We start from the raw sequence: 186,328 nt of genomic DNA, 5'->3' as shown, positions 1-186,328 counted from the left end.
CGAGCTTTTTCTTCTGGTGCGTTATCGATCTGGTCGAATGCACGAGCAGAACCACCGTAGGTTTTTGCCAGAACGGTAGTGATTGCAGCGGTCAGAGTAGTTTTACCGTGGTCAACGTGGCCGATAGTACCAACGTTGACGTGCGGTTTTGTACGTTCAAATTTTTCTTTAGACACGGCTATATTCCTTACTATAGTGCTCTCCCCTTTGGAGAGAGCACGGGACTTAGGTTTTAATCCTGTGGATTATTTACCACGGGCTTCAATTACGGCCTGAGCAACGTTGTTCGGCGCATCATCATACTTCAGGAATTCCATGGTGTATGATGCACGACCTTTGGTCAGAGAACGCAGCTGAGTTGCATATCCGAACATTTCAGACAGCGGAACTTCAGCGTGGATCTTAACGCCAGTTACTTCAGATTCCTGACCACGCAGCATACCGCGACGACGGCTCAAGTCACCGATAACGTCACCGGTGTTCTCTTCAGGAGTTTCTACTTCAACCTTCATGATCGGCTCAAGCAGAACTGGTTTCGCTTTCTTAAAGCCTTCTTTAAAGGCGATAGAAGCAGCCAGTTTAAACGCCAGTTCAGAGGAGTCAACGTCATGGTAAGAACCGAAGTGCAGACGAACACCCATGTCTACTACCGGGTAACCAGCCAGTGGACCAGACTTCAGCTGCTCCTGGATGCCTTTATCAACGGCAGGGATGTATTCACCAGGAATCACACCACCTTTAATGTCGTTGATGAACTCGTAACCTTTCGGGTTAGAGCCTGGCTCCAGTGGGTACATGTCGATCACAACGTGACCATACTGACCACGACCACCGGACTGCTTAGCGTGTTTACCTTCAACATCGGAAACTTTCTGACGAATCGCTTCACGGTAAGCAACCTGAGGTTTACCTACGTTAGCTTCAACGTTGAATTCACGACGCATACGGTCAACGATGATGTCCAGGTGCAGTTCACCCATACCAGCGATGATGGTCTGGTTAGATTCTTCATCAGTCCATACGCGGAATGATGGGTCTTCTTTAGCCAGACGGCCCAGAGCCAGACCCATTTTTTCCTGGTCAGCTTTGGTTTTCGGCTCAACGGCGATAGAGATTACCGGCTCTGGGAACTCCATACGCTCCAGAATGATTGGGTGATCTGGGTTACACAGGGTGTCACCAGTAGTCACGTCTTTCAGACCGATAGCAGCAGCGATGTCGCCCGCACGAACTTCTTTGATCTCTTCACGTTTGTTCGCGTGCATCTGTACGATACGACCGAAACGCTCACGTGCAGCTTTCACGGAGTTCAGGATGGTGTCACCGGAGTTAACCACACCAGAGTACACACGGAAGAACGTCAGGTTACCTACGAACGGGTCGGTAGCGATTTTGAACGCCAGAGCAGCAAACGGCTCTTCATCACTTGCGTGACGCTCAGCCGGCGTGTCTTTACCGTCGTCCAGGATACCGTTGATCGCAGGAACGTCTACCGGGGATGGCAGGTAGTCAACTACTGCATCCAGCATCGCCTGAACACCTTTGTTCTTGAACGCAGAACCACAGGTTACCAGGATGATTTCGTTGTTCAGAACACGCTGACGCAGAGCTTTTTTGATCTCTTCTTCAGTCAGTTCTTCACCACCCAGGTATTTTTCCATCAGCTCTTCAGAAGCTTCCGCTGCGGACTCGATCAGGTTCTGGTGCCATTCGTCAGCCAGGTCCTGCATGTCTGCTGGGATATCTTCGTAGGTGAAGGTTACGCCTGCGTCTTCTTCGTTCCAGTTGATGGCTTTCATTTTCACCAGGTCGATTACGCCGGTGAAACCTTCTTCAGCACCAATTGCCAGCTGCAGCGGAACAGGGTTCGCGCCCAGACGGGATTTGATCTGACCAACAACTTTCAGGAAGTTAGCACCCATACGGTCCATTTTGTTAACGAACGCGATGCGCGGAACTTTGTATTTGTTTGCCTGACGCCATACGGTTTCAGACTGTGGCTGAACACCACCAACTGCGCAGTAAACCATTACCGCACCATCCAGAACACGCATGGAACGTTCTACTTCGATGGTGAAGTCAACGTGCCCCGGGGTGTCGATGATGTTTACGCGATGCGGTTCATACTGCTTAGCCATACCAGACCAGAATGCAGTAGTCGCTGCGGAGGTAATGGTAATACCACGCTCCTGCTCCTGCTCCATCCAGTCCATGGTAGCGGCGCCGTCGTGAACTTCACCGATTTTATGGTTTACACCGGTGTAGAACAGAATACGTTCGGTAGTAGTGGTTTTACCGGCGTCGATGTGCGCACTGATACCAATGTTACGGTAGCGTGCGATGGGTGTTGTACGAGCCATTTGATTCCTCGTTTATCTTTTTAGGCGTTCAGTTAAGTAACCCAAAGCGGGCTGCTTCGCTGAAGCGCCCGCCTGGTGACTAATACTCCGAAGGGATTACCAACGGTAGTGTGCGAACGCCTTGTTGGCTTCTGCCATACGGTGAACGTCTTCACGTTTCTTAACTGCAGTACCTTTGTTGTCTGCAGCATCAGAAAGTTCGTTCGCCAGACGCAGAGCCATGGATTTATCACCGCGTTTACGAGCAGCTTCAACGATCCAACGCATTGCCAGAGCATTACGACGAACCGGACGAACTTCAACTGGAACCTGATAAGTAGAACCACCAACGCGGCGGGACTTAACTTCTACAGTCGGGCGAACGTTGTCGAGAGCGACTTCGAAAGCTTCCAGTTCATTTTTACCAGAACGCTGAGCCAGGGTCTCAAGCGCGCTGTATACGATTGCTTCTGCAGTAGATTTTTTACCATCTACCATCAGGATATTTACAAATTTTGCCAGCAGTTCTGATCCGAATTTCGGATCTGGAAGAATTTTACGCTGACCAATGACGCGACGACGTGGCATGGGAATACTCCGTTGTTAATTCAGGATTGTCCAAAACTCTAAGAGTTTAGTGTGACATTAAGATAAATCAGTTTGGCCTTACTTAACGGAGAACCATTAAGCCTTAGGACGTTTCACGCCGTACTTAGAGCGAGATTGCTTACGGTCTTTAACGCCGGAGCAGTCAAGCGCACCACGAACGGTGTGGTAACGAACACCCGGAAGGTCTTTTACACGACCGCCACGGATCAGGATCACGGAGTGTTCCTGCAGGTTGTGACCTTCACCACCGATGTAGGAAGTCACTTCAAAACCGTTAGTCAAACGCACACGGCAGACTTTACGCAGTGCGGAGTTTGGTTTTTTAGGAGTGGTGGTATACACACGAGTACATACACCACGTTTCTGCGGGCAGGCTTCCAGCGCAGGCACGTTGCTTTTTGCAACTTTGCGAGCGCGTGGTTTGCGTACCAGCTGGTTAACTGTTGCCATTAAATAGCTCCTGGTTTTAGCTTTTGCTTCGTAAACACGTAATAAAACGACCTCATACAATATGAGGACGCGAAATTTTAGGGCTACGTCGAAAAGGTGTCAAGAAATATACAGCGATCTCACATCACCAGTTCATTTGGCCAGCGTGCTGGACAACCAGATTAACGAAATCAGTATAGCTAACCACGTCAATACTGGCTGAAATTTGACCAGCCAGGCCGCGAGCCTCGATGTCATCTTTAAGCGCAGAGACAGAGATGGGGGCATTATTGAGAAGATCAACAAAGCGACTGCCCTCTACCGCCGCCAGAACGCCATCCTGGATAAGCAGCAGGGCGTCGCCTTCACGCACCATTCTTAACAGACTTTCGATGTCGCAGTGCCAGGGAGAGTGGCTCAGAGTATGGAGCATGACGGCCTCAGAATGTCAGGATAGTGTCGAACCGGGAGAGATGTTCACGCAGTACCTCTGGCTCCACCACCGTGGCGTCGAGAACAAAGGGCGTGTTTTCATTCAGACCGCGCGCCTGCAGGGAGGCGGCACAAACGTAAAACGTCTCTATGTCATACAGCGGCAGAACTTTAAAGGTCGCGATGTAGTCACGCGCCAGCACGACTTGCGGCTGCTGGCCGGTAAGCAGCTGGAACACGCCGTCGCCGATAAAAAATACGCCGATCTCTTCCGTCAGTGCTGAAGTCGCCAGTAACGCATCCAGCCCTTCCCTTCCGGCGGCACTGCCATGCGGAGCAGAGGAAAAAACAAAAGCCACGCGGTTCATCAGAATTGCACCATTCGGTCGCAGGTTAATGCGGCTTGGGCCAGCGCCCCGAGGCCACTCAGTGAAAAGCCGTCATTAAGGTTGGCAGTTGGCAGGCCCAGGCGCTGTGCTTCGTTCGCATCGCTTACGCCACGACGGAGCGCCGCCGCCACACAGATGTGCAGAGCAACCCCGTGCTGCTGGTTTAGCGATTGCCATGCACGCACCAGATCAAACTCATCAGAGGCAGGAGACGTCAGTTGGTTGGCGTTATAGACACCTTCCCGATAAAAAAAGACGCTGACCAGCTCGTGTCCGGCGGCAAGCAGCGCGCGCGCAAATTGCAACGCACTGCTGGCCTGCTGCGTACCGTAAGCCGGGCCTGTCACCATTAACGCGAAACGCATTACTTCTCGTGCCCCAGGAAATCGCCGCTTTTAAACTGACGGATATAGAGATACACCGTGTGTTTAGAGATATTGAGACGATCCGCTACCTGGTTAATCGCATCTTTGATATCAAAAATGCCTTTCTCGTAGAGGTTAAGCACGATCTGGCGATTCTTGGCATTGTTGGACACATTGCGATCGGCATTGACTTCTTCGATGGTGAATTCCAGCGTCTGGGTGACGAGGTCTTCAACCGAGGAGGCAAAGTTAACAGAAGATCCAACATCCGGTGTTTCTGGCGGAATAAAGGTGTTCATGATCTGGGAGAACGGCACATCGAGATTCATATTGATGCACAGCAAGCCAATCACCCGATGATCGCGGTTGCGGATGGCAATCGTCACGGACTTCATCAGGACACCGCTCTTCGCGCGGGTGAAATAACATTTTGAGACGCTGCTGTCCGCACCGGTCATGTCGTGCAGCATACGCAGTGCAAGGTCGGTGATTGGCGAGCCAATTTTACGGCCAGTATGCTCACCATTGGCAATGCGGATGGCAGAACATTTCAGATCTTGCAGGGAGTGCAATACGATTTCGCAGTGGGACCCAATGAGCATCGCTAACCCGTCCACTACCGCTTCGTAGGATTTCAGAATATCGAAATCGGTCTGATCGAAAGGACGCTGATCCAGCAAATCAAGTTCGCTGGTTTCGTTGGTTAAAAGCGACCTGGTCATGAAAAAAACACTCCTTTTCAGGAGCCTGTCGGTAAGTTTTCAGGGCAGGCTCATTATTTACACGGGCAACTAAATTAATACAGCGTAGTTAGCGCTTCCAGTGTTAATTATATCTGCACCATAATAAAAAACCGCCGCTTCAGGGGCGGCGGTTGTTACCGATTTACTTCTTGGTGGCTTCTGCTGACGCTTCTGGCTTCGCGTCCGGCTTAGCATCCGCTTTCGGCGCTGGCTTAATGTCCAGCAGCTCTACATCGAATACCAGCGTGGAGTTAGCCGGGATACCCGGGACGCCAGTTTTGCCGTAGGCCAGATCCGGTGGGATGACCAGCTTGATTTTACCGCCTTTCTTGATGTTCTTCAGGCCTTCAGTCCAGCCCGGGATAACACCATCCAGACGGAAGGAGAGCGGCTCACCACGGGTGTAAGAGTTATCGAACTCTTTACCGTCAGTCAGGGTACCTTTGTAGTTCACAACTACGGTATCGCTGTCTTTCGGCGCGTCGCCGGTACCTTCTTTCTCTACTTTGTAGACCAGGCCAGTAGCAGAGGTTTTCGCGCCTTTCTCTTTAGCGAAAGCGTCACGGTAAGCTTTACCCTTCGTTTCGTTCTCGGTCGCGTCTTTCTCCATCTTCTCCTGCGCTGCGCCTTTCACGCGCGCTTCGAAAGCCTGCAGAGTTTGCTCGATTTCCTGGTCTGACAGTTTGCTCTTATCAGCAAAGGCATCCTGAACACCGGCGATCAGTTGCGCCTGATCCAGTTTGATGCCCAGTTTTTCTTGCTCTTTCAGAGAGTTTTCCATGTAACGGCCCAGAGATGCGCCCAGTGCGTAGGCTGATTTCTGGTCGTCATTTTTGAACGCCGCATTGCTGTTAGCAGTCGCAGCAGGCTTTGCTGCAGTATCGGCAGCGAAAGTCAGCGGCGCATGCAGAGCGACGGCCATCGTGGTCGCCAGCAGCGTTACTTTAAACAGTGATTTCATCCATTTCTCCAGGGCCGGGGACTCTCACCCCGTATTAAGCGTAAATGAGAAGCGTACTATAAAACGTTGAGGAACAAATCTACAGGTAGACGCCTCTGATTAGCACCACATTTCAGACTATTTTTGTTTAAATTAGTTTCTTAGCGCAGGGATGTTTACTGCGCGTGAGGATAATCTCGGGTAAAATCCGCCGCCGCAAGCCCCGGACGGGCTAAACAAGACCAACGAGGTGAATCATGCAGGATAACGATATGGAAGCACGACTGGCTGAACTTGAAAGCCGACTGGCTTTTCAGGAGATCACCATCGATGAGCTAAATCAGACCGTAACGGCCCACGAGCTGGAAATGGCCAAACTGCGGGATCTGCTGCGTCTGTTAACCGAAAAAGTGAAAGCGTCGCAGTCATCGCACATTGCGTCACAGTCAGAAGAGACGCCGCCGCCTCACTATTGAGACGTAAAAAAAGCGGGATTAATCCCGCTTTTTTGTGCCTGAAGCCGTGAAGCTTAGTGGCAACCGCAACCGCCATTACCGCAACCACCTTTACCGTGGTCGTGACCATGGTCGTGATCGTGGCCGTGACCGCCGCAGCAACCATCGTGACCGTGATCGTGGTCATGGCCGTGCGCACCGTGAACGTGGCCGTGAGCCAGCTCTTCTTCGGTGGCTTCGCGGATTGCAACCACTTCAACGTTGAACTTGAGGTTCTGGCCAGCCAGCATGTGGTTGCCATCAACCACAACGTGGTCATCTTCAACTTCAGTGATTTCTACTGGAACCGGACCCTGGTCAGTTTCAGCCAGGAAACGCATGCCAACCTGCAGTTCGTCAACGCCCATGAACACGTCTTTAGGAACGCGCTGCACCAGGTTGTCATCGTACTGACCGTAAGCGTCGTTTGCGCCTACAGCAACGTCAAATTTGTCGCCAACTTCGTGACCGTCCAGCGCGTTTTCCAGACCGGAAATCAGGGAACCGTGACCGTGCAGGTAGTCCAGCGGCGCACTCACCGGAGACTCATCAACCAACACACCGTCTTCTGTACGTACCTGATAGGCCAGGCTGACCACCAGGTCTTTTGCTACTTTCATGATATCTCCTGAGCGTGGGAAAATTGCTGGCGCAGATTGTAACGGAAATCTGCACCCGTGTACCCTTTAGCTTAAAAAAACTCAGGGCATATCGCTAGTCGGGATGAAAAATCCCTATCACTTGCTCTTCTTTGCGAACATGCTCGCGAACCTCTTTATCCGCTTCACGCATCTGGTGTCCGCACTTAACACACTCAACAATATCGATATTATTCTCTCGCCACATGGCCAGAGTATCCTGAGCCTGACAGGCCGGGCATTTCGCACCGGCGATAAAGCGTTTACGTACCGCCATTCTCTACCTCGTTATTCAAATTCATCCCAGCCGTCCAGCTGCCGACGCTCCTGCTGCATCTCACGCTGGAAGATCTCTTCCAGCTCGCGGCGCGCTTCCCGCACCCGGGAAATTTGCACCGTGTCGGTATGCACCGGCATCAACTCGCGCAGCATCATCATATCCAGACGGCGAAAATGTAACTGCGCGCGCTGGGCCTGATGCGGATGCATACCCAGCGTCACTAACGTTTTGCGCCCCAGCTCCAGCGCACTAGAGAAGGTCTCACGGGTAAATTGCGTTACCCCGGCCTGGAGCAGCTCATGTGCCTCTACACGCCCGCGCGCTCGCGCCAGGATATGCAGATGCGGAAAATGCTGCTGGCAGATCTGCACCAGCTTCATGGTGTCTTCCGGCTCATTACAGGTGATAACAATCGACTCCGCTGCTTCTGCCCCGGCCGACCGCAGGAGTTCCACCTGAGTGGCATCACCGTAATAGACCTTGTAACCGTACTTGCGCATCAGGTTAACCGCGCTGATATCACGCTCCAGCACCGTCACGCGCATTTTATTCGCCATCAGCAGGCGGCCAATCACCTGCCCAAAGCGCCCGAAGCCCACCACAATGACCTGCGGTTTATCATCATCCACCCAGGGCGCTTCATGTTCATCTTCCGGTGCATTCAGGCGTCGGGAAAGCCGCTTATCGATCAGCTTCATTAACAACGGTGTGGTCATCATTGACAGCGTGACGGTCACCAGCAGCAGCGCCATCTGGTCATGCTGGAACAATCTCTGGGACGATGCTGTGGAGAAGAGCACAAAAGCGAACTCTCCCCCCTGGCTCAGCACCCCGGCAAGCTGCGCACGCTCCGGGTAACGCAGACCGTATACCCGCGCCAGCACGTACAGCACCAGCATTTTGACGGCGATCAGCACCGCAACGCCCAGCAATACGGCCAGGATATGGGTGTAAAGCACGCCAAGATTCAAGGCCATGCCAACCGAGATGAAGAACAGCCCTAACAGCAACCCCTTAAACGGGTCGATGGCAATTTCCAGCTCGTGCCGGTACTCACTTTCCGCCAGCAGTACGCCGGCAATAAAGGTTCCCAGCGCCATCGATAGCCCCAGCGCATCCATAAACAGCGCCGAACCCAGCACCAGCAGCAGCGTGGCGGCGGTAAACACTTCCCTCACCCCGGACGCCGCAATAAAGCGGAACACCGGACGCAGCAGATAACGTCCGCCCACCAGCATGCCGCCAAAGGCCAGCACCTTCATGCCGATTTTCATCCAGTCGAAATGCTCGTCGCCTGATCCCGCCAACAGCGGAACCAGGGCCAGCGCCGGGATCACCGCCAGATCCTGAAACAGCAGCACGGAGAAACCCAGCTGCCCCGTTTCGTTGCGGTTCATGCCTTTGTCGCGCATCAGCTGTAACGCCATGGCGGTTGAGGACATCGCCAGCCCAATCCCGCCAACCACCGCCGCCTGCCAGGAGAACTGAGCCAGCATCAGCAGGCCGCCGAGGATCACCGAACTACCGATAACCTGGGCAGCACCCACGCCGAAGATGGAACGCCGTAGCTGCCAGAGCTTTGCCGGGTTCAGCTCCAGGCCGATAATAAACATCAGAAAGACGACACCCAGCTCCGAGAAGTGCAGGATTTCGTCCACATCACTGATAAACCCCAGCCCCCAGGGGCCAATGGCGATACCCGCCAGCAGATAGCCGAGCACCGCGCCAATACCCAGTCGCGAAGCCAGCGGCACCGCCACCACGGCGGCGAGCAGAAACAGCACGCCCGCCAGCAACAGATCGGAACCCTCCATCAGTGGCCTCCCGTCAGATTGGGTGCAGCCAGCCAGTCACCGTAGGCTTTGGCATGGCTGGCCAGCTCATCCTGATGCTGCCGACGCGCCCAGTAGATAATGATCGGACTTAGCCAGTGCATGTGGCACATGGCCGCCGTCAGCTCGAACGGGCGCAGGATATCGTTCATCGAATAGCGGTTAAGCCCATCGTGACGATACGCACTCTCCGGCTCGCCGGTAGTAATAACGTTCCGCCAGTACTTTCCCGCCAGCTGGTTTCCTCCCACCCCACTGGCAAAGCCCCGGCTCAGCACGCGGTCCAGCCACTCTTTCAGCAGCGCCGGGCAGCTGTAGGTATAAAGCGGATGCTGGAACACAATGACGTCGTGCTCGCGCAGCAGCGCCTGCTCATAAGGGATGTCGATAAAAAAATCGGGGTAGTGCGCGTAGAGATCGTGCACCGTTACATTACTGAGCCGTAATGCCGGCTGGAGCAAAACCCGGTTAGCGACCGAGTCCTGAGACTCTGGATGGGCATACAGCAGCAGCACTTTTGCTGTCTGGGACATCATTCCTCTCCCGGGTCGTCATCACTGTTATTTTGGGCTACCATGGCACACCCACGCGGCGCGTGGCGGCACATTTAACCTGATTATAATGACAACTTAACATAGTCGGAACATACGGCGCTCTATGATTGTTTTCTCCTCATTACAAATTCGTCGCGGCGTACGCGTCCTGCTGGACAACGCTACAGCCACCATTAACCCGGGCCAGAAAGTAGGCCTGGTGGGCAAAAACGGCTGCGGTAAATCCACGTTACTGTCATTGCTGAAAAACGAGATCAGTGCCGACGGCGGTAACTTTACCTACCCTGGCAACTGGCAGTTGGCTTGGGTGAACCAGGAGACGCCCGCGCTGAGCGTACCGGCAATGGACTATGTTATTGACGGCGACCGGGAGTACCGCAAACTGGAAGCTGAACTTAATGCCGCCAACGAACGCAACGATGGCCACGCGATTGCCACCGTCCACGGCAAACTCGACGCCATCGACGCCTGGACTATCCGCTCCCGCGCCTCCACGCTTCTGCACGGTCTGGGTTTCAGCAATGAACAGCTGGAACGTCCGGTTAGCGACTTCTCCGGTGGCTGGCGCATGCGTCTTAACCTGGCCCAGGCGCTGATCTGCCGCTCCGATCTGCTGCTGCTCGATGAACCGACTAACCACCTCGATCTGGATGCCGTCATCTGGCTGGAGAAGTGGCTGAAGAGCTATCAGGGCACGCTGATCCTGATCTCTCACGACCGTGACTTCCTCGACCCGGTGGTAGACAAAATTATTCATATCGAACAGGAGTCGATGTTCGAATACACCGGCAACTACAGCTCGTTTGAGCGCCAGCGCGCGGTGCGACTCTCCCAGCAGCAGGCGATGTACGAAAGCCAGCAGCAGCGGGTGGCGCATCTGCAAAGCTTTGTCGATCGCTTCAAGGCCAAAGCCTCCAAAGCCAAACAGGCCCAGAGCCGTATCAAGATGCTGGAACGTATGGAGATGATTGCCCCGGCACACGTCGACAACCCGTTCCACTTTAGCTTCCGGGCGCCGGAAAGCCTGCCTAACCCTCTGCTGAAGATGGAAAAGGTCAGCGCTGGTTATGGTGACCGCATCATTCTTGATTCCATTAAGCTCAACCTGGTTCCGGGTTCCCGTATCGGTCTGCTCGGGCGCAACGGTGCCGGTAAATCCACCCTCATTAAGCTACTGGCGGGTGAACTGGCCCCGGTCCGCGGCGATATTGGTCTGGCGAAGGGCATTAAGCTGGGCTACTTCGCCCAGCATCAGCTGGAATATTTACGCGCGGATGAATCGCCGCTGCAGCACCTGGCGCGTCTGGCACCACAGGAGATGGAGCAGAAGCTGCGCGACTACCTGGGTGGCTTCGGCTTCCAGGGCGATAAAGTGACCGAGAATACCGGGCGCTTCTCCGGCGGCGAAAAAGCGCGTCTGGTGCTGGCCCTCATCGTCTGGCAGCGTCCGAACCTGCTGCTGCTCGATGAACCAACTAACCACCTGGATCTGGACATGCGCCAGGCCCTGACCGAAGCCTTAATCGAATTCGAAGGCGCGCTGGTGGTGGTCTCGCACGACCGGCACCTGCTGCGTTCCACCACTGACGATCTTTATCTGGTGCACGACAGCAAAGTGGAGCCTTTCGACGGCGATCTGGAAGATTACCAGCAGTGGCTGAGCGACGTGCAGAAGCAGGAAAGCCAGCCTGCGGAAGGGGCCAAAGATAACGCCAACAGCGCCCAGGCGCGTAAAGACCAGAAGCGACGCGACGCGGAGCTGCGCACGCAAACCCAGCCGCTGCGTAAAGAGATCACCCGTCTGGAAAAAGAGATGGAGAAGCTCAACGCCACGCTTGAGGCCGTAGAAGAGAAGCTGGGCGACAGCGGTCTGTATGACCAGTCGCGCAAAGCCGAGCTAACCGAGTGCCTGCAAATACAGGCCAAAACCAAATCCAGCCTTGAAGAGTGTGAAATGGCCTGGCTGGACGCGCAGGAACAGCTCGAAGGGATGCTCCAGAGCGACTGACCCGGTGGAGGGGCGATGATACCTGACCTGACCAGCGAAATTACATTTCGCAAACTTAGCATCTTCATGACATTTATGGAGACGGGCAATATTGCCCGTGCTGCTGAGGTGCTGAACCTCAGTGGGGTCAGCGTCCATCGCGCCTTGCATACCCTGGAAGAGAACGTTCGCTGTCCGCTGTTCACGCACAAAGGCCGTAATCTGATTGCCCTGCCCGCTGCCTGGACGCTGCTTGAGTACTGCCAGGAGGTGATGCAGGTCATGGAGCGCGGGCTGGAAGAGGCGCGCAAAACGGCCGGCGTTGGTCAGGGCCGTCTGCGGGTTGGGACGCTCTACTCCCTGACGCTCGAGACGGTTCCGCAGTTAATTATGGGCATGAAGCTGCGCCGCCCGGATCTGGAGATGGATCTCACCATGGGATCCAACGAGACTCTGTTACACATGCTGGATGAAGGCTCGCTGGATGCCATTCTCATCTCCCTCTCTGAAAGCGAAATTGACCGCAATCACCTCGAAGTGCTGCCCTTGTTCCACGACGATATCTTTCTTGCCGCTCCCGCCTCGGCGCAGCTGAATACCGAAGCGCTGGCGGATTTACGCGACTATAAAAATCAGAAATTCGTGGCTCTCGCCGAGGGCTTTGCCACCTACGCCGGGTTTCAGGAGGCGTTTCATATCGCCGGATTCGAGCCGGAGATCGTCACCCGGGTGAATGATATTTTCTCGATGCTGAGCCTGGTGCAGGCGGGTGTCGGCTTTACGCTGATGCCGGGCAGGATGAAGAAAGTGTATGAAAACTCGGTGCAGCTGTTGAAGCTGGCGCAGCCGTATCAGATGCAACAGCTGATCGCCATCGTCTTTGCCCGCAACCGCGAGCAGGATCCAGGCCTGCGGGCGCTGGCGGCGGAAGGCCGCATGTACGCCCGCCGCCTTGAGCAGAACGCTAATCCTTAAGACGCCGCGCCAAATGCACCGCGACATCAATCCCGCTTCGTTCCAGAGAGACTGACTCCCCTTCCCAGGCCGCCTGACGCGTTAAGCAGGTCAATATGCCGCCGGGCGGCATCTCAATAGCCAGCCGCGCTTCACGCTCGTTAGCAGCAATCACCGCCTCCTGCCAGCGTACGGTGCGGGCCATATTCATCGCCAGATCGTCGGCGATCTTCTCCGGCTGCCACAGCACGCGGCCGGTGCTGCCGCTCAGGTATGCGCAGCGGGGACGAGAGAGCGTGACCCGGCTGAACGCCTCGACAAGTTTTTGCGCCGGTTCCGCCAGCAGCGCGCAGTGCGACGGCACGCTGACCGTCAGTCGTTTGGCTTTGTTCGCCCCTTTCGCCAGCGCACGCTCGGCGACCTGCGCCATGCCGTCATCGGCACCGGCGATCACAATCTGCGTTTCGGCGTTCAGGTTGGCGATATAGGTGCCGGTACCTTCGATAAGCTGTTCCACTTGCGGCAGGGTCAAGCCCATAATCGCCGTCAGGCCATAGCCGTGCGGATAGGCCTGCTCCATCAGGTCGCCACGCAGCGCGACCAGCCTAAGCGCGTCGGTGAAGTCCAGCGCGCCCGCAATAACCGCCGCCGGGTATGCGCCAATGGACAGCCCGCTGACGATATCCGGCGTCACGCCGCGTCGCTCAAGCTCGCGCGCCCAGGCGACACCGGCTATCAGTAGCGAAAGCTGCACCGCGCGGGTATGGGATAACGAAGCTGCGCTATCCAGCGTATCAACCTCCGCTCCCAACACCTCGCGCGCCTGCGCCAGTTCAGTGCCCGGCAGGTTTTGCAGCATGCCTTCATGCTGTGTGCCCTGCCCCGGAAAAGTAAACAGTATTTTCATCACGCCTCCCTGTGCCACGGGTCCGTCACCAGACGTGGCCCGCGGCGGGTTTTCAGCAGCGTTTTGCCGTCGCGCAGCCATTCCGCCAGCGCAAAGCCGCCCTCGGGCGTATCCACCTGCGTGTCTGCCCGGCACAGCGCGCGGCTAAGCTGGGCTTGCCAGGCGGCAAACGCGTCGGGGGAGACTGGGTGCGGAGCGCGGATCAGCAGGTCGAGATCGCTGTCGGCATGGATAACCGGAATGCCGGTCGCCAGCGCGTAGCCTGTGCTGCCGGTAATGCCCCACGCCCACGGCCACGGCTGCTGAGAAAGTTGCAGCGCCACCTGAACGGGTGGCTGCGTCACAAAGGGTGAGCGTAGCAGCTCGGCCGTTACGCTCAGCGATTCGGGCGAAACCACGCGCGTTACGCGTTCTGGCTTCACCCATCCGGCCGCCCGCTGGTCGCGGCGCAATCCGCGCACGCCAACGGGGATACGGCCTTCGCTATCAACATCACGCCGCACCACCACCGGCAATCCGGTGTGCCAGACCGCATCCACCCAGGATTCGGTGATGCCTTCCAGCGCGTCACGCGCGGTGAGCCAGATTAAGTCGTGCGGGCGTAATGTTGTGGTCATGATTACATTCCTGAAGTCAGCGAGATAAACAGCGGCAGCGACAGGATACACAGGACGGAGCTTAACAGCAGCACGGCTTCTGCATCCGGGGACTGTACGCCAAAGCGGTTACCAAACACGACGCCAAAGAAACCGGCAGACAGGGCAATCATCAGGATCGCGGTGATCGCTACCGAACCGTGCAGACCGAAGATTAAAACGATACCCCAGGCAATCGCAGGCTGGATCAGCAGCTTGGCAATGGTAGAGGTGATCACCATGGTGTTGATCTGCAGCTTACGTGCCGACAGAATCACCCCGGTCAGGAACAGCGCCGCCGCAGTGGCGGACAGCCCCAGCGGTTTAATCGCCGCGAGAACCAGATCCGGCATTTTGATGCCAATCGCTGACAAAATCACACCCAGCAGCGGGCCCATCACGATAGGTTTTTTAATCGAGCGCCACATCAGTACCGGCAGCATAGAGAGCGTTGAGCCGGAGTTATTCCCTTCGGCGCGCGCTTTTTCACGCTCCAGAATCAGCAGACAGAACGGCGTCATCAGTACGGAACCACAGGCAATGGAGACCGCCACCGAGAGCGAGGTCGCCGGGCTTTCGCCCAACACGCTGCCCAGAATCGGCAGGCCCAGCGCGGCATAGTTTGGCAGCGCCACGGTCAGGGTCAGCACGGCGGCGTCCTGTGGGGATTTTTTAAAGACTTTGGTGGCGAGGAAGTAGATTGCCGCGTAGGTGATCCACATCGCCAGGGTCAGGACCAGAATCAGCGGCGACTGGGCAATGATACCTGTCCAGGGCGTTTGCACCGTGGCGCTGAAGAGCGCGGCGGGCAGCGCAAAATCCATCACAAAGATATTAAGCAGAGACACATTTTTGTTATCCACCATTTTCGCTTTACCGGCCCAGAAGCCGAGCAGCATGATGACAAAAATGGGGGCAAGGGCATGAACAATCACATAAGTCATAAATCACCTGTAAAAAAGAAGTTTAAGCACTGACGCGATGGTTATTATTTTCAGGATGCAGGTTCCCGCGTGGGCGCAACGGGTGCGCCCACGGGCATGCATCTGGCAGGTCTTTTATTTTTTCGGTATTACCAGCTGGCGCGCATACGTTCGCGTACCAGAGCAGAGCTATGACGGTTGTCGGCACCCAGACGGCTTTTCAGCGTCGGATCGCGGCGAGCGTCATCAATGGCCTGTTGCAGGGTGGTTTTCACCAGCGCCAGATCGAGGGATGAAGGGGCGTCCGGGTTGCTGATATCCAGCAGGTTTTCCAGCAGTCCCAGTGTCGCGTAGTTACTGATGTCATACGCCATGGGCGGGATCGTTGCCGCCAGCTTTTCCAGCGCATCGACAGTACGAAGCGTGATGCGCGCGGCAGACTCTTTGCCCATCGCGTGGATTAACACGCCCTGGTCGTTAAAGGCGATCAGCCGGTTGGCCTGATAGCCGTGGGCCAGAAACGCCCCGGACATCGCTTTACCGACGATAAGGCCAATCACCGGATGGCCCGCCAGCCGCGCGTTAGCATAGGCTGCAGCGGCACCGGCCAGCGCCTGGTGAATACCAAACCCCTCTTCACGACGGCCATAAGCCTGACTCGGCACGTCGATCACCGCCACAATCGGGCGTTTAACCGGTTTGTCAGCATCGGCCGCGACGGTTTCACTCACCACTTTGGCCAGCGTCCAGCCTTCCAGCAGACCGACTTCACCTCGCGCCGCACGCGGATAGTGGTTGTTCGCATCAGGTACTACGGCGACAAAGCGCACCGCTTCGCCATTCAGCTCGCCGTCCGCCGCCTGAACCGACGGGCAAAGCCCTTCCAGACGGCTGGCATTTGGAGCAAGGGTTTCCAGCCACAGCGCACCACGGCTAATTGAAGTACTCATCATTTCACCTCCCGGGCAAAGAGCGCGTGAATCTGTTCGGTATCCGCCTGTTTGCGGGTGTCGAAGTGGGTCAGGCGTTCGAGATACCAGTCGTAATTATCGGTGCGGTGTTTTGCCGGCACGCCTTTCGCAATCGCGTCGTTCATCGCCGCTTTTACCGCGTTCACACCGTCGCCCACCAGCGCATCGACCAGTCCGCTTTCATAGCGGATTTCGCCCCCGGTCATGCTCCAGATAAACGGACGGTCGCGGGAGTCGTACTCTTCAATACCCGCCTCCTGCTCGATAACCTGCGGGCCGTTCAGCCCCAGACGCGCTTCACGGGTGACGATAAGATAGCTGCACAGCGCTGCCGCAATGGACATCCCGCCGAAGCAGCCGACGGTACCGGCCACAATGCCGATGACCGGGGTATAACGGCGCAGGTCGACAATCGCGGCGTGAATATCGGCAATCGCCGCCAGACCGAGGTTCGCCTCCTGCAAACGAACGCCGCCGGTTTCCAGGCTCAATACCGCCTGGGTTGGAATGCCGTTGCGGTTATCTTCCGCCGCCAGCTCCAGCGCCGCCGCCATTTTGGCACCTGAAACTTCGCCCATGCTGCCGCCCTGGAACGCACCTTCGATGGCGACCACGACCGCGGGTTTACCGTTGATGGTGCCTTTTGCCACCACCATGCCGTCATCGGCCTGCGGCACAATTCCCTGTGGCCCCAGCCACGGAGACATAATCCCTTCAAAGGGATCCAGCAGTTCGCGATAGCTGCCCTCGTCGAGCAGGGCCTGCGCACGCTGGCGAGCTTTTAATTCGATAAAGCTGCTGTCATCACGCATGGCTCACCCCCTCAAAGACTTGTTCGATACGAATGCGTGCCACGCCCGGCGTGGCGCCGAAGTCGTGGATGGTCAGTTTGCCCGCCGGCAGGCTGCTGACGGTCTGCAATCTGTTGAACAGCGCATCCCAACGGCTACGGCTGTTATCGACGGAGGTGGTGATGTCAATCGCCAGCGTCTGGCCCTGGTCGGCGGTGAATAACACCTCCATATCCCCGGAGCCAACAACGCCTGCCAGCGCTTTGCCGCTAAGGGTACGGCTGGCAGGCAGAGTTAATGTAATTTTTTCCATAACATCCTCTTAATTCGCTAAATAAGGCGTCTCAATGCGGTCAAGGAACAGCGTGGCGGCCAGCAGGTCGGCCGCGCCGCCCGGTGAGGCATTGAGCAAGAGCATTTGTTTGTCTAATACGGCTAAGATGCGTTGCCCTTCAGGGTGAGCGGTGCCGCCAGCGGCTAACACCGCGCGGGCGCCGCTCTGCATGGCGTCCAGCCCCGCCATACCGGCGCGGGAGAGCACGCAGGTATCGGTGAGAGAGGCCATGATCGCCATCAATGCATCGAGCCGGGCATGGGCTTCTGTACCGCCATTGAGTCGGCTCAGGCGAAGCTGTGGCAGTGCCCGCTGCATAATGTGCGGAAACGCCTGCTGCGCCTCTTCGCGCGCGCCTGGCACCCGATAACGGTGCGTGGCGCGCAGCCCTTTGCTGAACACTTTCGGGGCGGCATCATCCGGCAGTTTCGCCAGCTGCGCGGCGGTATCGGCTACCGCCCGGGCTTTCCCATTGCCGCCGAGCATCGCCACGGCGCTGACTAATAATCCCAGCGCCCAGATAGCGCCACGGTGGGTATTCACCCCGCCGGTAGCGGCCATCATCTGCTGCTCACCTTCGCGCCCCAGCCGACCCACGGTCTGCCGTAGCGCGATATCGGCCGGACGCTGCCAGCTTTGCAGCGCCAGCGCCTGAAACGTGGGGGTCAGGCTGTGCGCCGAACGCTCCATCAGAGCGAGGGATAAATCGTGATGCGCGCCGTTCCCCCGGCTGTCCACCAGACCGGGTTTCGGGCTTAGTCGCGCTTCGTCAATCAGACACTGCGTGGCGGTTCGCGCCAGCCATTCGGCACCGCCTTCAACCTGGATCCGGGGGAGAAGTTTCATTACCAGCTCCTGAATTTCGCAGGTGGGTTGTACAGACCGCCCGACCATTCCACCAGGTCGGACACGCTGCCCGCCGCCAGCAGAGAGCGAGTGGCGTCAGTGCGGCGGATCCCCATATCTTCCGGGTAAACCACTTTGCCGCTCTGGCGCAGCTCCGCGACACGTTTGGCGTCCACACCCAGACCGATATCGGTAATACCCGCGACGGCCGCGACCATGGCACGACGCTCCTCAAGATCTTTTGCGCGGTAGAGGTAAGCAATCCCCTCCTCTGTCAGCACGTGGGTAACGTCATCGCCATAGATCATCACGGGTGCCAGCGGCATACCGGAGGCTTTCGCCACGTCAACGGCGTCGAGTTTTTCCACAAAGGTCGGTTTCACACCTGCCTGGAAGGTTTCGACCATCTGCACCACCAGCTTTTTACCGCGCTGCATAGGATCGGGTTCAGTGATCATGTTCAGCCAGGCCGGGGTGGCATGGCGACGACCGTGCGGGTCATGCCCCATGTTTGGCGCGCCGCCGAAGCCGGAAAGACGACCGCGGGTGACGGTTGAGGAGTTGGCATAGCCATCAACCTGGAGCGTTGAACCAATGAACATATCCACCGCGTACTGGCCTGCCAGCTGGCAGAAGGCGCGGTTAGAGCGCATGGAGCCGTCGGCACCGGTAAAGAAGATGTCAGGGCGGGCTCGAATGTACTCTTCCATACCCAGCTCACCGCCGAAGCAGTGCACGCTCTCCACCCAACCGCTTTCGATAGCCGGGATCAGCGTTGGATGCGGGTTCAGGGTCCAGTGTTTACAGATTTTGCCTTTCAGGCCGAGCTGTTCACCGTAGGTAGGCAGCAGGAGTTCAATGGCGGCGGTGTTGAAGCCGATACCGTGGTTCAGCGACTGGACCTGGTGTTCTGCATAGATGCCTTTGATGGCCATCATCGCCATCAGGATATGTTCCTGCTTAATCAGACGCGGGTCACGGGTGAACAGCGGTTCGATAAAGAACGGCTTGTCAGCCACTACCACGAAATCAATCCAGGAGCCGGGAATATCCACGCGCGGCAGATCGCACTCGTCGTCCACCAGCTCGTTCACCTGCGCGATGACGATGCCGTCGTGGAAGGCGGCGGCTTCGACCAGCGCCGGGGTGTCCTCGGTACTGGCACCGGTATAGAGGTTCCCTTTACGGTCCGCTTTAAAACCGGCAATCAGCGCCACGTTTGGCGACAGATCAACATACAGGCGGGAGTAAAGCTCGATGTAGGTGTGGATGGCACCAATCTCCAGCTGCCCGTCTTCCAGCAGCTGCGAAATACGCAGGCTTTGCGTACCGGAGAAAGAGAAGTCGAGTTTGCGGGCGATGCCCTTCTCAAAAATATCCAGATGCTCGCTACGACCGACGCTCGGCATAATCATATGCAGGTCGTGAACGATTTGCGGGTTCACTTCGGCGAGCATTCGTGAAAGAAAATCTGCCTGCTTTTGGTTATTCCCTTCCAGTACTACTTTGTCGCCTGGGGCGATCAGTTTTTCCAGCATGGCGACAAGGTCGCCTGTTGGCAGTACCTTGCCCTGCACCGGGACGGAAGCCAGGCGGCGCGCTTTTTCAGTGCGACGCGTATTCCAGCTCCGGGCTGGCGTTTGCCCTGATAACATTGTTAACCTCCTGATTCAGCACATCTTTAGATTTGCTTAACGCTGAGTTAAGTGTGCTCTCTGGTGATAAAGCCATCAATTAAGCCTGGAACAGAATCGTTAGCCTGAGAGTAATAATGAAGGTGACGAAACGTGATCAGGATCATTACCTGCAGTTAAACAACAGACTATGGGCAGGAAAAAGGGGTGTCGCGAGGGGGAGGAATCTCAGGCCCGCGTCTGTTTTTATAAACAGGAGCCGATTCGGAAGGTATAGTGAACGATTGAGAAGAATTAACATCACATCGTTATGACGCAGACAATTCCATCCGAATTTAACTTTACGCCCGACGAGAGCGCGACTTTTGTCCCCATGCGGGGCGTGTCGAATCGACACCTGCAGACCATGCTGCCGCGCCTCATCCGCCGTAAAGTGCTTTTTACCCCCGTCTGGCAGCGCCTTGACCTGCCGGATGATGATTTTGTTGATTTAGCCTGGAGTGAAGATCCGCTGCAGGCACAGCACAAACCCCGGCTGGTGGTCTTTCATGGTCTGGAGGGCAGTCTGCACAGCCCCTACGCTCACGGCCTGATTCAGGCGGCGAAAGCGCGTGGCTGGCTGGGCGTAGTGATGCACTTCAGAGGATGCAGCGGTGAACCCAATCGCCAGAAACGCATCTACCACTCCGGCGAAACGGAAGATGGCACCTGGTTCCTGCGCTGGCTGGCAGAGACCCACGGCCCGGCCCCGACGGCGGCAGTGGGCTATTCGCTGGGAGGAAACATGCTCGCCTGCCTGCTGGCAAAAGAGGGTGACACGGTTCCACTGGATGCCGCCGCCATTGTCTCCGCCCCCTTTATGCTGGAGCACTGCAGCTATCATATGGATAAGGGCTTCTCGCGCGTTTATCAGCGCTATCTGCTGAACTTGCTCAAAGCCAATGCCGCACGCAAACTAAAAGCTTACCCGGATACGCTGCCGGTCAGTCTGCGACAGCTGAAGAAAGTGCGTCGCCTGCGCGAGTTTGACGATCTGATCACCGCCAAAATTCACGGTTTTGCCGATGCTATTGACTACTATCGCCAGTGCAGCGCCATGCCGTTGCTGAGTAAGATCACCAAACCGGTGCTGATTATTCATGCTAAAGACGATCCTTTTATGGATCATCATTCGATACCCGCGCAGGAATTTTTGCCCGCGAACGTGCAGTATCAGCTGACCGAACATGGCGGGCACGTGGGCTTTGTCGGCGGCACGCTACGTCGTCCGAAGATGTGGCTGGAAACGCGTATCCCGGACTGGCTGACCACATACCTGGAACCGATAAGATGATTATTCCCTGGCAAGATCTGGCTCCCGAAACGCTGGATAATCTGATTGAAAGCTTTGTGTTACGCGAAGGCACCGATTATGGTGAACAGGAACGCTCGCTTGAGCAGAAGGTGGCCGATATCAGGCGCCAGCTGCAAAGCGGTGAGGTGCTGGTGGTATGGTCAGAGCTGCACGAAACCGTCAACATCATGCCTCGCAATCAATTTCGCGGTTAACCGCGACATCTTTCCATTCAGGGAGTTGCTATGTCTGCCAGACATCCGGTTATTGCCGTTACAGGGTCGAGTGGTGCGGGTACTACCACCACCAGCCTCGCCTTTCGTAAGATCTTCTCCCAGCTGCATCTGCGTGCCGCAGAAGTGGAAGGCGACAGCTTTCACCGCTTCACCCGTCCTGAGATGGACATGGCCATCCGCAAGGCGCGCGATCTCGGCAAACACATCAGCTATTTTGGCCCTGAAGCGAACGACTTTGGCCTGCTGGAACAAACCTTCGCCGAATACGGGCGAAGCGGCACCGGCCAGTCGCGCAAATACCTGCATACCTATGACGAAGCGGTGCCCTGGAACCAGGTGCCAGGCACCTTTACCCCCTGGCAGCCGCTGCCGGAACCGACCGACGTCCTCTTTTACGAAGGCCTGCATGGCGGGGTAGTCACGCCGGATCACGACGTGGCGCGCCATGTTGATCTGCTGGTGGGGGTCGTGCCTATTGTCAACCTGGAGTGGATCCAGAAGCTGACGCGGGATACCAGCGAACGCGGTCATTCCCGCGAGGCGGTGATGGACTCCGTGGTGCGCTCTATGGAGGATTACATTAACTTCCTGACGCCACAGTTTTCCCGCACCCATATTAACTTCCAGCGCGTCCCGACCGTGGACACCTCGAACCCCTTTGCCGCTAAAGGCATCCCTTCGCTGGACGAGAGCTTCGTGGTGATCCATTTCCGCAATCTGGACAATATCGATTACCCCTGGCTACTGGCGATGCTACAGGGCTCGTTTATCTCACACATCAATACGCTGGTGGTCCCGGGCGGGAAGATGGGGCTGGCGATGGAGTTAATCATGATGCCGCTGGTGCAGCGGTTGATGGAAGGGAAGAAGATCGACTGAGGCTTTGTCGCCCGGTGGCGCTACGCTAACGGGCCTACAGAAACCTACTGGCCGGGCAAACGACGTGCCGCCCGGCGTTTTATCCGGGGCTTACGCCTCGATCACTTCATACGAGTGGGTAATATTGACCGCTTTCTCCAGCATCAGCGCTACGGAGCAGTACTTCTCCGCAGAGAGATCCACCGCGCGGGATACCGCAGCGTCTTTCAGTTGTTTGCCGGTAACCACGAAATGAAGATTGATATGGGTGAACAGGCGCGGCGCCTCTTCACGACGCTCTGAGGTCAGCTTAACTTCACAGTCGGTCACCTCGTGACGTCCTTTTTGCAGGATCGACACCACGTCGATCGCGCTGCATCCGCCTGCCGCCATCAGGACAACTTCCATCGGGCTTGGCGCTTTGTCGCCGGAGTTGCCATCCATTAAAATCTGGTGCCCGGAAGCCGACTCACCAAGGAACGTTAACCCTTCGACCCATTTCACACGTGCTTGCATTTTAATTAACTCCAGGATTGCATTTTTCCTGACAGATTACGCGTCAGTAACAATTCTGACAACGGAAGTCGACCTGCATCAAGCTGAAGCGAGACACCAGGAGACAGGCGGCGAAAGCTATGCTAAAACAGTCGAGATGCTACAGTAATACATTGACGTTGCACATGTATGCAGAGGACATCACACATTACAGGCTGCTAATTATTGTGCAGGCCAGACCCCAGGCAAGGGGAAGAATTCGATTGCAACCCCAGAGTACAGGTACATAGCCAGACTCTGGAGCCAGCTTATAACAGAGGATAACAGCGCATGGTGCTTGGCAAACCGCAAACAGACCCGACTCTCGAATGGTTCTTGTCTCATTGCCATATTCATAAGTACCCATCGAAGAGCACGCTGATTCACCAGGGTGAAAAAGCGGAAACGTTGTATTACATCGTCAAAGGCTCGGTGGCAGTGCTGATCAAAGATGAAGAAGGCAAAGAGATGATCCTCTCTTACCTGAATCAGGGAGATTTCATCGGCGAACTGGGCCTGTTTGAAGAAGGACAGGAGCGTAGCGCCTGGGTCCGTGCAAAAACCGCGTGTGAAGTGGCTGAGATCTCCTATAAAAAGTTCCGCCAGCTCATTCAGGTTAACCCGGATATCCTGATGCGCCTCTCTTCGCAGATGGCTCGCCGTCTGCAGGTCACGTCCGAGAAAGTGGGTAACCTCGCCTTCCTCGACGTAACAGGCCGCATTGCTCAGACCCTGCTGAACCTGGCGAAACAGCCAGACGCCATGACCCACCCGGACGGTATGCAAATTAAAATTACCCGTCAGGAAATTGGTCAGATCGTCGGATGTTCTCGTGAGACAGTGGGCCGTATTCTGAAAATGCTGGAAGATCAAAACCTGATTTCTGCCCACGGTAAAACCATCGTGGTTTACGGAACACGTTAATTCCGCTAAAACGGCGTGGCATCGCATGATGACACGCCGTTTTTGTCTCTATCACCCATGTGGCGCAGGCTCATTTATCACCCGGAAGTTAACTACGCACTGCGGCAAACGCTGGTGTTGTGTCTTCCTGTGGCTGTGGGTTTGATCCTCGGCGATCTGCAACACGGCCTGCTCTTCTCCCTCGTTCCTGCCTGCTGCAACATTGCTGGCCTGGACACACCGCATAAACGCTTTTTTAAACGCCTGACTATTGGTGGCTGCCTGTTTGCCGGCTGTAGCCTGGCTGTACAGCTGTTGCTGGCGCGCGATATTCCGCTGCCCCTCATTCTGACCGTGCTGGCGATGACGTTAGGGGTCACGGCAGAGATCAGTGCCCTGCATGCCCGACTGCTGCCCGCCTCGCTGATTGCGGCCATCTTTACCCTGAGCCTGGCGGGGAACATGCCGGTCTGGGAGCCGCTACTGCTCTATACGCTGGGCACCCTCTGGTACGGGCTGTTTAACTGGTTCTGGTTCTGGATGTGGCGCGAACAACCGCTGCGTGAATCCTTGAGCGTGCTCTATCAGCAGCTGGCCGATTATTGCGAAGCAAAATACACCCTGCTGACGCAGCATACCGACCCTGAAAAATCGTTGCCGCCGCTGCTGGCCCGCCAGCAGAAGGTGGTCGATCTGATCAGCCTCTGTTACCAGCAGCTGCATATGCTGGCGGCCAACAGAAATCACGAATACAAACGCCTGCTGCGCACCTTCCAGGTGGGGCTGGATCTGCAGGAGCATATCTCGGTCAGCCTGCATCACCCGAAGGAGGTGCAGAAGCTGGTGGAGCGCAGCCACGCCGAAGCGGTGATCCGCTGGAACGCGCAGACCGTTGCGGCACGCCTGCGGGTGCTGGCTGACGATATTCTTTATCATCGTTATCCCACCCGGTTCACCATGGACAAGCAGCTTGGCGCGCTGGAGAAAATTGCCCGTCAGCACCCGGATAACCCGGTGGGCCAGTTCTGCGCCTGGCACTTCAGCCGTATTGCCCGCGTGCTGCGCACGCAACGCCCGCTCTATCCGCGCGATCTGATGGCCGACAAGCAGAAACGCCTGCCGTTGTTCCCGGCCCTCAAAAGCTATCTGTCGCTGAAGTCTGCCGCCCTGCGTAATGCGGCGCGCATCAGCGTGATGCTGAGTATCGCCAGCCTGATGGGCATGGCGCTGCACCTGCCGAAACCTTACTGGATCCTAATGACCGTGCTGCTGGTGACGCAAAACGGCTACAGCGCGACGCGGGTACGTATTCTTCACCGGGCGGCCGGCACCATGGTGGGGCTGATCATCGCGGGCGTGACCCTGCACTTACACGTCCCGGAAGGTTATACCCTTGCCGGAATGCTGATAGTGACTCTGGTGAGCTACCTGATCATTCGCAAGAGCTACGGCTGGGCGACGGTGGGCTTTACGGTCACAGCGGTATATACCCTGCAACTGCTGACTCTGAACGGCGAGCAATTTATTATCGCCCGGCTGGCCGATACCCTGATTGGCTGCCTGATTGCTTTCGGTGGAATGGTCTGGCTGTGGCCACAGTGGCAGAGCGGGCTGCTGCGCCAGAATGCCCACGATGCACTGGAGGCCGATCAGGAAGCCATCCGCCTGATCCTCAGCGACGATCCGCAGCCGACGCCGCTGGCCTGGCAGCGCATGAAGGTCAACCAGGCGCACAACGCGCTGTTCAACTCCCTCAACCAGGCGATGCAGGAGCCGGGCTTCAACTCGGCATATCTGGCGGATATGAAGCTGTGGGTGACCCACAGTCAGTTCATCGTCGAGCATATCAACGCGATGACGACCCTGGCACGGGAGCATACGATGCTGACGCCGGACCTGGCGCAGCGTTATCTGCAATCGTGTGAAATTGCCCTTCAACGCTGCCAGCAGCGTCTGGAGTATGATTCACCGGGCGAAAGCGGCGATGAGAATATCCTGGAAGCCCCCGAAACCATGACCTACGGTCCTATGAGCACGCTGGAACAACATCTGCAGCGCACCCTCGGGCATCTGAACACCATGCACACCATTTCGTCGGTGGCATGGCGTCAGCGCCCGCATCATGGGATTTGGTTGATCCGGCGGTTGAAACGAACACCGCATTAAACGCAAAACGGTAACCCCCAGGTTACCGTTTTTTATATATGCGCCCTCTCCGTGCGGGAGAGGATAAGGATAAACGCAGCGCCCTTACGGCTGCACCACGCGCTTCACCGCCTGTGCAAAGCGGGTCATCCCTTCATCGATATCCTGACTTTCCACCAGCAGCGACGGCGCAAAGCGCATTACGTCCGGCCCGGCGTTGAGCACCATCGCCCCTTCACTGGCGGCGGCGTAGAGGAAATCGCGCGCCCGGCCTTTGTATTGCGGCTTCAGCTCGGCGCCAATCAACAGCCCCATGCCGCGAATATCGCTGAACACATCGTACCGGGCATCGATCTGCTGGAGGTGTTTCACAAACTGCTCGCGCTTCGTCATCACACCGCTCAACACTTCCGGCGTATTAATGATATCGAACGCCGCCCCTGCCACCGCGCACGCCAGCGGGTTGCCGCCGTAGGTGGAGCCGTGAGAGCCGACGTGGAACGCCGAGGCAATATCCTGGGTGGTGAGCACCGCGCTGACCGGGAAACCACCGCCGAGCGCTTTGGCGCTGGTCAGGATGTCTGGCGTCACGCCGTAGTGCATGTAGGCAAACAGATCCCCGGTACGCCCCATGCCGCTCTGCACCTCATCAAACACCAGAAGCGCCTGGTGCTGGTCGCACAACTCGCGCAGCCCCTGCAGGAACGCCGGTGTCGCCGCCATCACGCCGCCTTCACCCTGAATCGGCTCGACCACCACGGCACAGGTGTGATCGTCCATCACCGCTTTCACCGCATGCAGATCGTTAAACGGCACGTGAATGATGTCGGCTGGTTTCGGGCCAAAGCCGTCGGAATATTTAGGCTGGCCGCCCACGGTCACCGTAAAGAGCGACCGGCCATGGAAAGCGTTATGAAAGGCGATGATTTTGGTTTTAAACGGGCTATGGCGGGTGGAGGCGTAGTAGCGCGCCAGCTTAAAGGCCGTTTCGTTGGCTTCGGTGCCGGAGTTCATAAACAGCACGCGCTCGGCAAAGGTGGCGTCGATAATTTTACGCCCCAGACGCAGCGCCGGTTCGTTGGTAAAGACGTTGCTGGTGTGCCACAGGGTTTCACCCTGAGTTTTGAGCGCCTCGACCAGCGCCGGGTGACAGTGGCCTAACGCCGTCACCGCAATTCCGCCCGCAAAATCAATGTACTCTTTACCCTGCTGATCCCAGACGCGGCTGCCATTCCCCTTCACCGGGATAAACTCAGCCGGTGCATAAATTGGCAGGATAACTTCATCGAATGTTGCGCGCGTAATTGCAGATTGTTCAGTTGCCATGTAACCCCACCCTTTTTTAAGCAAGAAGCAGAAGTGAAAATATAATCACGAAATATGCTTAAAAAATCACTTTATGGCAACTAAAAATCAACGATGGAGGAAATTAGCCAGCAGTTGATGGCCCTGTTCGCTCAGAATGCTTTCCGGGTGGAACTGCACCCCTTCCAGATCCCATTCGCGATGGCGGATACCCATGATCTCCCGGGTCTCGCTCCAGGCGGTGACCTCAAAGCAGTCGGGCAAGGTTGGCGGGTCGATAACCAGAGAGTGATAGCGGGTCACGGTCAGAGGATTATTCAGGCCAGAAAACACCCCCGTGCCGTTGTGGGTCACCGGGGCGGTTTTGCCGTGCATCACTTTCGCGGCACGGACAATGGTTGCGCCCATGACCTGGGCAATGGCCTGATGCCCGAGGCAGACGCCGAGGATCGGTACTTTCCCGGCATAGTGCTTAATCACCGCCAGCGAGATCCCGGACTCATCCGGCGTGCAGGGCCCCGGAGAGATAACGATCTTTTGTGGGTTCAGCGCCGCGACATCTTCCAGAGAAAGTACGTCGTTGCGCCGGACCACCACCTCTGCCCCCAGCTCGCAAAAATACTGGTACAGGTTCCAGGTGAAAGAATCGTAGTTATCAATCAGCAGAATCATGGCGGCTCCCGAAAAAATGGCCGCCCTATTCTACTCAGTTTCCCGGGCTTCGCTTACCACTTTGCTGAAGATTGTGTTCAGCGCGCTCAAATCCCCCATCGCACCGCTCTGGTTGGCCTGCGCCCACGCTTCCGGGTCGATGCCGCGCCAGTCGAGCTGATAGCCCGCGTGGATCGCCAGCTGCTCAAAGAAGATGCGCTGAACAATACCATTGCCGATGCGGAACGGGTGCAGGACGTTGATTTCACAGTAGTAGTGGCTGAGGCGGTTAATAAAATCTGCTTTCTCCAGCCCGACGAGATACCCCTCCTCCTCCAGATCCTGCATCAGGGCATTGCCCTCTTTTTCGATATAGGCGAAGTGGCAGAATCGGGTATCCCCCTGATAAATATCCATTTCGCGGATATCGCCCGCCCAGTCAAAAATATCCTGGTAGAGATGCTGGTGAATGGCGCACAGGTGCGGCAGCCCACGTAACAGCGGCCCCAGGCTCAGGGTCGCGGCGCGCAGTGCGGTAAATTCATATGCCGCCAGGGCGAGCCGCTCGGCCTGACGAATGCCCAGCCGGTTACGCATCACATTCAGTTCAGGGTAGAGATAAGGATCGCGATCGTTACCGTATTTATCGCTCATGCTGCCCCCTTAACTCCTCAAGACGGCGTTGCGCCTCATCTGCGCTGAGGGTGACCAACGGACTATCGACCCCTTCAAGGCGGCGACTGGCCTGGAAATTGATATTTCGCTGTTGTTCCCAGAGACGGGATTTTTGTTTGTCAGTGAGCTTTTTCACCTGTTACCTCCCTGATTGCGCTCGTGTGCCACAAGTATAAGCAGCAAACTACGGTTTCGCAGGAAGGTAAAGGCAACGCGGGCATTGCTTGCCCGCGTCATCAGGGATTACGGCAGGACTTTCGCAGAGAGGATAACTACCGGTTTTGTCGGCACATTCTGGTAAGGTCCCACATCGTGAGTCTGTACCTGAGAAATTTTATCGGCCACATCCATGCCTTTCACAACTTTACCAAATACCGCATAGCCAAAATCACGCTGGCCGTGGTCGAGGAAGGCGTTATCGGCCACGTTGAGGAAGAACTGGCTGGTCGCGCTGTCTTTATCGGCGGTACGCGCCATTGAGATGGTACCGCGGCTGTTGCGCAGGCCGTTATCCGCTTCGTTCTTGATAGGCGGGTTCGGCTGTTTCTGCTGCATCTGCTCATTGAAGCCACCGCCCTGCAGCATAAAGCCCGGGATCACACGGTGGAAAGTGGTGCCGTTATAAAAACCGCTGTTCACATAATCGAGGAAGTTTTTCACAGAAACAGGGGCTTTCTGACTGTTCAGTTCCAGCTCAATGTTACCGGCAGAGGTGGTCAACAGAACGTGCGGGTCTCCTTTGGCTGCCAGCGCAGCAGGAGAGAGGGCTGAAAGGGCGAGTACAGCCGCGACAGCCGCCAGGGTTGATTTGAGCATGAGAATTCCTTAACAAAGCGCAGTAAAGAAAGCGAATGGCTTGATTCTAAAGAGCAGTATGAATACAGGCCAGCCTTTTACCTAATTTTACGAATTTGAAACAGATGTAACCGATAAGAAACCACTGACGCAGGCATTAAAGTGATACAAATCACACTAAAAACTGCAATTTTTCATTAATTACTCATAAAAGATTTAATTAGATCACATTCACGCTTAAAATCTGGCCGCTCGCAGCGCCTTCCGGGCGCTTTACATTTCTATTCACAGGCCAGTCATGACTAACAGCAATCGTATCAAGCTCACATGGATCAGCTTCTTCTCCTACGCCCTTACCGGTGCGTTGGTTATCGTCACCGGGATGGTGATGGGAAATATCGCAGAGTATTTCAACCTGCCCGTTTCCAGCATGAGTAACACCTTCACCTTTCTTAACGCCGGGATCCTCATCTCCATCTTCCTGAACGCCTGGCTGATGGAAATCGTCCCCCTGAAAACGCAGCTGCGTTTCGGCTTTGTACTGATGTTGGGTGCCGTTGCAGGTCTGATGCTCAGCCACAGCATCGCCCTGTTCTCTGCCGCCATGTTTGTGCTTGGGCTGGTCAGCGGGATCACTATGTCCATCGGGACGTTTCTCATTACCCACATGTATGAAGGCCGCCAGCGCGGCGCGCGTCTGCTGTTTACCGACTCCTTCTTCAGCATGGCAGGGATGATCTTCCCGATGGTGGCCGCCGTTCTGCTGGCGCGCAGCATTGAGTGGTACTGGGTTTACGCCTGCATCGGCCTGGTCTACGTGGCGATTTTTGTCCTGACCTTCGGCTGCGATTTCCCGGTTCTCGGCAAGAAAGCGCAAACCACCAGCGAGCCGGTGGTAAAAGAGAAGTGGGGTATCGGCGTACTGTTCCTTTCCATTGCCGCTCTGTGCTACATCCTCGGCCAGCTGGGCTTTATCTCCTGGGTGCCAGAGTATGCCAAAGGCCTGGGAATGAGCCTGAACGATGCCGGTCAGCTGGTGAGTGACTTCTGGATGTCCTACATGTTCGGTATGTGGGCCTTCAGCTTTATTCTGCGCTTCTTCGACCTGCAGCGGATTCTCACCGTGCTGGCCGGTGCCGCCACCGTGCTGATGTACCTGTTCATCAACGGTTCGCCGGAACAGATGCCGTGGTTTATCCTGACGCTCGGCTTCTTCTCCAGCGCCATCTACACCTCGATCATTACTCTGGGTTCACTGCAAACCAAAGTCGCCTCGCCGAAACTGGTTAACTTCGTGCTTACCTGCGGCACCATCGGGACCATGCTGACCTTCGTCGTCACCGGCCCGATTGTGGCACACAGCGGCCCACTGGCGGCGTTACACACCGCTAACGGCCTCTACGCTGTGGTGTTCGTGATGTGTCTGGTGCTGGGTTTCGTGACCCGCCACCGCCAGCACAATACTGCGGCAGCGTCTCACTGATGCCTCATGCCCCTCTGCTGCCTGCAGAGGGGCTGTTTTGGGTAAAGCACACCTCTTCTCCCCCGCGATCTGTCTGTATCCACGTCTGTGCCAGCTGCGTGGTGGCAATCACCCTTCCCTGACGAATCGACCAGCGTACCGGCACCTGACACCGCACCGCATCAAAACCCGTCTCCGCAGGCAGGATCACCAGGTTAGCCGGGTTGCCCGGTTCAATGCCGTAATCGGCCAGACCAAAAGTACGCGCGCTGTTATGGGTGATCAGGTTAAGTCCGCTGTCGATTTGCGGATAACCCATCATCTGACAGATATGCAGCCCCATATGCAGAACCTGCAACATATTGCCGGTGCCCAGCGGATACCAGGGATCAAACACATCGTCATGACCGAAGCAGACGTTAATCCCCGCCTCCAGCAACTCCTTCACCCGCGTAATGCCGCGCCGCTTCGGATAGTCGTCAAAACGGCCCTGCAAATGAATATTCACCAGCGGATTGGCGACAAAGTTAATCCCGGAAAGCTTCAACAGACGAAACAGCCGTGACGTGTAAGCCCCGTTATAAGAGTGCATCGCGGTGGTGTGGCTGGCGGTGACACGCGGGCCGATCCCGGCTTCATACGCCAGCGTCGCCACCGTTTCGACAAACCGTGACTGCTCGTCGTCAATCTCGTCGCAGTGAATATCCAGCGGCCGGTCGTACTTCTTCGCCAGTTCAAACGCAATATGCAGCGACTGCACGCCATACTCGCGGGTGAACTCAAAGTGCGGGATGGCCCCCACCACGTCGGCCCCCAACTGCAATGCCTCTTCCAGCAGGGCGGCACCGTTGGGGTAAGAGAGGATCCCCTCCTGCGGGAAGGCGACGATTTGCAGCTCAACCCAGGGGGCTACCTCCTGCTTCACCTCCAGCATCGCCTTCAGGGCGGTAAGGGTCGGGTCAGAGACATCCACATGCGTACGAACAAACTGGATACCGTTGGCGATCTGCCACTTGAGGGTCTTCCACGCCCGGGCTTTGACATCTTCATGGCTGAGCAGCGCCTTGCGCTCCGCCCAGCGTTCGATGCCCTCAAACAGCGTGCCGGACTGGTTCCAGTTCGGTTCACCCGCAGTCTGGGTGGTATCAAGATGAATATGCGGCTCGATAAAAGGCGGTAGGGCCAGGCCACCCCGCGCGTTTAACACTTCATAGCTCTCGCTTTGCCCCTCGCCCGTTGGGGTGATTTCGCCAAAACGACCGTTCTCAATAGCCAGTTGCCATAATCCGTCCCGACCCGGTAACCGGACGTTCTGGATCAGCCAAAGCGGTGCTGTAGACATCGTATTCTCCCGAAAAAGGGGGCTGAAATTTAGGAGTAGCGGATCGATAAGATTAGCCCCCTAATTTGTACACAAAATCGGCTAAGACGAAAAGCCTGCGATTTCCGTTACTTAGAAAAATCCTGACAAATCAGTCATCTACCCACTAAGGAGTAGTTTAAGGCGTATTTGATTTGCATCAATAAGTGGCTTTGCTGAATCGTTAAGGTAGGCAGTAATAGAAAAGAAATCGAGGCAAAAATGAGCAAAGTCAGACTCGCGATTATCGGTAACGGCATGGTCGGTCACCGCTTTATTGAGGATCTTCTTGATAAAGCCGATGCTGACCGGTTCGATATTACCGTGTTCTGTGAAGAACCCCGTAAGGCGTACGACCGCGTGCACCTCTCCTCCTATTTCTCTCACCACACCGCTGAAGAGCTTTCTCTGGTGCGTGAAGGTTTTTACGAGAAACATGGCGTGAAGGTGCTGGTGGGCGAACGCGCTATTACCATCAACCGTCAGGAAAAAGTGATTCATTCCAGTGCGGGACGCACGGTTTTTTACGACAAACTGATCATGGCGACAGGCTCTTACCCGTGGATCCCACCGATCAAAGGGTCAGAAACTCAGGATTGCTTCGTCTATCGTACCATTGAAGATCTCAACGCCATTGAATCCTGCGCCCGTCGCAGCAAACGCGGCGCGGTGGTCGGCGGCGGTCTGCTCGGCCTCGAGGCCGCGGGCGCGCTTAAAAACTTAGGCGTTGAAACCCACGTCATCGAATTTGCCCCGATGCTGATGGCTGAGCAGCTTGACCACATGGGTGGCGAGCAGCTCAAACGCAAAATTGAGAGCATGGGTGTGAAAGTTCACACCAGCAAAAATACCAAAGAGATCGTCCAGGAAGGCACCGAAGCGCGTAAAACCATGCGCTTTGCCGACGGCAGCGACCTGGAAGTCGACTTCATCGTCTTCTCTACCGGTATCCGCCCGCGCGACAAACTGGCTACCCAGTGTGGCCTGGCCGTTGCCCAGCGCGGCGGCATCATGATCAACTCCACCTGCCAGACCTCCGATCCCGATATCTATGCCATCGGGGAGTGCGCCAGCTGGGAAAATCACGTTTACGGTCTGGTTGCCCCTGGCTACAAAATGGCGCAGGTCACTGCCGACCATATCCTCGGTAATGAAAACGCCTTCACCGGCGCAGACATGAGCGCCAAGCTGAAACTGCTGGGCGTTGACGTGGGCGGCATTGGTGATGCACACGGTCGCACGCCAAACTCCCGCAGCTACGTTTACCTCGACGAAAGCAAAGAAGTTTATAAGCGTCTTATCGTAAGCCCGGACAACAAGACCCTGCTCGGTGCGGTGCTGGTGGGTGATACCAGCGACTTCGGTAACCTGCTCCAGCTGGTACTGAACGCCATCGAACTGCCGGAAAACCCGGACGCCCTGATCCTGCCAGCCCACGCGGCCAGCGGTAAACCTTCGATTGGTGTCGATAAACTGCCAGACAGCGCGCAGATTTGCTCCTGCTTCGATGTCACCAAAGGCATGCTGATTTCTGCCATCAATAAGGGTTGCCACACCGTGGCGGCGCTGAAGGCCGAAACCAAAGCCGGTACCGGCTGCGGCGGTTGTATCCCACTGGTCACCCAGGTGCTCAACGCCGAGCTGGCGAAACAGGGCATTGAAGTGAACAATAACCTGTGCGAGCACTTCGCTTACTCTCGCCAGGAGCTGTATCACCTGATCCGCGTGGAAGGCATCAAATCCTTCGACGAGCTGCTGCAGAAACATGGCCAGGGTTACGGCTGTGAAGTGTGTAAACCAACCGTCGGTTCTCTGCTGGCCTCCTGCTGGAATGAGTACGTGCTCAAGCCGCAGCACACCCCGCTGCAGGACACCAACGACAACTTCCTGGCCAACATCCAGAAAGACGGTACTTACTCGGTGATCCCACGTTCTGCCGGCGGGGAAATCACCCCGGAAGGCCTGGTGGCAGTGGGCCGTATCGCCCGCGAATTTAACCTGTACACCAAAATCACCGGTTCCCAGCGTATCGGTCTGTTCGGTGCGCAGAAAGACGACCTGCCGGAAATCTGGCGTCAGCTGATTGAAGCAGGCTTCGAAACCGGTCATGCCTATGCCAAAGCGCTGCGTATGGCGAAAACCTGCGTCGGCAGCACCTGGTGCCGCTACGGCGTGGGCGACAGCGTCGGCTTCGGCGTTGAGCTGGAAAACCGCTACAAAGGCATCCGCACCCCGCACAAAATGAAGTTCGGCGTCTCTGGCTGTACCCGTGAATGTGCCGAAGCGCAGGGTAAAGATGTGGGTATCATCGCCACTGAGAAAGGCTGGAACCTGTACGTCTGCGGTAACGGCGGGATGAAACCACGTCATGCAGATCTGCTGGCGGCGGATATCGACCGTGAAACGCTGATCAAGTACCTCGATCGCTTCATGATGTTCTACATCCGTACCGCAGACAAACTGACCCGTACCGCACCGTGGCTGGATAACCTGGAAGGCGGCATCGACTACCTGAAGTCAGTGATCATCGACGACAAACTCGGCCTGAACGCGACGCTGGAAGAAGAGATGGCACGCCTGCGTGACGCCGTGATTTGCGAATGGACTGAAACCGTCAACACCCCGGCGGCGCAGGTTCGCTTCAAACACTTTATCAACAGCACCCAGCGCGACCCAGGCGTGCAGGTGGTGCCAGAGCGCGAGCAGCATCGCCCGGCAACACCTTATGAACGCATTCCGGTCATGCTGGTGGAGGAAAACGTATGAGCCAGTGGGTAAACATCTGCAAAATCGACGACATCCTGCCTGCCACCGGCGTGTGCGCGCTGTTAGGTCATGAGCAGGTTGCTATTTTCCGTCCGCGCCACGACGAACAGGTCTTTGCCATCAGCAATATCGACCCGTTCTTTGAGGCCAGCGTGCTGTCCCGTGGGATTATCGCTGAGCATCAGGGCGAGCTATGGGTTGCCAGCCCGCTGAAAAAGCAGCGTTTCCGTCTGAGCGACGGACGCTGCATGGAAGATGAAAGCCACTCCGTGAAGCACTATGACGTTCGTGTCAAAGACGGCAAAGTGCAGCTTCGAGGCTGATTAACACGGGGGCGCAATGCCCCCGCTTTTGTAATGTTCTCCCGTTCGGGATTTTTTCAACTTTTTACACGAAATCATGTGCGCTGCATCGCGGCGGCAACTGAACGAATCCCCAGGCGCATAGTTCACTGTGTGACTGGGGTGAGTGAAGGCAGCCAACAACGAGGCAGCGTAGAGGATGAAGTGTACAGGATAATCAAATGTTTACAGACACTATCAATAAGTGTGCGGCTAATGCTGCGCGTATTGCCCGCCTCAGTAAAAACAGTCCCCTCGGATTTTGGATCAGCTCCGCCATGGCGGGGGCCTATGTCGGGTTGGGGATCATTTTAATTTTCACCCTCGGCAATCTGCTCGATCCCTCTGTTCGTCCGCTGGTGATGGGCGCCACCTTTGGTATCGCCCTGACCCTGGTCATCATCGCTGGCTCTGAACTGTTCACCGGCCACACCATGTTCCTGACGCTGGGCGTGAAAGCGGGCACCATCACTCAGGGCCAGATGTGGGCGATCCTGCCACAAACCTGGCTCGGCAACCTGGTCGGCTCCGTGTTTGTCGCCCTGCTCTACAGCTGGGGCGGTGGTAGCCTGCTGCCGGTTGATACCAGTCTCGTTCACACCGTCGCGCTGGCAAAAACCTCCGCACCGGCGATGGTGCTGTTCTTCAAGGGCGCGCTCTGTAACTGGCTGGTGTGTCTTGCTATCTGGATGGCAATCCGCACTGAAGGCGCCGCGAAATTTATCGCTATCTGGTGGTGTCTGCTGGCCTTTATCGCTTCCGGCTACGAGCACTCCGTAGCCAACATGACGCTGTTTGCCCTCTCCTGGTTCGGTCACCACAGCGAAGCGTATACGCTGTCAGGTATCGGCCATAACCTGTTGTGGGTAACCCTTGGCAATACTCTTTCTGGGGTTGTATTTATGGGTTGGGGTTACTGGTATGCTACCCCTAAAGCGGAGCGTCCGACTCCGGCTACCATCGCAACCGTTCAGGCGAAAGCCAACCCGTAAGAAGAGGTAATGTCGTGGATCACCTGCCAATATTCTGTCAATTACGCCATCGCGACTGCCTGCTTGTAGGTGGTGGCGATGTGGCTGAACGTAAAGCCCGCCTGCTGTTAGAGGCCGGTGCCCGACTCACCGTCAATGCCCTCGCCTTCGCCCCGCAATTCACCGTGTGGGCGCAGGAAGGGATGCTCACCCTCGTCGAAGGGGAATTTCGGGAATCGCTGCTCGATACCTGCTGGCTGACCATTGCCGCCACTGACGACGATGCGGTTAACCAGCGCGTCAGTGACGCCTGTGAAGCGCGGCGGATCTTCTGCAACGTGGTGGATGCGCCGAAAGAGGCGAGCTTTATCATGCCGTCGATTATTGATCGCTCGCCGCTGATGGTCGCCGTCTCCTCCGGTGGGACTTCACCAGTGCTGGCGCGCCTGCTGCGCGAAAAGCTGGAAGCGATCCTGCCGCAGCATCTGGGTCAGGTGGCTCATTACGCAGGGAAACTGCGCGCCCGGGTGAAAAAGCAGTTCGCCACCGTCGGCGAGCGCCGCCGCTTCTGGGAGAAATTCTTTGTGAACGATCGCCTGGCGCAGTCGCTGGCGAATCAGGATCAGAAAGCCGTGGATGAGACGACCGAGCAGCTTATCAATGCGCCGCTCGATCACCGCGGCGAAGTGGTGCTGGTGGGGGCGGGTCCAGGCGATGCGGGCCTGTTGACCCTGAAAGGGCTGCAGCAGATCCAGCAGGCGGATATCGTGGTCTATGACCGCCTGGTCTCCGACGACATCATGAACCTGGTGCGCCGGGATGCGGATCGGGTGTTTGTTGGCAAACGTGCCGGGTATCACTGCGTACCGCAGGAAGACATTAACCAGATCCTGCTGCGTGAAGCGCAAAAGGGTAAACGCGTGGTGCGCCTGAAAGGCGGCGATCCGTTTATCTTCGGGCGCGGCGGCGAGGAACTGGAAACCCTGTGCGAGGCAGGCATTCCGTTCTCGGTGGTGCCGGGCATTACCGCTGCCTCTGGCTGTTCTGCCTATTCAGGTATCCCGCTGACCCACCGTGACTACGCCCAGAGCGTGCGCCTGGTCACCGGCCATCTGAAAACCGGCAGCGAACTGGACTGGTATAACCTGGCGGCAGAGAAACAGACTCTGGTGTTCTATATGGGGCTGAACCAGGCGGCGACCATTCAGGCTAAGCTGCTCGAACACGGCATGGAGGCGACAATGCCGGTTGCGCTGGTGGAAAACGGCACGTCGATCAAACAGCGTGTGGTGAGTGGCGTGTTAACCGAGCTGGGCGAGCTGGCGCAGCAGGTTGAAAGCCCGGCGCTGATCGTGGTGGGCCGCGTGGTGGCGCTGCGTGACAAGCTCAACTGGTTCTCAAATCATTAAGTCAGACTGAACATAATCTCCGCAAAATGAGTAGTCCTGTTATGGACTACTCCTCTCTTACTGCTGTCGATAACATGCTCTCCGAGAAAGCCTATTTCTCTCTATTCCCTCATGTTATTGACAAGGAAGCGTTATGTTCAAACTGGCAAAGATTGCCCTGGTTGCAGGCATCTTAACTACCCTGACGGCGTGCACTGGCCACGTGCAAAACACCAAAAATAACTGCAGCTACGACTACTTGCTGCACCCGGCGATCTCTATCTCCAAGATCATCGGCGGCTGCGGCCCGGCAGCAAATCAGTAAGCTTTTTTCAGGCATAAAAAAACCGGGAATATCCCGGTTTTTTTATTGGTAGAGCAGTGCGGCCTGATGCCTTCGTCCTGCTCCTCTCTTAAGAGAGCGTACAAAGCCTGGAAACGGTAACAGGGTTACCGTTTTGCTTTTACTTATGGCTTCGCCACAAACCCAATCGCTTCATACACCGCTTTCAGCGTTTCGGAGGCGCGCGCGCTGGCTTTCTCGGCTCCTTCTTTCATCACTTTCTGCAGGAAGGCTTCGTCATTGCGGAACTGGTGATAACGCGCCTGCAGCTCGGTCAACATGCCGGAGACCGCGTCCGCCACTTCGCCTTTCAGATGGCCGTACATTTTGCCTTCGAAGTGCTGCTCCAGCTCGGGAATGCTCTGGCCAGTGACGGCAGAGAGGATATCCAGCAGGTTAGAGACGCCCGCTTTATTCTGCACGTCGTAACGCACCACAGGTGGCTCGTCAGAGTCGGTAACCGCACGCTTAAGCTTCTTCACCACCGCTTTCGGATCTTCCAGCAGGCCGATCACGTTGTTGCGGTTATCATCCGACTTGGACATCTTTTTGGTCGGCTCCAGCAGGGACATCACGCGGGCACCGGATTTCGGAATGAACGGCTCTGGCACCTTGAAGATATCGCCGTAAATCGCGTTGAAGCGCTGGGCCACGTCGCGGCTCAGTTCCAGATGCTGCTTCTGGTCTTCACCCACCGGAACCTGGTTGGTCTGATACAGCAGAATGTCAGCCGCCATCAGGACCGGATAGTCAAACAGACCGGCGTTGATGTTTTCAGCGTAACGGGAAGACTTATCCTTGAACTGGGTCATACGGCTCAGTTCGCCGAAATAGGTATAGCAGTTCAGCGCCCAGCCCAGCTGCGCGTGTTCCGGGACGTGAGACTGAACGAAGATGGTGCTTTTCTCAGGATCGATACCGCAGGCCAGATACAGCGCAAGGGTGTCGAGCGTCGCTTTACGCAACTGCTGCGGATCCTGGCGCACGGTAATGGCGTGCTGGTCAACGATGCAGTAGATACAGTGATAGTCATCCTGCATGTTCACCCACTGACGCAGCGCACCCATATAGTTGCCAATGGTCAGTTCACCTGAGGGCTGTGCGCCACTAAATACGATGGGCTTAGTCATTTTTCAATTCCTGATTTTCACTGTGCGAAAGCCCGAGAACGGGCAGTAAATCTTTGAAGTGGTCGAAGACGAAATCCGGCTCACTCAGCGTAATGGATTCACCGTAGTTGTAGCCATAGGTCAGGCCCACGGACGGGCAACCTGCAGCCCTGGCCGCCAGAATATCATTGCGCGAATCCCCTACAAAGAGCAGCGCATCCGGCGTTAAGGATAATTTTCCTGCCACCAGCAACAGCGGCTCGGGATGCGGCTTTTTATTCTGCACGTCATCGCCACCGACAACCACCGAGAAGTAGTCGGCGATACCCAGCGCTTCCAGCAAAGGCGCGACAAAGGCCGTCGGTTTGTTGGTGACCAGCGCCAGCGGCATACCTTCAGCATGCAGCGCGCTCAGGGTGCCCGCCACATCCGGGAACAGGAAGCTGCCCTCTTCTACCGTCTCTTCATAAAAACGGTTGAACAGCTTACGCAGGAGGCGAATTTGCTCTTCCTGCGGGATATCCGCGTGATCGACGCCAGGTTTGCCCTGCGCCGCACGCTGAATGGCACGCTCCTGACGCGCCCAGGTCAGCGCGCGCTCCATCAGCACGTCTGCCCCGTTACCAATCCACGTTATCACGCGGTCTTCACCCGCCATCGGCAGTTCCAGCGCATACAGCGCCTGGTCAACCGCCGCGGTTAAGCCCGGCGCGCTGTCCACCAGCGTGCCGTCGAGGTCAAATGCAACGCCCCGAATTGCCTGCAACTTATTCATGACTTACCTTCGCCAGTTCACTGCGCATTTCATCGATGACTTTCTTGTAGTCCGGCTGGTCGAAAATCGCCGAGCCGGCCACGAACATATCTGCGCCCGCCGCGGCGATGTCGCCGATATTGCTTACCTTCACGCCGCCATCCACTTCAAGACGGATATCAAAGCCTGATTCGTCGATGCGGCGACGCACTTCACGCAGCTTATCCAGGGTTTGTGGAATGAAGGATTGACCACCAAAGCCCGGGTTGACGGACATCAGCAGGATCACGTCCAGCTTATCCATCACGTAATCAAGGTAGCTCAGCGGCGTGGCTGGGTTAAACACCAGGCCCGCCTTACAGCCGTGCTCTTTAATCAGCTGCAGGGTGCGGTCAACGTGTTCAGAGGCTTCAGGGTGGAAAGTGATGATGCTGGCACCCGCGGCGGCAAAATCCGGCACGATGCGGTCGACCGGCTTCACCATCAGATGCACGTCAATGGGGGCGGTCACGCCGTAGTTGCGCAGTGCCTTCAGTACCATCGGGCCGATGGTCAGGTTAGGCACGTAGTGGTTATCCATAACGTCGAAATGAACGACATCCGCACCGGCAGCCAGGGCTTTCGCGGTATCTTCGCCCAGCCGGGCAAAATCAGCCGAAAGAATTGAGGGTGCAATCAAATACTGTTTCATCCGCATCTCCTTGAACTTTGTTTAACGGCGGGCGAAACGGCTCAGGGTAGATAGAGAGCCAGCAGTTCGTCCACCTTTTTACGTGTACCGCCGTTGCTGCTGATGCTGCGCCGGACTTTGACCTGAAAATGCTCTGCGGTTTTGTACCATTCGCGCGTATCAGGCGTGTCGTGATTCGAAATTAACACCGGAATTCTTTTGCTGACCAGCTTTTCCGCCATTTCTGCCAGACGCGCCTGCTCGGCAGGGCTGAAGCTGTTGGTGTGATAAGCGGTAAAGTTCGCGGTGGCAGACAGCGGGGCGTACGGGGGATCACAGTAAACCACCGAGTTAACGTCAGCACGGTCCATACACTCTTCATAGGAGAGGCAATGGAACTCCGCATTCTGCGCTTTTTCAGCAAAGTGATACAACTCGGCCTCAGGAAAATAAGGGCGCTTGTAGCGACCAAAAGGCACGTTGAATTGACCACGCAGATTATACCGGCACAGGCCGTTGTAGCCATGGCGGTTGAGGTAGAGGAACAGCACTGCACGACGGAACTTATCCTGGCACTGATTAAATTCAGTGCGAAACAGATAGTAAACGTCCGGGTTGTTGTTCTCTGGGGTAAACAGCTTACGCGCCTCAGCAACGTACTCGTCGGTACGCAGCTTTACGATGTTATAGAGGTCGATAAGATCGCTGTTGATATCCGCAAGGATATAACGGGAGTAGTCGGTATTGAGGAATACCGAGCCAGCGCCCACAAAGGGTTCGACAAGACACTCACCCGCAGGCAGGCGTTGTTTAATATCATCGAGCAGGGGGTATTTCCCCCCTGCCCATTTCAGAAAAGCGCGATTTTTTTTCATGCTGACTAACTGATTACACCTTCTCCGGCTGTGGAGAAAGCTCCGACAGCATCCTGCGCTTCACAGATTACTTCAAATCGGACTGAACCTGACGGATCGGCTTCGCCCATGGGTTTTTCGCCTGAACATCGGCTGGCAGTGTGGCAACCGCGCGTTTTGCTTCATCTTTCGAAGCATACACACCGCTCACCAGCACATACCACGGCTGACCGTTACGGGTAGTCTCATAGACGACAAAGTTTTTCAGGTTCGACTTTTTCGCCCAGCTGTTCAGGTTGTCATAGTTGGAAGAACTGCTCAACTGCAGCGTGTAATTGCTGGAGGAGGCAGACTTCAGTGAACTCACATTTCCTGACGTTTTACCGGTGCTGGCCGTGGCCGCAGGGGCTGCTGCCGCTGGCGTCGAGGCTGTCGCCGTCGGCGCTGGCGTTGCGGTCGCCTTCGGTGCCGCCGCTGTCGCAGCAGGCGCTTTCGCCGGTGCGCTGGTCGTGGTTTCGTTACGCTTAGGCTGAGTGGTCGCTTTCGGCTCTTCCGCTTTCGCCACTGGCTGCGGCTTCACGTCACGCTTCGGCTCAATCACCGTTTGTTTACGTTCCTGATGCTGAGCAGGCTTCGTCTGACGTGGCGCAGATTCTGTCGACGCCGTCTGATGTTGCCCGGTCGCACCGCGGATTGGCGCCACGGTCGCAGGCTCGGTCGGCAGCGTGGAGTTGACCACCACATTGTTAACCTGCTGCTGGTTCTGCGGCTGCGTCAGCGCATTGTTCAGATCGCCCTGCACTTCAACACGCTGCTGGCCTTCCGGGGTTGCCGGTGCCTGACCCTGGGTTGGTGTGGACGCTACTGGTGGCAGAGAGATATCCTGCTGGGTGTTCCCGGCAGTCTGCTCAGCGGAAGTGGTACCCGGCGCAGGCTGGGTGCCATTGGCCTGATCGGCAGCATTGCCGGACAGATCAACACTCTTCTCAGTAGAGGCGCTCTGATCCGCTGGATTGCTTGACGGGGCTTTAAGTGCCGAGCCGACGCCGATAATCAGCAGCAGCAGGACCAGCACACCCAGCCCCATCATAATGTACTGGCGGGAAGCGGGCTTCGCCGGAGCAGCTTTGCGCTTACGCGGACGGCGCTCAACGGGCGCTTCGTCCACTGAATCATCATCAGACTCATAATCTTCTTCACGCTCGTCGCGGGCAGCACGGCCACGCGAAGGACGAGGATCATCGTTGTCGAGATCGACCTCATCAAAGTTGATTTGCGGCTCGTTATCACGTTCTGAAGATTGGCGAGTACGACCAGTACGACGATCGCTGGGATCGGGTTTCAGCTCGTCTTCTGGTTTGAATTCATCCATTTAACACCCCACTAAAAGGCTTATGCCTACGACTTTGCACATCACCTGAAGCAAAATGGCTACGTTTTACCGCAGCCGGACCTTTCTAATAGTTACGCCTGCTGACAATCAGCAATAGCGCCAAGAACCACATCGTGCGGCACACCGCCACGCACTTCACTCTTACCTATCGCAAGCGGGAGCACCAGACGCATCTCGCCTGCTAATACTTTTTTATCGCGCATCATATGCGGCAGGTAGGCCTGCGCCGACATTTCACGCGGCCCGGTCACCGGTAACCCGGCACGCTCCAGCAGCGTGATAATGCGTTGTGTATCGGCCTTGCTGAACTGACCCAGACGCTCCGAGGTGCGAGCGGCCATCACCATCCCCGCCGCAACGGCCTCGCCATGCAGCCAGTTACCGTAGCCCATTTCGGCTTCGATAGCATGACCGTAGGTGTGCCCCAGATTCAGTAAAGCACGTAAGCCTGTTTCGCGCTCGTCTGCAGCCACGACTTCTGCTTTCAGCTCACAGCAGCGGCGAATACAGTACGCCATCGCCTGACCATCCAGACGCAGTAAGGCATCCATGTTCTCTTCCAGCCAGCTAAAGAACGCACCGTCCAGAATAATGCCGTACTTGATCACTTCCGCCAGGCCCGACGCCAGTTCACGCTGAGGCAAGGTTTGCAGACAGTCGAGATCCACCACCACCGAAGCGGGCTGGTAGAACGCGCCAATCATGTTTTTGCCAAGCGGATGGTTAACGGCCGTTTTGCCGCCAACAGAAGAGTCGACCTGCGACAACAGCGTGGTAGGAATTTGAATAAAACGGACGCCGCGCTGATAGCTTGCCGCAGCAAATCCCGTAAGATCGCCCACAACACCGCCGCCTAACGCCAGCAGTGTAGTATCGCGACCATGCGGTTTTTGCAGTAATGCGGTAAAGACGGTATCCAGTACCGTCAGGCTTTTATACTGCTCGCCATCAGGCAGAATCACACTGTCGACCTTCACGCCAGCCTGTTCAAGGCGCTGACGTACGTTGTCGAGATAAAGCGGAGCCAGCGTCTCATTGGTGACCAGCATTGCCTGATCACCCGCTTTCAGTGGTAAGAAGGAAGCTGGGTCGTTAAACAAACCAGCCGCGATAGTGATAGGGTAACTCCGTTCACCGAGAGTGACTGTAATCCTCTCCATAACGCGACATCCACCTTAAATGCTTTTACCCGCAGGCGAGTGTATATAAAGCCAGAATCAGTTGCTTTCCAGCATATGAATAATCTGGTTTGCGACCACTTTAGCGCTCTGGTCGTCGGTGCGAATGGTGACGTCAGCAATCTCTTCGTACAGCGGATTGCGTTCACCAGCCAGGGCTTCCAGAACTTCGCGTGGAGGCGTCTCAACCTGCAGCAACGGGCGTTTTTTATCACGCTGCGTACGCGCCAGTTGTTTTTCGATGGTCGTTTCAAGATAGACCACGACACCGCGGGCGGAGAGACGGTTGCGAGTTTCGCGAGATTTTACAGAGCCGCCGCCAGTAGCCAGCACAATGCCCTGTTTTTCCGTAAGTTCATTAATGACTTTTTCTTCACGGTCACGGAAACCCTCTTCGCCTTCTACATCGAAGACCCAGCCCACATCAGCTCCGGTTCGTTTCTCAATCTCTTGATCAGAATCGTAAAATTCCATATTGAGTTGTTGAGCTAACTGGCGCCCAATAGTGCTTTTGCCGGCACCCATAGGCCCAACCAGAAAGATATTGCGTTTCTCTGCCATTTTTTCGGTACTACTAAGACTATTCGTTAATGGTAAACCCGCTTCACCGGTATCTGGCGTAGCAGGACATGAACTGAAACCTCATATGCGATAGAGCGAGAGTCAGACTAAAAATTATCTCAATACTCCTGCTTGTTTGGCAACAGATTAAATCACCCTGCCGCCGCTTAAGTTATTAAGGAGTGAGATTGTGTATGCTGATTCTCAAATCGGTACTCCTTGTATGCTAATTCATGCCCCACGTCAAACATCTGCAACAAACTGAATGCAAAATCACGCGGGGCATCCCGGGACATTATGGCACTGCAACCAGACGAGGCGTGATAAAAACCACTAACTCCCGGCGTTCGTTGTCTTTTCCCTGATGACTGAATAGCTGCCCCAGGAAAGGAATACGGCTCAAGCCTGGCACAGATTCGCTGCCGGTTTTATGCCTCTGAGAAAAAATCCCGCCCAAAGCCAGTGTTTCACCACTATTGACCTCGACCTGGGTTTCAATCTCCTGCTTATCTATCGCCAGCGTTTCGCCATCGGCCTGCTGCAAAACCTGGCCCGGGGTGTTTTCACTGATGCGCAGCTTCAGGCGAACCCGTCCGTTGGCCAACACCACTGGCGTCACCTCCATGCCCAGCACCGCCTCTTTAAACTCAACCGATGTTGCGCCGCTCTCGCCACTGGAGACCTGATAGGGGATTTCGCTGCCCTGCTTAATGCTGGCGGGCTGCATGTGTGATGCCAGCAGGCGCGGGCTGGCGATAATATCGACCTGCTGTTTTTGCTCCAGCGCAGAGAGTTCGAGATCCAGCAGTTGGCCATTGATCCGCCCGATAATAAACCCCACCTGGGTGGTGGCGCTGTTGACGGCCAGATCGCTGCTGAGCATCGTCAGCTGTCCTGGCTTACCAGGCTGCGCCCCCTGGGACAGATTCCACTTCACTCCCAGCTCGCGCAGGCTTTTTTCACTCATGCTGACGATATGCGCGGCCAGCTCCACCTGCGCCACGGGGAGATCTATCTGCGCAACCCAGTGCTGTAGCGCCTCCAGCGCGGCCCGGTTATCGCGCACCAGCAGGCGGTTGGTGCGTTTGTCTACCGCCAGGCTGCCTTTCGGGCTAAGGAGTTTTTCGGCAGCCTGCTGGATATCTCCCGCATCGGCGTAAGAGAGAGGCAGACTGCGCGACTCCAGCGGCGCACTGAGCTGTTGTTTTGTTCGCTCGGCCTCCTTTTTGGCCTGCTGTTTCTGCTGCCAGTCGACGGTGTGGATATAAAAAATGCCCGCCTGCTGGCGCATTACCAGCCCGGCACTGGTGACCACCGTCTGGATCGCCTGCAGCCAGGGAACCTCCTGCAGGCGCAGTGAGACCTTCCCGCTGACGTCCGGGGAGATAATCATGTTGCGGTTCTCCTGCTCCGCCAGCGCCTGCAAAAGCTGGGCAACCGGTACCTCATCCACCACCAGGCTCACCGGTGCTGGCTTCGCGGCCAGCGCCTGGCTGACCATCAGCAGTAATCCCACGATCCCTGTTTTCATCCTGTTTCGTTCCTTGTCGTTGCCATCGCCACTGCGGCAGTTCACATGCCCCGGGCATATCGATGACCAGTTCCTTTTCATTCAATGCCGCCACCCGACTGCCCTGCGCCAGCGTGTCGCCGCGACGAAGGCGCAGCCACCGCGACGTTTCATCCCGGACGATCGCCACTGGCACCGCGCCAAGCACCACCCCGACATAGCGCCACTGCTGCAGCGTTGCATCCGGGCAGCGTGATTCCGGGGGCTGAAAGGGATCGCGCAGGCCGAGCAGGAGCGGCAGTAATAACAGCACGCCACACTTAACCCGCATCCTGGTGCTCCAGCTGCATGACGACCTGTAACTTGTTGTGCTCAGGCTGAATGCTAAAACGCGCTACCGCAACGTCGCGCCGGGCAAGAGTGGCAAACAGCGAGGGGATCTGCGCCCACGTCGCTTCAATCACCAGTTCACCTCCTGTACCCACGGGCTGCCAGCGAACCATCCGCAGCTCATCGGTATCAAACGCCAGCGGCGAAAACGGCTGTGCCGCCACGGGAGCGTGTGTGTCGTCAGGGGGTGAGAGCTTGCGCACAGCGACCCACAACCGGGCATGAGCCTCTGCGTGCCGCACCTGCCCGGCCTGCTGCGTTGCTCTCTGCCGATCCTGCATTCGTCCCTGCAAACCGGTCACGCAGATCAGCAGCAACGCTGAGCTGACTCCCCAGCACAGGCAGCGCCCGCGCGGTGTCATGGCATACCAGCTGTCAGGATGGATCCGCATCAGCACTCTCCTTACGGTTCAGCGTCCAGCTGAACAGCCAGCGGCCCTGGGCATCCTGACGCATCTCCCCTGGTGCACCGGGGGTAAACCCGGGCATCTGGCGTAGCGCCGGATCCAGCGCCGCCAGGGCAGGCAGCGTGGCGGCGTAGCCGGTCAGGGAGAGGGTCGACTGCTGAAAGCGCAGCTGCGCCAGCCATGCCTGCTCTGGCAGAAGGTGGGATAAGGCGATCAATGCCGGTTGCCAGGCTTCCGTCCTGGCTTTGTCGCGCATCCACTGCTGCTGTTGCTGGTGTTTGGCCTGTAACGCCGTCCACTGCTTTTGCCGCTGCTCCAGTCCCTGACGCAGTGCCACATCGCTGGCGTGCCGCAGCGCGCTGGCACGTGTCACAAGCGCATCGCTGACCCGGCTGGTGGCGCAGAGCATTAGCGCCACCAGCAGCGAGCCGGTAAACATCCCTCCCCAGAAGCGCAGACAGCGACGCTGTTGCCGCTGGCGCCACGGCAGAAGATTGGCCGTCCTCATCATGCGTGCTCTCCAGTCGCCAGCGCCAGCGCGACGCTGAAATCGGCCCCATGTTCAGGCAGTGGCGGCTGGCGTCGGGATAACACGCACCAGGGGTCAAAATTGCCTGCCCCACAGCAGGCGATCTCGTCCACCCCGAGTGCCAGCAGGGCGGCGAGCCTTTCGACGTCCGGGGCCTCCGCCAGCCCGCGCCTGCCCCACTGGTGGCGCATTGCCCATAGCCACTGGTCCCGATCGCGCCAGGCGACGCACTGGGCCGGGGCTTGCACAAAGGGCAGCAGGTGCGCCAGCGCGCCCGCATCGGGCGTGATGGTGGCCAGCCGCAAACGCAGTTCCCGGGCCAGCTCTAGCAGCGTCGCCACCTCCTTATTCTGTGCCGCCGTGACGTGATAAGCGTTACTGAAGGTATCTTCCGCATAGTCAAAACGCAGGGTATCGGGGGCCATCTCCAGTTCACGGCTCATCGCCGCGGCGATCCAGGCGGTCTGTTCGCTGTCGCGCAGGGTCATGGAAGGGCGTGGAAGCGTGCGCTGTAAGGTGCGGGCGGCCGGGAAGGCGAGAAAAATTTGATGTTGATGAGGCAGCAACTGGCGCCACTCGCGCAGTGCCGCAGCCAGCTGTTCAGGCTGAAGAATTTGCCCGTCGCGGATAATGCCTGCCGCCAGAGGGAGCTGCCACCAGCGGCGCAACCCCCACCCTGACTTTTCGCGTACCAGCGCGACCGCCAGAACCTTATCCTGTTGAATATGAACGCCTGTATGCCATGTTTTAAATGCCATGTTTCACGATCTCCTTATCGTTCCGGGGGATAACGGCTATATCAATGCTACAGGCTTGCCTTTATACTACCGCGCGATTGTTTAGAAACTGCCCAGTTCAAACTAAATGGGAAATCTCCAGTGAAGTTCGTAAAGTATTTATTGATCCTTGCAGTCTGTTGCATTCTGCTTGGAGCAGGCTCGATTTTTGGTTTGTACAAATATATTGAGCCGCAACTGCCTGATGTCGCTACGCTTCGTGATGTCCGGCTCCAGATCCCAATGCAGGTCTACAGCACGGATGGCGAACTTATCGCCCAGTACGGTGAGAAGCGCCGTATCCCGCTGACCCTGAATCAGATCCCCCCCGTCATGGTGAAAGCCTTTATTGCCACCGAGGACAGCCGCTTTTATGAGCACCATGGTGTCGATCCGGTGGGGATTTTCCGTGCCGCAAGCGTGGCGTTGTTCTCCGGCCATGCCTCTCAGGGTGCGAGTACTATCACCCAGCAGCTGGCACGTAACTTCTTCCTTAGCCCTGAAAAAACGCTGATACGTAAGGTCAAGGAAGTGTTCCTGGCGATCCGTATTGAGCAGATGCTGAATAAAGATGAGATCCTTGAGCTTTATCTCAACAAGATCTATCTCGGCTACCGTGCCTATGGCGTGGGCGCGGCGGCGCAGGTCTATTTTGGCAAATCCATTGAGCAATTAACCCTGAGTGAAATGGCAACCATCGCCGGTTTGCCGAAGGCGCCTTCAACCTTCAACCCGCTCTACTCACTCAATCGCGCTACCGCCCGCCGCAACGTGGTGTTATCGCGCATGCTGAGCGAAGGCTATATCAGCCAGACCCAGTACGATCAGGCGCGCAACGAGGTGATTGACGCCAACTACCATGCGCCGGAAATTGCTTTCTCCGCGCCTTATCTCAGCGAAATGGTGCGCCAGGAGATGGTCTCCCGCTACGGCGAGCAGGCTTATGAAGATGGCTACCGCGTCTACACCACCATCAGCCGCAACGTCCAGCAGGGCGCGCAGCAGGCGGTGCGTAATAACGTGATTGATTACGACATGCGCCACGGCTACCGCGGCCCGTCAAACGTGCTGTGGAAAGTGGGCGAGTCTGCCTGGGACAGCAAGAAAATCACCGATACCCTGAAACCGCTGCCGGGCTATGGGCCATTTGTCGCGGCAGTAGTGACCCAGGCCACTCCGCAGGAAGCCACCGCGATGCTCGCTGACGGCACCTCCGTATCGCTGCGCATGGACGGCGTTCGCTGGGCACGTCCGTATCGGTCAGATACGCAGCAGGGTTCGACCCCGCGTAAAGTGACCGATGCAGTACAGGTGGGTCAGCAGATTTGGGTCCGTAAGGTTAACGACGCCTGGTGGCTGGGGCAGATCCCGGACGTTAACTCTGCGCTGGTCTCCATCGATCCACATAACGGCGCGGTGCTGGCGCTGGTTGGCGGCTTCGATTTCAACCAGAGCAAATTTAACCGTGCCACCATGGCGCTGCGCCAGGTCGGGTCCAATATCAAGCCGTTCCTCTACACCGCGGCAATGGACAAAGGTTTGACCCTCGCCAGCATCCTTAATGACGTGCCGATCTCCCGCTGGGATGCCGGTGCAGGTTCTGACTGGCGACCTAAGAACTCACCGGCAGAATACGCCGGGCCGATTCGTCTGCGTCAGGGGCTGGGTCAGTCGAAGAACGTGGTGATGGTTCGCGCCATGCGCGCCATGGGCGTCGATTATGCGGCAGAGTATCTGCAACGCTTCGGCTTCCCGGCACAGAATATCGTGCATACCGAGTCGCTGGCGCTGGGTTCTGCCTCCTTTACCCCGATGCAGGTGGCGCGCGGTTATGCGGTGATGGCGAACGGTGGTTTCCTGGTCGATCCGTTCTTCATCAGCAAAATCGAGAACGATCAGGGCGGTGTGCTGTTCGAAGCAAAACCGAAAATCGCCTGCGCAGAGTGTGATATTCCGGTGATTTATGGCGATACGCCAAAATCAGATGCCCTGAACAATCAGGACATGGAAGATGTCGCCATTTCTCAGGCGCAGCAAAATGCGGTGGTACCAAAGCCACAGCTCGAGCAGGCTAACCAGGCGCTGGTTGCGCAGACCGGTGCTCAGGAGTATGCCCCGCATGTGATTAACACGCCGCTGGCCTTCCTGATCAAAAGCGCGTTGAACAGCAACATCTTTGGTGAGCCGGGCTGGCAGGGGACGGGCTGGCGTGCCGGTCGCGATCTGCAGCGCAAGGATATCGGCGGTAAGACCGGGACGACCAACAGCTCGAAAGATGCGTGGTTCTCGGGGTATGGCCCGGGTGCGGTGACCTCGGTGTGGATCGGCTTTGACGATCACCGCCGTGATTTAGGCCGTACTACGGCGTCCGGGGCGATCAAAGATCAGATTTCCGGTTACGAAGGTGGGGCCAAAAGCGCTCAGCCGGCCTGGGATGCCTTTATGAAGATGCTGCTGGACGGCGTACCGGAGCAGCCATTAACCCCACCGCCAGGCATAGTGACGGTCAATATCGATCGCAGCAGCGGTCAGTTGGCGAATGGCGGTAACAGTCGGGAGGAGTACTTCATCGAAGGCACGCAGCCAACGCATCAGGTGGTGCATGAGGTGGGTACAACGTTGATTGATAACGGCGAGACACACGAGCTGTTCTAACTGTCTGCCCCCTTTCCCGCCGGGAGAGGGGGATCCTTCTGCTACAACCTGCCCTGCCCTTTCAGCCATTCCCGCACCAGGAACAGCGCGCTCACGTTCCGGGCTTCGTTGAAATCTGGCTCTTCCAGCAGATCCATCAGATGCGCCAGCGGCCAGCGCACCTGCGGCAGCGGCTCGGGTTCATCCCCTTCCAGCCATTCAGGATAGAGATCTTCCGCCAGCACGATATTCATTTTGCTGGAAAAATAGGAGGGAGCCATGCTGAGCTTCTTCAGGAAGGTTAACTCCTTCGCACCAAACCCAACCTCTTCTTTCAGCTCACGGTTCGCGGCCTCATAGACCGATTCACCCGGATCAATCAGCCCTTTGGAGAAGCCAAGCTCGTAAGACTCGGTCCCCACCGCGTATTCGCGGATCAGGATCAGATGGTCATCAACAATGGGCACAATCATGACGGCTTCGCGCGTGGAGGGACGCATACGCTCGTAGACACGGCGCACGCCGTTACTGAACTCCAGGTCCACACTTTCAACATTAAACAGACGCGATTTGGCGACGGTTTCAACATTCAGGATGGTGGGCTTTTGTAAGGGTTTGCTCATTTTGACGGGTCTTTGCTGAGTGAACTGGCGTCATTGTGCGATACGCCGCACGGTTTGGGCAATGTCAATCGCGCTTTATTTACATTTATGTAACCTGTGCAGATTCATTCCTCATTTCGCTTAAAAAGTCAAGAGGTTGAAATTATTCCAGGAATTTGCTGATATCCCGTCAGGTTTAGCTTTGCTATCATCAGCGATCACTGGGATGCGCTTCAATTTGCTCAAGTTCAACGCCTTACATGCCGATAGCCAATCACAGACACGCATTCACTGTTAAAAAGGTGCTACAGACTACACCTGTAAGTAAAAGTAAGATGGGGAAAGCATGAGCACCATTTTGATTGTCATCGCTGCTATGCTGGCCTGCGCATTCATTGCAGGGTGGTTGTACAGACGTCGGGCGCAGCGTCGATATCGCCTGCCTTATCACAATGCCTTTGCCGGGGCGAATACCCGCAAGCTCACCGCTGAAGAACGCAGCGCGATTGAGCAATATCTTGAGTCGTTTAACCGCATCCAGCAGACGCCGGCAACAGGCGCCAGCGCCGCACCCGTGTCGTTAAGCCTCAATGCCCAGAGCAGCACCGTGCTCTGCGTAACGCGCTCCATTACCCGCTACGGTATCACCACTGACGATCCCAATAAATGGCGTTACTACCTCGACTCGGTTGAGGTGCATCTGCCACCTTTCTGGGAACAGTACATCAACGATGAAAACAGCGTTGAGCTGATCCACACCGATTCAATCCCGCTGGTAATCGTCCTGAATGGCCACTCCATTGCGGAGTATGTTCAGGAAGCGCCCCACTTTGCGCTGGAACACGTCAGTTCAACCCAGGCTTCGATTCGTGGCGAAGAGACAGAGCAGATTGAGCTACTGAATATTCGTCAGGAGACGCACGAAGAGTACGCCCTGAGCCGCCCGGACGGCATTCGCGAAGCGCTGCTGATTGTTGCCGCTTTCCTGCTCTTTTTCTTCTGCCTGGTCAGCCCGGATGTTTTTGCTCCCTGGCTTGCTGGCGGTGGTGTGCTGCTGCTGGCGGCGGGACTCTGGGGATTATTCGCCCCGCCTGCCAAAAATTCGCTGCGTGAGATCCACTGTCTGCGCGGCACGCCAAAACGCTGGGGACTGTTTGGCGAAAACGATCAGGATCACGTTAACAATATCTCGCTTGGCATCATCGACCTGATCTATCCGCGTCACTGGCAGCCCTGGCTGGCGCAGGATTTAGGGCAAAAAACCGATATTGATATCTACCTGGACAGGCACGTTGTGCGCCAGGGACGCTATTTATCTCTGCATGACGAGGTTAAAAACTTCCCGCTGCAGCACTGGCTGCGCAGCACGGTGATTGCCGCTGGTGCCGGGATCATACTGGCGATGCTGGTTCTCCTCGTCCCGCTGGATATGCCGATCAAATTTACCCTGTCGTGGATTAAGGGCGCCCAGACCATTGAGGCCACCAGCGTCGAGCAACTCGAAAACGCGGGCGTGCGCATTGGCGATACGCTGCGTCTGAAGGGCACCGGGATGTGTAATATCCATGCCCCTGGCACCTGGAACGCCCGGCAAAGCTCTCCTTTTACGCCCTTTGATTGCTCGCAGGTGATCTGGAATGACGCCGCGCCCCTGCCGCTGCCGGAATCCGACATCGTTAACAAAGCCACGGCCCTGACCCAGGCGCTGTCGAACCAACTGCATCCCAAACCGGAAAATAACTCACGAGTCAGCCCGGCATTAAGCTCCGCCATTCAGAAATCGGGCATGATCCTGCTGGATGACTTTGGCGATATCGTGCTGAAAACCCAGGACCTCTGTGCCGAACAGGATGAGTGCATCAGGCTGAAAAATGCACTGGTTAACCTCGGTAACAGCAAAGACTGGGAGTCCCTGGTCAAACGTGCCGATGGCGGTCGTCTTGATGGCGTTAACGTGCTGTTACGTCCGGTCAGCGCGGAGTCGCTGGAAAATCTGGTCGCCACCTCCACTGCCCCCTTCGTCACCCGTGAAACCTCACGTGCCGCCCAGGCGCTTAATAGCCCGGCTCCCGGTGGTTTTGTGATCGTCAGCGACGAAGGCAGCGAGCTGGTCGATCAGCCTTATCCGTCCGTGGCGCTCTATGACTACCCGGCCCAGGAGCAGTGGGACGAGTTTCAGCGCCTGGCGCAGATGCTGATGCGCACGCCGTTCAGTGCCGAAGGGATTGTGACGGGCCTCTTCACCGATGCCAATGGCACCCGTCATGTCGAGCTGCATAGCATGCCTGACAGCGCCGGGTTATGGCGCTACATCGCCACCTCACTGCTGATGCTGACGCTGGTGGTGTGCATGCTCTGGAACGCCTTTATGGCGCTGCGTCGCTACCAGCGCTCGCGTACGCGTCTGGCCGATATTCAGCAATACTACGATAATTGCCTCAACCCAAAGCTTATCCCCACGCCTGAGAGCCTGATCGGATAACGCTCCCGCGCGACAGGATATGCTACCCTGTCGCGCACGTTTCTTCTGGCTGGAGTTTTCCCCCATGCATTTTGATATCGACTGGCAGGAGGTCGATACCGTCCTGCTGGATATGGACGGTACGCTGCTCGATCTCGCGTTTGATAATCACTTCTGGCAAAAACTGGTGCCGGAGACCTACGGCGAGCAGCAGGGGATCTCCCCGGCAGAAGCACAGGAATTCATACGCCAGCAATATACCGCCGTACAACATACGCTAAACTGGTACTGCCTGGACTACTGGAGCGAACGCCTCGGTCTGGACATTTGCGCGATGACTACCGCTCAGGGTCCGCACGCCGTATTACGTGAAGATACCGTTCCCTTTCTCGATGCCCTGAAAGCGAGCGGCAAACGGCGCATACTGCTGACCAACGCGCATCCACATAATCTGGCGGTGAAGCTGGAACATACCGGACTGGCCTCACACCTTGATTTATTACTTTCCACCCACACATTTGGTTATCCGAAAGAGGATCAGCGATTGTGGCAGGCGGTGGCAGAAGAGACCGGCCTGCAGCCAGAAAGAACGGTGTTCATTGATGACAGCGAACCGATTCTGGATGCGGCGGCAACCTTTGGCATTCGTTATTGCCTTGGCGTAACGAATCCTGATTCTGGCCTGGCTGAAAAGAGCTATCTGCGGCATCCGGGGCTGAACGACTATCGCCGGATGATCCCCTCACTCACCGTGAAGGAGAAGCCATGAAAGAAAAACCCTCTGAAGGGGTAAGACTGGACAAATGGCTGTGGGCTGCCCGCTTTTACAAAACGCGCGCCCTCGCCCGGGAAATGATTGAAGGCGGCAAAGTGCATTACAACGGGCAGCGCAGCAAACCGAGCAAGCTCGTGGAGCTGAACGCCACCCTGACCCTGCGTCAGGGCAACGACGAACGAACGGTGATTGTGAAAAACATCACCGAACAGCGTCGCCCGGCAACGGAAGCCAGCACCCTGTATGAAGAGACGGCCGAAAGCGTTGAAAAACGCGAGAAAATGGCGCAGGCGCGCAAGCTGAATGCCCTGACCATGCCGCACCCCGACAGGCGACCGGACAAGAAAGAACGTCGCGATCTGATTAAATTTAAAAATGGCGAGAATGAGTGATTCTTGCTGAACGAGAGATGACTATGGCCCAACACGACCAATTACACCGCTATCTGTTTGAACAATTTGCCGTTCGCGGCGAGCTGGTGACGGTATCCGAAACCTGGAAACAGATCCTGGAAAACCATAACTACCCGCAACCGGTGAAAGCCGTGCTGGGCGAGCTGCTGGTTGCCACCAGCCTGCTGACCGCCACCCTGAAATTTGCCGGTGACATCACCGTGCAACTCCAGGGCGATGGCCCGATGAGCCTGGCAGTGATCAACGGCAACAACCAGCAGCAGATGCGCGGCGTGGCGCGCGTACAGGGCGAGATCCCGGAAGACGCAGATCTGAAAACGCTGGTCGGCAACGGCTACCTGGTGATCACCATCTCTCCTGAAGAGGGTGAACGCTATCAGGGCGTGGTCGGTCTGGAAGGCGACACCCTGGCGGCCTGCCTGGAAGATTACTTCATGCGTTCTGAACAGCTGCCGACACGTCTGTTTATCCGCACCGGCGAAGTCGACGGCCAGCCGGCCGCAGGCGGCATGCTGCTGCAGGTGCTGCCAGCCCAGAATGCGCAGAGCGACGATTTCGACCATCTGGCGACGCTGACCGAAACCATCAAAGCTGAAGAGCTGTTCACCCTGCCGGCGAACGAAGTGCTGTGGCGTCTGTACCACGAAGAAGAGGTCACGCTGTACGATCCGCAGGACGTAGAGTTCAAATGCACCTGTTCCCGTGAACGCTGCGCGGGTGCGCTGAAAACCCTGCCGGATGAAGAGATCGATAGCATCCTGGCGGAAGATGGCGAAATCGACATGCACTGCGACTACTGCGGTTCGCATTACGTCTTTAACGCGATGGATATTGCCGAGATCCGTAACAACGCCTCCCCGGCCGATCCTCAGCTGCACTAAGTCTCCCCTGAACTGCCCTCTTCCGAGGGCAGTTGTTTTTCCCCTTCGCCCGGCTACCCTTTCTTTTTGTTCACTATTCTTTCCGCCCCGGCTGAATCGTTATCAGTAATGTAAGGCTTACGTAATTTTCTTTCATGTATGCGCTTACACTCACATTATCGTAGTTAAATTTACCGCCAATTAACCTTTTCAGAACATTTTCGCCAACCAAAAAGTGATTCCTGCCATAATCTGCTCCGCGAAGTGACAGGAGTCACAGCGTTTTCCGTCATAAAGGGTTTTTGTCCAGATACGCAAATCTATGAGCCCGGTCGCGGTTAACATTCGAGGAAAAACCCTACAATTTCGAGCAGTATATATTGGCTAAGGAGCAGTGATATGCGTGTTAATGGTTTAACCCCGCAGGATCTCAAGGCTTATGGTATCAACGACGCTCACGATATCGTCTACAACCCCGATTACGATACGCTGTATCAGGAAGAGCTGAACCCAGCGCTGGAAGGATACGAACGCGGTATATTGACGACCACCGGTGCTATCGCTGTCGATACCGGTATCTTTACCGGCCGCTCGCCGAAAGATAAGTACATTGTCCGTGACGACACCACCCGCGACACCCTGTGGTGGTCCGATAATGGCAAAGGGAAGAACGACAACAAAGCGATCTCCCCGGAAACCTGGCAGCAGCTGAAAACCCTCGTCACCCAACAACTTTCCGGCAAGCGTCTGTTCATTATTGATGCTTACTGCGGCGCTAACGCTGATACCCGTCTTTCCGTCCGCTTTATCACCGAAGTCGCCTGGCAGGCGCATTTCGTGAAGAACATGTTCATTCGCCCCACCGAGGAAGAGCTGCAAAGCTTCAAACCTGACTTTGTGGTGATGAACGGTGCGAAGTGCACTAACCCGAACTGGAAAGCCCAGGGGCTGAACTCGGAAAACTTTGTCGCCTTTAACCTGACGGAACGTATCCAGCTGATCGGCGGCACATGGTACGGCGGCGAAATGAAGAAAGGGATGTTCTCGGTAATGAACTACCTGCTGCCGTTACAGGGCATTGCGTCGATGCACTGCTCGGCGAACGTCGGCGAGAAAGGTGACGTGGCAGTGTTCTTCGGCCTGTCCGGCACCGGTAAAACCACCCTCTCCACCGACCCGAAACGCCGCCTGATTGGCGACGACGAGCATGGCTGGGATGATGACGGCGTGTTCAACTTCGAAGGCGGCTGTTACGCCAAGACCATTCGTCTGTCGCCAGAAGCGGAGCCAGATATCTATCAGGCTATTCGCCGCGATGCGCTGCTGGAGAACGTCACGGTACGTGCCGACGGTACGGTCGATTTTGACGATGCGTCAAAAACCGAGAATACCCGCGTCAGCTATCCGATCTACCACATCGACAACATCGTTAAGCCGGTGTCGAAAGCAGGCCACGCAACCAAGGTGATCTTCCTCACCGCCGATGCGTTTGGCGTGCTGCCGCCGGTTTCACGCCTGACCGCCAGCCAGACCCAGTATCACTTCCTCTCCGGTTTTACCGCCAAGCTGGCCGGGACCGAGCGCGGTGTGACTGAGCCAACACCAACCTTCTCCGCCTGCTTCGGCGCAGCTTTCCTGTCGCTGCACCCGACGCAGTACGCCGAAGTGCTGGTGAAACGCATGCAGGCCGCGGGTGCCCAGGCGTATCTGGTGAACACCGGCTGGAACGGCACCGGCAAACGTATCTCAATCAAAGATACCCGCGCCATTATCGACGCCATTCTTAACGGTTCGCTGGATGATGCGGAAACCTTTACCCTGCCGATGTTCGATCTGGCGATCCCGACCGAACTGCCGGGCGTGGACAGCCATATCCTCGATCCGCGCAACACCTACGCCTCCCCGGAGCAGTGGCAGGAAAAAGCCTCTCAGCTCGCGAAGCTGTTCGTGGAAAACTTTGAGAAGTACACCGATACGCCAGCAGGTGCGGCACTGGTAAGTGCAGGGCCAAGATAAACGCAAAACGGCAACCGAGGTTGCCGTTTTTCATGTTTGCGCCCACTGGGTGAGGATCGGGGTGAGGCCATCAGGCCGCACCCCGTATTTTTAACTCTCTTTCACCTGTCCACGCGAAAACGGAACCGGCAGCCATGCGCGAATACTTAACCCGCCTCGCTCGCTGGTACCAATCTCCAGCAGACCGTTATGGTTATCCACAATACGCTGAACAATCGCCAGGCCTAACCCGGTGCCGCTGGTGCTGCGCGCGCTGTCGCCACGGACAAACGGCTGGAAGAGATGTTTGCGCTGCTCCGGTTTAATGCCGGGGCCATCGTCTTCCACCTGGAACCAGGCGCGGCTCAACTCAGAGCCGCTGCTGACCTTGATCCAGCCATTGCCGTAGCGGGCGGCGTTAACCACCATATTCGCCACTGCACGCTTGATGGAAAGAGGATGCATGCGCACGGTGATATCACCCGGCTGCAGGTCGGTTTCGATCTCACGCTCGTAACCGCTCTCTGCCGCCACCACTTCGCCCAGTACAGCGTTAAGATCCGCGACCTCCATCGGCATCTCCTGCCCGGTGCGCAGGTAGTCGATGAACTGCTCGATAATGGCGTTGCACTCTTCGATGTCCTTGTTGATGGACTCCGCCAGATAGCCGTCTTCTTCGCCCATCATCTCGGTCGCCAGGCGAATACGCGTCAGCGGAGTACGCAGGTCATGGCTGACCCCGGCCATCAGCAGGGTACGGTCATCCGCCAGCTGCTTAACGCCTGCCGCCATATGGTTGAAGGCGCGTGTTACCGAGCGCACTTCCGACGCACCGTATTCGCGCAGCGGAGGCGGGATAATGCCTTTACCGACCTGGAGCGCCGCATGCTCCAGGTCGACCAGCGGTCGGTTCTGGATACGGATAAACAGCCAGGCGCCGCCTATCGCCAGCAGCATAATCGCCAGGGTGTAACGGAACAGCGGCGAGAAGTCGCCCTGATGAATTTCGGTCAGCGGTACACGCACCCAGATGTTGGGTGAGAGCCAGGTTTTCAGCCAGACAACCGGCGAGCTTTTGTTGACCTCAACGCGCACTTCCGTCGGGCCGCCCAGCTGCTGCGCCATCTGCTGGCTAAGGAATTCGTAATGCTGTGCCCAGCGCAGGCCTGCGTCTTCCGCCGCTTCGTTGGAATAGAGCGATATCCCCAGCTCACGGTAGATTTCACGGCGAAACGCCGGTGGCACCACCAGCTGCGTGCCATCTTCCAGCTGCAGTTTATCGGTCATCAGCATACGTACTTCGTAGGCCAGGACCTTATTAAACTGCTGCAGGCTCGGCAGGATCGCAAAGTTCAGCACAACCAGGTAGGTCGTCACCAGGCTGACAAACAGCAGGGTGACGATCAGTAACAGGGTGCGGGCAAACGAGCTACGCGGCGAGAAACGCATTCGCCTCATGCTTTAGAGCCGTCCGGGACAAACACGTAGCCCAGACCCCAGACGGTCTGGATATAGCGCGGATGCGCCGGATCCTCTTCCACCATGCGACGCAGGCGGGAGATCTGTACGTCGATGGAACGCTCCATCGCGGAATATTCGCGGCCACGCGCCAGGTTCATCAGCTTATCGCGTGAGAGCGGCTCACGCGGGTGGCTGACTAAGGCTTTCAGCACCGCGAACTCACCGCTGGTCAGCGGCATCGGCTCATCTTCACGGAACATCTCGCGGGTGCCGAGGTTCAGCTTAAACTTACCAAAGGCGATCACCGCCTCTTCCTGGGACGGCGCGCCTGGCAGTTCATTCGCCTGGCGACGCAGTACGGCGCGGATACGCGCCAGCAGCTCACGCGGGTTAAACGGCTTTGGAATGTAGTCGTCGGCACCAATTTCCAGGCCGACGATACGGTCAACCTCTTCCCCTTTCGCCGTTACCATAATGATCGGCATAGGGTTGCTTTGGCTACGCAGACGGCGGCAGATGGAGAGCCCATCTTCGCCCGGCAGCATCAGATCCAGCACCATCAGGTGGAAGGATTCACGGGTTAACAGGCGATCCATCTGTTCGGCGTTGGCAACGCTACGAACCTGGAAGCCCTGCTCGGTCAGATAACGCTCAAGCAGCGCACGCAGGCGCATGTCGTCATCCACCACCAGAATCTTATAATTCTCTTGCATCGTCAGTACTCCCAAAGGTTCGGATAATCTTGAACAGCGTATTCTAAAAAAGTGCGCGTCCACGACCAGCTAATTCTGGTATAAATTCTAGTCGAAATTGTTACAAAGCATATTTTACAGCAGCTTATCTGCACAATCCGTCACAGAACGCATTATTAATCTTGTCTGATAAGCTAAGTGATACGTAATGTGCGCAAGGTATGCAACCTAAGTCGTAAGGCCAGAGTATGAAAACGCCCCTGATCACCCGCGAAGGGTACGAAAATCTGAAGAAAGAGATGGACACGCTGTGGCGGGAAGAGCGCCCGGAGGTGACGAAAAAAGTGACCTGGGCTGCGAGCCTGGGTGACCGTAGTGAAAACGCCGACTACCAGTACAACAAAAAACGGCTACGCGAAATCGACCGCCGGGTGCGGTATCTGACCAAATGCCTTGAGAACCTGAAAATCGTCGATTACTCCCCGCAGCAGGAGGGCAAAGTCTTCTTCGGCGCGTGGGTGGAGATCGAAAACGACGATGGCGATCTCAAACGCTTTCGTATCGTCGGCTACGATGAAATTTTTGGTCGTAAGGATTACATCTCCATCGACTCGCCAATGGCGCGGGCGCTGCTGAAAAAAGAGGTCGGCGATCTGGCCATCGTGCACACCCCAGCCGGGGAAGCGACCTGGTATGTGAATGCCATCGACTATGTGAAATAACCCGCAAGAACAATCCGAGAGCCTGGCGCGGCGGCTGGCATTTTGCCGCCTCAATCCGTATAACTATCCCCTGATTTTTCGACCCACAAGATGAAATAGCCATGATGAAAGATTCGCTCTGCCGCATTATTGCGGGTGAACTTCAGGCAAGGGCTGAACAGGTAGAAGCTGCCGTTCGCCTGCTTGATGAAGGGAACACCGTGCCGTTTATCGCACGTTATCGTAAGGAAGTGACTGGCGGTCTGGATGATACGCAGCTGCGTAACCTGGAAACCCGCCTTGGCTATCTGCGTGAACTGGAAGACAGGCGTCAGGCGATCCTGAAATCCATCAGTGAACAGGGGAAGCTGACCGACGATCTGGCAAAAGCCATCAACGGCACCCTGAATAAAACCGAGCTCGAAGACCTCTACCTGCCGTACAAACAAAAACGCCGCACCCGCGGACAGATCGCCATTGAAGCTGGCCTGGCGCCGCTGGCGGATCTGCTGTGGACGACGCCGTCCCACGACCCGGAAACCGAAGCCGCGAAATTTATCGATGCCGATAAAGGCGTGGCCGACACGAAAGCCGCCCTCGATGGCGCACGCTACATTCTGATGGAGCGCTTTGCCGAAGACGCCGCGCTGCTGGCAAAAGTCCGTGATTATCTGTGGAAGAACGCCCATATCGTCTCCACTGTGGTGGCGGGTAAAGAGGAAGAAGGGGCGAAATTCCGCGATTACTTCGATCATCATGAGCCGATCTCAACCACCCCCTCTCACCGCGCTCTGGCAATGTTCCGTGGCCGCAATGAAGGCGTGTTGCAGCTCTCCCTGAATGCCGACCCGCAGTTCGACGAGCCGCCGAAAGAGAGCCACGGTGAGCAGATCATTATCGATCATCTCGGCCTGCGCCTGAACAATGCCCCGGCAGACAGCTGGCGCAAAGGGGTCGTGAGCTGGACGTGGCGTATTAAGGTGCTGATGCATCTTGAAACCGAACTGATGGGCACCGTGCGCGAGCGCGCCGAAGATGAAGCGATCAACGTCTTTGCCCGTAACCTGCACGATCTGCTGATGGCCGCTCCGGCGGGCCTGCGCGCCACAATGGGTCTCGATCCGGGCCTGCGTACCGGCGTGAAAGTGGCCGTGGTGGATGGCACCGGCAAGCTGGTTGCGACCGACACCATTTATCCGCATACCGGTCAGGCGGCAAAAGCCGCGGTGGCGGTGGCGGCACTGTGCGAGAAGCACAACGTCGAGCTGGTGGCGATCGGCAACGGCACCGCTTCACGTGAAACCGAGCGTTTCTTCCTCGACCTGCAAAAGCAGTTCCCGAAAGTGACGGCGCAAAAAGTGATTGTCAGCGAAGCGGGCGCGTCGGTGTACTCGGCGTCCGAGCTGGCCGCGCAGGAGTTCCCGGATCTGGACGTTTCCCTGCGCGGGGCGGTCTCTATCGCCCGCCGTCTGCAGGATCCGCTGGCCGAGCTGGTGAAGATCGATCCGAAATCCATTGGCGTGGGCCAGTATCAGCATGACGTCAGCCAGACACAGCTGGCGCGCAAGCTGGATGCGGTGGTGGAAGACTGCGTAAACGCCGTCGGCGTTGACCTGAACACCGCTTCCGTCGCCCTGCTGACTCGCGTGGCGGGCTTAACCCGAATGATGGCGCAGAATATCGTCGCCTGGCGCGATGAAAACGGCCAGTTCCAGAATCGCCAGCAGCTGCTGAAGGTGAGCCGTCTCGGGCCGAAAGCGTTCGAACAGTGCGCAGGCTTCCTGCGTATCAACCACGGCGACAACCCGCTGGATGCCTCTACCGTTCACCCGGAGGCTTATCCAGTTGTCGAGCGTATTCTGGCTGCGACCCAGCAGGCATTGAAGACGCTGATGGGCAACAGCAGCGAACTGCGTAACCTGAAAGCGGTTGATTTCACCGACGAACAGTTTGGTGTGCCCACGGTAACCGACATCATCAAAGAGCTGGAGAAACCAGGCCGCGACCCGCGTCCAGAGTTTAAAACCGCGACCTTTGCCGATGGCGTTGAAACCATGAACGACCTGTTGCCGGGCATGGTACTGGAAGGCGCAGTCACCAACGTCACTAACTTTGGTGCCTTTGTCGATATCGGCGTGCATCAGGATGGTCTGGTCCATATCTCCTCCCTGGCCGACAAGTTCGTGGAAGACCCACATACCGTGGTGAAAGCCGGTGATATCGTGAAGGTGAAAGTGCTGGAAGTGGATCTGCAGCGCAAGCGTATCGCCCTGACCATGCGTCTGGACGAGCAGCCTGGCGAGACCAACGCCCGTCGCGGCGGCGGTAACAGCGATGCGCGTCAGCAGCAGCGCCCCGCTGCAAAACCACGCGGGCGTGAAGCACAGCCATCCGGTAACAGCGCGATGATGGATGCGCTGGCGGCAGCGATGGGTAAAAAACGCTAAATACCCTTTCCCTCACCCTGACCCTCTCCTTTTGAAAGAGGGCTGGGGTGAGGGGAAATTCCTCTCGATCGTTAATAACTACTATTAGCAGCAAATATAAAACCATTCATCATCAGTTTATTAACAAATACCCGTTTCACTTCCCCCCTAAATATTGAGCAAGGTCAATCAGCCCGCAAATTAATAGCCCTGGCTACATTCCGTCACATATTTCATATTGAAGACAGAAACCATTCTCATTACCATTGTGCCTGTTGATTATTTAACCGTTCGTTAAGCAGGCACTATGCAATTCACTCCAGCCAGCGCGTGGAAAATTACCGGCTTCACCCGCGAAATAAGCCCGGCCTATCGGCAAAAACTGCTCTCTTTAGGAATGCTCCCCGGCTCCTCTTTCCAGGTGGTGCGCGTTGCGCCTCTGGGTGATCCGGTGCATATCGAAACCCGACGTGTGAATCTGGTTCTGCGTAAGAAAGATCTCGCCTTAATAGAAATAGAAGCCCTGTCTCAATAACACGCCAGCTCCCGCAGCGAGTCGAATAGAATGAAAAAATTAACCATTGGCTTAATTGGTAATCCGAATTCCGGCAAGACCACGTTATTTAATCAGCTTACCGGCGCGCGTCAGCGAGTGGGTAACTGGGCGGGTGTCACGGTCGAACGTAAAGAAGGCCAGTTTGCGACAACTGATAATCAGGTCACCCTCGTCGATCTGCCCGGCACCTACTCATTAACCACCATTTCCTCTCAGACTTCGCTGGATGAGCAGATCGCCTGCCACTACATTCTGAGCGGCGATGCCGACCTGCTGATCAACGTAGTGGATGCCTCCAACCTTGAGCGAAACCTCTATCTGACGTTACAGCTGCTGGAGCTGGGTATCCCCTGCGTGGTGGCGCTGAACATGCTCGATATTGCGGAAAAGCAACAGATCCGTATCGACATTGATGCCCTCTCCGCCCGCCTGGGCTGCCCGGTGGTGCCGCTCGTCTCCACCCGCGCGCGCGGCATTGATGCTCTCAAGCTGGCGATTGACCGCCACAGCCGCAATACCGACGTGGAGCTGGTGCACTACGCCCAGCCGCTGTTACGAGAAGCCGGGATCCTTGCTCAGGAGATGGCGCACAGCATGCCGTTCAAACAGCGTCACTGGCTCGGCCTGCAGATGCTGGAAGGCGATATCTACAGCCGCGCCTATGCCGGTGATGCCGCGCAATATCTGGATGCCTCCCTTGCGCGGTTGAACGAGGAACTGGACGACCCGGCCCTGCACATTGCCGATGCCCGCTATCAGAGCATCGCCGCCATTTGCGACGTAGCCAGCAACGCCCTCACCGCCGAGCCAAGCCGCTTTACCCGGGCGATGGACTCCGTGATCCTCAACCGTTTTCTCGGCCTGCCGGTGTTCCTGCTGGTGATGTATGTGATGTTCCTGCTCGCCATCAACATCGGCGGCGCACTGCAGCCGCTGTTTGATGTCGGATCCGTGGCAATCTTTATTCACGGCATTCAGTGGCTAGGCTACACCCTGCACTTGCCGGATTGGTTGACCATTTTCCTGGCCCAGGGGCTGGGCGGCGGGATCAACACCGTGCTGCCGCTGGTGCCACAAATCGGCATGATGTATCTGTTCCTCTCGTTCCTTGAGGACTCCGGCTACATGGCCCGCGCGGCCTTCGTCATGGATCGTCTGATGCAGGCCCTCGGTCTGCCAGGTAAATCGTTCGTGCCACTGATTGTCGGCTTCGGCTGCAACGTGCCGTCAGTCATGGGTGCCCGCACCCTGGATGCGCCACGCGAACGTCTGATGACCATCATGATGGCGCCGTTTATGTCCTGCGGCGCCCGGCTGGCGATCTTCGCAGTGTTTGCCGCGGCCTTCTTCGGCCAGGAGGGGGCGCTGGCGGTCTTCTCGCTGTATGTGCTGGGCATCGTGATGGCGATCCTCACCGGCCTGATGCTCAAACACACCATCATGCGCGGTGAAGCCACGCCGTTCGTCATGGAGCTGCCGGTCTACCACGTTCCACACCTGAAGAGCCTGCTGATCCAGACCTGGCAGCGGCTTAAAGGCTTTGTCCTGCGGGCAGGTAAAGTGATTGTGGTGGTCAGTATCTTCCTCAGCGCGCTGAACAGCTTTACGCTCAGCGGCCAGGCGGCGGATAACATTAATGACTCAGCGCTGGCCTCCGTCAGCCGGGTGATCACGCCCCTGTTCAAGCCGATTGGCGTCCATGAAGACAACTGGCAGGCCACCGTCGGGCTGTTTACCGGCGCGATGGCGAAGGAGGTCGTGGTCGGCACGCTGAACACCCTCTACACCGCAGAAAATATTCAGGAAGAGGAATTTAACCCGGCAGATTTCCATCTCGGGGACGAACTGTTCAGCGCAGTGGATGACACCTGGCAGAGCCTGAAAGACACCTTCAGCCTGAGCGTCCTGGCGAACCCGATTGAAGCCAGCAAAGGCGACGGGGAGATGGGGACCGGTGCTATGGGCGTGATGAGCGAGAAGTTTGGCAGCGCCTCGGCGGCCTACAGCTACCTGATCTTCGTCCTGCTCTACATTCCGTGCATCTCGGTGATGGGGGCCATTGCCCGCGAGTCGAGCCGCGGCTGGATGGGCTTCTCGGTTCTGTGGGGGCTGAATATCGCTTACTCGCTGGCAACGGTGTACTACCAGACGGTCAATTTTAGCCAGCATCCCCACTACAGCCTGATCTGTATCCTGGCGGTAGTGCTGTTTAACGTGGTGGTGATGGGCCTGTTGCGCCGGGCGCGCAGCCGCGTGGACGTCAACCTGCTGGCGAAAGGCAGAACCGCAGCGGCCTGCTGCGACAGCCCGGCCCGCGACTGTCATTAGGAGGCGGCATGGCATCGTTAATTGAGGTACGTGATTTACTGGCGTTGCAGGGAAGAATGGACGCTACCCAGCTTAGCCAAATCCTGCGCACGCCGCAGGCAATGATCGAGGCCATGCTTGAACGTCTGGAAGCGATGGGGAAAGCGAAGCGTATCCAGGAGGATGCCGACGGCTGCTTATCCGGCAGCTGTAAAAGCTGCCCCGAAGGAAAAGCTTGCCTCAGGGAGTGGTGGGCGCTGCGTTAATCGTCAGTAAAGCCGGGCAAATCTGCCCGGCTTTATCTCATTATTTGAAGACTTCTGCAGTCGCGCGGATATCTTTCTGATCTTTGTTGGCGCTGGTGACGACATAATACTTACCGCCCATCTCATCTGCTTTCTTGGAAAGCTCTTTTCTCGCATCCATCGGCGCGGTGGTATCAGAGGTAGAGATATCGCCAACTTTCGTCAAATTCATCTCTTTCACTTTATCTTTCTGGATTTCTTCTGCCGCCATCACGCCAAAAGAGAGTGATCCAATAACCAGAGAAGCAACAATACCTGTAACAAGTTTCATAGTCATGACTCCCAAAGAGGATTGTAGTTTTGATTATCGAAGGCGGGATAACCGCAACGATAAATTAAGTATTGTTGCGGTATGTCACTTTTTCCAGCGGGAATAAAAATAATCAGACTAAACGCTGACTTAAGGTCGTTAACGCCGCGCAAAACTCATTAGGGTGAGAGATAAAGGGCGCATGGGCTGCTTTGGCGACGATCAAGGCTTCGCTCTGCGGCCATTGCTCATCCAGCAACGGCACGATCTTGCGCGGTACCAGCCCGTCGAGATAACCATAAATACGCAGATGCGGCAGCGTCAGGGACGCCAGCGGCTCCCGCAGATCGGCCGTTTTGAGGATCTCCAGCCCACCATTCAGCACCTCAACCTCCGGCATCGGTAATGACAGCACCGTGGTCTTCAGCGTCCGGGCGTCCTGGCGTGCGGTTTCCGTTCCCATGGTCTGCAGGGCGAGGAAACGCTCCACCGTGCGCTGGAAATCGTTGCTTAACTGCTGCTGGAAACCGGCCAGCACCTCGGATTTGATCCCCGGCCACTCCGCCTGGGCGCTGAAACAGGGTGAGGACGCAACGGTGACCAGCGCCTGCACGCGCTCAGGGTGCGTCAGGGCGATCTGGCTTGCCACCAGCCCGCCCAGGCTCCAGCCCAGCCAGATCGCCTTATCCGGTGCCTGAGCCAGCACCTGCTCCGCCATATCGGCCAGCGGCATCGCGCCAAAATCACGGCTGCGGCCAAAGCCCGGCAGATCCACCAGGTGCAGCGTAAATTGCGAGGCCAGTTCCTCGCTGATGCAACGCCATACTTCCGCGTTCAGCCCCCATCCGTGCAGCAGCACAAGATGGCAATTTCCTGTCCCAACGGTCTGCCACCAAAGGTTATTCATCGATTACTGTTCTCTTTTTTCACAAGGAGGTTATCTATGCTAACAGTGCCCGGCTTGTGCTGGCTATGCCGGATGCCGCTTGCGCTCAGCCACTGGGGGATCTGTTCCGTATGCGAAAAGGGGATTGCGCGGCGTGCAGTGGGTTGCCCACAGTGTGGCTTACCGGCCATCCACCCTCGCCTGCCCTGCGGGCGCTGCCTGCGTAAACCACCGCCCTGGCAGGCGCTGGTGGCGGTGTGCGGCTATACGCCGCCCGTGAGTCAGCTGGTACATCAATTCAAGTTTTCGGGTCGCAGCCAGCTGGCAAAACCGCTGGCGAGGCTACTACTGCTGGCGCTGCTGCATGCCCGGCGCAGCCGTGGGTTACCGGCCGTGGATATGCTGGTCTGTGTGCCGCTGTGGTCCCGGCGGCAATGGCGGCGCGGGTTTAACCAGAGCGATTTGCTCTGTCGTCCCCTGGCCCACTGGCTAAACTGCCGCTATGCGCCCGAGGCCCTTCGCCGGATCCGCGCCACCCCGGCGCAGCATCAGCTCAGCGCCAGAATGCGTAAACGTAACCTGGACCACGCTTTTGCGCTTGAATTACCGGTCACAGGACGCCATATCGCTGTGGTGGATGATGTCGTGACAACAGGCGCTACCGTCGCAGAACTCTCCCGCCTGCTTTTGCGAAGCGGCGCGGCGTCGGTTCAGGTATGGTGTCTGTGTCGAACCTTGTAGCGCCCTCAGGTTGGGCGTATTATAACCAGGTATTTTAGTCAACTATTAGGCCAATGCTATGATCCGTATTTCCGATGCTGCACAAGCGCACTTTGCCAAACTGCTGGCAAATCAGGAAGAAGGGACCCAGATCCGTGTATTCGTGATCAACCCGGGCACCCCGAATGCAGAATGCGGCGTCTCTTATTGCCCACCGGATGCTGTGGAAGCAACTGACACCGCCCTGAAATTTGAGCAACTCACCGCCTATGTCGATGAGCTGAGCGCCCCGTATCTGGAAGATGCGGAAATTGATTTTGTTACCGACCAACTGGGTTCACAGTTAACCCTGAAAGCGCCAAACGCCAAAATGCGCAAAGTCACCGACGATGCCCCGCTGATGGAGCGCGTTGAGTACCTGCTGCAGTCCCAGATCAACCCGCAGCTGGCGGGCCACGGTGGTCGCGTCTCCCTGATGGAGATCACCGAAGACGGTCTGGCTATTCTGCAGTTCGGCGGCGGCTGTAACGGCTGTTCCATGGTAGACGTTACCCTGAAAGAAGGGATCGAGAAGCAGCTGCTGAACGAGTTCCCGGAGCTGAAAGGCGTACGCGATCTCACCGAACACCAGCGCGGCGAACACTCCTACTACTGATTGCCCGTCTGTTTGCCCGGTGGCGCTACGCTTACCGGGCCTCTCCCCCGCTTTCCCCTCTCATAACATGACCTGCGTCTCATAATTCACATTTTGACCGCTGGGGTGATTCTCAACCCGCACATGTTACCCGTATCATTCCCGTGGGCACTTAAGCACCTTTACGTCGACCGACTACGCTTAATGATTTAGAAGGCGGCCTGTCTTAGTGCCATCAGTACGCTGTTCCCAGTTGGGGCAACATGAATATGTCGTTGAAACAATGACGTTACCCATAACAATTTTAAAGGCCAGAAAATCATGCCATTAGTCATCGTCGCTATCGGTGTCGTTCTGTTACTCCTCCTGATGATCCGTTTCAAAATGAACGGTTTTATCGCCCTTGTGCTGGTGGCCCTTGCCGTCGGCCTGATGCAAGGTATGCCGCTGGTAAAAGTAATCAGCTCCATTAAAGCGGGTGTGGGCGGTACGCTCGGTAGCCTCGCGCTGATCATGGGCTTCGGGGCCATGCTGGGCAAAATGCTGGCCGACTGCGGTGGCGCACAGCGCATCGCAACCACGCTGATTGCCAAATTTGGTAAGCAGCACATCCAGTGGGCGGTCGTTTTAACCGGCTTTACCGTAGGTTTTGCGCTGTTCTACGAAGTGGGCTTTGTGCTGATGCTGCCGCTGGTCTTCACCATCGCTGCCTCTGCCAGCATCCCGCTGCTGTATGTGGGCGTGCCAATGGCCGCTGCGCTGTCCGTGACGCACGGCTTCCTGCCGCCGCACCCTGGCCCGACCGCTATCGCCACCATCTTCCATGCTGATATGGGTAAAACCCTGCTGTTTGGTACTATTCTGGCGATCCCAACCGTTATTCTGGCCGGTCCGGTCTTTGCACGTTGCCTGAAAGGTATCGACAAGCCAATCCCGGAAGGTCTGTACAGCGCAAAAACCTTCACCGAAGCAGAAATGCCAAGCTTTGCCGTCAGCGTCTGGACCTCTCTGGTGCCGGTGGTGCTGATGGCCCTGCGTGCCGTCTGTGAAATGGTTCTGCCGAAAGGCCATCCGGTGCTCGGCGTGGCTGAGTTCCTCGGCGATCCGGTCATGGCGACCCTGATTGCGGTTCTGATTGCGCTGTTCACCTTCGGTCTGAACCGTGGCCGTTCCATGGATCAGATTAACGATACCCTGACCTCCTCGATCAAAATCATTGCCATGATGCTGCTGATCATCGGTGGTGGCGGTGCGTTCAAACAGGTTCTGGTTGATAGCGGCGTGGACAAGTACATCGCCTCCATGATGCATGACACCAACATCTCCCCAATCCTGATGGCGTGGTCTATCGCGGCGGTGCTGCGTATCGCCCTGGGTTCCGCAACCGTTGCGGCTATCACCGCAGGCGGCATCGTTGCTCCACTGATTGCCACCACAGGCGTCAGCCCTGAGCTGATGGTTATTGCAGTGGGTTCCGGTAGCGTGATCTTCTCTCACGTAAACGACCCAGGCTTCTGGCTGTTCAAAGAGTACTTCAACCTGACCATCGGTGAGACCATCAAATCCTGGTCGATGCTGGAAACCATCATCTCCGTCTGCGGGCTGATTGGGTGTCTGCTGTTGGGTATGGTTGTTTGATATAGCAATTACCGGGTGGCAGCTACGCTTACCCGGCAATAAAAAACCCGCCATCCGGCGGGTTTTTTTATTACTTCCTGGCAGCCGCTTTTCGCCGCTTATCCAGGTCTTTAATCAGCTTATTCACCCCGTCATCGGCAAACATCGCCTCCAGGGACGTAGACAGCTTGCGACGCCAGTTTTTGTACTGATAGCTGGTGCCAGGGATGTTAACCGGCTCCGGCATATCCAGCCAGTCTTCCGGCTGCAACCCCAACAGCGCGCTGTTGCTGTCGGCAATGTAACGCTGCAGACCGCGGTTCAGCGTTGGGGTCATCGACATCAACGACGCCTTGTGCCCGGTGCGTTTCGGCAGGCAACCGTGCTCGTGCAACGCATCCAGCAGCCCCTGCTTCGACAGCTCACGATCCTGATACAGCCCGCGCAGCATTACCTCGTCAGGGTATAGCCCCAGCGTCTTACCAAGGGTAAGGTCCCCGCTGTCCCACCAGCCACGAAGCGTAGGAAGGTCATGCGTCGTCGCGACTGCCATTGATTGTTCTGGATACGCCTCCGGCGCGCGGAAGTTCTTCTCAAGGTCGTTTTCAAAATAGAGCACTTTGTAGGAGTAAACGCCGCTGTCACGCAGCTTGCTGACGATTTCAACCGGAACGGTGCCGAGATCTTCCCCGATCACCATGCAGTTATGACGCTTACTTTCCAGCGCAAGGATGGAGAGTAAATCGTCTACCGGATAATGGACGTAGGCCCCGTGGTCGGCGGTCTCACCGTAGGGGATCCACCACAGGCGCAGGACCGACATCACGTGGTCGATACGCAGCGCGCCGCAGTTCTGCATGTTGGCGCGCAGCAGCTCGATAAATGGCTCATAGGCGCGGGCAGCGATCACGTGCGGGTCCATCGGCGGCAGACCCCAGTTCTGACCCAGCGGGCCAAGAATATCCGGTGGCGCGCCGACAGAGGCTTTCAGGCAGTAAAGCTCGCGATCGCACCAGGTTTCCGCCCCGCCCTCGGCGACACCCACCGCCAGGTCACGGTACAGGCCAATCGGCATGTCGTAGCCCTGACTCTCCTGCCAGCAGGCGGCAAACTGACTGTAGGCCAGCCACTGCAGCCAGAGGTAGAAGTCGACCTCGTCGGTGTGCTCTTCGCAAAACGCTTTTACCGCCGGGGAATCAACGGATTGGTACTGCTCGGGCCATACCGGCCAGCCCCAGCGCATTTCGTCCTCTTTCACCTGATATGCGTGCAGCGCATCAAAGGCCGCCTGCCAGTAAAGGCTCTCCCCTTCCCGGGCAACAAACTCCCGGAAGGCCGCCATCTGTTCGTCGTCACGCTTTGCAAAGTCTTTCCACGCCATGCGCAGCGCAGCCATTTTCAGCGCGGTGACGGAAGCATAATCGACCCACTCGGCATCCCGGGCGCGTTGCAGCGTCTGCCGGGTAGTGTCCATCTTCCACCAGGCTTGCGCCTCGGCGCTGTTACGGAAATCCTCAACGGCGTTTACGTCGATATAAATCACGTTCAGCCAGCGACGGGATGACGGGCTGTACGGGCTGGCGCTCTCCGGGTTCGCCGGATAGAGGGCATGGATCGGGTTGAGGCCGATAAAGGCCCCGCCGCGCTTGCCGACGTCGGTGAGCATCTTCTTCAGATCGCCAAAGTCGCCAATGCCCCAGTTCGCCTCAGAGCGCAGCGTATAGAGCTGCACGCAGGCACCCCACAGTTTCTTGCCCTCTTTCAGCGCCTGCGGCTCGTAGCAGCGTTTTGGCGCCACAATCACCCGGCAGTGCCAGCGGTGATCGTCCTGTGTCAGCGTCAGGGTGTGATAACCCTCCGGCAGTTTTGCCGGCAGGTTGAGATTTTTGCCGCCCGTCGCGTGGCCTTTATGCTGATGCCCCTCTTCGGTCGTCAGCAGCCAGCTAAAGTCGCCGCTGCCTTCAATCATCAGCGGCATCTTTTTGCCCGCGGTATAGACCATCACGTTCGGGACGGCGGTAACCGCCGCTTTCGCGACGGGGTTGGCTTTATGCATAGCATCCAGCAAACGCCTCTTGGTCTCAGCACCAATAGACTGCGGTTTACCATGAGCATTGATATAGCTGGGGCTGATCCCCGCCGCCAGGGCGGCATTATCGAGACGTTTACTTTCCATCGCGCTTCCTTAGCGTTTTGCCTGCCAGATACGGGCCTGGTAGTCGCGGATTGAACGGTCAGAGCTGAACATGCCGCAGCGCGCGGTGTTCAGAATGCACGCCCGGGTCCAGGCTTCCTGATCGCGATACAGCACATCGACCTGTTTCTGCGCTTCGACGTAGCCCGCAAAGTCGGCCATCAGCAGGTACGGATCGCCGCCCTGTTTGCCGATGCTGTGCAGCATCTGGTCGAACGCGTGCTTGTCCCCGTCGCTGTATTTGCCGCTCTCCAGCTCCTTCAGCACCGCATCCAGCAGCTTGTCTTTTTTACGCCATTTCACCGGGTCGTAACCTTTGGCTTTGATGGCTTTAACTTCTTCCACAGTATGGCCGAAGATAAAGATGTTCTCGTCGCCCACCTGCTCGGCAATCTCTACGTTGGCACCGTCCAGCGTCCCGACGGTCAGTGCACCGTTCAGGGCCAGCTTCATGTTGCCGGTACCGGATGCCTCTTTGCCCGCGGTAGAAATCTGCTCGGAAACATCCGCCGCCGGGATCATCAGCTCCGCCGCAGAGACGCAGTAATCCGGCAGGAAGACCACTTTCAGCTTGTCGCCCACTTTCGGATCGTTATTCACCGCGTCGGCCACTTTATTGATAGCGAAGATAATGTTTTTTGCCAGGTAATAACCCGGTGCAGCTTTGGCACCGAACAGGAACACGCGCGGCACACGGTCGGCCTGCGGGTTCTCGCGGATCTCTTTGTACAGCGCCAGAATATGCAGCAGGTTCAGGTGCTGACGTTTGTACTCGTGCAGGCGTTTAATCTGGATATCAAAAATCGCGTTCGGGTTGATCTCAATCCCGGTACGGGTTTTAACGAAGGCCGCCAGGCGCACTTTATTGTCCTGCTTGATGGTGCGGTACGTCTCGCGGAAGGCCGCATCGTCAGCCTGTTTTTCCAGGTTGATTAGCTGGTCGAGGTCGTTCGCCCACTCTTTATCCAGCGTCTTATCCAGCAGTTCAGCAAGCTGAGGGTTGCACTGTTTGATCCAGCGACGCGGCGTAATGCCGTTGGTGACGTTGTGGAACTTGTTCGGCCACAGCTGGTGATATTCCGGGAACAGATCTTTCACGACCAGGTCGGAGTGCAGCGCGGCCACGCCGTTCACCGCAAAACCGCTGACCACGCACAGGTTAGCCATGCGAACCTGCTTGTCGAACACCACAGCCAGTTTCGCCCACACCGCTTTATCGCCCGGCCAGGTTTTATCCACCAGCTTTTTGAAGCGGTTGTTGATCTCGTTGATCAGCTGCATATGGCGCGGCAGCAGGGTTTTAATCAGCTTCTCATCCCAGCACTCCAGCGCCTCTGGCATCAGGGTGTGGTTAGTGTAAGCGAAGGTCTTGCTGGTGATGGCCCAGGCGTCGTCCCAGCTCAGCTGATGCTCGTCGATCAGCACGCGCAGCAGTTCAGGGATGGCGATGGTCGGGTGGGTGTCATTCAGCTGGATCACTTCATAATCTGGCAGCTCCGCCAGCTTGCGGCCCGCCAGATGGTGGCGACGTAAAATGTCGGCCACGGAACAGGCGCACTGGAAATACTGCTGCATCAGGCGCAGCTTTTTGCCCGCCAGATGGTTGTCGTTCGGGTAAAGCACTTTGGTCAGCTTGTCGGCGTCGATGCCCTGCTGCTCAGCGCGCAGGAAATCGCCGTCGTTGAATTTGGTCAGGTTAAACGGGTGAGCGTGCGTCGCCTGCCACAGGCGCAGCGGCTGCGCGACGCCGTTACGGTAGCCCAGCACCGGCAGATCCCAGGCCTGGCCGGTAATGGTAAAGCCCGGCTCCCACTGGCCCGCTTTCGTTACTTTACCGCCAATGCCAACCTGCACGTCCAGCGCTTCGTTGTGGCGGAACCACGGGTAGCTGCCCCGATGCCAGTCGTCCGGGGCTTCCATCTGCTGGCCGCCTGCGAAGGACTGGCGGAACAGGCCGTACTGATAGTTCAGGCCATAGCCAGTGGCCGACTGCCCCACCGTCGCCATTGAGTCAAGGAAACAGGCCGCCAGACGACCCAGACCGCCGTTGCCCAACGCCGGATCGATCTCCTCTTCCAGCAGGTCGGTCAGGTTGATGTTGTGCGTGTTCAGCACATCGCTGACCTCCTGATACCAGCCGAGGTTCAGCAGGTTGTTGCCGGTCAGACGGCCAATCAGGAACTCCATGGAGATATAGTTAACGTGGCGCTGGCCTGCCACGGGTTTTACCGCGGGTTGGGCACTCAGCAGCTCTGCGAGCGCTCCACTGACGGCCTGCCACCACTGGCGGGAGGTCATGTCTTCGGCGGCGTGTAAACCAAAACGCTGCCACTGACGCGTCAGGGCAGCCTGGAATTGAGCTTTGTTGAAAGTCGGCTGTGACATAGAGAATCTGCATCCTGTAGAGAGAAAATAAGGCGTTGGTGCTAGTGTGCCTGGCTCCTTACACCACTTCCTCCTCCTGCCGGGGATTAGACAGGGAGGAGTAGCAGGGATGAGCGGGAAAGTGTGATCGCCGCCACTTTATGCCGCGGGAGTGAGGGTATTAAGGGTGAGCTTTTCGGTGAGGGAGTCAAAAAAATGAAATGCGGTTTCGCCTGAAATATAGGCACCGGGCAATAATTACTTACCTGAAGTAATAACGTTCAGAATTTACTGCACGCCAGCGCGTTATTTTACGCAAGTTACTCTTTCGGGACTTTATTAACTTTTCATGCCATTTACGATTCTATATTCCTTTTTATGCTTAACCTTCTGAAACACGCCACCCCAGTATCCATGCGCTTTTGAGGCCATCGGAAAAGTTCCTTCCTCCCTGCATATATTTTTGTGACACAGTGCAAATTAAGGGACACAAAACCCGGACATAACTTGCAATAAAAAGGTTTCTGACCGAACTTATAAGGATTAATTACGAAGCGCAAAAAAAATAAAAATCTCGATTTCCACACAGTGAAGTGAAACCTATGTTGATTCCGTCCAAATTAAGTCGCCCGGTTCGTCTTGACCATACTGTGGTCCGCGAACGCTTGCTGGCGAAACTTTCCGGCGCGAACAATTTTCGACTGGCGCTGGTAACGAGTCCTGCAGGCTACGGCAAAACCACGCTCATTTCGCAATGGGCTTCCGGCAAGACCGATCTCGGCTGGTACTCCCTCGATGAGGGCGACAACCAGCAGGAGCGTTTTGCCAGTTATTTGATCGCCGCTATTCAGCAGGCGACCAACGGCCACTGTGTCACCAGCGAAGTGATGGTGCAAAAGCGCCAGTACGCCAGCCTCTCTTCCCTTTTTTCGCAACTGTTTATCGAGCTGGCCGAATGGCATCGTCCGCTCTACCTGGTCATTGATGACTACCATCTGATCACCAATCCGGTTATCCATGAGTCGATGCGCTTTTTCCTGCGCCACCAGCCGGAAAACCTGACCCTGGTGATCCTGTCGCGCAACCTGCCGCAGCTGGGCATAGCCAACCTGCGCGTGCGCGATCAGCTGCTGGAAGTGGGCAGCCAACAACTCTCCTTTACTCATCAGGAAGCGAAGCAGTTCTTTGACTGCCGCCTGAAATCCCCTATCGAGGTGGCTGAAAGCAGCCGCCTGTGCGACGACGTGGCAGGCTGGGCGACCGCCCTGCAACTGATTGCCCTGTCGGCGCGGCATAACAACAGCTCGACGCAGCAATCCGCCCGTCGTCTGTCGGGGATTAATGCCAGCCATCTTTCCGATTATCTGGTGGATGAGGTACTCGACAGCGTAGACCAGTCCACCCGTCAGTTCCTGCTGAAAAGCTCCCTGCTGCGCTCGATGAACGATGCGCTGATCGTGCGCGTCACTGGCGAAGACAACGGCCAGATGCGCCTGGAGGAGATCGAACGCCAGGGGTTGTTCCTGCAACGCATGGACGACTCCGGGGAGTGGTTCAGCTACCACCCGCTGTTTGGCAGTTTCCTGCGCCAGCGCTGTCAGTGGGAGCTGGCAACCGAATTACCGGAAATCCACCGCGCCGCCGCCGAGAGCTGGATGGCGCAGGGCTTCCCGAGCGAGGCCATTCACCACGCGCTGGCGGCGGGCGATGCCCATATGCTGCGCGATATTCTGCTCAATCACGCCTGGAGCCTGTTTAACCACAGTGAGCTGGCCCTGCTGGAGGAGTCGCTGCGCGCCCTGCCGTGGGATAGCCTGCTGGAAAACCCGCGTCTGGTGCTGCTGCAGGCCTGGCTGATGCAGAGCCAGCATCGCTACAGCGAAGTGAACACCCTGCTGGCCCGCGCCGAGCAAGAGATGAAAGGCGAGATGGACGCCGCCCTGCACGGCGAATTCAACGCCCTGCGCGCGCAGGTGGCCATTAACGACGGCAACCCGGAAGAGGCCCAGCGCCTGGCCCTTGGCGCGCTGGAAGAGCTGCCGCTGGCGAACTTCTACAGCCGTATCGTCGCCACGTCGGTGCATGGTGAAGTCCTGCACTGTAAGGGCGACCTGACCCGCTCGCTGTCGCTGATGCAGCAGACCGAGCAGATGGCGCGCCGCCATGACGTCTGGCACTACGCCCTGTGGAGCCTGATCCAGCAGAGCGAAATTTTGTTTGCCCAGGGCTTCCTGCAGGCCGCCTGGGAGACCCAGGAGAAAGCCTTCACCCTGATCCGCGATCAGCACCTGGAACAGCTGCCGATGCACGAGTTCCTGCTGCGCATTCGCGCCCAGCTGCTGTGGGCGTGGGCACGTCTGGACGAAGCCGAAACCACCGCCCGCCATGGTGTCGATGTGCTCTCTGCCTATCAGCCGCAGCAGCAGTTGCAATGTCTGGGCTTGCTGGTGCAGTGCTCGCTGGCCCGCGGCGATCTGGATAACGCCCGTAACCACCTCAACCGTCTGGAGAACCTGCTCGGCAACGGCCAGTATCACAGCGACTGGGTATCCAACGCCGATAAAGTGCGGGTGATTTACTGGCAGATGACGGGCGACAAGAAATCGGCAGCCAACTGGCTGCGCCAGACGCCGAAGCCAGAGTTTGCTAATAACCACTTCCTGCAGAGCCAGTGGCGCAACATTGCCCGCGCGCAGATCCTGTTGGGCGAGTTCGAACCGGCCGAGATGGTGCTGGAAGAGTTGAATGAAAATGCCCGCAGCCTGCGTCTGATGAGCGATCTGAACCGCAACCTGCTGCTGCAAAACCAGCTTTACTGGCAGTCTGGCCGCAAAAATGACGCCCAACGCGTGCTGCTGGAAGCGCTGCAACTGGCGAACCGCACCGGGTTTATCAGCCACTTTGTGATTGAAGGCGAGACCATGGCGCAGCAGTTGCGTCAGTTGATTCAGCTCAATACCCTGCCGGAGCTGGACCAGCATCGCGCCCAGCGCATCCTGCGTGAGATTAACCAGCATCATCGCCACAAGTTTGCCCATTTCGATGAGACCTTTGTGGAGCGTCTGCTGACCCACCCGGAAGTGCCGGAACTGATCCGTACCAGCCCGCTCACCCAGCGTGAGTGGCAGGTGCTGGGGCTGATCTACTCAGGCTACAGCAACGAGCAGATTGCCGGTGAGCTGGCCGTGGCAGCCACCACCATCAAAACGCATATCCGAAATCTGTATCAGAAGCTGGGCGTCGCCCACCGCCAGGATGCGGTGCTTCATGCGCAGCAGCTGTTGAAGATGATGGGGTATGGGGTTTAAGGCTTTGTGCGGGTGATGCCCTCGCCCTGTCTTACAGAGCACGCGCAAACACAAAAAACGGCAACCCGGGTTGTAATGTCAGTCAGTTAAGCAACTCAGTACTTCTGAATGACTTAAGTGGAAGGGTTCCGTTCACTACAGCACCTCTGCTTTATGCCCCCTCCGCTGCGGTGAACGTGCCAGGGGGGCTCGCCGCCTCCCCCCTGGCTACCCCGGCTCCCGGCAAAGAAAATCGCCGCTTCGCGGTGCACTCAGCTTATTCCTTCAGGCTTTCGGGTCGGGCACCAGCCTGCATCCATGCAGGCTATGCCCTCTCGGCGCGTCCCTGCGCCTCGCCCCGGCCTTCCGGAAACGCTTCGTCGATTTTCAGCCGGATTCACGCTCCCTCACGCTTCTTAGTCGCCTGAAAGGGGCACCGGTGTTGAGTCCCCGCTGAAACCGGCGAACCGGAGACCGGATGACAAGGGCTGGACGCCAGGGATGGCGGCCAGAGGCGAATCGAGACAGGATGTCGAGTTGAGCCGACCGCAGGCAGCCGGTCGGGAGGTGAGCGCAGTGCGAAGCACCGGTTTCATTGCGGGGCCGCGGGGATTGACAAGGGGGGCCCGGCGGCCCCCCTTGTCACGTTCACGGGTTGTGTAATGCCATGTTCTGCTGAACATGAGGTGAACGGAACAATCCACCAGGCTTAACTCACTAGCATTACAACCCTGATTGCCGCTCTGCTTTTACCGCGCTATAAGGCAATGCCATCAGCACAGCTCTAACTGCAACTTATGATCACGAATCACCTTTAACACCCCTTCAGGCGGCATTACGTCGGTATAGATGGCATTCACCATGCTGATGCTGCCCATATTCACCATCGCATTACGCCCAAACTTGGAGTGATCCACCACCAGCATGACGTGGCGCGAGTTCTCGATAATCGCCCGCTTGGTGCGGACTTCGTGATAATCAAACTCCAGCAGTGAGCCGTCGGTATCAATGCCGCTGATGCCGAGGATGCCGAAGTCGAGGCGGAACTGGGAGATAAAGTCGAGCGTCGCTTCGCCAATAATGCCGCCGTCGCGGCTGCGCAGCTCGCCGCCTGCCAGGATAATGCGGAAATCCTCTTTCTGCATCAGGGTAGTGGCAACGTTCAGGTTGTTGGTGACAACGCGCAGGTTCTCATGGTTCAGCAGGGCATGGGCCACCGCTTCCGGCGTGGTGCCAATGTCGATAAACAGCGTCGCGCCGTTAGGGATCTGGCTCGCCACCTTGCGGGCGATACGCTCTTTTTCAGAGGTCTGCGTCGCCTTACGGTCATGCCAGGGCGTATTCACCGAGCTGGACGGCAGCGCCGCGCCGCCGTGGTGGCGCAGAATGCGGTTCTGATCGGCCAGATCGTTGAGGTCACGACGGATGGTCTGTGGGCTGACGGCAAACTGCTCCACCAGCTCTTCGGTACTGACGTATCCCTGCTTTTTCACCAGATCAATAATGGCGTCATGGCGTTGTGTTTGTTTCATCAGTGTTCCCTGCCAGAATTATGTTCGTTTTCGCGCATTTAGCGTATCGGCAAACGCCATCGCCAGCCCGACCGCCAGCCCGGCCACGTGTGCGCCGTTGGCAATCGCCATGCCAAACAGATCAAACCATCCGGCGATAATCCAGATTAATGCAAAGGTCATTAAACCGCGTTGCAGGTAGATGCCGCTCTGCGGATCGCGCTCGCCGCGCAGCCAGACATAGCCCATCAGCGCGTAGACCACGCCGGAGAGGCCGCCAAACCACGGGCCGCCAAACTTATGCTGGATAAAGCCGCTGAGCAGCGCGCTGATCAGGGTGAGCACGATGAGCTTGCCGCTGCCGAGCCGCTTCTCCACCGCCCCGCCGAGATACCACCACCACAGCAGGTTAAAGAGGATATGCAGGAACGAGAAGTGCATCAGCGCATGGGTGAAGTAGCGCCAGAACTCGAACTCAACGGAGGCGTCATACGGCCAGGCCAGCAGCAGCATGATCTGCTGATCGCCCACCACACTCATCAGAATGAAGACCAGAATGCAGGCCGCCATGAGTCCCAGGGTAAACGGCCCGGCGCGTTCGCGCACGGTCGCCAGAAAAGGAAAGCGCTGGTAGCGCAGCCCGCTGCCGGTATGGCCCGCCTGCCAGCTCGCCGCCAGATAGCGCGCATCACCGGGGTTTTCCAGAAAACGCGCCAGCTCGGCGTTGACCCGGGAAGCCTGGCTCTCATCGGCCAGCCAGACGTCGGTCTGGGTATGTTGTTGAATGGTGAGGATAACACCCTGCGTCGCCATGTAGTCGACGAACGCCTGGGCGACGCGCGGGTTGGTAAAAGAGGTAATCATCAGCATCGGCGGCAGTCGCTTATTCCACACAAAAGGGGACAGTATATACCCTAAATGCCCGCGTGCTCGACTTCTGCCGGGAAATGGCGATGCCAGGCATCGAATCCACCGTCCACGCTGTAGACCGCTTCAAAGCCCTGCTGCAGCAGGTATTGCGCTGCGCCTTTGCTGCTATTGCCGTGATAGCACATCACCATCACCGGGGTCTCGAAATCGTTATCACGCATAAACTCACTCAGGGAAGCGTTGGTCAGGTGAAACGCGCCCGGCGTATGGCCCATAGCGAAGCTTTGCGGATCGCGAATATCCACCAGCACCGCCAGCCCCTGGTGCATCTTCTGGTGGGCTTCTTCTACGTTAATGCATTCAAATTGTTCCATGGTGATCTCTGTTGTTTGTTCAGGTGCAGTACAGCCTGTGCCCCTCGCCCCGTGGGCGAGGATTGGTAAGGCATCAGACCACACTATTTTACTGGGTAGTGTACGTCCTGGCGGCGGGTAAACGCCATTATGTTAGCTGTATCACTCAAAATTGTTTTTTTGATGTTACTAAAATCCATTTCCTTTGCTAATATGAGCGATATCGAACATTTTTGAGCTTTAACGAAAGTGCGTGAGGATACAATGGAAACCAAAGATCTGATTGTCATCGGTGGCGGAATCAACGGGGCGGGCATTGCGGCGGACGCTGCCGGCCGCGGATTATCTGTCCTGATGCTGGAAGCGCAGGATCTCGCCTGTGCCACCTCCTCCGCCAGCTCTAAGCTGATCCACGGTGGCCTGCGTTATCTGGAACACTACGAGTTCCGCCTGGTCAGTGAGGCGCTGGCCGAGCGTGAAGTGCTGCTGAAAATGGCCCCCCATATCGCTACGCCAATGCGTTTTCGTCTGCCACACCGCCCGCATCTGCGTCCGGCGTGGATGATCCGCATTGGTCTGTTTATGTACGATCACCTGGGTAAACGTACCAGTCTGCCCGCCTCTGCGGGTGTGCGTTTTGGCGCAGACTCGGTGCTTAAGCCTGAAATCGTGCGCGGATTCGAATATTCCGACTGCTGGGTGGACGATGCCCGCCTGGTGCTCGCTAACGCGCAAATGGTTGAACGCAAAGGCGGCGAGGTGAAAACCCGTACCCGCGCGATCTCCGCCCGTCGGAAAAACGGACTGTGGGTCGTCGAGGCAGAAGATATCGATACCGGCGAACGTTTCAGCTGGCAGGCGCGCGGTCTGGTGAACGCTACCGGCCCATGGGTGAAGCAGTTCTTCGACCAGGGCATGCAATTGCCATCGCCTTATGGCATTCGCCTGATTAAAGGCAGCCATATCGTGGTGCCGCGAGTACATACCCAGAAGCAGGCTTATATCCTGCAAAACGAAGACAAGCGCATCGTGTTTGTGATCCCGTGGATGGATGAGTTCTCCATCATTGGCACCACGGACGTGGAGTACAAAGGCGATCCGAAAAACGTCGAGATCGACGAGAGCGAAATCAGCTATCTGCTGAATGTGTATAACGCGCACTTCAAAAAGTCGCTGGTGCGTGACGATGTGGTCTGGAGCTACTCCGGGGTGCGTCCACTGTGTGATGACGAGTCTGATTCACCGCAGGCCATTACCCGTGATTACACCCTCGATATTCACGATGACCATGGCAAAGCGCCGCTGCTGTCGGTGTTTGGCGGCAAGCTCACCACCTATCGCAAGCTGGCGGAGCATGCGATGGAAAAACTGGCGCCGTACTATAAAGGTATTGGCCCGGCGTGGACCAAAGGCGCGGTGCTGCCTGGCGGTGATATCGACGGTAACCGCGATGACTACGCGGCCAAACTGCGCCGTCGCTATCCGTTTATCAGCGAATCCATGGCCCGTCATTTTGCCCGTACCTACGGCAGCAACAGTGAGGTGATCCTGCGTGACGCGAAAGATCTTACCGATCTGGGCGAGCATTTTGGCCACGAGTTTTACGAGGCGGAGTTACGTTATTTAGCCGACCACGAATGGGTTCGCCGCGCCGACGATGCGCTGTGGCGTCGCACCAAAGAGGGGATGTGGCTGAATGCGGAGCAAGTGTCCCGCGTGGCGCAGTGGCTGGCCCAGCATACGGGAAAGCGGGAGCTGTCGCTGGCGTCGTGAATCATGCTAACGAGCAGGCGTAATGCCCTCCCCGTGTGAGAGAGGGCAAATACAAAAACGGCGACCCTGAGGTCGCCGTTTTGCTTTTACAGTTTCACCGGATCGATATGCCAGATGGTATCGGCATACTCTTTGATGGTGCGATCGGATGAGAAATAGCCCATGTTGGCGATGTTATGCATCGCTTTGGTGGTCCACTCTTCCGGCTTGCGGTACAGCTCATCGACCCTATCCTGACAATCCACATAGCTGCGGTAGTCTGCCAGCACCTGGTAGTGATCACCGAAGTTAATCAGCGAATCCACCAGGTCGCGGTAGCGGCCAGGCTCGTCCGGGTTGAAGACCCCGGTGGCGATCTGCGTCAGCACCTGGCGCAGCTCTTCATCCTGCTCGTAATAGTCACGCGGCGAGTAGCCTTTGGCGCGCAGCGCCTCGACCTCTTCCGTGGTGTTACCAAAGATGAAGATATTCTCTTCGCCCACGTGCTCCAGCATCTCGACATTTGCGCCATCTAGCGTGCCGATGGTCAGCGCGCCGTTCAGGGCAAACTTCATATTACTGGTGCCGGACGCTTCGGTGCCCGCGGTGGAGATCTGCTCGGAGAGATCGGCCGCCGGAATGATCAGCTGGGCCAGACTCACGCTGTAGTTCGGGATAAAGACGACCTTCAGCTTGTCACCGATCTGCGGATCGTTGTTGATCACCTTTGCCACGTCGTTGATCAGGTGAATGATGTGCTTCGCCATGTAGTAGGCCGAGGCGGCCTTACCGGCAAAGATGTTCACACGCGGTACCCAGTCGGCATCAGGTTCGGCCTTAATGCGGTTGTAGCGGGTGATCACGTGCAGCACGTTCATCAGCTGACGCTTGTACTCATGGATACGTTTGATCTGCACATCGAACAGCGCTTTCGGGTTGGCGACCACGTTGAGGTGCAGCGCCATCCACACTGCCAGCCGCTTTTTGTTCAGCAGCTTGGCATCACGCACCGCTTTGTTCACCGTCGGGAAATCGGCGTGCTGTTCAAGCTCGCTCAACTGGCTTAAGTCGGTACGCCAGTTGCGGCCAATGTTCTCGTCGAGCACGTCGGAGAGCGGCTGGTTCGCCAGCGCCAGCCAGCGGCGCGGCGTGACCCCGTTGGTCACGTTGCAGAAACGCATCGGGAAGATCTTCGCAAAGTCGGCGAACAGCGACTGCACCATCAGGTTGGAGTGCAGCTCTGACACGCCATTGACCTTGTGGCTGATCACGACCGCCAGCCACGCCATGCGCACCCGGCGGCCATTGGATTCATCAATGATCGAGGTACGGCTCAGCAGGCCGGTGTCGTGCGGGTACTGCTCCTGCACGGTTTTCAGGAAGTAGTCGTTGATCTCAAAAATGATCTGCAGGTGGCGCGGCAGGATTTTGCCGAGCATGTCCACCGGCCAGGTTTCCAGCGCTTCGCTCATCAACGTGTGGTTGGTGTAAGAGAAGACCTGGCAGGTCACCTCAAACGCCTCGTCCCAGCTGAACTTATGTTCGTCGATCAGCAGGCGCATCAGCTCCGGGATCGACAGCACCGGATGGGTGTCGTTGAGGTGGATGGCGGTTTTTGCCGCCAGGTTAGCGTAGGTTTTATGCAGCTGGTAATGGCGGTTCAGGATATCCTGGATAGTCGCGGAGACCAGGAAGTACTCCTGACGCAGACGCAGCTCGCGCCCGGAATAGGTAGAGTCATCCGGGTACAGCACACGGGAGACGTTCTCGGAGTGGTTTTTGTCTTCCACCGCCGCGAAGTAGTCGCCCTGATTGAATTTACCGAGGTTAATCTCGCTACTGGCCTGGGCATTCCACAGGCGCAGCGTGTTGGTCGCGTCAGTGTCGTAGCCGGGGATGATCTGGTCGTAAGCGACGGCCAGGATCTCTTCGGTTTCGACCCAGCGGCTCTTTTTGCCTTCCTGCTGAATACGGCCGCCAAAGCGGACTTTATAGCGGGTGTTGTGGCGCTTGAACTCCCACGGGTTGCCGTACTCCAGCCAGTAGTCCGGGGACTCTTTCTGCCGTCCATCGACGATGTTCTGTTTAAACATGCCGTAATCGTAGCGAATACCGTAGCCACGTCCCGGCAGGGCGAGCGTTGCCAGCGAATCGAGGAAGCAGGCCGCCAGGCGGCCAAGACCGCCGTTACCTAAGCCGGGGTCGTTCTCTTCGTCAATCAGCTCTTCTAAATCCAGCCCCATCTCTTCCAGTGCGGTTTTTACGTCGTCATAGATACCCAGCGACAACAGCGCATTGGAGAGGGTGCGGCCAATCAAAAACTCCATCGACAGATAGTAAACCTGACGGGTCTCCTGTGAGAGCTGGGCGCGGTTAGAGCGCAGCCAGCGTTCCACCAGCCGATCGCGCACGGCAAACAGCGTGGCGTTGAGCCACTCATGTTTGTTGGCAATCACCGGATCTTTGCCGATGGTGAACATCAGCTTGTAAGCGATGGAGTGCTTTAACGCCTCAATGCTTACCGTGGGAGACGCATAGGAAAAAGGTGCATTCATATCTCTGATTCCAGGATTGTTACATCAAGCGTTGATAAAGATCGCGGTAGGACTGCGCCGCAACTTGCCAGCTAAAATCCATGGCCATTGCCTGGCGCTGAACAAAACGCCACAACGATGGACGAGACCACAACACGAAGGCACGACGAATCGCACGCAATAACGACCAGGCATTACTGTCTTCAAAGACAAAACCGCTGGCGATGCCGTCTGCCAGATTCTCCAGCGAGGTGTCAGATACCGTATCCGCCAGCCCACCGGTACGACGCACCAGAGGCAGCGTGCCGTACTTCAGGCCATACAGTTGGGTTAAACCGCATGGCTCAAAACGGCTTGGCACCAGGATAACGTCGGCACCCGCCATGATGCGGTGCGAAAACGCTTCGTGATAGCCAATCTGTACCCCAACCTGACCCGGATGTTCGGCGGCGGCGGCGAGGAAGCCCTCCTGCAATACCGGATCGCCTGCCCCCAGCAGCGCCAGCTGTCCACCCTGCTCCAGCAGGCCCGGCAGCGCTTCAAGCACCAAATCCAGCCCTTTCTGGCTGGTCAACCGGCTCACCACGGCGAACAGCGGCACCTTTTCGTTAACCTTCAGCCCCATGGCGATTTGCAGCTGACGTTTGTTCTCAGCCTTATCTTCCACGGAATCACGGTTGTAGCGCGCGGTCAGCAGCAGATCCGACTCCGGGCTCCAGATTTTTTCATCCACGCCGTTGAGAATGCCCGACAGTCGCCCTTCGCGCTGGCGTTGTGCGAGCAGCCCTTCCATGCCGTAGCCAAACTGCGGCTCGGTGATCTCCCGCGCGTAGGTCGGGCTGACGGCGGTGATGTGATCGGCGTAGTACAGCCCGGCCTTCAGGAACGAAATCTGCCCGTTAAACTCCAGCCCATGGATATTAAAGAACGACCATGGCAGTTCGATTTCATCCATGTGTTTGGCTAAATACAGCCCCTGATACGCCAGGTTGTGTACGGTAAAGACCGACTTCGCCGGATGGCCACGCGCCGCCAGATACGCCGGTGCCAGCCCGGCGTGCCAGTCGTGGGCATGCACCACGTCCGGGCGCCAGAACGGATCCAGGCCGGAGGCCATCTCCGCCCCGACCCAGCCGAGCAGCGCGAAACGCAGCACGTTATCGGTATAGGCAAACAGGTTAGTGTCGTGGTAAGGACTCCCTGGGCGGTCATACAGATGTGGGGCATCGATGAGATAGATGCCCACGCCGTTGTAATGACCAAAGAGTAATGTGATGCGCCCGGCAAAGGTTTCGCGGCGGCTGACGATCTGGGCGTCAGGGATGCCGCGACGAATATCGGGAAAAGCGGGTAACAGCACGCGAGTATCAACGCCACCGGCAATTTGCGCCGCCGGTAGCGCCCCAATCACATCCGCCAACCCGCCGGTTTTCAGCAGCGGGAACATCTCAGAACAAACGTGTAAAACCTGCATCATCGCTCCTGTTTGATCTGCAGTTTACGCAGCATTTCACGCGTAACCAGCACGATGCCTTCTTCTGAGCGGTAGAAACGGCGCGCGTCCTCTTCCGCGTTTTCTCCAATTACCATGCCTTCCGGGATGACGCAGGCACGGTCGATAACGCAACGACGCAGGCGGCACGAGCGGCCAACCCAGACGTCGGGTAACAATACTGACGAATCAATGTTGCAGAAGGAGTTCACCCGCACGCGCGGGAACAGCACCGACTGCACCACCACCGAGCCAGAGATGATGCACCCGCCAGAAACCAGCGAGTTCAGCGTCATGCCGTGGCTGCCGGAGCGGTCCTGGACAAATTTCGCTGGCGGCAGCGATTCCATATGGGTACGGATCGGCCAGTTGTGGTCGTACATGTCCAGTTCGGGCGTCACTGATGCCAGATCGAGGTTCGCCTTCCAGTATGCCTCCAGGGTGCCGACATCGCGCCAGTAGGGTTCTGAATTAGGATCGGACTGCACGCAGGACAGTGGGAATGGATGTGCATAGGCCATGCCAGATTTGGTGATTTTCGGGATGATATCTTTGCCGAAGTCGTGGCTGGATTGCTCATCCTTGTCGTCTTCTTCCAGCAGCTGGTAAAGGTAATCTGCATCAAAGACATAGATCCCCATACTGGCCAGCGCTTTGGTGTCATCCCCCGGCATGGATGGCGGGTTCGCCGGTTTTTCAACGAAATCGATCACTTTGTCGTTTTCATCTACCGCCATCACGCCAAAGGCCGTCGCCTCAGCAACGGGCACAGGCATACAGGCCACGGTGCAGCGCGCCCCTTTTTCGACGTGGTCGATGAGCATGCGCGAGTAGTCCTGCTTGTAGATGTGGTCCCCGGCGAGGATCACCACGTACTCGGCGTCGTAACGACGAATAATATCCAGGTTTTGTGTTACCGCATCGGCAGTCCCGCGATACCAGTTTTCGCCGTGTACGCGCTGCTGTGCAGGCAACAGGTCGACGAATTCGTTCATTTCCTCACTGAAGAACGACCAGCCGCGCTGGATATGCTGCACCAGCGTGTGGGACTGGTACTGAGTGATCACGCCAATACGGCGAATGCCTGAATTCAGGCAGTTTGACAGGGCAAAATCGATAATACGGAATTTCCCACCGAAGTGGACGGCGGGCTTGGCGCGCTTAATCGTTAAATCTTTTAATCGGGTACCGCGGCCACCAGCAAGAATCAGGGCAACAGACTTCAATGGCAGCTGACGCGCCAACATTAGAGGGTCGTTCTTATCTAACCTAACCATGATCAACTCCTTTTATTATCATCTCTGGAATACACATACACCGTGCGCAGGCCCATGCCAGGCAGTCATAACGACCGGATTATCCTCTCCGGCAAATGGGGGGATAGCCCGCCACTCCCCTTGGGGTAACGTAATTTCAACAACCTCATCTGTGGCGTTAAGCGTGATAAGCCAGCGATCCGATAGCAGGATTTGCAGGCACGGCACGCCGCTTTGCCACTCACGCGCTTCCAACGGTTGCGCCCTTTTATTCAGCCAGCAAACATTGCCGTCGCCCTCTTCCCACCATTCATTGAGGGTGAGGGCCGGGATCTGCTGACGCAGATGGATTAGCGCAGCGGTAAAGTCCACTAATCCACTGTTTGCCTGTTGCCAGTCCAGCCAGGTTAACGGGTTGTCCTGGCAATAGGCATTGTTGTTGCCGTGCTGGCTGTGGCCATGTTCATCGCCTGCCAGCAACATCGGCGTTCCTTGCGACAAAAGCAGCGTGGTGAGCAGTGCGTGCACGCTGGCGCGGCGCCGCTCAATCACATCCAGATTGCCACTTAATCCTTCTACACCATGGTTAAAGCTATGGTTATTGAAGGTACCGTCACGATTTTCTTCGCCATTGGCTTCATTGTGTTTCTGATTGAAACAAACGCAGTCACGCAGGGTAAAACCGTCGTGCGCCGTGACCAGGTTAATCGACGCAGAGGGCAGACGCCCGTTGCGCTTGAACAGATCGCTGGAAGCGGCAAAGCGCCCGGCAAACTGGCCGAGTGACATATCGCGGGCCAGCCAGAAGCGACGCGCGGTATCACGATAGTGGTCGTTCCACTCGGCAAACGGCGGCGGGAAATTTCCCACCTGATAGCCGCCAGGGCCGATGTCCCATGGCTCCGCGATCAGCTTCACCCCTGAGAGCAGCGGGCAGTTTTTAATGGCCTCAAACAGCGGTGCCTGCTGGCTGTATTCCGGCGTGCGTCCAATCACTGACGCCAGGTCAAAACGAAAGCCGTCTATGTGGAACGTTTCCACCCAGTATTTCAGGCATTCATACGCGTACTGCACCACCGCCGGATGGCTGAGATTGAGGGTGTTACCACAGCCGGTCCAGTTGTGGTAATCGCCATCTTCCCTTAACCAATAATAGCTAGGGTTATCAATTCCGCGCAGGGAGAACGTTGGGCCTTCCAGATCCAGTTCAGCGCTGTGGTTAAGCACGATATCCAGAATGACCTCAATGCCCGCTTCGTGCAGCGCCTTCACCGCATCACGAAACTCATCCCGCGCCCGCTCAGGATCCGAGGCATAGCGCGGATCGAGGGCAAACATCGCCATCGGGTTGTAGCCCCAGTAGTTGCTGAGACCGAGGCGCTGCAGACGTGGCTCGGAGGCAAAATGCGCCACCGGTAATAACTCCAGCGCGGTGATACCGAGGTGCTTAAAGTAAGCAATCATCACCGGGTGTCCGAGCGCCCTGTAGGTGCCGCGGATCGCCTCGGGTATGCCAGGGTGCAGCCAGGTCAGCCCTTTAACGTGGGCTTCATAGATAACGGTTTTGCCCCAGGGGGTGGCAGGGGCCGCGTCCTCTTCCCAGTCGTAACGATCGTCGCTGACCACCACGCTTCTGGGTGCCACGGCCGCACTGTCGCGGTGATCGGGCGTGGCTTTGCCGGCATGCAGCAGCACATCATCGTTCAGCGTGCCCTCAACCTGATGCGCGCAGGGGTCGAGCAGCAGCTTAGCCGGATTAAAGAACAGCCCTTTTGCCGGATCCCACGCACCATGCACCCGAAAGCCATAGTGTGTGCCGGGCCGGGCATGCTCGAGGTAGCCATGCCAGATATCGCCAGTACGGGCCACCAGATCGTAGCGGTGTTCAATGCCTTTACCGTCAAACACGCAGAGTTCAACCCGATCCGCATTCGCCGAAAAGAGGGTGAAGTTCACCCCTTTGCCGTCGTAGCTTGCGCCGAACGGTGCCGGGTTACCTGCAGCGAGTTGCGTCATTCCCCCTCCCGAACCAGCCAGATCGTAGAGAGCGGCGGCAGAGTGAGGCTCAGGGAGTTAGGTCGGCCATGGCTTTCGTGTTCATCGCTCTGTACCAGCCCGCCATTGCCCGCATTGCTGCCGTGGTAATGCATGGAGTCGGTATTGAGCACCTCGCGCCATTTGCCCGGCTGATTGATGCCGAAACGGTAGTGATGGCGCGTCACCGGGGTGAAGTTGCTGGCGACAATGATTTCATTGCCCACCTTGTCACGACGGACAAAGATCAGCACCGAGCGTTCGTGGTCATCCACCACCAGCCACTCAAAGCCGTAATCATCAAAGTCCAGCTCGTGCAGGGCCTTGTGGTGACGATAGGTATGGTTAAGGTCGCGTACGAGACGCTGAACGCCGTGGTGCCAGTTGTCGCCCCCTTCCAGCAGGTTCCAGTCGAGGCTCGAATCGTGGTTCCACTCGCGGCCCTGGGCGAACTCGTTGCCCATGAACAGCAGTTTTTTGCCCGGGAAGGCGAACATCCAGCCGTAGTAGGCGCGCAGGTTGGCAAACTTCTGCCATGCGTCGCCCGGCATGCGGTCGAGAATCGATTTTTTGCCGTGAACCACTTCGTCATGGGAGAGCGGCAGGACAAAGTTTTCGGTGCCGTTGTAGAGCATACCGAAAGTCAGTTTGTTGTGGTGATACTGGCGATGCACCGGATCCAGCTTCATGTAATCCAGGGTGTCGTGCATCCAGCCGAGGTTCCACTTGTACCAGAAGCCGAGGCCGCCCATCGACGGTGGGCGAGAGACGCCCGGGAAGTCCGTGGACTCTTCCGCCATTGTCACCGCGCCCGGAGTCTGTTCCCCGAGAATGCGGTTGGTGTTGCGCAGGAACTCGATCGCTTCCAGGTTTTCCCGGCCACCGAATTCGTTAGGGATCCACTCCCCCTCTTTGCGGCTGTAGTCGCGGTAGATCATCGAGGCGACGGCATCCACACGCAGGGCATCAATGCCGAAACGCTCGATCCAGTAGAGCGCGTTGCCCACCAGATAGTTGGTCACTTCCCGGCGGCCATAGTTGTAGATCAGGGTATTCCAGTCCTGATGGTAGCCTTCGCGCGGATCGCTGTGCTCATACAGGTTGGTGCCGTCAAATTCGGCGAGGCTAAAATCATCGGACGGGAAGTGGCCTGGCACCCAGTCGAGGATCACGTTCAGCCCGGCGGCGTGTGCAGCATTGATAAAGTAGCGGAAGTCATCGCGGGTGCCGAAGCGGCGGGTCGGGGCATACATGCCGGTCGGCTGATAGCCCCAGCTGCCGTCAAACGGGTGTTCGTTAATGGGCAGCAGCTCCAGATGGGTAAAGCCCATCCATTTCACATACGGGATTAGCTGGTCGGCCAGCTCCCGGTAGCTGAGCCAGAAGTTGTTCTCGGTATGACGACGCCAGGAGCCAAGATGGACTTCATAAATGGAGATCGGCATATCGAACTCGTTGGCCCGGATACGCTCTTCGCTCTGGGCGACTTTCTCCGGCAGACCGCAAATCAGTGACGCGGTTTCCGGGCGCATTTGCGCTTCGAAAGCATACGGGTCGGCTTTGATACGCAGCTTGCCATGGGCATCAATCAGCTCGTATTTGTAGAGCTGGCCGTTGTGCGCGCCGGGGATAAACAGCTCCCAGATGCCGGTCTCACGACGCAGGCGCATCGGGTGGCGTCGGCCATCCCAGTAGTTGAACTGCCCCACCACTGACACACGACGGGCATTCGGCGCCCAGACGGTAAAGCGGGTGCCGGTAACGCCATCCATGGTGTCGGCATGGGCGCCGAGCGTTTCATAAGGGCGCAGGTGCGTACCTTCGGACAGCAGCCAGGCATCCATCTCCTGCAGCAGCGGACCAAAGCGATAGGGATCGTCGATCAGGTTCTGCTGACCATGCCAGATAACGGCGAGCTGATAACGGAAGACATTTTTGCGGCGGGCCATCACGCCAGCGAAGAAGCCGCGTGAATCAATACATTCGAGTTTACCGACCTTGCGCCCGGTTTTGGGTTCGATTACCCACACTTCAGTCGCGTCAGGTAGCAATGCACGGACTTCCAGTCCGGCTTCAGTGCGGTGCATGCCAAGTACAGAAAATGGATCCGCAAAGTGACCCGCAATAAGCGCATTAATCACGTCTCTATCAATACGAACGGACATGGTATTCATCCTGTTTTTCTAGTTGCCGCCCCTGTCGCGCAGCGGGTACGACCTTAATGTGACCTGAACGGAACAGCACCTTGTGCATCCTCTCTGTTCCATCCAACCTCCAGGCGGAATATGTGACATCCCGCATAAAGCATAGCCAACGCTTTATATGACTCCCGAAAAATAATGAATCATTTGCGTTTTCGTCCTTTAGTACGCAAAAAAAGGGGTGATAAATCACCCCTTAGTCTTAAGTATTTATTACGCCAGTTGACGTAGCATTCTGCGCAGCGGCTCAGCGGCGCCCCACAGAAGCTGGTCCCCGACGGTAAAGGCGGAAAGGTATTCCGGCCCCATATTTAGTTTACGCAGGCGTCCAACAGGGGTAGATAATGTGCCGGTGACCGCAGCTGGGGTCAGCTCGCGCATGGTGATGTCGCGATCGTTTGGCACCACTTTCGCCCACGGGTTGTGAGACGCGAGCAGTTCTTCCACTGTCGGAATAGACACATCTTTTTTCAGTTTAATGGTGAATGCCTGACTGTGGCAGCGCAGTGCGCCGATGCGCACGCACAGGCCGTCAACCGGGATCACGGAAGAGGTACGCAGGATTTTGTTGGTCTCTGCCTGGCCTTTCCACTCTTCGCGGGTCTGGCCGTTATCCAACTGTTTGTCGATCCACGGGATCAGGCCACCGGCCAGCGGTACGCCGAAGTTGTCCACTGGCAGCTCGCCGCTGCGGGTCAGCTGAGTGACTTTACGCTCGATATCGAGAATCGCGGATGCCGGGTTCGCCAGCTCATCGGCAACGCTGTGATGCAACTGGCCCATCTGGGTCAGCAGCTCGCGCATATGGCGCGCGCCGCCACCGGATGCCGCCTGATAGGTCGCAACAGATACCCACTCCACCAGATCCTGGGCAAACAGGCCGCCCAGCGACATCAGCATCAGGCTGACTGTACAGTTACCGCCAACGAAGGTTTTTACGCCGTTGTTCAGGCCGTCGGTGATGACGTCCTGGTTAACCGGGTCAAGAATAATGATCGCGTCGTCTTTCATGCGCAGCGAAGAGGCCGCGTCAATCCAGTAGCCCTGCCAGCCGCTTTCACGAAGCTTTGGATAAATTTCGTTGGTATAATCGCCGCCCTGGCAGGTGACAATAATGTCCAGTGCCTTCAACGCTTCCAGATCAAACGCATCCTGCAACGTGCCTGTGGTACCCCCAAAGGACGGTGCAGCCTGGCCGAGCTGGGAAGTGGAGAAGAAGACCGGGCGGATAGCGTCGAAATCGCGCTCTTCAACCATGCGTTGCATGAGTACAGAGCCGACCATACCGCGCCAACCGATAAAACCAACGTTTTTCATAGCTTTTTTTTCCTGCAGAGGGTGTGTGCTGTTTATGCAAGCCAGTATTGAACTGGGATATGCTTCACATTACAAAATGCAGCCAAAGTCGCAAGCGAAATTAATCGATGATTGCCCGGCTATCAGAAAAAGCGCTAATCATCGAAGCAACCACACAAGTATCAGGGATAATTTACAATGAGTGAAATCATTTCCGCAGCGGTTTTATTGATCCTAATTATGGATCCACTCGGAAACCTGCCTATTTTTATGTCGGTGCTGAAGCACACCGAGCCGAAGCGCCGTCGGGCAATCATGATCCGCGAGCTGCTTATCGCCCTGCTGGTGATGTTTATCTTCCTGTTTGCCGGCGAGAAAATCCTCGCCTTCCTGAACTTGCGTGCTGAAACGGTCTCTATTTCCGGCGGGATTATTTTGTTCCTGATTGCCATCAAAATGATTTTCCCGAGCAGCGAAGGTAGCAGCAGCGGCCTGCCTGCGGGTGAAGAACCTTTTATTGTGCCGCTGGCTATTCCTCTGGTCGCCGGGCCGACGATCCTGGCGACGCTGATGTTGCTGTCGCATCAGTACCCGAATCAGATGAGCCATCTGGTGATCGCGCTGCTGATTGCCTGGGGCGGGACTTTTATTATCCTGCTGCAGTCGTCGCTGTTTTTACGCCTGCTGGGCGAGAAAGGGGTTAATGCCCTGGAGCGGCTGATGGGATTGATTCTGGTGATGATGGCGACCCAGATGTTCCTGGATGGGATTAGGGCGTGGATGAAGGGCTAGGTAAAAGCAAAAAAGCAACGTAAGTTGCCTTTTTAAGTTTTGTCGGTCAGGTAAGGCGAAGCCACCGCACGACAAACATACACACTCTGCGGCCTGATACCCTCTCCCACCGGGAGAGGGAGAAAAGAGCATCAGCTCAGCAACGTAAACGCAATCATCCCGACAATCGCGCCCGTCGTGCCGAGGATGGTTTCCATCATCGTCCAGGTCTTCAGGGTTTGCGCTTCCGTCGCCCCGGTAAATTTACCGAACAGCCAGAAGCCCGCATCGTTAACGTGTGACACTACAATCGAACCACCCGCGATACAGATAGACAATGCAGCCATCTGCGCACCGGAGTAATTCAGCTGTTCAATCACCGGCATCACCAGCCCCACGGCGGTTAAACAGGCCACGGTCGCAGAACCTTGAATGATACGCACCGCTGCCGCCAGCACAAAACAGGTGACGGCAATTGGCAAGCCCATCCCGGTCAGGGCACTGCCCAGCGCCGGGCCGACGCCGGAATCCACCAGTACCTGCTTGAACACCCCGCCTGCACCGATCACCAGCAGAATAATGCCTGCCGGTTGCAGCGCGTGACCGCAGATCTCCATCACCCGGTCTTTCGCCATGCCCTGGCGCATCGCCAGGCCGTAAATGGCCACCAGGCACGCCACCAGGATCGCCGTGAACGGGTGGCCGATAAATTCAAACCATTCGTAGGCCGTGGAGCCTTCAGGCACAAAGCGCGCGGCAATGGTTTTCAACCCCACCAGCACCAGCGGCAGCAGGATCAGCGCGAGGCTGAAGCCGAACGACGGCATTTTGCTCTCGCCCAGATGCGGCTCGGTGATGTCGTCAGGAATATGAAGCTCAACGTAACGGCTGATGAAATTGCCCCATAGCGGACCGGCAATCAGCATTCCCGGTATCGCGGCGCACAGACCGATCAGGATCATCCAGCCGAAGTCAGCGTGCATCTGCGAGGCCAGCAGCATTGGCGCAGGCCCCGGCAGCAGGAACGCGGCAGCGGCTGCTACACCCGCAAAGAGCGGAATAACCAGCTTCACGAGATTGGTGCCGGTATGGCGGGCCATGGAGAAGGCCACGCTAATCAGCAAGACGACCGCCACCTCAAAGAACAGCGGCAACGCACAGATCAGACCGGCCAGACCAATCGCATAGTGCGCCCGGCTGTGGCCGAAGGATTTCAGCATTTTGACGGCGATCTGATCGACCGCGCCAGTTTCATGCAGGATCTTGCCAAACATCGCGCCCAGTGCGACGACAATCGCCAGGAAGCCCAGCGTGCCTCCCATCCCCTTTTCCATGGTCGCGGCGATTTTGTCGAGCGGCATTCCAGAAAAGAGACCTGCACCAATAGAAACCACCATCAAGGCAACGAAGGCGTGCATGCGGGCCTTCATTACCAAAAACAGCAGCAACAGCACGGAGCCGACTGCTGTTAAAACAAGCGTTAACGTACTCAAAACTTACTGCCTTTTGTTAATGACCTCAATGGTGCTTGCAACAACACCGTCCAGTGGCTGATCGATATCGACCACCAGCACATCACTTTCATCCGCACCCGGTTCCTGCAAAGTTTCGAACTGCGTAACCAGCATCTGGGTTTTGAAGAAATGCCCTTTACGCGCTTTCAGACGGGTTTCGATCACGTCGAAATCGCCCTTCAGGTAGATGAAGGAGAGATTAGCGTTACCTTCACGCAGCTGGTCGCGGTAGGTCTTTTTCAACGCGGAGCAGACGATCAGGGATACTTTGTTGGTGCGCTGCATGGCAAACGCGGCATCATTCAGCGCCTGTAACCACGGCTTACGATCGTCGTCGTTCAGCGGCTCACCAGAAGCCATCTTATTGATATTGCTGCGCGGATGGAGAAAGTCGCCATCAAGAAACGCGGCATGGATTTGATGCGCCACTTCGCTGGCAACGGCAGATTTACCGCTACCGGAAACGCCCATCAGGACATAAACGTGGTGATCTGGATTAGTGGTGCTCAAGGTATGTCCCTCAGTGAATTGTTACGGGTAACAGTTATCGGTAACATTGTCCTGCCGGGGCTGACGAGAAGCAACATCCAAACGTGTGAGAAATGAATAAGTGTGAGCTAGTTCAAACTTGTCAGGTTAAATCGATCCACCCGGTGACAATGTGAAACCTAAATCTAACATCTTAGGGGTCACCGTCTCACCACGAATGCGCGCCAGCAGGCGTTCTGCACCGATACGGCCCATGCGCTCACGCGGGGTGAGAACGCTCGCCAGGCGCGGTTCCATGACCTGACCAATGTCGTGTCCGTGGAAACCGGCAATCGCCATATCGCCCGGGATAGCAAGCCCCAGACGCTGGCATTCAAAGGCGGCGCCGACCGCGAGGTCATCGTTGGTACAGAAAATGCCATCAAGCTGCGGGTACTCGCGACGGGCCTGACGCATCAGCTCAATACCGGAGGTGTAGGAAGAGGACTGCTCGACCATCACACTGTAGGGCGTTAAGTTGGCGTCGAGCATCGCCTGCTCGTATCCCTTCTGTTTGATGATAGTACGTTCATCCAGACGTGCGCCAAGATAGGCAATATGACGATGACCGCGGGCGATGATGGCCGCCGTCATCTGCCGTGCAGCTTCAAAGTTATCGAACCCGACGGCGATATCGAGACAGGGAGACTGGCTGTCCATCAGCTCCACCACCGGAATACCCGCTACCTCGATCATCTTCAGCGTGCGCGCGGTATGGGTGCGTTCGGTCAGGATCAGGCCGTCAATGTTCCAGGAAAGCATGGACTCCAGACGTTCTTCTTCCAGTTCCGGTTTGTACCCGTAGTGCGCAAGCATGGTCTGATAGCCGAAGGCGTCGGTGACGCTTTCGATGCCGCGGAGCACTTCCGCGAAGACCTGGTTGGTTAAGGAGGGAAGCAGGACACCTACCGCACGGCTGGTCGCATTGGAGAGAATATCGGGTGCGCGGTTAGGGATATAACCCAGTTCATCGAGAGCAGCGGCAATCTTGCCACGTAACGCCACGGAAACCTGTTCCGGGTTACGTAAAAAACGGCTGACCGTCATTTTAGTCACACCGACGCGATCGGCTACATCCTGAAGTACGGGTCTTTTCTTTTTCATCGTCCTGAGAGAAACCGGTAGTGATAGATTCCCTCAGTTTATCACGGACAAAGACCAACCTTCCCCTGTCATGAGGGAAGGCTGGACATTAATTTAAGATTTAGACCGGCGGCAGGTCGAACAGCAGAATTTCAGCGGCGCTGTCGGCATGCACAGAGATAGCCTGCTCATCCCAGATTGCCAGACCATCGCTGGTGGTCGCTTTGGTGCCGTTAATGGTCACGTCGCCTTTTACCACCTGGATCCACACTTTGCGGTTAGCGGCGATCTGATGCACAGACTGCTCGTCTTTCGCCAGCGCCCAGCGGTACAGCTCCATGTCCTGATGCACTTTCAGCGAGCCGTCACGGGCATCCGGTGACAGTACCAGCTGTTTACCCTGCTCGGCGTCAAAACGACGTTGCTCGTAGCGCGGGGTGATGCCTTTTTCTTCTGGAATGATCCAGATCTGGTACAGACGCAGACGGTCGTTTTTGCTTGGATTGTATTCGGAGTGACGCACCCCGGTACCCGCCGTCATAATCTGGAACTCACCCGCCGGAACCTGCTCTTTGTTACCCATGCTGTCCTGGTGCTCAACGGCGCCTTCCAGCACATAGGTCAGGATTTCCATGTCTTTATGCGGGTGGGTACCAAAACCCTGGCCTGCATCAATCACGTCATCGTTAATCACGCGCAGTGCCGAGAAACCCATAAAGTTCGGGTCATAATAATCGGCAAACGAGAAGCTATGCCATGAGTCCAGCCAACCATGATTTGCGTGACCGCGGTCGTTTGCTTTGCGTAAGAAGATCATTGTTTTTACCCTCAGTTCGTTTCGATGGAGTAAGTGTGGACGCAATCGACCTGGGATCATAGAGGGTGAAAATTGACTCCTCTGTTCAAAATATCTGAACAAGCACAGAGGAGTCGTTCAGGCTTATCTGGCAAGGGTTACTGTGGCAGGTGAGGCCTGTTCAAAGCCCCGTTCAAGGATTTCCAGGTTGGTCATCACTTCAATTTCCTTGACGTAATTAGGGGTACCTTTTGTCAGGGTCTCAAACAGCGCATCGTAGACGCGGCCGTAGTCGCCGACCTCCGGTTTGATCTCCTCTTTTACCGTTACGCCCGCGTCGTTAACGTACTCCAGCACGCCCACGGAATCATCCGCCGCAAACCCTGGCTCACCCGGCATGATGTTGGCCTTCAGGCTGGTCTCCTGCTGATCGATGCCGTACTTGATGAACGAGCCTTTGGTGCCATGAACAATGAATTTTGGGTAGTCGGTTTTCACCAGATGGCTGGTTTTGACGATGGCTTTCAGGTCACCGTAGAACAGCTGAGCTTCGAAGGTATCGTCCGGGTTGGCTTTATTGCGCAGGCTGCGGATGTCGTAGGCCACGTGATCCGGGCGGCCAAACAGGGAGATGATCTGATCCATGGTGTGGACACCCAGGCCATAGAACGAGCCATCCTGCGGCAGGCCGGGTTTGGTCTCCGCCACCGGGCGGTAGTAATCGAAGTGGCTTTCGATCTCGACGATCTCGCCCAGCTTGCCGCTCTCAATGGCCTGTTTCGCGGTCAGGAAGCAGGTATCAAAGCGACGGTTCTGATACGGACTGACGGTCAGCCCTTTACTGCGTGCCAGTTCGAACAGCGTTTTCGCTTCGGCCATCGTCGGGGTGAAGGGTTTTTCCACCAGCACGTTTTTCCCGGCTTCCAGGGCGCGTTTCGCGTACTCAAAATGGCTGTCGGCGTGGGTGCAGACGATCACCAGCTTGACCTCGGGGTCGTTCAACACCTCGTCGAGATCGCTGGTGAAATGGATGTGGGAGTACTGCGGGGCCTGCTCTTCCGGTTTCGGGTGGCGACGGAAGATGTGCGCGACATGCCAGCTGGCTTTACGGGTGAGAACGTACGGAAGGTGATAGCGGGTCGTGCTCTTGCCAAATCCAATAAATGCGCAGTGTAGTGTCATGGCTCAGTCCTTTTGGAAGGTAATTGCGTCTTACCATAGCGCAATACCTCTGCCCGCGCATCGGCCGTCGGCGTCGCAGACAGTGTGCTCACGGCAGCACGCAGCAACCGGAGCGTACGTAGAGGACGTGGGGATGGCGAGTACATCCGTGAGGCAAAAGGGTAAGTAAGCCAGGCTGAAACAGCACTCAAAAAAAAAGCCAGCAATCGCTGGCTAAAATAATACTGGAAGCAATGTGAGCAATGTCGTGCTTTCAGGTCCCCGTGTCGGTTCTCCCGAAGGCAGAGCAATAATAATCATTCTCATTCGCACTTGTCCACTGATTTTTTGCAAAAAATGCTGGTTGACTCACATTTCAAACTGACGGATGTTGGAAAGGAACCTAACTAACTGAGGATAAAGGAATGAGTGAGATAGTGATACGCCATATCGAAGCCAGCGATGCAGAAGCGTTACGTGACATCATGTCGCATCCTGGGGTTTATCACGACACGCTACAAATTCCTCATCCCTCTATGGCCATGTGGCATGAACGCGTCGCGGTAAAACCGGGAAGACGGCATCTGGTGGCGTGCCTGGACGGGCGCGTCGTTGGACATATGGCGCTGGACATCATGGAAAACCCGCGCCGGAGCCACGTGGCCACCTTTGGCATCGGCGTGGCGGCAGATATGCAGGGGCGCGGCGTCGGAAGCAGGCTGATGGCCGAGATGATCAACCTGTGCGACAACTGGCTGCGCGTTGAACGCATCGAGCTCACGGTTTTTGCGGATAACGCAGCCGCCGTCGGGATGTATCAGCGTTTCGGGTTTGAAATCGAAGGAACCGGCAGGAAGTTTGCCCTGCGCAACGGCGAGTATGTCGATGCGTATTATATGGCGCGGATGAAGTAGTTAACCTTCCCCTCACCCTAACCCTCTCCCCATAGGGGAGAGGGGACTGTAAGGTGCGGTCTTTTGCCCCTCGCCCTATGGGGAGAGCGGATTGCACGGTGCGGTCTTTTCCCCCTCGCCATATGGGGAGAGCGGATTGCACGGTGCGGTCTTTTCCCCCTCGCCATATGGGGAGAGCGGATTGCACGGTGCGGTCTTTTCCCCTCGCCCTATGGGGAGAGCGGATTGCACGGCGCGGTCTTTCCCCTCGCCACTAAGGAGAGAAGGCATTGCACGGTGCGGTCTTTTCTCCCTCTCCACTATGGGGAGAAGGCATTGCACGGTGCAGTCTTTTCTCCCTCTCCCCTATTGAGAGAAGGCATTGCACGGTGCAATCTTTTCTCCCTCTCCCCTGTGGAGAGAGGGAATTGCACGGTGCAGTCTTTTCTCCCTCTCCCCTATGGGGAGAGGGCCGGGGTGAGGGGAAACCGTCAGTACCCCGCCGTTAAATCATCCACCGAACGCGGATCCGATGCACCATACAGCGTGCCATCCGGCCCCACCATAATGCTCTGGGTGCTGCCCATCGCCTCTTTCACCACCACTTTTTGCCCGCGCTGTTCCAGCAGCTTCAGCGTGTCCGGGCTAAAGCCCTTCTCCACGCGCAGCTCATCCGGCAGCCACTGGTGATGGAAGCGCGGCGCATTGGTCGCTTCTGCCACGTTCATCCCGTAATCGATGCTGTTGACGACCATCTGCAACACGGTGGTGATAATGCGGCTGCCGCCAGGGCTGCCAGTCACCAGCCAGGTTTTGCCGTCTTTCACCACAATCGTCGGTGACATCGACGACAGCGGGCGCTTCTTGGGCCCGACGGCGTTGGCATCCCCGCCCACCAGCCCGTAGACGTTCGGCACGCCCGGCTTGGCAGAGAAGTCATCCATTTCGTTATTGAGCAGAATGCCGCTGTTACCCGCCACAATCCCGGTGCCAAACGTGGTGTTGAGCGTGTAGGTCACCGCCACCGCGTTACCGTCTTTATCCACCACCGAGAAGTGGGTGGTCTGGTTGCTTTCATAGGGTGCCAGTTTGCCCGGGCGGATCTCGCTCGAAGGTTTGGCTTTGTTGATATCAATCTGATCGGCCAGGGTTTTGGCATAGGCTTTATTGGTCAGCGCCTGCCACGGCACCTTCACGAAATCCGGGTCGCCCAGATACTCTGAACGGTCGGCGTAGGCATATTTTTCCGCCTCGGCCATAACCTGCATCGTATCGGCACTGCCGAAACCAAATTTATGCATATCGAAGTTTTCGAGGATGTTGAGGATCTGCACGATGTGGATCCCCCCGGAAGAAGGTGGCGGCATGGAGAAGACCTGATATCCGCGGTAGTCCCCGCTAATAGGGGTGCGCTCCACGGCTTTGTATTCAGCGAGATCGGCTTTGGTAATTAACCCGCCGTTCTTACTCATCTCTTCCACAATCTGGTCGGCAATCACCCCTTTATAGAAGGCATCCGGGCCATTTTCGGCAATCATCTCCAGGCTTTTGGCGAGGTTCGCCTGCACCAGCTTGTCGCCCTTCTTCAGCGGCTCGCCCTCCTTCCAGAAAATGGCTTTGCTGTTCTCATGGTTGGGGAGCACTTCGCTGCCGTAGGTTTTCAGATCGTCGGCCAGCGCGTCGTTGACCTCAAAACCGTCGCGCGCCAGCTTGATGGCGGGCTGCACCACTTTGTTCAGCGGCAGGGTGCCGTACTTATCCAGCGCCAGCGAGAAGCCCGCGACGGTACCGGGTGTGCCGGTCGCCAGATGGGAGGTGAGGGATTTTTTACTGTCAGCGTTGCCCTGATCGTCGAGGAACATGTCGCGCGTGGCCTGGGATGGTGCCATTTCGCGGAAATCGATCGCGGTCGTCACGCCATCTTTGGTGCGCAGCATCATAAAACCGCCGCCGCCGAGGTTGCCCGCCTGCGGGTGCGTCACCGCCAGCGCATAGCCGACGGCCACCGCCGCATCCACCGCGTTACCGCCCTGCTTGAGGATATCCACCCCGACCTGCGTGGCGAGGGCATCCACCGAAGAGACCATCCCGTTCTGCGCCCGCACGGGATGGAACACATCCTCTTCCACGCCGTAAGAGACCGGAGGGGCAGCAGGCGGATTCGCTGCCACGCAAAACGTACCGCCTGCCGTCAGGGCAGCAATCGCTACCCAGCGTAAAAACGTTGGTTTCATCATTGTTTTTCTCCAGGTACAGGGACTCATGCTCCCGCTTAAGCCTGGTTCATAACTCTTAAAAAATCATCGTAATGCGGGAGGCGAGGTAAACTTAAAGGAGGCCTCAGAAGGAGGGAGTATCAATGAAACGACTCATTCTTGTTGCAGCGTTACTGCCGTTTGCCGTGCTTGCGCAGCCCATCAACACCCTGAACAACCCTAACCAGCCGGGGTATCAAAACCCCAGCCAGCAGCGGATGCAAAATCAGATGATGATCCAGCAGCAGCAACAGACAGGGATGCTTAACCAGCAGCTGCAGACCCAGACACGCGTTCAGCAGCAGCATCTGCAAACGCAGATGAATAACGATACCCTGCGGGTTCAGCAGAGCCAGCCGGGAGGGCAGGTCCTGCCTAACACTAATGGCGGTATGTTGAGCGGCGTTGAGTCGTCGGGCGGCGTGCAGCAGCAACATATGCTGCCGCAGCGACAGAACGGCGATTTGCTTAATAACCCTTAAGGCTGAAAATCCGGGCCTATCAGGGCAATTGCATCGGTGCAGATGCAATCCACGCCCCAGCGCAGCAGCTCTGCTGCCCGCTGGGGCTGGTTAACGGTATAGACCAGGATATGCAGACCGGCGGCCTTAATCAGGTTTACCCGCGCCTCATCCAGCAGGCGATGATTGAGGTGAATCGACACGCAGCCCAGCCGGGTGGTCAGCTCACGCCAGTCTTCACGCCACTCGTCCAGCAGTAAACCGCGCGGCAGCTCGGGGGCCGCAGCCTGCGCCGCCTCCAGCGCGTCGATCTCAAACGACGACAGCAGCGGTGCCGTCATCCCTTCCCATAATTCACGTGCGGCCAGCGCAATCACCTTGCCGGTCAGCGGCCCCGTACCGGTGGTCGGCTTGATCTCAATATTGGCCATCATCCCGTGCTGACGGCAGCGGTCTGCCACCTCGGCCAGCAGCGGCAGCGGCTCGCCTTTAAAGTCTTTGCCGAACCAGCTTCCGGCGTCCACCTTCAGCAGATCGCGCCACGGCAACGCCCCCGCCACGCCCCAGCCGTTGCTGGTGCGCTCGAGGTTGTCATCGTGTAGCAGGAAGATCTCTCCGTCCTGCGACAATTTGGCGTCAAACTCGATCATCGTGTGACCGTAGCGCGCACCAACGTCTATCGCCGCCAGGGTGTTTTCCGGTGCCAGCTTCCCGCCGCCACGGTGGGCGACGATGTGGGGATAAGGCCAGTTACTCATACACGTTGTCCTGTTTCACCATCGAATAGATGCAGATGATTTTCCGGCAGATGCAGCCACAACGTGCTGCCCGCTTGCGGGCGCTCCTGATGCGACATACGCACCACCAGCTTCTGCTCGCCCCAGCGTCCGTGCGCCAGATTGTCGGCACCCAGCATCTCGAGGGTGTCCATCACCAGCGGCACCCCGCCTTCCGACTGCGAGCTTAACGCAATATGTTCCGGGCGGATACCCAGCGTCATTTTGCGTCCGGCGTAACCGCGATAGAACCAGTTGATGGGCAGCGCCATACCGCTCTCCAGTTCAAAATGGGTGCCCGCCGTGCTGATGCGCCCTTCCAGCAGATTCATGGCCGGGCTGCCGATAAAGCTCGCCACAAAGCGGCTGGCAGGCTTTTCGTACACTTCCACCGGGGTGCCAATCTGCTCGGCGACGCCTTTGTTCATCACCATCACCCGCTGGGCGAGGGTCATGGCTTCCACCTGATCGTGGGTGACGTACAGCGACGTGGTTTTCAGGCGACGGTGGAGGTGCTGCAACTCAAGACGCATCTGCACACGCAGTTTTGCATCGAGGTTAGAGAGCGGCTCATCGAACAGGAACACCGCCGGGTCACGCACGATGGCACGGCCCATCGCCACACGCTGACGCTGGCCGCCTGAGAGTTCGCGCGGACGGCGTTTCAGCAGGCCGTCCAGCTCCAGAATTCGGGCCGCCTCTTTCACCCGCTCGTCGATGTGGCCTTTGCCCATGCCGCGGATTTTCAGCCCCCAGGCCATGTTCTCTTCCACGCTCATGTGCGGATAAAGCGCGTAGTTCTGGAACACCATCGCGATGCCGCGATCTTTCGGCTCCATCTCAGTGACGCGCTGGCGGTCGATCCAGATATCCCCGGACGTCACACGCTCCAGCCCGGCGACCATCCGCAGCAGGGTCGATTTGCCGCAGCCCGACGGGCCGACCATCACGATAAACTCGCCGTCCGCCACGTCGAGCGTCAGCGGCTGAATCACCTGGGTTTTGCCGTCCCAGCTTTTGGTTACTGCCTGAAGTTTTAAACCTGCCATCTTATTTCTCGCTATCGACCAGGCCGCGGACAAACGCGCGCTGCATGGCTAAAACAATGACTACGGGTGGGATAAGGGTGAGCAGCATCGCCGCCATCACCTGGTTCCAGAGGGTGGTGCCTTCGCCAGTGGCGATCATGCCTTTGATGCCCGCCACGGCGGTGCCGAGGTTGACGTCCTGGATAATCAGCAGCGGCCACAGGTACTGGTTCCAGCCGTAGATAAAGGTGATGACAAACAGCGCCGCCAGGTTGGTTTTCGACAGCGGCAGCACGATGTCACGGAAGAAGCGCATCGGCGAGGCACCGTCGATACGTGCTGCCTCAATCAGCTCGTCCGGCAGGGTCATAAAGAACTGACGGAACAGGAAGGTGGCGGTAGCCGAGGCCATCAGCGGCAGGGTGAGACCTGCATAGCTGTCGAGCATGCCGAGGTTGGCGATCACCTCCACCGTCGGGAAGATACGCACCTCCACCGGCAGCATCAGGGTGATAAAGATCATCCAGAAAAACAGGTTACGCAGCGGAAAGCGGAACCAGACGATGGCGAAGGCTGAAAGCATCGACACCGTGATTTTGCCCACCGTAATGCCGAACGCCATGATGAAGCTGTTGAGCATCATCAGCCAGAACGGGGCGCTGTTCGCCCCCACGCCCTGGGTCCAGATGGTCGCCATGTTCTCGAACAGATGGCCGCCCGGGATCAGCGTCATCGGGGTTTCAAATATGGCGTTGCGATCCAGCGTGGCGGCGACAAAGGCCACATACAGCGGGAACAGGATGACGACGATCCCCAGGATCAGCATGGTGTGGCTGAAAATCGTCAGCCCGCGACGGTTCTCAATCATTGGTAGCGCACCTTACTTTCGACATAGCGGAACTGCACCACCGTGAGGATGATGACGAGGAACATCAGCACCACCGACTGGGCGGCAGAGGCCGAGAGATCCAGACCGGCGAAACCTTCGCGGTAGATCTTATAGATAAGCGTTGTGGTGGCCTGCACCGGGCCGCCTGCGGTGGCCGCATCGATCACCGGGAAGGTGTCGAAGAAGGCGTACACCAGGTTGACCACTAACAGGAAGAAACTCACCGGCGCGATCAGCGGCAGCGCCAGCTTAAAGAAGCGGCGAACCGGGCCCGCGCCGTCAATCGCCGCGGCTTCCACCAGCGAGCGCGGGATGGATTGCAGGGCGGCGAAGAAGAACAAGAAGTTGTAGCTGATCTGCTTCCATACCGACGCGAACACCACCAGGAACATCGCCTGGCCGCTGTGCTGGGCGTGGTTCCAGTCATAGCCGAACTCGCCAAGGAAATGGGTGATCAACCCGCGGCCAGGGTTAAAGAGGAAGATCCACAGTACGGCAGCCACCGCGGGGGCCACGGCGTAGGGCAGTAACATCAGGGTCTGGTACAGACGGCTGCCGCGCACCACGTAATCCACCAGCGCGGCGAAGAACAGCGAAGCGAGAAGGCCGCTGACGGTGACCAGGGTGCTGAATTTGATCGTCGTCCAGAAGGCGTCGATGTAATAGCTGTCGTGCCACAGGGCAGCGAAGTTATCCAGGCCGACAAACTGGCTGGATAGCCCGAACGGATCAACGCTTTGTACCGAATACCACAGCGCTTCGCCCGCAGGCCAGATAAAGAAGATTACGGTGATCACCAGTTGCGGCGCGACCAGCAAATAGGGCAGCCAGCGGGAGCGGAACACCGGACGGGATGAGGACATTGATATTCGATTCCTGAACAATGCCGGGTGGCGGCTACGCCTTACCCGGCCTACAAAACATACCCCTCACCCCGGCCCTCTCCCCAAAGGGGCGAGGGAGAAAAGACGGCTCCGTGCAGTCTTCTCTCTCCGAAGCGGCAAGGGAGAAAAGACGGCTCCGTGCAGTCCTCTCTCTCCGAAGCGGCGAGGGAGAAAAGACGGCTCCGTGCAGTCACCTCTCTCCGAAGCGGCGAGGGAGAAAAGACGGCTCCGTGCAGTCCCCTCTCTCCGAAGCGGCAAGGGAGAAAGACAGCTTCGTGCAGTCCTCTCTCTTCAAAGCGGCGAGGGAGAAAAGACGGCTCCGTGCAGTCTTCTCTCTCCAAAGCAGCAAGGGAGAAAGACGGCTCCGTGCAGTCCCCTCTCTCCAAAGCGGCCAGGGAGAAAAGACGGCTCCGTGCAGTCCTCTCTCTCCAAAAGGGCAAGGGAGAAAAAGATGCCTCCGCACCGTCCCCTTCCCCCAAAAGGGTGAGGGAGAAAAAGACGGCTCCGTACCGTCCCCTCTCCCCTATGGGGAGAGGGTTAGGGTGAGGGGTAAGATTTTAATTAAGACTTCGTAGACTGCTCAAAGCGGCGTAGCAGTTGGTTACCACGCTCTACTGCGGCATCCAGCGCCTGTTGTGGCGATTTTTTACCGGTCCACACGCTCTCCAGCTCTTCGTCCACAATGGTACGGATCTGCGGCATGTTGCCCAGGCGCAGGCCTTTGGTGTACGGCAATGGTGGCTTGTTCAGCATCTGACGCGTGGCGATATCCGCACCCGGGTTCTTGTCATAGAAGCCCTGCTCGCGGGTCAGGTCATACGCGGCTTTGGTGATCGGCAGGTAGCCGGTCTTCTGGTGCCATTCGGCTGCGTTTTCTGGCTTCGCCAGGAAGTCGAGGAACTCTGCCACGCCTTTATAGGTCGTGTTGTCTTTGCCCTGCATTACCCACAGGCTGGCCCCACCGATGATGGCGTTCTGCGGCGCGCCTTTCGAGTCGGCGTCGTACGGCATCATGCCCACGCCGTAGTTAAATTTGGCGTAGTGACGGATGTCCGCCAGCGAGCCGGAAGAGGCAGTAGTAATCGCGCAATCGCCGTTGTAGAACTTCTCGGTAGATTCGTCTTTACGCCCGAAGTAGCTGAAATCGCCCTTCTTGTTCAACTCTTGCAGCAGAGCAATATGCTTCACCTGCTCAGGCTTGTTGAACTCCAGTACCGCGTTGGTGCCGTTGAAACCGTTATTTTCGGTGGCTACCGGCTGGCCATGCCATGCGCTGAAGTTCTCGATCTGGATCCAGCCCTGCCAGCCGCTGGCGTAGCCACACTTCATGCCTGCGGCTTTCAGTTTGGCCGTGTACGCCGCCAGATCCTGCCAGGTTTTCGGTGGCTGCTCCGGGTCTAAACCGGCTTTCTTGAAGGCGTCTTTGTTGTAGTACAGCACCGGGGTGGAGCTGTTAAACGGCTGAGAAAGCAGATGACCGGATTTGGAGTCGGTGTAGTAGCCGGAGACCGTTGGCACGAACTGGGATTCATCGAAGTTAATGCCCGCGTCTTTAAACACTTCGTACACCGGCTTAATGGCTTTGGAGGCCATCATGGTGGCGGTGCCCACTTCGTAAACCTGTAACAGCGCCGGGGCGTTGCCGGTACGGAACGCGGCGATACCGGCGCTCAGGCTCTGCTCGTAGTTGCCTTTGTACACCGGCACAATTTTGTAATCCGGGTGGGTGTCGTTGAAACGCTGCGCCAGGGAGTCAACTTCTTTACCCAACTCCCCTTCCATGGAATGCCAGAACGGAATAGTGGTGACGGCCATTGCGTTAGTCGCAAAAGCCAGACCCATTGCCAGACCCAAAGCTGTGTGTCGTAACGATGTCATTGTCATCTCTCTTATTGTGCCGGATGCGCGATATCACGCGTTTTGTGCTCGCGAGGTAACATGACATGCTCGAATTACAGAAAAATAACCGTTTGTTTACAGTGATATGACAACAAGGCGTCAGGGGGATGATGGTTGTGTGAAGGGGTTGGGTGCGGCCCGTTGCCCTCACCCCGGCCCTCTCCCACAGGGAGAGGGAGAAAACACTAAAAAGGCAACGTGCGTTGCCTTTTGCTTCTACCTTGTGCGGCCTGTTGCCCTCACCCCGACCCTCTCCCACAGGGAGAGGGAGAAAACACTAAAAAGGCAATGCACGTTGCCTTTTGCTTGTACCTTGTGCGGCCCGTTGCCCTCACCCCGGCCTTCTCCCACAGAGAGAGGGAGCAAACATTAAAAAAGGCAACTTACGTTGCCTTTTTGCTTTTACTATCCGCCGAGGTAAGCGCTTCTGACGGCTTCGTTCGCCAGCAGCGCGTCGCCGGTATCTTCCAGCACCACCCGGCCGTTCTCCAGCACGTAGCCGCGATCCGCAAGCTTCAGCGCCTGGTTGGCGTTCTGCTCCACGAGGAAGATGGTCATCCCTTCGCTACGCAACTGCTCGATGGTGTCGAAGATCTGCTGAATGATGATGGGTGCCAGCCCGAGCGAAGGTTCGTCGAGCAGCAGCAGACGCGGCTGGCTCATCAGCGCGCGGCCGATCGCCAGCATCTGCTGTTCCCCGCCGGACATGGTGCCCGCCCGCTGAATACGACGCTCAAACAGGCGTGGGAACAGGTCATACACCCGTTTAATACGGGTCTGGAACTGTTCGCGCTCGGCAAAGAAACCGCCCATCGCCAGGTTCTCTTCCACCGTCATACGTGAAAAGACGCGACGCCCTTCCGGGACAATCGCCACGGCTTCACGCATGATTTTGGCGGTCTGCCAGTCGGTAATGTCTTTACCATCAAAGACGATACGCCCGCTGGTGGCGCGCGGGTCGCCACACAGGGTGCCCAGCAGCGTGGTTTTGCCCGCGCCGTTGGCACCAATCAGGGTCACAATCTCTCCCTGGTTGATGTGCAGGCTGACGTCGTGCAGGGCCTGGATCTTGCCGTAGTGGGCATTAACCTTGTCAAAAGATAACATCACTTTATCCATCTTATGCCTCACCCAGGTATGCGCGGATCACGTCCGGGTTGTTGCGAATCTCTTCCGGCGTACCGTTCGCCAGCGGCGTGCCCTGGTTCACCACGTAAATGCGGTCCGAAATGCCCATCACCAGCTTCATATCATGCTCAATCAGCAGGATAGTGGTGTCGTGATGGTTACGCAGCTCGACAATCAGCTCGTCCAGCTCTTTGGTCTCTTTCGGGTTGAGGCCCGCCGCCGGTTCGTCGAGCATCAGGATCTGCGGCTGCGTCACCATGCAGCGGATAATCTCCAGACGACGCTGGTCGCCGTAGGCCAGATTGCTGGCCTGACGGTTAGCGTGTTGCAGCAGGCCGATGCGGTCGAGCCAGGTGGCGGCGCGATCCAGCGCTTCATCCTGCGCCCGGCGGAAGGCCGGGGTTTTCAGCAGGCCGGAAAACAGCCCTGTCTTGAGCTGCTGATGCTGTGCCACCAGCAGGTTCTCAATTACCGTCATCTCACGGAACAGACGCACGTGCTGGAAGGTACGCACCACGCCCATGCGGGCAATCTGCTGGCCCGGCAGCCCTTCCAGATGTTTGTCACCCAGCATAATGGTGCCGCCCGTCGGCTTATAGAAGCCGGTCAGGCAGTTGAACACCGTGGTTTTACCCGCGCCGTTCGGGCCAATCAGGGAAACGATCTCTTTTTGATGCAGATCCAGCGACACGTTGTTGACCGCCAGCAGGCCGCCAAAACGCATCATCAGGCCGTTAACGGATAATAATGGCTGACTCATGCCTGCTCTCCTTTCGCTTGCCCGTTTTTCAGTTTCAGCTGTGGACGGGTCATCGGCAGCAAGCCCTGCGGACGCCAGATCATCATCAGTACCATCAAACCACCCAGCATCAGCATGCTGTACTCGTTAAAGTCACGCATCAGCTCGCGGGAGACCACCAGCAGGATAGCCGCGAGGATCACCGCGAACTGCGACCCCATCCCACCCAGCACCACAATCGCCAGCACGAAAGCGGATTCGGCGAAGGTGAAGGATTCCGGGCTGACGAAGCCCTGACGCGCGGCGAACAGCGTGCCAGCGAAACCGGCAAACGCGGCGCTGATGGTAAAGGCGGTCAGCTTGATGCGGGTCGGGTTCAGACCCAGGGAACGACAGGCGATCTCATCTTCACGCAGCGCTTCCCACGCACGGCCCAGCGGCATACGCAGCAGACGGTTAATCACGAACAGGGTGATGACCACCAGCAGCAGCGCCACCAGGTAGAGCCAAATCACGCGGTCGGACGGGTCGTACTTAATGCCAAAGAAGTTGCTGAAGGTATCCCAGCCGCCTTCACGTGCAGAACGGCTGAACTCCAGGCCGAAGAAGGTCGGTTTCGGGATCTGGCTGATACCGTTCGGGCCACCGGTCACTTCGGTATTGTTAAGCAGCAGGATACGGACGATTTCGCCGAAGCCTAAGGTCACAATCGCCAGATAGTCGCCACGCAGGCGCAGCACCGGGAAGCCGAGCAGGAAGCCCGCTGCGGCAGAGACCAGCCCCGCCAGCGGCAGACAGGTCCAGAAGCCGAGACCGTAATAGTGGTTCAGCAGGGCAAAGGTGTAAGCGCCAATGGCATAGAAACCGCCATAGCCCAGCACCAACAGTCCAGACAGACCCACCACCACGTTCAGACCAAGACCGAGGATCACGTAAATCATGGTCAGGGTGGCGATATCCACCGTGCCGCGTGACACCATGAATGGCCATGCTACAGCAGCCACCAGCAGCGCCACGAGGAACAGCTTCTGTTTAACGGTGGAACCGTCAATCGCAGGCAATACAAACTTCGGCCCGGAGACGCTTTTCAGTGTCTTCTGGAAAACCGGACGCAGCACCTGGAAGAAAAAGACCACTGCAGTGCCCACAAAGACCCACTGCCAGCGGATATCCGCCGCGGAATCCACGACCAGCTTAGTGCCGCTCAGCTCCAGCTGAACGCCCATGAAGACGCTCGCCAGCACGAAGAACATCGCTGCCGAGAGCAGCGCCATTGCAAAATGCATCGGTTTCATACTTTCTCTACCTCCGGACGACCCAGAATACCGGTAGGCATGACCAGCAGGACCAGAATCAGCAGGGCGAAGGAGACCACATCTTTATATTCGGTACTCAGGTAGGCAGAGGAGAGCGCTTCGGCCACGCCCAGGATCAGGCCGCCGATCATTGCACCCGGAATACTGCCGATACCGCCCAGAACGGCTGCGGTAAAGGCTTTCATCCCGGCCATAAAGCCGATGTACGGGTTAATTACGCCGTAGAACTGACCGAGCAATACCCCCGCTACCGCCGCCATCGCCGCCCCAATCACGAAGGTCAGAGCGATCACGCGGTCGGTATTAATGCCAAGCAGGCTCGCCATTTTCAGGTCTTCCGCGCAGGCGCGGCAGGCGCGGCCCATACGGGAATAACGGATGAAAAGGGTCAGCGCCAGCATGGCGACAAAGGTGACAATCCAGATCACCAGCTGCATGGTGGTAATCGACGCCGAGAAGTTCTCGCTCGCGCCAACAATCCACTGGCCGTTGAACAGGCTTGGCAGCGCCACGTCGCGCGACCCTTCGGTCAGGCTGACGTAGTTTTGCAGGAAAATGGACATACCGATTGCGGAGATCAGCGCGATCAGGCGCTTGGAGCTACGCACCGGGCGATAGGCCACCCGTTCGATACTCCAGCCATAGGCGCTGGCAATGATAATCGCCCCGACAAACCCGGCGGCCACCAGCAGCCAGCTGCTGTCGATCCCCATCATCATCAGCGCGGCGATAATCATAAAGGAGACATAACTGCCGATCATGTACACCTCGCCATGGGCGAAGTTGATCATGCCGATAATGCCATACACCATCGTGTAGCCGATGGCGATCAGTGCGTAGGTGCTTCCCAGCGTGACGCCGTTAAACATCTGCTGCAAAAAATAGAGAAACTGCTCGGACATAAGATAACCTTTCTAGTCCCGCCCGGTCATGCCGGGCGGTGGGATAATGATTATTTGGCGACCGAGGATGAACCGTCGGCGTGCCACTTAAAGACACCAAACTCAAATCCCTTCAGATCGCCTTTCTCGTCCCAGTTCAGCGGCCCAATCACGGTGCTTGCCCCGTGTGCTTTTAAATCTTTAATCAGATCCTGCGGTGCTTTGCTGCCGGTACGATCCATGGCAGTCGCCAGAGACTGTACGGCGGCATAGGTGATCCAGACGTACGGACCACTCGCGTCTTTCTTCTGCGCTTTCAGGGCGTCGACGATAGCAGCGTTAGCCGGATCCTGGTCATAGCGTTTTGGCATCGTCACCAGCATGCCCTCACCCGCGTCGCCGGCAATGTTCGACAGCGACGCGTTACCTACCCCTTCCGGCCCCATAAACTGGGTTTTCAGACCGACAGCGCGTGCCTGACGCAGCATCTGGCCCATTTCCGGGTAGTAGCCACCGTAGTAAACGAAGTCGATGTTCTCTTTTTGCAGACGCGCCAGCAGCGCCGAGAAATCTTTCTCGCCCGCAGTGATGCCGTCAAAGAAGACCACGTTCGCGCCGCCTTTTTTCAGGCCATCCTGCACCGAACGGGCCAGCCCTTCGCCGTACTGCTGCTTATCGTGAATGATGGCGATACGCTGCGGCTTGACGCTGTCGATGATGTACTTCGCCGCCGTCGGTCCCTGAGAGGAGTCCAGACCGGCGGTACGCATGATGTACTGATAGCCGCGCTGGGTCAGCTCAGGGTTAGTGGCGCCTGGCGTAATCATCAGGATGCCTTCGTCTTCATAGATATCGGACGCAGGCTGTGTGGAGGAGGAGCAGAGATGGCCAATCACATACTGAATACCATCGTTAACAATTTTGTTGGCGACGGCGACGGCTTGTTTCGGGTCGCAGGCATCGTCATATTCTACGCCGACCAGTTTGTCGCCTTTAATACCGCCTTTGGCGTTGATGTCTTTAATGGCCTGGCGCGCGCCGTTGAACTCCATATCGCCCCACTGGGCAACAGGGCCGGACAGCGCACCAACAATGGCAACTTTAATATCGTCCGCCGCAGCGGTATGTGAGATCGCCAGTGCAACCATCCCCGCGACTAATGTTTTCGCGTTCATTCTCATCCAGGAATCCCCATTCGTGACGTGATGTATATATTTTGTTTTATTATGGTTAAAAAGCATTCTGTACTTTTATTAAACAACGCAACTTTTGCTATTGCCTTTAATGGTTTAGCGCAGTTTTTTACTAAAAACCAGACTAAAATCTCTATATTTCAGGCGATTAAGCAAAGATAATATTCTGAAAATAGTCAGAGATAAACAAATAAAAGCGCGAGTTGCAGCATAAAATAACGGTACAAAGCGCCGAATAAAACGCTACCTTTTAGGTTAAAATTCTGGTTATTTTTCGATCCCTGCGTTTTAAGACTACGCAACGTAACGCTAAAAAAGTAATCAGCTAGAGAATGGGTTTAAAAAGTGGAAGCGTCTGACAGAATAAATTGAGTACACTGCCCGCACTCTTTTTGATTTGGACAAGCGGCTAATGAAACTGACCATCCACCGTCTGGAGAACTTTAGCGACCAGGATCACATCGACCTCAACAAGATCTGGCCGGAATATTCCCCCTCCTCACTTACCGTTGATGAAACACACCGTATTTATGCTGCGCGTTTTAATGAGCGGCTATTAGGCGCGGTGCGGGTGACGCTGAGCGGTACGCAAGGCGCGCTGGACTCCCTGCGCGTGCGTGAAGTCACCCGCCGTCGCGGCGTGGGGCAGTATTTGATTGAAGAAGTGATACGCGATAACCCGAGCGTAACCTCGTGGTGGATGGCGGATGTCGGCGTGGAAGACCGGGGCGTGATGGCGGCCTTTATGCAGGCGCTGGGGTTTACGGCGCAGGAAAATGGCTGGGTAAAACAGTAATGCGCTAGCCCCCTGAGTTTACGCTACTCATAGCGTGAAGTATGATGCAGGAGTCTCTACAGGATCATGATGATCAGGAATTCAGCATATGGAAATGTATATAGCACTGGCGGCCATTGCCGCCATTCTCATCTGGGCGGTAATCACCTACAACCGCTTTATCTCCCTGCGTCGCTTTAAAGACGAAGCCTGGAGCGGCATTGCCGTTCAGCTCAAGCGCCGTCACGATCTGGCGCCCAACCTGTTAAGCCTGGCGAAACGCTACGCCCTGCACGAAAAATCGTTGCTGGAAGAGATAGCACGTCAGCGTAGCGATCTGACGGGCAATCCCCGTGAGATCGCCGATCGCGAGCGGCACTACGCTGGTATGCTGGGGCGGTTCTTCGCCGTGGCGGAAGCCTGGCCGGAACTGAAAGCCAGCGAAAATTTTATCGCCTTACAACAATCCGTTAGCGAAATAGAAGAGTCGCTCCAGCTGGCCCGCCGCTATTTCAACGGCACGGTGCGTGATTTTAATATCCTGGTGGAATCCTTTCCCAGCCTGCTACTGGCCCGTCTGTTTAATTTCAAAGCGCAAGAGTTCTTCGAACTTGATAATCCGGCAGAAGCCAAAGCGCCACAGATGGAGTGATATTATGTCCGTTCTGCCAGGGTGGAAGGTGCTGATTTCTGGATTGCTGCTGTTTTTTATTGCCGCTCTTGCACCTGATGGGATCGTCAGCGCCTCTCCTGCCGTCCCTCACAACCAGTCCCGTTTAGCGCCAGCTTATGAACATATTCTCTCTTTCCACGCCCGGGCGCGTTTTAACGCGGACGGCAGCATGGAGGTGCAGGAAAATATTGAGGTGCTGGCTCAGGGAAATGAGATCCGTCGCGGGATATTCCGCACGCTGCCGCTTTCCTGGAACCGACAGGACGGCAAAATTTTTCGCGTTGACTACAGGGTTAAATCGGTTTTACGCGATGGTATCAATGAACCCTACAGCATCGATGATGCAGAAAAATCAGTAACCATCCGTATTGGCAGCGGCGAACGGCTCCTGAAACCGGGTATCTATAACTATGAGATCCGCTATCAGGTCAGCAACCATTTCAGCCGCTTCCCGGAATGGGATGAACTGTACTGGAACGTGACGGGCAATGACTGGGCCTGGCCTGTTGACAAGGCCAGCTTTCACCTGGAGTTGCCGGACGGCAGTCATCTGAACGGGGACGGCAGGGACGCCAGGCTACGCTCCATTGACGTCTATACGGGTGTGGCAGGGGCAAAAGAACAGCACGCAGAGATACTGGCTAATGGCGATGTGCAGACCACACGTCCTCTCAGCCGTGGAGAGGGGCTGACCGTCGTCTATACGTGGCCCCGCGATATTCTGGCCAGCGCCCCTAAACCAGAAGCCTCCTTGCCACTGGTACATCTATTATTACCCACGCAGCAAACCAGCCTAATCTGGCTCCCGTTGCTGCTGATCGGTTATTACCTGTTGTGGTGGCGTAAGAACGTGACCGCCGCAGGGCTGACAATGCCACCGGTCGTGCCGCTCTATTCGCTGCCTGCTACCCTGTCGCCGGGCTATCTGCGCTTTATTACCCGGCGTCAATATGATGATGTCGCATTCAGCAGCGATATTCTTCAACTGGTAGCCAGACGGGGCGCAACCCTCACCAGCAGTCAGAACAAACCCGCCGACCCGTGGCATGCAGATAACGGGGCTGAGCAGTGGTTATCCCGATCGTTTGTTGAAGGAAACCCCCGGCTGGATGCCAACGATAAACAGCTACTGAGCATACTGTTTAGCGGTAAACGCAAGACTATTAATCTCAGCCAGGCCCATCAAAAGCTAATGCAAAACGCACTTAAGGAGTTAGAAAAACGGTGTGAGGCGCAGCGACCAGCACTATTTCGAAAATGGTGTAAACCCCTGTGTCATTGCATCGCTATCGCGATGCTGGTGCCGGTGGTATGTGGCGTCTGGTTTGATCCCGAAATAGCGCTGTACACCATTCCATCTCTGTTATTTTTGGCTGTGGGCCTTTCGCTGCTGACGTTTTTGCTGAAATGTTTGCTTAACCCGCTGAAGACCGGCCGCGACTGGTGGCCTAATACAGTGATTTTTGCTCTCTTAGGCTGTCCCGCCAACCTTATAGGAAGTTGGCTTTTTCTGTTCGGTGTCGAACCGGCCATCCGCCATCCTGCCGGCTACTCCGGCGCATTACTGACCGCGATCGTGCTCTGTCTATTCGTTGGCTGGAAAACACCCCGTTATACCCAACGCGGGCTAACGGATTTAGCTGTCGCCAAAGGGCTAAAACGCTATCTGAAAACAGCTGAAAAGCACCGCTTCGAGGTGCTTTATCCCCCTGAGCAGATGATCTCCCATTATGAAAATCTGCTGCCTGCTGCCCTGGCGCTCGACGTAGGTAAAACCTGGGCTAACACCTTTTCCACGTATCTGAGCAAGACCGGGGCCGCGTCAGAGGCCTTTTCCAGCGTCAGTTGGGGGAGCATTCATCATTTCAGCAAGGCATGTTATTCCAGCTCGGCAAATCCTCCCGTTCGCATCTCATTATCCGGTTCTAGCGGTTCTGGCTCTTCTGGTGGAGGATCGTCCGGTGGCGGTTCCGGAGGAGGCGGCGGCGGCGGATGGTAAAACGAAAATGCCCGGCGGTTCGCCGGGCATAATGCGTTATTTAGCGTCGGTCGCCGTGCCGTTAGCATGCCAGTCGAATACGCCGAACTCGAAGCCTTTCAGGTCACCCTTCTCATCCCATGACAGCGGCCCCATCACGGTCTCGACAGAGTTCGCTTTCAGCCAGGTGGCGATTTCAGCCGGTTCAGCTGACTGATTCAGGCCTGCTTGCAGGGTTTGCAGCGCGGCGTAGGTGGTCCACACGAATGCGCCGCTTGGATCTTGTTTCTTGGCTTTGATCGCATCCACGATCGGTTTGTTCGCAGGAACCTGATCGTAGTTCTTCGGTTTGGTCACCAGCAGGCCTTCCGCTGATTCACCGGCAATGTTAGACAGTGACACGTTCGCCACTCCTTCTGGCCCCATGAACTGAGTTTTCAGACCGGCTGCACGCGCCTGACGCAGGAGCTGACCCATCTCCGGGTGGTAGCCGCCGTAGTAGACGAAATCGATATTCTCTTTCTTCAGACGTGCCACCATGGTAGAGAAATCTTTCTCACCGGCGGTGATACCGTCGAAGAACACCACGTTAGCATTGGATTTTTTCAGGTTGTCCTGCACAGAACGCGCCAGACCTTCGCCGTACTGCTGCTTGTCATGAACAATGGCAATACGCTTTGGCTTCACTTTATCAACGATATATTTCGCTGCCGTTGGTCCCTGGTCAGAGTCCAGGCCAGTGGTACGCAACACCATTTTATAACCACGGGCGGTCAGTTCCGGCGCGGTGGCAGCAGGGGTGATCATCAGAATACCTTCGTCTTCGTAGATGTCAGACGCAGGCTGTGTGGAAGAGGAGCACAGGTGGCCGATAACGTATTTGATGCCGTCATTCACGACTTTGTTCGCTACCGCAACCGCTTGTTTCGGGTCGCAGGCATCATCATATTTTACGATTTGCAGCTTTTCGCCTTTGATGCCGCCTTTGGCATTAATATCGGCAACAGCTTGTTCTGCGCCAGTAAACTCCTGGTCGCCGTATTGCGCTACCGGACCGGACATTGCGCCAACCACGGCCACTTTGATGTCAGCCTGAGCCATGGTGCTGAACGCCAACGCGATACATCCTGCCAGTAAGGCTTTGCCCTTCATATTCATCCTGAGAATCCCCATTGTGATGGTTATTGTGTTTGTTGTGATGTTGTTTTATGGCGCTTTATTTCGATTATGCGTCTGCCGTGCGCGCCTTTTCAGCATACTCTGCTAAAACATACCCCATTTTTATCTATTTGGAATAGCTATTTTGAAATGTATATAAGGTATAGGAGGCTTTAACGAGTCAGCGCACAACACAATGGTAAGGGTTTGCCAGGAGGAGGGAATTCGCCATAAAGGGCGCTAAAAAAACAAAACCCCCGGATTCTCATCCAGGGGTTATCGGGTCACTTCGCGAGAATTACGCTTCGATAGCGGCGCGAAGTTTTTTCATGGCGTTTTTCTCAAGCTGACGCACACGTTCAGCGGAGACGCCGTAGCGGTCGGCCAGCTCCTGCAGGGTGGACTTGTTGTCTTCGTCCAGCCAGCGGGCACGGATAATATCCTGGCTACGCTCGTCAAGGCCTTCCATCGCGTAAGTCAGCTTGTTCGCAGCCTGCTCTTCCCAGTTATCGTCTTCAATGCCATCGGCAAAGTTGGACGACTTATCCTGGAGATACAGGACCGGAGCCATCGGCTGGCTGTCTGACGCATCGTCGTCAGAGGACATATCAAAAGTCATGTCCTGCGCGGCCATTCGGGATTCCATCTCGCGCACGTCTTTGCTGGAAACACCCAGTTCGCGGGCAACCATTTCCACTTCGTCCTGGTTAAACCAGCCCAGACGCTGCTTGGTTTTACGCAGGTTAAAGAACAGTTTGCGCTGTGCTTTAGTGGTTGCGACCTTCACGATACGCCAGTTACGCAGCACATATTCGTGGATTTCCGCTTTGATCCAGTGCACGGCGAAGGAGACCAGACGCACACCCACTTCCGGGTTGAAGCGACGCACCGCCTTCATCAGGCCGATGTTGCCTTCCTGAATCAGGTCAGCCTGCGGCAGGCCGTAGCCCGCATAGTTTCGAGCAACGTGAACAACAAAGCGCAGGTGAGACAGGATCAGCGTCTTAGCTGCTTCCAGATCGCCCTGGTAATGCAGCTTCTCAGCAAGCTCCTTTTCTTCCTCAGCCGTCAACATCGGCCAGGTGTTAGCGGCCCGGATGTAAGATTCCAGGTTACCAACAGGGGCTAAAGCTAAAGTTTGCATTTCTTTGGTCATTCATTCCTCTCAATCGATTCTTTCTGGCGGCGGTTTGTCCCCATCAGGCAACGAACATGCCAGAATTAATGAGCAACGAGAATATCATTCACTCTTTTATCAGACAGTGATTTTATCCACAAGTTCCGAGTGAAACTGTGAATAAATTACGCACAAAATGTGACACGGGGATGATTATGCGGGGTAAGAGACAACAGGGGACTCTTTCCCTGCATAGCGATTCTCAATGCAGGGAAAGATTATACCAGAGATTTTTTAGTCAGGGGTAAAGTGACGTAAATGTTGCACGGTTGCTAACCATGCTGCGATCCAGCCAATCATGGAGCATACCAGCAGCAATAACAGGCACTCATCAAAGGCTAACCCGCTGATATTAAACTTAGTTCCAAAAACCTGCGCCACATCGGTGACCGCTGCGGAAAGGCGCATCACCAAAATTTCTGACAATATCAGTGAAAGAAATGCGCCGGAAAAACCGAGCAGTGCGCCGCCATAAAGGAACGGACGCAGGATAAAACCGTCGGTTGCGCCGATCAGCTTCTGCACGTTAATGGTGTCGCGACGGGCAAAGATGCTCAACCGCACGCTGTTGCCGATAACGAGGAACACCGCCGCGACCATCAGCACGCCGATCATCGCCGCCACACGCCCGACCAGGCCGGTAAGCGCCGTCAGACGGGCAAACCAGCTATCGTCCATGCGCACCTCATCGATCCCGTTGATGCGGGAGACGCGATCGCGCAGGGTGTTCAGCGATTCGGTGCCCTGGAAATCCAGTTTCGGGATCACCACCGCCACCGCAGGCAGGGGGTTCTCCTCCAGCATATCCAGCGCGCCGCCAAACCCGGACCAGTTACGGAATTCGCCTAACGCCTCATCCCGCGACAGGTAATTGACCTTCTCAACGCCCTGCTCGGCCTGTAGCTGCCCCACCACCTGCGCCGCCGCGTTATCGTCGAGCGCTTTGTCGAGATAGACGGTGATCTGCGGGGATGGGTAGTACTGGGACGCCGCCTGGTTAACGTTCTTGTAGACCATGTAGCAGACGCTGGGCAGAGTCAGGGAGATGGCAATCACCATCACCGTCAGGAAAGTGGCAAGCGGTTTGCTTTTCAGATCCTGCAGCGCACCCTGGAAGGCGTACCGCACCTGCTCGTTAAACACATTGGTTTTGCGCGAGTTGGGTTTTGGCGCGGATTTGCTGCGCTTCGGCGCATTGCGGTTGCCGTCACCCGGGCCGCCCGCCGATTTACGAAAACGGTCGAGCTTGCTGCCAAACTGCCGCATCTGGTTTATTGCATCACGCTTATTCACCGAAGCCTCCGTGCAAATGACCGTCGCTCAACGTCAGCATGCGGTACGAACGACGGGAGATAAGCCCCATGTCGTGCGTCGCCATCAGTACCGTCACCCCAACGCGGTTAAACTCCTCAAACAGACGCAGGATCCCTTCGGAAAGGGCGTCGTCCAGGTTACCGGTAGGTTCATCCGCCAGCAGCACCGCTGGCTTGTTCACCACCGCGCGGGCAATGCCTACGCGCTGCTGTTCACCGCCGGAGAGCTGGATAGGAAAGTTCTTCGCTTTGTCCAGCAGCCCGACCTTATCCAGCGCCGCCGACACGCGACGGCGAATATCATCCCCGCTGGCGCCCGCAATAATCAGCGGGATTGCCACGTTGTCGAATACCGTGCGGTCCATCAGCAGATGGTGATCCTGGAAAATCATGCCGATCTGCCGACGCAGAAACGGCACTTCGCGGTTTTTCAGACGGCTGATGTCGTGGCCGCTAAACCAGATTTTCCCGGCGCTGGGCCGTTCGATCCCACAGATAAGCTTGAGCAGGGTACTTTTCCCCGCGCCGGAGTGGCCGGTCAGGAATGCCATCTCGCCCGGCTGCAGATGGAAGTTAATCCCCTGCAGCGCTTGTCTCCCACCGAGATAGGCCTTGCTGACGTGTTCAAAGCGAATCATTGTTAATCCTCTCGGGCAAAAAGTGCCTCAATAAAGTCGCCCGATTTAAACGGACGTAAATCTTCGATACGTTCGCCAACACCGATGTAACGAATAGGGATCCCGAACTGATCCGCCACCGAGAAGATTACCCCGCCTTTCGCGGTGCCATCCAGCTTGGTCAGCGTAATGCCGGTCAGCCCTACCGCTTCATGGAACAGCTTCGCCTGACTGATGGCGTTCTGCCCGGTGCTGGCATCAATAGTCAGCATAATTTCATGTGGTGCATCTTCGTCCAGCTTTTTCATCACCCGGACGATCTTCTTCAGCTCTTCCATCAGGTGCGATTTATTCTGCAAACGCCCTGCGGTATCAGCAATCAGCACATCAACGTTACGCGCTTTGGCCGCCTGAATGGCGTCAAAGATCACAGAGGCAGAATCGGCCCCGGTATGCTGGGCAATCACCGGAATATTGTTCCGCTGGCCCCACACCTGCAACTGCTCTACGGCGGCGGCACGGAAAGTATCGCCCGCAGCCAGCATCACCGATTTGCCCTGCTGTTCAAACTGACGCGCCAGCTTACCGATGGTGGTGGTTTTACCCACGCCGTTAACGCCAACCATCAGAATAACAAATGGCATTTTGCCTTCAATATTAAGTGGTTCGTCAACTTTTGCGAGAATTTCACCCATCTCTTCTTTCAGCAAACCATACAGCGCCTCGGCGTCGCGCAGCTGTTTACGGCTGGCGCTTTCCGTCAGGCTGGTGATGATTTTGCGGGTGGTTTCCACGCCAACGTCGGCAATCAGCAGCTGTTCTTCCAGCTCTTCAAAGAGATCATCGTCGATTTTCTTGCCGCGGAACAGACTGATAAATCCTGAACCGAGGTTCTCTTTGGTTTTGATCAGGCTGCGTTTCAGGCGCGCGAAGAAACCTTCTTTGGTTGGTTTTTCCTGCTCCTGGACAATCTCTTCGACCGGTTCGTCCTCTTCGGCTACCGGGACGACGACGACCGCCTCTTCTGCCGCCGCGGCCGCCAGCGCCTGAGCTTCAAGCTCTTCATCGCTGATGGGTTCTTCAACCTCGGTCTCTGGCAGGTACTCTTCCGGGATCGCTTCCTCAATCTCGTTGAGGATCTCTTCCGGCAGCGGTAACTCTTCGTGCTCAACCGCCTGCGGTGGTTCCACCTCGGCGACCGGCTCAACACTCTCTTCCACTACCGCGGCGACCGGTTCTGGCTCTGGCTCTACGGCTACAGGTTCTGGCTCTACGACCACAGGCTCCGGCTCTACGGCCGCAGGCTCCACGGCCACAGGCTCCGGCTCCACCGGCTGCGGTTTTTCGCTCTCCTGGACCTGCTCAGTAACCTCAACCACCTCTTCAGCGAAGGCGTCAGTCTCTTCTTTGCTGTGGGCAGGCGTTTCTGCTTCTACGTCAGCGACGGTCTCAACAGGGGTTTCTGGCTGCGGCTGTTCAACAACCGCGGGCTGCTGTTCGGCGATCTGTTGTTCTTCGTTTTGCTGCTCAGTTTCCTGCTCTTTTTGACCAAAGCCCAGCCAGGAAAAGAAGCCACGTTTTTTCTCTTTTGCCATCTGCGACTACACCCCTCGCGGTTAATTACTGGCGCTATATACATGGAAGCTAAAAAAATGATGAAATAGTTTATCACTTAACTTAACGCACATCACCGCCTGCAAACGCAGGCCGTTGGTGTACCCGAGCAAAGATATGAAGAAACCCAACCGTGCCGCAGCGGGCCAGATACGCATTATTGGCGGCCAGTGGCGAGGCCGTAAACTGCCGGTACCGGATAGCCCCGGCCTGCGCCCCACCACCGACCGCGTTCGCGAAACGCTGTTTAACTGGCTGGCACCTTCAATGGTAGATGCCCGTTGCCTGGACTGCTTCGCCGGAAGCGGCGCGCTTGGGCTTGAAGCCCTGTCGCGCTACGCCGCCAGCGCCACGCTGCTGGAGATGGATCGCAGCGTTTCCCAACAGCTTCAGCAAAACCTGGCCTCGCTGAAAGCGACAAATGCCAAAGTGGTCAATACTAATGCCCTCGCCTTCCTTGCGCAGGCAGGCACGCCGCACGATGTGGTGTTTGTCGATCCGCCGTTCCGTAAAGGGCTGCTTGAAGAGACGCTGACGCTGCTGGAAAACAACGGCTGGCTGGCAGAAGATGCGCTAATCTACGTCGAGAGTGAGGTAGAGAACGGTTTACCGCCGGTGCCCGCCCACTGGGATCTGCACCGGGAAAAAGTGGCCGGACAGGTCGCCTATCGTCTTTATCACCGTCAATCACAAGGAGAGACTGATGCCGGTACTGATTAATCTGGGCCGTTTGCTGATGATCGGGGTCTGGGCATTTTTGCTGCTCAACCTCGTTCACCCCTTCCCGCGGCCGATGAATATCTTCGTCAACGTGGCGCTGATTTTTACCTCGTTTATGCATGCCCTGCAGATGGTAATGCTGAAAAACGGTATGCCAAAAGACGGCCCGAAGATGACCGGCTGGCAGCAGCTGCGGGTGTTCATTTTTGGCGTGTTTGAGCTGCTGGTGTGGATGAATAAGTTTAAGGCGCAGGCGAAGAAATAAGCCCTCACCCTAACCCTCTCCCATAGGGAGAGGGAACCGATCGAGCCTCCTCTCCAGGAGAAAATCACGGCGCGATCTTAAATCCCTCAAACTGCGATCCCTTGTAGCTCAACGTTCCTTTATCCCCCACCGTTAGCTGATGGTACTGCTTCTCGTCGAGGCGAAAAGTCATCTCCAGACCGCCGCTTTCCGGCTTAAAGCTCGCTTCATAGCGCATGGCGGTGCCCGCAGGCGTCACCTGCTGCTGTCGTGAACGACGATCGTTGAGCACTTTTTCCCGTTTATTGCTCACCACCACGCGCTTTTGCAGCAGCGGAGCGGCGTCGTTATCCGCCTTTTCACGGCGCTGTTGCACAAAGCGGAACGAGGCGGCAATCACGATGATTGCCAGCACGATAATAAAAAAAAGCGGCATCTTGCTCATTGAACCATCCTATAAGACCAGGCTGAAATCAGAATAGCGTGCCGCGCTGTGCATTGCTATTGGCCCGTCTGCACCACTACACTGAAGTGAAACTGTTTATTCAACAATAACAGATACAGGGACTTAATATGCTTTGGTCATTTATCGCTGTCTGTTTCTCCGCATGGCTGTATGTCGATGCGTCCTACCGTGGTCCAGCCTGGCAGCGCTGGGTGTTTAAACCCGTCACCTTGTTACTGCTCCTGCTGCTGGCCTGGCAGGCGCCAATGTTTAATGCTATCAGCTACCTGGTGCTCGCCGGGCTTTGCGCGTCACTGGCCGGTGATGCCCTGACCCTGCTGCCGCGTCAGCGTTTGCTGTATGCCGTAGGGGCATTTTTCTTATCGCACCTGCTCTATACCATCTACTTCGCCAGCCAGATGACGCTTTCGTTCTTCTGGCCGCTGCCACTGGCGCTGCTGGTGATTGGTGCGCTGTTGATTGCGGTGATCTGGTCGCGTCTGGAGGAGCTGCGCTGGGCGGTGTGTACCTTTATCGCCATGACGCTGGTGATGGTCTGGCTGGCGGGCGAACTGTGGTTCTTCCGTCCGACGGCACCGGCTCTGTCGGCCTTCATCGGCGCCACGCTGTTGCTGCTGGGCAATATCGTCTGGCTGGGTAGCCACTATCGCCGCCGCTTCCGCGCCGATAACGCTATTGCCGCCGCGTGCTACTTCGCCGGGCACTTCCTGATTGTGCGTTCGCTGTATATTTAAATAGCGCTTGACTCTGGAGTCGACTCCAGAGTGTATGCTGCGGTTAATGAGAAAGTTATCATTACCGGAGAGTACCATGTCGACTCCAGAAATACCCAAAAAAGTGCCGCAGTTTTCGGCACTTAAGCTCGCCCCCCTTCCCGCTAAAGAGCCCTGCTGCGCGGCGGATTGCAGCTCTGTACAGGCCGAAACCGTACAGCCCGTCCAGGGCCAGCGCTACAGCTGGGTAGTCAACGGCATGGACTGTGCCGCCTGCGCCCGCAAAGTCGAGACCGCCGTCAGGCAGGTGGCGGGCGTTCATCACGTTCAGGTTCTTTTTGCCACCGAAAAACTGCTGGTGGATGCGGACAGCAACGTCAGCGCCCAGGTCGAAGCGGCAGTCGTCAAGGCGGGCTATACGCTGCGCAATGAACATGCTCCGGTCGAAAAAACCTCGCTCCTGCGCGACAACCTGCCGCTCATCACCCTTGTTCTGTTGATGGGCGTAAGCTGGATCCTGACCCAGTTCAACCCTCCGCTCGGCAACCTTGCCTTTATCGCCACCACCCTGGTGGGGCTATGGCCGGTGGCCCGTCAGGCGCTGCGCCTGATGAAAAGCGGCAGCTGGTTCGCCATTGAAACGCTGATGAGCGTGGCCGCCATCGGGGCGCTGTTTATCGGTGCCACGGCAGAAGCGGCGATGGTTCTGCTGCTGTTTTTAATTGGCGAACGGCTCGAGGGCTGGGCGGCAAGCCGGGCGCGTAAAGGCGTCAGCGCGCTGATGGCGCTAAAGCCCGAAACCGCCATTCAGGTGATACAGGGCGAGCGCAAAACCGTCCCCATCGCCGCGCTGCGCCCGGGGGATGTGATTGAGGTTGCCGCCGGGGGACGCCTGCCCGCCGACGGGGCGCTGCTCACTGCCACCGCCAGCTTTGATGAAAGCGCCCTGACCGGGGAATCTATCCCGGTCGATCGCGCGGCAGGTGAAAAAGTCCCTGCCGGGGCCACCAGCGTGGATCGTCTGGTGCAGCTGACCGTGCTGTCTGAACCGGGCGACAGCGCTATCGACCGGATCCTGAAGCTGATTGAAGAGGCAGAAGAGCGCCGCGCCCCGGTGGAGCGCTTTATCGACCGCTTCAGCCGCATCTATACCCCGGCAATTATGCTGGTTGCGCTGCTGGTGGCCGTGGTGCCGCCGCTGCTGTTCAGCGCGCCGTGGGCGGGCTGGATCTACAAAGGGCTGACCCTGCTGCTGATTGGTTGTCCTTGCGCGCTGGTGATCTCCACCCCGGCGGCCATTACCTCCGGGCTGGCGGCAGCAGCCCGGCGGGGTGCGCTGATCAAAGGCGGCGCGGCGCTGGAGCAACTGGCGCAGGTGCAGCAGGTGGCGTTCGACAAAACCGGCACCCTGACGGTCGGCAAGCCGCAGGTAACGGGTATTTTTCCATACCAGATCCACGAGCAGGACCTGCTGGCGCTGGCCGCCGCAGTTGAACAAGGCTCCACTCACCCACTGGCACAGGCGATTGTGCGTGAAGCGCAGTCCCGTGGGCTGACGGTTCCGGCAGCTACCGCACAGCGGGCGCTGATGGGGTCGGGGATTGAAGCCGAGGTCGCAGGCAGCAAAGTGCTTATTTGCGCCGCGGATAAATTCCCTGCCCCGCATTTTGCGGCGCAACTCGCTACCCTGGAGCAGGCCGGGCAGACGGTGGTGATGGTCGTTCAGGATGGCGAGGCAAAAGGCCTGGTTGCGCTGCGTGATACCCTGCGGGACGACGCGAAAGAGGCTGTGCAGGCTCTGCATCAGCTCGGGGTCAAGGGGGTGATCCTGACCGGCGATAACCCGCGCGCGGCCGCCGCCATTGCCGATGAGCTGGCGCTGGATTTCCGGGCGGGGCTGCTGCCTGCCGATAAAGTGCAGGCGGTGTCAGCATTAAATGCGGAAACGCCGCTGGCGATGGTGGGAGACGGGATTAACGACGCCCCGGCGATGAAAGCGGCCACGATCGGTATCGCGATGGGCAGCGGCACCGACGTGGCACTCGAAACCGCTGATGCCGCCCTTACCCACAACCGTCTGACCGGGCTGGCGCAGATGATAAGCCTCGCCCGCGCCACCCGGGCCAATATCCGGCAGAACATCGCCATTGCGCTGGGGTTGAAGGGGATTTTCCTGGTGACCACCCTGCTGGGTATGACGGGATTATGGCTGGCGGTGCTGGCGGATACCGGTGCGACGGTATTAGTGACGGCGAACGCGCTCAGGCTGTTACGTCGAAAATAAAAGCAAAACGGCAACCTGGTTGCCGTTTTTAGTGTTTGCACCCTCTCCCTATGGGAGAGGGACGGGGTGAGGGCATCAGGCCGCACACATCACTGCATTCCCAACATTCGCGGCAACCATAGCGATATTGCCGGAATGTACGTCACCATCCCTAACACCACCAGCAGCATGCCGTAGAACGGCAGCATCTCCCGCACCACTGCCTCAATCTTCTGCTTGCTCACCGCACTGGCAACAAACAGCACCGATCCTACCGGCGGGGTAATCAGCCCGATCCCGAGGTTCACCATCATGATCATCCCGAAATGCACCGGATCGATACCCAGCGAATTGGTCACCGGCAGCAGCACCGGCGTCAGGATCAGGATGATCGGCGCCATGTCCATCAGGGTGCCAATCAGCAGCAGCATAATGTTGAGGTACATCAGAATGACGTACTTGTTGTCCGACAGCGAAGTGAAGAACTCAGTGATACGCATCGGCAGCTGCATGTAGGTCATCACCGCGCCAAACGCCGCTGCGAAGCCGATCAGAATCATCACGATGGTCACCGTCTTCACCGTGCGACACATCAGCTTCGGCAGTTCATTCCACTTGTAGTCGCGATAGATAAACATGGTGACAAAGAACGCCCACAGGCAGGCGACCGCGGCGGATTCCGTTGCGGTAAAGATCCCCGACAAAATGCCGCCAAGAATGATCACCACCGTCATCAGCCCCCACAGGGCATCGAAGAAGATCTTCAGCGCCTGTTTAAAAGGCACTCTTTCACCTTTTGGATACCCCCGCTTGCGCGCAAAGCCCAGGCACAGCACCATCAGACTTAACCCAAGGATCAATCCCGGCAGCACACCCGCGATAAACAGCGTGGCAATCGACACCGTACCGCCTGCCGCCAGGGAGTAGATCACCGAGTTATGGCTGGGCGGGATCAGAATCGCCTGCACCGAGCCGCTGGCGGTCACCGCCGCCGCGTACTCGCGCGGATAGCCTTTCTTCTCCATCTCCGGGATCATTACGGTCCCGATGGAAGCAGTATCCGCCACCGACGAGCCAGAAATGGCACCGAAAAAGGTCGAGGCGACGATATTCACCAGCGACAGTCCGCCGCGAATAAAGCCGACAAAGATATAGGCGAAGTTCACCAGCCGACGGGCAATCCCCCCCTCTGCCATGATCGCCCCTGCCAGGATAAAGAACGGGATCGCCAGCAGGGTAAATTTATTCACCCCGCTGGTGATTTGGATCATCAGCGCCTCCAGCGGCAGGTCAATCCATAGCGCCCCGGCCACCGCACTTAACCCGACGGCAAAGGCCACCGGCATCCCCAGCGCCAGTAGAATGGCGAGGGTGAATAACAAAACAAATGCATCCATTGTTCACCCCTTAACTGTGGTTGCCGATCAGCACGACCGGGCGATGTTCCTGAGAGCCAAACATCAGACGCTCAAGCACAAACAGGATTAACACCGCCGATCCGATCGGCAGCGGCAGATAACTTTCGCCGGAGGTCAGGATCGGGAACTCCGCCACCGGCTGCTCCCAGAGCTCAATGCACAGCAGGTAGCTGTACCAGAACATGATGCCCGAGATCGCCAGCATGAGCAGATCAACCATGCGCGCGCAGAACGTTTTCAGTGAGGCCGGCAATCTGTCAGTGAGCATATTCACCGCAATATGCGAGCCGGCGCGGTAGCTCACCGCCGCGCCGATAAAGGTAAAAGTCACCATGCAGATAATGGCAATCGGCTCCGGCCACGACTCACCGCGGTTAAGTACGTAGCGCGAAAAGATGCCAATCGGGATCACAATGGTCATCACCAGCAGCGACAGCCCGGCAATGGCCATCGCCAGCAGGTAGAGACGGTCCATCCACTTTAGATAAAGTTCGGACATAGAAACTCCGGGTTACTTAACGTCAGCGATGGCTTTCATCAGATCCTGATGCTTGTCGCCATACTGGGCACGCACCGGCTCTGTTGCTTTGATAAAGACCGCCTTGTCGATGTCGTGGAACTGCACGCCGCCGGCCTTCATTTTTTCCAGCGCCTGACTGTTATATTCCTGCCACAGTTTGCGCTGCTCCATCTGTGCTTCACGGGCCAGGGTCTTAATCTTTTCCTGCTCGTCGGCGCTCAGCTTGTCCCATTTCACTTTGGAGTAGAGCAGCATTTCCGGGGTGATAAAGTGGCCGCTCAGGGTGTAGTTTTTGGCGACCGGCATGTAGTTATGCGCGATGAAGGTCGGCGGGTTGTTCTCGGCCCCGTCGATAACGCCGGTCTGCATGCCGCTGTAAACTTCACTCACTCCCATTGCCACCGAGTTGGCTCCCATATCTTTCAGCGTGGCCAGCGCTACCGGGCTACCCTGGACGCGGATCTTCATCCCTTTCAGATCTTCCGGTTTCACCACGGGGTTTTTGGTGATCAGATTACGGGTACCGGAGTCCATCCAGCCGAGGAACACCAGCCGTGATTTCGGGTTGGCGGTGAGCTTCTCACCGATGGATTTACCGATATCGCCGTCGATCACTTTGTGCATGTGGTCTTCATCGCGGAAGACGTAGGGCAGCGTAAAGACTTCGATATCCGGCAGGATCGCCGCTACCGGGGCCATGGAGACGCGAATCATGTCGATGGCGCCCATCTGCGCCTGCTCAATCATCTGCTTTTCATCACCCAGCACGCCGCCGGGGAAGACTTTGATCTCCAGCTTGCCGTCGGTTTGTTGTTTGAGTTTTTCACCCATATGCTGCACCGCCACCACGTTCGGGTAGCCTTCAGGATGGACATCGGCGGCTTTAATGGTTTGCGCCGACACAGAGGCAGCAAAAGCAGACAGGCACAGAGCGGCCAGCAACGGCGTGAGGGTCGTTTTCATCGAGTCAACTCCAGGGTAGTGAGGTAAGTATCGGAACGTTGTTTTATTTTTGAACGTCTAAAAACTAGCCTATGGCCTGGAAAGTGAGGGTGAAGCGCCTCACAAAAAGCGCTAAATATTGAAATGGCGGTTCAAATTGGTGATGAAGGTCAAACGAAATGGCAACCCCAGGCTCGCGCAAGCATCAACTTGCCGGGTGGCAGCTTCGCCAGGGCCAATGCAAAACGGCAACCTCAGGTTGCCGTTTCAGGATTTGCGCCCTCTCCCTGAAGGAGAGCGTTGGGATGAGGGCATCAGGCCGCACACCGCCTGGCAGGTTTAGCCCTTGCGTAACAGGTAACGGTACGGCAGCGCCCCGGTATCCTGCGCCAGCAGTTCATGTTCCATGAAGGTACAAAAACCGGGGATATCGCGGGTGGTCGCCGGATCGTCGGCAATGATCAGCAGGGTTTCGCCGGATTGCATATTGCGCACGGTTTTGCGCACCATCATGACGGGTTCCGGGCAGCGCAGACCCTGAGCATCAAGGGTGTGGTCCGGGTGGGTAAACAGATCGGTCATCGTGGTCTCGTCCAGATAAAAACGGCAGTAGTTTACGCCGCGTACAGAGCAAAGCAAACCAGGTTAACGATTGCGTGAAAATTAGCCATTGCAAAGCGGAGTGAAAGCAGTATCATGCGGCGGTTTTCCGACCCAGGCCCATCAACCGCTATTGTTGAAGCCCGTCAGGAGACGGACAGCGCACAGAAACCGAAGCGTACAGAGAGTACGTAAGGATTTACTCGCTTCGCTCGCCCTTTGGGCCGCTACAAGCGACGTTCAAAACGCCAACGCGTTTTGATGAGCACTGCCCGGATTCAGAATGGTGAATAAAATAGCCTGATAAGCCAGGTTCATATTGGGTTCCCTCACCCCAACGTTAAAAAGGTCACAATATGACGCAGTTCTCTCAATCGCAGCGCGTAAAAGCGTTGTTCTGGCTTTCCCTTTTTCATCTGCTGGTGATCACCTCCAGTAACTATCTGGTGCAGCTGCCAATCTCCATTTTTGGTTTTCATACCACCTGGGGCGCGTTCAGTTTCCCGTTTATCTTCCTTGCGACCGATCTCACCGTACGTATCTTTGGCGCCCCGCTGGCCCGACGCATTATTTTTGCCGTCATGCTCCCGGCGCTGTTTATTTCGTACGTGATCTCCTCCCTGTTCTATATGGGCAGCTGGCAGGGCTTTGAGGCGCTGACGCACTTCAACCTGTTCGTCGCGCGTATCGCTGCCGCCAGCTTTATGGCCTATGCGCTGGGGCAGATCCTCGATGTGCATGTGTTTAACCGTCTGCGGCAGAACCATCGCTGGTGGATGGCACCGACCGCCTCCACGCTGTTTGGCAACGTCAGCGATACCCTGGCCTTTTTCTTTATCGCCTTCTGGCGCAGCCCGGATGCCTTTATGGCGCAACACTGGATGGAAATCGCGCTCGTGGACTATGCCTTTAAGGTGCTTATCAGCCTGGTCTTCTTCCTGCCGATGTACGGCGTACTGCTGAATATGTTGCTGAAAAGATTCGCGGATAAATCTGAAATCTCAGCATTGCAGGCTGGTTAAGGGTTCCCTTTAACAGTTGTGATAAGATGGATTGATGCGCCGTTATGGCCGTTTATCGAAAGGAAGAATTCAATGCGCAATCTGGTTAAATATGTCGGGATTGGCCTGCTGGTGATGGGGCTGGCAGCCTGTGATAACAGCGACACTAAAACGCCTGCTCAGGCTGCGTCTGCTGAAAGCAACGCGACGGGTCAACCGGTCAGCCTGATGGATGGCAAACTCAGCTTCTCTCTGCCGGCGGACATGACCGATCAGAGCGGCAAGCTGGGCACCCAGGCGAACAATATGCACGTCTATTCCGATGCCACCGGACAGAAAGCGGTGATTGTGATTGTCGGTGACGACACCAATGAAGACCTGGGCGTGCTGGCGAAACGTCTGGAAGATCAGCAGCGCAGCCGCGACCCGCAGTTGCAGGTAGTGACCAACAAAGCCATCGAGCTGAAAGACCACAAACTGCAGCAGCTGGACAGCATTATCTCTGCCAAAGGCCAGACCGCTTACTCTTCCGTCGTACTGGGCAAAGTGGACAACAAGCTGCTGACCCTGCAGATCACGCTGCCTGCTGACGATCAGCAGAAAGCGCAAACTGCCGCAGAGAACATCATTAACACGCTCGTGATTCAGTAATCTGTCACGGTGAAATGGCCTCCTCTGGAGTAATGCCAGTCAGTTAAGCCCGGTGGATTGTTCCGTTCACCTCATGTTCAGCAGAAAATGGCATTACACAACCCGTGAACGTGACAAGGGGGGCCGCCGGGCCCCCCTTGTCAATCCCCGCGGCCCCGCAATGAAACCGGTGCTTCGCACTGCGCTCACCTCCCGACCGGCTGCCTGCGGTCGGCTCAACTCGACATCCTGTCTCGATTCGCCTCTGGCCGCCATCCCTGGCGTCCAGCCCTTGTCATCCGGTCTCCGGTTCGCCGGTTTCAGCGGGGAATCAACCCCCGTGCCACATTCAAACCGCAGAGAAGCGTGAGGGAGCGTGAATCCGGCTGAAAATCGACGAAGCGTTTCCGTAAGGCCGGGGCGAGGCGCAGGGACGCGCCGAGAGGGCATAGCCTGCAGGGATGCAGGCTGGTGCCCGACCCGAAAGCCTGAAGGAATAAGCTGAGTGCACCGCGAAGCGGCGATTTTCTTTGCCGGGAGCCGGGGTAGCCAGGGGGGAGGCGGCGAGCCCCCCTGGCACGTTCACCGCAGCGGAGGGGGCATAAAGCAGAGGTGCTTTAGTGAACGGAACTCTTCCACTTCAGTCATTTAGAAATACTGAATGGCTTAACTGACTGGCATTACCTCCTCTGGAGGCCTTTTTTTTAGCCGCCACGTCAGCAGTAACGCCACCGCCACCAGCCCCGCAGCCGCCAGATAAATAACCGGCACCCCGGCCCACGCCATCACCAGCCCGGCCAGCGGCCCGGTGATCCCCAGTGACATATCCATAAATACCGTATAGGTCGCCAGCGCTGCACCCTGATTCTGCTGCGGCACCGCTTTCACCGCCACGACGCCCAGCGCCGGGAAGACCAGCGAGAACCCAGCCCCCGCGAGGAAGACCCCAATCCGCGCTACCCAGGGCGCATCGGCGATGCCGGTCAGCAGCAGGCCGATAATCTCCACGCCAAAGCAGATCATGGCCACGTTCAGCCCGCCCAACCGGTTAATGCCATTCGGGAACAGTAGTCGCGTTCCGACGAAGGCACAGCTGAACAAGGTCAACGCGAAGGCCGCGCCGTCCCAGCCCTTATCGGCATAAAACAACGTAATGAAGGTGGCGATCACCCCAAAGCCTGCCGAGCCGAGGGCCAGCGCCATACCGTAAGGCCAGACGCGCCCCAGCACCGCACGAAACGGCATCGGTTTGCCTTTGCTGGCTTTAACTTTCGGTCGCGGCAGAGCAAATAAAATCGCCAGCAGCGCCACCGCCATAATGGTCAGCGCCAGCCCGCTCAGGCCGGTGTAGCGGTAGCAGAGCACGCCGAGGGGAGCACCCATCGCCATCGCGCCGTAAGTGACAATCCCGTTCCAGGAGATCACCCGCCCGATATGCGACGCCCCCACGACCCCCACGCCCCACAGCGTGGAACCTGTTCCGGCGAGGCTTTGCCCGACGCCGAGGATCACCCGCCCAAAACAGAGCAGCGCCAGGCTCACTATCGGCCAGGCGCTGGTTAACCCGGCCAGGAAATAGCTCACCCCGCTCAGGAAGCAGCCGCACAGCCCCAGCACCACAATGCTTTTCGGGCCAAACAGGTCGGCGTAGCGCCCGGCATAGGGGCGGCTTAACAGCGTGGCGAAGTATTGCAGGCTGATCACCAGACCGGCCCAGAAGGCGCTAAATCCCATGACGTCATGGACATAGCCCGGCAGCACGGCCAGCGGCAGGCCGATGGTCAGGTAGCTGGCAAAGTTGAAAATAACGACGGAAACAATACGCAGGTTGAGGCGTAATCCACTCAGTGCCGGTTCGGCGGCAGGTTCGGGCATCAGGTTCACCAGAATTTTTACAACAGTGTTTCACTATTACCATGACAGGGGCTGAATTGCAGCAGCGACTTTAAGATTAAAGGCCTCAGCCGAAGCGCGATGCGCGCACTACACTTATGAGCATCTCATAAGAGGAAATATTATGTTAATCACGCCACCCGATAAAACGGGTCTTACGCAACCTGATAAAGCAGGCCTCCATATTTTGCTTAAAATGGCCTGTCTGGTGGTGATCCTTGCCGGTATTCACGCCGCCGCGGATATTCTCGTGCAGCTGCTGCTGGCACTCTTTTTCGCTATCGTACTTAACCCCCTCGTCACCTGGTTTTTGCGCCGAGGGGTGAGTCGTCCCCTGGCCATCACCATTGTGGTGGTCGTGATGCTGATAGGCATGACGGCGCTGTTCGGGGTGCTGGCGGCCTCGCTCAATGAATTTGCCGCCACGCTGCCGAAATACAATAAAGAGCTGACGCGCAAACTTATCGATCTGCAGGAGATGTTCCCGTTCCTCAACCTGCACATCTCCCCGGAGCGAATGCTAAGACGGATGGACTCGGAAAAGGTAATGACCTTTGCCACCGCGCTAATGACCCAGCTTTCCGGGGCGATGGCCAGCGTCCTGCTGCTGGTGATGACGGTGGTCTTCATGCTGTTTGAAGTGCGCCACGTACCCTACAAAATGCGTTTTGCCCTGAATAATCCGCAGATCCACATCGCCGGTCTGCACCGGGCGCTGAAGGGCGTCTCCCATTATCTGGCGCTGAAAACATTGTTAAGCCTGTGGACGGGTGCCATCGTCTGGCTGGGGCTGGCGCTGCTGGGCGTGCAGTTCGCCCTGATGTGGGGCGTGCTGGCCTTCCTGCTGAACTATGTGCCCAATATCGGCGCGGTGATCTCCGCCGTACCGCCGATGATCCAGGCGTTTCTGTTTAATGGCTTCTATGAGTGTGCCATGGTGGGGGCGTTGTTCCTGATCGTGCATATGGTGCTGGGCAATATCGTGGAACCACGGATGATGGGCCACCGGCTGGGAATGTCCACCCTGGTGGTGTTCCTGTCGTTGCTGGTCTGGGGCTGGTTACTTGGCCCGGTCGGGATGTTATTGTCTGTTCCGCTTACCAGCGTGTGTAAGATCTGGATGGAAACCACCAAGGGAGGAAGTAAGCTGGCGATCCTGCTCGGGCCGGGCCGACCCAAAAGCCGCCTGCCGGGATAACGGCATCACCCCGCCACCCCATTCAGCGAGCGCTGCGCGGTAAATTTTATACTCGTCGGGTCAGTCCTGGCCCGACGCTCTCTGTTTCAACCGGCGAAAGGTTACGCATTTCATGTACGAAAAGGACACGCTCAGCGCGCTTGAGGCCATCACCGAAGCGCAACGTATCGCTTTTGCCCCGATGCTTTTTCAAACCGCCCTCTGTCTGCGTAACACTGGCGTGCTCGCCTGGCTGGATAAGCAGGGAGCGCATGGCGCTACTGTGGATGAGATCGTGGCAAACAGCACGCTCAGTGAATATGGCGCTGGGGTATTGCTGGATATGGGATTAAGCGGGCGCATAGTGACGCACCGGGAGGGGCGATACTATCTGGCCAAAATTGGGCATTATTTACTGCATGACAGCATGACCCGCATCAACATGGATTTCACCCAGGATGTTTGCTATCAGGGCCTGTTTCACCTTGCCGAGTCACTGAGCACGGCGAAACCGGCTGGCCTATCTGTCTTTGGCGAATGGCCAACCATTTATCCGGCACTGTCTGCGTTGCCTGAACAGGCGCAGCGAAGCTGGTTTGCTTTCGATCATTTCTATTCCGATGGCGCATTCGACGCCGCATTACCCCTTATATTCGCAAGCTCGCCGACAAAATTGTACGATGTCGGCGGCAATACGGGTAAATGGGCGCTACGCTGCTGCAGATACGATGAAAATATCACCGTGACGCTGCTCGATCTGCCGCAGCAAATTGCACTGGCCCGGGAAAATATTGCAAATGCAGGATTATCTCATCGTATTGCGTTCCATCCTGTCGATATGCTTAGCGACGCTGTTCTGCCGGGTGACGCTGATATCTGGTGGATGAGCCAGTTCCTGGACTGCTTCTCTCCCGATCAGATTGTTACCCTGCTGGGCAACGTGGCGAAGGTGATGAAGCCAGGCGCGCGCTTATGCATTCTGGAACCCTTCTGGGATGCGCAAAAATTCGAAGCGGCCTCCTTCAGCCTGAACGCAACCTCGCTCTATTTCACCTGTATGGCGAACGGCAACAGCCGTTTTTATAGCGTAGAGAAATTTTACCACTATCTGGAGAGAGCAGGATTCCGGGTAGAACAACGGCATGACAATCTCGGGGTGGGCCACACCTTATTGATTTGTCAGAAAAATGAATAATAACGCGGCCTGATTTTTGCTGCGTTATTGAAAGACGGATTGATCGCGGACGCGCGCAGATGAAATTTGCATTTAACATTCTCGACTGGCATGCCAGAGCGCCAGGGCTTAGCGATGCCGATCAGTGGCAGGCATGGTCGCAGGGTTTGCACGCCATCGATCCTGCTGCGCCGCAGGCCAAACTGACCGATCTGCCGATGATGACCGCCCGCCGCCTCAGTTCAGGCAGTAAGCTGGCGGTCGATTGCGGCCTGGCGATGGTGCGAAAACATGCCATTGATGCCGTGGTCTATACCAGCCGTCATGGCGAGCTGGAGCGTAACTATCGCCTCCTGCACGCGCTGGCGACCGGGCAGGATGTTTCCCCGACTGACTTTGCCATGTCGGTCCACAACTCTGCGGTGGGCAATCTGACTATCGCGGCGCGTCAGCCGATTGTTTCGTCATCACTTTCCGCCGGAATGGATACTTTTCAGCAGGGTCTTTGCGAGGTGCTGAGCCTGCTGCATGCCGGATATACGCGGGTGTTACTGGTCGATTTTGATGGCACCCTGCCCGATTTTTACCGCTCCGCACTGCCGGCTCAGATGCCGACCTGGCCCTATGCCATGGCGCTGGTCATCGAAGCCGGTGACGCCCTGCGCTGCGAAACGGAATCCGTCCGTTGCCCCGACGAGCCATCGCTGCCGCAGAGCCTGCAGTTCCTGCGCTACTTCCTGCGTCACGATGAGCAATTTGCGGTGCCCGGCGAGCGCCTGCTGTGGCGGTGGACGCGTGCATGACAAGTCTCATGGCAAACCTCAACCGCGGCTGGCGAATGCTGATGACGGGCGCATGCTTCGTGCTGTTTGGCATAGGCGGGCTGATGCTGTCGCTGGTGTGGTTCAACCTGTTGAACCTGTTCCAGCGCGACCGGGCGCGTCGCCGTCGTCTCGCCCGGCGCAGTATTGCCGCGAGCTTTCGGGCTTTTTTAACCGTTGCCCGTGCCCTGGGCGTGCTGGATTACCGCTTCGATAATCCCGACGTGCTGCGCCATGAGCGCGGCTGTCTGGTAGTGGCGAACCACCCGACACTTATCGACTACGTGCTGATTGCGTCGGTGATGCCAGAAACCGACTGTCTGGTTAAAAGCGCCCTGCTGCGTAACCCCTTTGTCAGCGGGGCGATCCGCGCGGCGGATTACCTGATCAACAGCGAAGCTGACACCCTGTTAAGCGCCTGTCAGCAGCGGCTGGCGCAGGGTGATACGTTACTGATTTTCCCGGAAGGCACGCGCACGCAGGTAGGAAAAGCCATCAAGCTACAACGCGGCGCGGCCAATATTGCCGTGCGCTGCAACAGCGATCTGCGGGTGGTTATCATCCACTGTAGCGAGCATCTGCTCGATAAACAGAGCCGTTGGTATAACATACCGCCGAAAAAACCGTTCTTCACGGTCGATGTCCGTGAGCGAATAGTTATTGACGATTTTTACGATGCAGCAGTACAGGAACCGGCTCTGGCAGCAAGAGAACTTAACCGGCACCTGCAGCATCGCTTAACATCCGGTCTTCAATCTTTGTCAGGAATTAATGATGCAAGCGCTCTACCTTGAAATTAAAAATCTTATAATTACTACCCTGAATCTGGACGAATTGACCGCAGAGGATATCGATACGGATGCCGCGCTGTTTGGCGATGGGTTGGGCCTTGACTCGATCGATGCCCTTGAACTGGGCCTGGCGGTAAAAAACCAGTACGGCGTGGTGTTATCTGCCGAAAGCGAAGAGATGCGTCAGCATTTCTACTCCGTTGCCACTCTGGCCTCTTTTATCACAGCCCATCGCGTCTGAGACCGAATTTATCATGACTACAGAACACAAATCCGTTTATCAGGAAGTCACCACGCTCCTGATCACCCTGTTTGAGATTGACCCGGAAGCCATCACCCCAGAGGCACGCCTGTATGAAGATCTGGAGCTGGACAGCATTGATGCCGTCGATATGGTTGTTCACCTGCAGAAGAAAACGGGCGCCCGGATCAAGCCGGAAACCTTCAAGTCTGTACGTACCGTTCAGGACGTAGTGGATGCGGTAGAAAAACTCCTGCGCGAAGCGTAAGACACCATGCGTGGCGGACGGTCATTTCCGGCGATCCCCCTGTTGACGGGGTTGATGCTGGTCGCATGGCCCTTTCTGATTGGCTTCGGGCTGATGCATAACAGCCTGCACTGGCTGCTGCCGCTGCTGGCGGTCCTGCTGCTGTTGCGCTTTCGTCAGGCGCGGCATAACGCCGGGCCAATGCGCTATGCCGTGCAAACCGTCGCGCTGGCGGGCATCGCCCTGTGTACCGCCAGCTACTTGCTGAAAGCGCATCAGTGGCTGTTGTTCTATCCGGTGGTGGTGAACCTGGTGATGCTGGCCGTCTTTGGCGGATCGCTGTGGACGACAATGCCCATCGTTGAACGGCTGGCCCGGCTGCGCGAACCGAACTTACCCCCTTCAGGGGTGCGCTATACCCGCGTGGTCACCCGGGTATGGTGCGGCTTTTTCATTTTGAAGGGCGGTATTGCGCTGTTCACCGCGCTACGGGGCGATATGCGGCTCTGGACGCTGTGGAACGGCATGATCGCCTATATCCTGATGGGCGCGTTGATGGCGACCGAATGGCTGGTGCGCCAGCGACGGATAAAAAAAGAGCAGCATAATGCGTAACCCTCTTCCTTTGAGCCAGTGGCTGAATGCTCCCCGCCCGGACGACACGCCCGTCGCCTGGTCAGGCGATCGCTGCTGGACGCTGGGGCAGTTGCGCGACGACGTTAGCGGGCTGATGGCCATTTTACAGCAGCAGGACGGCGATCGCTGGGCGCTCTGCTTTGACAGCAGCTATCTGTTTATCGTCGCCCTGCTGGCAACGCTGTATGCGGGCAAAACCCCGGTGCTGCCGGGCCACAGCCGCGAATCGCTGCTGGAAGAGCAGCAGAAACTGTTCAACGGCGTGCTGAGCGACAGGACGCTGAACGTCCGGGGCCGCCTGATCATCGTCAGCTCGGCCCGTCGTAGCGCCACCCCGTTCACGCCGCTGCCGACCATTGATGACACCCGCATTATCGAGCTGTTCACCTCCGGCTCCACCGGCAAGCCTGAACGTATTATCAAGCACATCGCCCAGCTCGATCGGGAGGCCAGGCTGCTGGCTGAACGGTTTGGCGAGCGCCTCACCGGTTGCTGCGTGGTGGCCTCTGTGGTGCCACAGCACCTGTACGGCCTGACGTTTCGTATCCTGCTACCCTTGTCTTTGGGGCTGCCGCTGCATGCGGAGATGCTGACCTATGCCGAGCAGCTGGCGGCGCTGGATCACACTAAGCGTTATCTGTTTATCAGCAGCCCGGCGTTCCTGAAGCGGCTTGATACCCGGCTCGCCCCGCCCCCCGTCGCCATGCTGATCTCCGCCGGTGGCGTGCTGGCGTGGGAGTCGGCTTGCGCGACCCATCGCTGGCTGGGGCTGTGGCCGGATGAAATTTATGGCAGCAGCGAAACCGGCGTTCTCGCCTGGCGTCATCGTCAGGCGGACGCGCGCCTCTGGCAGCCCTTTCCGGGCGTGAAAATTAGCCGCGTTGATGACGCCTTTCACGTAACCTCCCCCCTGATCCGCGCGCCTGAAGGTCTGCTGCTCGACGATATCCTGCACATTGAGGATAACGGTCAGTTCAGTATCGTCGGTCGCCGGGGCCGGGTGGTGAAAATCGAAGACAAACGCATCTCGCTGACTGAAATCGAGCAGCGGCTGCTGGCGCTGGACGGCATTTGCGAAGCGGCGGCATTGCCGGTCACGCGGGACGGACGCCAGACGATTGGCGTGCTGCTGGTGCTGAGTGACGCCGGGCGTCAGCAGCTCTGCCAGCGCGGGCGTAAAGCGCAGGTTCTGGCCTGGAGACGCGCCCTGCAACCGTGGCTCGAACCCGTCGCCATTCCCCGTCACTGGCGCATTGTTGATGAAATGCCGGTGAACAGTATGAACAAGCGTGTCTATGCGCAGTTACAGGAATTATTTCATGAAAATCCATGAAATCGAGCGCCATCAGGCACAACCGCAGCAGCTGGAGATTGTCCTGCACCTGGATCCGGCCCTGTTCTGGTTCCAGGGCCATTTTGCCGTCCAGCCCCTGCTGCCCGGCGTCACCCAGCTCGACTGGGTGATGCACTACGCCACCACGCTGCTGGTGCCAGACTATCGCTTTCACAGTATTCAGAACGTGAAATTCCAGGCACCGCTGCTGCCTGATGCCACGGTGACCCTCACTCTCGACTGGGACGCCGGGCGCGAGATGCTCACTTTTCGCTATCAGCGTCACGACGGCGAACAACGCCACACCGCCAGCACCGGGAAGATTCGCCTGTGTCGCTAACCTTCCGCCCCTGCATCCTGATCCCCTGCTACAACCACGGGGCAATGATGGCGAACGTGCTGACGCGCCTGGCACCGTTTCAGCTGCCGATTATTGTGGTCGACGATGGCAGCGACGCCAGTACCCGGCAGACGCTGGACCAGTTGGCTACTGACAATGCCCATGTCACCCTGGTGCGGCTGACGCACAACGCCGGTAAAGGCGCGGCGGTGATCCGCGGGCTGAAAGTGTGCGCCGGGGCGGGGTATACCCATGCGGTGCAGGTGGATGCCGATGGACAGCATGCGATTGAGGATATTCCGCAGCTGCTGGCGCTGGCAGAACGCCACCCCCAGGCGTTGATCTCCGGCCAGCCGATTTACGACGACTCCATCCCCCGCTCACGCCGGTATGGCCGCTGGGTCACCCATGTCTGGGTATGGATCGAAACCCTGTCGTTGCAGCTTAAAGACAGCATGTGCGGCTTTCGCGTCTACCCGGTCGCGCCCACGCTGCAACTGGTAAACCGCGTGTCGCTCGGCAAGCGGATGGATTTTGATACAGAAGTGATGGTGCGCCTCTACTGGCAGGGCCACACCAGCTATTTTCTGCCCACCCGGGTGACCTATCCGCAGGATGGCATTTCCCATTTCGATGCCCTGAAAGACAACCTGCTGATCTCCTGGATGCACACCCGGCTGTTCTTCGGCATGTTACCGCGCATCCCCTCGCTGCTGTTTCGCCGCCGCAGCCAGCACTGGGCGCAGCAGCAGGAAGTGAAAGGTCTCCTCGGTATGCGCCTGATGCTGCGGGTCTGGCAGTTGCTCGGACGCAGAGCCTTTACCGTTCTGCTGTGGCCGGTGGTTGCCGTGTACTGGCTTACGGCGCGTCCGGCGCGGCAGGCATCGCAGCAGTGGATCGCCCGCGTCAGTGAGGTGCTGGCGCAGCGCCAGCAGCCAAAACCTGCGCGACTGAACAGCTTTTTCCACTTCCTGCGTTTTGGCAATGCGATGCTGGATAAAGTCGCCAGCTGGCGCGGCGAGCTCCGGCTGGATCGGGACGTGATCTTCGCTCCCGGCGCGCGGGAAAAACTGGATCTTACCGTGCCGCAGGGCAAGCTGCTGCTGGCCTCCCATCTGGGTGATGTGGAGGCATGTCGCGCCATGGCGCAACAGAAAGGCGGTAAAACCATTAATGCGCTGGTGTTCACCGATAACGCCCAGCGGTTTAAACAGATTATGCAGGAGATGGCACCGCAGGCCGGTCTGAACCTTATCCCGGTCACAAGCATCGGCCCTGACACCGCTATCCTCCTGAAAGAGAAGATAGATCGCGGGGAGTGGGTGGCGATCGTCGGGGATCGGATCGCTGTCGATCCGCAGCGCGGCGGCAGCTGGCGCGTGGTATGGAGCGACTTTATGGGTCAGCCTGCGCCTTTCCCGCAGGGGCCATTTATTCTCGCCTCGCTGATGCGCTGTCCGGTGATGCTGATCTTCGCCCTGCGCCAGCAGGAGAAATTGCATATCCACTGCGAAGAGTTTGCCGATCCGCTGCTGTTACCCCGCGGCGAGCGCCAGCAGGCGTTACAACAGACCGTCGATCGCTACGCGCAGCGGCTGGAGCATTACGCGCTACAAGCGCCGCTCGACTGGTTCAATTTTTTCGATTTCTGGCGTCTGCCGGATACTAAAGAGAAGGAGTAAAGGGTGCTGACCGATCCCCGCTTTACGACCGAAGTAGAGTTGACTGTGCCGTTTCACGACGTCGATATGATGGGCGTGGTCTGGCACGGCAACTACTTCCGCTATTTTGAGATTGCCCGCGAGGCCCTGCTCAACCAGTTTGATTATGGCTATCGCCAGATGAAGGCATCCGGCTATCTCTGGCCGGTGGTGGATACCCGGGTGAAATACCGCGATGTCCTGACCTTTGAGCAACGGATCCGCGTCCAGGCCCATATCGAAGAGTGTGAGAACCGTCTGCGTATCGCCTATCAGATTTTTGACGCCACCAGCGGCAAACGTACCACCACCGGCTACACCATTCAGGTGGCCGTGGAAGAAAAAAGCCGCGAGTTGTGTTTTGTCAGCCCGGCGATCCTGTTTGAGCGTATGGGAGTGACGCCATGAAGTGGTTACCGCTGTTTGCCCTGCTGATCGGTCCGTGGGCCAACGCCGTCACGCTGGACGCATTACAGCAGCGCTTTACCGAACAGCCAGTGGTGCGCGCCCACTTTGAGCAGACCCGCACCATTAAGGATCTGCCCCAGCCGCTGCGATCCAACGGCGAGATGCTGATCGCGCGCGACAACGGCCTGTTGTGGGACCAAAAGGCGCCCTTCCCAATGACGCTGCTGCTGGATGACAAACGGATGGTGCAAATCATCAACGGCCAGCCGCCGCAGATCATCACTGCCGATAATAATCCACAGATGTTCCAGTTCAACCACCTGCTGCGCGCCCTGTTCCAGGCCGATCGCAAGGTGCTGGAGGAGAATTTCCGCATCGACTTTAAAGACCTCGGCAACGATCGTTGGTCGCTGGTGCTGACGCCCACCACCACGCCGCTGGATAAGATTTTCGCCTCGCTGGAGTTGGGTGGCGCGACCTTTCTTGAATCTATTGTGCTGAACGACAAACAGGGTGACCGGACGGTTATCGCCCTTTCCCGCCACCAACTGACCCCCGCCAGCCTGACCGATGCCGAACGCCAACGCTTTGCCGCACCGTAACACCCGCCGTCCGGCGCTGGTGTGGGCGGTAGTATGCCTGGCGCTGCTGGGCATGTTGCTGGCGCTGTTGCCCGGGGCGCGGCTGAACAGCAGCGTACTGGCGATGTTGCCCAAACAGAGCCTCGGGGCCATCCCCCCGGCGCTGAACGACGGCTTTATCGAACGGCTTGACCGCCAGCTGGTATGGCTGGTCAGCCCCGGAAAACACCCCGATCCGCAGGTGGCGCAGCAGTGGCTGAGCCTGCTGCAAGCCTCAGGCTCCCTGCACGAGGTAAAAGGGCCGATGGATGCCGCCGGGCAGAAGGCCTGGGGGGAATTTTTCTGGCAGCACCGCAACGGCCTGATTGACCCTGCCACCCGCGCGCGCCTGCAAAGCGGTGGCGAGGCGCAGGCCCAGTGGATCCTGTCCCAGCTTTACTCCGCCTTTTCTGGCGTCAGCGGCAAAGAGCTGCAAAACGATCCGCTGATGCTGATGCGCGGCTCGCAGCTGGCGCTGGCGCAAAACAGCCAGAAGCTGCGGCTGATGGACGGCTGGCTGGTAACCAAAGACGATGCCGGTAATTACTGGTATTTGTTGCACGGCGAACTGGCCGGTTCGTCGTTTGATATGCAGCAAACCCACCAGCTGGTGACCCGGCTCCATGGCCTGGAAAACCAGCTCAAAACAGGTTATCCCCATGCGCAGCTGCTGTCGCGCGGCACCGTGTTTTACAGCGACTACGCCAGCCAGCAGGCGAAACGGGATATTTCGACCCTCGGCGTCGCCACTATCCTGGGGGTGATCCTGCTGATTGTGGCGGTGTTCCGCTCCCTCCGTCCGCTGCTGCTGTGCCTCGTCTCCATCGCCATGGGCGCGCTGGCGGGCACCGTCGCCACCCTGTTGCTGTTTGGCGAGCTGCATCTGATGACGCTGGTGATGAGCATGAGCATTATCGGCATTTCAGCGGATTACACGCTTTACTACCTGACCGAGCGGATGGTTCATGGCGGGCAGGACTCCCCCTGGCAGAGCCTGGCGAAAGTACGTAACGCGCTGCTGCTGGCGCTACTCACCACGGTGGTGGCGTATCTCATTATGATGCTGGCCCCGTTCCCGGGCATTCGCCAGATGGCGGTGTTTGCCGCCGCAGGATTAAGCGCCGCCTGCCTGACGGTGATCTTCTGGCACCCATGGCTGTGCCGCGGCTTACCGGTGCGCCCGGTTCCGGCCAGAGTACCGATGCTGCGCTGGCTGTCGGCCTGGCGCAATGACAGGCGTGTGTCGGTGGGGCTGCCGGTAGTGCTGGCCCTGACGGCCCTGGCTGGCCTCACCACGCTGCGGGTGGATGACGATATCGCCCAGTTGCAGGCTCTGCCGCAGGATATTCTGGCCCAGGAAAAAACCATCACCGCCCTGACCGGCCAGGGTGTCGATCAGAAATGGTTTGTGGTGCATGGTGCGTCGGCCCAGCAGACGCTGGAGCGACTGGAGGCTTTCACTCCCGCGCTGGCCCTGGCGCAGCAGGCGGGTGACCTGAAATCCTGGCGCACCCTGCCGCTGAACTCGCTGGCGCGGCAGGAAAGCGACCTGGATTTGCTGAAAAAGGCGGCCCCGGCAGCGACGAAGGTTCTGCAAAACGCCGGGCTGACCACGGTGTCGCCGGATCTGAATGCCATGCCGGTGGAGGTGGAAGCCTGGCTTGCCAGCCCCGCCAGTGAAGGCTGGCGCCTGCTGTGGCTGACGTTGCCCGACGGCGAAAGCGGCGTGCTGGTGCCGGTGGATGGTGTGAAAAACAGCCCGGCCCTGCGTGAACTGGCGGATAAACATCCGGGCGTGGTCTGGGTGGATCGCAAGGCGAGTTTCGACAGCCTGTTTGCCCTCTACCGCACCGTGCTTACCGTTCTGCTGGCTGTCGCCCTGGCCGTGATCGCCTGTGGCGCGATGCTGCGCCTTGGCTGGCGTAAGGGGCTGATTACCCTGGTGCCCTCGCTGCTGTCGCTGGGCTGTGGCCTGGCAGCCCTGTCGGCCACGGGCCATCCGGTTAACCTGTTCTCGCTGCTGGCGCTGGTACTGGTGCTCGGCATTGGTATCAACTACACGCTATTCTTCAACAACCCGCGTGGTACGCCGTTGACCTCCATGCTGGCCATCACCCTGGCGATGATGACCACCCTGTTGACCCTCGGTATGCTGGTGTTCAGCGCCACGCAGGCGATCAGCAGTTTCGGGATTGTGCTGGTCAGCGGTATTTTCACCGCCTTCCTGCTGGCACCGCTGGCGATGCCGGCTAAAAAAGAGAGAAAACGATGATCACCCCTTTTTACCGCGCCGCCGCCCTGATCGGCGCGCTGCTGCTGGCTGGCTGTAGCCACACCACGCAAAACAGTGACGCGACGCGCCCGCAGGCCTGGTTACAGCCGGGTACCCGGGTGACGCTGCCGCCGCCGGGCATCACTCCGGCGCTGTCGTCGCAGCAGTTGCTGACCGGCCGCTTTAACGGCACAACCCAGTCGCTGCTGGTGATGCTGAATGCCGATGCGCAGAAGGTGACGCTCGCCGGGCTGTCATCGGTCGGCATTCGACTGTTCCTCGCCACCTACGATGCCACGGGCATCCATACTGAACAGTCTATTGTCGTCCCGCAGCTGCCTCCGGCCAGCCAGGTGCTGGCGGATGTGATGCTCAGCCACTGGCCGATCGACGCCTGGCTGCCGCAGTTGCCGAAGGGCTGGACGCTGCGGGATCGCGGCGACCGACGCGAGCTGCGCAATGCTGACGGCGCGCTGGTGACGGAGATCGTCTACCTGCAACGCAAGGGCAAACGCCAGCCAATCAGCATTGAACAACAGGCGTTCCACTACCACATCACCATTCAATATCTGGATGACTGAGATGATTTATATTTCTGCCGTTGGCCTGATCAACGCCCTGGGCAGCGCGCCCGATGAGATAGCCGCTAACCTGACGCGCGGCGTGGCCCCGGGTATGCGCCTGCGCAGCGGCTGGCTGCAGGGTCAGGATGCGGTGCTGGGCGGCGTCGATGGCGAGCTGCCTGCCATCCCGGATAGCGCTGCCCTGCATCGCTCGCGGAATAATCAGCTTCTGCTGGCGGCGCTGGCGCAGATCCAGCCTGTGGTCGATGAAGCCATTGCCCGTTATGGCCGCGACCGGGTGGCGGTGGTCATGGGCACCAGCACCTCGGGCCTGGACGAGGGCGACGAGCATGTGCGCCTGTCGATGAACGGCGAAACCAGCGTTAACTGGCGGTACGCGCAGCAGGAGCTGGGCGATCCGTCGCGCTTTCTGGCCAACTGGCTGAATCTGGACGGCCCGGCCTATACCCTCTCTACCGCCTGCTCCTCCAGCGCGCGGGCGATTATCAGCGGGCGTCGGCTGATTGAGGCCGGGCTGGTGGATATCGCCCTGGTCGGCGGCGCAGATACGCTGAGCCGAATGCCGGTGAATGGCTTTAGCAGCCTCGAATCACTCTCCACCACGCTGTGCGAGCCGTTTGGCCGCGACCGCCGGGGGATCACCATTGGCGAAGCAGCGGCACTGATGGTGCTTACCCGCGAGCCGCAGCCGGTGGCGCTGCTGGGAACTGGTGAGTCGAGCGATGCGTACCATATTTCTGCCCCACACCCTCAGGGCGAAGGTGCCATCAACGCCATTAATCAGGCGCTGAACGCCGCAGGATTGAAACCGGACGATGTGGGTTACATCAACCTGCACGGTACGGCGACGCCGCTTAATGACCAGATTGAGTCGCAGGTGGTGCATGACCTGTTTGGCGAGGCCGTGCCCTGCAGCTCAACCAAACACCTGACCGGCCACACGCTGGGTGCCGCAGGGATCACCGAAGCCGCACTAAGCTGGCTGATCCTGACCCATGATCTGCCGCTGCCCGCTCAGGATTTCAGCCGCTATGCGCCCGATCCTACCCTCGCCGCCTGCGGTGTGCTGCATAAGCCTACCGCGCTGAAAAAAGCGGTGATCCTGTCCAATTCCTTCGCCTTTGGCGGCAATAATGCCAGCATCCTGCTGGGGAGAGTGTCATGAGTTATTTATCCCCCACCGACTACCTGCCTCACGATGCGCCTATGCTGCTGCTGGCGTCGGTAGAGAGCGTGACCGATGAGTCTGCCGTCTGCCGCGTCACGGTCAATTCACAGGGCGTGCTGGCACCGTTCCTGAACGCCGCGGGCGATCTGCCGGGATGGTATGCCCTTGAACTGATGGCCCAGACGGTTGGCGTCTGGTCAGGCTGGCATCGCCAGCAGCAGGGGCAGGAAAACCTGTCGCTCGGCATGGTGCTCGGGGCGCGGGAGTTGGTGTGTGCGGCAGGGGTCTTCCCGGCCAACAGCGACTTAACGGTCACCGTCACCCTGTTGATGCAGGATGAACGCTTTAGCAGCTTCGAATGTGCGATCACTGCCGATAACGCCACGCTGGCAACCGGGCGGGTGAATACCTTCCAGCCCGGCAAAGAGGAATTAGCATCACTTTTTAAGCAGGGGGTAAGTCAATGAGTCGTTCCGTTCTGGTCACCGGCGCCAGCAAAGGCATTGGCCGGGCCATCGCCCTTAAACTGGCCGCTGACGGATTTACGCTCGGGGTGCACTACCACCGCGACGCCGCAGGGGCACAGGACACCCTGAACACCATCGAACAGGCGGGCGGCAACGGGCGTTTGCTCTCGTTTGACGTGGGTAACCGCGCCCAGTGCCGCGAGGTGCTGGAGCAGGATATGGAAGTGAACGGCCCCTGGTATGGCGTGGTCAGTAACGCCGGGATCGCACGGGATGGTGCCTTTCCGGCGCTCAGTGAAGAGGACTGGGACAGCGTGATCCACACCAATCTCGACAGCTTTTACAACGTTATTCACCCCTGCATCATGCCAATGATTGGCACTCGCAAGGGCGGCCGCATTATCACCCTGTCATCCGTTTCCGGGGTGATGGGCAACCGGGGCCAGGTGAACTATAGCGCGGCCAAGGCAGGCATTATCGGTGCCACCAAAGCGCTGGCGATTGAGCTGGCAAAGCGCAACATCACCGTCAACTGCATTGCGCCTGGGCTGATTGATACCGGCATGATCGAGATGGAAGAGGCCGCGCTGAAAGAGGCCATGGCCATCATCCCCATGAAAAGAATGGGTCAGGCAGACGAGGTGGCCGGACTGGCCAGCTACCTGATGTCGGATATTGCGGGGTACGTGACACGTCAGGTCATTTCCATTAATGGAGGAATGCTATGACGCGCCGCGTGGTGATTACCGGTATGGGCGGCGTCACCGCCTTCGGTGAAGACTGGCAGTCGGTTTCTGCCCGCTTACTGCAGTATAAAAACGCGGTACGTAAGATGCCGGAGTGGACGATCTATGAAGGGCTACACACCCTGCTGGGCGCGCCGATCGACGATTTTACCCTGCCGGATCACTATACCCGCAAGCGTATCCGCGCCATGGGTCGCGTGTCGTTGTTGTCGACCCGCGCCACCGAACTGGCGCTAACGCAGGCGGGGCTGATTGACGATCCGGTTCTGACCCAGGGCGAAACCGGCATTGCCTATGGCTCGTCCACCGGCAGCACCGGGCCGGTCAGCGAGTTCGCCACCATGCTCACCGAGAAACACACCAACAACATCACTGGCACGACTTATGTGCAGATGATGCCGCATACCACGGCAGTAAATACCGGTCTGTTCTTCGGGCTGCGTGGCCGGGTGATCCCGACGTCCAGCGCCTGCACGTCCGGCAGCCAGGCGATTGGCTATGCGTGGGAAGCGATTCGCCACGGCTATCAGACGGTGATGGTGGCGGGCGGCGCAGAGGAGCTGTGCCCGTCAGAAGCGGCGGTGTTCGATACCCTGTTCGCCACCAGCCAGCGTAACGACGCGCCGGAGGCCACGCCGTCACCCTTCGATATCCAGCGCGACGGGCTGGTGATTGGCGAAGGGGCCGGGACGTTGATCCTGGAGGAGCTGGAACATGCGAAGGCGCGCGGGGCGACGATTTACGGGGAAATTGTCGGCTTCGCCACCAACTGCGACGCAGCGCATATCACCCAGCCGCAGCGGGAGACGATGCAGATCTGTATGGAGAAGTCGCTGAAATTAGCCGGGCTAAAGCCGCAGGACATTGGCTACATTTCGGCGCACGGCACCGCCACAGATCGGGGCGATATTGCCGAAAGCCAGGCCACCGCCGCGGTGTTTGGCGACAGCGTACCCATCTCATCACTGAAGAGCTATTTCGGCCATACGCTGGGTGCCTGCGGTGCGCTGGAGGCATGGATGAGCCTGGAGATGATGCGCGAGGGGTGGTTCGTGCCGACCATCAATTTAAGACAACCGGATGAGCAATGCGGCGCATTAGATTATATTATGGGAAAAGTCCGTCATATTGACTGCGAATATCTACAAAGCAACAACTTCGCGTTCGGCGGCATTAATACTTCTCTTATCATTAAACGCTGGGCGTGACTATGTACCAGTTCCTGCTGGGAAAAATTTCTACCCTCAGCGCTGACCCTCTGGCGTCAGCGCTGGCCGAACAGGCGCCCCAGGGCGCGCGCCGCCTCCCCTGGCTGGCCGGGCGAACCCTGCTCGCCCGGGCGTTATCGCCCGCCCCTGTGCCGGAAATCATCTTCGGAGAGCAGGGAAAACCGGCCTTTGTCGATGCGTATCCGTACTGGTTTAACCTGAGCCACAGCGGAGATGATATCGCCCTGCTGTTAAGCGATGAGGGCGAAGTGGGCTGCGACATCGAAGTGATCCGCCCCCGTGATAACTGGCAAGCGCTGGCCAATGCCGTCTTTAGCCTCGCAGAGCATGCGGAGCTGGAACGGGAGGAGCCAGAGGCCAAACTGGCAGCCTTCTGGCGCATCTGGACACGCAAGGAAGCGATTGTTAAACAGCGCGGCGGCAGCGCCTGGCAGATTGTCAGCGTCGACAGCACTTTTACTTCTGCACTGAGCGTCAGCCACGTCCAGCACGGCTCGCTGAGCCTTGCAGTCTGTACCCCCACCCCCTTCACCCTGCGCCACGACGCGCTTCAGGTGCTGTAACGCATAACTGCTACGCTTAATGGTCTGACTTTGCTAACAACATGGAGCAGACCATGAAAATCGATCTTACCGGGAAAGTGGCGTTAGTGACCGCCTCAACGGGCGGTATTGGCTTCGCCATCGCCAGAGGACTGGCGGAAAGCGGCGCAGAAGTGATTGTTAACGGACGCAGCATCGACTCGGTCAACCGGGGAATTCAAAAGCTCCAGCAGGTGATACCCGGCGTGAAGGTGCGGGCGGCGATTGCCGATCTCAGCACCGCTGATGGCGTAGATGCCCTGCTGAAGGTTGCCTCTGGCGTCGATATCCTCGTGAATAACGCCGGGATTTACGGCCCACAGGATTTTTACGCTACCGATGACGAGACCTGGAATAACTACTGGCAAACCAACGTGATGTCCGGGGTGCGGCTATCGCGCGCCCTGCTGCCTGGCATGGTGCAAAAAGGCTGGGGCCGGGTGGTGTTTATCTCCTCGGAGTCGGCCTGCAATATTCCGGCAGACATGATCCACTATGGTGTAACCAAAACAGCCCAACTGTCGCTGGCGCGCGGGCTGGCAAAATTTGCCGCGGGTAGCGGCGTCACCGTAAACAGCGTTTTGCCAGGCCCGACGATGTCGGACGGCTTTGCGGAGATGATGAAAGACGAGCAGGAGAAAACCGGCAAATCGCTGGAGTCGCTGGCGAAAGAGTTCGTTATGGCTAACCGCCCAAGTTCGGTCATTCAGCGGGCCGCCACGGTAGAAGAAGTGGCGAATATGGTGGTTTATGTCTGTTCGCAGCAGGCGTCTGCCACCTCCGGCGCGGCGCTGCGCGTCGATGGCGGCGTGGTGGACGATATTATCTAGCCATGCCGATGACCGCCCGCCTGCAGGCGGGTGGCATCTGACGCTAAAGCAGGTAAACTGATGGACAGAATATGTATTTAAGCTAAGACCCGGTTATGACCAATATGATTGCCGATGAGGCAGTAGCAAAATCCAGCGTACTTTCGGTGTTCGACTTCGACGGTACGCTGACGCATCACGACAGCTTTATCCCTTTCTTACGCTTTGCGTTCGGTAAACGCTACTTTGCGGGACGCCTGGTACGGATGGCCTTGCCCACCCTGCACTGCGTGCGCCGTAAACTGACCCGTGATGAGCTGAAAGAGGTGCTGATCAGAACCTTCCTGACCGGCGTGGATGAGCACTGGCTGCGTCAGCAGGCAGAGCTGTTCTGCGAGAAATACTGGGACAAACTGATGCGTCCGCAGGGCGTGTTGGCGGTGGCTGCGGAAGTGAACTCCGGTGCAGAGGTGACGATCTGTTCGGCATCGCCGGCGCTGGTATTGCAGCCCTGGGCTGACAAGCTCGGCATTAAGCTTATCGGCACCCAGCTGGAAGTGAAAAACGGCAAACTGACCGGGCGGATCACCGGCCATAACTGTCGCTGTGCGCAGAAAGTGGCCCGCCTGGAGCACGTGTACGGCAGCCTGACCAACTACCATGTGCGCGCCTGGGGTGATACCCGCGGCGATCACGAGCTGCTGGCTGCCGCGCAGGATCCGCACTGGCGGCATTTCCACCCACCTCGCGCGCGCCGCAATTCGCCTCTCAAGCCGTAAAATAAACAGGGTGGCGACTTCGCCTTACCCGGTTTATGAAGAGAGCAGGCCCGGCCAGCGCAGCGCCGCCGGGCAATACTTCTCAGGCTTCCCGTTTCCCTGGGAACAGCAGGCTCGCCACAATCCCCGCCGCCAGCACGCCCAGCACCACTAACAGACTCGCGGTGGCACCAATGCCATAGCCGTGATGCCAGAAGTGATCCGTGGCGTTCAGTCCGAGCTTAAAGGCCACAAAGAACAGCAGCGCGATCACCGCTTTCTCCAGATGCACCAGATACTGCTTCAGCGCCTCCAGCACGAAATAGAGGGTACGCAGACCGAGGATGGCGAACATCATGGCGCTGTAGATAATCAGCGGCTCGCGGCTGACGGCGATGATCGCCGGTACCGAGTCAAAGGCGAACATCACGTCTGACAGCTCCACCACCGCTACGCAGAGCAGCAGCGGCGTAGCATAGCGTTTTGCCTTCTTCACCCGCCCGACCATCACATCCTGGTTCTCCGGTTTAGCAAGCTCGGCATCGACCTCTTTCTGGCTTAGCAGGAAGGCATTGCCGGTGATTTTCGGCCAGATGGGATAGAAGCGTTTAACCGCGCGATAGGCCAGATGCTGGGAGTAATCCTCGATCTCGTCCTGCTCTTCGCCGCGCTTCAGCATCATCACCGCCGTCCAGGCCACAATCAGGGCAAAAACCACCTCGACGTACGGCCCGAGGCTCAGCAGGCTGGTGCCGATGGCAACGAAGATCCCACGGAAGACGATAGCGCCAATCACCCCCCAGTAGAGTACCCGGTGACGATACTGATCCGGCACGCCGAACCAGGCGAAGATCGCCATCATCACGAACAGGTTATCGACGGAGAGCACCTCTTCCAGCGCGTAACCGGTGAGGAACAGGCTCGCCACTTCGGCACCGTGATGAACGTACAGGAACCCGGCGAACGCCATCGCCATCATCACCCAGAAGATTGACCAGAGCGAGGCGCTTTTCAGTGAAATGGGTTTGTCATGCCGATGCATAAAGAGGTCGATAAACATCGCCCCCACCGCCATGACCACGAATACAACAACGGTTTCCGTCGGAAAACCGAGATGAGCAGATGACATACACAACCCTTTTTGAAGACAAAATACAAACCATGCAGACTGGCAGAGCCAGTAAAGAAAAAGGGGGGACCGTTAACAGCCTTCTCCCCTTAAGAAGTAAACCGGCGCAGGATCTCCCTGCGCCGGATGGACTATTTTAACGCACATTTACGCGGTTCAGCATGCCCGGTCAGTTTTTATTCTCTGGCTGCCAGCGCCTCTGCGCAGGCCCATGCGCTGGCCCACGCCCACTGGAAATTGTAGCCGCCCAGCCAGCCGGTCACGTCTACCACCTCACCGATAAAATAGAGCCCCGGCACGTGGCGGGCCTCCATGGTGCGCGAGGAGAGTTCGTTGGTGTCGACGCCGCCAAGGGTCACTTCCGCGGTGCGATACCCTTCGGTGCCGTTCGGCTGCACGCGCCAGGCGGTTAAGGTCTCGACCAGCGCCTGCTGGTCCCGGCTGTTGAGTTGCTTCAGCGACACATCGGGAATTTGTCCCAGCAGTTGCAGGCACTCCACCAGCCGCTTCGGCAGTTGCATGGCTAAGGTATTTTTCAGGCTCTGGTTAGGGTGTGCCGCGCGCTGTTCATCAAGGAAGCTCGCCAGATCGCAGTCCGGTACTAAATTGATGGTGACGAACTCCCCCGGCTGCCAGTAGCTGGAAATTTGCAGCACTGCCGGGCCGGAAAGACCGCGGTGGGTGAAGAGCAGGTTCTCACGGAATACGGTGCCGTCTTCAGCAGTGATGACCGAAGGCACCGAGACGCCGGAGAGGGTTTGCAGCTGCTCCAGCAAAGGCTTATGCAGAGTGAAGGGCACCAGACCGGCACGGGTCGGGAGGACCTTCAGGCCAAACTGTTCGGCAATTTTATAGCCAAACGGCGACGCGCCCAGCCCTGGCATTGAAAGCCCGCCGCTGGCGATCACCAGCTTTTCCGCACTTACCGTTTCGCCATTCAGCTGCAGGGTGTAGCCCGCGTCATCGCGTGCCACTTCCAGGACTTCGCTGCGCAGACGCAAGGTAACCTGACCTTTTTCGCACTCTGCCACCAGCATATCGACGATCTGTTGCGCCGAATCGTCGCAAAACAGCTGGCCCAGGGTTTTCTCATGCCAGGCGATACCGTGCTTACCGACCAGGTCAATAAAGTCCCACTGGGTGTAGCGGGCAAGAGCAGATTTGCAAAAATGACGGTTCTGGCTCAAATAGGCCGCGGGTTCGATATAAAGATTAGTAAAATTGCAGCGCCCCCCGCCAGACATCAGGATCTTACGCCCAGGTTTTTTTCCGTTATCGAGAAGCAGAACCCGGCGTCCTGCCTGTCCAGCCATCGCCGCACAGAATAAACCCGCCGCACCTGCGCCGATAATGATGGCATCATACTTTTCCACGTCTCGATCCTCCTGGTTTTGAGGGCGCGAATTGTAAAGTTTCCTCAAGAAGCGTGCCAGAGCAAATATGCGCGATCTCGTTCATTTAATTGAAATTTAAAAAATAATTCTTTTGTTGCTACGCTTATGTCAGTAGGCAAATCAAAAAAAGTCTATATTTCACTTTGCCCGTTGCGCATTTGTCCTGGATAATGCGCCGCGTTCATGTCCTCAAGATGGCGTAACGTCCTATGCTACATTTGTTTGCCGGCCTGGATTTCCATACCGGGCTTTTACTCTTGCTTGCTCTGGCCTTTGTATTGTTCTACGAAGCGATTAACGGCTTCCATGACACTGCGAACGCAGTCGCAACCGTTATCTACACTCGTGCTTTACGATCGCAAGTTGCGGTTGTGATGGCCGCGGTGTTTAACTTCTTTGGTGTTCTTCTGGGAGGTCTGAGCGTAGCCTACGCCATTGTGCATATGCTGCCAACGGATCTGCTACTCAATGTCAGTTCCGGCCATGGTCTCGCCATGGTGTTCTCGTTGCTGTTTGCTGCAATTATCTGGAACCTCGGTACCTGGTATTTCGGCCTGCCAGCATCCAGTTCTCACACGCTGATCGGCGCCATCATCGGTATTGGTTTAACCAATGCGCTGATGACCGGTACGTCTGTGGTGGACGCGCTGAATATTCCTAAAGTTCTGGGGATCTTCGGTTCACTGATTATTTCTCCGATTGTCGGTCTGGTTGTAGCAGGGGGTTTGATTTTCCTGCTGCGTCGTTACTGGAGCGGCACCAAAAAACGTGCCCGTATCCACCTGACGCCAGCCGAGCGTGAAAAGAAAGACGGTAAGAAAAAGCCGCCATTCTGGACGCGTATTGCCCTGATCATCTCTGCTATCGGCGTGGCCTTCTCACATGGCGCGAACGACGGCCAGAAAGGGATTGGTCTGGTCATGCTGGTTCTGATCGGCGTGGCACCTGCGGGCTTCGTGGTGAATATGAATGCTACCGGTTACGAAATTACCCGTACCCGCGATGCAATCAACAACGTCGAAACCTATTTCCAGCAGCGTCCTGATCTGCTGAAAAAAGCCACCGGCGTTGATCAGCTGATCCCTTCTCCTGAAGCAGGCGCGACTGCACCGGCGGAGTTCCACTGCCATCCGGCCAATGCGATCAACGCACTGGAGCGGGCGAAAGGCATGCTGACCGATGTCGAAAGCTACGAAAAGCTCACACCTGAGCAGCGTGGCCAGATGCGTCGCATCATGCTGTGCATCTCTGACGTGACCGAGAAAGTGTCCAAACTGCCTGAAGTTTCTGCTGACGACCAACGTCTGCTGAAGAAACTGAAAGTCGATATGCTGAATACCATCGAGTACGCACCGATCTGGATCATCATGGCGGTCGCACTGGCGCTGGGTCTGGGTACGATGATTGGCTGGCGTCGTGTGGCAACCACCATCGGCGAGAAGATCGGTAAGAAAGGCATGACCTATGCTCAGGGGATGTCTGCTCAGATGACGGCAGCCGTCTCTATCGGTCTGGCCAGCTACACCGGTATGCCGGTATCCACCACCCACGTTCTCTCCTCATCCGTGGCGGGTACCATGCTGGTTGATGGCGGTGGTCTGCAGCGCAAAACCGTCACCAGCATTCTGATGGCCTGGGTGTTTACCCTACCAGCTTCCATTCTGCTGTCCGGCGGTCTGTACTGGATCTCCCTGCAATTCCTGTAATCGCAGGCAGATAACGCGAAAAGCGGGTCAGGTCACTGGCCCGCTTTTTTTTGCCTGCAATTTGAGCCTCTACCATTGTAAGCATCAGGAAAGTCTGAACATTTTTTGTTCATCGCGTTTACAGGGGAGTGAGTATTCTACCGGGTGCGATTCATTATCATGCCATGGAGAATGTATGGCTTCTGGCCCAATCATCATCGCTAACAATATGCGCGAAGCGCGTCGACAAGGAATGTCGCGCAATATCAGGGAAGGAAGAAAATATGCCATTCACAACGGCTATTAAATGGCTCCACCGGGCCGCCACGCTGGCGCTATTTATTGTGGTTATCGGTTTTGTATGGCTGGACTCCGCGCCAGATCCGCGAAAGGATGACGAGCTACAGCGGAGTTACAAATTATCTGACAGCCTTTGGCTCTATATGACCGTTAACGATAAAGGGGGCGCAACGGTACCTGTGCTCTACCGTTACTATCTCTCCAGGGAGATACCCGGGCAAAGCAGGGACATCATACGGGAACTCGCGACACGGACGCCTGTTCTGGAAGGAACAGGTACTATCACAGATGCCAGGATAGGCAGCAACGGCGAGGTCAGCATCTCCTACAGCGGGAAGGTATTCTCCGTGCAGAAAGATATCTCTAACCTTCGGTTTACGGTTTCACCCTGATGGGTGGCAAAAGGAAGGCGAGCTATACCGCCTTCCTTTGCGCTCAATCGCGCTCAATGCCAGATGAGGAGAGCAATCATACTCACCACCACCAGGCCGCACAGCGCGCTGGTCAGAATGAACTGACGGCGCAGGCGTTCACAGCGGCGGATAAACTCATCGTCATGATGATCGCGATAACGCTGGGCGTAGATATACCACACCAGGCGCATCTGTTTGCTGGGCTGCCCATGCGAGGTGAAGAAGCCTCCACCGTCGACATATTGATAAAGCAACGGATCGCAGCCACGAAGTACCACTAATAGCGCGCGTAAGGACGAGAAATAACGCGCCATATTCACGATGCAAACCACACATAACGCCCAAAATAATGCGACGGTGCTAATCATACTTCCTCCCCGGCGTCCGCCCACGAAGCAATGCTTCGGGACTACCGCACCCATGCCCTGACAGACGGTTCAGTGAAAGAGAGACTAAAAGCCGATCGGCTTCACATTTTAATATCCGAACGGCTTATTCAATAGTGTAGGAGATCCCCTAATTTTTTTGCCACAAGGTTAATCGTTATCAACACCAATGCTTGAAAATTTTGCTCAACTGGGCCGTAATGAAGGCAGGTAGACGACTGCTACACGCATTGGTCATCGATAACTTATGGAAGGAGTAACACTATGGCTTATAAACATATTCTTATCGCGGTTGACCTCTCCCCGGAGAGCAAGGTGCTGGTTGATAAAGCGGTATCCATGGCACGTCCTTACAATGCGAAAGTTTCATTAATTCACGTGGACGTTAATTACTCCGATCTCTATACCGGCCTGATTGACGTGAATCTGGGCGATATGCAGAAGCGTATCTCCGAAGAGACTCACCAGGCGCTGACCGAACTCTCCACCAACGCGGGCTATCCAATCACCGAAACCCTGAGCGGCAGCGGCGATCTGGGCCAGGTGCTGGTCGATGCGATTAAGAAATACGATATGGATCTGGTGGTGTGCGGTCATCATCAGGACTTCTGGAGCAAGCTGATGTCATCCGCGCGTCAGCTGATTAATACTGTGCATGTGGATATGTTGATTGTGCCGCTGCGCGACGAAGACGACGAGTAATGCAGAATTGCCGGGCGGCGCTGCGCTTGCCCGGCCTGAGGTTTGTGCCCTCTCCTCATGGGAGAGGGTCCGGTTGAGGCATCAGACCGCCTCTTCCTCCGGCGTGCCGGAATAGATATCGAAACGGTGCCCTTTGGTCACCACCGCATTGGTCGTCGCGACTTCTGCCAGCGGCGGCGCATAATCAGGACGTTTCACCACTACCCGCTTCGTTGCCAGCCGTCGGGCAGGCTCCAGCAGACCATCTGCGTCTAAATCCGGCCCCACCAGCGACTGAAATACGCGCATTTCTTTCTTCACCAGGGCGCTTTTCTGCTTATGCGGGAACATCGGGTCGAGATAGACCACCTGTGGACGCGGCGTGATATCCGTCAGTGCCGTCAGGCTCGAGGCGTGGATCAGCTGTAAACGCTCCTGCAACCAGCCGCCGATTTCCGGGTCGGCATAGCCGCGGGCCAGACCATCATCCAGCAGGGCGGCAACCACCGGATTGCGCTCCAGCATTCGTACCCGGCAGCCCACCGACGCCAGCACAAAGGCATCGCGTCCTAGCCCGGCGGTGGCATCCACCACGTCCGGCAGATAGCTGCCTTTGATGCCGACCGCTTTAGCGACCGCTTCACCGCGCCCGCCGCCGAACTTACGCCGGTGCGCCATCGCCCCGCCGACAAAATCAACAAAAATGCCGCCGAGTTTGGGTTCGTCGCACTTGCGCAACTCCAGATGGTCCGGGGTCATCACCAGCGCCATCAGGTTATCCGCGTCATGCTCCAGTCCCCAGCGGGCGGCAAGAACAGATAAGGCGCCGTCTCCGGCGCCTGTTTCATCTACTAAGCGAATCTTCACGAATCCACTAACCCTTGATCCCGTAATGCTCCAGCATCGCGTCCAGTTGCGGCTCGCGACCACGGAAGCGTTTGAACAGCTCCATTGGCTCTTCGGAGCCGCCGCGGGTCAGGATGTTATCGAGGAAAGACTGGCCGGTTTCGCGATTGAAAATGCCCTCTTCTTCGAAACGGGAGTACGCGTCTGCCGCCAGCACATCGGCCCACAGGTAGCTGTAGTAACCCGCCGCATAACCGCCGGCAAAGATATGGCTGAACGCGTGCGGGAAGCGACCCCAGGCCGGGCCTGGAATAAGGGCAACCTGCTTTTTGATCTCCGCCAGGGTTTCGAGGACCTTCGCCCCCTGCTCCGGGCTGAACTCGGCATGCAGACGGAAATCGAACAGGCCGAACTCCAGCTGGCGCAGGATAAACATCGCCGCCTGGTAGTTTTTCGCTTCCAGCATCTTATCCAGCAGCGCTTTTGGCAGCGGCTCGCCGGTCTCGTAGTGGCCGGAGATAAACGCCAGCGCGTCCGGCTCCCAACACCAGTTTTCCATAAACTGGCTCGGCAGTTCGACCGCATCCCACGGCACGCCGCTGATACCCGCCACGCCCGCCGCTTCGATACGGGTCAGCATATGGTGCAGACCGTGACCGAACTCGTGGAACAGGGTGATCACTTCGTCATGGGTAAAGAGCGCAGGTTTGCCGTTTACCGGACGGTTAAAGTTACAGGTCAGGTATGCCACCGGCTTTTGCAGCGAGCCGTCGGCTTTACGCATCTGGCCTACACAGTCGTCCATCCAGGCCCCACCGCGTTTATTTTCACGGGCATAGAGATCCAGATAGAAGCTGCCGCGCAGCTCATTTTTGTCGTCGTACAGCTCGAAGAAACGCACGTCGTCGTGCCACACTTCCACGTCGTGGCGCTCTTTGGCGGTGATGCCATAGATGCGTTTCACCACTTCGAACAGGCCGTTAACGGCTTTGTTTTCCGGGAAGTACGGGCGCAGCTGCTCATCGCTGATGCTGTAAAGATGCTGCTTCTGTTTCTCGCTGTAGTACGCGATATCCCATGGCTGCAGCTCATCAACGCCGAACTCTGCTTTTGCAAAGGCGCGCAGCTGGGCCAGCTCTTTCTCACCCTGAGGACGGGCGCGTTTGGCCAGATCGGTTAAGAAATCCAGCACCTGCTGTGGGTTTTCGGCCATTTTGGTGGCGAGGGATTTATCCGCATAGCTGTCAAAGCCCAGCAGCTGTGCCAGCTCGTGACGCAGGGCGAGGATTTCAGCCATCACCGGGGTGTTGTCCCATTTACCGGCATTCGGACCTTGATCGGAGGCGCGGGTGCTGTAGGCGCGATACATCTCTTCACGCAGGGCCTGGTTGTCGCAGTAGGTCATCACCGGCAGATAGCTCGGGATATCCAGGGTCAGCAGGTAGCCTTCCTGCTCTTTTGCCTCGGCCTGGGCTTTGGCTGCCGCCAGGGCGCTTTCCGGCATACCTGCCAGATCCGCTTCGTCGGTAATCAGCTTCGTCCAGCCCATGGTGGCATCCAGCACGTTGTTGCTGTACTGATTCCCCAGCTCGGACAGGCGCGTTGCAATTTCGCCGTAGCGCTGCTGTTTGTCTTTCGCAAGGCCAATGCCCGACAGTTCAAAATCACGCAGGGCGTTATCGACAGCCTTTTTCTGCGCGATGTCCAGCGTCGCATAGTTATCGCCATCACGCAGGTCGCGGTACGCTTTGTACAGCCCCTCGTGCTGCCCAACCCAGGTACTGTATTCCGACAGCAGCGGCAGGGTTTGTTCGTAGGCTTCACGCAGTTCCGGGCTGTTTTTCACTGAGTTCAGGTGGCTGACCGGGGAGAAGATGCGGCCAAGCACATCATCTACTTCCGCCAGCGGCTGACACAGGTTTTCCCAGGTATAAGGGGCACCCTGCGCAACCACGCTCTCGACGGCGGTACGGCAATCGTCCAGTGCTTTGGTGACAGCGGGGACAACATGTTCAGGCAGAATAGAGGAAAACGGTGGCAACGAAAAAGGCGTCAGTAATGGGTTGGTCATAAGCACTGTCCTGTTAAATGAGTGAATGAAGCGCGCATCCTGCGCGAGCATATTGTTTCCAGGATGGGGTTAAGTGTAGTGAATTTCAATGGCTGAGGTGACAGAAAAACGCCCGGTGGCGCTGCGCTTTCCGGGCCTGCGGGTAATCTGTGCCTTTCTGCTGTAAACTGTGGCCAATCGCCATTATCGGAACACATTTACCCATGCTCAGTTATCGCCACAGCTTTCACGCGGGCAACCACGCCGACGTTCTTAAACATACCGTTCAGAGCCTGATTATCGAGGCGCTCAAAGAGAAAGATAAGCCGTTTCTCTACCTGGACACCCATGCTGGCGCGGGCCGCTATCAGCTGAGCGGTGCACACGCCGAGCGCACCGGGGAATACCTCGAGGGCATCGCCCGTGTCTGGCAGCAGGACGACCTGCCAGCCGAGCTTGAACCCTACATCAGCGTGATTAACCACTTCAACCGTGGCGGCCAGCTACGTTACTACCCTGGCTCTCCACTGATTGCCCGTCAGCTGCTGCGCGAGCAGGACAGCATTCAGCTGACTGAACTGCACCCGAGCGACTACCCGCTGCTGCGTTCTGAATTCCAGAAAGACAGCCGCGCACGCGTGGAAAAATCGGACGGCTACCAGCAGCTTAAAGCGAAGCTCCCGCCGGTATCCCGTCGCGGCCTGGTACTGATCGACCCGCCGTATGAGATCAAAAGCGACTATCAGGCGGTTGTCGCGGGCATTCACGAAGGGTACAAGCGCTTTGCCACGGGCACCTATGCTCTGTGGTATCCGGTGGTGCTGCGTTCGCAAATCAAACGCATGATCAAAGATCTGGAAGCAACCGGCATCCGTAAGATCCTGCAAATTGAACTGGCCGTACGCCCGGACAGCGACCAGCGCGGCATGACCGCCTCCGGTATGATTGTGATTAACCCACCGTGGAAGCTGGAAGCGCAGATGAACAACGTTCTGCCGTGGCTGCATAAAACGCTGGTGCCAGCCGGTACTGGCCACGCCACCGTCAGTTGGATCGTGCCTGAGTAATCGCAGTCATCGATGGAAACTATTGATTTCAGGTATACAATCGCGGCAATTAACGATTAAGGATAAGACCATGACTAAGCATTATGATTACATCGCGATCGGCGGCGGCAGCGGCGGCATCGCCTCGATTAACCGTGCGGCCATGTATGGCCAGAAGTGCGCACTGATTGAAGCAAAAGACCTCGGCGGCACCTGCGTCAACGTCGGTTGTGTACCGAAAAAAGTGATGTGGCATGCAGCGCAGATCCGTGAGGCCATCCATCTCTATGGCCCGGATTATGGTTTTGACACCACCATCAATAACTTCGACTGGGATCGCCTGATCGCCAGCCGCACTGCGTATATTGACCGAATCCACACCTCCTACGACAACGTGCTGGGTAAGAACAACGTCGATGTGATCCGTGGCTTCGCCCGTTTTGTTGATGCGAAAACCATTGAAGTGAATGGCGAGACGATCACTGCGGATCATATCCTGATCGCGACCGGCGGCCGTCCGAGCCATCCGGCGATCCCGGGTGCGGAATACGGTATCGACTCCGACGGTTTCTTCGAACTGCCTGCCCTGCCGAAACGCGTTGCCGTTGTGGGCGCGGGTTATATCGCTGTAGAACTGGCTGGCGTGATTAACGGCCTGGGCGCGGAAGCGCATCTGTTTGTGCGTAAACACGCCCCGCTGCGCAGCTTTGACCCGCTGATCGTCGATACGCTGGTCGAAGTGATGAACGCTGAAGGTCCACATCTGCATACGGAAGCCATTCCGAAAGCGGTTGTTAAGAACGCCGACGGCAGCCTGACCCTGGAGCTGGAAGATGGTCGCAGCCAGACCGTGGATTGCCTGATCTGGGCCATTGGTCGTGAACCCGCAAACGACAACTTCAACCTGTCCGTTACTGGCGTCGAAACCAATGAGAAGGGCTATATCGTTGTCGATAAGTTCCAGAACACCAGCGTGCCGGGCATTTATGCCGTGGGCGATAACACCGGTGCCGTTGAGCTGACCCCAGTGGCGGTGGCCGCAGGTCGTCGTCTCTCCGAACGTCTGTTTAACAACAAGCCGGACGAGCATCTGGACTACAGCAATATCCCGACCGTGGTCTTCAGCCACCCGCCAATCGGCACCGTCGGTTTAACCGAACCGCAGGCGCGCGAGCAGTATGGCGACGATCAGGTGAAGGTATATAAATCTGCCTTCACCGCCATGTATACCGCCGTCACCGCTCACCGTCAGCCGTGCCGCATGAAGTTAGTCTGCGTCGGCCCGGAAGAGAAGATCGTCGGCATTCACGGTATTGGCTTCGGTATGGATGAGATCCTGCAGGGCTTCGCCGTGGCGCTGAAAATGGGTGCCACCAAGAAAGACTTTGATAACACCGTGGCGATCCACCCAACCGCGGCAGAAGAGTTTGTGACCATGCGTTAATACGCCTTGCCACTCGCGATTTTGCGCTTATAAAGACCGGTCCTCAGTGGCCGGTTTTTTTATGTTTCATTGCCAGAAATCTCACGGCTGTTGGCCACGCTGTACAAACGGTAACAAAATTCCCCAGAAACGACGGCAGACCTGGCTAATCTTAATAAGTGTTAAGCGCTTACCTGGATCGATTAATTAAGATTAGAGAATAGACAATGCAAGTGAAGATCAACGCAAAAAGCCTGGCGAAATTCCATCTCATACTTGCCCTTGTCTGGGCGATGTTAACCATACCTACGCTCCTGTGGTGGAAAAACAGTATCCTCTGGGTCTCGCTGATGAGTATTTATGCCATCGTGGTTTCGCACCTGGCGGCCTATAGCGCGGCCCATGCGGAAAAAGCGGCCAACAATGCCCTGAATCAAAGCGAAGAGACCAAGCAAAAAACCGAGAAAATAGCTGCCGATCCACACCAGGCGCACTGATGGTGCCCGGCCGGTGTCAGGCAAACACAATCTGCCCGACGCCGGTACACGCTTCAAAAATAAACATTCTGCGCGGCATATCTAACAGCCGCATTCCCGCTACCTGACAACGCCGTAAGCGGATCGGCTGCGTAACCACGCTATTCGAGAAAAAGACATTCCGCATATCGCAATTGTCGAAAACAAGCCCATCGATATAACAACGGTTAATCAATAAACTGCTGAACTGAATATTACGGAATACACTTAGCTTCAGATTACAGCGGAATATAATGGCTTTGTTCTCTCCTTCACAAATATCCAGCCGCGTAAAATGGCGGCTTTCCAGCAGCCCCTGCAGTTCTGTTATAGTGGATTTATCGTCAGCTGGCTTTGTAAAAGAAAAAGGCGTAACGCCCTGACGCTTCGCGTTAAGGTTCATAAGGATTCCTGTTTGAGGTTGTCATCGGAAGCGATGACGACGGCGTGGAATGCCTTAATGACTTATTTGCGCGTAGCAAAACAATATCGATTTTGGACAATTATTTGCAGAGTTAGCCTACGAAATAAAAGTTCGAAGACACAGCGTTATTAATCAAAAATATAATTAATTTCACTTAGGCGATATTTATGTCAAAAAGCAATAACAAGAACGCTATTCTGGTTCTGGAATCCCCGTGGAAACTGGACGATCATGATGCTCACCGCTCGTCGGTATTGCCGTTTGTGCAGGGGATCGCAAAGATGCATGGTAATACCGAGGTTTACTGCCTGAACTTCTACAATAAAAGCAGCTTTGATTTAGCGCTGGAGTGCCTGTGTCGGCAGAAGTTTGACAACACTATCGTTTATGTTGCGGCGCATGGCAGCAAAACCCATATTGGGGATGTTTCTCTGAAGCATATTCTTTACCGGATTAATGAAAATTCCCGCAAATTTAACATCAAGGGATTAATGCTGGGTTCCTGCTTTGCAGGAAGCAAAACTCATCTGCTGGAGGCCCTCACCGAGGACAGCAAGCTGACGTGGTGCGCGGCATACTCTTCATCCTGCTACTGGCTGCCGGGGACAATGCTTGACTGCGCGCTTATTCATAGCGCCCTCAACATTCAGGACGCGGCGTATAAAACGCATGAAGAGATGCAGGAGGCCTTTGCTGAAGCCGTTGCGCCTTTCGCCCCAAATGGCATCATCGGTACTGACAGTGAAGATCAATCCGTGGCGCTGTCCGACTCATTGCAAATCGTGATTCAGCCAGAAGGGAGAGGTTTCCGCGCCCGTCTCTCATCTGAAGACATTTTTGAACGTGCTGAAGGTCATCGCTATAGTGAAGAAGGCGCCTTCTGATTCATACTCTGTTGCAAAGCGAATGATCCGAATTTTAGATCGCCGACAAACTGCTGGATTGGCTGTTTATTGCCTGTAATAACAGCAACATGCCACTAGCAGTGGCCGTTTTTCACTGGCGGAAAAGTGTGATCTACCGCACATATACCTCTTCACAGACCGAAGCGAATGTCTAAGCTTAGTAGGTAACCGGATAAAAACAGACCCGAGACAACGCTAACTGGAGGTCCTGACCACCATGTTCAACCAGACATTACGCACTGTAGAGACCGTAGAGTTCGATATAGAACAAGAACTTCTCTACGAAATCGATCCCTGCGAGTTAAAACTGGATGAAATGCTCGAGGCGGAGCCGGAACCTGAAATGATTGAAGGGCTGCCCGCATCTGATGCGCTCACCCCTGCCGATCGCTACCTTGAACTCTTTGAGCACGTGCAGTCGACACGACTGTTTGCTGACAGCAAAACCTTCCCTGACTGCGCACCAAAGATGGATCCGCTGGATATTCTCATCCGCTACCGTAAGGTGAGACGTCACCGGGACTTCGACCTGCGCGAGTTTGTCGAAAGACACTTCTGGCTGCCGGAAGTCCTGTCGAGCGAGTATGTGTCCGATCCTTCCCTCTCGCTGAAGGAACATATCGACAACCTGTGGCCGGTGCTGACCCGCGAGCCGCAGGATCACATCCCCTGGTCATCGCTGCTGGCGCTGCCGCAGGCCTATATTGTGCCCGGCGGGCGATTTAGCGAAACCTACTACTGGGACTCCTATTTCACCATGCTGGGGCTGGCCGAGAGCGGACGCCACGACATGCTCAAATGCATGGCGGATAACTTTGCGTGGATGATCGAACGCTATGGCCATATTCCTAACGGCAACCGTACCTACTATCTGAGCCGCTCCCAGCCGCCGGTGTTTGCCCTGATGGTTGAGCTGTTTGAAGAGGACGGCGTGCGCGGGGCCAAGCGCTATCTGGATCACCTGAAAATGGAGTACGCCTTCTGGATGGACGGCGCCGAGTCGCTGCTGCTCAACCAGGCTTATCGCAGCGCGGTACGCATGCCGGACGGCTCTCTGCTTAACCGTTACTGGGATGACCGCGATACCCCGCGGGACGAATCCTGGATAGAGGACGTCGAGACCGCGCGTCACTCTGGTCGTCCACCCAACGAGGTTTATCGTGATCTGCGCGCCGGAGCCGCCTCAGGCTGGGACTACTCCTCGCGCTGGCTGCGGGATCCGAGCCGGCTGGCGAGTATTCGCACCACCCAGTTTATCCCTATCGATCTTAACGCCTTCCTGTTTAAGCTGGAGAGCGCCATCGCCAATATCTCGGCCTCGAAGGGGGATAAAGAGACGGCAGAGATCTTCCGTCAGAAGGCAAGCGATCGCCGCGCGGCGGTCAACCGCTATTTGTGGGATGACGAAAACGGCTGTTATCGCGATTACGACTGGCGTCGTGAGGAGCTGGCGCTCTTCTCTGCCGCCAGCATCGTGCCGCTCTACGTCGGTATGGCTACCCATGAGCAGGCGGAACGCCTGTCGGATGCGGTAAAAGCTCGCCTGCTGACGCCGGGTGGTATTCTGGCTACCGAATATGAAACCGGCGAGCAGTGGGATAGACCCAATGGCTGGGCGCCCTTGCAGTGGATGGCGATCCAGGGCTTCAAGCAATACGGAAACGACTCCCTGGGGGATGAAATCGCCTGGAGCTGGCTGCAGACGGTTAACCATTTCTACAAGACGCACTACAAGCTGATAGAGAAGTACCACATCGCCAGCAGCCAGCCTCGTGAAGGGGGCGGGGGTGAGTATCCCCTGCAGGATGGTTTTGGCTGGACAAACGGCGTGGTACGCCGCCTGATCGGCCTGTACGGGGAGCCGTAGCTCCCCGTTCTGTCAGCGGATCACGTCATAAATCGCTGTCTGGATCGCCTGCCATTTTTTGGTGCTCTCGTTCGGCTGCGCCTCTGCCCGCCGTGTCGCCTGCTCCATCTCGCGCCGCTGACGTTCAACCACCGCAGGTACGGAACAAAAAGCCTGGAGATAGTCTTTACGCAGGCTCGTCAGCGTTTCGCCTGTTGCCATCACATGGCCGAGGTTGGTAATAAACCGCCGACAGGGCTTCTCCTGGGTCATTTGCAGGCGATAGCGCATCAGCACATCCAGCACCTCGCGATGGTTGGCGGAGAGCGCATGCTCCGTCCAGGAGAGTTTCCAGTCCATCCCCGCTTTCAGGAACAGCAACGCCACCCGGGTGTCGTTGCGGTCTATCGCCGAACGGAAGTTACTCTCATCCCAGGTCACTCCCATCCGCGTCAGCGTTTCACGTGAGGAAGGAGTCTCGCGCATCTCTTCCGCCACCGCCGTCTTCACGGGCGGCGGTGTGTTGGCCGCCTGCGTCGGGGCGCTGCTCTCAATAAGAAGCCAGGCACCCATCATCATAATCCCCATCACCATGACCCCCACCGCGCCCCACAGCACGACCGAGATTAAGTAATCGCGCTGCTCCGGCGTGCGCGCAGGGCGACGGTTCGGTTTATCGATGGTGTCACGCACCTCAAAAATGTCGTCGCCCGTGGCGTTGTTTTTTATCCGTGCGTTCTCCCAGAAGCTTTCCAGCTCATTAACGCTTTCGGCCATCAGTCCCGCCGGGTTCACGGCGGTGCGGCCCTCATTAAATGCGCGCTGAACAGGGGTGGCGATCTGGGTGTAGTAATTATCCAGAAGCAGGATTTGTGTGGAGGTGAGCGGCTGTTGGGCAATAATTTTATTGCGGATCAGCCGGATATCATCGAGGAAGGTCTGTAGCGTTTTACGCGGCTCCACCATCAGCGTCAGCAGAGACGGATCGCTGAACAACGACGAGTAGGAGCGAGAGTACTCTTTTTTATCCACCAGCATCAGGGCCAGCTCGCTGAACATCATGCCGCCGAGGGCGTCGTTACGTTCACCCTGCTGCATCCAGTTGCGTACCCGATCGGCGTTGAACAGCGTTTTCAGGTGGTTATTCAGGCGTGTCGGATCCGGCCACGCCTGCATAATAAGCCCTTTAATCATTAGCTCCAGCGTGCGCACCTGCATCTGCGCGTGCTGCTGTCGGGACTCATCACTGGGCCCCATGTCCGTGCTGTAGGTCAGCAGCGGTTGCTGCAGACGCAGATGTTCAAGCGCCGTCACAAAGCGCGTCGCGGCGATAAGCTGATTGTCGCTCACATCCTGCCCGCTCTCATATTGCGGCACGCGCTGCTGTAATAGCCGCAGTTGCAGGGTGAACTGCGACAGCTCCGCATCATTCAGGTTAAGCTGCTTAGCCACCCTCGCCCAGCCCCCCAGCGCCAGCCTGGCGGAGTCGAGCTGCTCAAGGAACCAACGGGGATCTTTGCCTTCGGCAACGCGCACCTTTAACAGGAGCAGGATCTCCACCGAGGCCTGACGAATAATTCCCAGACAGCGTTCAAACTGCTCGCGGATCACATGCGATTTACTGAGGGTCATCATATTCCTTTATAGGCTGCGCACCCAGGCAGAGGCAGCTGTCGGAGAGTGGTTGTTATTTCAAGTGGTTATACCAGATTAAACATACCCGATAATGGGTACTATTTCAGTGATAATGTTAAAATCATTTACAAAAGCTCGTGGAGATCTGGTATGCCCGTATTACATACCCCGCGTTTGACCTGCTCCCCTGTGCAGGAAGAAGACTGGCCCTTTTTTCTCTCGCTTCAGCAGCACCCCGATGTGATGCGCTTCGTGGCCGAAGCCCGCCCGGAGGAGGCCATTCGCGAAGCCTTTACCGCGCGTCTGCCCGCCTGGACGCCGGGCAGCGACCACTGGCTGTGCCTGGTGGTACGCGATAACCTCAGCCAGATGCCGCTCGGGGTTACCGGGTATATTCATCATGATGATGATTGCGCCGAAGTGGGCTTCTTATTTGCCCCCCAGGCCCAGGGAAAAGGCTACGGCTTTGAGTCCTTGCAGGCAGTATGCGATTACGCCTTCGGCCAGGGAGGCATACGCCGCTTAACCGCCACGGTGACGGCGGGCAACGTGGCCTCGAAACGCCTGCTGGAAAAAGTGGGGTTTGTGCTGGAAGGGGAACTGCGCGAAAGCTACTGGCTGGCAGGCCAATGGCACAATGACTGGCTGTTTGGGCTGTTAAAGCACGAGTACCGCTAAGCGTGCCGCGGGGATCCCTCCCCGGCGACGTTTTACAGGAACATGCCCCCGGAAACTTCAATCCGCTGCGCGTTCATCCAACCCAGCTCATCGCTGAGCAGGGCCGCAATCGCATCGCCGATGTCGTCCGGCAAGCCGACGCGCCCCAGCGCCGTCTGCGAGGCAATCTGCTGGTTAATCTCCTTGTTATCGCGCACGTGCCCGCCGCCGAAGTCGGTTTCAATGGCACCCGGGGCAATAATATTGGCGGTGATCCCGCGCGCGCCCAGCTCTTTCGCCTGGTAGCGGGTAAGCACCTCCATCGCCCCTTTCATCGCCGCGTAGGTGCTGGAGCCAGGCAGGGCAAACCGCGCCAGGCCGGAGGAGACATTCAGGATCCGCCCGCCGTTATTCATCAGCGGTAACAGGCGCTGGGTCAGGAAGAAGGGGCCTTTGAAATGGATGTTCATGACCTCATCAAATTGCGCTTCGGTGGTCTCAACATAGGGGGCATATAAACCGACGCCTGCGTTGTTCAACAAATAATCGAAGCTGCTGCGTTGCCATACTTCATGCAGCTTTTCTTCCACTTGTCTGGCAAAAGTATCGAAATGGGTAACATCCCCGACGTTCAGCTGTAATACCGCTGCTTTCACCCCTTTTTGCTCAATTTCGCGTACAACATCGAGCGCTTCCTGCTGGCTGCTGTTCCAGGTCAGAAGGATCCCGACACCTTTGTCTGCCAGCTTCAGCGCCGCGTTTTTACCTAGCCCGCGGCTACCGCCAGTCACTAATGCAATACGTTCAGTCATAAGAAACCTCATTTCGGCTGTTGTGGTGATTGAGAAAGAGCTTATTAGGTGATAGAAAATCAATAAAGGTAGCTAAAAACGCTTCACTGTTTCACTGCTAACAACAATGAGCGCTTCCTATGGATAAAATTCAGGCAATGCAGTTGTTCATTCGCGTCGCTGAACTGGAGAGTTTTTCCCGCGCAGCAGACTCTATGGGCCTTCCTAAAGGTAGTGTATCCCGTCAGATCCAGGCCCTGGAGAACGGGCTGGGCACCCAGCTATTGCACCGCACCACAAGGCGCGTCAGCCTCACACAGGATGGGATGGTCTATTACGAGCGAGCCAAAGATCTGCTGGCTAACATGGATGAACTGGATGGTCTTTTTTTGCACGACCCTGCCAGCGTCAGCGGAAGGATCCGGGTGGATATGCCTACGGGCGTTGCGCGAAATTTAGTCATCCCCCGCCTGCCGCTATTTTTACAACAGTATCCCGGCATTGAACTGGAACTGAGCAGCAGCGATCGGCTGGTGGATGTGGTTCGGGAAGGGTTTGACTGCGTGGTGCGCGTCGGCACTCTAAAAGATTCCGGTTTAATTGCCCGCCCGCTCGGCAGGTTGTCGGTCGTCAACTGCGCCAGCCCGGATTATCTGTCGCGTTTTGGCTACCCCGACGGGCTGGATGATTTAGCCTCGCATGCCGTGGTGCACTATGCGACGCATCTCGGCACCCGGCCCCAGGGGTTCGAATATTACGACGGCGAATCGACCCACTGGGTCAAGACCGGTGGCGTGCTGACGGTCAACAGCACCGAGACCTACCACGCCTCTGCCATCGCCGGGCTGGGGATTATTCAGGTTCCGCGGGTGGGCGTGCGTGACGCGCTGCGCGCTAAAAAGCTGCTGGAGATCCTGCCGCAGTACCGCGCCAGACCGATGCCGGTGTCGCTTATCTATCCCCACCGCCGTAACCTCTCCCGCCGGGTACATCTGTTTATGGCCTGGCTCACGGACATCATGAAAGCCTACGTTGACTGAGCGCAGGCTATAATTTTAAGGACCTCCCGCTAATCAATAAGGAAAGTGCGCGTGACGCCGGAAAATAGTGAGCAACGCCCCACCCATGATCTGGACTTCGAGCCGATTAAAAAACTGGAAACCAGTCCACCCCAGCCGCCGGCTGAACCTAAAATCACCTCCATACGTAAAACGGGGAGCCTGCTGGACAAGGCGAAGGACGCCTTCCAGCTGATTCAGCAGCAGCCGATGATTGCCCACCTGCTGCGTGCCACCGAGCGGTTCAACGACCGGCTCGGCAATCAGTTTGGCGCGGCGATCACCTACTTCTCATTTTTATCGATGATCCCGATCCTGATGCTCTCCTTTGCCGCAGCGGGCTTCTTTCTGGTCTCCAACCCGACGCTGCTGCAGGATATCTTCAATAAAATTTTGCAGAACGTCAGCGATCCGACGCTGGCCACCACCCTGAAAAGCACTATCCGCACCGCCGTCGAGCAGCGTACCACCGTGGGGATTGTCGGGCTTTTCGTGGCGCTTTACTCCGGCATTAACTGGATGGGCAACCTGCGTGAAGCAATCCGCGCTCAGTCGCGCGACGTCTGGGAGCGCAAGCCGCAGGATGAGGAGAAATTCTGGATTAAATATTTGCGCGACTTCGTCTCGCTGATTGGTCTGCTGGTGGCGCTGGTTATCACCCTCTCTATCACCTCTGCGGCAGGCTCGGCGCAGCAGATGATTATCTCCGCGCTCTATCTCGACACCATTGAGTGGCTGAAACCCGTCTGGCATCTGGTAGGGTTAGGTATTTCGATGCTGGCTAACTATCTGCTTTTCTTCTGGATTTTCTGGCGACTGCCGCGCCACAGGCCACGCCGCAAGGCGCTGATCCGCGGTACCTTTATTGCCGCTATCGGTTTTGAGGTGATTAAAATCGTGATGACCTACACGCTGCCGTCCCTCGTCTCCTCGCCGTCTGGGGCGGCATTCGGCTCTGTGCTGGGGCTGATGGCTTTCTTCTACTTCTTCGCCAGACTGACGTTGTTCTGTGCGGCGTGGATCGCCACCGCCGAGTACCCGGATGACCGGAGAATGCCCGGTAAAACACACCGTTAAGCACCCCATCGGGCTGGATAAGAATGCAATATTTCAGCCCGATTCATCATTTCAGCATATAAATCCAGCCTGTAACTTTTATTTAACCAAAAACCAGTTTTATCCTCTAAGTATTAATTTCTGTGAAGCATTTCATAGATGTGATTTTCCTGGTCTGAAAATTATTCGCTTTTTGCTTCTTTTTTCGCCTGTGGCTGCGTTTGTTACAGATTGAAATGTCGCTTTTGCTGTGCGTAATATGGCCTTTCGTTCGCCAAAAATAAGAAAAGATTATGCAAGCCACAGCCACAACACTCAATTCAGAGCAGGAAAACGCCCCGGTTAACTCGCGCAATAAAGTCGTCGTCGCATCGCTGATTGGCACCGCCATCGAATTCTTCGACTTCTATATTTACGCTACCGCTGCGGTCATCGTCTTCCCGCATATTTTCTTCCCGCAGGGCGACCCGACGGCCGCCACGCTGCAATCGCTGGCAACCTTTGCTATCGCCTTTATCGCACGTCCTATTGGTTCGGCGCTGTTCGGCCACTTCGGGGATCGCGTCGGGCGCAAGGTGACGCTGGTCGCCTCGCTCCTGACCATGGGCATCTCCACCGTCGCCATCGGCCTGCTGCCGACCTATGAGACCATCGGTATTCTGGCTCCGCTGCTGCTGGCGCTGGCCCGTTTTGGTCAGGGTCTGGGTCTGGGCGGTGAATGGGGCGGCGCGGCATTGCTGGCGACCGAGAATGCTCCACCGCGCAAGCGTGCGCTGTATGGCTCCTTCCCACAGCTGGGCGCGCCAATTGGCTTCTTCTTTGCCAACGGCACCTTCCTGCTGCTCTCCTGGCTGCTGACCGACGAGCAGTTCATGACCTGGGGCTGGCGTATTCCGTTTATCTTCTCGGCTGTGCTGGTGCTGATCGGCCTGTATGTGCGTGTCTCCCTGCATGAGACCCCGGTGTTCGCCAAAGTGGCCGCCGCGAAGAAACAGGTAAAAATCCCGCTTGGCACCCTGCTGACCAAACACGTTCGCGTGACGGTGCTGGGTACCTTCATCATGCTGGCGACCTATACGCTGTTCTATATCATGACCGTCTACTCCATGACCTTCAGCACCACGCCAGCGCCGGTGGGCCTGGGTCTGCCGCGTAACGAAGTGCTGTGGATGCTGATGATGGCGGTGATTGGCTTTGGCGTGATGGTGCCGATTGCCGGGCTGCTGGCTGACCGCTTTGGTCGTCGCCCGAGCATGATTGTCATCACCTCACTGATTATTCTTTTTGCGCTGTTCGTCTTCCCGCCGCTGCTCGGTTCCGGTAATCCGGCACTGGTGATGGCGTATCTGCTGATTGGTCTGAGCCTGATGGGGCTGACGTTCGGCCCAATGGGCGCGCTGCTGCCAGAGCTGTTCCCGACGGAAGTGCGTTATACCGGAGCGTCATTCTCCTATAACGTCTCCTCGATTCTGGGTGCCTCTGTGGCACCGTATATTGCCACCTGGCTGCAGGCGAATTACGGTCTGGCTTATGTTGGATTCTACCTCGCGGCAATGGCGGCACTGACGCTGATTGCCCTGCTGCTGACCCACGAAACCCGCCATCAGTCCCTTTAATGTGAAAATGCCGGGCGGCGGTTACGCCTTACCCGGCATTGATTCATTCCCAGGCCCGGCAAGCATCGCGCCGCCGGGTTCTATCCCGCACTATTTCTTCATCTGCGACAGAATGACCTGACACTGATTGGCCTGCCCTTCGGATGGGGAGATAAGCGCCAACAGGGCCGCCGCTGGCGTCACCAGTGTTGCCAGCGCCGCCGCCACCGCACCGCGTGCAATCAACGGCCCCGGTTTCACCCCAGCCTGCGGATCCTTGAATGGACCACGCACATATAGCGGTGAACGCAGGGTAACAATGCGAATCCCTTTACTTTCTGGGTTGATGGTCAGATCCAACTGCTCCGAAGCCATGCTGGCCGTGCCGGTAACGTTGATAACGGCATTTTCAGTATCAAAGGCAAAGATCCGCGGACGGGCGACGCCATTTACCAGCTCGATATTGGCCGCCGCACAGTTGACCCGCACCTCATCGTCACCAAAAATCTGCCCAACCAGGAAGTTGCCGACGTTAAGCCCCAGAATCTCCATCAGGTTGCGGCTGACCAGTCCATCGTTCATCAGCAGCTTCAGGTTACCGTTACCGTTGCCCAGCAGGGCCGCGACCGAGTTACCCACGCCGCGGATGGTGGCATCGCCGTTCATCTCCCCGAGGGTTTTCTGCATCAGCTCCACATCGGGCATCAGCTCTTTAAGCTTCAGCCGCCGGGCCTGGATCTCCGCCTGGCCGTGCATCGGCTTCTTATCCCCTTCCAGCCTGATGTTGGACGAGATCGTCCCGCCCGCCATGCCAAATTTCAGCGGCTTCAGCTGCAGGTCGGCATTTTTAAGAATGATATGGGTCGAGAGATCGCTCAACGGCAGGCTGCTGCCATGCTCGATTCGGCGTCCCTTGAAGCGGACATCCGCATCCATCACGTCCCATTTGTCCGTTTCAAAGCGGTCGTTAGGCAGCACTTTCCCTGACGGCGGCGCCTCTTTTCTGACTTTCTGCGCCTTAGTGCCTTTACCGGAGTCTACGCCAATCAGCGGCCCCAGATCGGCCAGACGCAGCTGACGTGACTCCAGGTCGCCTTCCAGCTTCGGCCGTGGTTTGCCGGTGCTGTAGGTCAGCGAGCCATGAATATCGCTGTCACCGATCCGGCCCTTGAAGTCACGGTAATCATAGACAGACGACTTTTCAGGATCGATTTTCGCCACCAGATGACCATCGGTTTCAAACGGTGGTGTATCCGGGAGCAGTACCCCGGTCAGTTCGTACAGCTCGCCCAGCGAATCCCCGGAGAACTTGAGGCGCAGATCGACCCCACCCATTTTCATGGGATCGCTCACCGTGCCGACAAAGGCCACCCGGGTGTTGCCGGAGCGGAAATCTGCCTGTACCGGGAACGGTGTGCCGTCGCCACGTAGCGCCAGCATGCCGCCAATTTTTCCGCTCCCTGTCAGAGGCTGTTCGTTGTAGCGCCCCTCGGCTTTCAGTCCAAAGACGTAATCGCCTGGCTTGCCCTTCTCATCTTTGCCTTTCTCGCCAGTGACTTCGCTGAAAGGCAGCGCTTTACCCAGCGGATCAACGAAGATCTCGAGATCGGCTTTGCTCACCGCATCGTCAATGGCGATACGCCCGCGATCAAAAAGAATGTTGTCGAGGCGGAACGACCAGGATGAGGGCTGCGCGGCGGCATCTTTGTCTTCGCTTTTGGCGAAATCAAAAGTCCAGTTGTTGGTTTTTTCCGACAGGCGGATGAGCCGGGCATCGGGTTTCTGGAGTTTGATCCATGGCAGATAGACGGTTTTTGTGAGCAGTGCCAGCGGGGCCAGGGTGGCTTCGACGCGCGGCAGATGTACCATCGTCACGGCAGGGATATCGGGCGGATTGCCGAGAATCACGTCGTCGGCATGAACATGCGGCCAGGGTATCCAGCTACGCCAGCCCGTTTCGTCTTTCTGACGTTCCCATACCACACCTAGATCGCCGCGAATGGCAAATGGGCGGTTGAGTTCAGTCGAGACTTTCTGGTTGATGGTCGGTTTGAGGCGGTTCCAGTCAAATGTCGCGATCACGACAATGAGCACCACAATCAGCAACAAGAAGACCCCCCCGGACCAGGTGATAATCTTCGCTGTTTTTGTCATCCCATAATTCCTTTTTTACCTTGCCAGTCATGAATATAGTTTAGACGAGGAAAAAAGGAGCGGCAGCGTCCGGTAATAACGCGTTAACCACGCGCTATTATGGGAAGCAGCCGGGGTTACAGGGTGATGATAACGTTGTCGAGCGTCTCCATTGGCACCGGGCGGGAGAGGAAATAGCCCTGCGCGGCGGCGGCAGGTGAGTTTTGCACATCGCGCCACTCTTCCAGCGTCTCAACGCCTTCGACGATCACGCCCTGACAGTAGCGGTTCATCAGCTGCAGCAGCAGGGTAAACAGGTTGCGACCTTCCGGGGTCTGACGCAGCATAATGAACAGATCCCGCGCCACTTTAATGTAGTCGTAACGCACTTCGCTCAGGGCAGAGAAGTTCGCCATGCCGGTGCCAAAATCGTCCAGCCACAGAGGACCAAATTCGCACATGCTGGCAAACGAAGAGTCCTGCGGCAGACGTACGTGCTCCACCAGCTCAAAGCGCAGCCACGGCAGATTCTGGATCAGCTTCTGCAGGCTCTCGTCCTGACGCAACGCCAGCAGGGTTGGGCCATCGACGTTGACCGAGGCCAGAATGCTGTTCTCGTCAAAGAAGTCCTGTTTTGCCGCCAGCATGCTGAGCTGCTCTTCGAGGATATCCAGACGGTGGCGCACGGGCAGTTGCGCAAAATAGCGATCCGGGGCGATCCGCTGTGTCGGGTTTGACGGATGGGTCACGACGGTCAGGATCTCGATCGCCATCAGTTTACCGTCGGTGCGGTAAATGGGCTGAAAAGTATAAGCACGCTCGCATTGCAGCCAGTAGCGATGCTCCTGTAAGTTCTCAATACTTGCCTCAGGGATGCTCAGCAGCTGGATGTCCTGCCTTAACTTCATTTCAGATATCCTGTTGAATGGGGAGAGCCTGTCGGGACTGGTCAAAGGATTATCGGCCCCGGATAAGAGAACTTTATGTTCGGTTGTGGACGAAAATGAAAATCTGAGATCTGAAACTCACCCAAAACTTGTCCGGGTTCAAAAAAATAATGGAACGTCGTTTTAATACAGTTGACCACTCCCGACTGCCAGCGCAAACTAACGCCAATTTCACTATTTGGGTTCATGACTATGTCCAGGAAAATTGCCGTGATCGGCGAATGTATGATCGAACTGTCCCAGAAAGGCGCGGAAGTGAACCGTGGCTTTGGTGGCGATACGTTAAACACCTCGGTGTATATTGCCCGTCAGGTTGATGCTGACGCGCTGGCAGTTAACTACGTGACTGCCCTGGGCACAGACAATTTCAGCCAGCAGATGCTGGACGCCTGGCAGAGTGAAAACGTGGATATCTCACTGACTCAGCGGATGGAAAACCGCCTGCCGGGTCTCTATTACATTGAGACCGACAGCACCGGCGAGCGTACCTTCTACTACTGGCGTAACGAGGCCGCCGCTAAATTCTGGCTGGAGAGCGACAGCGCTGCCCATATCTGCGAAACGCTGGCCCACTTTGACTATCTCTATCTGAGCGGCATTAGCCTGGCGATCCTTAGCCCTGAAAGCCGTGAAAAACTCTTCTCCCTGCTGCGCGAATGCCGCGCTAACGGCGGGAAAGTGATTTTCGATAACAACTACCGTCCACGTCTGTGGGCCAGCCGCGAAGAGACACAGCAGGTCTATACCCGGATGCTGGAATGCACCGATATCGCCTTCCTGACTCTCGACGACGAAGATGCCCTGTGGGGCGAAAAGCCGGTTGATGAGGTGATTGCCCGTACTCAGGCGGCGGGTGTATCTGAAGTGGTCATTAAGCGCGGAGCAGACTCTTGCCTGGTGGCTGTTGCCGGTGAAGCGACTGTTGAGGTGCCTGCAGTGAAGCTGGCAAAAGAGAAAGTGATTGATACTACCGCGGCGGGTGACTCCTTCAGCGCCGGGTATCTGGCGGTTCGTCTGACGGGTGGTACGCCGGAAGCGGCAGCGCAACGCGGCCATCTGACCGCCAGCACGGTGATTCAGTATCGCGGCGCGATCATCCCGCGGGAAGCGATGCCACAATAACTGCGGTCTGGTGCCCTCTCACACAGGGAGAGGGAGCATAAAAAAAGGCAACTTACGTTGCCTTTTTGCTTTTATTGCGCTGGCGCCATAATCCCATTCCAGGTCGCCTGTAGATCCTTCATGTCGTATTCCGGCTCGCCTTTTGGCTGCATCAGAATCAGCGACATATCCTGAGAAAGCTGCTGACGCAGATCCTGGCTCAGCATCTCCGCAGTCAGGCTGTTAAGGAAGTCCTGACGTAGCTTCTGATACTGCTCCGGTGCGATATCCACCACCTGGTTTTGCAGGGAGCGAATACGCTGGCTGATCAGAATATCGGTGTCAGTACGGGCATAAGTGGCGAACAGTTTTTGCAGCTCAAGGTTTTTCTGCGCCACCAGCGCGTTGAACTCTTCTTCGCTCAGGCCGTTATCGCGTACCTTCGCCAGCTCTTTAGCGACCAACGCCATATTGGCGTTCAGCTTGTCGCCCGGCGACTCTACGTTAATGGCGCACTGGGCGCGCTGGAACAGCACCCGGCAATCAAAGCCGAGACCGATGTCCTTGACGTTGCTCTTACTCAGGCTTTGTTGAACATGCCAGAACAGCGCCTCACGGGCTAAATCGGCACGCCAGTAGCGCAGCAGCGCAGCAGATTCACGAATCGGCTGCCACGGGCTGTCCCACATAATAGAAAGTCGGTCCTGGCGCACGGCATCGGTCATGATGCTGACCGGCTCTGCGCGCAGCGGCGACAGGGTGGGGACTGGCGCAGGGGTGCTGCGTTTGCCCTTCAGCTCGCCAAAGGTTTTGCTAATCTGTTCAATCACCGCGCGGCTATCAACGTTGCCGACCACAATCAGGGTCATGGCGTCCGGGGTGTACCAGTTCTGGTAGAACGATTTCACCTGCTCAATATCAACCGGTTGTTTCAGCGGCTCCGCCGGATCGTGGCCCAGCAGCGCAGAGCCTTTCAGTCGATAGCGCCACCAGCCCTCTTTGGTATCTGCCGGCCAGGTCGCCACCATATCGCTGTTGCTCAGGGCGTAATTCACCGTTTCAGGCGTAATCGAAACCTTACCGGCCGTATCAGACAGCCAGGTTAATGCCTCTTTGAGCAGATCGTTACGGTTGTTTGGCAGGCTGAGGTTAAACATGGTGTAGTCATAGGAGACGACGGCTGGCGGCAAAGGACGCTTAGGATCGATACCCTGTTGCCACAATGAACGGACCTGTACGGCCTGCAGACTGCCGCTTTGGGTCAGCGCCAGACGGGGAAGAAAATGGCTGAAACCGCTCTGTTGCGTACTTTCGGTCAGGGAGCCGGTATTGACGGAAAGGCGGATTTCAATGCGGTCGCTGGGGCGTTGGGGGGTGGCTAAAACCTGCCACTGAAAACCGTTCGCCAGCGTACCCTGTTGCCAGGCCGGGTCAGGCTGGAGCGCGTCAGCCTGCACATAACTGGCTGCTGCCATCATGAGCAAACCGCCGGTTAAGAGTCGAATTTTTGTGCCCTGCATGTGAACCCCTGATCAACATTCCTGGTTACAAAGAGTGCCACACGCCCTGTCGCACTCTAAAGATAATGTTCAAAACACTCCGATTAGACCGCGCGTGAAGCGAAACGTCACGGCAAGAAGTGAAATATACCCGAAATAAATCTTATCCAATTATGACAAGTATTCAGGGCCATTATGCGCAGGAGCCCGCACCCCGACAAGGGAATGCGGGCCTGAGGGAAGATTTTAGGAGGACAAACCCTGTGTTTTGCCGTCTGGCGCACGATTATTCAGCGTATCGTCGAGTTTTTTATGGTCCAGCTCTTTCACCCACTTCGCCACCACGATTGTCGCCACGCCGTTACCCACCAGGTTAGTCAGGGCGCGCGCTTCGGACATAAAGCGGTCAATACCGAGGATCAGCGCCAGCCCGGCTACCGGCAGGTGCCCTACCGCAGAGATCGTTGCCGCCAGCACGATAAAGCCACTGCCCGTCACCCCTGCCGCCCCTTTCGAGGAGAGCAGTAACACCACCAGCAGCGTGATCTGATGGAAGATATCCATATGGCTGTTCGTGGCCTGCGCGATAAATACCGCCGCCATGGTCAGATAGATCGAGGTGCCATCAAGGTTAAAGGAGTAGCCGGTGGGAATAACCAGCCCCACAACCGATTTACGGCAGCCCAGCTTTTCCATCTTGTCGAGCATGCGCGGCAGTGCAGATTCCGACGAGGAGGTCCCCAGCACGATCAGCAGCTCTTCGCGGATATAGCGGATGAACTTAAAGATGCTGAAGCCCGTCGCGCGGGCAATGCTGCCCAGCACCACCACCACAAACAGGATACAGGTGATATAGAAGCAGATAATCAGCTGGCCGAGCTGCACCAGGGTGCCGACGCCATATTTGCCAATGGTAAAGGCCATCGCCCCAAAGGCCCCGATCGGTGCCAGGCGCATAATCATATTGATAATGCCGAAGATGACCTGAGAGAAGCTTTCAATCACGTTGAAAATCAGCTGACCTTTGCTGCCGAGACGATGCAGGGCAAAGCCAAACATCACGGCGAACAGCAGCACTTGCAGAATGTTACCGCTGGCGAAGGCGCCAATTACGCTGCCGGGGATCACATCCAGCAGGAAGGCGACCACGCCCTGGTCCTTCGCCTGATCGGCGTAGACCGCTACCGCTTTTGCATCCAGCGTGGAAGGATCAACGTTCATGCCTGCGCCCGGCTGCACCACGTTCACAATCACCAGGCCAATGATCAGCGCGAGGGTGCTGACCACTTCAAAATAGAGAAGCGCCACCGCACCCGTGCGGCCTACGGCTTTCATGCTTTCCATGCCTGCAATACCGGTCACGACGGTACAGAAAATAACCGGAGCGATGACCATCTTAATCAGCTTAACGAAGGCATCGCCAAGCGGTTTCATTTGGGCGCCTAATTCAGGGTAGTAATGGCCAAGCAGAATGCCGATGGCGATAGCGGTTAAGACCTGAAAATAAAGACTTCTGAAGAGAGAGGTTTTCATAAGATGTCCTTGGGAAGAAAAACCGCAGGCAGTGTAGGGTTACTGCTCACCTGCGGCCTTAAAATAGCACCCAATAATCAGGACAAATAGAAGCTCATACTGAATTTGAAACACAAATGTTAAGAAATTTGAGCTGGCTCGCACAAACCAGCAACAATTCAGTCATCAGTGTGATGGTCATTCTGGCGAAGATAACGGCTTTCAAAAATATCGTGCGGTACGGCTTTTGCAAAAAGATACCCTTGTCCGCACTCAACCCCCGCATTTGCCAGCCAGCTCCGCTGGGCTTCGGTTTCAATACCCTCAGCGATGATTTCCAGCTTCAGGCTGTGCGCCATCTGGATAATCGCCTCAACCATGCTGCTGTCGTCAGGCAGGCCGTCGACGAAGGCCTTGTCGATTTTCAGCACATCTACCGGCAGGGCCTTCATGTGCTGCAGTTGACGCAGCCCGGCATACCCCATGCCGAAATCATCCAGCGCAATGCGCACCCCGGCATTACGCAGCGGGCGGAGTATCGCCACGGCTTCGTTAGGATCGTCGATCCGGCGGCTTTCGGTGACTTCCAGAATCAGCGTATCAGGCTGGATACGGTAGCGCTTGATAAGCTCCAGCAGCTCCGGGACCATGTTCGGGTGCATCAACTGCAGCGCCGACAGGTTAACCGACAGCGGCATCATCACCCCCCGCGATTGCCAGGCAGACAGCACGCGGCAGGACTCTTCCAGTACCCATTGGCCTACCGTCACCATCAGGCCGCAGTTTTCAATCCGGTCGATCAGCCCTTCCGGCAACTCCCAGCTACCATCCGCCTGACGCATCCGCAGTAGCGCCTCGGCACTCTTCACCTTCCCTGTATGCAGCTCGACCTGCGGCTGCAACCAGATAGCAAAATGGTTGTGGTCCAGCGCGGTCAGGATATCGTTCTCTTCTGACAGTCGCTGCTGCGCCTTTTCCATCTGCTCGGGTTCGAAGAACTGGATCTGATTCTTACCTTTCTGCCGGGCAGTGAACGCGGCGGAGAAGGCCCGGCGGAAGAGCTGTTCGGCGGTCAGGTTGCCATTAAACATGGCGATGCCAATGCTGGCGCTCGGGCGCAGCTGGATCCCCTGGACCGGCAACCGTTCATTCATAACAGTGAGCACTTGCTGACCCAACGTAATGGCGTGCCACGGCTCTTTGACGCCATTGGCGATAATGACAAAGTCATAGGCGCTTACCTGAGTCAGCACCATCCGCGGCGAAAGCACGGATTTGAGCTTTTCGACCAGCGTCAGCAGTACCATTTCCCGCTGGCTCTCTTTTAGCACCCCTGCGGTGTCCTGTAAGGTCTCGCAGGCCACCACCATCAGCGCGAAGGTCTGCTGGCGTTTCACCGCCTGCTCCAGCAGCGCCATCAGAAACGCCTTGTTGGGCAGATCTGAAACCGCGAAGCGGGTGGCGTTGTGGTTAAGTTCTTCGTGCTGGCGCATCATGCGCTGCTGGTTCAGGTTATAGCTGCGTATCAGCATGCCGATTTCGTCGTCATGGTGCAGACGCGGGACAGGTAACTGATGCCCCACCTGTTGCTGCGGCGAGAGGGTATCCAGCTCACGGGCAATCTTGCGCAGCGGATGGACGATCAACCTGTTGATGCACCAGGTCAGCGCCACGGTCAGCATCAGCGTCAACAATAAGTAAGTGGTTACCAACGTTGAGACCCAACTGATCACGAATTTGTACATTCGCCAGGAGTCAGATTGCAGTACCAAATAAGCCAGCGGCTGTGGGTTCGCCGGACGTTGCAGGGAATAGACCGGCAGGGAGATTTGTACCGGCATCTCAAACAGACGCTTGACCATCACCGGCACCGGACGCTCCGGGATGAAGTTCATGCGCAGCGCCTGGAACTGATTGGGCAGCACGACATCCGCCTGGCTGACAACGCCTGCCGGCTTGATGCTCTTAATGATGGATTCTGCCTGGGGAATGTCGCCCTTCAGAATGGCGGCAGAAAGTGGCTCCCGGATAGAGCGAGCAATGCTTTCGAGCTGCGTAGCCGTGTTATAGCGATTCTGCTGAATGGCATGAAACAGCAGAATGACGCAAAAGACGAAAACAAACACCATGGTGACGGCTGTTACCATCGCCATTTGTTTGATAGTTAAAGAGCGGCTGACACGCAAAATGAATCTCCAGAAACGCGAAACGCAGGTTAATCAACTGTTACCCCGCTGCTTTCAGAGTATACCTTATCGTGATGTGTTTAAGAGAGTGTAACCAACCGTTTAGGGATTATTCTGGTTCCCGCTCCGTATAGAGTATGGAGCGGTTGCTCAGGGTGGTTACAGCCCCGAATGACAAGGGCTGTGGCCTGACACCTTATTCGGCGCTGCGCAGTGATATTTCGCCGCCAACCCAGGGTTTGATGATTCCCTCTTGCTCCAGCAACAGTGCGCCTTGCTCGTTAATACCGCGCGAGATGCCGTAGATCTCTTTATCACCAATGATTAACTTTACCGGACGATGTACAAAATTATCCAGCTTCTCCCAGCGAGGCAGGAAGGGTGAGAGTCCCTCCTGTTCGAAGGTTTTCAGCGAGTGACGCAGTTCGTTAATAACCTGCACCGCCAGGACGTTACGATCAATGGCGATCCCCGCTTGTTGCAGATTGATCCAGCCCTGGTTGATGTCCTCCGCCTGCACGTTACGCATCATCAGGTTGATCCCGGCACCCAACACGATCTGCGCCGCATCGCCGGTTTTACCCGTCAGTTCAACCAGAATACCAGCCAGTTTGCGATCCTTTAGATAGAGATCGTTTGGCCACTTCACACGCACGTCCTCGGCACCGAGAGATTGCAGCACTTCGGCCAGTACAATTCCAATCACCAGGCTAAGACCAATGGCAGCAGCCGGACCTTGTTCCAGACGCCAGTACATGGACAGGTAAAGGTTAGCGCCAAAAGGCGAAAACCATTTCCGTCCCCGGCGTCCACGTCCGGCATGCTGGTACTCAGCCACGCAGCTGTCGCCAGACTTCAGTTCGGGAAGCCTGTCGAGCAGATACTGGTTGGTAGAGTCAATCACCGGCAGCACGGCAACGCTGTTATCGGCAATCTGGCCGTGGATAAAGGTTTCGTCCAGCAGTTGAACCGGCTCTGGCAGGCTGTAGCCTTTACCCGGTACGGTAAAGACATCCACGCCCCAGTCACGCAGGGTCTGAATGTGTTTGTTAATGGCGGCGCGGCTCATTCCCAGCCGTTCACCAAGCTGTTCACCGGAATGAAAATCGCCGTCGGCCAGAATGGCGATCAGCTTCAGGGGGACGGTATGATCTTTCATGTAATGGTCTCTACTGCGTTCACTTCGCCATGATGCCCGATAAAGCGCACTTCCGGCTCCAGCCAGACGTCAAACTTCTCACCCACACGTTGGCGCACCTGATGAGCCAGCTGTACAACATCATCGCTGGTCGCATTGTTTTCGTTAATGAGTACCAGCGCCTGTTGGCGATGCACGGCCGCGCCGCCACAGGTGGTGCCCTTAAGCTGACACTGATCGATCAACCAGCCAGCGGCCAATTTGACGCTGCCATCCGCCTGTGGATAGTGGGGGGCATGTGGCCACTGAGCCAGCAAAGTTTGCGCTTTTTCGGCGCTAATCACCGGGTTTTTAAAGAAGCTTCCGGCATTACCGTTCACTTTTGGATCGGGCAGTTTGCTCATTCGCATCTGGCAAACTGCCGCAAAAATCTCTTTTGCAGTCACGGTAGCGGGATCCAGACGGGTTAAATCACCGTAAGAGAGGACCGGCTGCCAGTTTTTTGTCAGGCGCAGACCGACCGCGACGATGACATATTTGTCCTGATATTCATGCTTGAAAATGCTGTCGCGATAGCCGAAACGGCACTCATCAGCTTGTAAACGACGCGTTTCACCGGTCGCCAGCTCGATGCAGTCCACATATTCACAGACATTTTTGAGTTCGATGCCATAGGCGCCGATATTCTGAATAGGGGATGAACCGGCGCAGCCAGGGATCAGGGCAAGGTTTTCCAGCCCCGGCATGTTGTGTTCGAGGGTAAATTGCACCAGATCGTGCCAGTTTTCTCCGGCACCCACGTGCAGTCGCCAGCATTCCTGCGTCTCTTCAACCGCAATACCGCGGATACGGTTAACGATCACCGTGCCGGAATAGTCTTCCAGAAAGAGAACGTTACTGCCCTCGCCCAGAATAAGAACAGGTTGGTGGTGTTGCGTTGCATGATTCCATGCGGCCAGCAGCTGCTGCGCATTGTCGGCTCGCACGATCTGTCGGGCATTTCGGTCAATACCGAAGGTATTCCAGGGCTTAAGGGAGTGATTCATAGACGCTATCCAGATGCAAAAACCGGGATAGTTTACCCCATTGGGTGATCTTTGTCGGCTGGAATTGCCGGGCGGCACAGCGTGACCTGCAGGCCGGGGAAGGCGGAGCCGCCACCCGACCGGTTTCAGTATTTCAGGGTTTTATGGCCTGAGGGTTTCGTACAGACGACAAAAAACCCCGTACCTTGCGGTACGGGGTTTCCGATTTGATGCCTGGCAGTTCCCTACTCTCGCATGGGGAGACCCCACACTACCAT

At 57.0% G+C, this 186,328-nt stretch carries 173 protein-coding genes and 1 pseudogene; 76 read left to right on the top strand and 98 right to left on the bottom strand.

What is annotated here, in order from left to right; translation table 11 throughout:
- The 9 genes from ABIE02_RS20945 to fkpA all read right to left on the bottom strand — a co-directional run.
- The coding region (locus ABIE02_RS20945; RefSeq protein ID WP_016831079.1) for a GTP-binding protein at window positions 1-176 on the bottom strand (176 nt) is incomplete at its 3' end.
- Window positions 177-245: 69 nt separating this feature from the next.
- The gene (fusA, locus tag ABIE02_RS20940) at window positions 246-2,360 is read right to left on the bottom strand and encodes an elongation factor G (RefSeq protein WP_032614724.1); all 2,115 of its coding nucleotides are present in this window, start codon (window positions 2,358-2,360) and stop codon (window positions 246-248) included.
- A gap of 96 nt (window positions 2,361-2,456) precedes the next feature.
- A complete protein-coding gene (gene rpsG / locus ABIE02_RS20935; RefSeq protein ID WP_004106370.1) occupies window positions 2,457-2,927 on the bottom strand; it encodes a 30S ribosomal protein S7 in 471 nt (156 codons plus the stop codon).
- Between the two features lie 96 nt (window positions 2,928-3,023).
- Entirely contained in the window at window positions 3,024-3,398 is a 375-nt protein-coding gene (rpsL, locus tag ABIE02_RS20930) for a 30S ribosomal protein S12 (RefSeq protein ID WP_003023654.1), read from the bottom strand.
- A gap of 124 nt (window positions 3,399-3,522) precedes the next feature.
- Window positions 3,523-3,810, bottom strand: coding sequence for a sulfurtransferase complex subunit TusB (gene tusB / locus ABIE02_RS20925; RefSeq protein ID WP_077226876.1), 288 nt, complete (start codon window positions 3,808-3,810; stop codon window positions 3,523-3,525).
- Window positions 3,811-3,817: 7 nt separating this feature from the next.
- Entirely contained in the window at window positions 3,818-4,177 is a 360-nt protein-coding gene (gene tusC / locus ABIE02_RS20920; protein ID WP_077226875.1) for a sulfurtransferase complex subunit TusC, read from the bottom strand.
- Window positions 4,177-4,563 (bottom strand): sulfurtransferase complex subunit TusD, encoded by a 387-nt coding sequence (gene tusD, locus ABIE02_RS20915; RefSeq protein ID WP_103793239.1) that lies wholly within the window; start codon window positions 4,561-4,563, stop codon window positions 4,177-4,179. Before tusD ends, tusC begins: the two co-directional genes overlap by 1 nt.
- Window positions 4,563-5,285: a helix-turn-helix transcriptional regulator gene (locus ABIE02_RS20910; RefSeq protein ID WP_032614730.1), complete on the bottom strand. Its 723-nt coding sequence runs from the start codon at window positions 5,283-5,285 to the stop codon at window positions 4,563-4,565. Before ABIE02_RS20910 ends, tusD begins: the two co-directional genes overlap by 1 nt.
- A 163-nt stretch (window positions 5,286-5,448) precedes the next feature.
- Entirely contained in the window at window positions 5,449-6,267 is an 819-nt protein-coding gene (gene fkpA / locus ABIE02_RS20905; RefSeq protein ID WP_032614732.1) for an FKBP-type peptidyl-prolyl cis-trans isomerase, read from the bottom strand.
- Between the two features lie 236 nt (window positions 6,268-6,503).
- Between fkpA and ABIE02_RS20900 the strand changes: the two genes are divergently transcribed.
- Complete coding sequence (locus ABIE02_RS20900) at window positions 6,504-6,722, top strand: protein SlyX (protein ID WP_032614734.1); 219 nt, start codon at window positions 6,504-6,506, stop codon at window positions 6,720-6,722.
- 53 nt (window positions 6,723-6,775) lie between these two features.
- On the opposite strand, the gene slyD is transcribed toward ABIE02_RS20900, so the two are convergent.
- The 4 genes from slyD to kefG form a co-directional block, all read right to left on the bottom strand.
- Window positions 6,776-7,360: a peptidylprolyl isomerase gene (slyD, locus tag ABIE02_RS20895; protein ID WP_032614736.1), complete on the bottom strand. Its 585-nt coding sequence runs from the start codon at window positions 7,358-7,360 to the stop codon at window positions 6,776-6,778.
- 94 nt (window positions 7,361-7,454) lie between these two features.
- On the bottom strand, window positions 7,455-7,655 hold the full coding sequence (locus ABIE02_RS20890; RefSeq protein ID WP_032614738.1) for a YheV family putative zinc ribbon protein: 201 nt from the start codon (window positions 7,653-7,655) through the stop codon (window positions 7,455-7,457).
- A gap of 11 nt (window positions 7,656-7,666) precedes the next feature.
- A complete protein-coding gene (gene kefB / locus ABIE02_RS20885; protein ID WP_059307070.1) occupies window positions 7,667-9,472 on the bottom strand; it encodes a glutathione-regulated potassium-efflux system protein KefB in 1,806 nt (601 codons plus the stop codon).
- The gene (gene kefG, locus ABIE02_RS20880; RefSeq protein WP_072250907.1) at window positions 9,472-10,023 is read right to left on the bottom strand and encodes a glutathione-regulated potassium-efflux system ancillary protein KefG; all 552 of its coding nucleotides are present in this window, start codon (window positions 10,021-10,023) and stop codon (window positions 9,472-9,474) included. Before kefG ends, kefB begins: the two co-directional genes overlap by 1 nt.
- A 124-nt stretch (window positions 10,024-10,147) precedes the next feature.
- Here kefG and ABIE02_RS20875 point away from each other — a divergent pair, with 124 nt between their 5' ends.
- Together ABIE02_RS20875 and ABIE02_RS20870 are read left to right on the top strand one after the other, a co-directional pair.
- Window positions 10,148-12,052, top strand: coding sequence for an ABC transporter ATP-binding protein (locus ABIE02_RS20875; protein ID WP_059307069.1), 1,905 nt, complete (start codon window positions 10,148-10,150; stop codon window positions 12,050-12,052).
- A gap of 15 nt (window positions 12,053-12,067) precedes the next feature.
- The gene (locus ABIE02_RS20870; RefSeq protein ID WP_032614746.1) at window positions 12,068-13,006 is read left to right on the top strand and encodes a LysR family transcriptional regulator; all 939 of its coding nucleotides are present in this window, start codon (window positions 12,068-12,070) and stop codon (window positions 13,004-13,006) included.
- On the opposite strand, the gene mdcH is transcribed toward ABIE02_RS20870, so the two are convergent.
- From mdcH to mdcA, 8 genes are all read right to left on the bottom strand, one after another.
- The gene (mdcH, locus tag ABIE02_RS20865) at window positions 12,996-13,892 is read right to left on the bottom strand and encodes a malonate decarboxylase subunit epsilon (RefSeq protein WP_059307068.1); all 897 of its coding nucleotides are present in this window, start codon (window positions 13,890-13,892) and stop codon (window positions 12,996-12,998) included. The genes ABIE02_RS20870 and mdcH overlap by 11 nt on opposite strands.
- Window positions 13,892-14,509: a malonate decarboxylase holo-ACP synthase gene (locus ABIE02_RS20860; protein ID WP_144839892.1), complete on the bottom strand. Its 618-nt coding sequence runs from the start codon at window positions 14,507-14,509 to the stop codon at window positions 13,892-13,894. The genes mdcH and ABIE02_RS20860 overlap by 1 nt, the downstream gene beginning before the upstream one ends.
- A gap of 2 nt (window positions 14,510-14,511) precedes the next feature.
- Window positions 14,512-15,471 carry an AEC family transporter gene (locus ABIE02_RS20855; RefSeq protein ID WP_032614752.1) on the bottom strand — a complete coding sequence of 320 codons (960 nt, stop codon included), beginning with the start codon at window positions 15,469-15,471 and terminating at the stop codon, window positions 14,512-14,514.
- Between the two features lie 128 nt (window positions 15,472-15,599).
- Entirely contained in the window at window positions 15,600-16,400 is an 801-nt protein-coding gene (gene mdcE, locus ABIE02_RS20850) for a biotin-independent malonate decarboxylase subunit gamma (protein WP_032614754.1), read from the bottom strand.
- Entirely contained in the window at window positions 16,400-17,233 is an 834-nt protein-coding gene (locus ABIE02_RS20845; protein WP_059307064.1) for a biotin-independent malonate decarboxylase subunit beta, read from the bottom strand. Before ABIE02_RS20845 ends, mdcE begins: the two co-directional genes overlap by 1 nt.
- The gene (gene mdcC, locus ABIE02_RS20840; protein WP_059307063.1) at window positions 17,226-17,525 is read right to left on the bottom strand and encodes a malonate decarboxylase acyl carrier protein; all 300 of its coding nucleotides are present in this window, start codon (window positions 17,523-17,525) and stop codon (window positions 17,226-17,228) included. The genes ABIE02_RS20845 and mdcC overlap by 8 nt, the downstream gene beginning before the upstream one ends.
- Window positions 17,526-17,534: 9 nt before the next feature.
- Window positions 17,535-18,392, bottom strand: a complete 858-nt coding sequence (locus ABIE02_RS20835; RefSeq protein WP_144839894.1) for a triphosphoribosyl-dephospho-CoA synthase — start codon at window positions 18,390-18,392, stop codon at window positions 17,535-17,537.
- Window positions 18,392-20,047: a malonate decarboxylase subunit alpha gene (gene mdcA / locus ABIE02_RS20830; protein WP_032614760.1), complete on the bottom strand. Its 1,656-nt coding sequence runs from the start codon at window positions 20,045-20,047 to the stop codon at window positions 18,392-18,394. Before mdcA ends, ABIE02_RS20835 begins: the two co-directional genes overlap by 1 nt.
- A 289-nt stretch (window positions 20,048-20,336) precedes the next feature.
- On the opposite strand from mdcA, the gene ABIE02_RS20825 reads away from it, so the two are divergent.
- Genes ABIE02_RS20825 through ABIE02_RS20815 form a run of 3 tightly spaced genes read left to right on the top strand, consistent with a single transcriptional unit; the run spans window position 20,337 to window position 22,474 of the window.
- On the top strand, window positions 20,337-21,359 hold the full coding sequence (locus tag ABIE02_RS20825) for a hydrolase (protein WP_117386901.1): 1,023 nt from the start codon (window positions 20,337-20,339) through the stop codon (window positions 21,357-21,359).
- Window positions 21,356-21,574 carry a YheU family protein gene (locus tag ABIE02_RS20820; RefSeq protein WP_032614764.1) on the top strand — a complete coding sequence of 73 codons (219 nt, stop codon included), beginning with the start codon at window positions 21,356-21,358 and terminating at the stop codon, window positions 21,572-21,574. Before ABIE02_RS20825 ends, ABIE02_RS20820 begins: the two co-directional genes overlap by 4 nt.
- Window positions 21,575-21,604: 30 nt before the next feature.
- The gene (locus ABIE02_RS20815; protein WP_032614766.1) at window positions 21,605-22,474 is read left to right on the top strand and encodes a phosphoribulokinase; all 870 of its coding nucleotides are present in this window, start codon (window positions 21,605-21,607) and stop codon (window positions 22,472-22,474) included.
- A 90-nt stretch (window positions 22,475-22,564) separates the two neighbouring features.
- On the opposite strand, the gene ABIE02_RS20810 is transcribed toward ABIE02_RS20815, so the two are convergent.
- The gene (locus tag ABIE02_RS20810; RefSeq protein WP_077226871.1) at window positions 22,565-22,969 is read right to left on the bottom strand and encodes an OsmC family protein; all 405 of its coding nucleotides are present in this window, start codon (window positions 22,967-22,969) and stop codon (window positions 22,565-22,567) included.
- A gap of 309 nt (window positions 22,970-23,278) precedes the next feature.
- On the opposite strand from ABIE02_RS20810, the gene crp reads away from it, so the two are divergent.
- Together crp and ABIE02_RS20800 are read left to right on the top strand one after the other, a co-directional pair.
- Window positions 23,279-23,911, top strand: a complete 633-nt coding sequence (crp, locus tag ABIE02_RS20805; RefSeq protein WP_000242758.1) for a cAMP-activated global transcriptional regulator CRP — start codon at window positions 23,279-23,281, stop codon at window positions 23,909-23,911.
- A gap of 57 nt (window positions 23,912-23,968) precedes the next feature.
- The gene (locus tag ABIE02_RS20800) at window positions 23,969-26,056 is read left to right on the top strand and encodes a YccS/YhfK family putative transporter (RefSeq protein ID WP_059307059.1); all 2,088 of its coding nucleotides are present in this window, start codon (window positions 23,969-23,971) and stop codon (window positions 26,054-26,056) included.
- Between the two features lie 84 nt (window positions 26,057-26,140).
- On the opposite strand, the gene argD is transcribed toward ABIE02_RS20800, so the two are convergent.
- From argD to ppiA, 5 genes are all read right to left on the bottom strand, one after another.
- The gene (gene argD, locus ABIE02_RS20795; protein WP_336995227.1) at window positions 26,141-27,361 is read right to left on the bottom strand and encodes a bifunctional acetylornithine/succinyldiaminopimelate transaminase; all 1,221 of its coding nucleotides are present in this window, start codon (window positions 27,359-27,361) and stop codon (window positions 26,141-26,143) included.
- Window positions 27,362-27,448: 87 nt separating this feature from the next.
- The gene (pabA, locus tag ABIE02_RS20790; RefSeq protein ID WP_032614773.1) at window positions 27,449-28,012 is read right to left on the bottom strand and encodes an aminodeoxychorismate synthase component 2; all 564 of its coding nucleotides are present in this window, start codon (window positions 28,010-28,012) and stop codon (window positions 27,449-27,451) included.
- Window positions 28,013-28,042: 30 nt separating this feature from the next.
- A complete protein-coding gene (locus ABIE02_RS20785) occupies window positions 28,043-28,645 on the bottom strand; it encodes a putative adenosine monophosphate-protein transferase Fic (RefSeq protein ID WP_336995228.1) in 603 nt (200 codons plus the stop codon).
- Window positions 28,635-28,802: a YhfG family protein gene (locus ABIE02_RS20780; RefSeq protein ID WP_071886409.1), complete on the bottom strand. Its 168-nt coding sequence runs from the start codon at window positions 28,800-28,802 to the stop codon at window positions 28,635-28,637. The genes ABIE02_RS20785 and ABIE02_RS20780 overlap by 11 nt, the downstream gene beginning before the upstream one ends.
- Window positions 28,803-28,909: 107 nt before the next feature.
- Window positions 28,910-29,482, bottom strand: coding sequence for a peptidylprolyl isomerase A (gene ppiA / locus ABIE02_RS20775; RefSeq protein WP_032614775.1), 573 nt, complete (start codon window positions 29,480-29,482; stop codon window positions 28,910-28,912).
- A gap of 277 nt (window positions 29,483-29,759) precedes the next feature.
- Here ppiA and tsgA point away from each other — a divergent pair, with 277 nt between their 5' ends.
- Window positions 29,760-30,944, top strand: coding sequence for an MFS transporter TsgA (gene tsgA, locus ABIE02_RS20770; protein WP_032614776.1), 1,185 nt, complete (start codon window positions 29,760-29,762; stop codon window positions 30,942-30,944).
- Between the two features lie 4 nt (window positions 30,945-30,948).
- Here the strand turns inward: tsgA and ABIE02_RS20765 are convergent, their stop codons facing one another.
- Window positions 30,949-32,265 (bottom strand): cytosine deaminase, encoded by a 1,317-nt coding sequence (locus ABIE02_RS20765; protein WP_336995229.1) that lies wholly within the window; start codon window positions 32,263-32,265, stop codon window positions 30,949-30,951.
- A gap of 240 nt (window positions 32,266-32,505) precedes the next feature.
- On the opposite strand from ABIE02_RS20765, the gene nirB reads away from it, so the two are divergent.
- The 5 genes from nirB (at window position 32,506) to ABIE02_RS20740 (ending at window position 38,074) form a co-directional block, all read left to right on the top strand.
- Window positions 32,506-35,049 carry a nitrite reductase large subunit NirB gene (gene nirB / locus ABIE02_RS20760; RefSeq protein ID WP_032614779.1) on the top strand — a complete coding sequence of 848 codons (2,544 nt, stop codon included), beginning with the start codon at window positions 32,506-32,508 and terminating at the stop codon, window positions 35,047-35,049.
- Window positions 35,046-35,372 carry a nitrite reductase small subunit NirD gene (gene nirD, locus ABIE02_RS20755; RefSeq protein ID WP_191152136.1) on the top strand — a complete coding sequence of 109 codons (327 nt, stop codon included), beginning with the start codon at window positions 35,046-35,048 and terminating at the stop codon, window positions 35,370-35,372. Before nirB ends, nirD begins: the two co-directional genes overlap by 4 nt.
- A gap of 200 nt (window positions 35,373-35,572) precedes the next feature.
- Window positions 35,573-36,382 carry a nitrite transporter NirC gene (nirC, locus tag ABIE02_RS20750; protein WP_032614782.1) on the top strand — a complete coding sequence of 270 codons (810 nt, stop codon included), beginning with the start codon at window positions 35,573-35,575 and terminating at the stop codon, window positions 36,380-36,382.
- 14 nt (window positions 36,383-36,396) lie between these two features.
- Window positions 36,397-37,770 (top strand): siroheme synthase CysG, encoded by a 1,374-nt coding sequence (gene cysG, locus ABIE02_RS20745; protein WP_130588142.1) that lies wholly within the window; start codon window positions 36,397-36,399, stop codon window positions 37,768-37,770.
- 133 nt (window positions 37,771-37,903) lie between these two features.
- Window positions 37,904-38,074 (top strand): YhfL family protein, encoded by a 171-nt coding sequence (locus ABIE02_RS20740; RefSeq protein WP_032614785.1) that lies wholly within the window; start codon window positions 37,904-37,906, stop codon window positions 38,072-38,074.
- A 143-nt stretch (window positions 38,075-38,217) separates the two neighbouring features.
- On the opposite strand, the gene trpS is transcribed toward ABIE02_RS20740, so the two are convergent.
- From trpS to ABIE02_RS20680, 12 genes are all read right to left on the bottom strand, one after another.
- A complete protein-coding gene (gene trpS, locus ABIE02_RS20735) occupies window positions 38,218-39,222 on the bottom strand; it encodes a tryptophan--tRNA ligase (RefSeq protein WP_032614786.1) in 1,005 nt (334 codons plus the stop codon).
- Complete coding sequence (gene gph / locus ABIE02_RS20730; protein WP_032614787.1) at window positions 39,215-39,976, bottom strand: phosphoglycolate phosphatase; 762 nt, start codon at window positions 39,974-39,976, stop codon at window positions 39,215-39,217. Before gph ends, trpS begins: the two co-directional genes overlap by 8 nt.
- Window positions 39,969-40,646, bottom strand: coding sequence for a ribulose-phosphate 3-epimerase (rpe, locus tag ABIE02_RS20725; protein WP_032614789.1), 678 nt, complete (start codon window positions 40,644-40,646; stop codon window positions 39,969-39,971). Before rpe ends, gph begins: the two co-directional genes overlap by 8 nt.
- 41 nt (window positions 40,647-40,687) lie before the next feature.
- Window positions 40,688-41,500 (bottom strand): adenine-specific DNA-methyltransferase, encoded by an 813-nt coding sequence (gene dam / locus ABIE02_RS20720; protein ID WP_032614792.1) that lies wholly within the window; start codon window positions 41,498-41,500, stop codon window positions 40,688-40,690.
- A gap of 67 nt (window positions 41,501-41,567) precedes the next feature.
- Window positions 41,568-42,851: a cell division protein DamX gene (gene damX / locus ABIE02_RS20715; protein WP_336995230.1), complete on the bottom strand. Its 1,284-nt coding sequence runs from the start codon at window positions 42,849-42,851 to the stop codon at window positions 41,568-41,570.
- A 92-nt stretch (window positions 42,852-42,943) separates the two neighbouring features.
- On the bottom strand, window positions 42,944-44,032 hold the full coding sequence (aroB, locus tag ABIE02_RS20710; protein WP_077226865.1) for a 3-dehydroquinate synthase: 1,089 nt from the start codon (window positions 44,030-44,032) through the stop codon (window positions 42,944-42,946).
- A gap of 57 nt (window positions 44,033-44,089) precedes the next feature.
- The gene (aroK, locus tag ABIE02_RS20705) at window positions 44,090-44,611 is read right to left on the bottom strand and encodes a shikimate kinase AroK (RefSeq protein WP_010436374.1); all 522 of its coding nucleotides are present in this window, start codon (window positions 44,609-44,611) and stop codon (window positions 44,090-44,092) included.
- 295 nt (window positions 44,612-44,906) lie between these two features.
- Window positions 44,907-46,142, bottom strand: coding sequence for a DNA uptake porin HofQ (gene hofQ, locus ABIE02_RS20700; protein WP_059307053.1), 1,236 nt, complete (start codon window positions 46,140-46,142; stop codon window positions 44,907-44,909).
- Window positions 46,057-46,452 carry a HofP DNA utilization family protein gene (locus ABIE02_RS20695; protein WP_059307052.1) on the bottom strand — a complete coding sequence of 132 codons (396 nt, stop codon included), beginning with the start codon at window positions 46,450-46,452 and terminating at the stop codon, window positions 46,057-46,059. Before ABIE02_RS20695 ends, hofQ begins: the two co-directional genes overlap by 86 nt.
- Window positions 46,442-46,903, bottom strand: a complete 462-nt coding sequence (locus ABIE02_RS20690) for a hypothetical protein (protein WP_144839914.1) — start codon at window positions 46,901-46,903, stop codon at window positions 46,442-46,444. The genes ABIE02_RS20695 and ABIE02_RS20690 overlap by 11 nt, the downstream gene beginning before the upstream one ends.
- Window positions 46,887-47,429 (bottom strand): PilN domain-containing protein, encoded by a 543-nt coding sequence (locus ABIE02_RS20685; protein ID WP_336995231.1) that lies wholly within the window; start codon window positions 47,427-47,429, stop codon window positions 46,887-46,889. The genes ABIE02_RS20690 and ABIE02_RS20685 overlap by 17 nt, the downstream gene beginning before the upstream one ends.
- On the bottom strand, window positions 47,426-48,205 hold the full coding sequence (locus tag ABIE02_RS20680; protein ID WP_336995232.1) for a DNA utilization protein HofM: 780 nt from the start codon (window positions 48,203-48,205) through the stop codon (window positions 47,426-47,428). Before ABIE02_RS20680 ends, ABIE02_RS20685 begins: the two co-directional genes overlap by 4 nt.
- A gap of 120 nt (window positions 48,206-48,325) precedes the next feature.
- On the opposite strand from ABIE02_RS20680, the gene mrcA reads away from it, so the two are divergent.
- Window positions 48,326-50,878 (top strand): peptidoglycan glycosyltransferase/peptidoglycan DD-transpeptidase MrcA, encoded by a 2,553-nt coding sequence (mrcA, locus tag ABIE02_RS20675; RefSeq protein WP_077226859.1) that lies wholly within the window; start codon window positions 48,326-48,328, stop codon window positions 50,876-50,878.
- Between the two features lie 41 nt (window positions 50,879-50,919).
- On the opposite strand, the gene nudE is transcribed toward mrcA, so the two are convergent.
- Window positions 50,920-51,480 carry an ADP compounds hydrolase NudE gene (gene nudE / locus ABIE02_RS20670; RefSeq protein ID WP_032614809.1) on the bottom strand — a complete coding sequence of 187 codons (561 nt, stop codon included), beginning with the start codon at window positions 51,478-51,480 and terminating at the stop codon, window positions 50,920-50,922.
- Window positions 51,481-51,805: 325 nt separating this feature from the next.
- On the opposite strand from nudE, the gene ABIE02_RS20665 reads away from it, so the two are divergent.
- The 5 genes from ABIE02_RS20665 to pckA all read left to right on the top strand — a co-directional run bounded on the left by ABIE02_RS20665 (window position 51,806) and on the right by pckA (window position 57,984).
- On the top strand, window positions 51,806-53,941 hold the full coding sequence (locus tag ABIE02_RS20665; RefSeq protein ID WP_336995233.1) for an intracellular growth attenuator family protein: 2,136 nt from the start codon (window positions 51,806-51,808) through the stop codon (window positions 53,939-53,941).
- Between the two features lie 64 nt (window positions 53,942-54,005).
- Window positions 54,006-54,689, top strand: coding sequence for a GMP/IMP nucleotidase (yrfG, locus tag ABIE02_RS20660; protein ID WP_032614813.1), 684 nt, complete (start codon window positions 54,006-54,008; stop codon window positions 54,687-54,689).
- Complete coding sequence (hslR, locus tag ABIE02_RS20655) at window positions 54,686-55,087, top strand: ribosome-associated heat shock protein Hsp15 (RefSeq protein WP_032614815.1); 402 nt, start codon at window positions 54,686-54,688, stop codon at window positions 55,085-55,087. The genes yrfG and hslR overlap by 4 nt, the downstream gene beginning before the upstream one ends.
- Window positions 55,088-55,110: 23 nt before the next feature.
- Entirely contained in the window at window positions 55,111-55,989 is an 879-nt protein-coding gene (gene hslO, locus ABIE02_RS20650; protein WP_032614817.1) for an Hsp33 family molecular chaperone HslO, read from the top strand.
- Between the two features lie 378 nt (window positions 55,990-56,367).
- Window positions 56,368-57,984, top strand: a complete 1,617-nt coding sequence (pckA, locus tag ABIE02_RS20645; RefSeq protein ID WP_032614819.1) for a phosphoenolpyruvate carboxykinase (ATP) — start codon at window positions 56,368-56,370, stop codon at window positions 57,982-57,984.
- A 90-nt stretch (window positions 57,985-58,074) separates the two neighbouring features.
- Here the strand turns inward: pckA and envZ are convergent, their stop codons facing one another.
- On the bottom strand, window positions 58,075-59,421 hold the full coding sequence (gene envZ, locus ABIE02_RS20640) for a two-component system sensor histidine kinase EnvZ (RefSeq protein WP_032614822.1): 1,347 nt from the start codon (window positions 59,419-59,421) through the stop codon (window positions 58,075-58,077).
- Window positions 59,418-60,137, bottom strand: a complete 720-nt coding sequence (gene ompR, locus ABIE02_RS20635) for a two-component system response regulator OmpR (protein ID WP_001157751.1) — start codon at window positions 60,135-60,137, stop codon at window positions 59,418-59,420. Before ompR ends, envZ begins: the two co-directional genes overlap by 4 nt.
- Before the next feature lie 227 nt (window positions 60,138-60,364).
- Between ompR and greB the strand changes: the two genes are divergently transcribed.
- The 5 genes from greB (at window position 60,365) to feoC (ending at window position 66,372) form a co-directional block, all read left to right on the top strand.
- Window positions 60,365-60,838, top strand: coding sequence for a transcription elongation factor GreB (gene greB / locus ABIE02_RS20630; RefSeq protein WP_032614824.1), 474 nt, complete (start codon window positions 60,365-60,367; stop codon window positions 60,836-60,838).
- Between the two features lie 101 nt (window positions 60,839-60,939).
- Window positions 60,940-63,264 (top strand): Tex family protein, encoded by a 2,325-nt coding sequence (locus tag ABIE02_RS20625; protein ID WP_059307046.1) that lies wholly within the window; start codon window positions 60,940-60,942, stop codon window positions 63,262-63,264.
- A 286-nt stretch (window positions 63,265-63,550) separates the two neighbouring features.
- A complete protein-coding gene (gene feoA, locus ABIE02_RS20620; RefSeq protein WP_032614828.1) occupies window positions 63,551-63,778 on the top strand; it encodes a ferrous iron transporter A in 228 nt (75 codons plus the stop codon).
- Between the two features lie 30 nt (window positions 63,779-63,808).
- Window positions 63,809-66,127 (top strand): Fe(2+) transporter permease subunit FeoB, encoded by a 2,319-nt coding sequence (feoB, locus tag ABIE02_RS20615; RefSeq protein WP_191152128.1) that lies wholly within the window; start codon window positions 63,809-63,811, stop codon window positions 66,125-66,127.
- Window positions 66,128-66,135: 8 nt separating this feature from the next.
- Window positions 66,136-66,372: a [Fe-S]-dependent transcriptional repressor FeoC gene (gene feoC, locus ABIE02_RS20610; RefSeq protein ID WP_059307044.1), complete on the top strand. Its 237-nt coding sequence runs from the start codon at window positions 66,136-66,138 to the stop codon at window positions 66,370-66,372.
- Between the two features lie 40 nt (window positions 66,373-66,412).
- On the opposite strand, the gene ABIE02_RS20605 is transcribed toward feoC, so the two are convergent.
- On the bottom strand, window positions 66,413-66,682 hold the full coding sequence (locus tag ABIE02_RS20605) for a YdgH/BhsA/McbA-like domain containing protein (protein ID WP_032614834.1): 270 nt from the start codon (window positions 66,680-66,682) through the stop codon (window positions 66,413-66,415).
- Window positions 66,683-66,794: 112 nt separating this feature from the next.
- Entirely contained in the window at window positions 66,795-67,568 is a 774-nt protein-coding gene (gene bioH, locus ABIE02_RS20600; RefSeq protein WP_059307043.1) for a pimeloyl-ACP methyl ester esterase BioH, read from the bottom strand.
- 36 nt (window positions 67,569-67,604) lie between these two features.
- Here bioH and gntX point away from each other — a divergent pair, with 36 nt between their 5' ends.
- From gntX to gntT, 3 genes are all read left to right on the top strand, one after another.
- Window positions 67,605-68,288, top strand: a complete 684-nt coding sequence (gntX, locus tag ABIE02_RS20595; protein ID WP_059307042.1) for a DNA utilization protein GntX — start codon at window positions 67,605-67,607, stop codon at window positions 68,286-68,288.
- Between the two features lie 58 nt (window positions 68,289-68,346).
- Complete coding sequence (nfuA, locus tag ABIE02_RS20590) at window positions 68,347-68,922, top strand: Fe-S biogenesis protein NfuA (RefSeq protein WP_032614840.1); 576 nt, start codon at window positions 68,347-68,349, stop codon at window positions 68,920-68,922.
- A gap of 300 nt (window positions 68,923-69,222) precedes the next feature.
- A complete protein-coding gene (gene gntT / locus ABIE02_RS20585) occupies window positions 69,223-70,539 on the top strand; it encodes a gluconate transporter (RefSeq protein WP_032614841.1) in 1,317 nt (438 codons plus the stop codon).
- 70 nt (window positions 70,540-70,609) lie between these two features.
- Here the strand turns inward: gntT and malQ are convergent, their stop codons facing one another.
- Window positions 70,610-72,694 carry a 4-alpha-glucanotransferase gene (gene malQ, locus ABIE02_RS20580; RefSeq protein ID WP_336995234.1) on the bottom strand — a complete coding sequence of 695 codons (2,085 nt, stop codon included), beginning with the start codon at window positions 72,692-72,694 and terminating at the stop codon, window positions 70,610-70,612.
- Window positions 72,695-72,703: 9 nt separating this feature from the next.
- On the bottom strand, window positions 72,704-75,097 hold the full coding sequence (gene malP, locus ABIE02_RS20575; RefSeq protein ID WP_032614855.1) for a maltodextrin phosphorylase: 2,394 nt from the start codon (window positions 75,095-75,097) through the stop codon (window positions 72,704-72,706).
- A gap of 581 nt (window positions 75,098-75,678) precedes the next feature.
- On the opposite strand from malP, the gene malT reads away from it, so the two are divergent.
- Complete coding sequence (gene malT, locus ABIE02_RS20570) at window positions 75,679-78,384, top strand: HTH-type transcriptional regulator MalT (protein WP_059307040.1); 2,706 nt, start codon at window positions 75,679-75,681, stop codon at window positions 78,382-78,384.
- Window positions 78,385-79,136: 752 nt separating this feature from the next.
- Here the strand turns inward: malT and ABIE02_RS20565 are convergent.
- From ABIE02_RS20565 to glpE, 3 genes are read right to left on the bottom strand one after another with little or no spacing between them, the layout of a single operon-like run.
- Window positions 79,137-79,895, bottom strand: a complete 759-nt coding sequence (locus ABIE02_RS20565; RefSeq protein ID WP_032614859.1) for a DeoR/GlpR family transcriptional regulator — start codon at window positions 79,893-79,895, stop codon at window positions 79,137-79,139.
- Between the two features lie 18 nt (window positions 79,896-79,913).
- The gene (gene glpG, locus ABIE02_RS20560; protein WP_077227707.1) at window positions 79,914-80,744 is read right to left on the bottom strand and encodes a rhomboid family intramembrane serine protease GlpG; all 831 of its coding nucleotides are present in this window, start codon (window positions 80,742-80,744) and stop codon (window positions 79,914-79,916) included.
- A gap of 44 nt (window positions 80,745-80,788) precedes the next feature.
- Window positions 80,789-81,118 (bottom strand): thiosulfate sulfurtransferase GlpE, encoded by a 330-nt coding sequence (glpE, locus tag ABIE02_RS20555; protein WP_032614862.1) that lies wholly within the window; start codon window positions 81,116-81,118, stop codon window positions 80,789-80,791.
- Between the two features lie 243 nt (window positions 81,119-81,361).
- On the opposite strand from glpE, the gene glpD reads away from it, so the two are divergent.
- Complete coding sequence (gene glpD / locus ABIE02_RS20550) at window positions 81,362-82,870, top strand: glycerol-3-phosphate dehydrogenase (RefSeq protein WP_336995225.1); 1,509 nt, start codon at window positions 81,362-81,364, stop codon at window positions 82,868-82,870.
- A gap of 86 nt (window positions 82,871-82,956) precedes the next feature.
- On the opposite strand, the gene glgP is transcribed toward glpD, so the two are convergent.
- The 6 genes from glgP to asd all read right to left on the bottom strand — a co-directional run bounded on the left by glgP (window position 82,957) and on the right by asd (window position 93,683).
- Window positions 82,957-85,404: a glycogen phosphorylase gene (gene glgP, locus ABIE02_RS20545; RefSeq protein WP_032614866.1), complete on the bottom strand. Its 2,448-nt coding sequence runs from the start codon at window positions 85,402-85,404 to the stop codon at window positions 82,957-82,959.
- A 19-nt stretch (window positions 85,405-85,423) separates the two neighbouring features.
- Window positions 85,424-86,857, bottom strand: a complete 1,434-nt coding sequence (glgA, locus tag ABIE02_RS20540; protein ID WP_032614868.1) for a glycogen synthase GlgA — start codon at window positions 86,855-86,857, stop codon at window positions 85,424-85,426.
- Window positions 86,857-88,152 (bottom strand): glucose-1-phosphate adenylyltransferase, encoded by a 1,296-nt coding sequence (gene glgC, locus ABIE02_RS20535; protein ID WP_032614870.1) that lies wholly within the window; start codon window positions 88,150-88,152, stop codon window positions 86,857-86,859. The genes glgA and glgC overlap by 1 nt, the downstream gene beginning before the upstream one ends.
- 18 nt (window positions 88,153-88,170) lie before the next feature.
- Entirely contained in the window at window positions 88,171-90,147 is a 1,977-nt protein-coding gene (gene glgX, locus ABIE02_RS20530; RefSeq protein ID WP_144840006.1) for a glycogen debranching protein GlgX, read from the bottom strand.
- Window positions 90,144-92,330, bottom strand: a complete 2,187-nt coding sequence (gene glgB, locus ABIE02_RS20525) for a 1,4-alpha-glucan branching enzyme (protein ID WP_059307036.1) — start codon at window positions 92,328-92,330, stop codon at window positions 90,144-90,146. Before glgB ends, glgX begins: the two co-directional genes overlap by 4 nt.
- A gap of 249 nt (window positions 92,331-92,579) precedes the next feature.
- Window positions 92,580-93,683: an aspartate-semialdehyde dehydrogenase gene (asd, locus tag ABIE02_RS20520; protein ID WP_032614877.1), complete on the bottom strand. Its 1,104-nt coding sequence runs from the start codon at window positions 93,681-93,683 to the stop codon at window positions 92,580-92,582.
- 177 nt (window positions 93,684-93,860) lie between these two features.
- Here asd and ABIE02_RS20515 point away from each other — a divergent pair, with 177 nt between their 5' ends.
- The gene (locus ABIE02_RS20515; protein WP_032614883.1) at window positions 93,861-94,454 is read left to right on the top strand and encodes a YhgN family NAAT transporter; all 594 of its coding nucleotides are present in this window, start codon (window positions 93,861-93,863) and stop codon (window positions 94,452-94,454) included.
- A 131-nt stretch (window positions 94,455-94,585) separates the two neighbouring features.
- Here ABIE02_RS20515 and gntU read toward each other — a convergent pair whose 3' ends face one another.
- The 5 genes from gntU to ABIE02_RS20490 form a co-directional block, all read right to left on the bottom strand.
- On the bottom strand, window positions 94,586-95,926 hold the full coding sequence (gene gntU, locus ABIE02_RS20510) for a gluconate transporter (RefSeq protein WP_150872627.1): 1,341 nt from the start codon (window positions 95,924-95,926) through the stop codon (window positions 94,586-94,588).
- 3 nt (window positions 95,927-95,929) lie between these two features.
- On the bottom strand, window positions 95,930-96,457 hold the full coding sequence (gntK, locus tag ABIE02_RS20505; RefSeq protein ID WP_032614887.1) for a gluconokinase: 528 nt from the start codon (window positions 96,455-96,457) through the stop codon (window positions 95,930-95,932).
- A gap of 126 nt (window positions 96,458-96,583) precedes the next feature.
- Window positions 96,584-97,579, bottom strand: a complete 996-nt coding sequence (gene gntR, locus ABIE02_RS20500; RefSeq protein WP_032614889.1) for a gluconate operon transcriptional repressor GntR — start codon at window positions 97,577-97,579, stop codon at window positions 96,584-96,586.
- Window positions 97,580-97,679: 100 nt separating this feature from the next.
- Entirely contained in the window at window positions 97,680-98,375 is a 696-nt protein-coding gene (locus ABIE02_RS20495; RefSeq protein WP_164541117.1) for a pirin family protein, read from the bottom strand.
- Window positions 98,376-98,498: 123 nt separating this feature from the next.
- Complete coding sequence (locus ABIE02_RS20490) at window positions 98,499-99,536, bottom strand: oxidoreductase (RefSeq protein ID WP_032614893.1); 1,038 nt, start codon at window positions 99,534-99,536, stop codon at window positions 98,499-98,501.
- A gap of 404 nt (window positions 99,537-99,940) precedes the next feature.
- Between ABIE02_RS20490 and yhhY the strand changes: the two genes are divergently transcribed.
- Window positions 99,941-100,429: an N-acetyltransferase gene (gene yhhY, locus ABIE02_RS20485; RefSeq protein WP_262658252.1), complete on the top strand. Its 489-nt coding sequence runs from the start codon at window positions 99,941-99,943 to the stop codon at window positions 100,427-100,429.
- Between the two features lie 470 nt (window positions 100,430-100,899).
- On the opposite strand, the gene ggt is transcribed toward yhhY, so the two are convergent.
- Window positions 100,900-102,645: a gamma-glutamyltransferase gene (gene ggt / locus ABIE02_RS20480; RefSeq protein ID WP_336995224.1), complete on the bottom strand. Its 1,746-nt coding sequence runs from the start codon at window positions 102,643-102,645 to the stop codon at window positions 100,900-100,902.
- 122 nt (window positions 102,646-102,767) lie between these two features.
- Here ggt and ABIE02_RS20475 point away from each other — a divergent pair, with 122 nt between their 5' ends.
- Window positions 102,768-103,145, top strand: coding sequence for a DUF2756 family protein (locus ABIE02_RS20475; protein ID WP_117386039.1), 378 nt, complete (start codon window positions 102,768-102,770; stop codon window positions 103,143-103,145).
- Here the strand turns inward: ABIE02_RS20475 and ugpQ are convergent.
- The 10 genes from ugpQ to livK all read right to left on the bottom strand — a co-directional run bounded on the left by ugpQ (window position 103,142) and on the right by livK (window position 113,845).
- On the bottom strand, window positions 103,142-103,882 hold the full coding sequence (gene ugpQ, locus ABIE02_RS20470) for a glycerophosphodiester phosphodiesterase (RefSeq protein WP_336995223.1): 741 nt from the start codon (window positions 103,880-103,882) through the stop codon (window positions 103,142-103,144). The genes ABIE02_RS20475 and ugpQ overlap by 4 nt on opposite strands.
- Complete coding sequence (locus ABIE02_RS20465; protein ID WP_336995222.1) at window positions 103,879-104,949, bottom strand: sn-glycerol-3-phosphate import ATP-binding protein UgpC; 1,071 nt, start codon at window positions 104,947-104,949, stop codon at window positions 103,879-103,881. The genes ugpQ and ABIE02_RS20465 overlap by 4 nt, the downstream gene beginning before the upstream one ends.
- Window position 104,950: 1 nt before the next feature.
- Window positions 104,951-105,796: a sn-glycerol-3-phosphate ABC transporter permease UgpE gene (gene ugpE / locus ABIE02_RS20460; RefSeq protein ID WP_059307032.1), complete on the bottom strand. Its 846-nt coding sequence runs from the start codon at window positions 105,794-105,796 to the stop codon at window positions 104,951-104,953.
- Entirely contained in the window at window positions 105,793-106,680 is an 888-nt protein-coding gene (gene ugpA / locus ABIE02_RS20455; protein ID WP_032614907.1) for a sn-glycerol-3-phosphate ABC transporter permease UgpA, read from the bottom strand. Before ugpA ends, ugpE begins: the two co-directional genes overlap by 4 nt.
- Before the next feature lie 582 nt (window positions 106,681-107,262).
- Window positions 107,263-108,579: a sn-glycerol-3-phosphate ABC transporter substrate-binding protein UgpB gene (gene ugpB, locus ABIE02_RS20450; protein ID WP_059307031.1), complete on the bottom strand. Its 1,317-nt coding sequence runs from the start codon at window positions 108,577-108,579 to the stop codon at window positions 107,263-107,265.
- 426 nt (window positions 108,580-109,005) lie between these two features.
- On the bottom strand, window positions 109,006-109,719 hold the full coding sequence (gene livF, locus ABIE02_RS20445; RefSeq protein ID WP_072250910.1) for a high-affinity branched-chain amino acid ABC transporter ATP-binding protein LivF: 714 nt from the start codon (window positions 109,717-109,719) through the stop codon (window positions 109,006-109,008).
- A 1-nt stretch (window position 109,720) separates the two neighbouring features.
- A complete protein-coding gene (livG, locus tag ABIE02_RS20440) occupies window positions 109,721-110,488 on the bottom strand; it encodes a high-affinity branched-chain amino acid ABC transporter ATP-binding protein LivG (protein WP_032614920.1) in 768 nt (255 codons plus the stop codon).
- The gene (locus ABIE02_RS20435; RefSeq protein WP_032614922.1) at window positions 110,485-111,762 is read right to left on the bottom strand and encodes a high-affinity branched-chain amino acid ABC transporter permease LivM; all 1,278 of its coding nucleotides are present in this window, start codon (window positions 111,760-111,762) and stop codon (window positions 110,485-110,487) included. The genes livG and ABIE02_RS20435 overlap by 4 nt, the downstream gene beginning before the upstream one ends.
- On the bottom strand, window positions 111,759-112,685 hold the full coding sequence (gene livH, locus ABIE02_RS20430) for a high-affinity branched-chain amino acid ABC transporter permease LivH (protein WP_032614924.1): 927 nt from the start codon (window positions 112,683-112,685) through the stop codon (window positions 111,759-111,761). The genes ABIE02_RS20435 and livH overlap by 4 nt, the downstream gene beginning before the upstream one ends.
- Window positions 112,686-112,735: 50 nt before the next feature.
- On the bottom strand, window positions 112,736-113,845 hold the full coding sequence (livK, locus tag ABIE02_RS20425; RefSeq protein ID WP_262658259.1) for a high-affinity branched-chain amino acid ABC transporter substrate-binding protein LivK: 1,110 nt from the start codon (window positions 113,843-113,845) through the stop codon (window positions 112,736-112,738).
- A gap of 424 nt (window positions 113,846-114,269) precedes the next feature.
- Between livK and panM the strand changes: the two genes are divergently transcribed.
- From panM to ABIE02_RS20410, 3 genes are all read left to right on the top strand, one after another.
- Window positions 114,270-114,653, top strand: coding sequence for an aspartate 1-decarboxylase autocleavage activator PanM (gene panM, locus ABIE02_RS20420; protein ID WP_032614930.1), 384 nt, complete (start codon window positions 114,270-114,272; stop codon window positions 114,651-114,653).
- Between the two features lie 88 nt (window positions 114,654-114,741).
- Window positions 114,742-115,284 (top strand): LemA family protein, encoded by a 543-nt coding sequence (locus tag ABIE02_RS20415; RefSeq protein ID WP_032614932.1) that lies wholly within the window; start codon window positions 114,742-114,744, stop codon window positions 115,282-115,284.
- Window positions 115,285-115,288: 4 nt separating this feature from the next.
- Window positions 115,289-117,304 carry a DUF2207 domain-containing protein gene (locus tag ABIE02_RS20410; RefSeq protein ID WP_336995221.1) on the top strand — a complete coding sequence of 672 codons (2,016 nt, stop codon included), beginning with the start codon at window positions 115,289-115,291 and terminating at the stop codon, window positions 117,302-117,304.
- Between the two features lie 36 nt (window positions 117,305-117,340).
- On the opposite strand, the gene ABIE02_RS20405 is transcribed toward ABIE02_RS20410, so the two are convergent.
- The 5 genes from ABIE02_RS20405 to ftsY form a co-directional block, all read right to left on the bottom strand.
- Complete coding sequence (locus tag ABIE02_RS20405; protein WP_077227699.1) at window positions 117,341-118,441, bottom strand: branched-chain amino acid ABC transporter substrate-binding protein; 1,101 nt, start codon at window positions 118,439-118,441, stop codon at window positions 117,341-117,343.
- Window positions 118,442-118,739: 298 nt separating this feature from the next.
- Window positions 118,740-119,597, bottom strand: coding sequence for an RNA polymerase sigma factor RpoH (gene rpoH, locus ABIE02_RS20400; RefSeq protein WP_032614938.1), 858 nt, complete (start codon window positions 119,595-119,597; stop codon window positions 118,740-118,742).
- Window positions 119,598-119,852: 255 nt separating this feature from the next.
- Window positions 119,853-120,911 (bottom strand): permease-like cell division protein FtsX, encoded by a 1,059-nt coding sequence (ftsX, locus tag ABIE02_RS20395; RefSeq protein ID WP_059307030.1) that lies wholly within the window; start codon window positions 120,909-120,911, stop codon window positions 119,853-119,855.
- On the bottom strand, window positions 120,904-121,569 hold the full coding sequence (gene ftsE, locus ABIE02_RS20390) for a cell division ATP-binding protein FtsE (RefSeq protein WP_032614942.1): 666 nt from the start codon (window positions 121,567-121,569) through the stop codon (window positions 120,904-120,906). The genes ftsX and ftsE overlap by 8 nt, the downstream gene beginning before the upstream one ends.
- A 2-nt stretch (window positions 121,570-121,571) precedes the next feature.
- Window positions 121,572-123,143 (bottom strand): signal recognition particle-docking protein FtsY, encoded by a 1,572-nt coding sequence (gene ftsY / locus ABIE02_RS20385; protein WP_336995220.1) that lies wholly within the window; start codon window positions 123,141-123,143, stop codon window positions 121,572-121,574.
- Window positions 123,144-123,279: 136 nt separating this feature from the next.
- Between ftsY and rsmD the strand changes: the two genes are divergently transcribed.
- The gene (rsmD, locus tag ABIE02_RS20380) at window positions 123,280-123,882 is read left to right on the top strand and encodes a 16S rRNA (guanine(966)-N(2))-methyltransferase (RefSeq protein ID WP_032614946.1); all 603 of its coding nucleotides are present in this window, start codon (window positions 123,280-123,282) and stop codon (window positions 123,880-123,882) included.
- Window positions 123,866-124,147: a DUF1145 family protein gene (locus ABIE02_RS20375; RefSeq protein ID WP_032614948.1), complete on the top strand. Its 282-nt coding sequence runs from the start codon at window positions 123,866-123,868 to the stop codon at window positions 124,145-124,147. The genes rsmD and ABIE02_RS20375 overlap by 17 nt, the downstream gene beginning before the upstream one ends.
- Before the next feature lie 64 nt (window positions 124,148-124,211).
- On the opposite strand, the gene ABIE02_RS20370 is transcribed toward ABIE02_RS20375, so the two are convergent.
- Window positions 124,212-124,571 carry a DUF2500 domain-containing protein gene (locus tag ABIE02_RS20370; RefSeq protein ID WP_117386036.1) on the bottom strand — a complete coding sequence of 120 codons (360 nt, stop codon included), beginning with the start codon at window positions 124,569-124,571 and terminating at the stop codon, window positions 124,212-124,214.
- 128 nt (window positions 124,572-124,699) lie between these two features.
- On the opposite strand from ABIE02_RS20370, the gene ABIE02_RS20365 reads away from it, so the two are divergent.
- Both ABIE02_RS20365 and zntA read left to right on the top strand, forming a co-directional pair.
- Window positions 124,700-125,326, top strand: a complete 627-nt coding sequence (locus tag ABIE02_RS20365; RefSeq protein WP_032614952.1) for a lysoplasmalogenase — start codon at window positions 124,700-124,702, stop codon at window positions 125,324-125,326.
- 76 nt (window positions 125,327-125,402) lie between these two features.
- On the top strand, window positions 125,403-127,589 hold the full coding sequence (gene zntA / locus ABIE02_RS20360; protein ID WP_336995219.1) for a Zn(II)/Cd(II)/Pb(II) translocating P-type ATPase ZntA: 2,187 nt from the start codon (window positions 125,403-125,405) through the stop codon (window positions 127,587-127,589).
- An 89-nt stretch (window positions 127,590-127,678) separates the two neighbouring features.
- On the opposite strand, the gene ABIE02_RS20355 is transcribed toward zntA, so the two are convergent.
- The 4 genes from ABIE02_RS20355 to tusA form a co-directional block, all read right to left on the bottom strand.
- Entirely contained in the window at window positions 127,679-128,965 is a 1,287-nt protein-coding gene (locus ABIE02_RS20355) for a TRAP transporter large permease (protein ID WP_032614956.1), read from the bottom strand.
- A gap of 10 nt (window positions 128,966-128,975) precedes the next feature.
- A complete protein-coding gene (locus ABIE02_RS20350) occupies window positions 128,976-129,485 on the bottom strand; it encodes a TRAP transporter small permease (RefSeq protein WP_059307025.1) in 510 nt (169 codons plus the stop codon).
- A 12-nt stretch (window positions 129,486-129,497) separates the two neighbouring features.
- Window positions 129,498-130,469 (bottom strand): TRAP transporter substrate-binding protein, encoded by a 972-nt coding sequence (locus ABIE02_RS20345; protein WP_336995218.1) that lies wholly within the window; start codon window positions 130,467-130,469, stop codon window positions 129,498-129,500.
- Between the two features lie 318 nt (window positions 130,470-130,787).
- Window positions 130,788-131,030, bottom strand: a complete 243-nt coding sequence (gene tusA / locus ABIE02_RS20340; protein WP_032614962.1) for a sulfurtransferase TusA — start codon at window positions 131,028-131,030, stop codon at window positions 130,788-130,790.
- A gap of 374 nt (window positions 131,031-131,404) precedes the next feature.
- Here tusA and ABIE02_RS20335 point away from each other — a divergent pair, with 374 nt between their 5' ends.
- Window positions 131,405-132,070: a 7-cyano-7-deazaguanine/7-aminomethyl-7-deazaguanine transporter gene (locus tag ABIE02_RS20335; RefSeq protein ID WP_032614964.1), complete on the top strand. Its 666-nt coding sequence runs from the start codon at window positions 131,405-131,407 to the stop codon at window positions 132,068-132,070.
- 72 nt (window positions 132,071-132,142) lie between these two features.
- Entirely contained in the window at window positions 132,143-132,700 is a 558-nt protein-coding gene (locus ABIE02_RS20330; RefSeq protein WP_032614966.1) for a DcrB family lipoprotein, read from the top strand.
- A gap of 645 nt (window positions 132,701-133,345) precedes the next feature.
- Here ABIE02_RS20330 and ABIE02_RS20325 read toward each other — a convergent pair.
- Window positions 133,346-134,588, bottom strand: a pseudogene (locus ABIE02_RS20325) (MFS transporter).
- A gap of 108 nt (window positions 134,589-134,696) precedes the next feature.
- Here ABIE02_RS20325 and ABIE02_RS20320 point away from each other — a divergent pair.
- From ABIE02_RS20320 to ABIE02_RS20220, 21 genes are all read left to right on the top strand, one after another.
- On the top strand, window positions 134,697-135,770 hold the full coding sequence (locus ABIE02_RS20320; protein ID WP_051916081.1) for an AI-2E family transporter: 1,074 nt from the start codon (window positions 134,697-134,699) through the stop codon (window positions 135,768-135,770).
- 112 nt (window positions 135,771-135,882) lie between these two features.
- Window positions 135,883-136,944 carry a methyltransferase gene (locus ABIE02_RS20315; RefSeq protein WP_032614977.1) on the top strand — a complete coding sequence of 354 codons (1,062 nt, stop codon included), beginning with the start codon at window positions 135,883-135,885 and terminating at the stop codon, window positions 136,942-136,944.
- A 59-nt stretch (window positions 136,945-137,003) separates the two neighbouring features.
- Window positions 137,004-137,726, top strand: a complete 723-nt coding sequence (locus ABIE02_RS20310; RefSeq protein ID WP_336995217.1) for a beta-ketoacyl synthase chain length factor — start codon at window positions 137,004-137,006, stop codon at window positions 137,724-137,726.
- Complete coding sequence (locus tag ABIE02_RS20305; RefSeq protein ID WP_336995216.1) at window positions 137,723-138,538, top strand: lysophospholipid acyltransferase family protein; 816 nt, start codon at window positions 137,723-137,725, stop codon at window positions 138,536-138,538. Before ABIE02_RS20310 ends, ABIE02_RS20305 begins: the two co-directional genes overlap by 4 nt.
- Window positions 138,519-138,776 (top strand): phosphopantetheine-binding protein, encoded by a 258-nt coding sequence (locus ABIE02_RS20300; RefSeq protein ID WP_336995215.1) that lies wholly within the window; start codon window positions 138,519-138,521, stop codon window positions 138,774-138,776. The genes ABIE02_RS20305 and ABIE02_RS20300 overlap by 20 nt, the downstream gene beginning before the upstream one ends.
- A gap of 13 nt (window positions 138,777-138,789) precedes the next feature.
- Window positions 138,790-139,044 carry an acyl carrier protein gene (locus ABIE02_RS20295; protein ID WP_032614985.1) on the top strand — a complete coding sequence of 85 codons (255 nt, stop codon included), beginning with the start codon at window positions 138,790-138,792 and terminating at the stop codon, window positions 139,042-139,044.
- Between the two features lie 6 nt (window positions 139,045-139,050).
- Complete coding sequence (locus tag ABIE02_RS20290; protein ID WP_336995214.1) at window positions 139,051-139,638, top strand: hypothetical protein; 588 nt, start codon at window positions 139,051-139,053, stop codon at window positions 139,636-139,638.
- On the top strand, window positions 139,631-140,992 hold the full coding sequence (locus ABIE02_RS20285) for an AMP-binding protein (RefSeq protein ID WP_336995213.1): 1,362 nt from the start codon (window positions 139,631-139,633) through the stop codon (window positions 140,990-140,992). Before ABIE02_RS20290 ends, ABIE02_RS20285 begins: the two co-directional genes overlap by 8 nt.
- Window positions 140,979-141,332, top strand: a complete 354-nt coding sequence (locus tag ABIE02_RS20280; RefSeq protein WP_059307020.1) for a hydroxymyristoyl-ACP dehydratase — start codon at window positions 140,979-140,981, stop codon at window positions 141,330-141,332. Before ABIE02_RS20285 ends, ABIE02_RS20280 begins: the two co-directional genes overlap by 14 nt.
- The gene (locus ABIE02_RS20275) at window positions 141,323-143,014 is read left to right on the top strand and encodes a glycosyltransferase family 2 protein (RefSeq protein ID WP_144884115.1); all 1,692 of its coding nucleotides are present in this window, start codon (window positions 141,323-141,325) and stop codon (window positions 143,012-143,014) included. Before ABIE02_RS20280 ends, ABIE02_RS20275 begins: the two co-directional genes overlap by 10 nt.
- A gap of 3 nt (window positions 143,015-143,017) precedes the next feature.
- Window positions 143,018-143,440 carry an acyl-CoA thioesterase gene (locus ABIE02_RS20270; protein WP_336995212.1) on the top strand — a complete coding sequence of 141 codons (423 nt, stop codon included), beginning with the start codon at window positions 143,018-143,020 and terminating at the stop codon, window positions 143,438-143,440.
- Window positions 143,437-144,042 (top strand): outer membrane lipoprotein carrier protein LolA, encoded by a 606-nt coding sequence (locus ABIE02_RS20265; RefSeq protein ID WP_032614997.1) that lies wholly within the window; start codon window positions 143,437-143,439, stop codon window positions 144,040-144,042. Before ABIE02_RS20270 ends, ABIE02_RS20265 begins: the two co-directional genes overlap by 4 nt.
- Window positions 144,011-146,332, top strand: coding sequence for an MMPL family transporter (locus ABIE02_RS20260; RefSeq protein WP_336995211.1), 2,322 nt, complete (start codon window positions 144,011-144,013; stop codon window positions 146,330-146,332). Before ABIE02_RS20265 ends, ABIE02_RS20260 begins: the two co-directional genes overlap by 32 nt.
- Window positions 146,329-146,913 (top strand): DUF3261 domain-containing protein, encoded by a 585-nt coding sequence (locus tag ABIE02_RS20255; RefSeq protein WP_032615002.1) that lies wholly within the window; start codon window positions 146,329-146,331, stop codon window positions 146,911-146,913. Before ABIE02_RS20260 ends, ABIE02_RS20255 begins: the two co-directional genes overlap by 4 nt.
- A gap of 1 nt (window position 146,914) precedes the next feature.
- Complete coding sequence (locus tag ABIE02_RS20250) at window positions 146,915-148,081, top strand: beta-ketoacyl-[acyl-carrier-protein] synthase family protein (protein WP_130588119.1); 1,167 nt, start codon at window positions 146,915-146,917, stop codon at window positions 148,079-148,081.
- Window positions 148,078-148,551, top strand: coding sequence for a 3-hydroxy-fatty acyl-ACP dehydratase (locus tag ABIE02_RS20245; RefSeq protein WP_270736064.1), 474 nt, complete (start codon window positions 148,078-148,080; stop codon window positions 148,549-148,551). The genes ABIE02_RS20250 and ABIE02_RS20245 overlap by 4 nt, the downstream gene beginning before the upstream one ends.
- Window positions 148,548-149,279, top strand: coding sequence for a 3-ketoacyl-ACP reductase FabG2 (locus ABIE02_RS20240; protein WP_336995210.1), 732 nt, complete (start codon window positions 148,548-148,550; stop codon window positions 149,277-149,279). Before ABIE02_RS20245 ends, ABIE02_RS20240 begins: the two co-directional genes overlap by 4 nt.
- The gene (locus ABIE02_RS20235) at window positions 149,276-150,505 is read left to right on the top strand and encodes a beta-ketoacyl-ACP synthase (protein WP_336995209.1); all 1,230 of its coding nucleotides are present in this window, start codon (window positions 149,276-149,278) and stop codon (window positions 150,503-150,505) included. Before ABIE02_RS20240 ends, ABIE02_RS20235 begins: the two co-directional genes overlap by 4 nt.
- A gap of 2 nt (window positions 150,506-150,507) precedes the next feature.
- Window positions 150,508-151,089, top strand: coding sequence for a 4'-phosphopantetheinyl transferase AcpT (gene acpT / locus ABIE02_RS20230; protein WP_336995208.1), 582 nt, complete (start codon window positions 150,508-150,510; stop codon window positions 151,087-151,089).
- 53 nt (window positions 151,090-151,142) lie between these two features.
- The gene (locus tag ABIE02_RS20225; protein ID WP_130588114.1) at window positions 151,143-151,937 is read left to right on the top strand and encodes an SDR family NAD(P)-dependent oxidoreductase; all 795 of its coding nucleotides are present in this window, start codon (window positions 151,143-151,145) and stop codon (window positions 151,935-151,937) included.
- A gap of 95 nt (window positions 151,938-152,032) precedes the next feature.
- Window positions 152,033-152,695, top strand: a complete 663-nt coding sequence (locus ABIE02_RS20220; RefSeq protein ID WP_072250917.1) for an HAD family hydrolase — start codon at window positions 152,033-152,035, stop codon at window positions 152,693-152,695.
- An 82-nt stretch (window positions 152,696-152,777) separates the two neighbouring features.
- Here ABIE02_RS20220 and ABIE02_RS20215 read toward each other — a convergent pair whose 3' ends face one another.
- On the bottom strand, window positions 152,778-153,803 hold the full coding sequence (locus ABIE02_RS20215; RefSeq protein WP_032615016.1) for a TerC/Alx family metal homeostasis membrane protein: 1,026 nt from the start codon (window positions 153,801-153,803) through the stop codon (window positions 152,778-152,780).
- A gap of 176 nt (window positions 153,804-153,979) precedes the next feature.
- Complete coding sequence (locus tag ABIE02_RS20210; RefSeq protein ID WP_077227611.1) at window positions 153,980-155,176, bottom strand: NAD(P)/FAD-dependent oxidoreductase; 1,197 nt, start codon at window positions 155,174-155,176, stop codon at window positions 153,980-153,982.
- A 230-nt stretch (window positions 155,177-155,406) separates the two neighbouring features.
- Between ABIE02_RS20210 and pitA the strand changes: the two genes are divergently transcribed.
- Both pitA and ABIE02_RS20200 read left to right on the top strand, forming a co-directional pair.
- Entirely contained in the window at window positions 155,407-156,903 is a 1,497-nt protein-coding gene (pitA, locus tag ABIE02_RS20205; protein ID WP_077227610.1) for an inorganic phosphate transporter PitA, read from the top strand.
- A gap of 263 nt (window positions 156,904-157,166) precedes the next feature.
- Window positions 157,167-157,574 carry a hypothetical protein gene (locus ABIE02_RS20200; RefSeq protein ID WP_336995207.1) on the top strand — a complete coding sequence of 136 codons (408 nt, stop codon included), beginning with the start codon at window positions 157,167-157,169 and terminating at the stop codon, window positions 157,572-157,574.
- A gap of 53 nt (window positions 157,575-157,627) precedes the next feature.
- Here ABIE02_RS20200 and uspB read toward each other — a convergent pair whose 3' ends face one another.
- The gene (gene uspB / locus ABIE02_RS20195; protein WP_032615027.1) at window positions 157,628-157,963 is read right to left on the bottom strand and encodes a universal stress protein UspB; all 336 of its coding nucleotides are present in this window, start codon (window positions 157,961-157,963) and stop codon (window positions 157,628-157,630) included.
- Window positions 157,964-158,245: 282 nt separating this feature from the next.
- Between uspB and uspA the strand changes: the two genes are divergently transcribed.
- Entirely contained in the window at window positions 158,246-158,683 is a 438-nt protein-coding gene (gene uspA, locus ABIE02_RS20190; RefSeq protein WP_032615029.1) for a universal stress protein UspA, read from the top strand.
- An 81-nt stretch (window positions 158,684-158,764) separates the two neighbouring features.
- Here the strand turns inward: uspA and rsmJ are convergent, their stop codons facing one another.
- On the bottom strand, window positions 158,765-159,529 hold the full coding sequence (gene rsmJ / locus ABIE02_RS20185; protein WP_032615031.1) for a 16S rRNA (guanine(1516)-N(2))-methyltransferase RsmJ: 765 nt from the start codon (window positions 159,527-159,529) through the stop codon (window positions 158,765-158,767).
- Window positions 159,530-159,536: 7 nt separating this feature from the next.
- Entirely contained in the window at window positions 159,537-161,579 is a 2,043-nt protein-coding gene (prlC, locus tag ABIE02_RS20180; RefSeq protein ID WP_077227627.1) for an oligopeptidase A, read from the bottom strand.
- A 203-nt stretch (window positions 161,580-161,782) separates the two neighbouring features.
- Here prlC and ABIE02_RS20175 point away from each other — a divergent pair, with 203 nt between their 5' ends.
- The 3 genes from ABIE02_RS20175 to ABIE02_RS20165 all read left to right on the top strand — a co-directional run bounded on the left by ABIE02_RS20175 (window position 161,783) and on the right by ABIE02_RS20165 (window position 164,524).
- Window positions 161,783-162,625, top strand: a complete 843-nt coding sequence (locus ABIE02_RS20175; protein ID WP_032615033.1) for a 23S rRNA (adenine(2030)-N(6))-methyltransferase RlmJ — start codon at window positions 161,783-161,785, stop codon at window positions 162,623-162,625.
- 70 nt (window positions 162,626-162,695) lie between these two features.
- Window positions 162,696-164,048, top strand: a complete 1,353-nt coding sequence (gene gorA / locus ABIE02_RS20170) for a glutathione-disulfide reductase (RefSeq protein WP_032615035.1) — start codon at window positions 162,696-162,698, stop codon at window positions 164,046-164,048.
- 206 nt (window positions 164,049-164,254) lie between these two features.
- The gene (locus ABIE02_RS20165; RefSeq protein WP_051916084.1) at window positions 164,255-164,524 is read left to right on the top strand and encodes a hypothetical protein; all 270 of its coding nucleotides are present in this window, start codon (window positions 164,255-164,257) and stop codon (window positions 164,522-164,524) included.
- A gap of 16 nt (window positions 164,525-164,540) precedes the next feature.
- Here the strand turns inward: ABIE02_RS20165 and ABIE02_RS20160 are convergent, their stop codons facing one another.
- A complete protein-coding gene (locus ABIE02_RS20160) occupies window positions 164,541-164,945 on the bottom strand; it encodes a hypothetical protein (RefSeq protein ID WP_077227607.1) in 405 nt (134 codons plus the stop codon).
- Between the two features lie 188 nt (window positions 164,946-165,133).
- Here ABIE02_RS20160 and ABIE02_RS20155 point away from each other — a divergent pair, with 188 nt between their 5' ends.
- Window positions 165,134-165,850: a hypothetical protein gene (locus ABIE02_RS20155; protein WP_336995206.1), complete on the top strand. Its 717-nt coding sequence runs from the start codon at window positions 165,134-165,136 to the stop codon at window positions 165,848-165,850.
- Between the two features lie 238 nt (window positions 165,851-166,088).
- Complete coding sequence (locus ABIE02_RS20150; RefSeq protein ID WP_032615038.1) at window positions 166,089-167,738, top strand: alpha,alpha-trehalase; 1,650 nt, start codon at window positions 166,089-166,091, stop codon at window positions 167,736-167,738.
- A gap of 12 nt (window positions 167,739-167,750) precedes the next feature.
- On the opposite strand, the gene ABIE02_RS20145 is transcribed toward ABIE02_RS20150, so the two are convergent.
- Window positions 167,751-169,349 carry an STY4199 family HEPN domain-containing protein gene (locus tag ABIE02_RS20145; RefSeq protein WP_032615039.1) on the bottom strand — a complete coding sequence of 533 codons (1,599 nt, stop codon included), beginning with the start codon at window positions 169,347-169,349 and terminating at the stop codon, window positions 167,751-167,753.
- Between the two features lie 153 nt (window positions 169,350-169,502).
- Between ABIE02_RS20145 and ABIE02_RS20140 the strand changes: the two genes are divergently transcribed.
- Window positions 169,503-170,030, top strand: coding sequence for a GNAT family N-acetyltransferase (locus ABIE02_RS20140; RefSeq protein WP_032615040.1), 528 nt, complete (start codon window positions 169,503-169,505; stop codon window positions 170,028-170,030).
- Between the two features lie 32 nt (window positions 170,031-170,062).
- Here the strand turns inward: ABIE02_RS20140 and ABIE02_RS20135 are convergent, their stop codons facing one another.
- Complete coding sequence (locus tag ABIE02_RS20135) at window positions 170,063-170,821, bottom strand: SDR family NAD(P)-dependent oxidoreductase (protein WP_117386016.1); 759 nt, start codon at window positions 170,819-170,821, stop codon at window positions 170,063-170,065.
- A gap of 119 nt (window positions 170,822-170,940) precedes the next feature.
- Between ABIE02_RS20135 and ABIE02_RS20130 the strand changes: the two genes are divergently transcribed.
- The 3 genes from ABIE02_RS20130 (at window position 170,941) to ABIE02_RS20120 (ending at window position 174,530) form a co-directional block, all read left to right on the top strand.
- On the top strand, window positions 170,941-171,840 hold the full coding sequence (locus ABIE02_RS20130; protein WP_059307004.1) for a LysR family transcriptional regulator: 900 nt from the start codon (window positions 170,941-170,943) through the stop codon (window positions 171,838-171,840).
- Between the two features lie 51 nt (window positions 171,841-171,891).
- The gene (gene yhjD, locus ABIE02_RS20125; RefSeq protein ID WP_032615044.1) at window positions 171,892-172,935 is read left to right on the top strand and encodes an inner membrane protein YhjD; all 1,044 of its coding nucleotides are present in this window, start codon (window positions 171,892-171,894) and stop codon (window positions 172,933-172,935) included.
- A gap of 272 nt (window positions 172,936-173,207) precedes the next feature.
- Window positions 173,208-174,530, top strand: a complete 1,323-nt coding sequence (locus ABIE02_RS20120) for an MFS transporter (RefSeq protein ID WP_032615045.1) — start codon at window positions 173,208-173,210, stop codon at window positions 174,528-174,530.
- A gap of 90 nt (window positions 174,531-174,620) precedes the next feature.
- Here the strand turns inward: ABIE02_RS20120 and ABIE02_RS20115 are convergent, their stop codons facing one another.
- Window positions 174,621-176,663, bottom strand: coding sequence for an AsmA family protein (locus tag ABIE02_RS20115; RefSeq protein WP_059307003.1), 2,043 nt, complete (start codon window positions 176,661-176,663; stop codon window positions 174,621-174,623).
- A gap of 116 nt (window positions 176,664-176,779) precedes the next feature.
- A complete protein-coding gene (gene pdeH, locus ABIE02_RS20110; protein WP_032615048.1) occupies window positions 176,780-177,550 on the bottom strand; it encodes a cyclic-guanylate-specific phosphodiesterase in 771 nt (256 codons plus the stop codon).
- A gap of 231 nt (window positions 177,551-177,781) precedes the next feature.
- Here pdeH and ABIE02_RS20105 point away from each other — a divergent pair, with 231 nt between their 5' ends.
- Window positions 177,782-178,711 carry a sugar kinase gene (locus ABIE02_RS20105; RefSeq protein ID WP_032615049.1) on the top strand — a complete coding sequence of 310 codons (930 nt, stop codon included), beginning with the start codon at window positions 177,782-177,784 and terminating at the stop codon, window positions 178,709-178,711.
- Between the two features lie 71 nt (window positions 178,712-178,782).
- On the opposite strand, the gene ABIE02_RS20100 is transcribed toward ABIE02_RS20105, so the two are convergent.
- The 5 genes from ABIE02_RS20100 to murB form a co-directional block, all read right to left on the bottom strand.
- Window positions 178,783-180,210 (bottom strand): M16 family metallopeptidase, encoded by a 1,428-nt coding sequence (locus ABIE02_RS20100; RefSeq protein WP_051916086.1) that lies wholly within the window; start codon window positions 180,208-180,210, stop codon window positions 178,783-178,785.
- Between the two features lie 225 nt (window positions 180,211-180,435).
- Window positions 180,436-181,722 carry a C4-dicarboxylate transporter DctC gene (gene dctA / locus ABIE02_RS20095; protein ID WP_032615050.1) on the bottom strand — a complete coding sequence of 429 codons (1,287 nt, stop codon included), beginning with the start codon at window positions 181,720-181,722 and terminating at the stop codon, window positions 180,436-180,438.
- 158 nt (window positions 181,723-181,880) lie between these two features.
- Window positions 181,881-183,887, bottom strand: a complete 2,007-nt coding sequence (gene hmsP / locus ABIE02_RS20090; protein ID WP_222128275.1) for a biofilm formation regulator HmsP — start codon at window positions 183,885-183,887, stop codon at window positions 181,881-181,883.
- Window positions 183,888-184,083: 196 nt separating this feature from the next.
- Window positions 184,084-185,046: a bifunctional biotin--[acetyl-CoA-carboxylase] ligase/biotin operon repressor BirA gene (birA, locus tag ABIE02_RS20085; protein ID WP_144884087.1), complete on the bottom strand. Its 963-nt coding sequence runs from the start codon at window positions 185,044-185,046 to the stop codon at window positions 184,084-184,086.
- Window positions 185,043-186,071, bottom strand: coding sequence for a UDP-N-acetylmuramate dehydrogenase (gene murB / locus ABIE02_RS20080; RefSeq protein ID WP_130588105.1), 1,029 nt, complete (start codon window positions 186,069-186,071; stop codon window positions 185,043-185,045). Before murB ends, birA begins: the two co-directional genes overlap by 4 nt.
- Between the last annotated feature and the right edge of the window lie 257 nt (window positions 186,072-186,328).

Origin of the sequence: Leclercia sp. 1548, assembly GCF_050435045.1 — a bacterium.
GTDB lineage: Bacteria > Pseudomonadota > Gammaproteobacteria > Enterobacterales > Enterobacteriaceae > Enterobacter > Enterobacter adecarboxylatus.
Note: the sequence above shows the minus strand (reverse complement) of the source record. Positions and strands in the feature narration are given on the sequence as shown.

Bases quoted from the DNA above. Each gene is read 5' to 3' on its own strand.
- ABIE02_RS20295 (WP_032614985.1), top strand. From the start codon at position 138,790: ATGACTACAGAACACAAATCCGTTTATCAGGAAGTCACCACGCTCCTG.
- ABIE02_RS20310 (WP_336995217.1), top strand. From the start codon at position 137,004: ATGAAATTTGCATTTAACATTCTCGACTGGCATGCCAGAGCGCCAGGG.
- mdcA (WP_032614760.1), bottom strand. From the start codon at position 20,047: ATGTTATCAGGGCAAACGCCAGCCCGGAGCTGGAATACGCGTCGCACT.
- glgA (WP_032614868.1), bottom strand. From the start codon at position 86,857: ATGCAGGTTTTACACGTTTGTTCTGAGATGTTCCCGCTGCTGAAAACC.
- nfuA (WP_032614840.1), top strand. From the start codon at position 68,347: ATGATCCGTATTTCCGATGCTGCACAAGCGCACTTTGCCAAACTGCTG.
- gntR (WP_032614889.1), bottom strand. From the start codon at position 97,579: ATGAAAAAGAAAAGACCCGTACTTCAGGATGTAGCCGATCGCGTCGGT.
- ABIE02_RS20200 (WP_336995207.1), top strand. From the start codon at position 157,167: ATGCCATTCACAACGGCTATTAAATGGCTCCACCGGGCCGCCACGCTG.
- ABIE02_RS20785 (WP_336995228.1), bottom strand. From the start codon at position 28,645: ATGAGCGATAAATACGGTAACGATCGCGATCCTTATCTCTACCCTGAA.
- ABIE02_RS20740 (WP_032614785.1), top strand. From the start codon at position 37,904: ATGTTCAAACTGGCAAAGATTGCCCTGGTTGCAGGCATCTTAACTACC.
- fusA (WP_032614724.1), bottom strand. From the start codon at position 2,360: ATGGCTCGTACAACACCCATCGCACGCTACCGTAACATTGGTATCAGT.
- feoA (WP_032614828.1), top strand. From the start codon at position 63,551: ATGCAATTCACTCCAGCCAGCGCGTGGAAAATTACCGGCTTCACCCGC.
- ABIE02_RS20315 (WP_032614977.1), top strand. From the start codon at position 135,883: ATGTACGAAAAGGACACGCTCAGCGCGCTTGAGGCCATCACCGAAGCG.
- nudE (WP_032614809.1), bottom strand. From the start codon at position 51,480: ATGAGCAAACCCTTACAAAAGCCCACCATCCTGAATGTTGAAACCGTC.
- ABIE02_RS20855 (WP_032614752.1), bottom strand. From the start codon at position 15,471: ATGACTTATGTGATTGTTCATGCCCTTGCCCCCATTTTTGTCATCATG.
- hofQ (WP_059307053.1), bottom strand. From the start codon at position 46,142: ATGAAAACAGGGATCGTGGGATTACTGCTGATGGTCAGCCAGGCGCTG.
- tusB (WP_077226876.1), bottom strand. From the start codon at position 3,810: ATGCTCCATACTCTGAGCCACTCTCCCTGGCACTGCGACATCGAAAGT.
- asd (WP_032614877.1), bottom strand. From the start codon at position 93,683: ATGAAAAACGTTGGTTTTATCGGTTGGCGCGGTATGGTCGGCTCTGTA.
- ABIE02_RS20320 (WP_051916081.1), top strand. From the start codon at position 134,697: ATGTTAATCACGCCACCCGATAAAACGGGTCTTACGCAACCTGATAAA.
- ABIE02_RS20820 (WP_032614764.1), top strand. From the start codon at position 21,356: ATGATTATTCCCTGGCAAGATCTGGCTCCCGAAACGCTGGATAATCTG.
- acpT (WP_336995208.1), top strand. From the start codon at position 150,508: ATGTACCAGTTCCTGCTGGGAAAAATTTCTACCCTCAGCGCTGACCCT.
- livH (WP_032614924.1), bottom strand. From the start codon at position 112,685: ATGTCCGAGCAGTTTCTCTATTTTTTGCAGCAGATGTTTAACGGCGTC.
- ABIE02_RS20255 (WP_032615002.1), top strand. From the start codon at position 146,329: ATGATCACCCCTTTTTACCGCGCCGCCGCCCTGATCGGCGCGCTGCTG.
- ABIE02_RS20565 (WP_032614859.1), bottom strand. From the start codon at position 79,895: ATGAAACAAACACAACGCCATGACGCCATTATTGATCTGGTGAAAAAG.
- ABIE02_RS20375 (WP_032614948.1), top strand. From the start codon at position 123,866: ATGCCGGTACTGATTAATCTGGGCCGTTTGCTGATGATCGGGGTCTGG.
- ugpE (WP_059307032.1), bottom strand. From the start codon at position 105,796: ATGATTGAGAACCGTCGCGGGCTGACGATTTTCAGCCACACCATGCTG.
- ABIE02_RS20605 (WP_032614834.1), bottom strand. From the start codon at position 66,682: ATGAAACTTGTTACAGGTATTGTTGCTTCTCTGGTTATTGGATCACTC.
- ABIE02_RS20225 (WP_130588114.1), top strand. From the start codon at position 151,143: ATGAAAATCGATCTTACCGGGAAAGTGGCGTTAGTGACCGCCTCAACG.
- gntT (WP_032614841.1), top strand. From the start codon at position 69,223: ATGCCATTAGTCATCGTCGCTATCGGTGTCGTTCTGTTACTCCTCCTG.
- hslO (WP_032614817.1), top strand. From the start codon at position 55,111: ATGGCCCAACACGACCAATTACACCGCTATCTGTTTGAACAATTTGCC.
- ABIE02_RS20875 (WP_059307069.1), top strand. From the start codon at position 10,148: ATGATTGTTTTCTCCTCATTACAAATTCGTCGCGGCGTACGCGTCCTG.
- ABIE02_RS20495 (WP_164541117.1), bottom strand. From the start codon at position 98,375: ATGATCTTCTTACGCAAAGCAAACGACCGCGGTCACGCAAATCATGGT.
- ABIE02_RS20260 (WP_336995211.1), top strand. From the start codon at position 144,011: ATGCCGAACGCCAACGCTTTGCCGCACCGTAACACCCGCCGTCCGGCG.
- zntA (WP_336995219.1), top strand. From the start codon at position 125,403: ATGTCGACTCCAGAAATACCCAAAAAAGTGCCGCAGTTTTCGGCACTT.
- rpsG (WP_004106370.1), bottom strand. From the start codon at position 2,927: ATGCCACGTCGTCGCGTCATTGGTCAGCGTAAAATTCTTCCAGATCCG.
- ABIE02_RS20860 (WP_144839892.1), bottom strand. From the start codon at position 14,509: ATGACCACAACATTACGCCCGCACGACTTAATCTGGCTCACCGCGCGT.
- ABIE02_RS20330 (WP_032614966.1), top strand. From the start codon at position 132,143: ATGCGCAATCTGGTTAAATATGTCGGGATTGGCCTGCTGGTGATGGGG.
- ggt (WP_336995224.1), bottom strand. From the start codon at position 102,645: ATGATGAAACCAACGTTTTTACGCTGGGTAGCGATTGCTGCCCTGACG.
- tusA (WP_032614962.1), bottom strand. From the start codon at position 131,030: ATGACCGATCTGTTTACCCACCCGGACCACACCCTTGATGCTCAGGGT.
- nirB (WP_032614779.1), top strand. From the start codon at position 32,506: ATGAGCAAAGTCAGACTCGCGATTATCGGTAACGGCATGGTCGGTCAC.
- malP (WP_032614855.1), bottom strand. From the start codon at position 75,097: ATGTCACAGCCGACTTTCAACAAAGCTCAATTCCAGGCTGCCCTGACG.
- prlC (WP_077227627.1), bottom strand. From the start codon at position 161,579: ATGACCAACCCATTACTGACGCCTTTTTCGTTGCCACCGTTTTCCTCT.
- ABIE02_RS20370 (WP_117386036.1), bottom strand. From the start codon at position 124,571: ATGAGCAAGATGCCGCTTTTTTTTATTATCGTGCTGGCAATCATCGTG.
- bioH (WP_059307043.1), bottom strand. From the start codon at position 67,568: ATGAATAACCTTTGGTGGCAGACCGTTGGGACAGGAAATTGCCATCTT.
- kefG (WP_072250907.1), bottom strand. From the start codon at position 10,023: ATGTCCCAGACAGCAAAAGTGCTGCTGCTGTATGCCCATCCAGAGTCT.
- ABIE02_RS20680 (WP_336995232.1), bottom strand. From the start codon at position 48,205: ATGGCATTTAAAACATGGCATACAGGCGTTCATATTCAACAGGATAAG.
- pitA (WP_077227610.1), top strand. From the start codon at position 155,407: ATGCTACATTTGTTTGCCGGCCTGGATTTCCATACCGGGCTTTTACTC.
- gntX (WP_059307042.1), top strand. From the start codon at position 67,605: ATGCTAACAGTGCCCGGCTTGTGCTGGCTATGCCGGATGCCGCTTGCG.
- tusC (WP_077226875.1), bottom strand. From the start codon at position 4,177: ATGAACCGCGTGGCTTTTGTTTTTTCCTCTGCTCCGCATGGCAGTGCC.
- ugpA (WP_032614907.1), bottom strand. From the start codon at position 106,680: ATGTCCTCATCCCGTCCGGTGTTCCGCTCCCGCTGGCTGCCCTATTTG.
- kefB (WP_059307070.1), bottom strand. From the start codon at position 9,472: ATGGAGGGTTCCGATCTGTTGCTGGCGGGCGTGCTGTTTCTGCTCGCC.
- ABIE02_RS20150 (WP_032615038.1), top strand. From the start codon at position 166,089: ATGTTCAACCAGACATTACGCACTGTAGAGACCGTAGAGTTCGATATA.
- ABIE02_RS20665 (WP_336995233.1), top strand. From the start codon at position 51,806: ATGAGCACCATTTTGATTGTCATCGCTGCTATGCTGGCCTGCGCATTC.
- ABIE02_RS20155 (WP_336995206.1), top strand. From the start codon at position 165,134: ATGTCAAAAAGCAATAACAAGAACGCTATTCTGGTTCTGGAATCCCCG.
- slyD (WP_032614736.1), bottom strand. From the start codon at position 7,360: ATGAAAGTAGCAAAAGACCTGGTGGTCAGCCTGGCCTATCAGGTACGT.
- ABIE02_RS20175 (WP_032615033.1), top strand. From the start codon at position 161,783: ATGCTCAGTTATCGCCACAGCTTTCACGCGGGCAACCACGCCGACGTT.
- ABIE02_RS20115 (WP_059307003.1), bottom strand. From the start codon at position 176,663: ATGACAAAAACAGCGAAGATTATCACCTGGTCCGGGGGGGTCTTCTTG.
- ABIE02_RS20160 (WP_077227607.1), bottom strand. From the start codon at position 164,945: ATGAACCTTAACGCGAAGCGTCAGGGCGTTACGCCTTTTTCTTTTACA.
- livK (WP_262658259.1), bottom strand. From the start codon at position 113,845: ATGAGAATGAACGCGAAAACATTAGTCGCGGGGATGGTTGCACTGGCG.
- ABIE02_RS20335 (WP_032614964.1), top strand. From the start codon at position 131,405: ATGACGCAGTTCTCTCAATCGCAGCGCGTAAAAGCGTTGTTCTGGCTT.
- ABIE02_RS20220 (WP_072250917.1), top strand. From the start codon at position 152,033: ATGACCAATATGATTGCCGATGAGGCAGTAGCAAAATCCAGCGTACTT.
- rpoH (WP_032614938.1), bottom strand. From the start codon at position 119,597: ATGACCAAAGAAATGCAAACTTTAGCTTTAGCCCCTGTTGGTAACCTG.
- ugpQ (WP_336995223.1), bottom strand. From the start codon at position 103,882: ATGAGTAACTGGCCTTATCCCCACATCGTCGCCCACCGTGGCGGCGGG.
- rpsL (WP_003023654.1), bottom strand. From the start codon at position 3,398: ATGGCAACAGTTAACCAGCTGGTACGCAAACCACGCGCTCGCAAAGTT.
- ABIE02_RS20815 (WP_032614766.1), top strand. From the start codon at position 21,605: ATGTCTGCCAGACATCCGGTTATTGCCGTTACAGGGTCGAGTGGTGCG.
- gorA (WP_032615035.1), top strand. From the start codon at position 162,696: ATGACTAAGCATTATGATTACATCGCGATCGGCGGCGGCAGCGGCGGC.
- ABIE02_RS20265 (WP_032614997.1), top strand. From the start codon at position 143,437: ATGAAGTGGTTACCGCTGTTTGCCCTGCTGATCGGTCCGTGGGCCAAC.
- ABIE02_RS20810 (WP_077226871.1), bottom strand. From the start codon at position 22,969: ATGCAAGCACGTGTGAAATGGGTCGAAGGGTTAACGTTCCTTGGTGAG.
- ABIE02_RS20165 (WP_051916084.1), top strand. From the start codon at position 164,255: ATGCAAGTGAAGATCAACGCAAAAAGCCTGGCGAAATTCCATCTCATA.
- ABIE02_RS20900 (WP_032614734.1), top strand. From the start codon at position 6,504: ATGCAGGATAACGATATGGAAGCACGACTGGCTGAACTTGAAAGCCGA.
- glgX (WP_144840006.1), bottom strand. From the start codon at position 90,147: ATGACGCAACTCGCTGCAGGTAACCCGGCACCGTTCGGCGCAAGCTAC.
- ABIE02_RS20345 (WP_336995218.1), bottom strand. From the start codon at position 130,469: ATGAAAACGACCCTCACGCCGTTGCTGGCCGCTCTGTGCCTGTCTGCT.
- ABIE02_RS20890 (WP_032614738.1), bottom strand. From the start codon at position 7,655: ATGGCGGTACGTAAACGCTTTATCGCCGGTGCGAAATGCCCGGCCTGT.
- mdcE (WP_032614754.1), bottom strand. From the start codon at position 16,400: ATGAGTACTTCAATTAGCCGTGGTGCGCTGTGGCTGGAAACCCTTGCT.
- dctA (WP_032615050.1), bottom strand. From the start codon at position 181,722: ATGAAAACCTCTCTCTTCAGAAGTCTTTATTTTCAGGTCTTAACCGCT.
- livG (WP_032614920.1), bottom strand. From the start codon at position 110,488: ATGAGTCAGCCATTATTATCCGTTAACGGCCTGATGATGCGTTTTGGC.
- ABIE02_RS20435 (WP_032614922.1), bottom strand. From the start codon at position 111,762: ATGAAACCGATGCATTTTGCAATGGCGCTGCTCTCGGCAGCGATGTTC.
- crp (WP_000242758.1), top strand. From the start codon at position 23,279: ATGGTGCTTGGCAAACCGCAAACAGACCCGACTCTCGAATGGTTCTTG.
- uspA (WP_032615029.1), top strand. From the start codon at position 158,246: ATGGCTTATAAACATATTCTTATCGCGGTTGACCTCTCCCCGGAGAGC.
- ABIE02_RS20135 (WP_117386016.1), bottom strand. From the start codon at position 170,821: ATGACTGAACGTATTGCATTAGTGACTGGCGGTAGCCGCGGGCTAGGT.
- ABIE02_RS20120 (WP_032615045.1), top strand. From the start codon at position 173,208: ATGCAAGCCACAGCCACAACACTCAATTCAGAGCAGGAAAACGCCCCG.
- livF (WP_072250910.1), bottom strand. From the start codon at position 109,719: ATGGATAAAGTGATGTTATCTTTTGACAAGGTTAATGCCCACTACGGC.
- mdcC (WP_059307063.1), bottom strand. From the start codon at position 17,525: ATGGAAAAAATTACATTAACTCTGCCTGCCAGCCGTACCCTTAGCGGC.
- pdeH (WP_032615048.1), bottom strand. From the start codon at position 177,550: ATGAAGTTAAGGCAGGACATCCAGCTGCTGAGCATCCCTGAGGCAAGT.
- pckA (WP_032614819.1), top strand. From the start codon at position 56,368: ATGCGTGTTAATGGTTTAACCCCGCAGGATCTCAAGGCTTATGGTATC.
- yhhY (WP_262658252.1), top strand. From the start codon at position 99,941: ATGAGTGAGATAGTGATACGCCATATCGAAGCCAGCGATGCAGAAGCG.
- tsgA (WP_032614776.1), top strand. From the start codon at position 29,760: ATGACTAACAGCAATCGTATCAAGCTCACATGGATCAGCTTCTTCTCC.
- gph (WP_032614787.1), bottom strand. From the start codon at position 39,976: ATGAATAAGTTGCAGGCAATTCGGGGCGTTGCATTTGACCTCGACGGC.
- ABIE02_RS20515 (WP_032614883.1), top strand. From the start codon at position 93,861: ATGAGTGAAATCATTTCCGCAGCGGTTTTATTGATCCTAATTATGGAT.
- glpE (WP_032614862.1), bottom strand. From the start codon at position 81,118: ATGGAACAATTTGAATGCATTAACGTAGAAGAAGCCCACCAGAAGATG.
- ABIE02_RS20415 (WP_032614932.1), top strand. From the start codon at position 114,742: ATGGAAATGTATATAGCACTGGCGGCCATTGCCGCCATTCTCATCTGG.
- argD (WP_336995227.1), bottom strand. From the start codon at position 27,361: ATGGCAACTGAACAATCTGCAATTACGCGCGCAACATTCGATGAAGTT.
- damX (WP_336995230.1), bottom strand. From the start codon at position 42,851: ATGGATGAATTCAAACCAGAAGACGAGCTGAAACCCGATCCCAGCGAT.
- ABIE02_RS20350 (WP_059307025.1), bottom strand. From the start codon at position 129,485: ATGTCCGAACTTTATCTAAAGTGGATGGACCGTCTCTACCTGCTGGCG.
- ugpB (WP_059307031.1), bottom strand. From the start codon at position 108,579: ATGACATCGTTACGACACACAGCTTTGGGTCTGGCAATGGGTCTGGCT.
- glgC (WP_032614870.1), bottom strand. From the start codon at position 88,152: ATGGTTAGGTTAGATAAGAACGACCCTCTAATGTTGGCGCGTCAGCTG.
- ABIE02_RS20625 (WP_059307046.1), top strand. From the start codon at position 60,940: ATGATGAAAGATTCGCTCTGCCGCATTATTGCGGGTGAACTTCAGGCA.
- malQ (WP_336995234.1), bottom strand. From the start codon at position 72,694: ATGGAAAGTAAACGTCTCGATAATGCCGCCCTGGCGGCGGGGATCAGC.
- ABIE02_RS20245 (WP_270736064.1), top strand. From the start codon at position 148,078: ATGAGTTATTTATCCCCCACCGACTACCTGCCTCACGATGCGCCTATG.
- tusD (WP_103793239.1), bottom strand. From the start codon at position 4,563: ATGCGTTTCGCGTTAATGGTGACAGGCCCGGCTTACGGTACGCAGCAG.
- aroB (WP_077226865.1), bottom strand. From the start codon at position 44,032: ATGGAGAGGATTACAGTCACTCTCGGTGAACGGAGTTACCCTATCACT.
- panM (WP_032614930.1), top strand. From the start codon at position 114,270: ATGAAACTGACCATCCACCGTCTGGAGAACTTTAGCGACCAGGATCAC.
- uspB (WP_032615027.1), bottom strand. From the start codon at position 157,963: ATGATTAGCACCGTCGCATTATTTTGGGCGTTATGTGTGGTTTGCATC.
- ABIE02_RS20290 (WP_336995214.1), top strand. From the start codon at position 139,051: ATGCGTGGCGGACGGTCATTTCCGGCGATCCCCCTGTTGACGGGGTTG.
- glgB (WP_059307036.1), bottom strand. From the start codon at position 92,330: ATGTCCGTTCGTATTGATAGAGACGTGATTAATGCGCTTATTGCGGGT.
- ABIE02_RS20140 (WP_032615040.1), top strand. From the start codon at position 169,503: ATGCCCGTATTACATACCCCGCGTTTGACCTGCTCCCCTGTGCAGGAA.
- ABIE02_RS20100 (WP_051916086.1), bottom strand. From the start codon at position 180,210: ATGCAGGGCACAAAAATTCGACTCTTAACCGGCGGTTTGCTCATGATG.
- ABIE02_RS20105 (WP_032615049.1), top strand. From the start codon at position 177,782: ATGTCCAGGAAAATTGCCGTGATCGGCGAATGTATGATCGAACTGTCC.
- ABIE02_RS20250 (WP_130588119.1), top strand. From the start codon at position 146,915: ATGATTTATATTTCTGCCGTTGGCCTGATCAACGCCCTGGGCAGCGCG.
- nirC (WP_032614782.1), top strand. From the start codon at position 35,573: ATGTTTACAGACACTATCAATAAGTGTGCGGCTAATGCTGCGCGTATT.
- ABIE02_RS20835 (WP_144839894.1), bottom strand. From the start codon at position 18,392: ATGAAACTTCTCCCCCGGATCCAGGTTGAAGGCGGTGCCGAATGGCTG.
- ABIE02_RS20355 (WP_032614956.1), bottom strand. From the start codon at position 128,965: ATGGATGCATTTGTTTTGTTATTCACCCTCGCCATTCTACTGGCGCTG.
- ABIE02_RS20490 (WP_032614893.1), bottom strand. From the start codon at position 99,536: ATGACACTACACTGCGCATTTATTGGATTTGGCAAGAGCACGACCCGC.
- malT (WP_059307040.1), top strand. From the start codon at position 75,679: ATGTTGATTCCGTCCAAATTAAGTCGCCCGGTTCGTCTTGACCATACT.
- ABIE02_RS20300 (WP_336995215.1), top strand. From the start codon at position 138,519: ATGCAAGCGCTCTACCTTGAAATTAAAAATCTTATAATTACTACCCTG.
- ABIE02_RS20410 (WP_336995221.1), top strand. From the start codon at position 115,289: ATGTCCGTTCTGCCAGGGTGGAAGGTGCTGATTTCTGGATTGCTGCTG.
- ompR (WP_001157751.1), bottom strand. From the start codon at position 60,137: ATGCAAGAGAATTATAAGATTCTGGTGGTGGATGACGACATGCGCCTG.
- ABIE02_RS20870 (WP_032614746.1), top strand. From the start codon at position 12,068: ATGATACCTGACCTGACCAGCGAAATTACATTTCGCAAACTTAGCATC.
- ABIE02_RS20685 (WP_336995231.1), bottom strand. From the start codon at position 47,429: ATGATGAGGACGGCCAATCTTCTGCCGTGGCGCCAGCGGCAACAGCGT.
- hslR (WP_032614815.1), top strand. From the start codon at position 54,686: ATGAAAGAAAAACCCTCTGAAGGGGTAAGACTGGACAAATGGCTGTGG.
- mdcH (WP_059307068.1), bottom strand. From the start codon at position 13,892: ATGAAAATACTGTTTACTTTTCCGGGGCAGGGCACACAGCATGAAGGC.
- rsmD (WP_032614946.1), top strand. From the start codon at position 123,280: ATGAAGAAACCCAACCGTGCCGCAGCGGGCCAGATACGCATTATTGGC.
- ABIE02_RS20845 (WP_059307064.1), bottom strand. From the start codon at position 17,233: ATGCGTGATGACAGCAGCTTTATCGAATTAAAAGCTCGCCAGCGTGCG.
- ABIE02_RS20695 (WP_059307052.1), bottom strand. From the start codon at position 46,452: ATGCGGGTTAAGTGTGGCGTGCTGTTATTACTGCCGCTCCTGCTCGGC.
- trpS (WP_032614786.1), bottom strand. From the start codon at position 39,222: ATGACTAAGCCCATCGTATTTAGTGGCGCACAGCCCTCAGGTGAACTG.
- ABIE02_RS20305 (WP_336995216.1), top strand. From the start codon at position 137,723: ATGACAAGTCTCATGGCAAACCTCAACCGCGGCTGGCGAATGCTGATG.
- pabA (WP_032614773.1), bottom strand. From the start codon at position 28,012: ATGATTCTGCTGATTGATAACTACGATTCTTTCACCTGGAACCTGTAC.
- ABIE02_RS20145 (WP_032615039.1), bottom strand. From the start codon at position 169,349: ATGACCCTCAGTAAATCGCATGTGATCCGCGAGCAGTTTGAACGCTGT.
- glpD (WP_336995225.1), top strand. From the start codon at position 81,362: ATGGAAACCAAAGATCTGATTGTCATCGGTGGCGGAATCAACGGGGCG.
- feoB (WP_191152128.1), top strand. From the start codon at position 63,809: ATGAAAAAATTAACCATTGGCTTAATTGGTAATCCGAATTCCGGCAAG.
- feoC (WP_059307044.1), top strand. From the start codon at position 66,136: ATGGCATCGTTAATTGAGGTACGTGATTTACTGGCGTTGCAGGGAAGA.
- aroK (WP_010436374.1), bottom strand. From the start codon at position 44,611: ATGGCAGAGAAACGCAATATCTTTCTGGTTGGGCCTATGGGTGCCGGC.
- ABIE02_RS20365 (WP_032614952.1), top strand. From the start codon at position 124,700: ATGCTTTGGTCATTTATCGCTGTCTGTTTCTCCGCATGGCTGTATGTC.
- ABIE02_RS20690 (WP_144839914.1), bottom strand. From the start codon at position 46,903: ATGCGGATCCATCCTGACAGCTGGTATGCCATGACACCGCGCGGGCGC.
- ppiA (WP_032614775.1), bottom strand. From the start codon at position 29,482: ATGCTCAAATCAACCCTGGCGGCTGTCGCGGCTGTACTCGCCCTTTCA.
- ABIE02_RS20475 (WP_117386039.1), top strand. From the start codon at position 102,768: ATGAAACGACTCATTCTTGTTGCAGCGTTACTGCCGTTTGCCGTGCTT.
- envZ (WP_032614822.1), bottom strand. From the start codon at position 59,421: ATGAGGCGAATGCGTTTCTCGCCGCGTAGCTCGTTTGCCCGCACCCTG.
- birA (WP_144884087.1), bottom strand. From the start codon at position 185,046: ATGAAAGATCATACCGTCCCCCTGAAGCTGATCGCCATTCTGGCCGAC.
- glpG (WP_077227707.1), bottom strand. From the start codon at position 80,744: ATGCTGATGATTACCTCTTTTACCAACCCGCGCGTCGCCCAGGCGTTC.
- fkpA (WP_032614732.1), bottom strand. From the start codon at position 6,267: ATGAAATCACTGTTTAAAGTAACGCTGCTGGCGACCACGATGGCCGTC.
- greB (WP_032614824.1), top strand. From the start codon at position 60,365: ATGAAAACGCCCCTGATCACCCGCGAAGGGTACGAAAATCTGAAGAAA.
- ABIE02_RS20825 (WP_117386901.1), top strand. From the start codon at position 20,337: ATGACGCAGACAATTCCATCCGAATTTAACTTTACGCCCGACGAGAGC.
- murB (WP_130588105.1), bottom strand. From the start codon at position 186,071: ATGAATCACTCCCTTAAGCCCTGGAATACCTTCGGTATTGACCGAAAT.
- yrfG (WP_032614813.1), top strand. From the start codon at position 54,006: ATGCATTTTGATATCGACTGGCAGGAGGTCGATACCGTCCTGCTGGAT.
- ABIE02_RS20240 (WP_336995210.1), top strand. From the start codon at position 148,548: ATGAGTCGTTCCGTTCTGGTCACCGGCGCCAGCAAAGGCATTGGCCGG.
- ABIE02_RS20800 (WP_059307059.1), top strand. From the start codon at position 23,969: ATGTGGCGCAGGCTCATTTATCACCCGGAAGTTAACTACGCACTGCGG.
- ABIE02_RS20285 (WP_336995213.1), top strand. From the start codon at position 139,631: ATGCGTAACCCTCTTCCTTTGAGCCAGTGGCTGAATGCTCCCCGCCCG.
- ftsE (WP_032614942.1), bottom strand. From the start codon at position 121,569: ATGATTCGCTTTGAACACGTCAGCAAGGCCTATCTCGGTGGGAGACAA.
- ABIE02_RS20405 (WP_077227699.1), bottom strand. From the start codon at position 118,441: ATGAATATGAAGGGCAAAGCCTTACTGGCAGGATGTATCGCGTTGGCG.
- ABIE02_RS20130 (WP_059307004.1), top strand. From the start codon at position 170,941: ATGGATAAAATTCAGGCAATGCAGTTGTTCATTCGCGTCGCTGAACTG.
- ABIE02_RS20235 (WP_336995209.1), top strand. From the start codon at position 149,276: ATGACGCGCCGCGTGGTGATTACCGGTATGGGCGGCGTCACCGCCTTC.
- ftsY (WP_336995220.1), bottom strand. From the start codon at position 123,143: ATGGCAAAAGAGAAAAAACGTGGCTTCTTTTCCTGGCTGGGCTTTGGT.
- nirD (WP_191152136.1), top strand. From the start codon at position 35,046: ATGAGCCAGTGGGTAAACATCTGCAAAATCGACGACATCCTGCCTGCC.
- dam (WP_032614792.1), bottom strand. From the start codon at position 41,500: ATGAAAAAAAATCGCGCTTTTCTGAAATGGGCAGGGGGGAAATACCCC.
- ABIE02_RS20280 (WP_059307020.1), top strand. From the start codon at position 140,979: ATGAAAATCCATGAAATCGAGCGCCATCAGGCACAACCGCAGCAGCTG.
- ABIE02_RS20910 (WP_032614730.1), bottom strand. From the start codon at position 5,285: ATGACCAGGTCGCTTTTAACCAACGAAACCAGCGAACTTGATTTGCTG.
- ABIE02_RS20465 (WP_336995222.1), bottom strand. From the start codon at position 104,949: ATGGCAGGTTTAAAACTTCAGGCAGTAACCAAAAGCTGGGACGGCAAA.
- ABIE02_RS20215 (WP_032615016.1), bottom strand. From the start codon at position 153,803: ATGTCATCTGCTCATCTCGGTTTTCCGACGGAAACCGTTGTTGTATTC.
- ABIE02_RS20765 (WP_336995229.1), bottom strand. From the start codon at position 32,265: ATGTCTACAGCACCGCTTTGGCTGATCCAGAACGTCCGGTTACCGGGT.
- glgP (WP_032614866.1), bottom strand. From the start codon at position 85,404: ATGAATGCACCTTTTTCCTATGCGTCTCCCACGGTAAGCATTGAGGCG.
- rpe (WP_032614789.1), bottom strand. From the start codon at position 40,646: ATGAAACAGTATTTGATTGCACCCTCAATTCTTTCGGCTGATTTTGCC.